General features: G+C 69.0%; 212 protein-coding genes, 2 tRNA genes, 6 pseudogenes and 1 riboswitch (2 of these 221 only partly in view). Of the genes and pseudogenes, 106 read left to right on the top strand and 114 right to left on the bottom strand.

The window, feature by feature from the left end:
- Positions 1–435, top strand: partial view of a hypothetical protein gene (locus tag ACQ859_RS27395; RefSeq protein WP_431263623.1) — the 3' portion only. The gene continues 183 nt to the left of window position 1, outside the view; 435 of the gene's 618 nt are visible here — the last part of the coding sequence; its start codon lies off the left edge, out of view; its stop codon occupies positions 433–435.
- Positions 436–486: 51 nt separating this feature from the next.
- Here ACQ859_RS27395 and ACQ859_RS27390 read toward each other — a convergent pair whose 3' ends face one another.
- From ACQ859_RS27390 to ACQ859_RS27375, 4 genes are all read right to left on the bottom strand, one after another.
- The gene (locus ACQ859_RS27390; RefSeq protein ID WP_431263622.1) at positions 487–1338 is read right to left on the bottom strand and encodes a HEAT repeat domain-containing protein; all 852 of its coding nucleotides are present in this window, start codon (positions 1336–1338) and stop codon (positions 487–489) included.
- Between the two features lie 126 nt (positions 1339–1464).
- Entirely contained in the window at positions 1465–2790 is a 1326-nt protein-coding gene (locus tag ACQ859_RS27385) for a nitrate/sulfonate/bicarbonate ABC transporter ATP-binding protein (protein WP_431263621.1), read from the bottom strand.
- Positions 2791–2803: 13 nt separating this feature from the next.
- Positions 2804–4444: an ABC transporter permease gene (locus tag ACQ859_RS27380; protein WP_431266669.1), complete on the bottom strand. Its 1641-nt coding sequence runs from the start codon at positions 4442–4444 to the stop codon at positions 2804–2806.
- Positions 4445–4760: 316 nt separating this feature from the next.
- Positions 4761–5660 (bottom strand): LysR substrate-binding domain-containing protein, encoded by a 900-nt coding sequence (locus tag ACQ859_RS27375; RefSeq protein ID WP_431263620.1) that lies wholly within the window; start codon positions 5658–5660, stop codon positions 4761–4763.
- 125 nt (positions 5661–5785) lie between these two features.
- Here ACQ859_RS27375 and ACQ859_RS27370 point away from each other — a divergent pair, with 125 nt between their 5' ends.
- The 8 genes from ACQ859_RS27370 to ACQ859_RS27335 all read left to right on the top strand — a co-directional run bounded on the left by ACQ859_RS27370 (position 5786) and on the right by ACQ859_RS27335 (position 13745).
- Complete coding sequence (locus ACQ859_RS27370; protein WP_431263619.1) at positions 5786–7009, top strand: alkaline phosphatase family protein; 1224 nt, start codon at positions 5786–5788, stop codon at positions 7007–7009.
- A 162-nt stretch (positions 7010–7171) separates the two neighbouring features.
- Positions 7172–8065 (top strand): phosphonate ABC transporter substrate-binding protein, encoded by an 894-nt coding sequence (gene phnD, locus ACQ859_RS27365; protein WP_431263618.1) that lies wholly within the window; start codon positions 7172–7174, stop codon positions 8063–8065.
- Positions 8062–8871: a phosphonate ABC transporter ATP-binding protein gene (gene phnC / locus ACQ859_RS27360; RefSeq protein ID WP_431263617.1), complete on the top strand. Its 810-nt coding sequence runs from the start codon at positions 8062–8064 to the stop codon at positions 8869–8871. Before phnD ends, phnC begins: the two co-directional genes overlap by 4 nt.
- A complete protein-coding gene (gene phnE / locus ACQ859_RS27355) occupies positions 8868–9725 on the top strand; it encodes a phosphonate ABC transporter, permease protein PhnE (RefSeq protein WP_431263616.1) in 858 nt (285 codons plus the stop codon). Before phnC ends, phnE begins: the two co-directional genes overlap by 4 nt.
- 55 nt (positions 9726–9780) lie before the next feature.
- Positions 9781–10884, top strand: coding sequence for an iron-containing alcohol dehydrogenase PsrA (gene psrA, locus ACQ859_RS27350; protein ID WP_431263615.1), 1104 nt, complete (start codon positions 9781–9783; stop codon positions 10882–10884).
- Positions 10881–11732 carry a phosphonoacetaldehyde hydrolase gene (phnX, locus tag ACQ859_RS27345; RefSeq protein ID WP_431263614.1) on the top strand — a complete coding sequence of 284 codons (852 nt, stop codon included), beginning with the start codon at positions 10881–10883 and terminating at the stop codon, positions 11730–11732. Before psrA ends, phnX begins: the two co-directional genes overlap by 4 nt.
- Before the next feature lie 67 nt (positions 11733–11799).
- Complete coding sequence (locus ACQ859_RS27340; RefSeq protein WP_431263613.1) at positions 11800–12438, top strand: glutathione S-transferase family protein; 639 nt, start codon at positions 11800–11802, stop codon at positions 12436–12438.
- Positions 12439–12833: 395 nt separating this feature from the next.
- On the top strand, positions 12834–13745 hold the full coding sequence (locus ACQ859_RS27335) for a 2-hydroxyacid dehydrogenase (RefSeq protein ID WP_431263612.1): 912 nt from the start codon (positions 12834–12836) through the stop codon (positions 13743–13745).
- 103 nt (positions 13746–13848) lie between these two features.
- Here the strand turns inward: ACQ859_RS27335 and ACQ859_RS27330 are convergent, their stop codons facing one another.
- Complete coding sequence (locus ACQ859_RS27330) at positions 13849–14742, bottom strand: aldo/keto reductase family oxidoreductase (RefSeq protein ID WP_431263611.1); 894 nt, start codon at positions 14740–14742, stop codon at positions 13849–13851.
- 149 nt (positions 14743–14891) lie between these two features.
- On the opposite strand from ACQ859_RS27330, the gene ACQ859_RS27325 reads away from it, so the two are divergent.
- On the top strand, positions 14892–15887 hold the full coding sequence (locus ACQ859_RS27325) for a LysR family transcriptional regulator (protein ID WP_431263610.1): 996 nt from the start codon (positions 14892–14894) through the stop codon (positions 15885–15887).
- 340 nt (positions 15888–16227) lie between these two features.
- On the opposite strand, the gene fur is transcribed toward ACQ859_RS27325, so the two are convergent.
- The 4 genes from fur to ACQ859_RS27305 all read right to left on the bottom strand — a co-directional run bounded on the left by fur (position 16228) and on the right by ACQ859_RS27305 (position 19695).
- Positions 16228–16689 (bottom strand): ferric iron uptake transcriptional regulator, encoded by a 462-nt coding sequence (gene fur, locus ACQ859_RS27320; protein WP_431263609.1) that lies wholly within the window; start codon positions 16687–16689, stop codon positions 16228–16230.
- A gap of 30 nt (positions 16690–16719) precedes the next feature.
- Positions 16720–17904 (bottom strand): PepSY-associated TM helix domain-containing protein, encoded by a 1185-nt coding sequence (locus ACQ859_RS27315; RefSeq protein ID WP_431266668.1) that lies wholly within the window; start codon positions 17902–17904, stop codon positions 16720–16722.
- 13 nt (positions 17905–17917) lie between these two features.
- A complete protein-coding gene (locus ACQ859_RS27310) occupies positions 17918–18109 on the bottom strand; it encodes a hypothetical protein (RefSeq protein WP_431263608.1) in 192 nt (63 codons plus the stop codon).
- Positions 18110–18186: 77 nt separating this feature from the next.
- The gene (locus ACQ859_RS27305; RefSeq protein ID WP_431263607.1) at positions 18187–19695 is read right to left on the bottom strand and encodes an FAD-dependent oxidoreductase; all 1509 of its coding nucleotides are present in this window, start codon (positions 19693–19695) and stop codon (positions 18187–18189) included.
- Between the two features lie 353 nt (positions 19696–20048).
- Here ACQ859_RS27305 and ACQ859_RS27300 point away from each other — a divergent pair, with 353 nt between their 5' ends.
- Positions 20049–20540, top strand: a complete 492-nt coding sequence (locus tag ACQ859_RS27300; RefSeq protein ID WP_431263606.1) for an acyl-CoA thioesterase — start codon at positions 20049–20051, stop codon at positions 20538–20540.
- Between the two features lie 58 nt (positions 20541–20598).
- On the opposite strand, the gene gshA is transcribed toward ACQ859_RS27300, so the two are convergent.
- The 6 genes from gshA to ACQ859_RS27270 all read right to left on the bottom strand — a co-directional run bounded on the left by gshA (position 20599) and on the right by ACQ859_RS27270 (position 27483).
- Entirely contained in the window at positions 20599–22065 is a 1467-nt protein-coding gene (gene gshA, locus ACQ859_RS27295; protein WP_431266667.1) for a glutamate--cysteine ligase, read from the bottom strand.
- A gap of 339 nt (positions 22066–22404) precedes the next feature.
- The gene (locus tag ACQ859_RS27290) at positions 22405–23250 is read right to left on the bottom strand and encodes a GlxA family transcriptional regulator (RefSeq protein ID WP_431263605.1); all 846 of its coding nucleotides are present in this window, start codon (positions 23248–23250) and stop codon (positions 22405–22407) included.
- A 194-nt stretch (positions 23251–23444) separates the two neighbouring features.
- Positions 23445–24035, bottom strand: coding sequence for a cysteine hydrolase family protein (locus ACQ859_RS27285; RefSeq protein ID WP_431263604.1), 591 nt, complete (start codon positions 24033–24035; stop codon positions 23445–23447).
- A 231-nt stretch (positions 24036–24266) separates the two neighbouring features.
- The gene (locus ACQ859_RS27280; protein WP_431263603.1) at positions 24267–24866 is read right to left on the bottom strand and encodes a DUF1415 domain-containing protein; all 600 of its coding nucleotides are present in this window, start codon (positions 24864–24866) and stop codon (positions 24267–24269) included.
- Between the two features lie 100 nt (positions 24867–24966).
- Complete coding sequence (locus ACQ859_RS27275; RefSeq protein WP_431263602.1) at positions 24967–26181, bottom strand: M20 aminoacylase family protein; 1215 nt, start codon at positions 26179–26181, stop codon at positions 24967–24969.
- A 168-nt stretch (positions 26182–26349) separates the two neighbouring features.
- A complete protein-coding gene (locus ACQ859_RS27270; protein WP_431263601.1) occupies positions 26350–27483 on the bottom strand; it encodes an ABC transporter substrate-binding protein in 1134 nt (377 codons plus the stop codon).
- A 185-nt stretch (positions 27484–27668) separates the two neighbouring features.
- Between ACQ859_RS27270 and ACQ859_RS27265 the strand changes: the two genes are divergently transcribed.
- Both ACQ859_RS27265 and ACQ859_RS27260 read left to right on the top strand, forming a co-directional pair.
- A complete protein-coding gene (locus tag ACQ859_RS27265) occupies positions 27669–29741 on the top strand; it encodes a molybdopterin-containing oxidoreductase family protein (protein ID WP_431263600.1) in 2073 nt (690 codons plus the stop codon).
- Entirely contained in the window at positions 29738–30805 is a 1068-nt protein-coding gene (locus tag ACQ859_RS27260) for an aminopeptidase (RefSeq protein WP_431263599.1), read from the top strand. The genes ACQ859_RS27265 and ACQ859_RS27260 overlap by 4 nt, the downstream gene beginning before the upstream one ends.
- A gap of 136 nt (positions 30806–30941) precedes the next feature.
- On the opposite strand, the gene ACQ859_RS27255 is transcribed toward ACQ859_RS27260, so the two are convergent.
- Positions 30942–31193, bottom strand: a complete 252-nt coding sequence (locus ACQ859_RS27255) for an acyl-CoA-binding protein (RefSeq protein ID WP_377160588.1) — start codon at positions 31191–31193, stop codon at positions 30942–30944.
- Positions 31194–31375: 182 nt separating this feature from the next.
- On the opposite strand from ACQ859_RS27255, the gene ACQ859_RS27250 reads away from it, so the two are divergent.
- Together ACQ859_RS27250 and ACQ859_RS27245 are read left to right on the top strand one after the other, a co-directional pair.
- Entirely contained in the window at positions 31376–32203 is an 828-nt protein-coding gene (locus tag ACQ859_RS27250; protein WP_431263598.1) for a wax ester/triacylglycerol synthase domain-containing protein, read from the top strand.
- Entirely contained in the window at positions 32098–32952 is an 855-nt protein-coding gene (locus tag ACQ859_RS27245; RefSeq protein ID WP_431263597.1) for a WS/DGAT domain-containing protein, read from the top strand. The genes ACQ859_RS27250 and ACQ859_RS27245 overlap by 106 nt, the downstream gene beginning before the upstream one ends.
- A 139-nt stretch (positions 32953–33091) precedes the next feature.
- Here the strand turns inward: ACQ859_RS27245 and ACQ859_RS27240 are convergent, their stop codons facing one another.
- From ACQ859_RS27240 to ACQ859_RS27225, 4 genes are all read right to left on the bottom strand, one after another.
- The gene (locus ACQ859_RS27240; protein WP_431263596.1) at positions 33092–33427 is read right to left on the bottom strand and encodes a hypothetical protein; all 336 of its coding nucleotides are present in this window, start codon (positions 33425–33427) and stop codon (positions 33092–33094) included.
- Positions 33428–33563: 136 nt separating this feature from the next.
- Positions 33564–33896, bottom strand: a complete 333-nt coding sequence (locus tag ACQ859_RS27235) for a hypothetical protein (protein WP_431263595.1) — start codon at positions 33894–33896, stop codon at positions 33564–33566.
- Positions 33881–34102: a hypothetical protein gene (locus tag ACQ859_RS27230; RefSeq protein ID WP_431263594.1), complete on the bottom strand. Its 222-nt coding sequence runs from the start codon at positions 34100–34102 to the stop codon at positions 33881–33883. Before ACQ859_RS27230 ends, ACQ859_RS27235 begins: the two co-directional genes overlap by 16 nt.
- A gap of 173 nt (positions 34103–34275) precedes the next feature.
- Positions 34276–34953: a TetR/AcrR family transcriptional regulator gene (locus ACQ859_RS27225; protein WP_431263593.1), complete on the bottom strand. Its 678-nt coding sequence runs from the start codon at positions 34951–34953 to the stop codon at positions 34276–34278.
- A 94-nt stretch (positions 34954–35047) separates the two neighbouring features.
- Between ACQ859_RS27225 and ACQ859_RS27220 the strand changes: the two are divergent.
- The 19 genes and pseudogenes from ACQ859_RS27220 to ACQ859_RS27130 form a co-directional block, all read left to right on the top strand.
- Positions 35048–35529, top strand: a pseudogene (locus ACQ859_RS27220) (ATP-binding cassette domain-containing protein); the annotation flags it as partial.
- Positions 35515–36003, top strand: coding sequence for a hypothetical protein (locus ACQ859_RS27215; RefSeq protein WP_431266666.1), 489 nt, complete (start codon positions 35515–35517; stop codon positions 36001–36003). The pseudogene ACQ859_RS27220 and the gene ACQ859_RS27215, both read left to right, overlap by 15 nt.
- Positions 36000–36782 (top strand): ABC transporter permease, encoded by a 783-nt coding sequence (locus ACQ859_RS27210; protein ID WP_431263592.1) that lies wholly within the window; start codon positions 36000–36002, stop codon positions 36780–36782. Before ACQ859_RS27215 ends, ACQ859_RS27210 begins: the two co-directional genes overlap by 4 nt.
- Positions 36783–36880: 98 nt before the next feature.
- The gene (locus ACQ859_RS27205) at positions 36881–37144 is read left to right on the top strand and encodes a BolA family protein (RefSeq protein WP_088408428.1); all 264 of its coding nucleotides are present in this window, start codon (positions 36881–36883) and stop codon (positions 37142–37144) included.
- Positions 37145–37272: 128 nt separating this feature from the next.
- Positions 37273–37914, top strand: a complete 642-nt coding sequence (gene hisG / locus ACQ859_RS27200) for an ATP phosphoribosyltransferase (protein ID WP_431260789.1) — start codon at positions 37273–37275, stop codon at positions 37912–37914.
- A 71-nt stretch (positions 37915–37985) separates the two neighbouring features.
- Positions 37986–39299, top strand: a complete 1314-nt coding sequence (gene hisD / locus ACQ859_RS27195) for a histidinol dehydrogenase (protein ID WP_431263591.1) — start codon at positions 37986–37988, stop codon at positions 39297–39299.
- 196 nt (positions 39300–39495) lie between these two features.
- Positions 39496–41046, top strand: a complete 1551-nt coding sequence (locus tag ACQ859_RS27190) for a methyl-accepting chemotaxis protein (RefSeq protein WP_431263590.1) — start codon at positions 39496–39498, stop codon at positions 41044–41046.
- 183 nt (positions 41047–41229) lie between these two features.
- On the top strand, positions 41230–41448 hold the full coding sequence (locus ACQ859_RS27185) for a CopG family transcriptional regulator (RefSeq protein WP_088408424.1): 219 nt from the start codon (positions 41230–41232) through the stop codon (positions 41446–41448).
- Positions 41445–41957, top strand: a complete 513-nt coding sequence (locus ACQ859_RS27180; RefSeq protein ID WP_431263589.1) for a PIN domain-containing protein — start codon at positions 41445–41447, stop codon at positions 41955–41957. Before ACQ859_RS27185 ends, ACQ859_RS27180 begins: the two co-directional genes overlap by 4 nt.
- On the top strand, positions 41954–43054 hold the full coding sequence (gene hisC / locus ACQ859_RS27175; RefSeq protein WP_431263588.1) for a histidinol-phosphate transaminase: 1101 nt from the start codon (positions 41954–41956) through the stop codon (positions 43052–43054). Before ACQ859_RS27180 ends, hisC begins: the two co-directional genes overlap by 4 nt.
- A gap of 65 nt (positions 43055–43119) precedes the next feature.
- Positions 43120–43716: an imidazoleglycerol-phosphate dehydratase HisB gene (gene hisB, locus ACQ859_RS27170; RefSeq protein WP_088408422.1), complete on the top strand. Its 597-nt coding sequence runs from the start codon at positions 43120–43122 to the stop codon at positions 43714–43716.
- The gene (gene hisH, locus ACQ859_RS27165; RefSeq protein WP_431263587.1) at positions 43713–44399 is read left to right on the top strand and encodes an imidazole glycerol phosphate synthase subunit HisH; all 687 of its coding nucleotides are present in this window, start codon (positions 43713–43715) and stop codon (positions 44397–44399) included. The genes hisB and hisH overlap by 4 nt, the downstream gene beginning before the upstream one ends.
- A gap of 101 nt (positions 44400–44500) precedes the next feature.
- Entirely contained in the window at positions 44501–45244 is a 744-nt protein-coding gene (hisA, locus tag ACQ859_RS27160) for a 1-(5-phosphoribosyl)-5-[(5-phosphoribosylamino)methylideneamino]imidazole-4-carboxamide isomerase (RefSeq protein ID WP_431263586.1), read from the top strand.
- A 3-nt stretch (positions 45245–45247) separates the two neighbouring features.
- Positions 45248–46018, top strand: a complete 771-nt coding sequence (gene hisF / locus ACQ859_RS27155; protein ID WP_431050423.1) for an imidazole glycerol phosphate synthase subunit HisF — start codon at positions 45248–45250, stop codon at positions 46016–46018.
- Complete coding sequence (gene rsmD, locus ACQ859_RS27150; RefSeq protein ID WP_431263585.1) at positions 46015–46710, top strand: 16S rRNA (guanine(966)-N(2))-methyltransferase RsmD; 696 nt, start codon at positions 46015–46017, stop codon at positions 46708–46710. Before hisF ends, rsmD begins: the two co-directional genes overlap by 4 nt.
- An 8-nt stretch (positions 46711–46718) precedes the next feature.
- Positions 46719–47228: a pantetheine-phosphate adenylyltransferase gene (coaD, locus tag ACQ859_RS27145; protein ID WP_431263584.1), complete on the top strand. Its 510-nt coding sequence runs from the start codon at positions 46719–46721 to the stop codon at positions 47226–47228.
- 122 nt (positions 47229–47350) lie between these two features.
- Complete coding sequence (locus ACQ859_RS27140; RefSeq protein WP_431260799.1) at positions 47351–47605, top strand: YfhL family 4Fe-4S dicluster ferredoxin; 255 nt, start codon at positions 47351–47353, stop codon at positions 47603–47605.
- An 89-nt stretch (positions 47606–47694) separates the two neighbouring features.
- Positions 47695–48249: a Panacea domain-containing protein gene (locus ACQ859_RS27135; protein ID WP_431263583.1), complete on the top strand. Its 555-nt coding sequence runs from the start codon at positions 47695–47697 to the stop codon at positions 48247–48249.
- Positions 48250–48352: 103 nt separating this feature from the next.
- Complete coding sequence (locus ACQ859_RS27130) at positions 48353–49021, top strand: hypothetical protein (RefSeq protein ID WP_431263582.1); 669 nt, start codon at positions 48353–48355, stop codon at positions 49019–49021.
- Positions 49022–49048: 27 nt separating this feature from the next.
- On the opposite strand, the gene ACQ859_RS27125 is transcribed toward ACQ859_RS27130, so the two are convergent.
- The 4 genes from ACQ859_RS27125 to ACQ859_RS27110 all read right to left on the bottom strand — a co-directional run bounded on the left by ACQ859_RS27125 (position 49049) and on the right by ACQ859_RS27110 (position 52599).
- Positions 49049–49570, bottom strand: a complete 522-nt coding sequence (locus tag ACQ859_RS27125) for a histidine phosphatase family protein (protein WP_431266665.1) — start codon at positions 49568–49570, stop codon at positions 49049–49051.
- A gap of 31 nt (positions 49571–49601) precedes the next feature.
- Positions 49602–50396 carry an adenosylcobinamide-GDP ribazoletransferase gene (locus tag ACQ859_RS27120; protein ID WP_431263581.1) on the bottom strand — a complete coding sequence of 265 codons (795 nt, stop codon included), beginning with the start codon at positions 50394–50396 and terminating at the stop codon, positions 49602–49604.
- Positions 50397–50548: 152 nt separating this feature from the next.
- Positions 50549–51508, bottom strand: a complete 960-nt coding sequence (locus ACQ859_RS27115) for a DUF3369 domain-containing protein (protein WP_431263580.1) — start codon at positions 51506–51508, stop codon at positions 50549–50551.
- A 68-nt stretch (positions 51509–51576) separates the two neighbouring features.
- On the bottom strand, positions 51577–52599 hold the full coding sequence (locus tag ACQ859_RS27110) for a diguanylate cyclase domain-containing protein (protein WP_431263579.1): 1023 nt from the start codon (positions 52597–52599) through the stop codon (positions 51577–51579).
- A 236-nt stretch (positions 52600–52835) separates the two neighbouring features.
- Here ACQ859_RS27110 and ACQ859_RS27105 point away from each other — a divergent pair, with 236 nt between their 5' ends.
- From ACQ859_RS27105 to ACQ859_RS27095, 3 genes are all read left to right on the top strand, one after another.
- Positions 52836–54104 carry an MFS transporter gene (locus tag ACQ859_RS27105; RefSeq protein ID WP_431263578.1) on the top strand — a complete coding sequence of 423 codons (1269 nt, stop codon included), beginning with the start codon at positions 52836–52838 and terminating at the stop codon, positions 54102–54104.
- A gap of 150 nt (positions 54105–54254) precedes the next feature.
- The gene (locus tag ACQ859_RS27100; protein WP_431263577.1) at positions 54255–55172 is read left to right on the top strand and encodes an amino acid ABC transporter substrate-binding protein; all 918 of its coding nucleotides are present in this window, start codon (positions 54255–54257) and stop codon (positions 55170–55172) included.
- 208 nt (positions 55173–55380) lie between these two features.
- Positions 55381–56685, top strand: a complete 1305-nt coding sequence (locus tag ACQ859_RS27095) for a hypothetical protein (RefSeq protein ID WP_431263576.1) — start codon at positions 55381–55383, stop codon at positions 56683–56685.
- A 42-nt stretch (positions 56686–56727) separates the two neighbouring features.
- Here the strand turns inward: ACQ859_RS27095 and ACQ859_RS27090 are convergent, their stop codons facing one another.
- The 4 genes from ACQ859_RS27090 to ACQ859_RS27075 form a co-directional block, all read right to left on the bottom strand.
- Positions 56728–57186, bottom strand: a complete 459-nt coding sequence (locus ACQ859_RS27090; protein WP_431263575.1) for a hypothetical protein — start codon at positions 57184–57186, stop codon at positions 56728–56730.
- Complete coding sequence (locus ACQ859_RS27085) at positions 57173–58483, bottom strand: hemolysin family protein (RefSeq protein WP_431263574.1); 1311 nt, start codon at positions 58481–58483, stop codon at positions 57173–57175. Before ACQ859_RS27085 ends, ACQ859_RS27090 begins: the two co-directional genes overlap by 14 nt.
- A gap of 161 nt (positions 58484–58644) precedes the next feature.
- Positions 58645–59013 (bottom strand): hypothetical protein, encoded by a 369-nt coding sequence (locus tag ACQ859_RS27080; protein ID WP_431263573.1) that lies wholly within the window; start codon positions 59011–59013, stop codon positions 58645–58647.
- A gap of 54 nt (positions 59014–59067) precedes the next feature.
- Complete coding sequence (locus ACQ859_RS27075) at positions 59068–59625, bottom strand: RNA 2'-phosphotransferase (RefSeq protein WP_431263572.1); 558 nt, start codon at positions 59623–59625, stop codon at positions 59068–59070.
- A gap of 126 nt (positions 59626–59751) precedes the next feature.
- On the opposite strand from ACQ859_RS27075, the gene ACQ859_RS27070 reads away from it, so the two are divergent.
- Positions 59752–60504: an NUDIX hydrolase gene (locus tag ACQ859_RS27070; RefSeq protein ID WP_431263571.1), complete on the top strand. Its 753-nt coding sequence runs from the start codon at positions 59752–59754 to the stop codon at positions 60502–60504.
- Positions 60505–60710: 206 nt separating this feature from the next.
- Here the strand turns inward: ACQ859_RS27070 and ACQ859_RS27065 are convergent, their stop codons facing one another.
- The 4 genes from ACQ859_RS27065 to ACQ859_RS27050 all read right to left on the bottom strand — a co-directional run bounded on the left by ACQ859_RS27065 (position 60711) and on the right by ACQ859_RS27050 (position 63281).
- Positions 60711–61280, bottom strand: a complete 570-nt coding sequence (locus ACQ859_RS27065; protein ID WP_431263570.1) for a hypothetical protein — start codon at positions 61278–61280, stop codon at positions 60711–60713.
- 174 nt (positions 61281–61454) lie between these two features.
- Positions 61455–62246, bottom strand: coding sequence for a hypothetical protein (locus ACQ859_RS27060; RefSeq protein ID WP_431263569.1), 792 nt, complete (start codon positions 62244–62246; stop codon positions 61455–61457).
- Positions 62240–62626: a DUF4440 domain-containing protein gene (locus tag ACQ859_RS27055; protein WP_431263568.1), complete on the bottom strand. Its 387-nt coding sequence runs from the start codon at positions 62624–62626 to the stop codon at positions 62240–62242. The genes ACQ859_RS27060 and ACQ859_RS27055 overlap by 7 nt, the downstream gene beginning before the upstream one ends.
- A 43-nt stretch (positions 62627–62669) precedes the next feature.
- A complete protein-coding gene (locus ACQ859_RS27050; RefSeq protein WP_431263567.1) occupies positions 62670–63281 on the bottom strand; it encodes a hypothetical protein in 612 nt (203 codons plus the stop codon).
- A 100-nt stretch (positions 63282–63381) separates the two neighbouring features.
- Here ACQ859_RS27050 and ACQ859_RS27045 point away from each other — a divergent pair, with 100 nt between their 5' ends.
- Entirely contained in the window at positions 63382–64008 is a 627-nt protein-coding gene (locus ACQ859_RS27045) for a hypothetical protein (protein ID WP_431263566.1), read from the top strand.
- Between the two features lie 146 nt (positions 64009–64154).
- Here the strand turns inward: ACQ859_RS27045 and cobT are convergent, their stop codons facing one another.
- The 24 genes and pseudogenes from cobT to ACQ859_RS26925 all read right to left on the bottom strand — a co-directional run bounded on the left by cobT (position 64155) and on the right by ACQ859_RS26925 (position 90988).
- The gene (gene cobT / locus ACQ859_RS27040; RefSeq protein ID WP_431263565.1) at positions 64155–65198 is read right to left on the bottom strand and encodes a nicotinate-nucleotide--dimethylbenzimidazole phosphoribosyltransferase; all 1044 of its coding nucleotides are present in this window, start codon (positions 65196–65198) and stop codon (positions 64155–64157) included.
- Between the two features lie 17 nt (positions 65199–65215).
- On the bottom strand, positions 65216–66706 hold the full coding sequence (locus tag ACQ859_RS27035; RefSeq protein WP_431263564.1) for a cobyric acid synthase: 1491 nt from the start codon (positions 66704–66706) through the stop codon (positions 65216–65218).
- A 167-nt stretch (positions 66707–66873) separates the two neighbouring features.
- Positions 66874–68004, bottom strand: coding sequence for a pyridoxal phosphate-dependent aminotransferase (locus tag ACQ859_RS27030; protein WP_431263563.1), 1131 nt, complete (start codon positions 68002–68004; stop codon positions 66874–66876).
- Complete coding sequence (gene cbiB, locus ACQ859_RS27025) at positions 68001–68951, bottom strand: adenosylcobinamide-phosphate synthase CbiB (protein WP_431263562.1); 951 nt, start codon at positions 68949–68951, stop codon at positions 68001–68003. Before cbiB ends, ACQ859_RS27030 begins: the two co-directional genes overlap by 4 nt.
- Before the next feature lie 82 nt (positions 68952–69033).
- A complete protein-coding gene (gene cobO, locus ACQ859_RS27020) occupies positions 69034–69603 on the bottom strand; it encodes a cob(I)yrinic acid a,c-diamide adenosyltransferase (RefSeq protein ID WP_431050451.1) in 570 nt (189 codons plus the stop codon).
- An 83-nt stretch (positions 69604–69686) separates the two neighbouring features.
- Positions 69687–71852, bottom strand: a complete 2166-nt coding sequence (locus tag ACQ859_RS27015; RefSeq protein ID WP_431263561.1) for a TonB-dependent receptor — start codon at positions 71850–71852, stop codon at positions 69687–69689.
- Complete coding sequence (gene cobN / locus ACQ859_RS27010) at positions 71849–76081, bottom strand: cobaltochelatase subunit CobN (RefSeq protein ID WP_431263560.1); 4233 nt, start codon at positions 76079–76081, stop codon at positions 71849–71851. Before cobN ends, ACQ859_RS27015 begins: the two co-directional genes overlap by 4 nt.
- Positions 76078–76407, bottom strand: a complete 330-nt coding sequence (locus tag ACQ859_RS27005; RefSeq protein ID WP_431263559.1) for a DUF2149 domain-containing protein — start codon at positions 76405–76407, stop codon at positions 76078–76080. The genes cobN and ACQ859_RS27005 overlap by 4 nt, the downstream gene beginning before the upstream one ends.
- The gene (locus ACQ859_RS27000; protein WP_431263558.1) at positions 76404–76865 is read right to left on the bottom strand and encodes a hypothetical protein; all 462 of its coding nucleotides are present in this window, start codon (positions 76863–76865) and stop codon (positions 76404–76406) included. The genes ACQ859_RS27005 and ACQ859_RS27000 overlap by 4 nt, the downstream gene beginning before the upstream one ends.
- Positions 76866–76873: 8 nt before the next feature.
- Positions 76874–77500: a hypothetical protein gene (locus ACQ859_RS26995; RefSeq protein ID WP_431263557.1), complete on the bottom strand. Its 627-nt coding sequence runs from the start codon at positions 77498–77500 to the stop codon at positions 76874–76876.
- 271 nt (positions 77501–77771) lie between these two features.
- A pseudogene (locus ACQ859_RS26990) lies at positions 77772–78266 on the bottom strand (AAA family ATPase); the annotation flags it as partial.
- A gap of 7 nt (positions 78267–78273) precedes the next feature.
- Positions 78274–79116: an ABC transporter ATP-binding protein gene (locus tag ACQ859_RS26985; protein WP_431263556.1), complete on the bottom strand. Its 843-nt coding sequence runs from the start codon at positions 79114–79116 to the stop codon at positions 78274–78276.
- Positions 79113–80135 (bottom strand): FecCD family ABC transporter permease, encoded by a 1023-nt coding sequence (locus ACQ859_RS26980; protein WP_431263555.1) that lies wholly within the window; start codon positions 80133–80135, stop codon positions 79113–79115. The genes ACQ859_RS26985 and ACQ859_RS26980 overlap by 4 nt, the downstream gene beginning before the upstream one ends.
- Positions 80135–81076 (bottom strand): ABC transporter substrate-binding protein, encoded by a 942-nt coding sequence (locus ACQ859_RS26975; RefSeq protein WP_431266664.1) that lies wholly within the window; start codon positions 81074–81076, stop codon positions 80135–80137. The genes ACQ859_RS26980 and ACQ859_RS26975 overlap by 1 nt, the downstream gene beginning before the upstream one ends.
- A 5-nt stretch (positions 81077–81081) precedes the next feature.
- Positions 81082–81654, bottom strand: a complete 573-nt coding sequence (cobU, locus tag ACQ859_RS26970; protein WP_431263554.1) for a bifunctional adenosylcobinamide kinase/adenosylcobinamide-phosphate guanylyltransferase — start codon at positions 81652–81654, stop codon at positions 81082–81084.
- Between the two features lie 105 nt (positions 81655–81759).
- Positions 81760–83694: a TonB-dependent receptor plug domain-containing protein gene (locus ACQ859_RS26965; RefSeq protein ID WP_431263553.1), complete on the bottom strand. Its 1935-nt coding sequence runs from the start codon at positions 83692–83694 to the stop codon at positions 81760–81762.
- Between the two features lie 125 nt (positions 83695–83819).
- Positions 83820–84088: riboswitch (cobalamin riboswitch) on the bottom strand.
- A complete protein-coding gene (locus ACQ859_RS26960) occupies positions 84084–84611 on the bottom strand; it encodes a hypothetical protein (protein ID WP_431263552.1) in 528 nt (175 codons plus the stop codon). It overlaps the preceding riboswitch by 5 nt.
- Before the next feature lies 1 nt (position 84612).
- Positions 84613–85374, bottom strand: coding sequence for an aminoacyl-tRNA hydrolase (pth, locus tag ACQ859_RS26955; protein WP_431263551.1), 762 nt, complete (start codon positions 85372–85374; stop codon positions 84613–84615).
- Positions 85375–85548: 174 nt separating this feature from the next.
- Positions 85549–86169 carry a 50S ribosomal protein L25/general stress protein Ctc gene (locus ACQ859_RS26950; RefSeq protein WP_431263550.1) on the bottom strand — a complete coding sequence of 207 codons (621 nt, stop codon included), beginning with the start codon at positions 86167–86169 and terminating at the stop codon, positions 85549–85551.
- A gap of 180 nt (positions 86170–86349) precedes the next feature.
- Positions 86350–87312, bottom strand: coding sequence for a ribose-phosphate pyrophosphokinase (locus ACQ859_RS26945; protein ID WP_431263549.1), 963 nt, complete (start codon positions 87310–87312; stop codon positions 86350–86352).
- A gap of 67 nt (positions 87313–87379) precedes the next feature.
- Positions 87380–87456 (bottom strand) — tRNA-Gln (locus tag ACQ859_RS26940).
- Between the two features lie 38 nt (positions 87457–87494).
- Complete coding sequence (ispE, locus tag ACQ859_RS26935; RefSeq protein ID WP_431263548.1) at positions 87495–88565, bottom strand: 4-(cytidine 5'-diphospho)-2-C-methyl-D-erythritol kinase; 1071 nt, start codon at positions 88563–88565, stop codon at positions 87495–87497.
- A gap of 12 nt (positions 88566–88577) precedes the next feature.
- On the bottom strand, positions 88578–89162 hold the full coding sequence (locus ACQ859_RS26930; protein WP_431263547.1) for an outer membrane lipoprotein LolB: 585 nt from the start codon (positions 89160–89162) through the stop codon (positions 88578–88580).
- The gene (locus ACQ859_RS26925) at positions 89162–90988 is read right to left on the bottom strand and encodes a tetratricopeptide repeat protein (protein ID WP_431263546.1); all 1827 of its coding nucleotides are present in this window, start codon (positions 90986–90988) and stop codon (positions 89162–89164) included. The genes ACQ859_RS26930 and ACQ859_RS26925 overlap by 1 nt, the downstream gene beginning before the upstream one ends.
- 99 nt (positions 90989–91087) lie before the next feature.
- Here ACQ859_RS26925 and mutM point away from each other — a divergent pair, with 99 nt between their 5' ends.
- The 4 genes and pseudogenes from mutM to ACQ859_RS26905 all read left to right on the top strand — a co-directional run bounded on the left by mutM (position 91088) and on the right by ACQ859_RS26905 (position 93506).
- Entirely contained in the window at positions 91088–91939 is an 852-nt protein-coding gene (gene mutM / locus ACQ859_RS26920; RefSeq protein WP_431263545.1) for a bifunctional DNA-formamidopyrimidine glycosylase/DNA-(apurinic or apyrimidinic site) lyase, read from the top strand.
- Positions 91936–92990, top strand: a pseudogene (gene mutY, locus ACQ859_RS26915) (A/G-specific adenine glycosylase). The gene mutM and the pseudogene mutY overlap by 4 nt, the downstream one beginning before the upstream one ends.
- Positions 92991–93141: 151 nt before the next feature.
- Entirely contained in the window at positions 93142–93288 is a 147-nt protein-coding gene (locus tag ACQ859_RS26910) for a hypothetical protein (RefSeq protein ID WP_431263544.1), read from the top strand.
- 2 nt (positions 93289–93290) lie between these two features.
- Positions 93291–93506 (top strand): hypothetical protein, encoded by a 216-nt coding sequence (locus ACQ859_RS26905; RefSeq protein WP_431263543.1) that lies wholly within the window; start codon positions 93291–93293, stop codon positions 93504–93506.
- 26 nt (positions 93507–93532) lie between these two features.
- On the opposite strand, the gene rapZ is transcribed toward ACQ859_RS26905, so the two are convergent.
- The 3 genes from rapZ to ACQ859_RS26890 are packed head-to-tail and all read right to left on the bottom strand — an operon-like array spanning position 93533 to position 97049.
- Complete coding sequence (gene rapZ / locus ACQ859_RS26900) at positions 93533–94444, bottom strand: RNase adapter RapZ (protein ID WP_431266663.1); 912 nt, start codon at positions 94442–94444, stop codon at positions 93533–93535.
- A 20-nt stretch (positions 94445–94464) separates the two neighbouring features.
- Complete coding sequence (gene recN, locus ACQ859_RS26895; protein ID WP_431263542.1) at positions 94465–96174, bottom strand: DNA repair protein RecN; 1710 nt, start codon at positions 96172–96174, stop codon at positions 94465–94467.
- Positions 96174–97049 carry an NAD kinase gene (locus ACQ859_RS26890; protein WP_431263541.1) on the bottom strand — a complete coding sequence of 292 codons (876 nt, stop codon included), beginning with the start codon at positions 97047–97049 and terminating at the stop codon, positions 96174–96176. The genes recN and ACQ859_RS26890 overlap by 1 nt, the downstream gene beginning before the upstream one ends.
- An 80-nt stretch (positions 97050–97129) precedes the next feature.
- On the opposite strand from ACQ859_RS26890, the gene hrcA reads away from it, so the two are divergent.
- On the top strand, positions 97130–98146 hold the full coding sequence (gene hrcA / locus ACQ859_RS26885; protein WP_431263540.1) for a heat-inducible transcriptional repressor HrcA: 1017 nt from the start codon (positions 97130–97132) through the stop codon (positions 98144–98146).
- 100 nt (positions 98147–98246) lie between these two features.
- Positions 98247–98323 (top strand) — tRNA-Ile (locus ACQ859_RS26880).
- 346 nt (positions 98324–98669) lie between these two features.
- On the opposite strand, the gene ACQ859_RS26875 is transcribed toward ACQ859_RS26880, so the two are convergent.
- Genes ACQ859_RS26875 through ACQ859_RS26855 form a run of 5 tightly spaced genes read right to left on the bottom strand, consistent with a single transcriptional unit; the run spans position 98670 to position 107024 of the window.
- Positions 98670–100283: a type I restriction-modification system subunit M gene (locus ACQ859_RS26875; RefSeq protein WP_431263539.1), complete on the bottom strand. Its 1614-nt coding sequence runs from the start codon at positions 100281–100283 to the stop codon at positions 98670–98672.
- Between the two features lie 22 nt (positions 100284–100305).
- Positions 100306–101490 carry an AAA family ATPase gene (locus ACQ859_RS26870; RefSeq protein WP_431263538.1) on the bottom strand — a complete coding sequence of 395 codons (1185 nt, stop codon included), beginning with the start codon at positions 101488–101490 and terminating at the stop codon, positions 100306–100308.
- A complete protein-coding gene (locus ACQ859_RS26865) occupies positions 101487–102809 on the bottom strand; it encodes a restriction endonuclease subunit S (RefSeq protein ID WP_431263537.1) in 1323 nt (440 codons plus the stop codon). Before ACQ859_RS26865 ends, ACQ859_RS26870 begins: the two co-directional genes overlap by 4 nt.
- Positions 102806–103933 (bottom strand): PDDEXK nuclease domain-containing protein, encoded by a 1128-nt coding sequence (locus ACQ859_RS26860; RefSeq protein ID WP_431263536.1) that lies wholly within the window; start codon positions 103931–103933, stop codon positions 102806–102808. The genes ACQ859_RS26865 and ACQ859_RS26860 overlap by 4 nt, the downstream gene beginning before the upstream one ends.
- 16 nt (positions 103934–103949) lie before the next feature.
- Positions 103950–107024: a type I restriction endonuclease subunit R gene (locus ACQ859_RS26855; protein ID WP_431263535.1), complete on the bottom strand. Its 3075-nt coding sequence runs from the start codon at positions 107022–107024 to the stop codon at positions 103950–103952.
- Positions 107025–107167: 143 nt separating this feature from the next.
- Between ACQ859_RS26855 and ACQ859_RS26850 the strand changes: the two genes are divergently transcribed.
- Positions 107168–107401 carry a DUF6795 domain-containing protein gene (locus ACQ859_RS26850; protein WP_431266662.1) on the top strand — a complete coding sequence of 78 codons (234 nt, stop codon included), beginning with the start codon at positions 107168–107170 and terminating at the stop codon, positions 107399–107401.
- A gap of 19 nt (positions 107402–107420) precedes the next feature.
- On the opposite strand, the gene ACQ859_RS26845 is transcribed toward ACQ859_RS26850, so the two are convergent.
- From ACQ859_RS26845 to ACQ859_RS26835, 3 genes are all read right to left on the bottom strand, one after another.
- Positions 107421–108101 carry a restriction endonuclease gene (locus ACQ859_RS26845; protein ID WP_431263534.1) on the bottom strand — a complete coding sequence of 227 codons (681 nt, stop codon included), beginning with the start codon at positions 108099–108101 and terminating at the stop codon, positions 107421–107423.
- Positions 108102–108203: 102 nt separating this feature from the next.
- Positions 108204–108464 carry a LysR substrate-binding domain-containing protein gene (locus ACQ859_RS26840; RefSeq protein WP_431263533.1) on the bottom strand — a complete coding sequence of 87 codons (261 nt, stop codon included), beginning with the start codon at positions 108462–108464 and terminating at the stop codon, positions 108204–108206.
- Positions 108461–109099, bottom strand: coding sequence for a LysR family transcriptional regulator (locus ACQ859_RS26835; protein ID WP_431263532.1), 639 nt, complete (start codon positions 109097–109099; stop codon positions 108461–108463). The genes ACQ859_RS26840 and ACQ859_RS26835 overlap by 4 nt, the downstream gene beginning before the upstream one ends.
- Before the next feature lie 100 nt (positions 109100–109199).
- Here ACQ859_RS26835 and ACQ859_RS26830 point away from each other — a divergent pair, with 100 nt between their 5' ends.
- Positions 109200–109817: an FMN-dependent NADH-azoreductase gene (locus ACQ859_RS26830; RefSeq protein ID WP_431263531.1), complete on the top strand. Its 618-nt coding sequence runs from the start codon at positions 109200–109202 to the stop codon at positions 109815–109817.
- A 39-nt stretch (positions 109818–109856) separates the two neighbouring features.
- Here the strand turns inward: ACQ859_RS26830 and ACQ859_RS26825 are convergent, their stop codons facing one another.
- Together ACQ859_RS26825 and ACQ859_RS26820 are read right to left on the bottom strand one after the other, a co-directional pair.
- Positions 109857–110009: a hypothetical protein gene (locus ACQ859_RS26825; RefSeq protein WP_431263530.1), complete on the bottom strand. Its 153-nt coding sequence runs from the start codon at positions 110007–110009 to the stop codon at positions 109857–109859.
- Complete coding sequence (locus tag ACQ859_RS26820) at positions 109979–114031, bottom strand: hypothetical protein (RefSeq protein WP_431263529.1); 4053 nt, start codon at positions 114029–114031, stop codon at positions 109979–109981. The genes ACQ859_RS26825 and ACQ859_RS26820 overlap by 31 nt, the downstream gene beginning before the upstream one ends.
- Between ACQ859_RS26820 and ACQ859_RS26815 the strand changes: the two genes are divergently transcribed.
- Positions 113988–114449 carry a hypothetical protein gene (locus ACQ859_RS26815; protein WP_431263528.1) on the top strand — a complete coding sequence of 154 codons (462 nt, stop codon included), beginning with the start codon at positions 113988–113990 and terminating at the stop codon, positions 114447–114449. The two genes, ACQ859_RS26820 and ACQ859_RS26815, sit on opposite strands and share 44 nt — an antisense overlap.
- Positions 114450–114567: 118 nt before the next feature.
- Here ACQ859_RS26815 and ACQ859_RS26810 read toward each other — a convergent pair whose 3' ends face one another.
- Both ACQ859_RS26810 and ACQ859_RS26805 read right to left on the bottom strand, forming a co-directional pair.
- On the bottom strand, positions 114568–115389 hold the full coding sequence (locus ACQ859_RS26810) for a hypothetical protein (protein ID WP_431263527.1): 822 nt from the start codon (positions 115387–115389) through the stop codon (positions 114568–114570).
- 199 nt (positions 115390–115588) lie between these two features.
- Positions 115589–115852 carry a hypothetical protein gene (locus ACQ859_RS26805; RefSeq protein WP_431263526.1) on the bottom strand — a complete coding sequence of 88 codons (264 nt, stop codon included), beginning with the start codon at positions 115850–115852 and terminating at the stop codon, positions 115589–115591.
- Between the two features lie 200 nt (positions 115853–116052).
- Here ACQ859_RS26805 and ACQ859_RS26800 point away from each other — a divergent pair, with 200 nt between their 5' ends.
- From ACQ859_RS26800 to ACQ859_RS26785, 4 genes are all read left to right on the top strand, one after another.
- Positions 116053–116760 (top strand): lysostaphin resistance A-like protein, encoded by a 708-nt coding sequence (locus ACQ859_RS26800; protein WP_431263525.1) that lies wholly within the window; start codon positions 116053–116055, stop codon positions 116758–116760.
- Between the two features lie 116 nt (positions 116761–116876).
- On the top strand, positions 116877–117698 hold the full coding sequence (locus ACQ859_RS26795; protein ID WP_431263524.1) for a CPBP family intramembrane glutamic endopeptidase: 822 nt from the start codon (positions 116877–116879) through the stop codon (positions 117696–117698).
- 19 nt (positions 117699–117717) lie between these two features.
- Complete coding sequence (locus ACQ859_RS26790; protein WP_431263523.1) at positions 117718–118821, top strand: porin; 1104 nt, start codon at positions 117718–117720, stop codon at positions 118819–118821.
- 195 nt (positions 118822–119016) lie between these two features.
- Positions 119017–119808 (top strand): transporter substrate-binding domain-containing protein, encoded by a 792-nt coding sequence (locus ACQ859_RS26785; protein WP_431263522.1) that lies wholly within the window; start codon positions 119017–119019, stop codon positions 119806–119808.
- A gap of 188 nt (positions 119809–119996) precedes the next feature.
- Here the strand turns inward: ACQ859_RS26785 and ACQ859_RS26780 are convergent, their stop codons facing one another.
- The 4 genes from ACQ859_RS26780 to ACQ859_RS26765 form a co-directional block, all read right to left on the bottom strand.
- A complete protein-coding gene (locus ACQ859_RS26780; RefSeq protein ID WP_431263521.1) occupies positions 119997–120119 on the bottom strand; it encodes a hypothetical protein in 123 nt (40 codons plus the stop codon).
- Positions 120120–120131: 12 nt separating this feature from the next.
- Positions 120132–122393: a peptidase domain-containing ABC transporter gene (locus tag ACQ859_RS26775; RefSeq protein WP_431263520.1), complete on the bottom strand. Its 2262-nt coding sequence runs from the start codon at positions 122391–122393 to the stop codon at positions 120132–120134.
- A complete protein-coding gene (locus tag ACQ859_RS26770) occupies positions 122390–123751 on the bottom strand; it encodes an HlyD family secretion protein (protein ID WP_431263519.1) in 1362 nt (453 codons plus the stop codon). Before ACQ859_RS26770 ends, ACQ859_RS26775 begins: the two co-directional genes overlap by 4 nt.
- A 437-nt stretch (positions 123752–124188) precedes the next feature.
- Entirely contained in the window at positions 124189–124473 is a 285-nt protein-coding gene (locus tag ACQ859_RS26765) for an EF-hand domain-containing protein (protein WP_431260858.1), read from the bottom strand.
- Between the two features lie 124 nt (positions 124474–124597).
- Between ACQ859_RS26765 and ACQ859_RS26760 the strand changes: the two genes are divergently transcribed.
- A complete protein-coding gene (locus ACQ859_RS26760; protein ID WP_431263518.1) occupies positions 124598–125518 on the top strand; it encodes a class I SAM-dependent methyltransferase in 921 nt (306 codons plus the stop codon).
- A gap of 101 nt (positions 125519–125619) precedes the next feature.
- Positions 125620–126135, top strand: coding sequence for a YfbM family protein (locus tag ACQ859_RS26755; protein WP_431263517.1), 516 nt, complete (start codon positions 125620–125622; stop codon positions 126133–126135).
- A 1-nt stretch (position 126136) separates the two neighbouring features.
- On the opposite strand, the gene ACQ859_RS26750 is transcribed toward ACQ859_RS26755, so the two are convergent.
- Positions 126137–127471, bottom strand: coding sequence for a PLP-dependent aminotransferase family protein (locus tag ACQ859_RS26750; RefSeq protein ID WP_431263516.1), 1335 nt, complete (start codon positions 127469–127471; stop codon positions 126137–126139).
- A gap of 112 nt (positions 127472–127583) precedes the next feature.
- Here ACQ859_RS26750 and ACQ859_RS26745 point away from each other — a divergent pair, with 112 nt between their 5' ends.
- The 4 genes from ACQ859_RS26745 (at position 127584) to ACQ859_RS26730 (ending at position 132198) form a co-directional block, all read left to right on the top strand.
- A complete protein-coding gene (locus tag ACQ859_RS26745) occupies positions 127584–128453 on the top strand; it encodes a DMT family transporter (RefSeq protein ID WP_431263515.1) in 870 nt (289 codons plus the stop codon).
- A 135-nt stretch (positions 128454–128588) separates the two neighbouring features.
- Positions 128589–129413 carry a hypothetical protein gene (locus ACQ859_RS26740; protein ID WP_431263514.1) on the top strand — a complete coding sequence of 275 codons (825 nt, stop codon included), beginning with the start codon at positions 128589–128591 and terminating at the stop codon, positions 129411–129413.
- Complete coding sequence (locus tag ACQ859_RS26735) at positions 129410–129868, top strand: (2Fe-2S)-binding protein (protein WP_431260865.1); 459 nt, start codon at positions 129410–129412, stop codon at positions 129866–129868. The genes ACQ859_RS26740 and ACQ859_RS26735 overlap by 4 nt, the downstream gene beginning before the upstream one ends.
- Before the next feature lie 107 nt (positions 129869–129975).
- On the top strand, positions 129976–132198 hold the full coding sequence (locus tag ACQ859_RS26730; protein WP_431266661.1) for a molybdopterin cofactor-binding domain-containing protein: 2223 nt from the start codon (positions 129976–129978) through the stop codon (positions 132196–132198).
- A gap of 8 nt (positions 132199–132206) precedes the next feature.
- Here ACQ859_RS26730 and ACQ859_RS26725 read toward each other — a convergent pair whose 3' ends face one another.
- The 3 genes from ACQ859_RS26725 to ACQ859_RS26715 all read right to left on the bottom strand — a co-directional run bounded on the left by ACQ859_RS26725 (position 132207) and on the right by ACQ859_RS26715 (position 133283).
- Positions 132207–132590 (bottom strand): hypothetical protein, encoded by a 384-nt coding sequence (locus ACQ859_RS26725; RefSeq protein WP_431263513.1) that lies wholly within the window; start codon positions 132588–132590, stop codon positions 132207–132209.
- Positions 132591–132693: 103 nt separating this feature from the next.
- Positions 132694–133125 (bottom strand): hypothetical protein, encoded by a 432-nt coding sequence (locus ACQ859_RS26720; protein WP_431263512.1) that lies wholly within the window; start codon positions 133123–133125, stop codon positions 132694–132696.
- Positions 133122–133283, bottom strand: coding sequence for a hypothetical protein (locus ACQ859_RS26715; protein ID WP_431263511.1), 162 nt, complete (start codon positions 133281–133283; stop codon positions 133122–133124). Before ACQ859_RS26715 ends, ACQ859_RS26720 begins: the two co-directional genes overlap by 4 nt.
- 224 nt (positions 133284–133507) lie before the next feature.
- Between ACQ859_RS26715 and ACQ859_RS26710 the strand changes: the two are divergent.
- Positions 133508–133741 (top strand): annotated as a pseudogene (locus ACQ859_RS26710) (FAD-dependent oxidoreductase); the annotation flags it as partial.
- On the opposite strand, the gene ACQ859_RS26705 reads toward ACQ859_RS26710, so the two are convergent.
- Positions 133712–133861, bottom strand: a complete 150-nt coding sequence (locus ACQ859_RS26705) for a hypothetical protein (protein WP_431266703.1) — start codon at positions 133859–133861, stop codon at positions 133712–133714. The pseudogene ACQ859_RS26710 and the gene ACQ859_RS26705 overlap by 30 nt on opposite strands.
- Positions 133862–133962: 101 nt before the next feature.
- Here ACQ859_RS26705 and ACQ859_RS26700 point away from each other — a divergent pair, with 101 nt between their 5' ends.
- Positions 133963–134664, top strand: a complete 702-nt coding sequence (locus ACQ859_RS26700; protein WP_431263510.1) for an FAD-dependent oxidoreductase — start codon at positions 133963–133965, stop codon at positions 134662–134664.
- Here ACQ859_RS26700 and ACQ859_RS26695 read toward each other — a convergent pair.
- The 5 genes from ACQ859_RS26695 to ACQ859_RS26675 all read right to left on the bottom strand — a co-directional run bounded on the left by ACQ859_RS26695 (position 134583) and on the right by ACQ859_RS26675 (position 138762).
- Positions 134583–135338 carry a hypothetical protein gene (locus tag ACQ859_RS26695; RefSeq protein WP_431263509.1) on the bottom strand — a complete coding sequence of 252 codons (756 nt, stop codon included), beginning with the start codon at positions 135336–135338 and terminating at the stop codon, positions 134583–134585. The genes ACQ859_RS26700 and ACQ859_RS26695 overlap by 82 nt on opposite strands.
- Positions 135339–135388: 50 nt before the next feature.
- Positions 135389–135631 carry a hypothetical protein gene (locus ACQ859_RS26690; RefSeq protein ID WP_431263508.1) on the bottom strand — a complete coding sequence of 81 codons (243 nt, stop codon included), beginning with the start codon at positions 135629–135631 and terminating at the stop codon, positions 135389–135391.
- A 91-nt stretch (positions 135632–135722) separates the two neighbouring features.
- On the bottom strand, positions 135723–136358 hold the full coding sequence (leuD, locus tag ACQ859_RS26685) for a 3-isopropylmalate dehydratase small subunit (protein ID WP_431263507.1): 636 nt from the start codon (positions 136356–136358) through the stop codon (positions 135723–135725).
- A complete protein-coding gene (leuC, locus tag ACQ859_RS26680) occupies positions 136355–137818 on the bottom strand; it encodes a 3-isopropylmalate dehydratase large subunit (protein ID WP_431263506.1) in 1464 nt (487 codons plus the stop codon). The genes leuD and leuC overlap by 4 nt, the downstream gene beginning before the upstream one ends.
- A complete protein-coding gene (locus tag ACQ859_RS26675) occupies positions 137815–138762 on the bottom strand; it encodes an alpha/beta fold hydrolase (RefSeq protein ID WP_431263505.1) in 948 nt (315 codons plus the stop codon). Before ACQ859_RS26675 ends, leuC begins: the two co-directional genes overlap by 4 nt.
- Before the next feature lie 90 nt (positions 138763–138852).
- Here ACQ859_RS26675 and ACQ859_RS26670 point away from each other — a divergent pair, with 90 nt between their 5' ends.
- From ACQ859_RS26670 to ACQ859_RS26650, 5 genes are all read left to right on the top strand, one after another.
- Positions 138853–139767, top strand: coding sequence for a LysR family transcriptional regulator (locus tag ACQ859_RS26670; RefSeq protein WP_431263504.1), 915 nt, complete (start codon positions 138853–138855; stop codon positions 139765–139767).
- A gap of 96 nt (positions 139768–139863) precedes the next feature.
- Positions 139864–141213 carry a cytochrome ubiquinol oxidase subunit I gene (locus tag ACQ859_RS26665; protein WP_431263503.1) on the top strand — a complete coding sequence of 450 codons (1350 nt, stop codon included), beginning with the start codon at positions 139864–139866 and terminating at the stop codon, positions 141211–141213.
- Entirely contained in the window at positions 141210–142193 is a 984-nt protein-coding gene (locus ACQ859_RS26660) for a cytochrome d ubiquinol oxidase subunit II (protein ID WP_431263502.1), read from the top strand. The genes ACQ859_RS26665 and ACQ859_RS26660 overlap by 4 nt, the downstream gene beginning before the upstream one ends.
- Before the next feature lie 268 nt (positions 142194–142461).
- A complete protein-coding gene (locus tag ACQ859_RS26655) occupies positions 142462–143124 on the top strand; it encodes an amino acid ABC transporter permease (RefSeq protein ID WP_431263501.1) in 663 nt (220 codons plus the stop codon).
- A gap of 156 nt (positions 143125–143280) precedes the next feature.
- Complete coding sequence (locus tag ACQ859_RS26650; RefSeq protein ID WP_431263500.1) at positions 143281–144204, top strand: DMT family transporter; 924 nt, start codon at positions 143281–143283, stop codon at positions 144202–144204.
- A gap of 76 nt (positions 144205–144280) precedes the next feature.
- Here ACQ859_RS26650 and ACQ859_RS26645 read toward each other — a convergent pair whose 3' ends face one another.
- Positions 144281–144499: a hypothetical protein gene (locus ACQ859_RS26645; protein WP_431263499.1), complete on the bottom strand. Its 219-nt coding sequence runs from the start codon at positions 144497–144499 to the stop codon at positions 144281–144283.
- Between the two features lie 210 nt (positions 144500–144709).
- On the opposite strand from ACQ859_RS26645, the gene ACQ859_RS26640 reads away from it, so the two are divergent.
- Positions 144710–145393, top strand: coding sequence for an ion channel (locus ACQ859_RS26640; protein WP_431260886.1), 684 nt, complete (start codon positions 144710–144712; stop codon positions 145391–145393).
- A gap of 140 nt (positions 145394–145533) precedes the next feature.
- Here ACQ859_RS26640 and ACQ859_RS26635 read toward each other — a convergent pair whose 3' ends face one another.
- A complete protein-coding gene (locus ACQ859_RS26635) occupies positions 145534–146496 on the bottom strand; it encodes an IS110 family transposase (RefSeq protein ID WP_431263498.1) in 963 nt (320 codons plus the stop codon).
- A gap of 338 nt (positions 146497–146834) precedes the next feature.
- On the opposite strand from ACQ859_RS26635, the gene ACQ859_RS26630 reads away from it, so the two are divergent.
- Positions 146835–147587 (top strand): MBL fold metallo-hydrolase, encoded by a 753-nt coding sequence (locus ACQ859_RS26630; RefSeq protein ID WP_431263497.1) that lies wholly within the window; start codon positions 146835–146837, stop codon positions 147585–147587.
- A gap of 92 nt (positions 147588–147679) precedes the next feature.
- On the opposite strand, the gene ACQ859_RS26625 is transcribed toward ACQ859_RS26630, so the two are convergent.
- From ACQ859_RS26625 to ACQ859_RS26595, 7 genes are all read right to left on the bottom strand, one after another.
- On the bottom strand, positions 147680–148780 hold the full coding sequence (locus tag ACQ859_RS26625; RefSeq protein WP_431263496.1) for a hypothetical protein: 1101 nt from the start codon (positions 148778–148780) through the stop codon (positions 147680–147682).
- 92 nt (positions 148781–148872) lie between these two features.
- Positions 148873–150081, bottom strand: a complete 1209-nt coding sequence (locus tag ACQ859_RS26620) for a glycerophosphodiester phosphodiesterase (RefSeq protein ID WP_431263495.1) — start codon at positions 150079–150081, stop codon at positions 148873–148875.
- A gap of 146 nt (positions 150082–150227) precedes the next feature.
- A complete protein-coding gene (locus ACQ859_RS26615; protein ID WP_431263494.1) occupies positions 150228–151145 on the bottom strand; it encodes a DUF2145 domain-containing protein in 918 nt (305 codons plus the stop codon).
- Between the two features lie 62 nt (positions 151146–151207).
- Positions 151208–151690, bottom strand: coding sequence for a hypothetical protein (locus ACQ859_RS26610; RefSeq protein ID WP_431263493.1), 483 nt, complete (start codon positions 151688–151690; stop codon positions 151208–151210).
- 78 nt (positions 151691–151768) lie between these two features.
- The gene (locus ACQ859_RS26605; RefSeq protein ID WP_431263492.1) at positions 151769–152167 is read right to left on the bottom strand and encodes a hypothetical protein; all 399 of its coding nucleotides are present in this window, start codon (positions 152165–152167) and stop codon (positions 151769–151771) included.
- Between the two features lie 6 nt (positions 152168–152173).
- The gene (locus tag ACQ859_RS26600; RefSeq protein WP_431263491.1) at positions 152174–152749 is read right to left on the bottom strand and encodes a hypothetical protein; all 576 of its coding nucleotides are present in this window, start codon (positions 152747–152749) and stop codon (positions 152174–152176) included.
- Positions 152750–152866: 117 nt separating this feature from the next.
- Entirely contained in the window at positions 152867–155056 is a 2190-nt protein-coding gene (locus ACQ859_RS26595; protein ID WP_431263490.1) for a CocE/NonD family hydrolase, read from the bottom strand.
- A 374-nt stretch (positions 155057–155430) separates the two neighbouring features.
- Here ACQ859_RS26595 and ACQ859_RS26590 point away from each other — a divergent pair, with 374 nt between their 5' ends.
- The 3 genes from ACQ859_RS26590 (at position 155431) to ACQ859_RS26580 (ending at position 159495) form a co-directional block, all read left to right on the top strand.
- Positions 155431–155844 (top strand): response regulator, encoded by a 414-nt coding sequence (locus ACQ859_RS26590; RefSeq protein ID WP_431263489.1) that lies wholly within the window; start codon positions 155431–155433, stop codon positions 155842–155844.
- Positions 155845–155910: 66 nt separating this feature from the next.
- Positions 155911–157821: a diguanylate cyclase domain-containing protein gene (locus ACQ859_RS26585; protein ID WP_431263488.1), complete on the top strand. Its 1911-nt coding sequence runs from the start codon at positions 155911–155913 to the stop codon at positions 157819–157821.
- Positions 157822–157938: 117 nt separating this feature from the next.
- Positions 157939–159495 carry a methyl-accepting chemotaxis protein gene (locus ACQ859_RS26580; RefSeq protein WP_431263487.1) on the top strand — a complete coding sequence of 519 codons (1557 nt, stop codon included), beginning with the start codon at positions 157939–157941 and terminating at the stop codon, positions 159493–159495.
- Between the two features lie 230 nt (positions 159496–159725).
- On the opposite strand, the gene ACQ859_RS26575 is transcribed toward ACQ859_RS26580, so the two are convergent.
- A complete protein-coding gene (locus tag ACQ859_RS26575; RefSeq protein WP_431263486.1) occupies positions 159726–160262 on the bottom strand; it encodes a carboxymuconolactone decarboxylase family protein in 537 nt (178 codons plus the stop codon).
- 182 nt (positions 160263–160444) lie between these two features.
- Here ACQ859_RS26575 and ACQ859_RS26570 point away from each other — a divergent pair, with 182 nt between their 5' ends.
- Positions 160445–161422 carry an AraC family transcriptional regulator gene (locus tag ACQ859_RS26570; protein ID WP_431263485.1) on the top strand — a complete coding sequence of 326 codons (978 nt, stop codon included), beginning with the start codon at positions 160445–160447 and terminating at the stop codon, positions 161420–161422.
- A 120-nt stretch (positions 161423–161542) separates the two neighbouring features.
- Here the strand turns inward: ACQ859_RS26570 and ACQ859_RS26565 are convergent, their stop codons facing one another.
- The gene (locus tag ACQ859_RS26565; protein ID WP_431263484.1) at positions 161543–162583 is read right to left on the bottom strand and encodes an NADP-dependent oxidoreductase; all 1041 of its coding nucleotides are present in this window, start codon (positions 162581–162583) and stop codon (positions 161543–161545) included.
- Positions 162584–162605: 22 nt separating this feature from the next.
- A pseudogene (locus ACQ859_RS26560) lies at positions 162606–163735 on the bottom strand (MFS transporter).
- 242 nt (positions 163736–163977) lie between these two features.
- Here ACQ859_RS26560 and ACQ859_RS26555 point away from each other — a divergent pair.
- The 25 genes and pseudogenes from ACQ859_RS26555 to ACQ859_RS26435 all read left to right on the top strand — a co-directional run bounded on the left by ACQ859_RS26555 (position 163978) and on the right by ACQ859_RS26435 (position 192179).
- Positions 163978–165034, top strand: a pseudogene (locus tag ACQ859_RS26555) (AraC family transcriptional regulator).
- A gap of 223 nt (positions 165035–165257) precedes the next feature.
- Positions 165258–165959 (top strand): DVUA0089 family protein, encoded by a 702-nt coding sequence (locus ACQ859_RS26550; RefSeq protein ID WP_431263483.1) that lies wholly within the window; start codon positions 165258–165260, stop codon positions 165957–165959.
- A gap of 10 nt (positions 165960–165969) precedes the next feature.
- Entirely contained in the window at positions 165970–167889 is a 1920-nt protein-coding gene (locus ACQ859_RS26545) for a S8 family serine peptidase (protein WP_431263482.1), read from the top strand.
- Positions 167890–168291: 402 nt separating this feature from the next.
- Complete coding sequence (locus ACQ859_RS26540) at positions 168292–169326, top strand: EpsD family peptidyl-prolyl cis-trans isomerase (RefSeq protein WP_431263481.1); 1035 nt, start codon at positions 168292–168294, stop codon at positions 169324–169326.
- Positions 169326–170222, top strand: coding sequence for a polysaccharide export protein EpsE (gene epsE / locus ACQ859_RS26535; protein ID WP_431263480.1), 897 nt, complete (start codon positions 169326–169328; stop codon positions 170220–170222). Before ACQ859_RS26540 ends, epsE begins: the two co-directional genes overlap by 1 nt.
- A gap of 43 nt (positions 170223–170265) precedes the next feature.
- Entirely contained in the window at positions 170266–171684 is a 1419-nt protein-coding gene (epsF, locus tag ACQ859_RS26530; RefSeq protein WP_431263479.1) for a chain length determinant protein EpsF, read from the top strand.
- Positions 171684–172604 (top strand): polysaccharide biosynthesis tyrosine autokinase, encoded by a 921-nt coding sequence (locus ACQ859_RS26525; RefSeq protein WP_431260908.1) that lies wholly within the window; start codon positions 171684–171686, stop codon positions 172602–172604. The genes epsF and ACQ859_RS26525 overlap by 1 nt, the downstream gene beginning before the upstream one ends.
- A 135-nt stretch (positions 172605–172739) precedes the next feature.
- A complete protein-coding gene (gene xrtB, locus ACQ859_RS26520; RefSeq protein WP_431263478.1) occupies positions 172740–173672 on the top strand; it encodes an exosortase B in 933 nt (310 codons plus the stop codon).
- Positions 173669–174259 carry an exosortase C-terminal domain/associated protein EpsI gene (locus tag ACQ859_RS26515; protein WP_431263477.1) on the top strand — a complete coding sequence of 197 codons (591 nt, stop codon included), beginning with the start codon at positions 173669–173671 and terminating at the stop codon, positions 174257–174259. Before xrtB ends, ACQ859_RS26515 begins: the two co-directional genes overlap by 4 nt.
- The gene (locus ACQ859_RS26510; RefSeq protein WP_431263476.1) at positions 174211–174444 is read left to right on the top strand and encodes an exosortase-associated EpsI family protein; all 234 of its coding nucleotides are present in this window, start codon (positions 174211–174213) and stop codon (positions 174442–174444) included. The genes ACQ859_RS26515 and ACQ859_RS26510 overlap by 49 nt, the downstream gene beginning before the upstream one ends.
- A gap of 99 nt (positions 174445–174543) precedes the next feature.
- The gene (locus ACQ859_RS26505) at positions 174544–176106 is read left to right on the top strand and encodes an O-antigen ligase family protein (protein ID WP_431263475.1); all 1563 of its coding nucleotides are present in this window, start codon (positions 174544–174546) and stop codon (positions 176104–176106) included.
- A complete protein-coding gene (locus tag ACQ859_RS26500) occupies positions 176103–177158 on the top strand; it encodes an acyltransferase family protein (RefSeq protein ID WP_431263474.1) in 1056 nt (351 codons plus the stop codon). The genes ACQ859_RS26505 and ACQ859_RS26500 overlap by 4 nt, the downstream gene beginning before the upstream one ends.
- Position 177159: 1 nt before the next feature.
- Entirely contained in the window at positions 177160–177804 is a 645-nt protein-coding gene (locus ACQ859_RS26495; RefSeq protein WP_431263473.1) for a serine acetyltransferase, read from the top strand.
- A gap of 4 nt (positions 177805–177808) precedes the next feature.
- On the top strand, positions 177809–179305 hold the full coding sequence (locus ACQ859_RS26490; protein WP_431263472.1) for an Atrophin-1 multi-domain protein: 1497 nt from the start codon (positions 177809–177811) through the stop codon (positions 179303–179305).
- A gap of 83 nt (positions 179306–179388) precedes the next feature.
- Positions 179389–180657, top strand: coding sequence for a glycosyltransferase family 4 protein (locus ACQ859_RS26485; protein WP_431266660.1), 1269 nt, complete (start codon positions 179389–179391; stop codon positions 180655–180657).
- Entirely contained in the window at positions 180650–181870 is a 1221-nt protein-coding gene (locus ACQ859_RS26480; RefSeq protein WP_431263471.1) for a glycosyltransferase family 2 protein, read from the top strand. The genes ACQ859_RS26485 and ACQ859_RS26480 overlap by 8 nt, the downstream gene beginning before the upstream one ends.
- Before the next feature lie 4 nt (positions 181871–181874).
- Entirely contained in the window at positions 181875–182699 is an 825-nt protein-coding gene (locus ACQ859_RS26475) for a WecB/TagA/CpsF family glycosyltransferase (protein ID WP_431263470.1), read from the top strand.
- 147 nt (positions 182700–182846) lie between these two features.
- Positions 182847–183983, top strand: a complete 1137-nt coding sequence (locus ACQ859_RS26470) for a polysaccharide pyruvyl transferase family protein (RefSeq protein WP_431263469.1) — start codon at positions 182847–182849, stop codon at positions 183981–183983.
- Positions 183983–184978, top strand: coding sequence for a glycosyltransferase family 2 protein (locus tag ACQ859_RS26465; RefSeq protein WP_431263468.1), 996 nt, complete (start codon positions 183983–183985; stop codon positions 184976–184978). Before ACQ859_RS26470 ends, ACQ859_RS26465 begins: the two co-directional genes overlap by 1 nt.
- 1 nt (position 184979) lies before the next feature.
- Complete coding sequence (locus tag ACQ859_RS26460; RefSeq protein WP_431263467.1) at positions 184980–186491, top strand: lipopolysaccharide biosynthesis protein; 1512 nt, start codon at positions 184980–184982, stop codon at positions 186489–186491.
- Positions 186492–186672: 181 nt separating this feature from the next.
- On the top strand, positions 186673–187179 hold the full coding sequence (locus tag ACQ859_RS26455; RefSeq protein WP_431263466.1) for an acyltransferase: 507 nt from the start codon (positions 186673–186675) through the stop codon (positions 187177–187179).
- A 106-nt stretch (positions 187180–187285) separates the two neighbouring features.
- Positions 187286–188356 carry an acyltransferase family protein gene (locus ACQ859_RS26450; protein WP_431263465.1) on the top strand — a complete coding sequence of 357 codons (1071 nt, stop codon included), beginning with the start codon at positions 187286–187288 and terminating at the stop codon, positions 188354–188356.
- Between the two features lie 238 nt (positions 188357–188594).
- Positions 188595–189695: a glycosyltransferase family 2 protein gene (locus ACQ859_RS26445; protein WP_431263464.1), complete on the top strand. Its 1101-nt coding sequence runs from the start codon at positions 188595–188597 to the stop codon at positions 189693–189695.
- 85 nt (positions 189696–189780) lie between these two features.
- A complete protein-coding gene (locus ACQ859_RS26440) occupies positions 189781–190788 on the top strand; it encodes an NAD-dependent epimerase (RefSeq protein WP_431263463.1) in 1008 nt (335 codons plus the stop codon).
- A 56-nt stretch (positions 190789–190844) separates the two neighbouring features.
- Entirely contained in the window at positions 190845–192179 is a 1335-nt protein-coding gene (locus tag ACQ859_RS26435; protein WP_431263462.1) for a UDP-glucose dehydrogenase family protein, read from the top strand.
- 92 nt (positions 192180–192271) lie between these two features.
- Here the strand turns inward: ACQ859_RS26435 and ACQ859_RS26430 are convergent, their stop codons facing one another.
- Complete coding sequence (locus ACQ859_RS26430; protein WP_431263461.1) at positions 192272–193900, bottom strand: Atrophin-1 multi-domain protein; 1629 nt, start codon at positions 193898–193900, stop codon at positions 192272–192274.
- Between the two features lie 562 nt (positions 193901–194462).
- Between ACQ859_RS26430 and kdsA the strand changes: the two genes are divergently transcribed.
- Positions 194463–195302 (top strand): 3-deoxy-8-phosphooctulonate synthase, encoded by an 840-nt coding sequence (gene kdsA, locus ACQ859_RS26425; RefSeq protein ID WP_431263460.1) that lies wholly within the window; start codon positions 194463–194465, stop codon positions 195300–195302.
- Between the two features lie 55 nt (positions 195303–195357).
- On the opposite strand, the gene ACQ859_RS26420 is transcribed toward kdsA, so the two are convergent.
- The 11 genes from ACQ859_RS26420 to ACQ859_RS26370 form a co-directional block, all read right to left on the bottom strand.
- The gene (locus tag ACQ859_RS26420; RefSeq protein WP_431263459.1) at positions 195358–196647 is read right to left on the bottom strand and encodes an acyltransferase family protein; all 1290 of its coding nucleotides are present in this window, start codon (positions 196645–196647) and stop codon (positions 195358–195360) included.
- Between the two features lie 138 nt (positions 196648–196785).
- Positions 196786–198126 (bottom strand): non-hydrolyzing UDP-N-acetylglucosamine 2-epimerase, encoded by a 1341-nt coding sequence (gene wecB / locus ACQ859_RS26415; RefSeq protein WP_431263458.1) that lies wholly within the window; start codon positions 198124–198126, stop codon positions 196786–196788.
- A gap of 7 nt (positions 198127–198133) precedes the next feature.
- Entirely contained in the window at positions 198134–198685 is a 552-nt protein-coding gene (gene rfbC, locus ACQ859_RS26410) for a dTDP-4-dehydrorhamnose 3,5-epimerase (protein WP_431263457.1), read from the bottom strand.
- Positions 198685–199575, bottom strand: a complete 891-nt coding sequence (rfbA, locus tag ACQ859_RS26405) for a glucose-1-phosphate thymidylyltransferase RfbA (protein WP_431263456.1) — start codon at positions 199573–199575, stop codon at positions 198685–198687. Before rfbA ends, rfbC begins: the two co-directional genes overlap by 1 nt.
- A gap of 14 nt (positions 199576–199589) precedes the next feature.
- Complete coding sequence (gene rfbD, locus ACQ859_RS26400; RefSeq protein WP_431263455.1) at positions 199590–200471, bottom strand: dTDP-4-dehydrorhamnose reductase; 882 nt, start codon at positions 200469–200471, stop codon at positions 199590–199592.
- Positions 200472–200479: 8 nt separating this feature from the next.
- Positions 200480–201538 (bottom strand): dTDP-glucose 4,6-dehydratase, encoded by a 1059-nt coding sequence (gene rfbB / locus ACQ859_RS26395; protein ID WP_431263454.1) that lies wholly within the window; start codon positions 201536–201538, stop codon positions 200480–200482.
- 85 nt (positions 201539–201623) lie between these two features.
- Positions 201624–202904, bottom strand: a complete 1281-nt coding sequence (locus tag ACQ859_RS26390; RefSeq protein WP_431263453.1) for a nucleotide sugar dehydrogenase — start codon at positions 202902–202904, stop codon at positions 201624–201626.
- Positions 202905–203007: 103 nt separating this feature from the next.
- Entirely contained in the window at positions 203008–204417 is a 1410-nt protein-coding gene (locus tag ACQ859_RS26385; protein ID WP_431266659.1) for a mannose-1-phosphate guanylyltransferase/mannose-6-phosphate isomerase, read from the bottom strand.
- A gap of 124 nt (positions 204418–204541) precedes the next feature.
- A complete protein-coding gene (galE, locus tag ACQ859_RS26380; protein ID WP_431263452.1) occupies positions 204542–205564 on the bottom strand; it encodes a UDP-glucose 4-epimerase GalE in 1023 nt (340 codons plus the stop codon).
- Between the two features lie 16 nt (positions 205565–205580).
- Positions 205581–206753, bottom strand: a complete 1173-nt coding sequence (locus tag ACQ859_RS26375) for a hypothetical protein (protein WP_431263451.1) — start codon at positions 206751–206753, stop codon at positions 205581–205583.
- Positions 206754–206781: 28 nt separating this feature from the next.
- Positions 206782–208176: an undecaprenyl-phosphate glucose phosphotransferase gene (locus ACQ859_RS26370; RefSeq protein ID WP_431263450.1), complete on the bottom strand. Its 1395-nt coding sequence runs from the start codon at positions 208174–208176 to the stop codon at positions 206782–206784.
- 138 nt (positions 208177–208314) lie between these two features.
- Between ACQ859_RS26370 and ACQ859_RS26365 the strand changes: the two genes are divergently transcribed.
- Both ACQ859_RS26365 and ubiB read left to right on the top strand, forming a co-directional pair.
- Positions 208315–208848: a hypothetical protein gene (locus ACQ859_RS26365; protein WP_431263449.1), complete on the top strand. Its 534-nt coding sequence runs from the start codon at positions 208315–208317 to the stop codon at positions 208846–208848.
- Positions 208849–208856: 8 nt separating this feature from the next.
- The gene (gene ubiB, locus ACQ859_RS26360; protein ID WP_431263448.1) at positions 208857–210410 is read left to right on the top strand and encodes a ubiquinone biosynthesis regulatory protein kinase UbiB; all 1554 of its coding nucleotides are present in this window, start codon (positions 208857–208859) and stop codon (positions 210408–210410) included.
- A 33-nt stretch (positions 210411–210443) separates the two neighbouring features.
- Here the strand turns inward: ubiB and ACQ859_RS26355 are convergent, their stop codons facing one another.
- Positions 210444–211205 carry a sigma-70 family RNA polymerase sigma factor gene (locus ACQ859_RS26355; RefSeq protein WP_431263447.1) on the bottom strand — a complete coding sequence of 254 codons (762 nt, stop codon included), beginning with the start codon at positions 211203–211205 and terminating at the stop codon, positions 210444–210446.
- Positions 211206–211399: 194 nt separating this feature from the next.
- The gene (locus tag ACQ859_RS26350; protein ID WP_431263446.1) at positions 211400–211621 is read right to left on the bottom strand and encodes a FliM/FliN family flagellar motor switch protein; all 222 of its coding nucleotides are present in this window, start codon (positions 211619–211621) and stop codon (positions 211400–211402) included.
- A 502-nt stretch (positions 211622–212123) separates the two neighbouring features.
- On the opposite strand from ACQ859_RS26350, the gene ACQ859_RS26345 reads away from it, so the two are divergent.
- From ACQ859_RS26345 to ACQ859_RS26325, 5 genes are all read left to right on the top strand, one after another.
- On the top strand, positions 212124–213569 hold the full coding sequence (locus ACQ859_RS26345; protein WP_431263445.1) for a sodium:solute symporter family protein: 1446 nt from the start codon (positions 212124–212126) through the stop codon (positions 213567–213569).
- Positions 213570–213674: 105 nt separating this feature from the next.
- Positions 213675–214028 (top strand): FmdB family zinc ribbon protein, encoded by a 354-nt coding sequence (locus ACQ859_RS26340; protein ID WP_431263444.1) that lies wholly within the window; start codon positions 213675–213677, stop codon positions 214026–214028.
- Between the two features lie 21 nt (positions 214029–214049).
- A complete protein-coding gene (locus tag ACQ859_RS26335) occupies positions 214050–214724 on the top strand; it encodes a DUF502 domain-containing protein (protein ID WP_431263443.1) in 675 nt (224 codons plus the stop codon).
- Between the two features lie 157 nt (positions 214725–214881).
- The gene (gene aspS / locus ACQ859_RS26330; RefSeq protein WP_431263442.1) at positions 214882–216675 is read left to right on the top strand and encodes an aspartate--tRNA ligase; all 1794 of its coding nucleotides are present in this window, start codon (positions 214882–214884) and stop codon (positions 216673–216675) included.
- A 508-nt stretch (positions 216676–217183) separates the two neighbouring features.
- The gene (locus tag ACQ859_RS26325) at positions 217184–218752 is read left to right on the top strand and encodes a hypothetical protein (RefSeq protein ID WP_431263441.1); all 1569 of its coding nucleotides are present in this window, start codon (positions 217184–217186) and stop codon (positions 218750–218752) included.
- A 25-nt stretch (positions 218753–218777) separates the two neighbouring features.
- Here ACQ859_RS26325 and ACQ859_RS26320 read toward each other — a convergent pair whose 3' ends face one another.
- From ACQ859_RS26320 to ACQ859_RS26310, 3 genes are all read right to left on the bottom strand, one after another.
- Positions 218778–219476 (bottom strand): flagellar basal body L-ring protein FlgH, encoded by a 699-nt coding sequence (locus ACQ859_RS26320; protein WP_431263440.1) that lies wholly within the window; start codon positions 219474–219476, stop codon positions 218778–218780.
- A gap of 100 nt (positions 219477–219576) precedes the next feature.
- The gene (locus tag ACQ859_RS26315) at positions 219577–220107 is read right to left on the bottom strand and encodes a cell division protein FtsI (protein WP_431263439.1); all 531 of its coding nucleotides are present in this window, start codon (positions 220105–220107) and stop codon (positions 219577–219579) included.
- Between the two features lie 70 nt (positions 220108–220177).
- Entirely contained in the window at positions 220178–220591 is a 414-nt protein-coding gene (locus ACQ859_RS26310) for a hypothetical protein (RefSeq protein ID WP_431263438.1), read from the bottom strand.
- Between the two features lie 302 nt (positions 220592–220893).
- On the opposite strand from ACQ859_RS26310, the gene nudB reads away from it, so the two are divergent.
- Positions 220894–221445, top strand: coding sequence for a dihydroneopterin triphosphate diphosphatase (gene nudB, locus ACQ859_RS26305; RefSeq protein ID WP_431263437.1), 552 nt, complete (start codon positions 220894–220896; stop codon positions 221443–221445).
- Between the two features lie 119 nt (positions 221446–221564).
- Positions 221565–222189: the 5' portion of an endonuclease/exonuclease/phosphatase family protein gene (locus tag ACQ859_RS26300; protein WP_231993309.1), read on the top strand. Its footprint extends 80 nt past the window's final position; the window shows 625 of its 705 coding nt (coding positions 1–625); its start codon is at positions 221565–221567; its stop codon lies beyond the right edge, outside the window.

Here is a 222189-nt window from a genome sequence, read left to right as displayed (position 1 = left end):
GAGATTCTCGGTCTCACGCTGACTCACGACCTGGCACCTGTGATCGCTCTCAACGAGCGGCATGGAAAGGACGATCAGCTCCTGACGCTCGCCAGGCACCTCGCCTTGGTGTGGCTCGGACAGTCCGGCATCAGCACCGCGGCTGCACCGGTTCGCGGTGACGGCAGCATGCCGCGATTCTGCGACGCCGTTGCGAGGGAGGTGGTGGCTCGGCTCCGCCAGCGTGCGCAAGCGAACAAGTTGGTTGTGCCGTGCATGCCCGCCATCGACGGCTGGCTGGCCGTCGCCACACGATCGAGCCGGAGGTTCACTCGGGCCTTGATCTGTCAGACGGGAGGATCGTCGACCACCTACACGTCGGCGTTCCGGATGCTGGGCATCAAGTCCACCGACGTGTTCCACGCGATCGGTCGTTCCCTTGGTCTGGAGGTCTGAGATGGCTTATCTGCTCGATACGAATGTGTTCCTGGAAGCCAGGAAGACTCACTATGGGATGGACTTCTGTCCGGCGGATTGATTCGAGCAGGCCGCCAACGCTTCATCCAGGTGGGTCTGCCAGATCGCCGTCCACGAAGGCGGTGCGGACCGGGAAAGCGCCCGCAGCGGTTCGACCAGACGCGGATCGGCGAGCGCCTCGGCCGCGTCCAGCTCGTACAGGTGGCACTCCGGCGTGAGCTGCGTGATCAGCACCTCGACGATGCCGTGATCGCCGCGCCGCGCGAGCCCCACCAGCGCCTCTCCGCGGACATCCTCATCGCGGTCCCGCAGGTTCACGCGCAGGGCTTCGCGGATCTCCGGCGTGTCGTCGTCGCGCAGCGAGCCCAGGCCGAAGGTGGCCCAGTCGCGCACTTCGGCGGACGTGTCCGTCGCGAGACGGATCAGCCCCTCGATCGCCTCCGGTTCCTCGTAGGAACCGAGCGCCACGGCGACCTGCCAGCGCATCTTGCTGTCCGCATGCGTCGACAAGCGGAGCAGTCCCTGGACGCTCGCCCCATGCGGCCGTTGCCCAAGTCCGGCGACGGCGGCACGGACCACGTCGTGATGCGGATCGGACAAGCCTCGCAGCAGGAGCTGCTGCGTCTCCTGCTCGGCGAAGAGGACGTCTCGGCCGTGCTCCCGCCGCATCAACTGCGCGGCGATCGACAGCCCGACTGCGCGCCGGCGGACCCGCGGGCTATCGCTCAGCGTCTCGATGCGGGCCAGCAACGCGGGGGATCCTCGCCGCTGCAGCACCTCGACCGCACGCCACCCCTCCTGCGCATGCCAATGTCGCAGCGCGTGACGCAGCAGGCGCTCGATGCTGAAGGACTTCAACCGGTTGCGGGCAAGGCGTTTCATCGGAGGGGCACTCGAAGACGCGATGCCCGACTCTACCCACAACGCTCGCTCGCCTCTTTCTCCCTCTCCCGCTTGCGGGAGAGGGCAGGGGTGAGGGCCAGCGGCGATGGCAGTGCTGAAGCCTCTTCAGCGCGTCGCCGTCTCTTCATCCCCGGTCGGCAACCGCAGCGCCCCGGTGTTGTAGTCGTACTCGAACACCTCGCCATGCCGCGCCCAGGTCACGGCCGTCTGCAGCACCGCATCCGCCTCCGTGTCGTCCAGATGCTCGCTCAGCAGTCTGAGCACCGGCTTGTCCGGCATTTCCCCGCTGGGCTCCTGCTCCAGGCTGTGCCGGATGTGCGCGATCAGCGGCACATGGGCCATCAACTGCTGGCCGAAGAGGTCGCGCCGCAACCCATGCGCGCCTTCGACATACCGCCGACCCAACGGCGTCAGCTGCAGGTCGCCGCTGTCGAGCTGCGCCAGCCCCAACAACGCCAGCGCATGTGCCACCGGCAGCAACTCCGAGTCGGGCAGCCCGGCTTCCTCGCACAGCTGCGGCAGGTCCGCACGCCCGTCGAAGGGTGGCTCCGCGAGCAGCTCCAGCAGCCCGTCCATCCGCGCCACGTCCGCCGCCGGCAGGCGCTCGGCCAGCGGCGCCGGCGCCGTGGCGGCGTCGACCGTCCCCGCCGCGCGCGACGGCCGCGCCGCGCCTGCCGTCATCAGCGCATAGACCTCGTCGATCAGCGCGCGCACGTCGGCGCTCTCCGGATCCCTTGGCCGCGGCAGCTGCACCGCCAGCTGGCAGCGGATCCGTCCTGGGTCGCTCGCGAAGATCAGCACGCGGTCGGCCATCATCACGGCCTCCTCGATGTTGTGCGACACCACCAGCATCGCCCGCGTCGGCATGTGCCCGCCGTCCCACAGCTCGAGGATGTCCTCGCGCAGCCGCTCGCCGGTCAGCACGTCCAGCGCCGAGAACGCCTCGTCCATCAGCAGGACGTCCGGCTCGGTCACCAGCGCCCGCGCGATGCCCACGCGCTGGCGCATGCCGCCGGACAGCTCGCGCGGCAGCGCGCCCTCGAAGCCGCTCAGCCCGATCAGCGCGATCGCCGCCTCGGCCTTGGCCTCGCGCTCGGGCTTGGCCACACCGCGCGCCTCCAGCCCGAGTTCGACGTTCTGCTGCACCGTCAGCCACGGGAACAGCGCGAAGGACTGGAACACCATGCTGATGCCGCGTGCCGGGCCCGACAGCGGCTGCCCGCGATACCGCACCTGACCCGCGTCCGCCGGCACCAGCCCGGCCATGATCCGCAGCAGCGTGCTCTTGCCCGAGCCCGACTGGCCCAGCAGCGCGACGATCTCGCCTTCGCGCAGGTTGAAGTCGACGTCCGCCAGCACGGGACGCGGATGGCCGTCGGCCGAGCGGAAGCGCTTGCCGACGCCGTGGAGTTCGATGATGGATGCGGTCATGCCGGTCTCCAGTTCACAGGTGCATGCGGTCTTCGGCCAGCCGGTACAGGCGGCGCCAGACGAAGTGGTTCAGGCCCATCACGAAGATGCACATCACGCCGATGCCCAGCGCGATCCGCGGGAAGTCGCCCCGGGCGGTCATCTCGGCGATGTAGCTGCCCAGGCCGTGGGCCTTGAGCGTGGTGTCGCCCCAGGAGACGTACTCGGCGACGATGCTCGCGTTCCACGAGCCGCCGCTGGCGGTGATCGCGCCGGTGACGAAGCTCGGGAACACCGCCGGCAGCAGGTAGCGCCGCCATTTGAGCCAGCCGCTCAAACCCAGGTTGCGCGCGGCGTGACGCAGTTCGGCGGGGATGTTGGACGCGCCCGCGATGACGTTGAACAGCAGGTACCACTGGGTGCCGAAGATCATCAGCGGCGACAGCCACACGTCGGGGTTGAGCTTCCAGCGCACGATCAGCACGACGGCCACCGGGAACAGCAGGTTCGCCGGGAATGCCGCCAGGAACTGCGCCACCGCCTGCAGCCGGCCGGACCAGCGCGGGTTCATGCCGATCCAGATGCCGACGGGCACCCACACCAGCGCCGCCAGCGCGATCAGCACCAGCACGCGGACCAGCGTCAGCAAGCCGAGCCCGAAGACATGCCCCGCCTCGGACCAGCCGACCTCGGTGTGGACGAAACGGACCAGGTGGTACAGCGCCACCATCACCGCCGCGGCCACCACCGCATCCCAGGCGCGCGTCCACGTGGCGCTGGCGATGCGCGGCCGGGCGCGGATCGAGGTGCCGTCGTGATGCCGGCGGAACCAGACCAGGCTGCCTTCGAGGCGGTCGACCAGCCAGGCCGCCGAGCGCCGCGTCAGCGAGGTGCGCCGCAGCCAGTTCAGCATCCACGAGTTGGGCGCCGTGTCGGTGCCGCTGTCCTCGAAGCGGAACTTGTCCGCCCACGCGACCAGCGGCCGGAACACCAGCTGGTCGTAGAGCACGATGCCCACGAGCATCGCGACGATCGCCCAGCCGATGGCGCCGAGGTCGCGGGCCTCGATCGCCATCGCGATGTAGGACCCGACGCCGGGCAGCTTGATGCTCTGGTCGGAGACCGAGATCGCCTCCGACGCGACGACGAAGAACCAGCCGCCGGACATCGACATCATCATGTTCCAGAGCAGGCCCGGCATCGCGTAGGGCAGCTCCAGCCGCCAGAAGCGCTGCCAGCCGGAGAGCTGGAACACGCGCGCCGCCTCGTCGAGCTCCGACGGTACGGTGCGCAGCGACTGGTACAGGCTGAAGGCCATGTTCCAGGCCTGCGAGGTGAAGATGGCGAAGATCGCCGCGCACTCGACGCCCAGCAGGTTGCCCGGGAACAGCGCGATGAAGCCGGTCACCGTGATCGACAGGAAGCCCAGGATGGGGATCGACTGGAGGATGTCGAGCATCGGCACCAGCACCTTCTCGGCGGCCCGCACCTTCGCGGCGAGCACGGCGAAAACCGCGCTGAAGAGCAGCGCCAGCACCATCGCCGCCAGCATCCGCAGGTTGGTGCGCAGCAGGTAGTACGGCAGATTGGACGGATCCAGCGACAGCGGCAGTGGATCGCCCAGCGCGAATGGACGCGCCATCTGCGCGGCGCCGTAGGCCAGCAGCACCAGCATCGCCAGCACCAGCGGCAGCAGCGCCCAGTCCCAGCGGTTGGTGCCCGCCTCGACGACGGGACGGGGAAGAATTGGCGGCGGTCCATGAGCTTGCCTTCTTTTTCTACATGGATTCCAGAGGACAGACGGCCTCCAAGGCCCCCCGCGCGAAGGTGCGCAGGATGCCTGTGACGCCCTTCAGAAACCTGTCCGGTTTCTGAGGGGAATCTGTCCTCGGGAGACCGCCCACCTGAGTCGGGTGAGCGTTGGCCGCGAGGTCGCAGGGCCCCGGAGTCAGGCTCCGAAACCCTGCGACCTCCCGTCCCCCATCGTCGCCTTACTGCAGCGGATTTGCTACCGAGGACTGCGGGACATTCTTGAGGGCCGTGGCAGTGTCGAAGAAGGACGTGAGCAGCAAGCTGTCCCGACGCTCCTTGAGGCAGTAGATGTGCGTCTCGGTGTAGGCCGGATCGCCGTCGATCCGGACCGGGCGGAAACGGGCGTCGGGAATGAACTCCGCCTCGGAGACGACCCCGATGCCGATGCCGCGCGCGGCCGCCTCCCGCAGCGCTTCGCGGCTGCCGATCTCCATCGCGACCCGCGGCGCGATGCCCGCCTGCCGCAAGGCGGATTCGAGCGCGCGCCGCGTGCTCGACCCGTCCTCGCGCTGCAGCAGCGGCTGGTTCTCCAGCGCCTGCAGCGGCACGCTCTCATGCTTCGCGAACGGGTGATCGAGATGCACGAACAGGATGATCGCGTGCCGCGCGTAGGCCATCGTCTCGAAGCCCGGCGCGTCATGGAATCGCGCCAGCACGCCGACGTCGATCACGTAGTTCTCCAGGTCCCCGAACACCTGTGCCGAGTTGCCCAGACGGATCGACACGTCCACCTTCGGATAGCGCTGGCGATACGCGTCCACCATCTCGATCACGTGGAACGGTCCGACCGCGCCGAGCTTCAACTGACCGCGCGTGAGCTCGCCGCAGTCGTGCAGCAGGTTGTAGGCCTCGACCTCCAGCGCGGCCAGCTGCCGCGCGATCGGCAGCAGCTGGTGGCCGACGCTGGTCAGCTCGATGCGGTGACCGCGCCGATGGAAGAGCTCCACCTTGTGCTGCTGCTCCAGCCCCTGCACCTGGGTCGTCAGCGTGGGTTGCGACAGCCCGAGCGCCCGCGCCGCGGCGCTGAAGCTGCCGTGGCGGGCGACGGCGAGGAACGCGCGGAGCTTGGCAGCGGACATGTATAGAGACTCTCGATGATTTCGTGCGGTTTGCGATATTGATTCGATCGAGTGACGGTCACGTGACATTCCTACGCTGCGGGGGCCCTTCCATCAATCGGCTCGTCGAGCCTGGAGACTGCCCCATGACATCGTTCCCTCACGCCATGAAATGCGGGGCCGCCGCCCTCGCCAGTCTGGCCGGCCTGGCCGCCTGGCCCGCCGCCGGCGCGCAGACCGCGCCCTCGCCGCTGGCGTCGTTCACCCGCACGATCAACGCCGCGATCTCGGGCCACAACCGCGAGCACCTCAACGGCGTCACGCCGGAGTCCTGCGCCGCCGCGTGCCTGAACGACGCACGCAAGACCTGGTGCGTCAGCTTCGACTTCTACAAGAACGCCCAGCAGTGCGACCTCAGCGACAAGCGCGCGGTCGACGTCGGCGGCCTGAAGACCGACTACGTCGGCAATCCGTATGACCATTACTCGCTGATACCGGGTCCGGGCGTGCCCAATCCGATCGTTGGCCCGTACGGCCGCAGGCATGTGCTCGTGATCGGCATGGACGGGTTGCGCGGCGATGCGCTGTTCTGCGCCGGATGCGCCACGACGCCGGCCCTGAGCGCGCTCGCCGGCAGCGGCGCGTTCCACGGGAACGTGCTCGCGGGCGGCGCCCAGGCCACACTCAGCGGCCCCGGCTGGGGCACGCTGTTCACCGGCTTCTGGGCCGAGCAGCACGGCGTGACCGGCAACGACATCGCCCTGCCGCTGCGCAGGCCGCATGTATTCGACCGCATCAAGTCGGCCTATCCGACGGCCACCGTGGCGGTCGTGGGTGACTGGGCCAACATCACTGGCAACCTGAAGCCCGCGGGGGCCGACTTCGTCGTGGCGAACGCGTCCAAGAACTCGCAGCAGGCGACGGACACCGTCAAGGGCTGGCTGTCGTGGACGAATCCGCCCACGGCGATCTTCTACTACCTGCACAACGTCGACATCCACGCCGCCAGCTACGAGCCGCTCAACGCCAACTACCAGTCCAAGATCGCGGGCGAGGACGCCCAGATCCAGCAGGTGCTGGACGCGCTCGCGGCCAGACCGGCCTACGCGGACGAGGAGTGGCTGATCGTCGTCGTCTCCGACCACGGCGGCACAGGCAGCGGACACGGCGGGCAAAGCGCGGGCGAGCGCGACGCGGCGCTGGTCCTCACGAACCGCTATCGCAATCCGTCCAAGCCGGCCTATTGCCAGGGCGATCTGACCGGCACGCCGATGCCGCAGACCGACGCGCTGACGCCGCATGTGCTCGACTTCCTGGGCCTGCCCAACGACACCGCGGGAATCAAGCACCCCGCTTGCGGAAGGCGTTGAGCGTGCGCCCCCGGGCGTGGTGCCGGCGACCGTTCTTGTGGCCGTTGAATCCATAGATCGAATGAATGGTTGGGTCGTCAATTCAACATGGCATCGATGGATGTCCTGTCATGTTGGATTCATAGAGTGACGTCATCCGCTCACCACCCCCTGGATGCCGCCATGCACCATGCCTCCCACGCCCGCACCTCGGTTCTCCGCCGCGCCGTCCTGGCCGCCGCTGTCGCTGCGGCGGCGGGGCTGCCGGCGCTGTCTTCCGCCCAGCAGCAGACGCTGACGATCGGACTGATCCCGGCCGAGGACTCGCAGGCGATGATCGAATCCAGCCGCCAGGTGCTGGACGCGCTGCAGCAGCAGCTCGGCCTGCCGGTGAAGCCCTTCGTCGCCACCGATTACAACGGCGTCATCGAGGCGTTGCGCTCGAAGAAGCTGGACGTGGCCTACCTCGGTCCGTTCTCCTACGTGCTGGCGAGTTCGGTGGCGAACGTCGAGGCCTTCTCCGTCGCCGTCACCAAGAAGACCGGCCAGAGCGCCTACAAGAGCGTGATCCTCGCCCGCAAGGACAGCGGCGTGCACACGGTCGCCGAGCTCAAGGGGAAGAACTTCGCGTTCGTCGATCCGAGCTCCGCCTCCGGCCATCTGTTCCCCAAGGCCGGCCTGCAGCAGGCGGGTTACGACCCGGACGCGCTGTTCGGCCGCGTGCTGTTCTCCGGCTCGCATGACGCCAGCATCCTGGCCGTCGCGAACAGGAAGGTCGATGCCGCGGCCGTTGCGGACCGCATCTTCGCCAGCGCCGTCGCCAAGGGCACGGTCAAGCAGGACGACTTCGTCGTGCTGTGGTCGTCCAAGCCGATCCCCGAATCGCCGATGGTCTGGCGCAAGGACCTCGATCCCGCGCTGAAGGACAAGATCGCCAAGGCGCTGGCCAACCTCAAGGACGTGAAGTGGGGCGACCAGGGCGTGCTCAACGGCTTCCAGCCGACCAATGACGCCGCCTACGACGTCGTCCGCGACACGGCCAAGGTGCTCAAGCTCGACCTGCGGAGCATGAAGTGATCACGCTGCGCGGCGTCACCAAGCGCTTCGGCGACAACGCCGTGCTGCGCGGCGTGGACCTGGACGCGAAGGCGGGCGAGTTCCTCGTCGTGCTGGGCCCGTCTGGCGCCGGCAAGTCCACGCTGCTGCGATGCATGAACCGGCTGGCGCAGCCCGATGCCGGCGCGATGACGATCGCCGGGCTGGACGTGATGGCGGGTACCCGCGCGGCGGACCTGCGCGAGCTGCGGCGGCGCGTCGCGATGGTGTTCCAACATCACCACGTGGTGCCCCGCCTGAGCGTTGTGAAGAACGTGCTGACGGGCCGGCTCGGCGCGGTGTCGACCTGGAGCTCGGTGCTGCAGCTGTTCCGCGCCGCGGATGTCGCGCTGGCGCTGGAGTGCCTCGACCGCGTCGGCCTCGCCCACAAGGCGGAGGCGCGCACCGACTCGCTGTCCGGCGGCCAGATGCAGCGCGTGGGCATCGCCCGCGCGCTGGCGCAACGCCCGCAGGTGATCCTGGCCGACGAGCCGGTGGCGAGCCTGGATCCGCACACCGCGCGCCAGGCGCTCGGCTACCTCAAGCAGGCCTGCCGCGAGCTCGGCATCACCGTCGTCTGCAACCTGCATCAGGTCGACTACGCGAGGGAATTCGGCGACCGCATCGTCGGCCTGTCGCAGGGTCGGGTCTTGTTCGACCGGCTGCCGGGCGAGCTGTCCGATGCCGAGCTTCACGAGCTGTACGCCGGGGGCTCGGGTCGTGCCGGCCACGCCGGGCTGCAACTCATCGAGCCCGTGGCGCTCGAAGGGGAAAGGAAAACTGCATGACGACGATGAATGCCGTCGACCGCGCCGCCGCCGACCGCGCTGCAGACCGTTTCCGCTGGCTGGTCGGCCTGCCGACCACGCCGGGCGGCTGGTCGAGGCTGCTGGCTGCGATGGTGCTGGGTCTCTGGGCGCTGCAATGGAGCGCGACCGGCGCGCAGCTGAGCCCGAGGGAGCTCGCGAACGGCCTGCCGCAGATCGCTGATTTCCTGGGCCGCACGTGGCCGCCGGACTGGCGCATCCTCGACCGGCTATGGGCGCCGGCGCTGGAGACGATCCAGATCGCCGTGTGGGGCACGCTGCTGGGCGCGGTCGCCGCGGTGCCGGTGTCCTTCCTCGCCGCGCGCAACCTGAACGGCCCGCGCTGGCTGTACCTCCTGACGCGCCAGGGCCTGAACGTGACGCGCAGCATCAACGAGCTGATCCTCGCGCTGGTGTTCGTGTCGGCGGTGGGCCTGGGGCCGTTCCCCGGCGTGCTGGCGCTCGCCGTGCACGGCGCGGGGATGCTCGGCAAGTTCTTCGCCGAGGCGATCGAGGAGATCGACCAGGGGCCGCTCGAAGCGCTGCGCGCCACCGGCGCCCGGCCGCTGCAGGTGATCGCCTTCGGCGTGCTGCCGCAAGTGGTCACTGCCTGGATCGCCGTCGTGCTGTACCGCTTCGAGGTCAACCTGCGCTCGGCGACGGTGCTCGGCATGGTGGGCGCGGGCGGGCTGGGTTTCGAGCTCGTCGGCAGCCTCAAGCTGTTCAAGTACCCCGAGACGGCCACCTGCATCATCGTCATCACCGTGATGGTGGTCGCCGCGGACTTCGTGTCGAGCCGGCTGCGCCGCGCGATCCAGGACAGCGGCCGGCATTGAGGAAGCAGCCGAAGAGTCGAAGAGTCAGAGACGAGGAATCGAAGAGGACAACGACGTGAACGTCTGGAAGTTTCACAACCCGGTCGACGTGCGGGCGGGCATCGGCGCGCTGGAGCAACTGCCCGAGCTGATCGGCGAGCGCGACGCCCTGCTCATCGCGTTCCCGGAAGCGGAGCCGTTGGGTCTGGTCGGACGGGTGAGGGCGATGCTCGGCGACCGGTTGGTGGCGGTGGAGACCGACATCCGTCCGAACCCCGATGTCCGCTGGCTCGCGCCGCTGTACGAGCGGCTGTGGCGCGATCACGGCGGCGCGCGCTGCGTGATCGCGCTGGGCGGCGGCAGCAGCATCGACGCGGCCAAGGCGATGCTCACCGCGACGCCGTCGGGCCGCTTCGACGAGCTGCTCGATCACCTGATCGATCCGGAGGCGGCGCCGCTGCCGGCGGACGGTCCGCATCGCGCGCTGATCGCGATCCCGACGACCGCCGGCACCGGCAGCGAGGTCACACCCTGGGCCACGTTGTGGGATGTCGAGCGCTCCCGCAAGCATTCGCTGCATCTGCCGTGGACCTGGCCGGAGGCGGCGATCGTCGATCCGGCGCTGATGGTCAGCCTGCCCGCGGGCGCCACGCTGGCCAGCGGCCTGGACGCGCTGTCGCATGCGCTGGAATCGATGTGGAACGTGCATCGCAATCCGGTGTCGTCCAGCCTCGCGGCGAGCGCCGCGCGCGCCATCGTCGCCACCTTGCCCGCGCTGCTGCGGGAGCCGCGCCGTCTCGACCTGCGCGAGACGCTCGCGGTCGCCGCGCTGCAGGCGGGCATGGCCTTCTCCAGCACGAAGACGGCGCTGGCCCATTCGCTGTCCTACGACATCACGCTCACGCACGGCACCGCGCACGGCATCGCCTGCTCGTTCAGCCTGCCGCGCGTGATGCGGCTGGCCTTCGGCCGCGACGCGGCGCTGGATGCGCAGCTGTTGTCGATCTTCGACGCGACCGACGCCGACGGCGCGGTCGCCGCGCTGGAGCGCTTCCTTGACGCGCTCGGCGTCTCCACCGATCCCGCCGACTACGGCATTCCGCCCGCCGACTGGGACGCGCGCGTCGAACACGCGCTGCGCGGTCCGCGCGGTCGCAACTTCATCAAGGCCTACGCATGAACGCCATCTCCTCCGCCGAACGCGCCGACGCTGTCGTGGGCTATCCGAATCTCCAGGCCGTCATCTTCGACTGGGCTGGCACGCTGGTCGACCACGGCTCGCTGGCGCCGACGCAGATCTTCGTCGACGCGTTCGCAACCTTCGGCATCACGCTGACGCTGGATGAGGCGCGGGGTCCGATGGGTTTGTCCAAGCGCGATCACATCCGCACGCTGCTCGAGGATGCCTCGCTGCAGGCGCAATGGCAGGCGCGTTTCGGTCGCCCGTCGACCGCCGCGGACATCGACGCGATCTACGAGCGCTTCATGCCGATGCAGATCGAGAAGGTCGGCCAGTACTCGCAGCCGATTCCGGGCGCGGTCGAGATGCTGGCTGCGCTGCGCGGTGCCGGGCTGAAGATCGGCTCGTGTTCCGGATATCCGCGTCAGGTGCTGGACGTGCTGCTGCCGCAGGCGAATGCCGATGGCATCGAGGCCGATCACGTCGTCGCCGGCGACGAGCTCGAGGCCGGTGGTCGTCCAGGCCCTTTCATGGTGCTGGCGAACGTGCTCGCGCTCGGCATCGGCGACGTGCGCGCCTGTGTGAAGGTCGACGACACGACGCCCGGCATCGAGGAAGGCCGCCGCGCCGGCATGTGGACCGTCGGGCTGAGCCTGTCGGGGAACGAGACGGGGCTGACGCTGGCGCAGTTGCAGGCGCTGCCGGATGCCGAGGTCGAGGCGAAGCGCGCCTTCGCCGCGCAGCGGCTGACCGCGGCCGGCGCGCATCTGGTGATCGATTCGGTCGCGCAGCTGCCGAAGGCGCTCGCCGAGATCGACGCTCGGATGGCGCGCGGCGAGCGGCCCTGAGCCGCACGCATTGACGCGCCGGGGCGCTTCCCCTCCAATGCCCGCTTCCTTCTTCGGAGCGCGCGACATGGGTTGGACTCTCTTCGGATCGGCGGCATCCGGCTCGACGGCGGTGGAAGCGGCGTTGACCTTGCTCGACATCCGCTTCGACCTGATCGAAGGTGCGACCTGGGAGGCCGAGGCCGCCCGGGTGCGCGTCGGCGCGGCCAACCCGATGCGGCAGATCCCGACGCTGGTCGATGACGACGGCCACGTGATGACCGAGAGCGCAGCCATCCTGATCCACCTCGCCGACACGCATCCGCTGGCGCGGCTGGCGCCGGCCGTCGACGATCCGCGGCGGGCGGAGTTCCTGCGCTGGATGGTGTTCGTGTCCTCGGCGATCTACTCGCTGCACTGGATCAAGCCGGACGTGACCCGCATCGGCGCCCGGCCCGATCAGCGCGACCAGGTCGTGGACGCGGTCCATGATCGCATCGCGTTCTGCTGGGGCGTCATGGACGCGCAGATGACGCCCGGCCGATACCTGCTCGGCGACGAGCTGTCGGTGCTGGATCTCTATGTGGCGGTCGTGTCGCGTTTCGGACCGTGGCGCGAGCGCTTCTACGAGGTCGCGCCGACGATGTCGTCCATCGTGCGACGTGTCGACGCGGACCCGCGACTGCAGGATTTCTGGGCGGCGCGTTTTCCGCTTGACGATGAGTGACTGCCATCGCCGCTGGCCCTCACCCCCACCCTCTCCCGCAAGCGGGAGAGGGAGTGAGAATGTACCGAGCTGACCGAATCGCGGCTCCCTTCTTACTCCCTCTCCCGCTTGCGGAAGAGGGCAGGGGTGAGGGGCGCGCAAAGCGCGCGCGGTCTAGGCAGTCATGTGGCGCCCTTCTTGCGCCCTCTCCCGCTTGCGGGAGAGTGCAGGGGTGAGGGCCAGCGGCCGAGGAAGTGCTCAACGCCGACGTGCGAAGCGCGTCCGCGCTCTGGGGCCTGCGCAGAGGCGCGCTCCTATCATCGACGGCGAACTCCCAGCTTCATGAGGTCGCCGTGTCCGCCAACCCTTCGTCCGTCAGTCCCTCGTCCGGTGCACCCCGCCGACTCCTCGTCCTGATGCCGACGGCGGAAGAGCATCTGTCCCAGTTCCGGGCGCGTTATGACGTGATCTACGCGCCCACGGCCGAAACCCGCGCGAAGGCCGTCGCTGAACACGGTGCCGACATCGAGATCGTCCTGACCATCGGTGCCGTCGGCCTGCGCGCCGACGAGATCGATGCGATGCCGAAGCTCCGTGCCACTGCCGCGCAGGGTGCCGGCTACGAGGCCATCGACCTCGCCGCCGCCAAGGCGCGCGGACTTACGCTGTGGAACGGCGCGGGCACCAACGACTCCTGCGTCGCCGATCATGCGATGGCGCTGCTGCTCGCCTCCGTGCGCGCGCTGCCGCAGCAGGAGCAGGCGCTGCGCGCCGGCCAGTGGCGCGACGTGCTCCCGCTGCGCCCCAGCGTGAACGGACGCAGGCTCGGCATCCTCGGCATGGGCACCATCGGTCTGCGCATCGCCAGGCGCGCGCTGGCCTTCGACATGGAGGTCGGGTATCACAACCGCCGCGAGCGCAACGACTCGCAGGGCTGCCAATACTTCGGCTCCGCGCTCGATCTGGCGCAGTGGGCGGACTTCCTCATCGTCGCCGCGCCGGGCGGCCCCACCACCAAGCACATCGTCAATGCCGAGGTGCTGAAGGCGCTCGGCCCGCAAGGCCACGTCGTCAACATCGCCCGGGGCAGCCTGGTCGACACGGCTGCGCTGGCCGCAGCGCTCGCCGCTGGCGAACTCGGCGGCGCCGCGCTCGACGTCTACGAATCGGAGCCGAAGCCGCCGGAGGCGCTGCTCGGCTTCCCGAACGTGATCCTCACGCCGCACATTGCCGGCTGGTCGCCGGAGTCGGTGCAGGCCACGGTCGACCTCTTCCTCGAGAACGCCCGCCGCTGGGAAGCCGGCGAGCCGGTGCTGACCCCGCTCTGAGCAAGCGCGAGCGCCCGGGTCCCTGTGGGGCCGGAGTACTGCTAGGGGTTCCCGGAGGGATGCCCCTTGCGGTGCGGAGAGCCCGCGCTTGGCGACGGCAGTCTCAATGGCTGTCGACGGACGTCATGGCATCGAGCCGGCGGACAGCCTCGGCGGGCAGCGCCAGCGAGGCGGCTTGAAGGTTCTGCCGCAGGTGGTCCACCGACGAGGTACCCGGGATGAGCACCAGGTTCGGCGACCGCTGCAGCAGCCAGGCCAGCGCCACCTGCATCGGCGTCGCGCCCAGCTCGGCGGCGACGGCCGACAGCGTTTCCGACTGCAGCGGCGAGAAGCCGCCGAGCGGGAAGAACGGGACGAAGGCGATGCCTTGTCCGGCCAACTGGTCGAGCAACGCGTCGTCGTTCCGGTGCGCCAGGTTGTACTGGTTCTGCACGCAGACGATCTCGACGATCTTGCGGGCGTCCGCGACCTGACGCGCCGTCGCGTTGCTCAGTCCGATGTGGCGGATCAGGCCCTGCCGTTGAAGCTCGGCCAGCGCGGTCACCTGCGGTTCCAGCGAGCCTTCCGCCGGGCCGTGCACGTCGAGCATGCTGCGCAGGTTCACGACGTCGAGCACGTCCAGGCCCAGATGGCGGAGGTTGTCGTGGACCTGCTGCGTCAGCGCCTCGGCCGACTGCGCGGGCAGCCAGGAGGCGTCCTCGCCGCGGCGGGCACCGACCTTGGTGACGATCGTGAGGTCGTCGCGATACGGGTGGAGCGCCTCGCGAATGATCTGGTTGGTGACGTGCGGGCCGTAGAAGTCGCTGGTGTCGATGTGGTCGACGCCCAGCGCGATGGCCTCGCGCAACACGGCGACGGCGGCCTGGCGGTTCTTCGGCGGACCGAAGACGCCCGGACCGGCCAGCTGCATCGCGCCGTAGCCGATGCGTGTCACCGTGCGGTCGCCGAGCTTGAAAGTGCCGGCCTGGTCGCGGAGGCGGAGGGAAGTGCTGCTCATGGGGAGTCCTTCAATGCTTGGGTGGGAGTTCGGGACCTTCTGGAGGTCGCTCGGAGGTCGTCGACGTCGTGGAAGGACTGTAGGCAGCGGGCGGTCGTACGATAAGGGGATCGAATCTGCACGGGCTGTGCGGAATCAAGGACAGTGAGATGGAACTTGGCGATCTCTCGGCGTTCCTCGCCGTGGCGCGATCCGGAGGCTTTCGCGAGGCCTCGCGGCAATCGGGCCTGAGCCCGTCAGGGCTGAGCGAGGCCGTGCGGCGTCTGGAGGCGAAGCTCAGCGTCCGGCTGCTGCATCGGAGCACCCGCAGCGTCGCGCCGACCGAGGCCGGCGCCCGGCTGCTGGAGCGGCTCGGCCCGGCGCTGGGTGAGGTCGAGGCCGCGCTCGACGTCGTCAACGGCTTCCGCGAGCGGCCGGCCGGCACGCTCCGTCTCAACGTGCCGGCGAGCGCCGCGCGGCTCGTCCTGCCGCAGATCGTCCCCGCGTTCCTGAAGGCCTACCCGGAGATCAAACTCGACATCACCGTCGAGGAGAGCTTCGTCGACGTGCTCGCCGCCGGCTGCGACGCCGGCATCCGCTACGAGGAGCGGCTGGAGCAGGACATGATCGCCGTGCCCATCGGTCCGCGGACGCAGCGGCTGGCGACGGCAGCGTCGCCGGCCTATCTGGCCGAGCATGGTCGTCCCACGCATCCACGCGACCTGCTCGCCCATCGCTGCCTGCGCGGACGATTCCCGAGCGGCACGATGCCGGCCTACGAGTTCCAACGCGACGGCGAATCCGTCACCGTCGATCCCGACGGTCCGATGATCGTGCGCCTGGGTGGCGGGCTGGACCTGGCGATCGACGCCGCCGTCCAAGGCTGCGGCGTGATCCAGACCTTCGAGGACTGGGTGAGGCCGCATCTCGACAGCGGCGCGCTCGTGCCGGTGCTGGAGGACTGGTGGGTGTCCTTCAGCGGCCCCTTCCTCTACTACCCGGGCCGGCGCTATCTGCCGGCGCCGCTACGGGCCTTCGTCGACTTCGTGAGGGACGGGCCGTTCGAGGCCGGACTCGACGGAACGAGCGGACAAAAAGTCCGCTGCTTGAGCAACGTCCAGGACCGGGGTCAGGCGTTGCTCAAGTCGAGCGGACACAAGCTTTGAGAACTGAAAAGGCACTGAAAACAAAGGTCCCCTCGAGAGGGGACCGTGGCTCCGCGAACGGAACGCTGGAGGCGAAGGGCTCGCCAGGCTGAGCTAAGCTCTCAACCCAGCAGGCCCGTCGCCAGTCCGAGGCAGGACATGACGCCGATGCAGACCACCCAGGCATCCGCGTTGTTCAACGAGGACCAGACCGTTTGCTTGAGCATCTGCATGACCATCTCCTGCTGCAGCCGGGTTGGCTGCGATGGATGGAAATGTACTGTATGCCTATACAGTATTCAACAGGGAAGTGCCGGATTGTGCGCGATCCGCCGCAGTCTCCCGCCCGGTCGCTTCGGATTCACCGATGGCGCTTCGCCCGGCACTCCGGGTTCGAACACAGCCCGTAGAGCGCGAGCGCGTGCTCGACCAGCTCGTAGCCGCGCTCCTCGGCGATCTCGCGCTGGCGCTGCTCGATGCCGGCGTCGTAGAACTCCTCCACCCGGCCGCAGGCCAGGCACACCATGTGGTCATGGTGCTGTTCGGAATTGAGCTCGAACACGGCCTTGCCGGACTCGAAGTGCTGACGCGCCAGCAGGCCCGCCTCGACGAACTGCATCAGCACCCGGTACACCGTCGCCAGGCCGATGTCCGCGCCTTCCAGCAGCAACTGGCGGTAGACGTCTTCGGCGCTGAGGTGGCGCTGATCCGACTGCTCGAAGATCTGCAGCACCTTGATGCGGGGCAGGGTGGCCTTCAGGCCGCTGGATTGCAGGCTCTCGATCTGGTGCTTGGGGGAGTCAGGCTTGTTCGAATCAGGCATGTGCGGTGGGGTGATCGTGCGGACTGGCGATCAGGCGGCCGCGGTTTCGGGATTCTTGGCGTCGTCCAGGTCGTCGGCGGCCACGGCCGCCGCGCCCTTCCTGCCCTTGCGGGCGCCCTGCGGCTTGCGCAGCCACAGGTAGAGGCCGCTGCCGAGGACGACGATGGTCGCCACGTCCAGCAGCGCCCACAGGATCTTCATCGGCATGCCGCCGTAGTCGCCGAAGTGCAGCGGCTGCGACACCAGCAGCGCCGTCAGGTACCACGGCAGTTCCGGCGCGGCGGTCAGCTGCGAGGTCTTGGCGTCGATCAGCAGCGGTTGCAGCAGCTTGGAGGTCAGCGGCGTCGTGCCCTTCAGGAAGAAGGTGTTGTGGTGCGGGCTGGAGAACGAGGTGCCGGGGAAGGCGATGAACGAGACCTTGCGCTTGTCGCCGACCTGCATCGCCGTGTCCATCGAGGCCTGCAGCGGCGCGCGTTCGTCGGCCTTCAGCAGCGGCTGGTCCTTGTACGGCGCCAGCAGCGCGGTGACCTTGTCGTACTGCCAGTACTGCACCAGCAGCTCCGCCCAGGTGTTGATCATCCCGGTCGCGCCGACGACGAAGCACCACACCAGCGTGACGATGCCGATGAGGTTGTGCAGGTCCAGCCACTTCACGCGCGTCGAGCGGTCCTTGCGCACCGCGCCGAAGTCGAGCTTGCGCATGAACGGCGCGTACAGCACCACGCCGCTGACCAGCGCGATCAGCAGCAGCAGGCCCATCAGCCCGAGGAAGAGCTTGCCCGGCAGGCCCGCGAACAGGTCCACGTGCAGCCGGAACATCAGGTCCATGAAGCCTTCGCCGATGCGGTACTCGCGCACGGCCAGGCCGGTCCGGGCGTCGACGGCGACCGACTTGAACTGGTCGGTGGGCGCCGGCGTCGGCGCCAGCGTGAACCACCACAGGCGCGGGTCGTCCTCGTTCTCGCCGGCGAACTGGATCACCATCGTCGGGTGCACCGCGTTGGCCGCCTTGGCCATCACGTCCAGCGACACGCGCTGCTTGTCCATCGCGGCGGGGAGCTCGGGCGCCTCGATCTCGTCGCCGAGCAGGTGACCGATCTCGTGGTGGAAGATCAGCGGCAGGCCGGTCAGGCACAGCAGCAGCATGAACAGCGTGCAGACCAGGCTGGTCCACTTGTGGAGCCAGGTCCAGACGCGGATGGCGCGCGAGCTCAGCATCGTCGTGTCCTCAGGAAGCGCGTCCGGCGCGCTGCGGGCGCCAGGCAAACCAGGCGATGACGGCGACCGGGATACCCAGGCCCACCCACGACCACACGTCACCCAGGTCGTCGGACACCAGCGCGGTCAGCAGGCCGGAGACGCTCAACAGGCCCAGCGCGATCGGCCAGGCCCAGAGACGACGGGATTCGGGAGAGAACATCGGGCGCGCCAAGTCTGCAAATAACAATTATTCGCATTCTATGGCGAAGCGCCGCGCCGGGTGTCGGCGCGCTGTGCTCAGACCGGGACGCGGGCCACGGCGGCCGGGCTGAGGCGCTCCGCCCGCGCGGCGTCCTGGCGGGCGAGGTACTGGTGGATGCTGGCGACGACCTGCGCGCCTTCACCGATGGCACCGCCCACGCGCTTCACCGAGCCCGAGCGCACGTCGCCGACCGCGAACACCCCGGGGATGCTCGATTCCAGCGGCTCCGGCTTGTAGTCCGACAGCGGGCAGGCGCAGGCGCGGCCCGTGATGATGAAGCCGGCCTTGTCCAGCTCCAGGCCGCAGTCGGCGATCAGGCCGGTTTCCGGCTCGGCGCCGATGAACATGAACAGGTGCTGCAGCGCGAGCCGTCTTTCCTGGCCGTTGCGGCGGTCGCGCCAGCTCACCGCTTCCAGCGAGTCGCCGCCCTCCAGCTCCTTGAGTTCCTGGTGCGGCTGCAGCTCGATGTTGGCGGTGCCCTGGATGCGGTCGATCAGGTAGCGCGACATCGTCGCCGCCAGCCCCGGGCCGCGGATCAGCATGATCACTTTCGCCGCGTGGTTGGCGAGGAACACCGCCGCCTGTCCCGCCGAGTTCCCGCCGCCGACGATGACCACCGTCTGCCGGCTGCAGATGCGGGCCTCGATCGGCGAAGCCCAGTACCAGACGCCGCGGCCTTCGAAGCGGGTCAGCGCGTCGATCTCGGGGCGGCGGTAGCGCGCACCGGTGGCGATCACCGCGGTGCGCGCGCGCACCTTGCGGCCGTCCTCGAGCACCAGGTGGAGCTCGTCCTCCATGCCCTGGCGCTCGCAGCTCATCTGCAGGACCTTGGCGGGGATCAGCATGTCCGCGCCGAACTTCTGGGCCTGGACGAAGGCGCGTCCCGCCAGCGCCTGGCCGGAGATGCCGGTCGGGAAGCCGAGGTAGTTCTCGATGCGCGAGCTCGCGCCGGCCTGGCCGCCGAACGAGCGGCAGTCCAGCACCAGCACCGACAGGCCTTCGGAGGCCGCGTACACCGCCGACGACAGGCCCGCGGGGCCGGCGCCGATGATGGCGACGTCGTAGAGCTCGGTGCGCTCGCGCATGTCGACGATGCCCATGCAGCGGGCGACCTCGTCATCCGTCGGATCGACCAGCACCTCGCCGCCGGGGCAGATGACCAGCATCTGGACGCCGTCGGTCATGTACTGGTCGGCGAGCGCCTTGGCGTCGTCGTTCTGGTCGGGCTCCAGCTGCTGGTGCGGATAGCCGTTGCGGCCCAGGAAGCTCCGCAGCCGCATCACCGGCGCGGACTTGCCGCGGCCGATCAGCGTCGCGCCGCTGGCGCCGGCCTCGATCAGGCCGACGCGGCGCAGGATGAAGGCGCGGGTCAGGCGTTCGCCGAGGTCGGCCTCGCCGATCAGCAGCGCGCGCAGTTGCGGCGGGCTGACATCGACGGCTTCCACCTCGGTTTCGGCGATCGCGTCGATGAAGGAGGGCCGGCCGCTGAGCTGGCCGACCTCGCCCAGGAAGCCGCCGGGCCCGTGCCGGTGGATCGGCGTCACATGCCCGAGGCTCGTCGCGCTGCGACACGGTGATCTCGCCGCTCAGGATGAGGATCATGCCCATGCCGCTGTCGCCGGCACGCACGACCCACTCGCCTTGGGAATACCGCCGGAAACGGCCGAACCGCGCGACGCGCGCGATGTCGGCGACGCCGAGCGCGGGGAACATCTGGGCACCGCGCGTGTCGACGATGCTGGGCTGCTGGACCTGGACCATGGAACCTCCTGCCGCGCACCCTAACCGACGCCCGTGTCAGCGGCAAGCGCCAGAAGGGGCAAGCGCGGGTCCCCCCGGACTCTGGCACCATGGCGGCCACTCCCTCACTCCACGATCCGCCGCCGGATCCCGCGCCATGGACCTGCCTTCCCACCAACTCACGATGACGGTGCTGATGACGCCGGACATGGCCAACTTCTCCGGCAACGTGCACGGCGGCACCATCCTGAAGCTGCTCGACCAGGTCGCCTACGCCTGTGCGAGCCGTTACGCGGGCCGCTATACGGTGACGCTGTCGGTGGACCAGGTGATGTTCCGCCAGCCCATCCACGTCGGTGAGCTGGTCAGCTTCCTGGCGTCGGTGAACTACGCCGGCACCTCCTCGATGGAGATCGGGATCAAGGTCGTCACCGAGAACATCCGCGACCAGGTGGTGCGGCATGCCAACAGCTGCTTCTTCACGATGGTGGCGGTCGGCGAGGACGGCCGCCCGGTTCCGGTGCCTCCGCGCACGCCGACGACGCCCGATGAGAAGCGTCGCTGGGAAGCGGCGCTCGAGCGCAAGAAGCTGCGCCAGGAACTGCAGAAGCGGCACGACGAACTGCGGAGCTCGTCGCTGCCGGGCTGAGCGCCCGGCGTAGCGGACTCAACCGCGCTCAACTGCGCTCGATCGCGTTCAACCGGGTTCAGCCCTGCAATTGCGCGGGGTCGAGGTACTGCTGCCGGAAGGTCTCGAAGTCGACGGTGTCCGCCGCCTCGATCGCGGCCTGCGCCTCCAGCGAGGCCCGCGCCGACTGGTCGAAACGCGCCATCAGGCCGTCGGCCATCGGCTGTTCCAGCACATGGCGGCGCGAGACTTCCGACTGCGCCGCGACGAAGGCCAGGTGCGACGACTCGTGTTGCGCACGCATCGCCGCGAGCACGCGGGCCGAGGGCAGTTGATCGGGATCGTCCCAGCGTTCGGTGGCCTGCGCGAGCGCCTCACGGTACAGCGATCCGCCCAGCGCCGCGTCCACCTTGGCGGCGATCGGCGCGAACTCGGCCAGCAGTTCCCGTCCCCAGTCGCGCAGCGACACCTCGCCGCCGCGGCGTTCCAGCATCAGGCCGGGCTCGCGGCCCGCCGAGGCGGCGCGATGCTGGTTGCGCGCCAGCGCGCCGAGTTCGTCCGGCGTGTCGTTCGGGCTGTCGGTCAGCCAGCAGTGCAGCAGGAAGAGGTCCAGGAAACGCATCGTGCCCGCGGCGATGCCGACGGGCTCGAACGGGTCCAGGTCCATGCAGCGGACTTCGATGTATTCAACGCCGCGCTCGCGCAGCGCATGCAGCGGGCGCTCACCCGAGCGGATCGTGCGCTTGGGACGGATCGTGCCGTAGAACTCGTTCTCGATCTGCAGCAGCGTCGTCGACAGCTGGTTGTACTCGCCGCCCGGATTGACGACGCCCACCTTCTCGTATGCCGCGTAGGGCCGCGTCAGCGCGTCCTGCAGCGAGGCGGCGTAGCCGTCGATGCTGTTGTAGCTGACCGCCAGTGAGGACTGCGCATCGCTCTGGTAGCCGAGGCGACCCATCCGCAACGAGGTGCCATAGGGCATGTGCAGGGTGCCGTCGGTCAGCGCCTGCAGGCCGTGCTCGCGCCCGGCGACGAAGCTCGAACACAACGCCGGCGAAGCGCCGAACAGCGTCAGCAGCAGGAAGGAATGGCGGCGGAAATTCCGGATCAGCGCGAAGTGGTCCGCGTTGTCCAGGCCCGGCATCGACCAGTTGTAGTGGATGCCGGAGATGGTCTGCATGCGCCGGCCGTAGCGGTGGCCCAGACCCATGCGGTACACACTCTTGGCACGTCCGATGTTGGAGGCGCCGTAGCGGCCGATCGGGATGGTCTCGTCGGCAGGCAGCAGGCAGGGCATGCTCGACGCCCACATCAGCTCATTCCCCAGGCAACGGTAGACGGCCTGGTGGATCTCGGTCAGCTGGCGTTCGCAGTCCTCGGCGGACGCGTGCACGCCGGTGATCAGCTCCAGCTGTGATTCGCTGAAGTCGGTGGTGACGGTCTCGTGCGTGAGCGCGGAACCCAGCGCCGTCGGGTGCGGCGTCAGCGCCAGCAGACCACCGCTCGGTTGCGCGCGCAGGCTCTCCTTCTCCACGCCGCGGCGCATGCCCGCCAGACGGGCCGGATCCAGGGCCTCCAGTCGCTTCAACCAATCGTTCAAATGCCGCTCCTCGTTCACTGTGGGCGCGCAAGTTACCAGAAGTGCACGAAACCCGCTTGACTTGGATTTATGCAGTTTGTGCTAAGTCGGTAGGCGCTGGGCGGCGCGGGGCAATCGCCGGGCCAGGGCCCTGGCTGCCTTCGCAAGGAGCACAGACGGCGGAGCCGGTGCCCCTCTTCTCTCACAGTCTTCGCTTCGCTCAGGGTTCGTTCAGAGGGGCACCGGCTCCGCCGTCTCGATGCACTTCGACCGTTCACTTCGAACGTCGCTCTGTGTCTGACGACGTCAGGCGTCGACGCTCAGGCGCCGGCGGGTGCGGCGGAGCTGCTGGTCCGAGCTGAAGCCGGCGGCGAGGGCCGCCTGGGCCGGGCGCGCGCCGCGCTGGAGTTCCCGTCGCGCCAGCTCCAGCCGGATCGCGCGCAGGTAGTCCAGCGGCGTCGTGCCACCGTGCTGGGTGAAGAGCCGCGTCAGGTGCCTAGGCGTGACGTGAGCGACCTCCGCCATGCGGGCCAGGCTCCAGTCGGCGCGCGGATCGCCACAGACGGCGTCCTGGACGCGGTGCAAGCCGGGATGCAGGTGGTGCCGGTGCGCGAGCATCGGCGAGAGCTCCGGATCCTGGGCGCCGCGGCGCAGGTAGACCACCATCACCTGCGCGACCGAGGCGGCGATCGCCTCGCCGCAGTGCTCCGCGATCAGCGCCAGCACCAGGTCGATGCCGGCGGTGATGCCGGCGCTGCTGGCCAGCGGGCCGTCGAGCACGAACACGCGGTTGGCCTGCACGTCGGCGCGCGGGGCGGCATCCCGCAGCGCGTCGAGGGCCTCGTGATGCGTCGTGCAGCGCCGTCCGTCGAGCAGCCCGGCCCGCGCCGCCAGCAGCGCGCCGGCACAGATGCTCAGCAGCCGGCCCTGGCCGCCGGCCAGCAGCGCGCCGCCCTCGTGGTGCAGCCAGCGTTCGATGCGCAGTTCCTCTTCCCGATCGACGGTGGCCGGTGGCGGATCGTCCGGATGCGGATGCCGACGTCCGCTCAGGATCAACCAGTCCCGCGAGCCGAGCGCCGGCAGCGGCTCGAGCGCGGCGAGCGTCAGCCCGACCGAGGTCGAGGCCGATTCGCTCGCGGCGCAGTACCGCAACCGGAACGCCTCGGGCTCACCGCGCCGGCGCAGCGCCTGGTTGGCGAGCCGCAGCGCTTCGGCGGCACCGGCCAGGTCGAGCAGCAGGGTGTGGTGCTCGACCAGGATCCAGACATCGACGAGCGAGGTGTCGGCGGCGGACCCGGCGCCCGACCTCCGGGAGGAATCGAAAAGGACATCGCCGCAGTATGCGCTCAGGCGGCGCGCGCCAACGCCTGCTCGACGGTCACGATCTCGGCGAAGCGGCCTTGCAGGGCGACCTCGGTACGCAGCTTGAGATCGTCGACGCCGACCACGACGCCGCTGGCGTGCGGGATCGGGAAGGTGTGCGTCGCCTCGGTCACGTAGTCGACCGTCCAGCCTTCGTCGCTGGCGTGGCGGGTGGTGGTCTCGCAGCATTGCTCGGTGCGGATGCCGGCGACGATCAGCCGGCGGATGCCGTGCTCGGTCAGCCAGATCGACAGCCCGGTGCCGACCAGCGCGCTGTGGCGGCGCTTGAGGAACTCGGCGGCGATGGGCACCTGGGCCAGCCCGTCGATGGGGCGCACGTGGCCGCTGACCAGCGAGAACGGGTTGTCCGCCGTCTCCGGGCCGTCGCTGTGGAGGATGCGGATGATCGGCAGGCCACGGGCGGACGCGCCGTCGAGCAGGGCGTTGGTGCGCTCCAGGTAGGCCGGCCAGGTGGTCTCGTCCCAGTACGGGCGATGGCGGAACGACTCCTGCACGTCGATCAGCAGGACGGCGGTCGTGGGGGTGGCGGCAGCAGTGTTCGAGGCGGTGGTCATCGAGGACTCCATCGGGTGGTTGATGGGGGTCATCGTGCCGGCTAAGGCCTCCGCCGTCGCGCCGCCGGCGGACCAGTCCCGGTCAAATCAGGACATCAGGTCTGCCGCGACCGCGGCCCTCACCCCAACCCTCTCCCGCAAGCGGGAGAGGGGGCAAGAAGGGCGCCGACCGTACCCCTCTCCCGCTTGCGGGAGAGGGCGGGGGTGAGGGGCCGCGGCCTCTCGACGGGCTCAGTCCTCGCGCGTGGTGCGCTGGGCCAGCGGCAGCTTGGCCTCCACGTCCAGCGCATCCCAGCCCTTGCGGCCGATGCGGCGCAATGTCTCGATGTTGGCCTCGTAGATCGCGTCGGTGTCCGGCATGGTCTCGACGGCGCGTTCGATGCTCTCCTCGCGCAGCAGATGCAGCGTGGGGTAAGGCGACCGATTGCTGAAGTTGTCGACGTCGTCCGCCTCGGTGCCGTCGAACTGGTAATCCGGATGGAAGCTCGCGACCTGCAGCACGCCGTCCAGGTCCAGGTCCTCGACCAGCGCATCGGCGGCGCCGAGGAAATCGTTGAAGTCCAGGAAGTCGTTCAGCACCCAGGGGTGCACCAGCAGCGTGGTCTCGGTCTCGTCCGGATCGGCGCGGTTGAGCGAGAGCAGTTCGTGCGCCAGGTCCTTGAGCAGGTCCTCGGGCGTGCGCGCCGCGCTGACCACGGTGCGCAGCCGCTGGTTGACCTCGACGCTCTTGGCGAAGGGGCACAGGTTCAGGCCGATCACCGCCCGCTGCAGCCAGCGGTGGGTGTCGTCGAGGACGGTCTTTTCCTGGTCGGGCGCAATCGGGGCGGTCATCGGGCGGAGGCTGGACGTTGTCTGGCTGGAAAGGATGGGCGTTTCTGGCGTCGGGTCGTTGGCGCCTGGTTCATGGCGCCTGATTGTTCGCGCCTGGCACTCAGGCCTTGGCGGGCCGGGGCTGCTTGAACCAGGCGTCGACCAGCCGCGACCACATCGTGCCGCCCAGCGGGATCAGCTCGTCGTTGAAGTCATAGCTGGGGTTGTGCAGCATGCAGGGGCCCAGGCCGTGGCCGCCCTCGCGGTGGCTGCCGTCGCCGTTGCCGATCAGGAAATAGCAGCCCGGCACCTTCTGCAGGTAGTAGCTGAAGTCCTCGGCACCCATCGTCGGCTCGAATTCCTGCACGTTGGCCGCCCCCAGCATCTCGGTCAGCACGCCGCGGACGAACTCGGTCTCGGCGGGGTGGTTGATCGTCGGCGGGTAGTTGCGGTGGAAGGAGAACTCGCACTGGACCTCGAAGGCGTCGCCCGTGGCCTCGGTGATCTGCTTCATGCGGCGCTCGATCAGGTCCAGCGTTTCCAGCGTGAAGGTGCGGACGGTGCCCTGCAGCTCGCAGCTTTCCGGGATGACGTTGGTGGCCTCGCCGGCATGGATCATCGTCACCGAGATCACGCCCGCGTCGATCGGCCGCTTGTTGCGGGTGATGATGGTCTGGTAGGCCTGCACCAGCTGTGCCGCCACGACCACCGGGTCCGTGCCCAGGTGCGGCATCGCGCCGTGCGCGCCCTTGCCCTTGATGGTGACCTTGAACTCGTTGCTCGAGGCGAAGACCGGTCCGCTCTTGAGCGCGAACTGGCCGGCGGCCATGCCCGGCCAGTTGTGGATGCCGAACATGGCTTCCATCGGGAACTTGGTGAACAGGCCGTCCTTGATCATCTCGCGGGCGCCGCCGCCGCCTTCCTCCGCCGGCTGGAACACGACGTAGACGGTGCCGTCGAAGTCGCGATTCGCCGCCAGGTGCTTGGCACCGGCCAGCAGCATCGCGGTGTGGCCGTCGTGGCCGCACGCGTGCATCTTGCCGGGGTGCTTGCTGGCGTGGGCGAAGGTGTTGTGCTCGGTGATCGGGAGCGCGTCGATGTCGGCGCGCAGGCCCAGCGTGCGGCCGCTGGCGCCGCCGTCACGCCCCTGGATGATGCCGACCACGCCGGTCTTGCCCAGGCCGCGGTGGATCTCGATGCCCCAGTCGGTCAGGGCCTTGGCCACCACGTCCGCGGTGCGGTCCTCGTGGAAACAGAGCTCCGGATGCGCGTGCAGGTCGCGTCGCAGCTTGGCGATGGCCGGGGCGTCGGCCAGGATGGGTTCGATCAGCTTCATGGGCGGGCACTCCGATGTCGTCGCGACAGCGTCGGGCGTGCCGCGGGCCAGAAAGGCCGCGGCGCCGCTCAGGGCGGCGCCGCTGTGGTCGGACCAGTGTACCCGCGGGTCCGGAGGGCCGCCGCCAGCGGCGTGCGATCCGGCGCCCGGGTCTGCCCGGGGGACGGATCAGCGCTTCACGCGCCCGTCGTTGGTCAGCATCGTCATCTCGACGAAGCTCGAGCCGACATGCTTGTTGGGCTTGAAGTTCACGCTGAAGCCGCCGACGTTGTAGTTCGACAGGGTGTCGAGCGCCGCGGTCAGGCCCTCGCGGGTCTGGCGGGTCATGCGGCGGATGCCTTCGCTGATGACCTTGGCGCCGATGTAGCCCTCGATGGCGGTGTAGTTGAACTTCTGGCCGGCCTTGGTGGCGGCCTGCTGGTACTCGTGGACCACGCCGACCTGCGAACCGAACGGATAGGGCATGACCTGGCTGACGACGACGCCCATCGCGTCCTTGCCGAGCTCGTCCAGCAGCGACTGGGTGCCGACGAAGGACACGTTGTAGAACACGCCGCCGTAGCCGGCCTTGCGTGCGGCGCGGATGAAGGCGGCGCAGCTCTTGTAGGCGCTGATCATGACGATCGCTTCGGGCGGCGAGCCGCTCTGCACCAGGTCCTTGACGGCCTTGGCGACGTCGACGCTGTTGCGCTCGACGGTGGACATGGCCTGCGGCTGGAGCGCCAGCGGCTTCATCGCGCGCAGCACGCCGTCCAGGCCAGCCTTGCCGTACGCGTCGTTCTGGTGGAAGACCGAGATGCGCATCAGACCCAGCTGGGTCAGCTGCTTCACGATCAGGGCGGTCTCGTCGTAGTACGAGGCACGCACGTGGTAGACCCACGGGCTGAACGGGTCGCGCAGCACTTCGGCGCCGGTGAAGGGCGCGACGAAGGGGATCTTGGCCTGGTTGACCAGCGGCAGCGCGGCCACCGAGGTCGGCGTGCCGACGTAGCCGAACAGCGCGAACACGTCGTCGGCGATCAGCTTCTCGGTGTTGGCCTTGCAGCGGTCGGGCTCGTAGCCGTCGTCCAGCGTGCGCAGTTCGATGGTGGTGCCGTTGATGCCGCCGGCAGCGTTCTGGGCGTCGAAGAACAGCTTGGCGCCGGCCTGCATCTGGATGCCCAGCTGGGCGGCGGCGCCGGTCAGCGGCGCCGACTGGCCCAGCACCAGGCGTTTGCCTTGCGCGCGGACGGCCGACGGGATGGGCAGGGTGGCGAGCGCGCCCAGGGCGCTGGCGGAGGCGAGAAGTTGGCGGCGATCCAAAGGGACTCCCAGAGGGGTTCGAATTGATATTGTGGCGTCCGCCGGAGGAGGGCCAGCGCGCCAGGAGACTCGACACGACCTATTTCGGCCTCCTGGTCTGCGAGCTTAGCGGTTCGCGTGTCCAGCGTTGTCGCTCTCTCGGGTAAGAAATCGCAAGGGTGTGGCGCCTGTGCAATAGTTGACGCATGTCGTCCGTGCTCTCTGAACCCCTCGTGAACCTCCCGCCACAGGCCGCCGACCGCGGCACGCGAATCGTCAAGGGCGCCTGCCCGCACGACTGCCCCGACACCTGCGCGTTGCGCATCACGGTCGAGGACGGCAGGGTGGTGAAGGTCCAGGGCCAGCCCGAGCATCCGAGCACCCACGGCGCGCTGTGCACGAAGGTGTCGCGGTATCCCGAGCGGACCTATCACGAGGAACGGGTGCTGCATCCGCTCAAGCGCATCAGCGCCAAGCATGAACCGCCGCGTTTCGAGCGCATCGGCTGGGAGCAGGCGATCACCGAGATCGCCGGCCGGCTGAGCGCCATCGCGGCGCGCGATCCGCAGGCCATCCTGCCTTACAGCTACGCCGGCACGATGGGCATGCTGCAGGGCGAGGCGATGGCGGGGCGCTTCTTCAACCGGCTGGGCGCGTCCTGCCTGGACCGCACGATCTGCGCGTCGGCGGGCGGCGCGGGCCTGGCGGCGACTTACGGGCACAAGGTCGGCATGCACCTGCCGCACTTCGCGGAGTCCCGGCTGATCGTGATCTGGGGCAGCAACTCGATCGCCTCCAACCTCCATTTCTGGACCTTCGCGAACCAGGCCAAGCGCAACGGCGCGAAGCTGGTCTGCATCGATCCGCGCAAGACCGAGACCGCCGACAAGTGCCATCAACACCTGGCCCTGCTGCCGGGCACGGACGGCGCGCTGGCGCTGGGGTTGATGCACGAGCTGATCGTCAACGACTGGCTCGATCACGACTACCTCTTCCGGCATGTTGACGGCTGGGACGGATTGCGCGAGCGGGCGCTCGCATGGACGCCCGAACGCACCGCGGCCGAATGCGGGCTCACGGCGGACGAGGTTCGCGGCCTGGCCCGGGACTACGGAACGCTGGCGCCGGCGGCGATCCGGCTGAACTACGGCATGCAGCGGGTGCGCGGCGGCGGCAACGCGGTGCGCCTGATCGCACTGCTGCCGTGCCTCACCGGCGCGTGGCGCCACCGCGCGGGCGGGCTGCTGCTGTCGAGTTCGGGCTGGTTCGCGCCGTTCAAGAACCCCACGCTGGAGCGCCCGGACCTGCGAGCCGGACGGCCATCGCGGACCATCAACATGAGCACGATCGGCGACGACCTGCTGCGCGAGTCGTCCGCCGCGTTCGGACCGAAGGTCGAGGCGGTGATCGTCTACAACAGCAACCCGGTCGCGGTGGCGCCGGAGTCGCCGAAGGTGGTCGCGGGTTTCGAGCGCGAGGACCTGTTCACCGTGGTGCTGGAGCACTTCATGACCGACACGGCCGATCTGGCCGACTACGTGCTGCCGGCGACGACGCAGATGGAGCACCTGGACATCCACACCAGCTACGGCCACACCGATGTGCTGCTCAACGAGCCGGCGATCGCGCCGGTCGGCGAGGCGCGTCCGAACACGCGGATCTTCCGGGACCTCGCGGCGGCGATGGGCTTCGACGAGCCCGCGTTCCGCGACGACGACGAGGCGCTGCTGGGCCAGGCCTTCCGCGACGACGTCGATCTGGCGCAGCTGCGCGAGCGGGGCTGGTTCACGCTGCCGCTGGCCGAGGCGCCGTTCGCCGAGGGCGGCTTCCCATCGTCGAGCGGCAAGGCCGACGCGCGCGGCGCGGACTACGTGCCCAACTACGAGAGCCGCACGAGCGACCCGGCGCTGGCCGCGCGTTATCCGTTGGCGATGATCTCGCCGCCGGCGCGCAATCACCTGAACAGCACCTTCGTGAACGTGAAGAGCCTGCGCGACATCGAGGGCGAGCAGGTGCTCGAGATGAGCGCCGGCGACGCCGCGGCGCGCGGACTCGCCGATGGGCAGCGGGTGCGCGTGTTCAACGATCGCGGCAGCTACGCGTGCCGCCTGGACGTCAGCGCCCGGGCACGCGAAGGCGTCGTCCACGGGCTGGGCATCTGGTGGCGCAAGCTGGGCGCGGACGGGCGCAACGTCAACGAGGTCACGCACCAGCGGCTCACCGACCTGGGCCGCGCGCCGTGCTTCTACGACTGCCTGGTCGAGGTGTCCGCGGGATGACGAAGCGCGCACGGCGACTGCTGCTGATCCTGCTGGCCGCGCCGCTGCTGCTGGCGATGACGGCGCTGGGAGGCTGTGCCCAGCTGTCGTACTACGGGCAGTCGCTGTCGGGGCACCTGTCGCTGGTGCGCTCGGCCAAGCCGGTCGACGAGTGGCTGGGGCAGCAGGACCTGGACCCGGAGGTACGCAAGCAGCTCGAGTTGTCCAAGTCGCTGCGCGACTACGCGTCCTCGGAGCTGAAGCTGCCCGACAACGACAGCTACCGGCGCTACGCCGACCTGAAGCGCGGCTCGGCGGTGTGGAACGTCGTCGCGACGCCGGAGCTGAGCCTGCAGCTCAAGACCTGGTGCTACCCGATCATGGGTTGTGCGGGTTATCGGGGCTACTTCGATCCGCACGATGCGCGCGAACTGGCGCAGGAACTCCGCAAGGAGGGCCTCGAGCCCTACGTCTACGGGGTGCCGGCGTACTCGTCGCTGGGCTGGAGCAACTGGCTGGGCGGCGATCCGCTGCTGAACACCTTCATCCGCTACCCCGAGGCCCAGCTCGCGCGGATGATCTTCCACGAATTGGCGCATCAGGTCGCGTATGCCAACGACGACACCGCGTTCAACGAGAGCTTCGCGACGGCGGTCGAGCAGATCGGTGTCGGCCGCTGGTTGAAGGACCGGCCCGAGGCGCTGCGCGACGACGAGCAGTCCCGGCGCCGGCAGGACGAGGTCCAGGTCTTGCTCAAGGCGACGCGGGACCAGTTGCAGGACGTGTTCCGCAGCACGGCCAGCGACGACGAGAAACGCGCCGGCAAGGCCGTGGCCTTCGCGAAGCTGCGCGCGGACTACGAGGCGATCAAGCGTGACCGGTGGAATGGGGATACGCGCTTCGACCGCTGGGTGCTGGGCCTGAACACGCCGGCGCTGGCGATCCAGGGCAGCTACACGGACCTGGTGCCGGACTTCGTCCGGCTGTTCGAGCGGCAGGGCGCCGACTGGCCGCGCTTCTACGCCGAGGTGCAGCGGCTGGCGAAGCTGCCGAAGGAGGAGCGCAGGGCGGAACTGGCGCGCTGACGGGGATGGCCTGCCCTTCGCGGGGTCGACGCCCGGCCGGTGTCAGGAACGCGGTTGAAGCGCGCCAGAAACGACGAGGCCGCCCTTGAAGGGCGGCCTGCTGGCATGACCGGCGCGGGCGCCGGCCCTGGCGGGCTTACTTCAAGCCTTCGACCAGGTCGATGTAGTCCTGCATCGCCTCGTCGTTGGTCTTGCCCTCGAGGGTCTTCCAGGCGTCCCACTTGGCGCGGTTGACGAAGTCCGTCATGCCGGGGCGGTCGCCCTCGACGTCGCCGGTCGTCGCCTGCTTGAACAGCGCGTACAGCTTCAGCAGCGTCTGGTTGTCCGGGCGCTCGGGCAGATTCTTGGAATCGGCGACGGCGGCGTCGAATTGGTCTTTCAGGCTCATGGTGTGTCTCCCGTGGCGGTGAGCTGGGCGTCCCGTTGGCGACAATCGGGACGGACGGCCGCGATGTTACCCATCCCACCCCCACGTTCGGACTGGGGCCGCCTCTCTAGATGGCGGATGATCCGGGCTGCGTTGCCTCGTCCGCCGCCTTGTCCCTCGTCCCGTCCGTCCAGGAGACCGCATTGCCCACCCCCGCCGCGTCGAGCCCGACTTCCCGCCGGAGCGCCAAGTCCACCCCGTCGAAGGCCGGGCCCGCGAAGCGTGCGCCCGCCGCCAGGGCGGTGCTCGAGGCCTCGGGAAACGGGAATGCACACCGTCCCGACGGTCTGCCGACGGGCGCCGAGCCGATGTCCAAGGTCGACACTGCCTGGCTGCGCCTGGACACCGAAGCCAACCGGATGATCATCCACGGCGTGCTGCTGCTGAAGCCGCACGTGGCGCTCGACGAGTTGCGCGCACGTGTCGCCGAACGGCTGCTTCGCTTCCCTCGCTTCAGGCAGCGCGTCGTCGAGGCCGGGGACAGCGCCTGGTGGGTCGAGGACGCCGAGGTCGACATCACGCGCCACGTCGTTCCCGAGACCCTGAACCGCCGTCGCGGTCGACCGCTCGAAGGCGCATTGCAGGATCGCCTGGCCGATCTGGCCGCGGAGCCGCTCGATCCCGCCCGTCCGCTCTGGCAGCTGCACCTGATCGAGCATTACGACGGCAGCAGCGCGCTCATCGCGCGCATGCATCACTGCATCGCCGACGGCATCGCGCTGATCGCGGTGCTGCTGTCGATCACCGACGGCGGTGTCGTGCCGCCGACCTTGCCTGCGGCAGGGGCGGGCAGGGGGGCAAGGGCGCGAAGGCCACGAAGACCGTGGCCGATGACGCCGCCGAGCCCGAATGGCTGGCCGATGCGATGGTCAAGCCGATCAACGCCTGGACTGTCCGCGAGATCCAGGAACATGCCGGGTCCGGGACTCCGGATGCGTCTCCGGCGGAGCGCCTGGGCAAGCAGGTCCTGAAGGACGCCGCCGCGCTCACCGAGGCGCCCGACGACGCGAAGACCCGGCTCAAGGGCAAGGCCGGGCGTGCCAAGCGCGTGGCCTGGGGCGCGCCGCTGCCGCTGGATGCCGTGAAGGCGGTCGGCAAGGCGATGAATGTCTCGGTGAATGACGTGCTGCTGAGCTGCGTCGCCGGCGCGCTGGGGCTCTACCTGCGCGAGCACGGCGACGACACGCAAGGCCAGGAGATCCGTGCGCTGGTGCCGGTGAACCTGCGTCCGCTGGAGACGGCCTGGCAGTTGGGCAACCGCTTCGGCATGGTGCCGCTGCCGCTGCCGGTCGGCATCACGAACCCGGTCAAGCGGCTCTACGCCGTGCATGCGCAGACACAGGCGCTGAAGAACAGCCTGCAGCCGGCCTTGGCGATGGGCCTGATGGCGACGTCGGGGTCGGTCGAGAAGGCCGCCCAGCGCGCGATGCTGAAGACGCTGTCACGCAAGGCGACGGCGCTGATGACCAACGTGCCGGGGCCGGCGCAGGCCTTGCAGCTGTGCGGCTCGGCCGTCGAGCGGGTGATGTTCTGGGCGCCGCAGGCGGGCGACATGAGCCTGGGCATCAGCATCCTGACCTACGCCGGTCAGGTGCAGTTCGGGCTGATCGCCGACGCCGGCCTCTGTCCCGATCCGGAGCGCATCGTGGCCCACTTTGGCCCCGAGTTCCAGCAGCTGCTCACGCTCGCGCTGATGCTGCCGTGGGAAGTCAAGGACTGACCCCGCGCGACGGGCCTGCGCACGCCGCCATGGAAAACGCCGCCCGAGGGCGGCGTTCGTCATTCCGGAAGCCGACGTTTCAGCCGACATTTCGAAGCCAGCGCTGAGGCGCCGGATCTCCGAAACCGGATCCGATCACTTACTTGGCGGCGGAGGCCTTCTTGGCCGGCTGCGGGCGGCCCGCGGCGGTCGGGTAGGCGGACATCACGCGGACCGGGTCGGCGCTGGCCAGGTACTCGGCGTACTGGGTCTGGCCGCAGGAGACGGCCTGGCCGCTGGTGGCTTCGCCGCGGTACTCGCCGCGGTTGTAGACGAAGCGGTACTCGTTGGCGGCGGCGGCCTGCTCGAACTTGACGGCGTGCTGGCTGGCGCACTCGGCGCGCAGGGCCTTGGCATCGGCGTTCTCGGCGGTGGCGGCGTGGGCCATCGGGGCGATCAGGGCCAGCAGGGCGGCGGTGGTCAGGAGGCGCTTCATGGAATCGGTCCCTTGATGTCGGTGAATACGATATCCCTAATTTATAGGGTGTCGTTTTCCGCCGCCAACCGCGACCAGGGGGTCCGGCTTCGCACGAATTCAGGGTTTGTGCGGAGGGCCGGACCCCGGCTTGCTGCTAGCCGTGTGGCGTGTCAATCGAGCGCGCGCTATCCCATCGAGACTCGCAGGTTTGCCAAGTCGCGACGCCCCAGACGATGCCGAGGCTGAGGAACATCGCTGCCAGGACGAGCCAGCGAGTCAGCGAGAGCGAGGTGTCCCTGAAGATCACCAGGCCCACGGTTGGCGCCGCCAGCACCGGTGCCATCCGCAGCAGGCCGTAGCGAATGACGAACCCCGACGGACCCAGCGTCCGAAGTCGCTCCCAGTCGACCATCAAGGACGACGGGCTCCAAGGCGCGATGCTGCGGCTCGAACCTGGCGAGGCGTCGGGCTTTACCGAACCTTGCATGAGGCCATCCAGCCGCCAAAGGCACCGCCCAATCCTCCGACGACGATGCCGAGCAGTCCACCGGCGCTGCCTGCGATCGCTCCGCCCACCATCCCTCCAGCGATGGCGTTCGAGCAGCTGTCGCCGCCGCCCCCAGCCATGTAGCTGCTCCCGCCCATGCCCCCGCTGACTTGATCGATCTCTTCTTGGGTCAGTTCTTGAAACATGCTCAATGCTCCATAAAGGTCAGCGGCAAAGTCGCCGCCCCTGAACCGTATTCATCGAGCTTCAGGCGCGCATGGCTCAAGCCAGTCAGTCTGACTGACAGAGATGAGTCAACTGGCGAGAGGTTTGACAAACATCAAGCGAGCGTCGAGTCCCGATGGCGGAACTCGCCCGATCATGCTTGGGAGGTGCCGCCCGCCTGCGGCTGATACTTCCCCGCCAGCTGGAACAGGTGGTCGCGCGAGGACGGCTCCAGGTAGGGCAGCAACAGCCCCAGCACATGGAAGGCGCCGCGCATCAGCGCCTCGCCGGCGCGGTCGGGCTCGAGCGCGTTGCGCGGATCGCGCACGTATTCGTAGCTCAGCCAGTAGCTCAGGAGCACCACCATCGCGTTGGCGGTCGGCACCGCCTCGCGGACCTGCATCGTCAGCGCGCCGCTGGCCTGCAGGCCGCCCAGCATCCCCACCATCGCCTGCGTCTTCTGCTCCAGCACATGCTGGAAGTGCGTCTCCAGCTTGCGGTTCTTCGACAGCAGGTCGTTGAGGTCGCGGTACAGGAAACGGTGCTGCCAGATCAGCTCGAACAGCATGTGGAAGAACAGCCAGGCGTCCTCCACGTTGCGCACGTTGCCCACCGCGCCCAGCAGCTCCGACAAGGCCTTGTCGTAGCGGTTGAAGAGCGCGTTGATCAGCTCGTCCTTGGCCGGGTAGTGGTAGTACAGGTTGCCGGGCGAGATGCCGAGCTCCGCCGAGATCAGCGTCGTGGAGACGTTCGGTTCGCCGAAGCGGTTGAACAGGTCCAGCGTGACTTCGAGGATGCGTTCGGCGGTGCGGCGCGGCTTCTTGGTGGCCATGGGCCCAGGGGCGGTGAGGGGTGGGGGAGGTGGTCGCATTCTGTCATGACCCCAGGCCAGCGCGGGATGGACCCCCTGCCTACAATCGCCGCCCATGCCCGCAAGCCCCCCACAACAGTCGGCCGCCATGCCCGTGCCGGCCGGCGGTCCGCCCGCCCTGCGTTTCAGCAATGTCAGCAAGACCTACCGCGATGGCCAGTTCCGTGCGCTGGACGGCGTCAGCTTCGACATCCAGCCCGGCGAATTCTTCGGCCTGCTCGGCCCCAACGGCGCCGGCAAGACCAGCCTGATCAGCATCCTCGCCGGCCTGTCCCGCGCCAGCGGGGGCAGGTGTCGGTGCTCGGCCATGACGTCGTCGACGACTACGCCGAGGCCCGCAAGAAGCTCGGCATCGTGCCGCAGGAACTGGTCTTCGACCCGTTCTTCAGCGTGCGCGAGACGCTGCGCATCCAGTCCGGCTACTTCGGCGTGCGCAACAACGACGACTGGATCGACGAGTTGCTGCTCAACCTCGGTCTGGCCGACAAGGCCCACAACAACATGCGCCAGCTGTCGGGCGGCATGAAGCGCCGGGTGCTGGTCGCGCAGGCGCTGGTGCACCGCCCGCCGGTCATCGTGCTGGACGAGCCCACCGCCGGCGTCGACGTGGAACTGCGCCAGACGCTGTGGCAGTTCATCGCGCGCCTGAACCGCGAAGGCCACACCGTCCTGCTGACCACGCACTACCTGGAAGAGGCCGAGGCGCTCTGCCACCGCATCGCGATGCTGAAGCAGGGGAAGATCGTCGCGCTCAACCGCACGTCCGAACTGCTCGCGGGCACCGCGTCCACGATGCTGCAGTTCAAGACCGATTCGGCGCTGCCGCTGGCCCTGTCCGAGCGCGCCCGCATCACCGGGCGCATCGTCCAGCTCACCGCGCACGACGCGGCCGAGGTCGAACAGATCCTCGCCACGCTGCGCGAGGCCGCCGTCCCCATCGAAGACCTGGAGATCGGCCGCGCCGACCTCGAGGACGTCTTCATCGAAATCATGCAGGGAAACCGCACATGAGCGCGAGTCATTTCCCCATCCGCCTCGAAGGCGCGCGCACGCTGTTCTACAAGGAAGTGCTGCGCTTCTGGAAGGTCGGCTTCCAGACCGTCGGCGCCCCGGTGCTGACCGCCGTGCTGTACCTGCTGGTCTTCGGCCATGTCCTCGAGGACCACGTCAAGGTCTACGGCACCGTCGGCTACACCAGCTTCCTCATCCCCGGCCTGGTGATGATGAGCGTGCTGCAGAACGCCTTCGCCAACAGCAGCTCCTCGCTGATCCAGAGCAAGATCACCGGCAACCTGGTGTTCCTGCTGGTCACGCCGCTGTCGCACTGGGCCTGGTTCCTGGCCTACGCCGGCGCCTCCATCCTGCGCGGGCTGATGGTGGGCGCGGGCGTGTTCGCCGCCACCGTGTGGTTCGCGCCGCCGGGCATGGCCAATCCGCTGTGGGTGCTGGCCTTCGCCATCCTGGGCGCCGGACTGATGGGTTCGCTGGGCCTGATCGCGGGCCTGTGGGCGGAGAAGTTCGACCAGATGGCCGCCTTCCAGAACTTCATCGTCATGCCGATGACCTTCCTGTCGGGCGTCTTCTACTCGGTGCACTCGCTGCCGCCGTTCTGGCAGGGCGTCAGCCACCTGAACCCGTTCTTCTACATGATCGACGGATTCCGCCACGGCTTCTTCGGCGTCAGCGACGTCTCGCCGTGGGTCAGCCTGGGCGTCGTCGCCATCGCGTTCGCGGCGGTCGCGGCCATCGCGCTGGAACTGCTGCGCCGCGGCTACAAGATCCGCCACTGACCGTTTCCCTGGCCGGACCGCGCAAGCCCGGCCTCTCGAATCACGAAACCGGGCGCGGGAAGCGTCCGGGAAGCACCCGGGTAGAATCCCGCTCCATCATGGCCGATCCGACCCCCGCAGAAGTCCAGAGCTACATAGCCCAGGGTCTCGCTTGCAGCGAGCTCCAGGTCGAGGGCGACGGACGCCATTTCTTCGCGACGATCGTGTCGGCCGAGTTCGAGGGCCTGAGCCGGATCAAGCGCCACCAGCGCGTGTACCAGGCGCTGGGCGATCGCATGCGCGAGCAGATCCACGCGCTGTCGATGAAGACGCTGACCCCCGACGAATTCGCGCAGCAAGGCACCGCGCACCACCATCACTGACAGCCACCCGGCCTGCAGGCGGGTGGCGGTGTGTCCCCGTCCGGTGAACCCGCTGCCGTCCTCCTGAACCCCCGAGGCCACCGCCCGAGGCGCTTCCCCGCGAAGCGCGCGTTCACCGAGGACCCCGCATGATCACCCTGGCACTTTCCAAGGGCCGCATCTTCGAAGAGACCCTGCCGCTGCTGGCCGCCGCCGGCATCCAGGTGCTCGAGGACCCGGACAGCTCCCGCAAGCTGATCCTCCCGACCAACCAGGCCGACGTCCGCGTCGTGCTCGTGCGCGCGACCGACGTGCCGACCTACGTCGAGTACGGCGGCGCCGACATCGGCGTGGCCGGCCGCGACGTGCTGATCGAGCACGGCGGTGCGGGCCTGTACCAGCCGCTGGACCTGCGCATCGCGGCCTGCCGCATGAGCGTCGCCGTGCGCGACGACTTCGACTACGACCACGCCGTCCGCCAAGGCTCGCGGCTGCGCGTGGCGACCAAGTACACGACCATCGCGCGCCAGCATTTCGCCGACAAGGGCGTGCACGTGGACCTGATCAAGCTCTACGGCTCGATGGAGCTGGCGCCGCTGACGGGCCTGGCCGACGCCATCGTCGACCTGGTCTCCACCGGCAGCACGCTGAAGGCGAACCGCCTGGTCGAGGTCGAACGGATCATGGAGATCTCCTCGCGCCTGGTCGTGAACCAGGCGGCGTTGAAGCTCAAGCGCGAGGCGCTCAAGCCGCTGATCGACGCGATCGCTTCCGCCATCCCTTCCGCTTGATCCGCTGTTTGCCGGCCGCGTGAGGCGCGGCCCGACTGCTGCCTGATCGCCGACTGATTCCGGAGTCCGCCATGACGACGACCCTTCGCACCCTCAACACCACCGACGCCGATTTCGAGGCCCAGTTCCAGCGCGTGTTGCACTGGTCGGCCGAGACCGACGCCGCCATCGAGACGCGCGTCGCCGAGATCCTGGCCGACGTGCGCGCCCGCGGCGACGCGGCGGTGCTCGACTACACCGCGCGCTTCGACGGCCTGCAGGCCGGAACGCTCGCGTCGCCGGAACTGACCCGCGAAGAACTAAAGGCCGCCTTCGACGGCCTGCCCGCCGAGCAGGCGAAAGCGCTGACGCAGGCCGCGGCGCGGGTGCGCAGCTACCACGAGCGCCAGAAGCAGGCCTGTGGCGAGAGCTGGAGCTACCGCGACGAGGACGGCACGCTGCTGGGCCAGAAGGTCACGCCGCTGGACCGGGTCGGCATCTACGTGCCGGGCGGCAAGGCCGCCTATCCGTCGAGCGTGCTGATGAACGCCATCCCGGCGCAGGTCGCCGGCGTGCCGGAGATCGTCATGGTCGTGCCGACGCCGCGCGGCGAGAAGAACCCGCTGGTGCTGGCCGCGGCCTACGTCGCCGGCGTGCATCGCGCGTTCACCATCGGCGGCGCCCAGGCGGTGGCCGCGCTGGCCTACGGCACCGCGACGGTGCCGCGCGTCGACAAGATCACCGGCCCGGGCAACGCCTACGTCGCCAGCGCCAAGAAGAACGTCTTCGGCCAGGTCGGCATCGACATGATCGCGGGTCCGAGCGAGATCCTCGTGCTCGCCGACGGCACCACGCCGCCGGACTGGGTCGCGATGGACCTGTTCAGCCAGGCCGAGCACGACGAGATGGCGCAGAGCATCCTGCTGTGCCCGGACGCCGGCTACATCGCCCAGGTCCGCGAGGCCATCGAGCGCCTGCTGCCCGGCATGCCGCGCCGGGACGTCATCCGCGCCTCGCTGGAAGGGCGGGGCGCGCTGATCCAGACGCGGTCGATGGAAGAGGCCTGCGAGATCAGCAACCGCATCGCGCCGGAACACCTGGAAGTCTCCAGCGCCGATCCGCACCGCTGGGAGCCGCTGCTGCGTCATGCCGGTGCGATCTTCCTCGGGGCCTATACGAGCGAATCGCTCGGCGACTACTGCGCCGGGCCGAACCACGTGCTGCCCACCTCCGGCACGGCCCGCTTCTCCTCGCCGCTGGGCGTCTACGACTTCCAGAAGCGCTCAAGCCTGATCGAGGTCAGCGAGGACGGCGCGCAGGTGCTCGGCCCCATCGCCGCGACCCTCGCCTATGGCGAGGGCCTCCAGGCGCATGCGCAGGCGGCGGAGTTCCGCCTCAAGCGCTGACCCGGATCCCGACGGGGCGACGACCCGCCTCCGTCGGACGGCGGCTCGCGGGCGGCGTCGCGCAGATTTCACGCGGTGACGCCGGGCAAACCCTGGGTCGCGGATAAACCGCCACATTTCCCGTCGTTTCGCGGTTCGCCCTTTCGTGCGAAACGCCTAGCATGCTTCGAACATCTTCATAACAGGACGTCGAAGCATGAAGGTCTCAGATCTGCGCGTCGGAGTACGCATCTCCCTGGGCTTCGCCGCCGTCTTGCTGGCGACCGTGCTGGTGGGCGTCGTGGCGATCAGCCGCATCCAGGTGATCCAGGGCAACGTGGAGGAGATGAGTTCCGACTGGATCCCCTCCATCAACGCCGTGAACGCGCTCCGCGGACAGCTCAACGAGCTGCGGCGGGCGGAGATGGCGATGTGTCTGAAGGACGTCGTCCTGGAGGTCGAGCAGGAGCAGGAGCGCATGAAGACCTTGCGCGAGAAGACCCTGCCCGAACTGGCCAAGACCTACGAGTTGGAGATCTCCTCGCCCGAGGAGACTGCGCAGTGGAAGGACGCCAAGGAGAAGTACGCCGCCTTCATCGCCGTCCAGGACAAGCTGGTCGCGGCGCGCAAGGCGGGCAACCGTGGGGAGTACATGTCCACCGTCACCGGCGAGTCCGGCAAATCCTTCGGCGATCTGATGGCGTCGGTGCAGAAGCTGGTCGACATCAACACGGCCGGCGCGCAGGCCAGCGTCGAGGAGTCGCGTGTCGCCTACAAGTCGGTGCTGACGACGATGGTGGTGCTGATCGTCGCCGCGCTGGCGGCGGGCGGCGTGCTCGCGTTCTACCTGACCCGCAGCACGGTGCGTCCGCTGACGGCCATGGTGGGCGTGGCCAGCCGGGTCGCCGAAGGCGACCTGACCGTCGACATCGACACCTCGCGCCGTGATGAACTCGGCCAACTGGCCCAGGCGCTGTCGGCGATGCAGGGCGCCTTGAACCGGTCCTTGTCGGCGGTGCGCACCAGCGCCGAGAGCATCGCCATGTCCAGCGCCGAGGTCGCCGCAGGCAGCAGCGACCTGTCGGCGCGGACCGAGCAGATGGCGTCCAGCCTGGAAGAGACGTCGGCCACGATGCACGCGCTGACCGACACGGTCCGCCTGAATGCCGACTCCACGCGCCAGGCCAGCCAGCTGGCGCTCAATGCCAGCCAGGTCGCGGACCGTGGCGGCGTCGTGGTGTCCGAGGTGGTCAGCACGATGGACCAGATCAATGCGTCTTCGCGCAAGATCTCCGACATCATCGGCACGATCGACGGCATCGCCTTCCAGACCAACATCCTGGCGCTGAATGCCGCCGTTGAGGCGGCTCGCGCGGGCGAGCAGGGCCGCGGCTTCGCGGTGGTGGCGAGCGAGGTCCGCTCGCTGGCCCAGCGCAGCGCCGAGGCGGCCAAGGAGATCAAGACCCTGATCGGTGCCAGCGTCGAGCGGGTCGACGTGGGGTCACGCCTTGTCAGCGATGCGGGCGAGACGATGCGCGAGATCGTGTCCGCCGTGCAGCGGGTGACGGACATCATCCAGGAGATCTCCTCGGCCACGCAGGAGCAGAGCACCAGCCTGATGGAGGTCGGACAGGCTGTCCAGCGCCTGGACGAGGTCACCCAGCAGAACGCCGCGCTGGTCGAAGAGTCTTCCGCCGCCTCCGAGTCGCTGCGCGAGCAGGCGGGGAGCTTGCAGCACGTCGTCGCGCAATTCCGCCTGCACGCCTGACCGCAGGCCGAGACCCGGAGGCAGCGAGTCTCCGTGGGGCCGGAATGACTCTGGGGGTTCCCGGAGGGGCGCCCCCTGAGTCGTGGAGAGCCCGCGCCTGGCCTCGGAAGTCGGATTTTCAATCGGGCCTTCATTGAACACGAAGTTCGTGCAACACGAACTTCGTGTTAATCTGAGGCCCAGATGAAGAACGTCACCGTCACCATGGAAGACAGCGTCGCCGAGTGGGCGAGGCTGGAGGCGGCGCGGCGCAACACCAGCGTCTCGCGGTTGGTGGGCGAACTGCTCGCCGAGAAGATGCGCCACGACGACGCCTACGAGCGCGCCTTGCAGGACTGGCTGCATCGCGAGCGCACCTGGTCTTCCGACGGCCAGCCGTACCCGGGACGGGAGCTGCTGTGAGCGCCCTCGTTGACGACCTCGTCCGCGTTGAGCTGACCGCACCGGTCTTCGTCGACACCTCGGTGCTGATCCTCAGCGAGGACGGCGCTGATCCTGCGCGCCGCGCGCAGGCCATGGCCTGGCTGCGCTGCCTGTGGCAGCAACGCCTGGGGCGCACCTCCAGCCAGGTGCTCAACGACTTCTACCGCTCGGTGACGATGCACATCACCCCCGCGATGCCGAACGGCGACGCGCGGGCCGAGGTGCGCCGCTACCAGCGCTGGGCGCCCTGGGCGACCGATCATGCGACGGTCGAATCCGCCTGGTCGCTCGAAAGCCGCTTCTCGCTGCCGTACGCCGACGCGCTGATCGTCGCGGCCGCCAAGGCCCAGGGTTGCGAGACCGTGCTGAGCCTGGCGCTGCCGCACGGGCAGCTCTACGACAGCGTCCTGATCGTCGACCCGCTGCGCGCGCTGCCGGCAGGCGTCTCCCTCTCCGAATTGCTGCCCACCGCGGCGGTCGCCCCATGAAAGCTGCCCTCGATCGAGCCCTCGGTGTCCTGCGCGAGGACGTCCGCGCGATGCATGCGTACCAGGTGCATCCGTCGGCCGGCCTGATCAAGCTGGATGCGATGGAGAACCCGTTCCGGCTGCCGCCCGAGCTTCAGCGTGCGCTCGGCGAGCGCCTCGGCGCGGTCGCCATCAACCGCTACCCGGGCGAGCGCACGCAGGAACTGGCGCAGGCGCTGGCCGCGCATGCGAAGCTGCCCGAGGGCCAGGCGCTGATGCTGGGCAACGGCTCGGACGAACTGATCTCGCTGCTGGCGATGGCCGTCTGCCAGCCGGGCGAGCGCGTGGTCGTGCTGGCCCCGGTGCCCGGCTTCGTCATGTACGAACTGTCGTCGCGGTACCAGCACCTCGACTTCGTCGGCGTGCCGCTGACGGCGGACTTCGAGCTCGACGAGGCGGCGATGCTCGCCGCCATCGCCGAGCACCGTCCCGCCATCGTCTACCTGGCGTATCCGAACAACCCGACCGCCAACCTCTGGGACGACGCCGTCATCGAGCGCATCGCCCAGGCCGCGCCGGGGCTGGTCGTCATGGACGAGGCCTACCAGCCCTTCGCCGCGCGCGACTCGATGGCGCTGATGGCGCGGCATCCGCAGGTGCTGGTCATGCGGACGATGAGCAAGTTCGGCCTGGCCGGCGTGCGCATCGGCTACATGATGGGCAATGCCGAGCTGATCCGTCACATCGACAAGCTGCGCCCGCCGTACAACGTCAGCGTGCTGAACGCGGAAGCCGGCCTCTTCGCGCTGGAACACGCCGAGGTCTATGAGCGCCAGGCCGCCGAGCTGCGGGCCGAGCGCCAGAAGCTGCAGACCGCGCTGGCCACGTTGGCAAGGACCGTCGACCTGCACGCCTTCCCGAGCGAGGGCAACATGATCCTGGTGCGCGTGCCCGACGCCAACCGCCTGCATGCGGACCTGAAGTCGCGTGGGGTGCTGGTGAAGAACGTGTCGGGCATGCACCCGTTGCTGGCGCGCTGTCTGCGCCTGACCGTCGGCTCGCCGGACGAGAACGCGGCCATGCTGGCGGCGATCGACGCCAGCTTGAAGCCGGCTTGAGCAAGCCTGACGCAAGCCTGAAGGTCCACTGTCCCTCCTTGATCCCTGATCTCCCTGGAATCCCCATGAGCTCCGAACGCATCGCCGAAGTCCGCCGCGACACCAAGGAAACGCAGATCCGCGTGCGCGTGAATCTGGACGGCACCGGGCAGGCGTCGCTGAACACCGGCATCGGTTTCTTCGACCACATGCTCGACCAGATCGCCCGCCACGGGCTGATCGACCTCGACATCGAGGCCAAGGGCGACCTGCACATCGACGGCCACCACACCGTCGAGGACGTCGGCATCACGCTGGGCATGGCCGTCGCGCAGGCGGTCGGCGACAAGAAGGGCCTCACCCGCTACGGCCACAGCTACGTGCCGCTGGACGAGGCGCTGTCGCGCGTGGTCGTGGACTTCTCCGGCCGTCCTGGCCTGGCGATGGACGTCAAGTTCACCGCCGGATCGGTCGGCGCCTTCGACACGCAGCTGACCTACGAGTTCTTCCAGGGCTTCGTCAATCATGCGCTGGTGTCGCTGCACGTGGACAACCTCAAGGGCCACAACGCGCACCACCAGTGCGAGACCATGTTCAAGGCCTTCGGCCGCGCACTGCGCATGGCGATGACGCTGGACCCGCGGTCGGCCGGCGTGATCCCGTCCACGAAGGGCACACTGTGAGCGCCTCCGCAGCCTCCACCGTCTCCAAGGTCTCCCAGCCGCGCACCGTCGCGGTCGTCGACTACGGCATGGGCAACCTGCGCTCGGTGTCGCAGGCGGTGCTCGCCGCGGCGCAGGACCAGGGCGTGCGCGTGGTCATCACGTCCGAGCCGGACGAGGTCTATGCCGCCGAGCGCATCGTGCTGCCCGGCCAGGGCGCGATGCGCGACTGCATGCGCGAGCTCGCCGACAGCGGCCTGAAGGAGGCGGTGCTCGACGCCGCCGCGCGCAAGCCGCTGATGGGCGTGTGCGTGGGCATGCAGATGCTGCTGGACCACAGCGAGGAGCAGGACACGCCCGGACTGGGCCTGATCCCCGGCCGCGTGAAGCGCTTCCGCCTCGACGGGCAGCGCCAGCCCGACGGCAGCCGCTACAAGGTGCCGCAGATGGGGTGGAACCGCGTGCACCAGACGCGGGCGCACCCGGTCTGGGGCGAGGTGCCGGACGGGAGCTGGTTCTACTTCGTGCACAGCTTCTACGCCGAGACGTCGGACCCGCGCGACAGCGCCGGCGACAGCGAGTACGGCCCGCGCTTTACCTGTGCTGTGGCGCGGGATAACATTTTTGCCACCCAATTCCACCCCGAGAAAAGTGCCGCGTCCGGGCTCGCCCTGTATCGCAACTTCCTGCACTGGACGCCGTGAGCGCATGACGCCCGGCCTCCGGGCCGGTGCCGCGAGCCGCGCCCGCCGCGTTCTCGAGTCGTCCAGAACCTTCCCTTTCCTTCACCCCCACTGCCTCGGCCATGCTGCTGATTCCCGCGATCGACCTGAAAGACGGCAAATGCGTCCGCCTCAAGCAAGGCGACATGAACGACTCCACGACCTTCGGCGAGGATCCTGCCGAGATGGCCCGCCGATGGGTCGACGCCGGGGCCCGGCGTCTGCACCTCGTGGACCTGAACGGCGCCTTCGCCGGCAAGCCGGTCAATGAGGCGGCCATCAAGGCGATCCTGCGCGAGGTCGGCGACGACATCCCCGTGCAGCTGGGCGGCGGCATCCGCGACCTGGACACGATCGAGCGCTACCTGGACGACGGCCTGTCGTACGTGATCATCGGGACGGCCGCGGTGAAGAACCCCGGCTTCCTGCAGGATGCGGCGACGGCCTTCGGCGGCCACATCATCGTGGGCCTGGACGCCAAGGACGGCAAGGTTGCCACCGACGGCTGGAGCAAGCTGACCGGGCACGAGGTCATCGACCTCGCGAAGAAGTTCGAGGACTACGGCATCGAGGGCGTGATCTACACCGACATCGGCCGCGACGGCATGCTCACCGGCATCAACATCGACGCGACGGTGAAGCTGGCGCAGGCCCTCTCCATCCCGGTGATCGCCTCGGGCGGGTTGTCCAACCTCGCCGACATCGACGCGCTCTGCGCGGTCGAGTCCGAGGGCGTGAGCGGCGTGATCTGCGGCCGCGCGATCTACACCGGCGACCTCGACTTCGCCGGCGCGCAGCGGCGCGCCGACGAGCTGAACGGAGGCTGACCGGTGCTGGCCAAGCGGATCATCCCGTGCCTGGACGTGACCGGCGGTCGCGTCGTCAAGGGCATCAATTTCGTCGAGCTGCGCGACGCCGGTGATCCGGTCGAGATCGCGGCCCGCTACAACGAGCAGGGCGCCGACGAACTGACCTTCCTCGACATCACGGCGACCAGCGACGGCCGCGACCTGATCCTGCCGATCATCGAACGGGTGGCTTCGCAGGTCTTCATTCCGCTGACGGTCGGCGGCGGCGTGCGATCGGTCGCCGATGTGCGCCGGTTGCTGAACGCGGGGGCGGACAAGGTCAGCTTCAACTCGGCGGCGGTGGCCGATCCCGAGCTGATCCGCGCGGCCTCCGACAAGTACGGTGCGCAGTGCATCGTCGTCGCGATCGATGCCAAGCGTCGCCAGAACGCCGACGGCAGCACGGGCTGGGATGTGTACACGCACGGCGGCCGCAAGAACACGGGCCTGGACGCCGTCGAATGGGCGACGCGCATGGCCGAGTTCGGCGCGGGCGAGATCCTGCTGACCAGCATGGACCGCGACGGCACCAAGAGCGGCTTCGACCTGGCGCTGACGCGCGCGGTGTCGGACGCGGTGGGCGTGCCCGTGATCGCCTCGGGCGGCGTGGGCTCGCTGCAGGACCTGGCCGACGGCATCACGAAGGGCGGCGCCGACGCGGTGCTGGCCGCGAGCATCTTCCATTACGGCGATCACACCGTCGGCGAAGCCAAGGCGCTGATGGCGTCGCAGGGCATTCCGGTCCGCCAATGAGCAACTCCAGTGGGCGAGCCAAGGGCCGTGAGCGTGATCAGACCCCGGAGGTCGACGGCCTGCGCCGGTCCGGCCGGCCCGGCCCGCGGGTGACGGTGGGCGACGGCGCGGTCAAGCCGCGTCCGCGCGAGGCGGGACCGGGCGAGGTCCGCATCGTCGGCGGTGTCTGGAAGCGATCCAAGCTGCCGGTGCCGTATGTGGTCGGCCTGCGCCCGACGCCCGACCGGGTGCGGGAGACGCTGTTCAACTGGCTGGGGCAAGACCTGGCGGGCTGGCGGGTGCTGGACGCCTTCGCCGGCAGCGGGGCGCTGGGCTTCGAGGCAGCGTCGCGCGGCGCGACCGCCGTGACCTTGCTGGAGCGCGATGCGACGCTCGCGAACGCGCTGCGCGCCAATCTCAAGCGGCTGGACAAGGACGGCACGGTGCCGATGACGATCGCGAATGCCGATGCGCTCGCATGGATGCGTCGCGGAACGCCGGGATCGTTCGACCTGATCTTCCTGGATCCGCCGTTCGCGGAGGGCCTGTTCCTGGATGCGCTCACCGCGGCCGCGCCGCTGCTGGCCGAGAACGGGCTGATCTACCTCGAGTCGCCGGAGGCGATCGAAGCGCCGGCCGCGCTGGGCTTGTCCGTGTGGAAGGAAGGGCGGGCCGGGGCGGTGCATTACCGCCTGCTGCGCCGCGGCGGATAATCCGCCCCATGACCTCCCAGATCCTGCTGACGGCCGTCTACCCCGGCACCTTCGACCCGATGACCCTCGGCCACGAGGATCTGGTGCGTCGCGCCAGCCGGCTGTTCGAGCGCCTGGTGCTGGCGGTCGCGGCGGGCCATCACAAGAAGACGATGTTCAGCATCGACGAGCGGCTGGACATGGCGCGCCAGCTGGTGGCGCCCTATCCGAACGTCGAGGTGGTGGCCCTCGAGGGCCTGCTGAGCCACTTCGTGCTGGCCAACGGCGGCAAGGTGGTGGTCCGCGGGCTGCGGGCGGTCTCGGACTTCGAATACGAGTTCCAGATGGCCGGCATGAACCGGCAGCTGATGCCCGAGGTCGAGACGGTCTTCCTGCCGCCGTCGGACCACTACCAGTTCGTCTCCTCGACCTTCGTGCGGGAGATCGCCACCCTCGGCGGCGAGGTCGGCAAGTTCGTCTCGCCGCTGGTCCGCGAGCGCCTCGAAGAGCGCGTCGCCAAGAACCGCAGGGAGCAGTAAGCCATGGCGTTGATGATCACTGACACGAGAGGCGGAAACAGGCAAGGCATGCCTTGCCCCGCCGAGCGCGGCAAGCGCCTACGAGCGCTTGCCGTATTCGTCGGTTGCTGGGAGGGCGCAGTATGGCTCTGATGATTACCGACGAATGCATCAACTGCGACGTCTGCGAGCCCGAATGCCCCAACCACGCCATCTCGATGGGCGAGGAGTACTACCAGATCGAGCACAGCAAGTGCACGGAGTGCGTCGGGCATTTCGACGAGCCGCAGTGCGCGATGTTGTGTCCGGTGGCCTGCATCCCCGTCAATCCTGATCACGTCGAATCGCGCGAGACGCTGATGCAGAAGTACGTGCGTCTGACCCAGCAGACCGCGTGAGTCATTCGCCTACTTGAACGGGCAATTGAAGCACCGCACGCCACGGCGCAAGATCACCGCCTTCTGATTCCGGAACCCTTCTGAGCGTCGTGCAGTTGCCGATCGTCGGGCCGGGATCGCTTCATCGGAAGGAAGGTGAGATGGCGGACATCCATGATGTGGCGGACTACTTGATTGTGAAGCTCTGGGAGGCCGGCGAGCGTCCCAGCGTGCATCGGCTGCACAAGCTGCTTTATTACGTGCAAGGCTGGCACTTGGTTGTACACGACCGCCCGCTCTTCCCGGAGCGGTTCCAGGCGTGGATCCACGGACCCATCAGCAAGCCGCTGTTTGATCGCTTCTCTTGGGATCGTTCCTTGTACGGCGCCGTCGAGCTTCGCGACGTACGCGAAGGTTTTTCGTTCGATGTCTTCAGCGAGGTCGAGCGCAATCACATCGATCGCATCCTCGACGAATACGCCATTTACCCGACGTTCCAGTTGATGCGGATGTCCCGTGAGGAGTTGCCTTGGCTCAAGGCGCGAGGCCACCTGCCTCTTGCCGATCAATGCGATCGCGAACTCGACGAAGACTGCATGCGGAAGTTCTTCAAGTCGCAAATGGAGCAGGAACATGAAGCCCAAGGTATACCTGCGCAGGTCTGACTCGCCGCGGATGCGGGCTGCAGATCCTGCGCCAGTCGCAGAGAGGCCGACACCGCAGGGGCGACAGACGCGATCCTCAGGCAATCCCAAGTGGTCCTTCGGAATGAAGTTCTTCCGCGAGATCAAGTTCTTCGGCTTTGATTCGGCAGAGATCGACAAGCGTTGGATGGTCTCCATGTTCTATCGCTTGGGAGAGCTCTCCGGCTTGCGGGTGATGGACGTGATGCGCGACGCCGGTGTTCGAGAAGGCACGCTCCGCATTCATGACATCGATTGGTCTGCCCGCAATGCGCCGCTCGGGCCTGAGGACATCGATTGGATCGTGGAGGCGGATCATCCTCCTGGACGCGAGTTCTCCTTGATCCAGCTGGCGGTATCAAAGGCGGAGGGGCGTCTGATCGGGTTCTTCGACGAAGAAGCAATCTTCCAGATCGTGCTCTTCGATCCGCTGCACAACGCCCAGCCCAGCAAGTACAACGACTACAAGGTCCGTCTGTCCAAGCCGCTCGGCTGCGAGGTGACTGCACTGCGGCATGAAGTCGCGCAGGTGATGGCGAAGAGCCGTGAGCGCGCGTGCGGATGTGAGATCGACCTTGCTGCCGCGCTGCAATGGCGCCGCGACCAGCGTGGCAGCGCGATCGTCATGCCGGTCATCGACGGCACCGAGATCGAGGACGCCGACCAGCTCATCGCCGAAGGCCGCGTGGGCAGCTACCGAGACATCTTTGCAGCCGGCCTCGTGGCCGTGTTGGAGAGACGTCTCGATAGCTGAGGCCGAGGCTGAGGCGGACGTTGGAGCTCAGAGTTCCCAGCGCTCCGAGTAGTCGGGCGGCCGTGGCCATTGATCGGCTTGAGGCGGTCGGTCGGGATGCTCCCGCGCCCACCGCCTCGCCAGCATCCAACCGCCGTGGCTGACGATCAGCGCGCCGCCCGACCACGTCGAGGCGCGCTTGAGCAAAGCGGTGAGCGACTCGCCGCCCTCAGGCGCGAAGCGCGCGAAGTCCGCGACCCAGTCGTCGATCTCGTGCTTCGGAATCTCGGTCCATGGTCGGCCATCCCACGCGCCGAAATCGATCTCCGCGAGCGCCGCATCGATGCGATGCCGCCATCCCCATCGCTTGAGCCAGCGTCCGACGTCCGCGCAACGCCGCATGGGCGACGTCCACACCTCATGCGGCAAGTGGTGTCGCCGCGCGTGGGCCTGGATGCGCCGAGCAAGCCGTTTGGCGCGGCGTCGTTCCACCGGCAGGTCGCAGCGCGCGCCGACGCACAGGCCCTTTGCCCCTTCGGGCCGCGGATGCCGCCAGACAGTGACCTGGATGCCGGCACCGACGCTGGCAGGGGACTCATCGTCAGTCCGCCGGGAACAGCGGCGCCATCGCCAGGAACGCCAGCAGCGCGCCCAGCTCGACGATCTGCTGCGTTGCGCCCAGCGTGTCGCCGGTGTAGCCGTTCAGGCGGCGTTCCAGCATCGACTGCATGTAGAAGGTCAGGCCTGCGCTGACCACCACCGCCGCCAGCATCTCGGGCACGTTCTCTGGCGTGATCCACGCGCCGGCGACCGTCGCGAGCACCACCAGCGCCAGCGCGATGGCAAGGCCTGGCCCGCTGATCTGCATCGCCAGTGGCTTGGCCTTCGCATGGTCGGCGTCGCCGGCGTAGGGCAGTGCATGCAGCAGCCACACCGGCGCCGCGCGCGAAGCCACGTGCGCCCAGACGATCGCGACCATCGCGAGGATCGGGTCGATGTCGGCGAGCCCGAGCAGCACGGTCGCCTTCAGTCCCAGCACGAGGATGAGGCCCAGCGCACCGTAGCTGCCGATGCGCGAGTCCTTCATGATGGTCAGCGCCTTCTCGCGCGAGACCGCGCCGCCCAGCGCATCGCAGCTGTCGGCGAGTCCGTCCTCATGGAAGCCGCCGGTCAGCCAGACGCTGGCCGCCATTGCCAGTCCCACGGCGACGGTGGCCGGGAACAGCTGGAGCGCGCCCCACAGCACCAGCGCCGAGAAGCCGCCGATCACTGCGCCGACGAGCGGGAAGTAGCGCGCGCACTGCTGCAGCCAGTCGGGTTCGAACCCGACCCAGCGCGGCACGGGCACGCGCGTGAAGAACTGCAGGGCGACAAGGAAGAGGCGGATCTGATGCATGGACGCGGAAGGAAAACCGGCCGCGATGATACGAGCCGCTCTGCGCAGGACGCGCGGACAGCGAGCGCGGGTGGGGCCGGAATGGGGCGTGGGGTTCGCGGACGCGAGGCCCCATGCCCCGTGGAGCGCCCGCGCCTGGCCTCCCGCGGGGATCAGGCCGTCGGACGTCCCCGATCCCGCTCCAGCAGCCCCTCATACGCGATCGCGACATTGGCGCAGAAGATGTCGAGCATCTCCCGCCCTTCGTCGTCGAGCGGATCCGACAGCACCATGTACAGCAGGCTCTCGTTGCCCGAGTGCGTCCGGTAGTAGCCGATGAAGCGGCCGTTCTCGAAACTGCTTTCACGGGTCGACAGCGCGCGGTCGAGCGCCTCGCGGACATCGGGGGGCAGGTCGGTCACCTGGGCATCGGCGAGCAGGCCCTGGTACTCCGATGTCGCGGCCAGCACCTGCAGCCGGCCTTGCGCGTGCGAGGCCGCGTACATGCGGCTCGCGCAGAGGCCTTGCGCCTGGTAGCCCAGCATGTGCCCGACCTGCTCCAGCAATGCCGAGGCGAAATGGCGCAGGTTGCTCGAGTCGTGGATCTGCGTGATCGCGTCGATCGAGCGCCGCAGCGCCGCGCGCGACTGCGACAGGATCACGATGTCGCGGTACGAGCGCAGCGCCGAGTAGAAGACCGTGATCAGCTTGCGCTTGGTCAGCTCGGTCTTCTCCTTGTAGTCGTTGATGTCGTAGGTCTTGATGACGTGTTCTTCGGGCGCCTGACCGGGCTGCCCGGTGCGCAGCACGATGCGCACGTGGCTGTTGCGGAGCTCCTCGCGGATGAAGCGCGCGACGTCGAGGCCGGCGTGTTCGGACTCCATCACCACGTCGAGCAGGATGAGCGCGATGTCCTGGCGATCGCGCAGCAGGTCGCGGGCTTCCGCGCCGTTGTACGCATTGAGGAACTGGAGCTTCCGACCGGCGAACTCGAAATCCGCCATGACCAGCTGGGTCACCTGATGCACCGCGGGGTCGTCATCGACGATCATCACCAGCCAGGGGTCGAGCGGGCGCAAGCGGGCGTCTTCTCCGGGATCCGGCAGCTCGTCGGCGAACACCATGTCGGTCATCGGTTCCTCCCTGCTGATTTTGTTGCGGGCCATTATCAACAGCCGGGGTGACATGGGAAGCCTGGAATTCAGCAGGATGGCTCCAGCGGCATCGGACCGGTGCGGTCCCGGCCTTGCCGGGTCCTTTTGGTCTCGTACATCCGCAGGTCGGCACAGGCCATCAGCGCCGTCGCGTCGCGACAGTCCTCCGGGCAGCGCGACGCGCCCATGCTGGCCCGCAGCGGGAGGACGCGGTCGAGGTAGGTGAAGGGGCCCTCGACCGCCGCATGGATCCGCTGGAGCGTGGCTGCCAGCGTCGCCGCGGACCCCGCATGCGTCAGCAGGATCGCGAACTCGTCACCGCCCAGCCGGGCGACCGTGTCCGATTCGCGCGTGGTGTCCGCGAGCCGGCGGCTGAACTCGATCAGCGCCGCGTCGCCCGCCGCATGGCCGAGCGTGTCGTTGATGGGCTTGAGGCCGTCCATGTCCAGCAGCACGATGGCGATCGGCGGATCGCCGCGCTCGACCTCCGCGGTGGCGTGGCGCAGCCGGTCCATGAACAGCGAGCGGTTGGCCAGCCCCGTCATGTCATCGTGCGTGGCGCGATGGAACAGGTCGTCGCGCCCGTAACGCGTGGCCCAGTACATCGCCGCGCCGAGCACCTTCGACATCAGCGACAGCACCTCCACCTCGCGGTTGCCGAAGTTGCGGATGCGGGAGGAGAAGGCCTTGAGCACGCCGACCGGCGTGCCCTGGTGCGACAGCGGCAGCACGACCATCGAGCGCAGGCCCACGCGCCGGCAGGCCTCGAGGTCGACGCGGCTGTCGGTGTCGACGTCCTCGCAGATCAGCGGGATGCCCTGGCGCAGGCAGGTGCCGGAGAGGCTGCCGTCGCGGCGCACCCGCACGCCGAGCTGGTGGCTGGCGGCCCCGGCGACGGCGCGGTAGACCAGGTCTTCGCCCTCGGCCAGCTCGATGGCGGCGCCGTCGGCGTCCACGAGCTCCAGCGTGCCGTGGACCGACAGCGACATCACGCCCGCCAGGTCGAGCCCGAGCTGGGCGACCTGGCTGTGGATCTCGATGATGCGGAGTAGCGCTTCCCGGCTCGGCATCGACCGCCCCGAAAGGACCCGCTCCCTGGCCCACGACGGCCCCCTCCGCGCGCGCACTGGGTGCGTCGATGCGCGGGACCACCTGCCGTCGTGCCGCCAGTCTAGACCTGGCGCCCGCGCGATTCACCCCCGTTTCCGGTGACGTTGCGGCGCGGCACCGTCGCGTCTCGGGGAATCTCCCGATGGGAGCCATGTCTTTACGCTGTGGATACGAGGCATGCGCAGAATCGCGCCCCATGTCAGAAAACAAATCGTCTCCCGCCGCGATGGCGCCGTTCACCCCCTACCAGAAGCTGGCCGCCGGCCTGATGGCGCTGCTGCAGTTCTCCGTGGTGCTGGACTTCATGATCATGTCGCCGCTGGGCGTGATGATCATGCCGGCGCTGAACATGAGCTCGGGCCAGTTCGGCCTGGCCGTCTCCGCCTATGCCTTCAGCGCCGGCGCTGCCGGCCTGCTGACGGCGGGCTTCGCCGACCGCTTCGACCGCAAGCGGCTGCTGCTGTTCTTCTTCTGCGGATTCCTGCTGGGCACGCTGTGGTGCGGCCTGGCGACGAGCTTCCCCTCGCTGCTGGCGGCGCGCATCGTCACCGGGCTGTTCGGCGGTGTCATCGGCTCGATCGTCATGGCGATCACCGCCGACCTGTTCCCGCCGGCGCAGCGTGGCCGCGTGATGGGCCTGCTGCAAGGGGGCTTCGCGGCCAGCCAGGTGCTGGGCCTGCCGTTCTCGATCTACCTGGCCTCGCGCTTCGACTGGCATGCGCCGTTCATCGCGATCGTGCTGTTCGGCGTGCTCGCGGCACTCGTGATCGCCTTCAAGCTGCAGCCTGTGAATGCGCATCTGGGCGCGGCCGGCACCGGCCAGCACAGCGCGGCGCGGCACCTGTTCCAGACGGTGCGCATCCCGCGACAGCAACTGGCCTTCGCGCTGACCGCGCTGCTGACCACCGGCGGCTTCATGCTGATGCCGTTCGCCAGCGCCTTCGTCGTGCACAACGTCGGCATCCCGCTGGACCACCTGCCGATCATCTACCTGATCACCGGCATCTGCACGCTGGTGTTCTCGCCGCTGATCGGCCGCCTGTCCGACCGGATCGGCGCGATGCCGGTGTTCTACGCGGGCTGCGCCATCACCATCGCCACGGTCGCGTTCTACACGCACCTCGGCGCGTCGCCGCTGTGGGTGCTGATCGTGGTCAACGTGGTGATGTTCGTGGGCATCTTCTCGCGCATGATCCCGGCGCAGGTGACGCTGGCCGGGGTGCCCGCGCCGGAGCAGCGCGGCTCGTTCAACGCGATCAACTCGGCGCTGCAGCAGCTGGCCGGCGGGCTGGCCTCGCTGGTGGCCGGGCACATCGTCCACATCGGACCGGACGGCCACGTCAACGACTTCCCGTACGTGGGCTACGTCGTCATCGCCTCGACGCTGGTCGCGGCGCTGCTGATGCGACAGCTCGTGCGCGGCGGAGCGGCAGGCGGCGTGCCGGCCGCGGCCAAACCGCATTGAGTTCGCCCATCGATCCGTGAGGGAAGTCACGGATCGATCCGCCATCGTGCGAAACCGTCTAGAGTGAGCCCTCGAGCAGGGGGCCTGAGTTACGCGCGAGGAACATCCGATCTCTAGAATTCAGGGTTTTCACCGACCCGGAACTCGACCATGTCCACCGCGATCCGGCGCCTGAGCGGCGCCTTCGTCCTGTCCGCCGCTGCGCTGACGTCGCTGTCGGCGGCTGCTGCCGGCCCCGTCGTCGACACGATGGCCCGCATCAAGGAGTCCAAGTCGATCACGCTGGGCGTGCGCGAGGCGTCGCGTCCGTTCTCGTTCGTCAACGAGCAGAAGCAGGGTCAGGGTTACTCGGTCGACCTGTGCCTGGCGGCCGTCGACGAGATCAAGAAGGAGCTGAAGCTCCCCGAGCTGAAGGTCAACTACGTCGTCGTCTCCGGCGCGGACCGCATCCCGAAGCTCCAGAAGGGCGAGATCGACCTGGAATGCGGCTCGACGACCAACACCAAGGCGCGTCAGGAGCAGGTCGACTTCAGCTACACGATCTTCGTCGCGGGCATGCGCGTGCTGATCCCGAACGGTGCCAAGGTCGACTCGATCAAGGACCTGGACGGCATGACGATCGCGCTGGCCAAGGGCACGACCTCGGAGAAGCTGTTCACGCAGCTGAACACCTCCGGCGAAGCCAAGATGCAGCTGGTCCAGTACCCCAACAACACCGACGCCTTCAAGGCGCTGCGCGAGGGCAAGGCCCGCGCGTTCGCGCAGGACGATGCGCTGCTGCTGGGCCTGGCGTCCAAGGACAAGGCGCTGGACAGCCTGAGCCTGGGGCAGATGGCGTTCTCGGTGGAGCCCTACGGCATCATGATGCGCAAGGGCGACGCCAAGCTGGCGGCGGCCGTGGACCGCGCGCTGAGCCGCGTCTACAGCAGCGGCGAGATCGAGCAGCTCTACAACAAGTGGTTCCAGACCTCGGCGCTGTCGATCCCGATGAACCGCCTGACGCGCGACGGCTTCAAGCGTCCGAACCGCGAAGCCGGCGTGGCGATGCTGCTGGGCTACTCGATCTGATCGTCGATCTGGGCGGCGATCCGGGCGATCCGTCCGGATCCTGGTGAGCAAGCGGACCTTCGGGTCCGCTTTGCATTGGTGGGTCGGAAACGCGGGCGCTGGGGCAAGACCTGGACCCGCGTGGCCCGGTCGGACTCCCTAGCCCTTGGGGGATGCATCCGTGCGCATCGCCGGGACACTGCGCGCTTCCAGTTTCTGCAGGAAGTCCATGCGCTGTCCCGACCTCGTCCGCCGTTGCTCGTCGTCCCTGGGGCGAGTCGCCATTGCCGCCGTGTTGTCGGCGCCGCTGCTGCCTGCGCTGGCCCTGGATGTCCCGTCCGGCTGGACGCAGCGCGTGCATGAAGACGGACTGCTGCTGCAGCCCGCCGACCTGCCGCCGGGCCAGGTGATGCAACTCTGGGTCGCGCCGCCGGTGGACGTCGGGCGCGAGGAGGGCGTCGCCGCGCTCGCGCGCATCAAGGATCCGATGCGCGGTCTGGGCGCCGCGGGTCAGCCGACCTGCAGGACGCCGCAGATGCTGCAGGCCGGCGTGGTGCTCCAGAACTGCGTGGCGACCGTGAACGGCGCGCCGATCGAGACGCAGATCTACCTCCGCCCGGCGCGCAACGGCCAGGTCGAATGGCTACGGATCGCGTTCTCGCAGGACGAGGCGCTGCTGCAGCGATACGGCGGTGGATTGAAGACGCTGTCCTCGAAGTCCAATGAGCTGTGGCCCGCGTTGAAGGCCCTGGCGGGGGACGAGCGTCGCCAACGCGAAGCCGCCGAGCGGGCGGCCACGCTGGAGCGCCGTGCCGCCGCCGATCGCGCGATCCACGTCGCGCCGGGCAAGGGCGTGGCGGAGCGAGACATCGCCTTCCTGCTCTGGACCTGGTACCAGCCCAGCGGCGAGAGTCTGGTGGAGAACATCCACCTGCTGCTGAAGGACGGCACCGGCTACCGCAACCTCGACCTGCCGCCGGACGAGCTCGACATGGCCGCGGCGCGCAAGGTCAAGCCGGAGCGCGTCATCCAGTGGCGCCGCAACGGCGGCGACTGGCAGATCAGGGAGCGCGACGAGAAGGACTGGCGCACGATCCGCGGCACGCCCGCGACCCCGGCCTCGGCGGGACAGCGGCTCGACGGCACGTTCACCCACTCCTGGTACAGCATCCTGGGCGGCGGCAGCTCGCAGCAGCGCTTCCATTTCCAGCCGGACGGCAGCTTCGAGCAGACCGGCAAGTCGGTCTTCGGCACCGGCGCGATGGCGGCGGCCAACGGCGTGGCGGGGATGGCGACGAACACCTACTCGCGCGGCGGCAGCACGACGACCTCGTCGGTCAGCGCGGCCGGGGCGGGCGCGGGCGGCGCACAGCGACAGCGTCGCAACGGCGCCGAGTTCGTCGGCAGCTATCGGCTCGACCGTTGGGCCATGGTCGTCGAGCGCGAGAACGGCGAGCAGGAGCGGGTGCTCTTCGCGTTCAACGGCGACAAGCAGCGGGCGGTGTTCATCAAGGACATGGGTTATTCGAAATAGCGACCATCGGCCGGGACCGTGCGGCGATCCCGGCGTCGGAGGCTATCTTGCGGTGATGCCCTTCGCGCAATCCCTGATCAGCAGATCCACCAGCAAGCTTCCCTGCGTCGCATAGGTCCACTTGTCCGTCTTGAGCAGGATCGCGATGGGCTGAGTGGCATCGACCGAGCGATCGATCAACGCGACGTCGTAGGTCTTCGCCTCGTTGTCGAAGACCACCTCCGCATCCATCGACCGCTTGAGCGTCACCGCCACGCGCCGACGGTCCTTGCCGCTGCCTTGCTCGACCTCCAGCGCGCACCCGTCGCGCAGCGCATAGCGCCAGCGCGGACCCGGCGCGTCGCGGCCGACGACGTTGAGCTCGGCGACGCGCTGCGCGTTGTTCATGTCGAAGGGACTGATCAGCGGCCGGTCCTCGCCGGGATAGCCCTCCGAGCACGACACGAGCAGGGGCGCCAACACCAGCACGACCGCCACCCGCGCGACGTCACGCCACGACATCGGCAACCTCCGCGACCTCCACCACGCGGGACGCCAGCACCTTGTCGATGGTCTTGCCGTCCATGTCGACGATCTCGAAGCGCCAGCCTTCCCACTCGACCGTGTCTGCCTCGCGCGGCAGACGGCCGGTGAGCAGCATCATCATGCCGCTCAGCGTGTGATAACGACCGCGCTCCTCCTCCGGCACCTCGTCGAGTTCCAGACGGTCCTTCAGTTCCGGCACCGGGATGTGGCCGTCGAGCAGCCACGAGCCGTCCTCGCGCTGTACCGCCCATGCGGACGCCGGATCGCGCGGCTGGAACTCGCCGGTGATCGCCTCGACGAGGTCGTGCAGCGTGACCAGTCCCTGGACCTCGCCGTACTCGTCGATGACGAAGGCCATGTGCACGGCAGACAGGCGGAAGTTGGCCAGCAGCTCCATGCCGGTCAGCGTCTCCGGCACGTACAGCGCCGGCGCGAGACGCTCGTCCAGGCGCGGCTGGCGCTGGCGCAGCATCTCCGACAGCAGCTGGCGCGCGTTCACGACGCCGACGATGTCATGCAGCCCGCCGCGCACGACCGGGAACAGCGCGTGGTCCGAGGCCTCGATGCGCGCGAGCGTCGTCTCCATCGGATCGTTCAGGTCCAGGCAGACCACGTCGCGGCGCGACACCATCAGCGAGCCGATCTGGCGGTCGTCCAGGCGGAAGACGTTGCGCACCATCGCGTGCTCGTGCGACTCGATGACGCCGGCGCTGGTGCCTTCGGCGAGCACGGCGTGGATCTCTTCCTCGGTGACGTTGAAGGCCGCCGACTGCTTCACGCCGAGCAGGCGCAGCAGCGCGTTGGTCGAGCCCGACAGCAGGCGCACGAAAGGCTTGGTCGCCACGGCCAGCGCTGCGATCGGGCGCGCGACCAGACGGGCCACGGCCTCGGGGTTGGACTGGCCCAGGCGCTTGGGGACCAGCTCGCCCAGCACGATCGAGAAGTAGGTGATCAGCACGACCACCAGACCGGTCGCGGCGCCGCTGGCGTACTCCGCCGGCACGCCGTGGGCGGTGATCCAGAGCGCCAGCGGCCCGGCGAGCGCGGCCTCGCCGACGATGCCGTTGAGCACGCCGATGGAGGTGATGCCGATCTGGATGGTCGACAGGAAGCGGGTGGGATCCTCGCCCAGCTTGACGGCCGCGGCGGCGGCGCTGTCGCCGTCGTCGATGAGCTTCTGCAGGCGCGCGCGGCGCGCGGTGACCAGTCCGATCTCGGACATGGCGAAGAGGCCGTTGAGCAGGATGAGGAAGAAAAGTAAGGCGATTTCCATGATGGATGAGGAAGGAGCGCGGCTCCATCGACCCTCGTGGTCGAGGGACGAGGCGGAGACGACGCAGACGCACGCGAGCGCGGAATGCGCGACGCGTGCCGAAAGGGACGGGCGAGGAGGGGAGGCGGCGGAGCGCCTCGGCGCGGGCTACACGGGAGGCGTCAGGCGCGCGGCGGCCGCAAGGGCGGCTGCGGGCAGCGCTGAGGCTCGTGCAGCTGGGGCGTGGGGAGCGGGCTCACCTGCGGCGGCGCGACGCGCAGGGGGCGCGTGTCGGGCTTGCAGTGGTCCGGCATGTCGTCCGAGGTGTCGCCGAGCTCGAAGAGCAGGGCGGCGACGTCGGCAGCGTGGGCGTCGTCGACGCTCGCCTGTGACGTGGTGATGGCGGCGACGGTGGGGTCGACAGGTTGCCCGTCGACCAGCAGGTGCTGCGCATGCGAGACGCCCGCGGCGAACATCGTCACGCCGGCGGCGGCGATGCCGTACGCGGGGACGAGGATCGTCAGGACAAGGATGCGAAGCCAGCGGGTCACGGGCGTGATTCTATCGAGACACCGTTGTTCGATCGCACGTGACCGGTGCCGAGGCTAGGCAAGCACCTTCAGATAGCCGGGCGGCACAGCGTCCGTCAGCCACACGCCGTTCTCGGTCCTGAAGAACAGATGTCCGTCGCGGTGCATCCGGCCTGCGTCGATTTCCAGCAGCACGACCTTGCCGTAGCGCGCTCCGACCTGACGCGCGGTGTCCGCGTTCTCGCTGAGATGCACATGGTGGCGTTGTCGCTTGTCGAGTCCCTGGGCGAGGATGGCGTCGAGGAAGCGGGTCGCGGTGCCGTGCAGCAGCGTCTCGGGCGGTGTCACCGGAGGCAGGTCGAGCACCACCTCGACGGAATGCCCCTGGTTGGCGCGGATGCGCAGGCCGTCCTCGCTGAAGGCGAAACGCTGCTTGTTGTTGGTCTCCACGATCTCGCGCAGCAGCGCCCGATCCAGCCGCTTGCCCGCGGCCTGTGCGCCGGCGATCAGCGCATCGACCGCGACCCAGCCGTTTTCGTCGAGCGTGAGGCCGAGCGTCTCCGGCTTGTGGCGCAGCGTCAGGCTGAGCAGCTTGCTGAGCGAGGTCAGCGTCTTGTCGTTGATGGTGTTCATCCCATCTCTCCCGTTCATCTGGTTCTTGTCGTTGTTGTGTTGATGTCTCCGATGGAGTTGTATTGTGCAACCCATTGAAGGTTGCACAATACAACCCTCCAACGATCCGATCAAGCCCGAACGACGATGACCACCGACCCTTCGCGCCGGAAACCACAGCCCGGCCCCGCGGCCCCGTCCTTTCCGTTGCCGTTCACGACGGTCGACGTGGTGATCTTCTCCGTCGTCGAGGACCAGTTGCGCGTGCTGCTGGTACAGCGGCCGTCGAAGGAGGACGAGCCGTTCCCTGACCGCTGGGCGCTGCCGGGCGGCTTCGTCGACATTGACCGCGACCGCGATCTGGAAGCCTGCGCGCGGCGCAAGCTGTCGGAGAAGACGGGCGTCGCCAGCCCGTACCTGGAACAGCTCGGCAGCTGGGGCGGCAAGGACCGTGATCCGCGCGGCTGGTCGGCGACCCACGTGTACTTCGCGCTGATCCCCGCCGACGGCGTGACGCTGGCCAAGGGCGCCAACGCCGCCGACGTCGGCTGGTTCGAGGTGGAGACGCTGCTCAAGCGACCCCGTCTGGCCTTCGACCACGCGGCGATCCTGAAGGCCGCCGTCGAACGGCTGCGTGGCAAGGTGGAGTACACGTCGCTGCCGGCGTTCCTGCTGCCCGAGGCCTTCACGCTGCCGCAGCTGCAGCGCATGTACGAGGTCGTGCTGGGCCGGCCGGTCGACAAGAGCGGGTTCCGCACGCGGATGCTCGCGGCCGGGTTCCTCGAAGAGGCGGGAGCGATGGCCGGCGACGCCAACCGCGCCGCGATGGGGTATCGCCTGCGCGATCGCAAGACCGCGGTGGTGTTTCCGCGGACCTTCAGCCCCAGACAGGGCGAATGACCCTGGCCGTCGGGCGCTGATCCGTCGCGGTCAGAAGTCCCGCGTGTCGCCGCGGCTCGCGCGAAGCGCCGCTGCGACGTGGCGCTCGATGCCGCCCTTCCGGGACGGCGACCCCGATCGACGCCATGTCCGTGGACGATGCCGACGCGGACGCAGCGATCGCGGGGCGATCTTGCCGGGCTGAACGCAAGCCGCCGCGCGCGGCCTCATCCCTGGAGGAACGGTTCGATCCACCGTTCGAAAGCATCCTGCCACTCCCGCTGCGCGGCCTCGAGGATAGGATCCGGATCGTCGACCGGCGCCAGCTGCAGCTGTCCCCGCAACCATCCGATGTAGGCGTCGAGCCGCTCGCTCTTGCGGTAGTGATGCTCGCTGCGGAAGTAGTGGATGCGGTCGAAGTCGATGCGCGGTTCCACGTCGCAGGTGCTGACGCGCAGCAGCTCGCGGACGTCGCGCGCGACGATCCACTCGCCGCCTTCGTCGCCGAAGGCCACCACCGGCCAGCGGTCCGGCATCGGCGGCTGCGACGGGTCCGGATTCCACAGCGCGTAGAACGAGCCCGACGCGGTCGCCCGCGCGAACGGGATCAGCCGGGACAGGAAGGCGGGATCCGCCGACCAGCCTCGGCGCAGGCCGTCATGGCCGTCCTGGGTCAGTGTCAGCGCGGCGGAATAGTTGCCGTCGCCGATCTCATCCTGGAAGCGGAGCAGCTTGCGCAGGGATTCGGGAACGGGCAGACCGCCGAAAGGGGCGGCGAAGTCGGTCGGATCGATCATCGGGGAGGAACGGGAGTCGGTACAACGACCGGCTGGACCCGGCCGGCCCCGCTGCTCTGGACAGCAGTGGAGCCGCCGCGAATCTAGCGCCCATCGGGGTTCCCGTGACATGACCTTCGTCCACCCACGCCTCCGCCGATGTCCCCTGACCCGGCGTCGCACGCGTTATGTGCGTCAGCGCACCTTTTCGAGCGGGCGCACCTTCATCGCGCGGATCTCCGGCCGCAGCCACCTGCGCACCAGCGGTCCTTCGAGGAGCTCGCCGTCGCTGCACACGGCCCACACCCGGGGATCGAAATTCCGGTCCCCGTACAGACGGGCGGGCGGCGTGAACTGCATCTGGTCGATCGCCATGCCCTCGTTGCAGTCCGGATGATCCTTCTTCACGTTGCGCCCGATGGCTTCGGAGAGCGCGTCCAGTCCCTCGGGCTGGAACAGCGATTCGGTCGCCACCGTGGCCATCGTCCGTTGATCCAGGAGCACCGCCGTGTTGGCGGCCGACGGCCGGACACCACCGTAGGCCTCGTGGCTTTCGAAGCTCACGAACGGCCCGAACGCGTGCGTCGCGTTGAGCATCACGCGCGTGGTCTCGCACCCGGCCGTCGATGCGGTCGCCTTGACCCGGGCGATCAGTTGCCGGTCGTTGAGCCGGGTGCGCTCCTGGTCGCTCAGGTCGCCGCACTCGCTGAGCCTTTCAGACCAATGCGCGCGAACCCAGTTGTTCAGGCGGTCCGTTTCCGCGCGGTCCCCGCCGATGAAGACCGAATAGCTCCAGCTCACGTCCACGTCTTCCTGTGACGCCGCGTCGCAGGTTTCGCAGGACTTCGCCTGGACCTTGAACTCGTAGGTGACGTCACGGACCCGCAACGGCGTGGTCCACGGTTCGGCGGCGATCGCGGCGGCGACGGGGCTCAGCAGCAGCACCGCCACCAGGGAGCGCGGGTGGAAGCGCACGGTGGTCACCACGGCGTCGCCGCCGCCGTGCCCTGGTGATACCGCATCTGCCAGCCCGCCGCCGTCTTCAGCCACAGCGAGGACCGCAGCGTGTGGTGGATCAGCGAGCCATCCTCCTGCCGATGCGCCGAGCGGTAGGTCAGCAGCGCCGCGTCAGGGGCGAGCGGCGCGATGCGGAACTCGTCCGGCACGACCTTCGGTGGCTCGTGGTCGTCGGCGAGCCAGCGGATGATGGTCTCGCGGTCGTACTGGCGGCCGGAGCGGCCGACCTCGTGGAACTCCGGGTGCAGCAGCTGCGACAGGCGCTCGGCGCTGCAGCGCACGCCGGGGTGGTGAAGCTCGACTTCCAGGGCGCGGAGTGTGTCGAGCAGCGAAGCATCGATGTCGGTCATGGCGGCGTTGAACGGGATGACTGCTGAAGGATAGCCTCGGCCATCAGCGGGCCTGGGACTGCCAGTTCACGAGGTCGGTGCGGATCGGCTTCATGACGCGTACTTCTGGTTTCAAGGCGCGACGGACCTGGATGCCCCGATACAGATTGATCTCGTCGCACGCGTCCCACGTCGGCATGTCGTAGGGACGTTCGTAGGTCAGGAGATCGGGTGCCTGAAAGAGTGCCCCGTCAATCGACGGCAGGTCGCCGCAGTCTGGATGCTCCCGAGCCACCGAGGCCCGGAACGCTTCCGACAAGGTCAGTGCCGCGCGCTCGTCGAAGAGTTCACCCATCGCCACTTTCGCCAGTGTGTCGCGATGGATCAACAGGTTCGCGCGGCCGTGGCTCATGCGGTGGAGCCCCGCCATCTCGCCGAAGCGCGTGAACGAGAGATACGACCCGAAGCCGCCGAGGGCCACCACTTCGGATTGGATGGTGGCACAGCCGTCCGCCTTCGACGTGGCCTTCACATGCGCGACGATCTCCTCGTCGCGCATCGTCACCAGTTGGTCGAGCGGCAGCTCGGCACCGCAATCGCCGATGCCTTCGAGCCACCAGCGTCGCAGCCACCCGTTGAGTCGCTTGATCTGTTCCGGCTCTCCGTCGAGGAACACCGGATAGCTCCAGGTGATATCGAGGTCGCGGTAAGCGAAGGGCTTTGGGGGTCTGGCCCTCCGGCGTCCATTCGTCGACAGGCGCTTCCACCTTGAATTCGTGGCGCACCTCCTGCACGCGCAGTACGAGTTCATCCGCCGCGCCCCGGGCAACCGAAGCGACGCGTCCGGCGGTCTCGGCAGACGGTCCGACCTCGTGCCAGCGGCGTTCATCGGCCGCATCGAGCGTGATGTCCTCGCCTTCCTCAGGCAGTACGCCCGAGTTGGGATCGGCATAGCGCAGCGTGCCTTCGAGCCGGCCGGCGCGCAGGAAGCCATTGAAGGCGATGCGATCGACCCGGTCGAACCCGAGGCTGTTCCCGGCCGACAGGTGAAGTTCCCTCGTGCTTGGCCGATACTCGCCACCGGTGATCCGGAACTCGACGCCCGGGCAGTTGCCGGCGGCCTCGTACCAGAACCCGTAGGGCTGCCACACCGGCTGCACGCGGCCGTCCTTGAGGACGGGCCTGGCCCAGAGCTGCGCGGAGGCGCCGCTGCAATCGTCGCTCTCCGCGGACACCGCGACGTTCGAGAAGTGGCCGAGGAAGCGGGCCGGCGGCACACGCTGCGACGCGGAGGCGTGCGGCGCGTGGTCCGAGCCCGCCGCCGCGTCGGTCGGCAGGAAGCCGAGTGCGCAGGCGCCCACCGCGAGCACACCGCCCAGGGCGCGCCAAGTCGTCATGAATGAGCGAGTGGAAGGGATGGACGGACAAGGCATGAACATCGGCACCGCTTGAATGTCGGTGCGATGCTGCCACGTGGATCAAGCTTGGGCCACGGAAGAAATCTTCCTGACCCCTGTCGTTTCAGGCCTCGCGGCTCACACCGTGCGGGTCAGGCCTTGTCGCTCACCCCCGCCGAATCGAAGCTCGCCATCTCGCCGAGCACGCGGCAGGCCGACTCCAGCAGCGGCCAGGCCAGCGCCGCGCCGGAGCCTTCGCCCAGGCGCAGGCCCAGGTCCAGCAGCGGCTGCGCCTGCAGCGTGTCCAGCATCAGCCGGTGGCCCTGCTCGTTCGAGCGGTGCGCGAAGATGCAGCGCTCCAGCACCGCGGGCTGCAGCTTCGCCGCCACCAGCACCGCCGCGCCGGTGATGAAGCCGTCGACGACGATCACGCGGCGTTCCAGCGCCGCCTGCAGCACCGCGCCGACCATCATCGCGATCTCCAGCCCGCCGAGCGCGGCCAGCGCCGTCAGCGGCTCGTTCGCGCGCGGATGCTTCTCCAGCACGCGCGCCAGCACGTCCAGCTTGTGACGCAGCTGCGCGTCGTCCAGCCCCGTGCCGCGGCCGACGCAGTCCGCCAGCGGATATCCGCCCAGCCGCGCCAGCAGCAGCGCCGCCGACGAGGTGTTGCCGATGCCCATCTCGCCCAGCAGCAGCGCGTTGCCCGGACGCTTCTGCAGCAGCGTCTTGCCGGCGGCGATCGCGGTCGCGCATTCGTCGACCGTCATCGCCGGCCCCGTCAGCATGTCGCGACTGCCCATCGCGATCTTGGCGATCAGCAGGCCCGGCCGCGGCACGAAGGTGTGTCGCACGCCGGCATCGACGACGCTCAGCTGCAGGCCATGCTGACGCGCCAGCACGGACACCGCCGCGCCGCCCGCCAGGAAGTTCTCGACCATCTGCCAGGTCACGTCGGACGGGAACGCCGACACGCCGTGCGCCGCCACGCCATGGTCGGCCGCGAAGACCATCATCTGCGGCTCCACCAGGCGCGGCTGCTCCGTGCCCTGGATCAGCCCCAGACGCAGCATCAGGCCCTCCAGCCGGCCCAGCGAGCCCAGCGGCTTGGTCTTGCGGTCGATGCGGTGCTGCAGCGCCCTCGCCAGCGCCGCGTCGTGCAGCGAAGGGATCTCGGGAATCAGGTCGGGCTTGGTCATGGGGGACTTCTCGGACATCAAAGGGAAGAGGAGGCGGGCGAGGGCGCGGGCGACAGCAGGCCCATCAGCACACCCGGCGCGAAATGGCGGTCGATGTAGTCGGCCAGTTCGTCGAAGACCTGGTCGAGCGGACGCGCCGGGCGGTCGAACAGCGCGGCCAGCACGCCGTCGTCCTCGAACAGGCCGTGCAGGTAGTGGCCGAGCACCGGCCCGTGCTGCCAGCCGACCGGCTCGCCGAGGCTGTCGAACAGCACCGGACGCGCATCGGGCAACCCCGGGTGCTGCGCCGTGCGGCCATGGTGGATCTCGTAGCCGCGCACGACCTCGCCGTTCAGCGACGACCACGGCGCGTCCAGCGCCGTCGCGAAGCGGCACTCCGCCTCGCGCAGCAGCTTCTCGCGCTCGAACAGCGTCACCAGCGGCAGCAGGCCCAGGCCCGGCGCGTTGCCGTCCAGCCCGTGCGGATCGACCAACGCCTCGCCCAGCATCTGCAGACCCCCGCAGATGCCCAGCACGCGTCGGCCGGCGGCGGCGTGCGCCGCGACCGCGACGTCCAGCCGCTGCGCGCGCAGCCAGGCGAGATCGGACGCCACCGCCTTCGAACCCGGCAGGATGATCCAGTCCACGCCCTCGAGCTCTGCCGGCGTGCGGGCCCAGCTCAGGCGCACGTCGGGCAGGTTGCGCAGCGGCTGGAACTCGTCGAGGTTGGACAGCCGCGGATACGCGATCACGGCGACGCGGACAGGCGCGCGTCCGTCGCCACCGGTGCCGAGACCGCCGGTGGTGCGGTCGTCGAAGACGCCGTCCTCCTCGGGCAGCCCGTGGCCGCGCCACATCGGCAGCGTCGCGAGCGTGGGCACGCCGGTCATCTGCTGCAGCATCTCCGGACCGGGCGACAGCAGCGCCGCGTCGCCGCGGAAGCGGTTCAGCACGAAGCCGCGGATCAATGCGCGCTCATCCGCCGGCAGCAGCGCGTGCGTGCCGTACAGATGGGCGAACGCGCCGCCGCGGTCGATGTCGGTGACCAGCAGACAGGCCGCCCCCGCCTCGCGCGCGGTGCGCATGTTCACGTAGTCGCTGCTGTGCAGGTTGATCTCGGCGGGCGAGCCGGCGCCTTCGATGACGACGACGTCGTTCTCGGCCAGCAGCGCGTGCAGCGCGCCGCGCGCGCGGGTCCAGAGCGCCTCGCTGCGCTCGCGCCACGGCGCGCGGCTCAGCGCCTCGTCGACGTCGCCGAGCACGACGACCTGCGAGGCCGTGTCCTTCTCCGGCTTCAGCAGCACCGGGTTCATGCGCACCTCGGGCCGCGCGCGGGCAGCGAGCGCCTGGAAGTACTGCGCCGAGCCGATCTCGCCCTGGCGTCCGTCCAGGCCGGGCACGACGCGCGCGTTGTTGCTCATGTTCTGCGCCTTGTACGGCGCGACGCACAGCCCCTGGCGCGCGTACCAGCGGCACAGCGCCGTGGTGAGGAAGCTCTTGCCCGCGCCGCTCGTGGTGCCGAGCACCATGACGGCCCGCCCCCGGCGCTGCCCCGACGCCAGACCCGGAGCCAGACCCGGAGTCAGCGGATCGCCGTGGGGCCGGAATGGGGCTTGGGGGTCCTGGAGGGATCCCCCATGCCCCGTGGAGAGCCCGCGCTTGGCCTCCCGCCCGCTGCCCCCCGACGAAGCGCTGCTCACGACATCTCCCCCATCATCGTCGTATCGAACGGATGCGTGGTGTCGAACGCGCCATGGCGTGACGGCGGCGACGGCAGCGGCGTATGACCGCCGAAGGTGAACATCGCCGCGGCCAGCGCGTCGACGGCTTCGGGCGATTGCACCGACACCCGCACCAACCCGGGCAGACCGAAGGACGTGGCGTCGCGCAGCTTGATGCCCATCGCGCGCAGGCCTTCGAGCAGCGGCTCCGGCACGCCGTGCCAGGGTGATGGCAGCGCGGCGAGCCAGTAGTTGGCGACGCCGCCGTCGATCTGGTCGAAGCCCATGGCGGCCATCTGCGTCCATTGCATCGCGCGCCACTCGCGCAGCAGCGGCAGCGAGGCTTCGAGTTCGCCGCGGATGGACGGCGTGGTCCAGGCCTCGAGCAAGGCCTGGCCTTCGGAGGAGAGCACCCAGCTCGGCGCGAGTTCCGCGACGCGGGCGATCCAGAGGCCGTCGCGGGGACCGATCAGGTAGGCGCCGCGCACGCCGGTCAGGCCGAAGGCCTTGTTGGGGCAGACGAGCCGCCAGGCGCCGTCGGCGATCGCCTGCGGCAGCGAGCAGCTGCCTGAGAGACGCAGCGCGTCGTAGGCCTGGTCGACGACGAGTTGAGAACCGCTCTGGCCGAGCGCGAGCGCCACGGCCGTCCACTCGTCGAGGCCGAAGCTCGCGCCGGTGGGGTTGTTGGGATCGCACACCCACACGAGCGAGGGCAGCGTCAGCGAGTCGGCGAGCTGGAAGGCATCGTCGTACGCGGTGACCTGCAGGCCGAGCGCGTGCGCCGCGGCCGCGTAATCGCCGAAGCCGGGCTGCGGCACGCAGACGCGCGTGACGCCGGACAGCATCGCGGCGAGCGTCAGCCGGCGGATCGCTTCCGAGCCGCCGGACGCCGGCAGCACGCGGTCGGGCTCGACGCCGTGCCAGTCGCCCAGGCGGGCGCGCAGCGCGGCGTAGTCGGGATCGGGATAACGCAGCCGGTCGGCGCGCAGCACCGCGTCGAGCGCGGCCGGCGGCGGACCGAGCGGGTGGGCGTTGGTCGAGAAGTCGTGGCGCACCGGCGGCCCCGCGTCGGTGCCGCCGTGCATGAGCGATTGGAAGCGGGTCATCGGGCGAATCCGCCGCGCAACGCCGCGGCGCCAAGTGCCAGCAGTGCGGCGAGGCCCATCATCGCGCCGGCGGCGAGACGTTGGGCGGTGATCATGTCCTGCGCGATGACGTCGCCGCCGGACGGATTGAGCCGGTAGTGACCGGGCTTGCTCAGCGCGCGGCCCAGCCGCAGCGCCATCGCGCCCATCGGCCAGCCGCCGTTGGGCGAAGGCGTGCGGGTGGCCTCGCGCAGCAGCGGCGCGAGCAGTGCCGGGCGCAGTGCGACGAGCGCCAGACCGGTCAGCCGCGCCGGGATCCACGACAGCGCGTCGTCGGCGCGCGCGGCCCACTTGCCGGCCCATTCCCAGCGGCCGCGGTAGCCCCACATCGCATCCGCCGTGTTGGCGAAGCGATAGACCGCCGCGCCGGGCAGACCGGCCACCATGAACCAGAACAAGGGCGCGATGACGGAGTCGTTGAGGTTCTCGGCCAGCGTCTCGATCGCAGTCTCGCGGACCTCGAGCGCGGAGAGCTGCGCCGTGTCGCGGCTCACGAGCCGCGACAGCTGCGCGCGGCCTTCCTCGAGCGAGCGCGACAGCGCGGTCTCGACGGCGGCGACCTCGTCGCGCAGCATGCGCCACGCGAGCATCGGCTTCAGCGCGAGTCCCAGCAGCAGCGCCGCGACCGCGAGCCGCCAGCCGCCGAACCAGGGTTCGAGACCGACGATGACGGCCTGCTCGATCGCCAGCGCGGCGATGGCGGACAAGGTGATGCCCGCCGTCCACGCGAGCGCGCCGCCGATGAACGCCGCCTTCGGTGACATCCCGCAGAGCCGGTCGCCGAAGAGTCCCAGGTAGCGCCCCATGCCGACGACCGGATGCACGGCGGCGGGCGGCTCGCCGAAGCATCGGTCGAGCAGCAGCGCGATCGGGATCGCGAGGGCGAGCAGCCAGGACATCGGACTCATGGGACGGGTGTCGAGAGACAGTCAGGGGGCGTCGGTGAAAACTGGCGCGCAGCTTAGCGGTCAGACGGCGCCCGGAGGGAAGTCAATCCTCAATTCCGCGTTGTGCCGGCACTCCTGCCTTGAAGTGGTGCTTGATCATGGTCATTTCTGTCACCGTGTCTGCCAGATCCATCAATTCCTGCGGTGCATTGCGTCCCGTCAAGCAGACGTGAACGTGCGCCGGCCGCGCGCGCAAGGTCTCCAGCACCGGCTCCAGCGGCAGCCAGCCATAACGCAGCGGATACATGATCTCGTCGAGCACGACGAGGAAGTGCTCGCCGCCCAGGATCGTCGCCTTGGCGCGTTCCCAGCCGTCGCGCGCGAGCTGCGCCGAATGCTCCAGATCCTTGCTCTTCCAGGAGAAGCCGTCGCCCAGTCCCTCGATCGGCACGCCGATCTGCTCGAACAGGCGGTGCTCGCCGAAGCGCGCGCTCGGCACCTTCATGAACTGGTAGATGTGGACCCGCTTGCCGCGCCCGTGCGCGCGCAGCGCCAGCCCGAAGGCGGCGGTGCTCTTGCCCTTGCCGTTGCCGGTGTGGACGATCACGAGCCCGCGGCGTTCGCCCTCGGGAATGATGCGCACGCGATCGACGGGCGGTTGTTCGATTTCCATGTCAGTGCTCTTCTTTCTCCCTCTCCCGCTTGCGGGAGAGGGTGGGGGTGAGGGCCAGCGGCCGTGGAAGTCCTGAAACCTCTTCAGATCCGCGCGCGCAGGCTGAGTCGGAACGTACGCGGCTCCATCGGATGCACGAGCCGTCCATTGATGCCTTCGCCGTTGTTGCAGCCCGCGCCTTCCGCGCGCGTGCAGGCGGCGCCCCAGTACTCGATGTCGTTGGCCTTGGTGTCGAAGAGGTTCAGCACATCCAGGCCGAGCTGCCAGCGGTCGCTGAGCTGATACCCCACGCGCCAGTTGGCGGTGAACACCGCCTTGGACTTCTGCGTGCCGGTTTCCTCCAGCGCATACGCGCCGAGGTACCGCAGCTTGAACCCGCTCGACCACGGTCCCGACGGTGCCCAGTTGGCCGACATCGACGCCGACCACGGCACCGCGTTGGGCACGCGCTTGCCGCTGCCGAACTCGGTCTCGGTCGCCTCGACGAAGCGCGCACGGGACCAGGCCACGTCCGCATCGATCAGCCAATCGCGGCCGACCTGCACGTCGTTGGACCACTCCAGCCCCACGCGCTTGGACGCGCCGCGCGCCTCGGTCACGCCCTCGTCGCCGACGAAGACCAGTTCCGATGCCAGGTTGGCCTGCCACAGCGCCAGGCTCGTGGTCCATCCCTTCACGGGTTTGGTACGCAGTCCCAGCTCGGTGCTCTTGGTGCGCGCCAGCAGCGGCAAGGTGTCGGTCGCGCTGCCGTCGGCCGGATTGACCGTCGTCGTCGCGCCGCGCGCATCGTTCGATCGGAAGGCACGCGCCCAGTGCAGGTACACCTCGGTGTCCGCCGCCACGCGCGCGATCAGGCCCAGCTTCGGACTGAACTGCGACTGGCTCGCCTTGCCGCCGTTGTCCATGTTGAACTCCCCGCCGGTGGGCGAGACCGTCGCGCGCATCTTGTCCCAGCGCGCACCCACGGTGCTGCGCAGCCAGTCGGTCCAGCGGCTGCCCAGCTCGACGAACACGCCGGCGCTGTCCTCGCTGACACGGTCCTCGCGCACGGTGTGCGTGCGCACGCGGTCGACGGTGTCGTACAGGCCGAGCGTGCCGATCTTGTCGTGGCGCCATTGCAGGCCCCAGGTCACCTGCTGGTCGGCCGGCAGCCACGCGGCGGGCAGCTGATGCTTCAGCGATCCGCCCCACAGCTTGCGGTGATCGGCCTGCTCGTGCTGGTCGCCGTCCGGTCCGTTGATGAAGCCCGACGGCGCGGAGAACAGGTTCAGCGCGTAGTCCACCACCCAGGCGTCGGCGGTCCACTGGCCGCTGCCCTGGTTGTAGGCGAAGCCGCCGCTCAGGCTGTGGCGGTGCGTGCGGCCGCCGTCGTTGGCCACCAGCGTGCCGTAGCGGCCGATCTCGCCGCTGTCGATGGCGCGCTCGGGCACGTGTTCGCTGGCGCGCCAGGCGGCGCTGTAGCTCAGCAGGTCCACGTGCGCGCCGTTGCGTTCGTCGCCGCGCGTCAGGCGCAGCACCGCATTGCGGCGATGCAGGTCCTCGGCCTGGTCCCACGGGCCGTCGTAGACGCTGCCGTCGACCGCACCCAGCATCGACCAGCCGCCGCCGACCTTCGTGCTGCCCGCCGCCAGCGCGCGCCGATAGCCGTAGGGGCCGGCCGTCACCTGGGCGAAGGGCCGCTCGATCTCGCTCATGTAGCCGATGCGCGCCGCGCCGGTGGTCGCGAAGTCACCGTCCTCGGCATTGAAAGCGCCCTTGCGGTAGCGCAGGCTGTCGACCAGTTCCGGGATCAGGAAGTTCAGGTCCATGTAGCCCTGACCGTGCGCATGGCTGGCCATGTTCACCGGCATGCCGAGCACGAAGGTCGCGAAGTCGCTGCCGTGGTCGAGGTTGTAGCCGCGCAGGAAATACTGGTTGGCCTTGCCGTCGCCGCTGTGCTGCGTGACGGTCATGCCGGGCATCGCTTCCAGCAGCTCCGCCGGACGCAGCAGCGGGCGCAGCGCCAGGCGCTCGACGCCGACCTCGCCTTCGGAGGCGCTCTCGGCTTCGCCGAGCTGCGCGCGGCTGCTGATGCGGACGGTGTCGAGCGTGCGCGAGGGGGCCGCGTCGATCGTGGCGTCGGTGGCGTTCTGGGCTGCCTTCGGGGCGGCGGCTTGCTGCGCGCTCTGCGCCTGCGCGGCGCACGCGGCCAGGGCCATCGCGCTGGCGATGGCGGTCAACGCCAGGGGCTGGCTGTTCTTCGAGTTCATGCGGTTCCCTGAGGGATCAAGTTGTTGTCGTTATGGAGAGGCCGGCCCGCGCTATGCGGCGGGTTCGATCGACGCGATTGCCAGATCGCGCCGGCGCACATCAGCAGCGCCATCGCGACCCAGGCGAGCGCCTGTTCGAGACGCTGCGCTGCGGGTGCGACCGGGGGCGGCTTCGGCGGCTCCGGCACGCGCTGCAGCGCGAGGCCACGCACGGTCGGCACCGGCGGAACGGCCGGCGTCGCCCGCGGCTCCGGTGGCTTCTGCGCCTTGGCGGGAGGCTGCGGCGCGGCGGGCGCGGCCGGCTGGACCGCCGGCACGTCCTGCGGCAGTTGATCCGCCGTCCAGCGACGCACCGCCGCCAGCTCGTTGTTCAACGGCGCCGCCTTCGTCAGGTCGCGGTACAGCGAGGCGATCTCCTGCCTCGTCTGCGCGTCCGGCTTCCAGTAGCCCATGCGCTCGGCCTGCACCATGCGCTCCAGCGCCTGCGCGTAGGCCTGCGGGTTCTGCTTGAGCCACTCGGGCACGCCCAGCTTGTGCTTGTCCTTGACCAGCACGTCGTAGAAGCTCTGCCAGTGGTCCGCCCGCACGGTGCCCGGTGCGATGCTCTGCCAGCCGAAGCTGTACTGCACCGCCTTCAGCACCTGCAGCGCGCCCGACCATCCTTCCGCCTGCTGCGCCTTCAGCCAGCCGGGGTGCAGGTAGCGGCTCTGCATCTCCAGCGCGATCGCCTGCGCGGCGGTCTCGGTGTGCTGCTCGGCGGCGTCCTGCAGCTGGCTCACGTGCAGCGTGATGTCCTTGGTGCTGCCCGCGACCTTCGCCGCCGCGGCCATGCCGCCGAGGTACTGGAACGGGTCGTCGCTGCTGACCATCGCGTACAGATGGCTGCTGCGCGACATCAGCGCCGTGTCGGTGTGGCGCAGGTGCGCGCCGAGCGCCTGCTGCGCCTGCGCGGGCGGCACGCTGAGCGGCTCGCCGTCGACGTAGGGCTGGCTCATCGTCGACAGGAACAGCTGGCCCAGGCGCGGATCGGTCTTGCCGTCCTTGCCCTTCAGGCCGTTGTCCTGCACCGCGTCGGCGATGCCGGTGCCGTAGTCGCCGGCCGGGTTGCCGAACACACGCGCCTGCGCCAGCGCTTGCGCCTGCGCGGGCTTCAGCCCGGCCTTGCGGAGCTCGCCGGCGATCACGCGGTTGTTGCTGGCGATGGCGTTGTCGGACTCCGCTTCGCCGGCGGCGGCCACCGCCTGGTCGATCAGCTTCATCAGCGCCGGGAACTGGTCGCGGTAGGAGCCGGTAATCGACAGCAGCACGTCCACGCGCGGACGGCCGAGCTCCTTCGGGCTGAGCAGCTTGATCGAGGTCGGCCGGCCGGTGGCGTCCCACACCGGCGTGGCGCCCAGCGCCACCAGCGCCTGCGCCTCCATGATCCCTTGATGGCGGAGCGTCTCGCCCGCCCACAGCGACAGCGCGAGGCGCTGCGGCGCGGTGCCGGCCTTGGCCTGCTCCTCGTACCAGCGCTTGAACAGCGCCTGCGCGGCCTCGAAGGCCTGCTTCGTCGGCAGCCGGTTGGGGTCGAGGCCCGTCAGGTTGCGTCCGGTCGGCAGGCTTTCCGGATTGCGCAGCAGATCGCCGCCATAGGCCGCGGGAATGAACCGGCCGTCGAGGGCCCTCAGCAGTCCGGGCATCTCGCCTTCGGTCGACAACCGCGTCGCCATCTCCTGCGCACGCAGCGCGAGCTGGTACAGCGCCGCCTGATCGATCGACTTGCGCGCGGCGCGGTTCGGGACGAAGCCGTCGCCGCAGGTGACGGCCGGGGCGCTCGAAGCGGTACCCGGCGCGGACGCCGCATGCTTGAGTTCCGCGGCGACTGCGGACGCCGCCGACGCCGCTGCCGCCGTGCCGGCCGCGATGCAGGCGGACGGACGCAGGTCGAGGTGGCTCCCCGCCTCCGCGTCCTTCAGCGCGAGGTCCAGCCAGCGCGCCGGCCGCGCCGTCGCCACGCCCTCATGGTTGATGAGGAAGGCCTCGTCGATGTCCTCGCCGAGGGCCTCGATCAGCGGCACGCGCAGCAACTGCAGGATCGATCCGCGGCGCTGGTCCTCGTCCGGCACCACGCCGAACACCGCCAGCCCCTTGGGCTGCGAGCTCTGCGCCAGCCGGTCCAGGTAGGGATGCAGCAGCTCCAGATACCCGCTGAAGTTCGCGGTGATCTGCTCGGCAGTCCAGCCCAGGTCGCGATGCAGGTTGTGCTCGACGAACTGCTGGACCATCTGCCGCTCCAGCCCTTGCCGCGTCGGACCGGGATCGACGGTCTCCCACTCATGCATCAGCTCATGCATGTGGGCCATCTGCGCGTTGAACCCGGCGGGGGCGAAGCTCGGCGTGCGATGGCTCACCATCAGCGCGCGGCCGCGGCGCTTGGCGGTGAGCGCTTCACCGAGGTTGTCGACGATGTACGGATAGATCACCGGCGTGTCGCCGAGCGGCAGCCACACCGGGTCCATCACGTCGGGCCCGCGGATCTTGCCCGGCGCCCATTCCTGCGTGCCGTGCGTGCCGAAGTGGATGATGGCGTCGGCCTGCCGCGCCCACAGGTAGGTGGCGAGGTAGTGATGCGACAGCGGCGTCTTGCTGCGATGCATGAACGGGTCCTGCCCGTTGCGCAGCGTCTCTTCGCGCGGCGGCTGCGGCAGCACGGTGAGCGCGCCGAGCTTGAGGCGCGGGATCACGAAGACCGGCTCGCCGTGCACGCGCAGCACGTAGCGGCTGCTGGCCGGCGATCCCCAGCGCGCGACGATGGGATCGCGCACGGCTTTCGGCAGCGCGTCGAACCACGCGGTGTAGCGCGCGAGCGGGAGGGCCTCGGCCTCGTCGGCGTCGAGCAGCGCCTGCAGGTCGGTGCCCGGGTAGTACGCCGACAGCATCGGCTTCAGCCCGGAGATCCAGTCGGCCTCGGCGATCGGCGTGACGCCGTAGCCCGCGTCCTTCAATCCGGTGCTGACGCGCGCGAGGCTGCGCGGCACGTTCAGGAACGAGGCGCCGAAGTTGCTCCCGCCGGGCGGGTAGTTGTAGACGAAGGCGACGAGACGCTTGTCGGCGTTCGGCTTGGTCTGCAGCGCGACCCAGCGCGCGGCCTTGCCGGCGACGCTGGCCGCCTGGCGATCGATGAGCTCGGGTTCGCCGCGCTTCGGATGCGCGACGACGACGACCGGGTCGATGAGCCCCGCCGCCTCCGGCTGCGCGAAGTAGAACGGGATGTCGGCCTGGGCGAGGCCGGTCTCGCTGCCTTCCCACACGGCCGCTTCATCCTGCCGATAGGGCTGCGTCTGCAGCACCGGCACGCCCCAGCGCTCGAAGGTCGGCTGCAGGGTCGCGCCTTGCGGCAGCAGGCTGTGGTTGACGATCACGCGGGCCTGTACCTGTCCGTCGCGTTCGAGCAGCTCCGACAGCGGCTTGTCGCTGAGCTGGCCGCTGAAGGCCGCATAGGCGAGCAGCCCCTGCTTGCGGAACATCGCGAGCCAGCGGTCCAGCCACGCGGTGTTGCCTTGGACGAAGTGGTAGCGGTGCAGCAGGATCGCGACGGGATCGCCGCGCAGTCCCTGCTGCGCGGCCCAGGCGCGGAACTCCGCCGCGTCGGCGAAGAGCCGGGGCGCGCCGGGATAGTGGATGCCGCGCTGCGGGATCAGCTGCGGCGGTCCGAGGTCGGGCGGCGTCTTGCCGTCGAGCTGTGCCCGGGCGATCGCGAACGCCGAGCGTGTGTTGACCGGACCTCCGGCCTGCAGGTAGCCGCGCAGGCTGCGATCGCTCGCGGCGGGTTCACCAGCGGGGATCCACAGCACGCGCGGGGCGGGCAGGGCGGCGCGCTGCAGCGCGGCGTCGACGATTTGATGCAGGCGTGCTTCCGCCGTCGGGTGCGGGATGTCGATCCAGACGAGGTCCGCCTCGCGCAACGCGCGGTCCAGCGCCGGATCCTTGTCGACCGGCGCGCCGCGCAGCGGGTACTCGATCTGCTTCACGTCGAAGCCGAGGGCCTTGCCCTCGCGCTCCAGCAGCGCATGCTTGGCGGCCGGCGTGATGTCGACGCTGAGGAACAGCACACGGGAGGCCGCCTTCGCCGCCTTCATCGTGTGTGCCGCGCTCGCCGCCGTGCCGGCCGCGTTCACGACGAGCGGCGCGCACAGCCACAAGGCCGCGACCGCGAGGCCGCGCACCATCAGGGACGCGATCCTCATGGCTTGGGCGCTTCCCCGGCCTCGGGCACGTAGATGATCGATCCGTCCTTCATCTTGTACGCGACGCCGGCACGCTCGCCCTGGCCTTCGGCGTTGCCGCCGTTGCCGCGGTACTTGATCTCCTGGCCGTCCTTGCGCACGATGATTTCCATCCCCGGCTGACCGGGGTTGCGGATCACCGTCTCGTCCGCATGCGACTGCTGCTGCAGCGCGACCGCGGTCAGCAGCGCGACGACCAGCACCAGGAACACGTCCACCAGGTTGACGGCGGACAGCATCGGATCGTCATCCTCTTCGGCGAGGATGGAAATGCGGCGGGCGCTCATGCCCAGCCCTGTTCGGCCTTGATGACCAGCAGCTCGGCCAGCAGCCAGCGGCGGCGGATCGAGTACACGACCAGCGCGATCGCCGCCGCGGCCAGCGCGAGCACGACGCCCGAGAACGCCGAGCTGAACACCGCCAGCGCGGCCTGGCCCTGACCGGCGGCGACGCTCTGCAGCGCCGGGCCGAGCGGCACCATCGTGGCGATCAGGCCCAGCAGCGGCGCGACGCGGCCCAGCAGGCGCGGCGCCTCCAGGCTGCGGACGATCTGCAGCTCCAGCGTCTCGAGGTTGCTGGTCGCATGGACCTTCAACTGACGGTAGCCGGGATGGCGCCGCTGCACGGCCTCCATCACGGTGGCGCCCGCCGTCCACAGCGAGTAGACGAAGCCCAGGGCGACAAGGATCAGCACCGGCCACAACAGGGCCTGCGCGATGTGGGCGAATCCGGATTCGATGAACATGGAGGAGCTCAGTTATTGGAGAGGGAAGAGGCACCGCCGAAGAACGCCGCGATGGCGTCCGGGTTCGACGGGAAGTAGTGGTGGACGTAGCTCGCGCGCAGCGAGCCGAACGCATACAGGCGCTCGGCGGCGCGGCCCGCATTCGGGTTCGTCGCGGTGGCGATGGGGGCGAGCGGTGTCTCCATCGCGGAGTAGTGGAAGGTGTGGCCGCGGAGCTCGCCCTCCGGCCACGGGATCGTCTGCAGACCCAGCGCCGCCAGGCGCTTCTGCATCGAGGCGCGGCCCGGCATCAGCGCCGCCATCGCCTGCGCACCGCCGTCGACATCGCTCAGTTCGTCGAGCAGGACAAGCATCCCGCCGCATTCGGCCAGCAGCGGCTTGGACGCTTCCAGATGCGCCTGCAGGGCACCGAAGAAGCGCGGATGCTCGCGCAGCGTCGCCGCATGCAGCTCGGGATAACCACCGGGCAGCCACAACGCGTCGCACGCGGGCAGGTCGTCGCCTGCGATCGGGCTGAATTCGCAAACATCCGCGCCCAGCTCGCGCAGGAGGTCGAGGTTCGCCGGGTAGATGAAGGAGAAACACGCGTCGTTGGCAACGGCGATGCGCCGGCCCTCCAACGGTCGACCGAGCACGAGACGGTCGGCCGGGGGCCCTTTTCTCCATCTCCCCCTTTGCTTGCCTGCCGGCAAGCAAATTCCCTCCTTGAGTTACGAAAAGGGGCCCCCGGCCTCCCGTCTTCGATCCACTCTGGAAGAAATTCGCGACCGCGCCGGCCTCCCATGCGTCCGCCCACGCATCCAGCTGGCTGTCGATGTCGGGAAGCTCCAAGGCTTGCACCAGTCCCAGATGACGCTCGGGCAAGGAGAGCGCAGCGTCACGCTTCAGCGCCGCAATCAGCGGCAGCTCCTTCGGCAGTCCTTCACCGACCATGCGCGCGTGCGCATCGCTGCCCACCCGGTTGGCGATCACGCCCGCAACCTGGATGTCCTCGCGGAACCGCGCCAGTCCCGTCGCCAACGCCGCGAAGGTCTGCGCCATCGCCGAGGCATCGAGCACCACGATCACCGGCAGCCCGAAGGTCGCCGCCAGATCCGCGCTGCTGGGCTTGCCGTCGAAGAGACCCATCACGCCCTCGACGAGGATCAGGTCCGCGCGCTCGGCCGCCTTAGCCAGCAGCTGCCGGCAATGCGCCTCGCCGCCCATGAACAGGTCGAGCTGGTAGACGGTGTGGCCGCTCGCGCGCTCCAGCACCATCGGATCCAGGTAGTCCGGTCCGGTCTTGAAGACGCGCACGCGCAGCCCGCGTCGGCGCGCCGAGCGCGCGATCGCTGCGGTGACGCTGGTCTTGCCCTGGCCGGAGGCCGGAGCACTGATCAGGAAGGCAGGGCAGGCGGTCATCGGACGTTCATTCATTGAGGGCGATCCAGCGCCCTTGCACGTGGAGGATCAGGAGCCGGCCGTGGAAGACCCGCTGCAGCGCGTCATGCGTCGCGGGGTCGTGCGGCGCACCTTCATGGACGATGCGGCCGCCATCCATCACGACGAGCGTGTCGGCCTGCAGCGCGACGTTGAGTTCATGCAGCACGCTGACGACGGCACCACCGGCCGCGACGCGCTCGCGCACGATGCGCGCCCAGTCGCTCTGATGCGGCGGATCCAGGTGGGCCAGCGGTTCGTCCATCAGCAGGACGCCGGCCCGCACGGCGAGTGCGCGCGCCAGCAGCACGCGTTGCCGCTCGCCGCCGGAGAGACTGCCCAGCGCGCGGTCCTTCCAGTCCCAGCTCTGCGTCTGGCGCATCGCGTGCTCGACCGCGGCGTGATCGGCGGCGCTCGCCGGCGCGAGCCATGGTTGATGTGGCAGGCGGCCGAGCATGGCGATGTCGTAGGCGGTGAGATCCTCGGACGCGGCCTCGTTCTGGCCGAGCCAGGCGATCTGTCGCGCGCGGGCTTTCGCCGGCCACGCGGTCCACGGCTTGTCGTCGAGGGTCAAGCTGCCGTCGAAGGGCAGCAGGCCCGCGATCGCGCGCAGCAGCGTGGACTTGCCGGCGCCGTTCGGCCCGACGATCGCGGTCCACGCGCGCGGTGCAGGGGCGAGCGTCAAGGCGCGCAGCACGGGTCGGTGGCTCAGCGACAGCGATTGCAGGTCGATGCGAAGCGACGGCACGTGGCCGAGGTCGACAGCAGTCGTGCCGGTGTGCCTGTCATCGGCGGCCGGACGGCCTGCATCGTCGAATCGGGCCGCGCTCATCGCGAGCCTCCGGCGCCGCCGAAATGCGCCTTGCGCCGATGCATCAGCCACAGCAGGTAGCTGCCGCCGAGCAGGGCGGTGATGATGCCGACCGGCAGTTCCTGCGGGGCGATGACCCAGCGCGCGGCGATGTCGGCGGCGAGCAGCAGCGCACCGCCCGTGAGCGACGAGAGCAGCAGCAGCGCGCCGTGCGTCGTCGGTCCCCAGCTGCGCACCAGGTGAGGCGCGACGAGGCCGACGAAGGCGATGAGGCCGCATTGCGCGACGGCCGCGCCGGTCGCCAGCGAGAGCGCGGCGATGAGCAGCAGGCGGATGAGCGTGAGCCGCTGTCCGAGCGAACGGGCGGTGTCCTCGCCCAGGGTCAGCGCGTCGAGCGTGCGGCTGCAGGCGAGCGCGACCAGCAGGCATGCGGCCATGGCGACGACCATGACCTGGACGGCGCTCCAGCCGACGTAGCCGGTGCTGCCGAGCATGAAGGCCTGCATGGCGCGGAGGATGTCGGGGTTCATCAGCGTGAGCAGCGCGGAGCCCGAGCCCAGTACGACGCCGACGACGACGCCGGCGAGCAGCAGGCGCAGGCTCTGCGTGACGCCGCGCGCGAGCACGAGCGTGAGCAGCACGGCGCCGATGGCGCCGGCGAAGGCCGCGCCGGTCATGCCGACGCGCAGCGCGAGCGCGGCCGCCGCGGGCGAGACGCCCATGACGAAGAGCAGCGCCGCGACGCCCAGGGAGGCGCCCGCCGAGCAGCCCAGCAGATAGGGATCGGCGAGCGGATTGCGGAAGAGACCCTGCGCGATCGCGCCGGCCAGCGCCAGCAGCGCACCGGCGAGCCACGCGCCGAGGGAGCGCGGCGCGCGGATGTCCCACAGGATCATGCGCATGGTGTCCCCGCCTTCGGTCCAGGGGCTCCAGCCCATGCTGCCGATGGCCAGGCCCAGCGCCAGCAGCACGGCGCCGAGCAGCAGCAGGGCCGTCAGCTGTGCTGCGGTCTTGGCGGAGAGCAGGGAGGACGTGCGCATCAGCGCATGCCCCCGGGCGGCGCGTTGAAGGGCACCGTCGGCAGCGGCACGGGACCGGCCGCCGCCTCGCGCAGGCAGCGCGCCATCAGCGCGGCCGCTTCCGACATGCGCGGGCCGGGGCGGACGAGCACGTCGGACTCCGCCGGGATCCAGACGCACAGGCGCTGGTTCTTCACCGCGCGGATGGCGGGCCAGCCGGGGCGTTGCGGGAGACCTGCCGCGTTGCGCTGGCCGACCATGATGACCTGCGGGTCGGCGCGGACGATGAATTCAGGATTGAGCTTGGGGAAGGGACCGAGCTCGGCCGGGATGATGTTCTTCGCGCCCAGGCGCGTCAGGATCTCGCCCATGAAGGAGGCGGTGCCCGCGCCGTAGGGGCCGGCGTCGACCTCGTAATAGACGCTCAGGCCGCGCGCGCCGGGCGGCAGCGTCGCGGCGCTCTGCGCGATGTGGCCGTCGATGCGGTTCCACAGCCGGCGCGCATCGTCTTCCTTGCCGAGGATCTGCCCCATCTTGCCCAGCACGCGCTGGACGTCGTTCATGCTCTTGGGCTCGAGCGCGACGACCTTCAGTCCCAAGCCCTCGAGGCGGTCGATGACGCGCGCCGAGACGCCGAGCACGACGACGTCCGGCTTGAGCGCGACCAGTGCCTCGATGCTGGTGTCGTCGAGGCCGCCCAGGCGCGGCAGCTTCTGCACGCTCACCGGGAAGTTGGAGAAACGGTCCACGCCGACCACCTTGGCGCAGTCGCCGAGTTCGCAGATGGTCTCGGTCAGCGAGGGCAGCAGGCTGACGATGCGGCGCGGGACGTCGGGCAGCGTCACGGTGTGGCCGCGGTCGTCCTTCAGCGAGATCGGCGCGGCGACGGCGTTCGTCGCGAGCATGCCCAGCAGAGCGCTGCTCAGGGCGATTTCCAGCGCGTGGCGCATCCAGCGTTGCATGGCTTTCATCCGTTGTTCTCCTCGTCGTCCAGGTCTTCGACCGCGCGTGTCCACGGCTGTCCGGCCACCATCAAGGTGAGCTCGCCGCACTGGCGCGCGACGAGCTGGTTGAGCCGTCCGAGTTCGTCCACATACGCGCGCACCTCGCGTCCCATCGGCATCACGCCCCAACCGACCTCGTTGGAGACGAAGACCACCGGCGACGCCAGCTGCGGCAGCAGGCGCTGCAGGTCGGCGCATTCGCCGCGCCAGTCTTCGAGGCGCGGCGCGCCGTCCATCGGCATCAGCCAGTTGGTGAGCCACAGCGTCAGGCAGTCGACGACCACCAGCCGCTGCGGCGACGACGCGGCCCGCAGGGCCTCGCACAGGCGCCGCGGCGCCTCGACGGTGTCGAAGCCCGCGGGCCGGTCGGCGCGATGACGGGCGATGCGATCGCGCATCTCGTCGTCATGGGCCTCGGCGGTCGCGACGACGGTGACGCGATGCCCCGGCGTCCGCGCCCAGCGCAGCGCAAGGCGCTCCGCGTGGCGCGACTTGCCGCTGCGCTGGCCGCCGACGATCAGGTGATGAGCGGACATCGGGGATCTCCAGTGAGACGCGGGGATGAAGCGCGGGGTGAAGGGAGCGGGCGCCGGGCGTCGGGCGTCGGGGGGACGGACCTTACCGCCCGGGCCGGTCGTGGCTCACAGGGTCGGCGAGTAGCGCAGGGTGACAAACCAGGTCCTGCCGGCCTGGATGAAGTTGTTGGCCGTCTGGTAGTCGCGGTTGAACGCGTTGTCGACGTTCAACTGCAGACGCCAGTCCTTGGCGACAGCGTACTGCGCGTCCAGGTTGAGCAGGCCGTAGCCCTTCAGCCGGGTCTTGTTGGCGGCGTCGTCGAAGCGGTCGCCGGAACCGACGACGGTCGCGCCCAGCGTCCAGGCACTCAGCGCGGTCTCGGCGCGCAGCGTGCCGAAGCGCTTGGCGCGGCGCGCCAACTGGCGGCCGGAGTTGGCGTCGGTCGGGTCGAGGAAGTCCACGGTGCTGCTGAGCTTCACCGGTCCGACTTGCGCGCCACCCTTCAGGCTGGTGCCCTTGAGCAGCGCCCGTGCCACGTTGCTGTAGCAGCCGGTCGTGGAGCGGCAGCTGCCGGCCGCGCCGAACGCGATCAGGTCGGTGACGCGGTTGTGGAAGGTGGTGATCGCGACGTCGATGTCGCCCTGCGCCCAGGCCAATCCTGCTTCGCGGTTCTGCGAGCGTTCGGGGCGGAGTTCCTCGAAGCCCTTGCTGGTGTCGGGACCGTAGACGCTGCCGCGCTGGTACAGCGTCGGCGCGCGGAAGGCGTTGCCCGCCGAAGCCGTCACGCGCCAGCCGCCGCCGAGCTTGACGCCGGCCGCCAGGCTGCCGGTGTCGATGCCGCCGAACTCGCTGTCGTCGTCGTGGCGGCCGTGCGCCTGCAGGCTGACGGGGCCGACGTTGCCGAGGTAGCTCAGGCCGATCGCGTTCTGGCTGCGCGTGCCGCTGCCGCCGATGAGGTCGACGTTGACGAGGCGGTCCTCGCGGCGTTCCAGCACGCCGTTGAGCTGGTGCTGGTCGTTGATCTTGTAGAAGCCGAGCAGCGAGGCGCTGCGGATGCGCGTCTTCGACAGGTAGGGCGCGTTGGGCCGGGTTTCGTAGTTCTCTTCGGACTGGCCCACGGAGAGCTGGCTCGACAGGGCGCTGGACCAGCTCGACTTCAGGCTGAGCTTGGCGGCCAGCGATTCGGTGATGCCGCGATCGTCCGAGTCCTTGCCGACGAAGGTGCCCGCGTCGTAGCCGACGTTGCTGCGGCTCTTCAGTCCGATGAGTTCGAGCCGCTGGCCCTCGGCCACGCGCGCCCCCAGGCGCAGGCTGCCGTTGTAGTTGCGCCAGCCGTCCTTGTCGGTGTTGTAGTTCTTGTTCGTCGTCAGGGCGTAGACGTTGAAGCCGGTGCCGCGGTCGATCGCCAGCGAGCCGGCGTAGTCGAAGTCGGCAGTGCCGCCGAGCAGCGAGACGTCCGCCTTGGTCTGGCCGAGGCTGCCGTGGCCGATGCCGAGGTCCAGCTGAGGGCGACCGCTGCCCTGGCGCGTGAAGATCTGCACCACGCCGCCGATGGCGTCCGAGCCGTACAGCGCGCTGGCCGGGCCCTTGAGCACTTCGACGCGATCGATGAGCGACAGCGGCAGGTTTTCCCAGCGCGCACCGCCGGTGGACTGGCCGTCGATGCGGACGCCGTCGATCAGGACGACGGTGTGGCGGTTCTCGGCACCGCGCACGAAGACCGACGAGCTGTTGCCGGGTCCGCCGTTGCTGGTGATCTGGAGGCCGGCGACGTTGCGCAGCAGCGCGGCGATGTTGCCGAAGCCCTGGCGCTCGATGGTGTCGCGGTTGATGACCGTCAGGTCGACGGCGACATCGGACAGCTTCATCGGGCTGCGTGTGCCGGTGACGGTGACTTCGTCGAGGCGGCTCGTGGAGGACGCGGCGGTGGAAGGAGAAGCAGAGGAGGGCGTCGACTGCGCGGCCGCGGCTGACGAGAACGCCAGCGCGGCGAGCGCCATCGGGGTGAGGACGAGCAGCGAGCGGGCACCGGCGCGCGCGCGCGAAACGAACGGAAGCATGAGGAGCGGACCAACGACGGGGTTCAGAGGCCTGCTCACCCGCAGGGCCTCTGAGGAACGGCGTCGCCGGCTCGTCGTCGAGTCGTCCTTGTGAAGGTTCACGAAGGACGCGTCGCGCGATCGGCTGGAGACGCCACCTGTTGGCCGGTATCCGGGCTGGTGGCCGCTGCCTGTGTCCTTCCCAGCGCGGGCGCGCCAGTGGACATGGGGACAGGCAGTGCCGGTTGCCGCCCGGTGATCCTTCGTCAGGATCCCGGGCGCGCGACCGGCGGCCACTTACCGTTGCGGGGACAGCTCAGGTTGGTTCGCGCATCGGGGATGCGACCACTTCCTGATTCCCGTTTAACTGCACGGACGCAATGTCCGCGCGAGCACCAACGGCGCGCATTCTAGCGAGGTGCGGCCGTGGTGGCGTCGGCGCCCGTCGTGGGCCTGGGCTGCAGCGCGCCGTCCGGCGACTTCGGGACCTTGGGTTTCTTCTTCGGCGGCTTCTTCGGATCCTTGGGCTTGGGCTTCTTCGGATCCGCCGGTTTCGCCGGCTTGGCCGCGCGCTGCGCGGGCAGGCGGCCGTCGATGCCGATCGCCTTGGACGGCGCCTTCGCCGCCTGGCGTTCGCGCTCACGCTCCCGCGCGGCCAGGTCGCGTGTCTCGGCGGCCGTGCGCTGGCGCGCGGCATCGGTCTCTTTCGGATCGACCTTGTCCTTCGGCAGCTCGGCGGCACGACCTGACCCCTCGGGGCAGGGACTGTCGCGCAGGTCATGGCCCTCCGGACCGCAGCGGTAGAAACCGAAGGTCCGTTCCTGCTGCTGGGGTTGCTGCTGCGGTGGCGGCGGCTTGGGCACGTCCTGCGCGTTCACCGCGCCAAGCATGAGGACCAGAACAGCAGTCGTCAGGATCAGGGCGGCGCGCGCGGGCATGTCAGTCTCCGGAGGAAGGGGGTGGGGCAGCAGGGACGTGGGGGGCGGGTGTTGCCGCCGGGGTGGCCGCGGCCGTCGTGGCCGTGGTGCCGGGGGCGGCAAGCGGGGCGCCAGGCGTCGGCGCGGCGCCGTCGGCGCCGGGCTTGGGCGGCAGGTTCGCGGGTCTCGGGGGCTTGGGCCGCGGCGGCTTGGCGTGCAGCAGCGCCACGGCCTTGGACATGTCGCCGCCGGTCATCAGCTTGAAGGCCTCCAGCGACTTGCCGATGCTGTCCTCGACCGCCTGGCGCTCCGCCAGCGGCGGCTTGCGCAGCACGTAGCCGGCGACCTCGTCGCGGTGGCCCGGATGGCCGATGCCCAGCCGCAGGCGCCAGAAGTTGCCGCTGCCCAGCTGGGCCTGCATGTCCTTCAGCCCGTTGTGGCCGGCGTTGCCGCCGCCCTGCTTGAGCTTGAACTCGCCGGGGGCGATCTCGAGCTCGTCGTGGATGGCGAGGATCTCCTCCGGCGCGATCTTGAAGAAGCGCGCCAGCGCCGCCACCGACTTGCCGGAGAGATTCATGTAGGTCATGGGCTGCAGCAGCCAGATCGGACCCGGCGCGCCCGGCGCGTCGTTGACGCGGGCCACCAGGCCCGAGTACTTGGTGTCCAGCTGCGGCGAGGCCTTCAGGCCGCGCGCCAACGCATCGATCCACCAGAAACCCGCGTTGTGGCGGGTGTCCTCGTATTCAGGGCCGGGATTGCCCAGGCCGACAAAGAGACGAATCATGGGGCGCGATTATCAGTGTCGAGCGGAAAAGCAGAAGGCCCCGCGAGCGGGGCCTTCTTCAGAGGGATTGCCCCGCAAGCGGGGACCTCCTTCAAGGGGAGATGCCTCTCCAGAGAGGGGCACTCCGGACAACGAACGCGTGCCTCGTCAGGCGCACGTCCGGAGAAGAAGAAATTACTTCTTCTTCTTCTTCTTGTCGTCGGCGGCCGGAGCGGCAGCCACGACGATGACTTCTTCCGCCGCGGCCGGGACCGGGGTGGCGACCACCGGGTTCGGCTTGCCGTGCGTGACGATCTTGATGTGATCAGCCAGCTTCAGGTCGTTCACGTGGATCGAGTGACCCATCGTCAGACCGCTCAGGTCGACTTCGATGAACTCCGGCAGCTGTTGCGCCAGGCAGGTGATTTCCAGCTGGGTCAGCACGTGGTTCACGGTGCCCTTGTCGGTCTTGACGGCCGGCGACTCGGCTTCACCGACGAAGTGCAGCGGCACCTTCTTGGTGATCTTGGTCGTGGCGTCGACGCGCTGGAAGTCCACGTGCAGCACTTGCTGCTTGTACGGGTGCATCTGGAAGTCACGCAGCAGCACTTGCGTGTTCTTGCCGTCCACTTCCATGTCGAGGATGGAGCTGTGGAAAGCTTCCTTCTTCATGGCGTGGAACAGGGCGTTGTGATCCAGCTCGATGGCGGCCGGCTCACCGGCACCGTAGACGATGCCCGGAACCTTGCCAGCGTGGCGCAGGCGGCGGCTCGCTCCGGTCCCCTGCAGCTTGCGCTCAAAAGCGACGAATTTCATATCAATCTCCAAGAATGGACGGAGCGCCAGGATTGACGCTCCGGGTGAAGGCCCCGCGACCAGGCGCCTTCGCGAAACGGCCGCTGTCCTTGCGAACAGCGGCCGGAACTCAGGATGCGATCAGAAGTTGTTGTTCTGCTCGCTGAGATTGGACGCCGGCCGGCGTCCTACTCGGACTGTTTAGAAGTTGTTGTTCTGTTCCGAGAACAAGGAGGTCACCGATTCACCGTCCGAGATGCGGCGGATGGTCTCGGCGAACAGGAAGGCGACCGACAGCTGGCGGATCTTGCCGCAGGCCTTGGCCGTCTCCGACAGCGGGATGGTGTTGGTGATGACGACCTCGTCCAGCATCGAGCCGGCGATGCGCTCGATCGCCGGGCCCGACAGGATGGGGTGCGTGCAGTAGGCGAAGACGCTCTTGGCGCCGCGTTCCTTCAGCACTTCCGCCGCCTTCACCAGCGTGCCGGCCGTGTCGATCATGTCGTCCATGATCACGCAGTTGCGGCCGTCGATCTCGCCGATGACGTGCATCACCTCGGAGACGTTGGCCGACGGACGGCGCTTGTCGATGATCGCCAGGTCGCAGCCCAGCTGCTTGGCCAGCGCACGGGCGCGGACCACGCCGCCGACGTCGGGGCTGACCACCACCAGGTCGCTGTAGTTGCGGGCCTTCAGGTCCGACAGCAGCACCGGCGAGGCGTAGATGTTGTCGACCGGGATGTCGAAGAAGCCCTGGATCTGGTCCGCGTGCAGGTCCATCGTCAGGACGCGCTCGACGCCGACGGTCTCCAGCAGGTTGGACACGACCTTGGCCGAGATCGGCACGCGCGTCGACCGCGGGCGGCGATCCTGGCGCGCATAACCGAAGTAGGGGATCACGGCGGTGATGCGGCGCGCGCTGGCGCGCTTCATCGCATCGACCATGATCAGCAGTTCCATCAGGTTCTCGTTCGTCGGCGCGCAGGTGGGCTGAACGATGAACACGTCGCGGGCGCGGACGTTCTGCTGGATCTCAACAACCACCTCACCATCGGAGAAACGACCGACCACGGCCTTGCCGAGCTCGAGGCCCAGATGCGTGGCGATTTCTTTGGAGAGGGTCGGGTTTGCGTTACCCGTGAAGAGGACGGTATTGAGCAGCACAGCGGGCCATCCTTAGACTTATGGCCCGGTGGCCAACCCAGCGGGTCCCGGATTGAAACTGAAAATTTGGCAGGGGAGGAAGGACTCGAACCCTCGCATGTCGGAATCAAAATCCGATGCCTTGACCAACTTGGCGACTCCCCTACACCGGACACTGTTCGTGGAACAGCACCCTACAACCTTCAATCTTCGGCCCAGCCCCGCAAAGGGTGAACCGACAGACTGCGACACATTCTTCCGACCCAACCTTCGGGGAGTTTTTCGAACTCACCTTCCGGTGTCGCCTTGAGATTGCTCTCCAGGCCGGAAACTGCATCTATCTTTTCCGCTGCTGTTTGCATTGCATTCAGCGAGGGTCGAACTATAGCAAAAACTGCACTGCCTGAACCCGTCATACGAGAATTTTCGTAGCGGGCCTGCAACCATTCAAGCGCCTTCGATACCTCGTGGCTGACAGATTCCGCGGGAGGTTGCAGATCATTTCTGCCCCATCCTTCGTACAACTGCTGCACGGGTATTTCCAGCGTTTGGTGATCGCGGGCAATATTGCTTTCGCGTCCACCCCAGCTATTGACTTCGTTACTCCGGGAATCTGTTTCCAGTATCCCTTTGCTGCGTCCGTCGTTCGCTGCAGGAAAGCCCGCTACTATAGCCACGCTTTCTGACCTTTGCAACAGCGGGCTGGAAAAAATTTCCTTGGTGCCGATGCTCGCCGCCGGCTTGACGACCGCGAGCCGCAGTTCCGGCACCTCGATCGGGGTCAGCACCTCGCCGATGCCTTCGACGAAGGCATTGCGCCCGCCGACGAAGAAGGGCACGTCCGCGCCCAGCTTCAGCGCGATCGGCAGCAGCCGCTCGCGCGACCAGTTCAAGCCCCACAGCCGGTTCAGCGCCAGCAGCGTGCTGGCCGCGTCCGACGAGCCCCCGCCCATGCCCGCGCCCGAAGGCAGGCGCTTCTCGATGTGGATGTCGGCGCCGAAGGCGCAGCCGCTGGCCTGCCGCAGCGCGCGCGCGGCGCGCAGGCACAGGTCGTCCTCGGGCAGCGCGTCGCCGCGGTCGTGGCGGTGCAGCGCGCCGTCGTCACGTCGCTCGAAATGCAGCGTGTCCGCCCAGTCGATCAGCACGAACAGCGACTGCAGCAGGTGATAGCCGTCCGGCCGCTTGCCCACCACATGCAGGAAGAGGTTGAGCTTGGCCGGCGCCGGCACGTCGTAGAGCGCCTTCAGCGGCGCCCCGGAGGGGGAGGAGGTCATGACGGGGAAAATTCAGGGCGACGCCGGTGCGTCGAGTTTCAGGCGCAGGGTCGCCAGCGGTTCCGGACCGTTCGGATTGATCCGCTGGGCGGAGATCAGCTGAACGTCGAAGCGCCGCAGGTCGACCTGCCAGCCCAGCTGCTGGAAGCCCGACTCGCCGACGGCCTGCGACGGCGCCTGCGGCCAGGGCCGTCCGCGCAGCCAGTCGAACAGCGCCTGCAGCGGCAGCGTCTCGCCGAGCAGTTCCTGCGTCAGCGCGTCGATGTCGTCGTAGGCGCGATCGCCGTCGGGCGTTTTCACCCAGGCCGAGCCGGGCTGCCACGACACCCGGGCCACCAGGCTGCCCATCGCGGTGCTCATCTCGAGCTGACCGCGGCGCGGATCGCCGAGCAGCTCGAAGTTGGCGTTGACGTTCTGCCCGCGCGGCTGGCCGCCGGTGCCGGCCGGAACGATCAATCCGAACTTGCCGGTCAGCCGCGGCGCGTCGACGAGCGCGGCGGCATCCGTCCCGCTGGCCTTCGGCAGCGAACTGCAGCCCGCGAGCGCGACCGCACCGAGCGCCGCCAAGGCGCCCGTGCTGAACTGCCGCCGCCGCATCAGGGGCGGACCTGCAGGCGTTGCATCGCCGACTGCAGCGCCTCATTGCGCGGATCGCGGCGGGCGGCGTCGGCGAAGACGCGGCGCGCCTCGTCCTGCTGCCCGGCGGCCCAGAGCACCTCGCCCAGGTGGGCGGCGATCTCCGCATCCGGACGCGAACCGTAGGCCTGGCGCAGCAGCCGCTCGGCCTCGCCGAGGCGGCCGAGTCTGAATTCCACCCAGCCCATGCTGTCGACGATGAAGGGCTCGCCCGGGGCGAAGCTCAGCGCCTTCGAGATCAGGTCGCGCGCCTCCTGGAGCCGCTCGTTGCGATCGGCCAGCGAGTAGCCCAGCGCGTTGTACGCGTGATAGTGCTGCGGCTTGAGCTGGATCACCTTCTGCAGCAGCGCTTCCATCTCCTGCGCTCGGCCCAGCTTCTCGGCCATCATCGACTGCTCGTAGATCAGGTCGGCGTCCTCGGGCGCCTGCGTGATCGCGGTGCCGAGCAGGTCATAGGCGGCCTGCCACTGCTTGTTGTCGCGCAGCAGCTGCGACTCGGCCAGCGTGCGGGCGCGGCGGTCCTGCTCGCGGTCGGCGGGCAGCTGCTGCAGCAGCTTGCGGCCTTCCTCGAGCTTGCCCTGGCGCGCCAGCAGCGAGGCGCGGCGGTAGGCGATGTCGAGGTTGCCCGGTGCCGCCTCGATCGCGGCGAGGCGCTTCTCGGCAGTCTTGAAGTCGCCGCGCATCTCGGCCGCCTGGGCCAGCAACAACTGACCCTGCTGGTTCGCTTCCCGCTCCGCCTTGTCCAGGCCGGCGGCGGCGATCGCGCGCTCGGCCAGCGGCGAGACGGCCGGCTTCTCGACCAGCTTCATGTAGCGCTGCAGCGCGTCCTCGGCGGCGTCGGGGTGTTGCAGGTCCAGTTCCAGCGAGCCCAGGGCCAGCCAGTGGCCGGCCTCGTCGGGCGACTGCTGCGTCAGCGTGCGGAACTCGCGGGCCGCGTCGCCGGGACGCTGGGCGCGGGCCAGCGCGCGGGCGTAGGCCAGACGCAGCGACTGCTTGTCCGGCTTGGCCTGCAGCTCGGCGGTGATCAGCGCCTCGGCCTCGGGGCGGTGCGGCAGCAGTTCCAGCGCCAGCAGCAGCGGCTCCTCGCGTTCCGGGAAGTCCTTGGCCGCGGCGCGGACGTGGATCAGCGCGGTCTCGTAGCGCTCGGCCTTCTTGGCGAATTCCGCCAGCACCAGCAGCGAGGCGAACCGGGTCTCGGGCTTCGCGGCGGTCTCGCGCAGCATCGGCTCGAAGGCCTCCTGGACGCGGACCGGCTCCGGATTGCGCTGGAACAGCGCGGGCAGCGCGGCGATCAAGGCGCCGCGGCCATCGGCCGGCGTCAGCGCCATCAGCGAGCGCAGCACCGGCGGGATCTCGGCCGGGCGGTTCAGCAGCGCGAGCAGCTGGATCTGCGTGCGATGCGCTTCCAGCGAGTTCGGGATCGCCTCGCGCCAGGCGCGGGTGGCGACGACGGCCTGGTCGCCGGCGCGCGACTGCAGCGCGATCTGGACGACGCGGCGGAAGAGTTCCTCGTCGCCGCTGCGGCGCGCGGCGTCGAGCATCACCTGATAGGCGACGCCGGGTTCGCCGCCCTGGAGTTCCATCTCGCCGATCAGCAGCTGATAGAACATCGGCGCGTCGAGGTCGGAATTGACCACGGGCGCGGAGGCGGCGGAGGCGGGCGCGTCGGCGGCGGCCGGCGCTTCGCCCTGGGGGGCCGGGGCGGCGGGCGTGATCTGGGCGTGGGCGGCGCAGCTCAGGGCGAGGGCGGCAGAGAGCCACCAGCGGTGGCGCACAAGGGCGGGCATGACGTGACTCCTGAACTGGACGGGAAGGCTCGCGGGGCAAACCGTGGGCCACGGACCATTCTAGGGACCCGGGAAGAAGGCCGCGCCTATGATCCCGGGATGCCCGAGTTACCGGAAGTTGAAGTTACACGACGAAGTTTTGCGCCGGCCATCGCCGGGGCGCGCGTGCTGGACGTGCGGCTGGGGAAGCCGCTGCGCTGGCCGCTCGGCGTCGCGGCCGAACGGCTGGTCGGCCGGCGTGTCGGCGACGCTCAGCGGCGGGGCAAGTACATCTGGCTGCCGCTGCGGGCGACGGCCGAACAACCCGGTCATGCGGACGAGGGCGAAGGCGGGCTGCTGCTGCACCTGGGCATGTCGGGCTCGCTGGCGTTCCGCGAACAGCAGCCGCCGGCGGGGCCGCACGACCATTTCGAACTGGTGACCGATCGCGGCGTGCTGCGCTTGACCGATCCGCGGCGCTTCGGCGCGGTGGTGTGGTCGGACGGTCTCGACGTGGAGCCGGCCGCGAAGCTGCTGGCCCGCATCGGCCGGGAGCCGTTCGACATCGAGTTCCACGGTCCCTACCTGCATGAAGGCTTCCGCGGCCGGCGCGTCGCGGTGAAGCAGGCGATCCTGGCCGGCGACGTGGTCGTCGGCGCGGGCAACATCTATGCGTGCGAGGCGCTGTTCATGGCGGGTGTCGATCCGCGTGCGCCGGCCGGCAAGCTCAGCAAGCCGCGCGCGGAGAAGCTGGCGGGGGCATTGCGACAGGTGTTGGGCGAGGCGCTCGAAGCCGGCGGCAGCACGCTGCGCGACTTCAAGGATGCGCACGGCGTCGCGGGCAGCTTCCAGATGCAGGCGCGCGTGTATGGACGCGAGGGCGAGCCGTGCCGCGTCTGCGGGACGAAGATCCGGCGCATCGTGCAGGGCCAGCGGTCGACCTTCTTCTGCCCGAGCTGCCAGAAACGATGACCGACGACGAACTGGACGCCCGCGTCGACGCGGTGCGTGACGATTTCGCCCCGCGGCTGCTGGCCTGGCAGCGCCGGGACGGCCGGCACGACCTGCCGTGGCAGAACACGCGCGATCCGTACCGCGTGTGGCTCTCCGAGATCATGCTGCAGCAGACGCAGGTGACGACGGTGCTGGGCTACTACCGGCGCTTCCTGGAGCGCTTCCCCACCGTGGCCGCGCTGGCCGCGGCGCCCAACGACGAGGTGATGGCCGCCTGGGCCGGCCTCGGCTACTACAGCCGCGCGCGCAACCTGCACAAGTGCGCGCAGGCGGTGGTGGAGCGCCATGGCGGCGAGTTCCCGCGCAGCGCGGAGGTGCTGGCGGAGCTCCCCGGCATCGGGCGTTCGACGGCTTCGGCGATCTCGTCGTTCTGCTTCGACGAGCGGGTCGCGATCCTGGACGGCAACGTCAAGCGGGTGCTCGGCCGGCTGCTGGCCTTCGACGGCGACCTGGCCTCGTCGGCGCAGGAGAAGCGCCTGTGGCGCCGCGCCGAGGCCTTGCTGCCGACGTCGCCGGCCGACATGCCGGCCTACACGCAGGGGATGATGGACCTCGGCGCGAGCCTGTGTGCGACGCGCAGCCCGCAATGCCTGCTGTGCCCGGTGGCGTCGCTGTGCGCGGGGCTGGCGGAGGGGATCCGACGCGTTACCCGGTCAAGACGAAGAAGCTCAAGCGCGGCCAGCGGGAGAACTGGTGGCTGTGGCTGGAGCACGAGGGCCGCATCTGGCTGCAGCAGCGGCCGTCGGAAGGTGTCTGGGGTGGCCTGTGGACGCTGCCGCTGTTCGACGACGAGGCCGCGCTGACGGCCCAGAGCGCGGCGCTGGGCGTCGCGGCGCCGGAGACGCTGCCGCGCGTGAAGCATGTGCTGACGCATTTCGACTGGCTGCTGCATCCGCGGCGCGCGCTGCTGACGCGCGAGACGCGGCCGGCGGGCGAGGGCGTGTGGGTCGCGCGCGAGCGACTGGCGGAGTATGCGCTGCCGGCGCCGCTGAAGAAGCTGCTGGACTAGGGGCGCCGGACCCGCCACCGGACCAGCGGTGGAAGCGGGCGCCGAGGGCTTCTGCGGCTGGGCGCCGGGCCGCGCTGCCGGTATGCTCTCGCGATCGCGAAGACGGGCCCGGGAGCGGCCCGCGCAGGTCTCAACCGCATGCAGGGACACCATGTCGAACGACGTCAAGCCGGGCCGGGCAGCGGCCATCAAGAGCGCTCTGGAGTCGGCCCTCGTCGCGCTGCTCGCCAGCGGCGTGTGCCTGTGGTTCCTGATCAGCGAGACCCAGGGGGCGACGACGGTGATCCGGCCAAGCTGACGATGCTGTCGATCGGGCTGGCGGCCGCGCTGTGCGCGCACTTCGTCTACATGACCATCGCGGCCAAGCGCGCGGAGCGCAGCCCCACGCTGTGGGCGATCCTGATGGTGGTGCTGATGCCGTTCGCCTCGGTGGTGCTGGGCATCCTGCTGTTCAACCAGGTGCAGGAGATCGAGCACCAGGCGCGGGAAGAAGGCGGCGCGGGAAGCGCCGCCTGAGACTGCCTGAGACTGTTTGAGCGCGCTCAGCGCGCGTCCAGCTCCCGGTGCCGCTTCAGCACCTGGCCGTGGAAGGCGAACTGCTTGGCCAGCGTCTCGACGAGGTACACCGAGCGGTGCTGCCCGCCCGTGCAGCCGATGGCGACGGTCAGGTAGCTGCGCTGGTCCTGCGCGAAGTTCGGCAGCCACTGCGCGATGAACGCGCCGATCTGGCTGAGCATCAACCGGACCTCGGGCTGGCTCTCCAGATAGGCCGCGACCGGCTCATCCCGACCGGTGAGCGGACGCAGCTCGCGGTCGTAATACGGGTTGGGCAGCACGCGCACGTCGAAGACGAAATCCGCGTCGCTGGGCACGCCGTGCTTGAACGCGAAGGACTCGAACACCAGCGTCAGCGAGGAGCCGCTGACATGCACCAGGTCGCGCAGCCAGTGGCGCAGCTGCGCGGGGCGGAGCTGGCTGCTGTCGATGACGGTGGACTCCATGCGCAGCGGCGTCAGCAGTTCGCGCTCGAGCGCGATCGCCTCTTGCAGCGCGCGATGCGTGTCGCCGTCGTCGCGCGAGTCATACCGGGCGCGCAGCGGATGCGGACGGCGCGTCTCCGAGAAGCGGCGCAGCAGCGTGTCGTCGTCGGCATCGAGGAAGACCGCGCGCAGCGACACGCCTTCCTGGCGCATCTCCTTGATGTGCTGCAGCAGCGTGGGCAGCGAGCCGGCGCTGCGCACGTCCACCGCGATCGCGACCCGGCGCCAGCCGCGCTGGCGTTCGAGCTCGAGGAACTGCGGCAGCAGTTCCGGCGGCAGGTTGTCGACGCAGAAGAAGCCGGCGTCCTCGAGCGCGTGCATCGCGATCGACTTGCCGCCGCCGGACATGCCGGTGACGAGCACGACCTCGCCGCGCGGCGAGGTGGCGGTGGGCGTGGCCTGGTCGGGCGGCACCGGCGCGGTATGGGGCGCGCTCACGGCTTCACCTTTCTGTTGGGGGAGGGCTTGGCCGGGGCGCCCTTGGCGGACAGCTCCAGCATTTCCTGCGCATGGGCGAGCGAGGTCGACGACAGCCGCTCGCCGCCCAGCATGCGGGCGATCTCGGCGGTGCGGGCCTCGCCGGCGATGGGGCGGACGTCGGAGTTGGTCTTGCCGTCCTTGAGCGCCTTCGCGACCAGGAAGTGGTGATCCGCGCAGGCGGCGACCTGCGGCAGGTGCGTGACGGCGAGGACCTGCGCGCGCTGGCCGAGCTGCTTCATCAGCCGGCCGACGGTCTCCGCGACGGCGCCGCCGACGCCGGCGTCGATCTCGTCGAAGATCAAAGTGCCGGCACCGCTGTTCTGCTGGCTGGTCGTGACGGCGATGGCCAGCGCGATGCGCGAGAGCTCGCCGCCGGAGGCGACCTTGGCCAGCGGCCTCGGCGTGGAGCCGGCGTGGCCGGCGACGAGGAACTCGGCGGACTCCAGGCCGAAGCTCTGCGGCTCGTCCTGCGGCAGCAGCGCGACCTCGAAGCGGCCGCCGGACATGCCGAGCTGCTGCATCGCCTGCGAGACGGCGTCGGACAGCGTCGGCGCCGCCTTGGCGCGCGCGGTGCTGACGGTCTTGGCTTCCTTCTGGAAGCGCTTCAGCGCGGCGGCCACCTTGGCCTGCAGCGCGTCGAGGTCGGTGGCGGCGTCGAGCTGCGCGAGCTCGTCCTTCCATTCGACGAGCAGCGCGGCCATCTCGGCCGGCTGGCGGCGGTAGCGGCGCGCGAGCGTGACCCAGGCGGACACGCGCTCGTCGAGCTGCTGCAGCCGGTCGGGGTCGAGGTCCGCGGCGTTCAGATACGAGCTCAGGCTGTGCGCCGCGTCCTGCAGCTGCGCCTGCGCGCCGAGCAGCGCGGTGACGGTGTCCTGCAGGCCGGCGTCGTAGCTGAGCACGTCCTGCAGCGCGGACAGCGCTTCATCGGTCAGCGCCTCGGCGTTGATCTCGGCCTCGGCGATGCGTTCGAGCGCGCCGCGGGCGGCGTCCATCAGCGACTGCGCATGCGACAGGCGCTGATGCTCGGCGTTCAGTTCTTCCCACTCGTCGGCGCCGGGCGCGAGGCGGCCGAGCTCGCCGATCTGCCAGCTCAGGCGCTCATGTTCCCGGGCGAGGTCGGCCTGCTTGGCCTGCGCGGCGGCGAGCGCCTCGGTGGCCTGGCGCCAGTCGGCGAAGGCGGCGGCCATCGGCTTGCCGTCGATCTGCGCGAACTCGTCGAGCAGCGCGCGTACGCTGACCGGGCGGGTCAGGCCTTGCCAGGCGTGCTGGCCGTGGATGTCGAGCAGGTGTTCCGCCAGTTCGCGCAGCTGGGCGACGGTGGCGGTGCCGCCGTTGATCCATGCGCGGCTCTTGCCCTGGGCGTCGATGACGCGGCGGAGCAGCAGGGTGTCGTCGTGGCCGTCGACGGCGGTGTCGAAACCGGCTTCCTCCAGCCAGGGGGCGAGGACGGCGGGGCGGTCGAACTCGGCGGAGATCTCGGCGCGGGCGGCGCCTTCGCGCACGACGGCGGCGTCGCCGCGGGAGCCGAGGGCGAGCTGGAGGGCGTCGATCAGGATGGACTTGCCGGCGCCGGTTTCACCGGTGAGGGCGGAGAAGCCGGCGGCGAAGTCGAGTTCGAGCGCCGGGACGATCACGAAGTCCTTGAGGGCGAGGCGGCGCAGCATCAGGTGTTGCCTTCATTCCAGCGGAGCTTGCGGCGCAGGGTGGCGTAGTAGGACCAGCCGCGGGGGTGGAGGAACGGGGCGCGGTGCTGGGAGCGGCGCACGGTGATGCAGTCGCCGTGGAGCAGGGAGGCGAGGGATTGCATGTCGAAGTTCACCGACGCGTCGCGGCCGGCGACGATGGTGAGGCGGACCTCGCCGTTGTCGGGCAGCACGATGGGGCGGTTGGAGAGGGCGTGGGACGCGATGGGCAGCAGGACCCAGCCGGCGATGCCGGGGTGCAGGATGGGTCCGCCGGCGGACAGCGCGTAGGCGGTGGAGCCGGTGGGGGTGCCGACGATGACGCCGTCGGCGCGCATGTTGGCGACGAACTCGTCGCCGACGTCCACGCGCAGCTCGACCATGGCGGCGGTGGCGCCGCGGGAGACGACGACATCGTTCAGGGCGACGCCGGAGAAGATCTGCTCGCCGTCGCGGATCACGGCGCCTTCGAGCAGGGAGCGGTGCTCGATCTCGAAGTCGCCGGCGAGGATGGGGGCGAGGGATTCCTTGAACTGGTCGGCGGAGATGTCGGTGATGAAGCCGAGGCGTCCCTGGTTGATGCCGACGAGGGGGAGGTTGTAGCGGGCGACCTGGCGGGCGAAGCCGAGCATGGTGCCGTCGCCGCCGACGACGATGGCCAGGTCGCACTGGGTGCCGAGTTCGGCGTGGGAGAGGCCGGGCAGGGCGGTGATGCCGGTGCTGTCGGCGGTTTCCTGTTCAAGGGAAACATCCAATCCCTGGGAGGCGACAAAATCGGCAATCTCTTCCAGGATGGGCCGGATGCCCCTGGACTGGGGTTTTCCGACGATGGCCACGTGGCGGAAGCGCTTGGACATGGCGGGAATTACACCACAGCGATGTGCTGGGACCGGGGGTGTGCGGGGGTGTACGCACCGGGTTCTTTAGAATGAAAACCATGCTGGACGATCGCGCGAAGACACTGCTGAAGGCTCTGGTGGAGCGGTACATCGCCGACGGCCAGCCGGTGGGCTCGCGCACGCTCTCGAAGGCGTCGGGGCTGGAGCTGAGTCCGGCGACCATCCGCAACGTGATGGCGGACCTGGAGGAGCTGGGACTGATCGCGAGCCCGCACACGAGCGCGGGGCGGATTCCGACGGCGCGGGGGTACCGGCTGTTCGTGGACACGCTGCTGACGGCCAAGCCGGGCATGCACCGCGAGGGGGCGGGCTCCTTCGAGAGCCAGTTGTTGCCTGACCAGCCGCAGAAGGTGATCGCGAGCGCGGCGCAGCTGCTGAGCAGCCTGTCGAGTTTCGTGGGGGTGGTGACGTCGCCGCGGAAGACGGCGGTGTTCCACCACATCGAGTTCCTGAAGCTGGGGGACCGGCGGGTGCTGGTGATCATGGTGTCGCCGGACGGGGACGTGCAGAACCGGCTGGTGTTCACGGCGCAAGACCTGACCCAGGCGGATCTGGTGGAGGCGAGCAACCGGCTGAACGCGCACTACTCGGGGCTGAGCCTGGATGTGGTGCGGGACCGGCTGAGGTCGGAGGTGGACCAGCTGCGCGGGGAGATCGCCAAGCTGATGAGCGCGGCGGTGGATGTCGGGCAGCAGGGGGTGACGGAGCACGAGCCGATGATCATCTCCGGGGAGAGGAACCTGCTGACGGTGCAGGACTTCAGCCACGACATGGGGAGCCTGCGGCGGATGTTCGACATGTTCGAGCAGAAGACGCAGCTGATGCGGCTGCTGGATGTGTCGGAGCGCGCGGAAGGCGTGCGGATCTACATCGGCGGGGAGAGCCATGTGGTGCCGGTGGAGGAGCTCTCCATCGTGTCCGCCCCGTACGAGGTGGACGGCGAGGTGGTCGGCACGCTCGGCGTCATCGGCCCGACGCGGATGGCCTACGACCGCATGATCGAGATCGTCGACATCACGTCGAGGATGGTGAGCAACGCGTTGTCGCAGAAGTGAGCCGGGCGGCGAAGGCCGCAAGCGTGCTTACAATCCGCACCTCCGGTGCAACGCCGGAACCAACGAACCCGCCAGGGTTCGTATATGCGATTACCCCCGGGGGCCGTTAGCTCAGTTGGTTAGAGCAGAGGACTCATAATCCTTTGGTCACAGGTTCAAGTCCTGTACGGCCTACCAAAAATTATGTTTATGAATCAAGGGCTTGTATCTGCAGGCCCCTGCCGTTTCTGCCTTAAAAAATGTCCTGGGACAGTTTTGGGACAGAGAAACGGCGGTGAGGTCATCGACGCTCAGGTTTGGCGCGAAGGTTTTCAATAAAACCGTCGCGAAATAAATTTGGGGCCTTCACTTCTCGCCGGATGCTGGCGTCAACAAGAAGTGATTTTTATGACCATCAACGAATGCCGCGTAAACCCGTCCCGCTTTCAATGTCGTCAATGATTGCTATGGGCTCGCCGCAGTGATGGTTCTCTAACGACGACCGGCTGCTTTCTGGAAGCTCAATTCGTCATCAGCACGAGGCCTACGGCAACAGCTTCAACCCCAGCTCTTTCAAGAAGCGGTTGTGCGTGTCCTTCGCAGCCGCTATCGCCTTCTCGAGATCCAGCAGCGCCTGGTGCGTGTCATCCAGATCGATTTCCGCCTCACCCACCGCCGTGCTGATGTAGCGCGAGATGTTCAGGTTGAAATCGTTCTTCTCGATTTCGGCCATGTCTACCCGGCGTGCGTAGCGCGCCTCTTCCTCACGGAACTGGTAGGTCTTGATGATCTTGGCGATGTGCTCGTCAGTCAGCTGGTTCTGGCGCTTGCCTTTGACGAAGTGTTCTGCCGCGTTTATGAACAGCACGTCGTCCGGCTTCTTGCACTTCTTCAGCACCAGGATGCAGACCGGAATGCCCGTCGAATAGAACAGGTTGGACGGCAGACCGATGACGGTGTCGATGTGCCCGTCCTTCAGCAGCTTGGTGCGGATGCGCTCTTCCGCCCCGCCCCGGAACAGCACTCCGTGCGGCAGGATGATGGCCATCACGCCTTCGTCCTTCAGGAAGTGGAAGCCGTGCAGCAGAAATGCAAAGTCCGCCGCCGACTTGGGCGCCAGGCCGTGGTTCTTGAAGCGCACGTCGTCGGCCATCGCCTCGCCAGGCTCCCAACGCAGGCTGAAGGGCGGGTTGGCCACAATGGCGTCGAACTTCGGCTGCTTGGCGGGGTTCAGCTCGCGCAGCTTGTCCCACTCGTTGGCCAGCGTGTCGCCGTGGAAGATTTCAAACTCCGTGTCCTTCACCCCGTGCAGCAACATGTTCATGCGCGCCAGGTTGTAGGTGGTGACGTTCTTCTCCTGGCCGTAGATCTTGCCAATCGTGCCCCCGGCCTTCTGCATGCGGCGGCGCACGTTCATCAACAGCGAGCCCGAGCCACAGGCAAAGTCCATCACGCTGTCCAGCCGCGGCCTGATCCCCGTCTTGGGCTCCTGGCTGTCCAGTGTGACGATGGCCGACAGCACATCTGACACCTGCTGCGGCGTGTAGAACTCCCCCGCCTTCTTGCCCGAGCCCGCCGCGAACTGGCCGATCAGGTATTCATACGCATCGCCCAGCGTGTCCACGTCGGTGGAGAACGACGCCAGCCCCTCGGCAATCTTCTGGATGATGGTGCACAGCTTGGCATTGCGCTCGGTGTAGCCCTTGCCCAGCTTGTTCGACGTCAGGTCGATTTCAGAGAACAGGCCCTGGAAGGTGCTCTCGAACGACTCCGTCTCGATGTACTTGAAGCCTTTTTGCAGCGTGTTCAGCAGAACCGCGTCTTGCGTGCGCGCCATGTTGGCCACGGCGCTCCACAGGTGTTCAGGCCGGATGACGTAATGCACCTTGCGGCGCATCTGCTTCTCAAAGGCCGGCACGTCGTCCAGGTTGCTTTCGTACCAAAGCTGCAAGGGGGTCGACACCGAGCTGTCAATCTGTGTCGGGTAGTCGCTGCCCAGCTCCTTCTTTGCGGCAGCTTCGTAGTTGTCCGACAGGTAGCGCAGGAACAGGAACGACAACATGTAGTCGCGGAAGTCGTCCGCGTCCATCGCGCCGCGCAGCTGGTCGGCAATCGCCCACAGGGTCTTGCCGAGTTGCTTCTGTTTTTCTTCGGTCATGGGTGGTCTTTTGTTCTTGAGGTCACGCAGCGGCTGCCTTGGCATGCTTGGGCGGCGGCGCAAAGATGTCCGGCAAGACGAACTGATAGCGACCCAAGAACGCGTCCAGAATCTGGCGGAACAGCTGCTTGTTGTCGTCCACCATCTCGGCGGGCTGGTAGATGTCGTATTTGCCGTGGCTCAGCAGGTTGAGCGCACGGGCAAACAGGTCTTCATCGTCCAGGCCGTGAATGCAGGCAGAGAAGTCGTCGTTGCCAAAGAAGGTGGCGGTCTTCTCCAGGATGCTGCGCAGCATGTTGAAGTGGAAGGTGAACAGCTGCCCGCTCTGGGCTGCCTTCTTGAGTTCGGCCAGCATGGACACGTGGTGGAAAAAGGGCGTGTCATCGGTGGCCCGCAGCATGTACGTGTCACCGCGCTCCGGGCGGTGCAAGAAGTACTTCTTGTGTGCGTCCTTCTTCAGTTCGTTGCACACCACGTTGAAGAACAGCGCGTGGTGGGACGACACCACCGCTCTGATGGGCGCTGGCACCATACGGGGCGGGTTGTCGGCTTCGCCCGGTGCATCCGCGGCCACCGTTTCGGGGCGCGTTCTGCGCTTCGCCTTGCGCAGCAGCTTGGCCAGGTCGCTGGCCACGGCAATTGCGTTGTTGTCGTCCAGCGAGGTGATCGGATCGTCGATGTAGAGGTACTTCACCCACCGGTACGCCTCGGCCCCGTCGATGACCCGTTCGCAGATGGCCATGAACACACACCAGATGAAGATGTTCTCTTCGCCGCGTGAGACCTTGATGTGGCGTGTCTCACCCTTGCGGAAGCTGACGGTCCACGCGTCGTAGTCGATGTCGAACAGAAAGTCCGCGTAGCGCGCCAGGTAGTGGCCGATGCGCTCCTCCAGGGCCAGCTCCTTCAAGCCCTTGAAGAACTGCGAGTCGGTGTTGATGTGCAGGCGTCGCTCGCTGTCTTTCTCCAGATCGTTGTCCCAGGAAAACAGGTCTTCGGTGAAGGCGTTGAAGTACAGCGTGTCGGGCTGGCCCTTGTTCTTGCTCTTGCCCCCGTCCTTGAAGGCCATGGACAGGCGGGTCTTGCCCGTGCCGTTGTAGGCATAGAGCAGCACGAACTCCTGACCGCCGCCGTTCAGGTCGTCGCGCAACCGCGTAACTAGGCGGCGCAAGTCGGCGAAGCGGTGAATCTTCGGCTTGTCGCTCATGCCTCCAGCGCCTCCGCCGAGGGAAACAGTTGTTGCATCAGGCCCAGCTTGTGGGTCTTGAGCACTTCGAGTACCTGGGTGGCGGCGGTGATGAGGGTGTCTATGCTGCTCAGGCAATCGGCGATGCGTCGTTGTTCGGCGGGAGACGGTGCCGTTACGGACATGGCGAGCACCTCGGGCTTGGTGATGTTGCTCATAGAAGCTGAACTGCCTTTGGCCAACTTCAACAGGGTGGCTCGGCCCTCGTCGGAACCCAGAATGCATGCCAAGAACCGCATCGACACGCCTTCTTTTGGCTTCGCTGCCCAAAGGAGATCTGGCAGATAGAGGTTGTCGTGTGTCGTGTCAACGTAGGCGATAGCCCCCACGAGCGCGGGCGTGTTCTTGCGGCACATGATGATGGTGCCGGCAGTGACCGGTTCTCTCAGCCGTGATAGCTCACTCTTGTCCAATACGACTTTGTTTTCCTCTGGGTCAAACGCCCCTCTAGTGATGGCACTCGTTTTCAAGACGCCAAGCTCGGACTTGTTGGCTGGCCTGCTGTCGCCCGCGTTCACGCTGACACCGCCATCCAGGGAAAGGATGAACTCAGAGAGCGGCTTCTTCTCCCACACGCCCGCGTCCCGAAATTCGGGAAAACGCAGGCGCGGTTGGTTTTTGCCTTCGCGGGGGAAGAGCTGCTGCATCAGCCCTCGTTTGTGGGTCTTGAGCGACTCCACCTTGCGCCCTTGCGCGGCGATCAGTTCGTCCAGGGAATCCAGACAGTCAGCGATTTTTTGTTGTTCGGGAAGCTTGGGAACACAGATGTTGCCTTTGAGGACATCGGTGTTGTTCACCTTCATGTCGTTCTTCGCGCCCTTCTTTACGAGGGGCTGCAAATAGGCGTTGAGGTTGTAGTCGCCGGAAAAGAAATGATCCACGTAGGTGGCGGAGCAATCTGGGAATGGCCGGTAGACGGCATACAAGGTGGAAACGATGCCTCGCTTTCCCTTGTTCGCTTTGATGATGCCAAAGGGGTTCTTCTTGAGCGGGCTCTTTGTGTAAACGACGTCGCCATGCTCGACGACGTGATAGTCCTTCACGCTGGCACCCGCATACGACCGGCCCATGAACTCGATCTGATTCACGCACCCATGCTCGCCCGACACGGACAGCACATCCGCTGGGCCTAGTTCAAGATCTCTGTTTCGCTTCTTTGGCTCAAACAGCAGCTTGTTGAGAGGCTTCACTTGCCACGCGTCTTCGTTCCGAAACTCCGGGAACCGCAGCTTCGGCACCAGCGCGGGCGTGGTCTGATCCTTCATGGCTCCGGTCTTCATGCCCTCGCCTCCTGGCTGATCTGGGTGATGAATCGTTCCATCTCTTCCTTGCGCGGCAGCTCCACGGCGTAGCGGGAGACGAAGACCTGGTTGTTCAGGTCGCCCAGGGCGAACTCGACCAGCGCGTCGTTCTTGCGCGTGCACAGCAGGATGCCGATGGGTGGCTGATCGCCCGAGGTCATCTGGTGTTTCTTGTAATAGGCCACGTAGGTGTTGAGCTGGCCCAGGTGTTCGTGGCGGAAGGCGTCGGTTTTGAGCTCGACCAGCACATGGCACTTGAGGATGCGGTGGTAGAAGACGAGGTCGATGAAGAAGTGTTCATCGCCGATGAGGATGCGCTTTTGCCGCGCCTCGAAGCAGAAGCCATGGCCCAGCTCCAGCAGAAAGTCTTGCAGGCGGTCGAGCAGGGCGTCTTCCAGGTCGGACTCGGCCATCACATCGCGCGAGCGCAGGCCGAGAAATTCAAAGACGTAGGGGTCGCGGATGACGTGGGCGGGCTGCAGCGTGTCGGCCGCCGCGTGGGCCAGGGCGGAGAGCTGGGCCTTGTCTTTGGACAGGCCGCTGCGCTGGTAGTACAGGCTGTCGATCTGCCGGCGCAGCTCGCGCACCGACCAGTTGCCGCGTAGGCATTCCATCTCGTAGAAGCGGCGCTGGGTGTCGTCCGGCAGGTCACACAGCTCGGCCAGGTGGGAGAAAGAGAGGTGGTGGATCAATGCGGGAGACGCCGACTCCCGTTTGGGCTCTGGCTGTGCGGCCAGCGCCGCTGACAAGGCCGCAGCCCCGGGGCCAGCCAGCCATTCGGGAGACAGCGTCTCCCGAATCTGCGGGTACACACTGTAGAAGAGCCTGAAGCGGCGCAGCTCGCGGGCGTCCACCCGCTTGAGCCCGGCCGCCGCCAAGCGCTGCGCCAAGGCGGGCAAGAGCCTTTCGCCATAGGCCGCGCGGTCTTTGCCCTGCTGCTCGAACGCCACGATGCGGTGGCCGATCAGCCAGTTGCGCACGGTCAGGCTGGTGTTGACTGCCTTGGCCGCCAGTGCCTGCGATTGGCCATGGATGTGGACGATGGCGGACACCAGCGCATCAAAGTCACCGGGTGTGGCGGATGGCGCTGAAGGCTTGCTCACGGGTATGGGCGCCTTCTTACTGCTCATAGGCGCTGAGTCCTGAAATCTCGCGCCCCTGGGCGCGCATGTTCAGCAGGCGCATCAGTTGGGCCATCAGCGCGGTCTCGGCTTGCGCTCGCGCCTTCCAGCCGAGTTGAAGCGGCTCCATGAGTGCGCTGAGGGCGTCGCCGTCGAGGATCAGGCGTTGCAGTGTCTGGTCCACAAAGGCTTGCAGGGCGGGGGTAGCCAGGCCGTGCTCGGCGGCGATGGCGGCCAGCTCGGCGCTGTCGCGTTCATTCTTGAAGCGGAGGTAGCCCTCGCGGATGGCGGTTTCGCTGAGGCCTTCGCCTGCCTTCAGGGTGTTGATGTAAGCGGCGATGTCGTCGCGCTCGTTCATGAACTTGGCGTCGGCCGCGATGATGCCGATGAGCTGCTCGCGGCTCATCTTGAGCTTGCTGCCGCCCGTGCCCTGCTGGGTGAAGCGGGACATCAGCCCCATGATGTAGTCGTAGTCGATGACGGCGCTGGCGAACAGCACGAACTCGAAATCGAGCTGGTCCACTTCGTCAGCGGTGGCTTGGTTGTCTGCGCCGGGCGGTGTCTTGCCCTGCTGGGCCTTGAGGCGCTGGGCGGTGTCGAGGTACACGCCACGGAAGGCCTGCAGGTCTTCGCGCGGCAGGATGGCTTCGATGGCGGCGGCGTTGTCGGTGGTGAGGTCGGTGTACTGGTCCAGCTGAGTCTTGAGGCGCTGCACTTCCTTGAAGGCCTTGATGAAGGCGGCGCGGGCGTCGTCACCCTTGAGCTGGGGCACGGCTTCGGGCGCGCAGGGCAGGCCCTGGGTATGCATGAAGTCGGCCAGCTCTTTCACGGCAGCGTCGAGCTTTTCAATGACCACGGGGGCTTTGTCCACCAGCCAGATCTTGCGTTCTTCCTCGGTGGCGTTTTCACCCGAGAACAGGGCGATGGCTTCGTCCACGTTGGTTTGCTGTTGGCGGAAGTCGAGGATGTTGCCGTAGGGCTTGCTGCCGTTGAGCACGCGGTTGGTGCGCGAGAAGGCCTGGATGAGCCCGTGGAACTTGAGGTTTTTGTCCACGTACAGCGTGTTCAGGTACTTGCTGTCAAAGCCGGTGAGCAGCATGTCGACCACGATGGTGATGTCGATCTTCTTGGCGGCGGGGAAGTCGGCGTTGGGCCACTGCTGGTCTTTGATGCGCTTTTGCACGTCCTGGTAGTACAGGTCGAACTCGCCGATCTGGTGGTTGGTGCCGTAGCGGGCGTTGTAGTCGGCCAGGATGCCTTTGAGCGCGGCCTTCTTGCCTTCGGGGTCTTCCTCGTTGTCGGCCTTTTCCTGCTGCAGGTCCTGCTGCAGTTGCTTCACGTCGGGGTTGCCTTCGGCCGGGGGTGAGAACACGCAGGCGATGTTGAGCGGCTGGAAGGCCGGGTCGGCCGCCTGTTTCGCTTTTTGCAGCTCGTCGAACAGACCGTGGTATTCGATGGCGTCGTTGATGCTGGCGGTGGCCAGCACGGCGTTGAAACGGCGGCCGGCGGTGGCGGTGTCGTGCTTGGCCAGGATGGCCTCGATCACGGCTCTCTTGGCCAGGGCTTCGCCGGGCTTGGGCGGATTCTTGCCTTCAGGCTTGTAGTAGTCCACGTGGAAGCGCAGCACGTTGGCGTCTTCAATCGCGTGGGTGATGGTGTAGGCGTGCAGCTGTTTCTGGAACAGGTCTTCTGTGGTCTTGAACTGGCCTTCCTCGCCTTCGAACTGCTTGGCGGTGGCGTTCTTCTCGAAGATGGGCGTGCCGGTGAAGCCAAAGAGCTGGGCCTTGGGGAAGAAGGTCTTGATGGCCTCGTGGTTGTCGCCAAACTGCGAGCGGTGGCATTCGTCGAAGATGAAGACGATGCGCTTATCGCTCAGCGGTTCGAGCTGTTCCTTGTAGGTCTTGAGGTCGTTCTTCTTGCGTTGCTTGTTGCGCTTGCTGTTCTCGTCCAGCGCCAGGCCCAGCTTCTGGATGGTGGTGACGATGACCTTGTCGGCGTAGTCGTCTGACAGCAGGCGGCGCACCAGCGCGCCGGTGTTGGTGTTCTCTTCGACGCAGCCTTCCTGGAAGCGGTTGAATTCTTCGCGGGTCTGGCGGTCCAGGTCTTTGCGGTCGACCACAAAGAGGCACTTTTCGATGTCGGGGTTGTCCTTCAACAGTGTCGACGCCTTGAAGGATGTGAGCGTCTTGCCGCTGCCGGTGGTGTGCCAGATGTAGCCGTTGCCGCTGTTCTGGTGAATGCACTCCACGATGGCTTTGACCGCATACACCTGGTAGGGCCGCATCATCAGCAGCTTCTGCTCGCTGGCCACCAGCACCATGTAGCGGCTGATGGCCTGGCCCAGCGTGCACTTGGGCAGGAAGGTCTCGGCAAAGTGGTCGAGGTGGGTGATCTTCTTGTTGGCCTCGTCGGCAAACTGGTAGATCGGCAGGAAGCGCTCGTCGGCGTTGAAGGCGAAGTGCCGCGCGTTGTTGTTGGCGAAGTACCAGGTGTCGGTTCGGTTGCTGACGATGAACAGCTGCAGGAAGCACAGCAGGGTCTTGCTGTAGCCGTTGCCGGGGTCGTTCTTGTAGTCAACGATCTGCTCCATGGCGCGGCGCGGGCTGATGCCCAGCGTCTTGAGCTCGATCTGAACGCAGGGCACACCGTTGATGAGGATGAGAGCGTCGTAGCGGTGGTGGCTGTAGTCGGTGTTGATGCGCAGCTGATTGACGACCTCGAAGCTGTTTTTGCACCAGTCCTTGATGTTGACGAGGGTGTAGTTCAGCGGGGTGCCGTCGTCGCGGGTGAATGTTTCGCGCTCACGCAGCTTCCGGGACGCGGTGAAGACGTCGGAAGTGACGATTTCGTCCAGCAGGCGGGCGAACTCGCCGTCGGACAGGTGGACCCGGTTCAGGGCTTCGAACTTCTCGCGGAAGTTGCGTTCCAGCGCTGCGCGGTCCCGGATGTCGGGGCGGTACTCGTACTTGAGGCTCTGGAGCTTGCCGATGAAGCCGTACTCGATGTGCTCTTCTCTGACGACGGGGCTCGGTGCTCCGGACGACAGGTCGTAAGCAGACTTGGACGAAGGCATGGGGTAACGAACGGGATAGGCGATGGACCGACAGGCTGCGCGACGAGCGGGCGGCGACGGATTATGGCCGTTGGCCCATGAAGTGCGACGTCCTGAACGCCTCCATTTTGGCGTGAGAGGGCCCAGCATCGGCTGGATGCGCCATCACGGGGCGCTCGTTCACCGCCGCATGGATCTCCCATGAGCCGGTCGTCGAGCAGCGCCTCCAGTTCGTCTGGCAGGGCAAGACCTACCAAGGGTGGTACCACTCGAAGCACAACTACGACGAGCTCGGCGAACTGGGCGGCAAGCCGCTGCGACTGGTGTGCGACCTCAACGAGGAGCCCATCGCGCGCCCGGAGATCGGCAGCTCCGGCATCTGCGCGCTGCAGCCCTGAGCGCCGGGCCGTCAGGCCCTCAGGCCGGCCTCGTCCCCTTGCACACCGGGTAGGTCGAGCACGCATAGACCTGCTGACCCGCCGTCGGTCCGCGTTTCAGCGTCCGCAGCACCATCGGCTGCGAGCACGTCGGGCAGACCACCATCGTGACGTCCGCCGGAGCCGGCTGCGACGCGGGCTGCGAGTCGAGCGGCGGCGCGGCCGAGGTCGCCAGCAGCGCCGCCAGCTTCGGCCCGTCGATGAGCCGCATGTTGCGGCCCTCGGCGAACGAAATGGCTTCCTTGCTGAACCGCCCCGAGGTCACCACGAACCCACCCGCGGCGCTGCGCGCCGCCATCACCCCGTAGAGGTCCCTCACCGCGCTGACGCCCACCTTGTGGGCCTTCCAGTGCTTGCACTGGACGAGGAAGGTCTCGTTCCCCGTCCTCGCCGGCTTGCGCAGCACGAGGTCGACGCCGCCATCGGGGCCACCACCGCCGATCTCGACCACGGTGAATCCCTTCTGCCGGAACGCCTCGCCAAGTTGCAGCTCGAACTGGTGCCAGGTCATGCCATCGATCGCGGCGGCGGCCTCACCGGGGGCGGACTGATCGCGCCGCGTCGCTCCCGCGAAGCGCCGGAGGAAGGACATCACCGCGCCCGGCCACGCGGCCGGTTTCACTGGATCCTCTCCCGTGGACCCCTTCTTCTCTCTGGCCATGTCGGCTCTCTCCCTGAAGACGAGGGACGAGTATCGCGAGCGGGCGCGCAGCGCCAGGCGCCAGAGCGCCGTGACCGTTAGCTAGTTCTCACTCACCCGCGCTCAGACGCTCAACCGACGCTTGAGCTCCTCCAGCAGCCACTTCCCCGCCACGCCCGGCTCCCGGTCCCGCGCATGCGCGGCGTAGATGGTCAGGCCCTCGCGCGGCGTCGGGTCCTCGTGGATGCGGAACGCCTTCAGCTGCCCCGCCGCGATCGGCGCCTCGATCAGGTGCTCTGGCATCCGGCACCACCCGAATCCCGCCAGCAGGAAGTCCATCCGCCGGCCCAGGTCCACGAAGCGCCACAGCCGCGCGCTCGTCACCCCGAAGTTCTCCCCTCCGGCGCCACCGGATCCGACAGCACCAGCTGCACGTGCGGTTCGAGGTCGCCCGGCCGCGCCGCGCGCTTGAGCGACGCCAGCGGATGCGTCGTCGCCACCACCGGCCGCATCCCCACCCGCAGCAGCGGGTAGGCCACCACGTCCTCCGGCACCGCCGGCAGCAGCAGGCAGATCGCCAGCGCCGCCGATCCGCTCCGCAGCCGCCGCAGCGAACCGCCCAGCCCCTCGGTCGAGAAGCTCACCGGCAGGTCCGGGAACTGCTGTCCCAGCGCGTGCAGGCTCTCGATCAGCGGCCCGGTTGGCACCAACGGATCGATGGCGAGCGCGAGTTCCGGCTCCACGCCGCCGCGCGTGCTCGCCGCGACCGCCTCGAAGCGCGCGGCGCTCGCCAGCACCAGCCGCGCATGCGCGACGAGCACGCGTCCCGCGTCCGTCAGCACCGGCCGGTGGCCGCCGCGGTCGAACAGCGCCACGCCCTGCGTCGACTCCAGCGTCGCGATCGCCTGGCTGATCGCCGACTGCGCCCGCCTCAGCTGACGCCCCGCCGCCGAGAAACTCCCGACCTCCGCGATCGTGACGAGGACCCGCAGCTGGTCCAGGGTGAAGGTGCCGATCATGAGCTATCAGTTCAAGCGATGGATTTCATCGAAAGAATATCTCTTCCGCCGCTGGAGTGCCGCCGCTCCAATGCAGGCTTGCCCACTCCGGATGCCTTCGATGCCCCGACTCCTCCTCGTGGAAACCAGCGCCCGCGGCGACCACTCCGTCTCGCGCCACATGACCCGCCAGTTCGTCGAGGACTGGCTCGCCGCGCATCCGCAAGGCGAGGTGACGCGCCGCGACCTGGCCCTCACCGCGCTGCCCTTCGTCGACGCGCCCTGGCTGCAGGCCTACTTCACGCCGCCCCCACAGCAGACGCCCGCCATGCAGGACGCCTTGCGGCTCTCCGACGAACTGGTCGCGGAGCTGCTCGCCGCCGACCACCTCGCCATCGCCACCCCGGTCTACAACTACAACGTGCCCGCGTCGCTCAAGGCCTGGATCGACCACATCGTGCGCAAGGGCCTGACGCTGGGCGTCGACGGGAAGGGACTCGTCACCGGCAGGCAGGCCACCGTGCTGCTCGCCTCGGGCGGCGTCTACACCGAGGGCTCGCCGATCCGCGAGCGCGACATCGCCTCGCGCTATCTGCGCCTGATCCTCGAGGTCCTCGGCTTCTCCGAGGTCTCGGTGATCGCCGGCGGCGGCGCCAAGGCGGTCGACCTGCGCGAGCAGACGATGGCGGGTTTCCTCGCCACGCTGCAGCCGCAGATCCGCGCCGCTGCCCAGGCGTGAGCCCGCGCGGGGACGGCCGCGTCGTGCGCGTGCCCGGCCTCAGCCCGGGAACGCCGCCAGCGCCCGGCTCGTCTCCGCGCCATGCGTGCGCTGCCAGCGGCCGACGAAGTCGACCCCGGTCTCCGAGCTGTCCTTGCCCTTGTTGCGGATCGCCGCGTTCTTCACCGCCCACGACGACCGGTACGACAGCAAGGTCTGCGACGCGTCCCGCGCCTCCTGCGCCGTGGCCTTGTCCCCCGCCTGCAGCGCCTGCGCCTCCACCCCCGCAGCGCATCGATCAGCCCGCTCATCCGCGGCTGCATCTCGTACTTGATGTTGAACTGCAGGTTCGGATGGTCCTTCGCCTCATGCAGGTCGGCTTCGAACTGCCGCAGCATATCGTGCGCCACCAGGCGCCGCTCCGGCGTGTCCATCGCCGCGTCCTTGGCCCGCGGCAAGGTGTCCAGGCAACGCATCAGGAACTCCTCGCGGTGCTGGTCGATCTCGGCGAGCAGATCCTTCGGACTGCCGTAGCTGCGGTCGACGGCGCCGCCCACCCGGTCGCCGATCGGAAAGCGCGTCGCGCCGTTCTTCTCGAAGTTCGACGCGATCTCGCGCGAGATGTCCAGCAGGTTGGTCGCCCCCGCCACCCGGACGCTCCCCTTGTGGTCGTCGCCCGCCTTGTGCGCCTGCGCATCGACCGGCTGCTTGAAGAAACTCAACGCGCCCGAGACCCCGCCGGTCATCGCCATCCGCTGGCGGCGCTGGTCGGCGCGGTCGTGCACCGTCTGATGCGCGTAGCCGGTGCGCTCGGTGCTCTGCTCCAGCGTCTTCTCGCTCTTGACCGTCACCGGGTTGAACGCCACCCCCATCGAGGCGTACCCGTCGCCGAAGCCCAAACGCGCCGAGACGCTCAGGTCCAGCCCGAGCTGGCGGGTCCGCACGTCGCGCTCTCCCGAGGCCACGAGCGCCTTGGGATGCAGCGCGAGCAAGGCTTCCAACGGCCCCGCGAACTTCTGCGCGGGGTCGACCTGGCCGGCCGCGTTCTTCGGCTGCTTGTCGTCGCTGTCCCAGCGCAGCAGCGTGTCCAGCACCGCCAGGTTGTGATCGATCGCGTCCTGCTCCTTGCGCACCCCCAGGTCGTCCTTGTCGCGCAGCGTGCGCACCGTCGTCGACACCGCGTGCCCCTTGCTCGACTCGAGCTTGGCCGACGCCGACGGCGCCACCAGCTTGGCCACCCCCAGGTCCACGCCCAGCCCCAGCGTGCCCTTGATGTTGCGCGTGCGCGCGGTGCTTTCCTCGACCTTGATCTCGGCCGCGAAGGTCGGGCTCTTGAACTGGATCGCGGCCTCGTCCTTCTTCGAGTGCAGGTCGGCGCTCGCCGACATCAGGAGGGGCGGCATCGGCGTCCAGGGCACGAAGGGGATGCCGATCCCCTTGACCCCGCCGCCGCTCATCGCCACCTGGTCGCGCAGCCGCAGGTCCTGCAGCATCGGCGTGAAGAAGGCCTTGACGTCCTCGGTACTGGTCAGGCGCTTGAGCTTGGCGTGGTCGACCTTGGCGTCGATGCCGGCGGCACCGCCGCCGCCGCTACCGCTGCCGCTGCCGAAATCGTTCTTCAGCGCCTCCGCCAGTCCGGCGAGCGCCGGCTGGGCCGCCTGGGGATCGGCGGCGATCTCGGCATGCAGCGCCTTCAGCAGGTCGGTCACCGGCAGCGGATTGCGCTGGAACAAGGCCTCGATGGTCGGCGGCAGCGGCCGGTCGGTCGGGTTCAGGACCGGGTTGCGGTGCGGCTTGGCCAGCTTGTTCGGCCCGGCCTGCCGGGGCTCGGGCGGCTGCAGGATGTTGTGCACCCGCGCGCGGATCTCGGCCACGTCCTTCTGTCCCAGCTGGGCGTCGTACAGCCGCTTGGTCTGATGGAACTCCGGCGTCTTCATCTTCAGCGTGCCGGCCATGCGGCTCAGCGACGTCGGCGCGGCCTTGTGGCTGGCCAGGTGCTCGCCGATCGCCTGCAGCGTGGCGTCGTACCGGCGCGCGTCGGCGTTGTCCGCCTGCCCCGGCCGCGCCCGCATCACGCCCTGGCGCGCGCGGGTGCTGAGTTCCTGCGCGGCCGCCTGCAGCGCGCCCTCGGCGACCGTCTTGGTCGTGGACATGCCCTGCGCCTCCATCTGCTTCTGCGCCAGGCTCACCGTCTTGGGCTCGTAGGGCGTCTTGCCCTTGCTCGGATTGATCGACTTCGGCAGCACGCGCAGCAAGGCATGGCGATCGTCCTGGGCGTTGCGCACCCAGTCGCCGCCGATCTTCTGCAGATTGCGGCTGGTCAGGTCGTAGTCGGACCCGGCCGCGTTCGACAGGAAACCGTTCCTCACGGCGTTGTAGGCGGCCATCTGCCTGGGCGGCAGGTCGGCGGTGTCGAACACCGTCGCGCCCTTGGCGTTGCGGACCTCGTGCTGCGCCACCCTCATGGCGTCGCCCAGCCAGGTCTTCACCGCGGGATCGCTCTCCTGCGCCTGCGCCCGATGGGCCATCCAGTAGGCCTGCTGCGCTTCCATCTGGCCGCGCCCGAGCGCGGCGGGCTTCTCCTCGCCCGGCTGCGTGGAGGCCTGGCTGGCCACGAGATTCAGCACCTCGCCGCCGCGCGGCACCTGCGCCATGCCCCGCAACAGGCGCTGCATGTCCGCGGAAGGCGCTTCGTGCGCGACGACAGCACCCTCGGCGGCGGTGGCGCCTGCCGGCGGTGGGACCCAGTGGTCCAGCGGCTTGCTGCGCAGGTCGGACAGCAGCTTCTGAGCGCGACCGGCGTCGCCGTCGCAAGCGCCGGACAGGCCGCGGCTGAGCAGCTCCAACACCGCCACGCGCGGCAGCTCGCGTTCCGCCGACGGATCCTCGGGCGGGAGCGCCTGCGCGACGTCGCTCAGCTGGTGGCGCAGCGCGCCGCCGCTGGCATGCGTGGCCAGCGCGTCGCTCTTGAAGCCCGGCGCCAGGTGAGCCACGGCGTTGAGCGCGGTCTGGCTGAGCTGCGTCTCGAGCTCCCGGGCTCCGTCCAACCGGACCGAGGCCTGCTCGGCTCGCGTCCTGAGCTGTCGGGCCGGCGCCTCCAGGGCCTTCAGATTGGCCTCGACGGCCTGGGACTGCTCGCCCAGCCGGTGCAACTGCTGTTCGAAGTAGGGCGCGAGGTCGTCGATCGCGTGCTGGGCCCTGGCCACCTGCGCGGTCTGGGCGGCGACGTGGCGGTCCGCGTCGGACACGGCCGTGCGCAGCGGATCGAGCGCGGCCCGCTGCGCCTCGTCGGCATGCGGGGGCAGGGCGTCGGTCGCCGCCGCGAGCGCGGTCTGCGCCTGGCCGCGTTGATGGACCGCCCCGGCCAGCGCCACGACCGCGTCCTGATGCACCCCGACCAGCTGGCGGCGCTGCTGGTTGAGGTTGCTCACGACCTCGCCCAGGCTGCCCTTCATGTCGCGCAGCCGCGCCTGCTGCTGCTGGACCTCGGCGTGGACGAAGCTCACCTTCTGGTCGATCAGGTCGACCGCGAGCACGTGCAGGTGGGTCTCCATCACATGGCTGACGGTGACGGCCGCATCGAGCTTCCCGGTCGCCTTCTCCAAGGCGGCCAAGGCGCCGTCGTGCGCCTTCTGGGCGGCCCGGACGACCGGCGAATCGGCCAGGTGGGTCGTCTTCGCCTGATCGAGCGCCGCGCGCTTCTCCGCATAGTCCTGATCGGCGCGATGGTGCGCGTCCGAGAGCGACTGCATCTGCTCGAGCAGTTCGCTCTGGCGCTGCCGGGGATCGGCGACCGCCGCCTGGCGGCTGTGGTCCGACGCCTTGGCGTCGGTGCGGTAGGCCGGATCCTGCTTGATCAGGTCGATGGCCCGCTTCGGCTTGAAGCCGCGGAAGCCCGGGATGGCGATCAGCATGCGCATGCCCGCCGAGCGCTGCGGGCGCTCGTTGATGCCGGGCAGATGTTCGAGCGACCCGTTGAGCAACGTGTTGCTGCGGTCGACGAGGCGACGACCCTCCTTGACCAGGCTGGCCACCGGGTCTGCGTCGTGGTCGGTGCGGGGCGGGCCCAGGCCCGTGATGCGGGCGCGCTCCTGGGCATGGTTGAAGCCGGCCCCCACGATCTTGGTGCCGACATTCACCTGGCGGGCGTTGAAGGCGTACATCAGGCCGTTGGTGGTGGCACGGCGCTTCTTGTCCGCTTCCAGGCGCGAGGAGCCCGGGGCGGTCGGTGGCACCTCGCTCGTCGCGGACGTCGTCGGTGGCGTCGCTGTCGTGGAGGCGGTCGACGCCGTCGACGATGTCGTGGAAGTGCTCGACGCGGTCGAGGAGGCGGACGTGCTGGCGGAGGTCCTGGCCGTCACGAACGACGCGCTTGAACTGCTGCTGGAACTGCTGCTGGCGCTGCTGCTGGAACTGCCGCCGGAACCGGGGCCCGCGCTGCCGTGCGCGGCGCGACGCGACGACAGCGCGCCGCCCTGGAATTCGCCGGTGGAGGACGCCGGTCGCGAGGAACTGCCGGCCGACGGCGGCGTCTGGGTGCTGGTGGTCGCCAGCGGCTGCGGGACGGGCAGCGAGCTGAGCGGATTCGACGCGACTTCTTTCGGCATGACTGACGGACTCCTTCTTATCGAAGACTGTCCGTGTCGTGGATGACGCTCCCGTGACCAGGTCGTGCCGGCGATCGACCGGCCCGGGCATCGCTTCGCGGCACCGTACCGGTGTTCGGATGGCCGGCCTGGGGCCGGGTCGACGCGGGTCCGCGCCTCGCCGCTCAGTCCTCCGACGCCAGCAACTGCCCGATCTCGCGGCGGTTGCTCCGCACCGCCTGATCCAGCACCGGCACCAGCGCCGCCAGGCTGCTGCCCCGCGCCGTCACGAAGCGCTCGGCCAGGTTGCCCAGGGGCGCCGGTCCGACCTTCAGCCGCTCCAGGTTGCCGCCCGAGTCCGTGATGCGCTGCCTCAGCACGCGCACATCCGCATTGAAGTGAATGGCCAGCAGCACGTCGCAGCGACCGGCCATGAGCTGCCGGATCCTCGTCCGGAAATCCCCGGACACGTACTCCGCAGCAAAGACTGACCCCTTGGCCTGCTCCAGCGCCCGTCCGTAGTCGAGCCCCCGCACCAGGCACACCCGCAGGTCCTTGAGGTCCTCGACGCCGCGCAGCTCGCGGTCCACTTCGCTCCGCGCGATCGGCCACACGCCGCTGACGAAGACGTCCTCCGAGAACAGCAGCCGCGACGAGCGGCTCGACGACCGTCCGGCCCCGAACCCCAGCGTCCAGCCGTTCTCCACCAGCGCCAGCAGGCGCGGCACCGGCACCAGCTGGTAGTCCCAGGCGAGCTCCGCGTTCCGGCCGATGAGCTCGAGCACCGGCTTGATCCGCGCGATGTTGATCCCCTCCGGCAGCGCGAGCGGCACGACCTGCGTCATGGGCACCACCGGCGCGGCGGAGGCCTTCGCTCCCAGCGCGAGCAGCGGCGCGAGCACCACGGCTCGGCGGCGCACGCCGATCCCCAGGGCGGAGGCGGTCACGCCCTCGGTCTCCTGCTCCTCCCGGTCCTCTCCCACGCTCACCCCCTCGACGCGCTGCATGACCACGATCGCTTTCTTCGGCGCCGGTGTGCCCGGCTTTGGCGACGGAGGCTACCCGCGATGGTTGAAGGCTTGGTGAAGGAAGCGTTGGCGCGCGGCGCACGGAATGAAACAGGGCGCCGAGGCGCCCTGTGTGGTGACCGGCGGGGATCTGGAATCACCCCGTCAAGCGGTCAGTCGAGTAGTCCTTGTCTTGCAGTCAGTACTGCATCAGCCATTCATAGATTTTCTGGGCGCCGCAGGAAATGATCGCGCTGCTTTCACTGACGCCCGGCATGCCCGACTCCCGCTCCACGCATCCGATGAATGTCTCGGGCACGGGAACCGGCTCCCGGCCCTCCGGCGTGCCGGCCCAGCTGTCGCCCCCGGAAACCATGTCGATTTCCTGGCTTGTCAAAACTTGCATATCTGCTTTCAAAGAATCCGAGAAATCGCTCGGTACGAGTCGATGCGATGCATCCACCCATTGAAGGCTAGCAGTGGAATCTCTGAAAGGATATTACTTGAAACTGTTGGCTGATTATTGTGAGGCCAGTACTCCATTTGAACTTGATACCTCCTGTCAGTCGGTGTCTGACAAATATGAGTAGTCGGGAAATCTCCAGGGTTTGATTTCTCTGTCTTGATTAGCATGCGCCACTCGGATTGCCACGCTGTCGCTCCATGTTTGAATATGCCCATCGCCAGACGTTTCTCGCACGTGTCCGGCGCAGGTCGATTCAATTCATCCGGTGGTCTCCCGTCCTGATCGTCGCCTTGCTGCTCCGAAACTGGTCGGAGTCTTTTGAGGCCTTTCATTCCTGGACGGGATTGACTCTTGACTATCCGGGGGAATATCGCCTCGATCGCCATATCGAACTGACGGTCCTGGGGCTGCTTCTGCTGGGTCTCGGGGTTCGCTGGCGTGTATGCCCGCCATGGCGAACCCTGCTCAGCGCATCGTTCCGGCAGTGGTCCACGCTGGCGCTGGCCTATCTGCTGATCCTGGCCCTGGCGATCTTCATCACCAACGACCGAGCGTTCTTCAATGACTTCCGGCCCATCGACCCGATGGACCAACCCCGCGCCTGGTGGATCTTCCTGGCAACGCTTCTGCTGGGCGCATGGCAGCAGGAGATCTGGGGCCGAGCGATCCTGCAGTCGACGCTGAGGCGCATGGTTGACTGCAGGTGGATCGCGATCGTTCTCAACGCGGTGCTGCTGTCCATCGATCAGCCCGGTCACCGCGCAGACACCTTCTGCCTGGCGATCCTTCTGGGCATCGTGTTCACGCATACCCGATCGCTGGTCTGCACCACCGCCATCCACCTCGTCGTCGACCTGTCTCTGGACGTCCTCCAAGGGGGACCTTCATGGAGGCCGGATGGCTGAAGCCCAACGAACTCCTGTCGGTCAGGGCGCTGTCGCTCCTGGGTCTGCTCCTGCTCGCGCTGATCGTCGAGCGCCAGCATCGTCCGGCGTCGCATCGCACACGCCCGCTCAGAACCATGGTGCAGACGCTGATGCTGATCGTCCTGGCGATCGCCATCCGACGTGCCGCAGGCTGGCTGTGCGCCCCGCTGTGGGAGACGTTGATCGATTGCAACGAGTGGCTGACGCGAACGGCGGTCACCCACCTGGATCTGCTGGTCCAGGCTGGCGTTGCAGTGACCGTGTTGGCCTGGCTGCGATGCGGCCCGCCGTTGCGCGAGCTCTTCGCGGTCCGCCCGCGAACGACCTTGGGTCTGCTGGCGGCCGGGGCGTCCTTGCCAGTCCTGGCCACGGTCATCGCGCTTCCGGACGCGTTCCGTTCCGGACACCTCGCGCCCTTGAGTCCGATGTCCTGGCAGTTCTGGCTCGGCGGTGTCATGCCGTTGGCCGCTGCGGCGCTGCATGAGGAACTGCTGCACCGGGCGCTCTTCCTGCCGCTGTTCAACAGGCTGCTTCTGAACGAGTGGGCCGGTGCTGTCGCCAGCGCGCTGCTGTTCGCGGCCGTCCATCCTCCGGAGCGGGCGATCGCCGTGTTTCCAGCGGGGCTGCTCCTGGCCGTCGTCTACCTGCGCACCCGGTCCATCGTCTGCACGACGGTCCTGCACCTCGCCATGAACATCTCCTTGTCGACGATCACGGGAACGGACTTCACGCACTCGCGCTTCATCGCCTCGGAGGTCTTCGTCGGCGCACGTCCGCTGTTCGGGGCGGTGATCTTCGCGTTCGCCGTGATGTTCGAATGGGGCTGGCGTCGTTCAGTTGACGGGCGCGAGCCTCGCCTCACCCATCCCCCGAACGAGAGAGCCGGAACCGCCTTCCCCGAGCGAACATCGGTGTGACGCCACCTCGCCCGCTCCGATGCAGTCCCGCTCCTTCCCCTCGCTCGTCCTCGGCGGTCTCGCGTTCATCGCGTCCGCCGCCCACGCCCAATCCACGGTCACGGTCTACGGCCGCCTCAACGTCTCCCTCGAGCACGCCGACGCCGGCCATTCGCCGCGCGACCGCGCCGTCAACCGCGAGTCCAACAACCGCTCCGTCATCGGCTTCCGTGGCGTCGAGGACCTGGGCGATGGCATCCAGGCGCTGTTCCAGATCGAGGGCTCGCTCGCGCTCGATACCGGCGTCGGTCCGTCGCTGGCCAACCGCGACACCCGCGTCGGGCTGCAGACGCCTTACGGACTGCTGTTCGCCGGCCACTGGGGCACGCCGTACCTGCTGGCCACCAGCACCCTCGATCCCTGGTACCCGACCACCGCCGGCTACATGGCCCTGATGGCCAACGGCTCCGCGCCCACCACCAACCACCTGGGCAACACCGCGTCCTTCGACCGGCGGCAGCAGAACATCGTCCAGTACTGGACGCCCGCGTGGAATGGCCTGCCGGGGCTCAGCGGCCGCATCGCCTACGCCTTCAACGACGGCGAGGTCGGCCCCAACGGCGCCCGCCCGCAACTGCTGTCCGGCTCCCTCACCTGGGACGACGGCCCCTGGAACCTCGCGCTCGCCCATGAGCAGCATCGCGACTATCAGGGCCCGCATCTCACCGACTCCGCCACCAAGCTCGGCGCCGCCTACCGCTTCGGGCCGGGGCGACTCGCCACTGCCATCGAACGCCTGCGCTACGAGACACCGCTCGGCGCCCTGACGCGCGACAGCGTCTTCGTCGCCGCGACCTGGCAGATCGGCGCCACCAGCCTGCGCGCCAGCTTCACCCATGCCGGCGAGGGCAAGGGTCCCGCCGGTACCCGCGTCGGCTTCGTCTCCGCCGGCGACGACACCGGCTCGCGGCAGTGGACCCTCGGCGCGGACTACACGCTGTCCAAGCGCACCGGCTTCTACGCCTATGTCTCACGCATCGACAACCAGGCTCGCGCCGCCTACGACTTCGCCATCAACCCGCTGGGCGTCGGCATCGGGGAGAAGCCCACCGTGGTCGCGGCGGGGATGCGGCACGCGTTCTGATCGCTCCGGGCCGTCAGGCGCCGTTCCTCAGGTCCGGTCCTCAAGCCCGTTCCTCAAGCCCGTCCTTCAGGCCACAACCCTCGTGTCCTGTCCGTCTTGCCCTGTCCCTCATGTCTTGCGCGGCATATCCATATGCCCGTTGACGGGGGCGACTGGTGGCAACATCGGCCCTTCCTACGAACAACGAGGGGCCCCATGAAAGCACTCCGCACTTCCCTGATCGCAGCCGCGCTGCTCGCCGGCGCTTCGATCGCGGCCCAGGCCGCCGACCTGCTCGACGACGTGAAGTCCCGCGGCACGCTGCGCGTCGCCGTCGAGGGCACCTATCCGCCGTTCAACTTCAAGGACGCCAAGGGCCAGCTCGACGGCTTCGACGTCGACATCGCCAAGGCCCTCGCCGCCAAGCTCGGCGTCAAGCCCGAGTTCACGACCACCGAATGGAGCGGCATCCTCGCCGGCCTGCAGGCGGGCAAGTACGACGTCATCGTCAACCAGGTCGCCGCCACCGACGAGCGCCGCAAGACCTTCGACTTCAGCGCCCCCTACGTCACCTCCTATCCGCAGCTGATCGTCCGCGCCAACGAGACCCGCGCGCTCAACACCGCCGCGGACCTCAAGGGCAAGAAGATCGGCGTCGGTCAAGGCTCCAACTTCGCCGAACTCGCCAAGTCCTGGGACGGCGCCGAAGTGCGTACCTATCCCGGCGCCACGGAGTACCTGCAGGACCTCGCCACCGGCCGCATCGATGCCGCCCTCAACGACAGCCTGCTGATCCCCTACCTCAAGGACAAGACCAAGCTGCCCGTCAAGGCCGGTGCCGCCATCGGCAAGCCCGCCACCAACGCGATCCCGTTCCGCAAGGGCAGCCCGAAGTTCCAGGCCGCGATCGACAAGGCGATCGCCGACCTCCAGGCCGACGGCACCTACGCCAAGATCTCCACCAAGTGGTTCGAGCGCGACGTCAGCAAGCCGATCGAGAACAAGTGATCCAGCGCTGATCCTGCGCCGGTCCTGCGAGGACCCGCCGCGGATCCTCTGCTGAACGAGCGGTGATCGTTCCGATCACCCCAACGGGCCGACGCGATGTCTCGCGCCGGCCCTTTTCTCTTGGACGTCTGCAAGCCTCTCGCAGACGTCCCAGCCACCGGGTCACGATCAGTGCCTCGGCGGACCGCTCACCATCCCATCAGGAACTCGTACGACACCTGGCAGAGCGCACGGCCCTCCGGCGTGCCCGCCCAGTGGTCGCCGCCGCTTACCAGCGCGATCTCCTGCGTCGTCAGCTCTTCGAACATCATCAGCCTTTCGTGTCATGTCAGTCGTGAGAACCCGCTCGTCCGCGGCCCCATGCCGCGGATGAACATCCATCGACGAGGCCGGTGGAAGTCCGTTCCGTCGTCGATGTGGATCAACTCTAGGTCGACGGGCTGGCGATGAAACTCCCCGCGAGAGGGCATCGATGGGGGCCACCGGAAGGGGAGATGCACCGTTTCGTGCAGCGCGCCGCGCTCCAGCACCACCACGCGTTCCGCTCCGGCGATCGTGTCCGGCCGGTGCGCGATGATCAGCCGCGTCAGCGGCAGATCGGCGAGGCGGGCCGCCACCGCGCGCTCGCGATCGACGTCCAGGTGGCTCGTCGCCTCGTCCAGCGCGAGGATCTTCGGCTCGCGGTACAGCGCCCGCGCCAGCAGCAGTCGCTGCTTCTGACCGCCCGACAGCCCGCCGCCCAGATCGCCGACCAGCGTCTGGTAGCCCATCGGCATCGCGCGGATGTCGTCATCGATCTGCGCCAGCACCGCGCAGGCCCGCACCCGCGCCAGGTCTTGCCTCGCGTCGAAGAACGCGATGTTGTCCGCCAGCGAGCCGCTCAGCAGCACGTCCTCCTGCATCACCGTGCCGATGCGGCCGCGCACGTTCTTCAGGCCCAGTTGCCGCAGCGGGATGCCGCCGTAGCGCACCTCGCCCTCGACCGGCTCCAGCAGGCCCAGCAGCACCTTCAGCAGCGTCGTCTTGCCGGCCCCGCTGGGCCCGGTGATCGCGATGCTCTGGCCCGCCGGCACCGTCAGGTCCACATGGCGCAGGATCCACGGCTCGCGCTCGCCGTAGCGGAAGCTGACGTCACGCAACTCCAGGCTCGCGTCCAGGTGCGCGAGGTCGTTGGCGGCCGTTTCGTCAGGCTCGGGCGGCTCCAGCGCGATGTCGGCCAGGCGCTCGGCGTGCAGGCCGAGCATGCGGAACTCGACCGCGAAGTCGATCAGCGCCGACACCCGCCCGGTGAACTGCGTCCGGTAGCTGAGGAACGCGAACAGCATGCCCACCGTCATCGTCACGGTGCCGGCCTGCTGCCCGTCCAGGATCAGGCCGGCGCCCAGGTAGAGCACCGCCAGGTTCTCCACGCCGAAGACGAAGGCGTTGGCCGCGCTCATCGCCATCGCCAGTCTGGCGGTGCGCACGTCGCGGTTCTGCACCTCGACGATCAGGTTCTGCCATTGCGCGCCGCGCTCCTGCTCGCGGCCGAACAGCTTCAGCGGCGTCATCGCGCGCAGCGTCTCGAGGAAGTGCGTGTGCTCGCGCGCGGCGACCACGAGCCGTTCCGCGGAGGCCTCCTTCAGCGGCCGGTAGGCGGCCCAGCGCAGCAGCCCGTACACCGCGACGGCGCCGATCACGACGAGCGCCAGCGGCCACGCGTAGAGCGCCATCATGACCAGCGCCGCCACGGCCATCAGGCCGTCGAGCACGGCCTCGACCGCGGAGCTGGTCAGCGTCTTCTGGATCGCCTCGACGGCGCCGAAGCGTGAGGTGATGTCGCCCAGGTGCCGGCGCTCGAAGAAGCCGACCGGCAGGCGCATCAGGTGGGCGAAGGTGTTGCCGCGCCACTGCAGCGACAGCGTCTGCGACAGCAGGATCAGCATCCACGAGCGCGCCAGGCCGAGCGCCGTCTGCGTGACGAGCAGCAGGCCGAAGCCGATCACGAGCACCTTGAGCAGGTCGCGGTCGCCGGAGCTGAGCACGTCGTCGACGATGAGCTGGTTGCACAGCGGCGCGACGATCGCGAAGAGCTCCAGCACCAGCGCGACCAGCAGGACCTGCGTCAACGAGCGGCGCAGCCCGAGCACCTTGCCGGTGAGCGCGCCCAGCGACACGCGCGGCGCGGGGGCGACGGGCCGGAAGGCGGCGTTCGGGGTGAACTCGACGGCGACGCCGGTGAAATGCGCGGAGACTTCGGCGACCGTCAGCCGCCGCGCGCCGACGGCGGGATCGAGCACGGTGACGGCCTGGCCGCGCACCTTCGTCAGCACGACGAAGTGGTTCATGTCCCAGTGCAGGATGCAGGGCAGCGACAGCTTGCCCAGCAGCGACAGGTCCAGCTTCAGCGGACGGCCGGAGAAGCCCAGGCCGGCGGCGACGTCGAGCAGGTCGCGCAGCGCCATGCCCTTCAGCGCGGCGGGGAACCGGGCGCGGAGTTCGGGCAGCGTCACGGCGGTCCCGTGCGCCGTGGCGATCATGGCCAGGCAGGCGAGGCCGCATTCGGCGATCTCGGACTGCAGGACGAGGGTGGGACGCGCGGTCATGGCCGGACCCGCCCGGCCGTCGCGAGCAGCGGCTCCAGCAGCCACTCCCAGATGCGCCGGCGCTCCAGGGTCACGTCGGCGTCCAGCGCCATGCCGGCGCGCAGCGGCACCGCCACGCCGTACGCGGCGATGTCGTCCCGGTCCAGGCGGACGTCGATCCGGTACAGCGGCTCGTTGGCCTGCGCCGCGCTGACCAGCGCCTGCGCCTGTCCCGCCGGCAGGTCCTGCGGCGCGATGGGTGTCGGACTCACCTGGGCGACCTCGCCCCGGGCCATGCCGAACTTCTGGTACGGATAGGCGGCGTAGCGCAGCCACACCGGCTGGCCGGGCTGCACGAAGCCCACCGTGCGGCTCGGCGCGTACAGCTGGGCGAGGAGTCTCGGCGCAGTGCCCGGCGCCGCATCCGGCGGCCTATCCGGCGGCGTATCCGATGGTGTACCCGATGGCAGACGCGGCGTCCTGCCCGGCGCCGACGTGCGGGATGCCGCAGTGCCGGGTGTCGACGTGCCGGGTGCGGACATGCCGGGTGTCGGCACCAGGGTGACCAGCGTCTGGCCGGCCTGGACCGCCTGTCCGTTGCGGAAGGGCAGGGCGCTGACGCGTCCGTCGCGCGGCGCGGTGACGGCGACGCCGGCCCGGGCCTGCAGCTCGGCGCGCTCCTGCGTGAGTTGCGCGGCAACGCGATCGAGCTGTGTCAGCGAGGTGGCCAGCCCCGTCGGAATCGAAGCGAGTTCCGATGCCAGCGACTGCGATTCGCGCGTCAGCGTCTCGATGGCGCGCTGCGCGCTGCGCTCCCGCGCGCGGAGGTCGAGCAGCTCCTCGTCCTTCTGCTGGGCCTGGATCTCGGACACGTAGCCGCTCGCGGCGAGGGCCGCATACCGCTTCAGGCTGCGCTGCGCGAGTTCGACGCGCTGGCGGACCATGTCCTGTTCCTCGGTCGCCTGCGACGTTTCGACGCGCAGGCTGCGCAGGCGCGCGACGATGGTCTCGCGATGCTCGTCCGCCTGCCGGCGTTGCAGCCGGCGTTCGGTCTCGAGGCTCTCCCGCCGTGCCTCGATCGCGCGCAGGTTGAGCACCGTCATGTCGCCGCCGTCGACCAGGCGTTCGCTGCGCACGCGCACCAGGGCCTGTCCGCGTCGCACCAGGTCGCCCTCGTCGACCAGCAGCTCCTCGACCTGGCCGGCCAGCGGCGCCGCCACCTGCAGCAACCCGCCGACGGGCATCAGCAGCCCCGGCACGCGCGCCTTGCGCGAGACCTGCCCGATCAGCGCGAAGCCGATCAACGCCATCGCCAGCACCGTCGCGATCGACGCGACGAGCGCGAATTCCGGCCGCTGCGCGACGCGGATGCTCCCCATCCATGAGGCCTGCCGGGACTCCAAGACTGCTGCTCGAAACATGGGATGACTGCTCGTTCCAGACGCCGCGCGTGCGGCAACGGATCCGATTCTTGGGCGGTTCCCGGCGCGGCGACAGGGGGTACGGAAAGGCTTCGACAGAGGATTGACTTCGCTCTGGCGCGATGCTTCGGACCAGGCTTCCGCGCCGTCGATGACGGGGATGTGTGGCGGGCCCACTCGTCGAAGTCGGTCGGTCATCCCCGATGTGTGATCGAGGACCCGTCGGAGGCACCAGAACGAGGCGGGACACCGGCGGATCCCGCGAGGCGGCCGAGGCGCGATGGCCGAGGTCCGCGATGCAAAGAGCGGCCCGGATGTGGCGCGGCGCCCACGCCGGTGAGGGCGGGCGCCGCGCGGGGGCCGGTCGTTGCCTGTCGCCGGGGGCGACGGCGGGCTTACTTCTTGCGGTCCTTCATCTGGGCCGCGGCGTACTGCTTGACCTGGTCGAGCGTGACCGCGCCGGTCTTCTGCGTGTCGACCTCGTCGAAGTGCTTGGCCAGGCGGGGCATGCCGGCCTCGGCTTCGGCCTTGGTGAGCTTGCCGTCGTGGTCCTTGTCCGCGGCGGCGAACCGGTCCTCGAGCTTCTGGGCGGCCTTGCCGTTCTGAGCCTGCGCGGGCAGGGCGGTGAGGGCCAGGGTGGCGACCACGGCGCCGGCCATGGCGGTCAGGACTGCTTTCATGTGAACTCCGCTGAAGTGGAGCCCCGAGCATCGCTGCGGCTTGCGCTGCCGTCGATGACGCGCCGGTAAAGCTTCGTCAACGGGTGTAGCTGTCTACACTGGCGCCCCTTTCTCGAATCCCTCCATGCAAGCGCTCCTCGACGCCATCGCCACGCTCCAGCGGCCCACCGACGCCTGCCGCGTCTTCCACGGTCGCGGCGGCCGTTTTCCCGGCTGCGAGCAGTGGGCTTTGGATGCCTATCCGCCGGTGTTCCTGCTGACCAGCTTCGCGCCGGTCACCGAGGAGGAATTGATCCGCATCGGCGATGCGCTCACTGCGCGCTGGGCCGAGATCGCGCCGGGCGAACCGCTGAACTGGCTCTTCCAGCACCGCGACGAGAACCGGCCCACGAACCGCCTGATGGCCGGCGCGCTGCCCGACGAGCATGTCGTCGAGGAAGACGGCGTGCGTTTCCACGTCAACCTGCCGCACGGTCAGAACCACGGCTTCTTCCTCGACATGGCCGAAGGCCGCCGCTGGGTGCGGCGCTGGGCACAGGCGCACCCCGGCGGGTCGGTGCTCAACCTCTTCGCCTACACCTGCGCGTTCTCGGTCGTCGCGCGGCACGCGGGCGCCGCGTCGGTGGAGAACTACGACATGGCGCGCGGCCCGCTCGCGACCGGCCGGCGCAACCACCAGCTCAACGGCGTGCAGGACCGCGCCGCGTTCCACGCGCACGACATCTTCAACTCGTGGGGAAAGATCCGGCGCGGCGCGCCCTACGACCTCGTCGTGCTCGATCCGCCGAGCTACCAGAAGGGCAGCTTCGTCGCGACCAAGGACTACGCGCGGCTCGCGCGCAAGCTGCCCGAGCTGCTGGCACCCGGCGGCCATGCGCTCGTGTGCCTGAACACGCCCAAGCTCGGCCCTGATTTCCTGCGCGAGACGATCGCGGCGGAAGCGCCGGATCTCGAATTCATCGAACGCGTCGCCAACCCCGAGGCTTTCGCCGACGTGTCGGACGAACGCTCGTTGAAGGTGCTGGTCTACCGTCAGCCACGCTGACAAACCAGACCGCTAACATCCGCCCGCGTCGCAGCCGCCTCGTGGGCTCGCGCCCGATACCTCGTCACCACCTTTCATCTGCAATCCACAGGGAGTCAATCATGGGCATGGTCGTTTTCTTCCAGGCGATCGACGCCGAGCGCCTTCAGGCGGTCAAGGACGATCCGGACCGTCTGGCGGAGATCCTCTTTCCGGAAGACGAGGGCGAGGACGATGGCGAAGAGGGCGGCGGCGTCGACGAGATCGACATCGACAAGGCCTGGCACGGTCTGCACCATCTGCTGGGTCTCGTGACCGGCGACGAGGAAGCGCCCGCGGCGCGGGCGATCCTCGGCGGGACGGAGATCGGCGAGGACGACGGCTACGGCCCGCCCCGCTACTTCGATCCGGAGGAGGTCCGCGAAATCGCGGCGGCGCTGGACGAGATCACCGAGGAACAGCTCTCGGCCGTGTTCGATCCCGCCAGGATGACCGCCGAAGGCATCTATCCCGAATCGATCTGGGCGGACGAAGGGCAGGAGGCGCTGGACTACCTGCTCGGCTACTACCCCGAGATGGTCGACTTCTACCGCCGCGCCGCCGAGCGCGGCGACGGGGTGCTGCTCGGCATCTCCTGAGTCAGAAGCTCCTCGCCTCGATCGCTTCCCTGACGCGGTCGAGCGCGACGCGCAGCCGCGCGATGTCCACCGATCCGAGCGCCAGCCGGATGGCATGCGGCACCTGCTTCGTCGTGGCGAAGGGCTCGGCCGTCGACACCGACACGCGCTCGCGCTGCAGCGCCATCGCGACCTGGTCCGCACGGACCTCCTCGCCCAGCGGCAGCCACACGAAGTAGGACGACGGATGGCCGACGCGATTCATCGCGCCCAGTCGCTCGGCCACGAGCCGCTGGCGCCGTGTCGCGTCCTCGCGCTTCTGCGTTTCGAGCCGCGACACCGTGCCGTCCTCGAGCCAGCCGGCGGTGATCGCGGTCATCACGCCCGGCGTGTTCCAGGTCGTCGCGCGGATGGCGCGCTCCAGCGCGTGGACGCAGTCCGCCGGCGCCACCGCGAAGCCCACCCGCAGTCCCGCTGCGACGCTCTTCGAGAAGCCTGAGACGTAGACGGTCCGCTCCGGCGCCAGCATGGCCAGCGGCGGCGGCGGATCTTCGGCGAGGTAGGCGTAGGCGCCGTCCTCGACGATCAGCAGGTCGTGCCGCCGCGCCAACGCCACCAGCTCGCGACGCCGTGTCGCCGCCATCACCCAGCCCAGCGGGTTGTTCAGCGTCGGCATCGTGTAGATCGCCTTCACGCGACGGCGCCGGCACAACGCCTCGAGCGCGTCGAGGTCCGGCCCCGCGCCGGCCGACGGCACCGACGCCAGCTCCAGCCGCTGCATCTCGGCGAGCAGGCGGAAGCCGGGGTAGGTCAGCGCGTCCACGGCGACGACGTCGCCCGGTTCCAGCAGCGCCATCAGCGTCACGGCCAGGCCGTGCTGTGCGCCGTCGACGATCAGCACGCGGTCGCCCTCGACCGTCAGGCCGCGTCGCGCGAGATGGCGCGCGATCGCCGCGCGGTCGGCGGGACGGCCGCCATGCGGCTGGTAGCGCAGCAGCGCCTCCAGGTCGCCGGCGCCGGCCAGCTGGCGCAACGCGCCGCGCAGCAGGTCGGCCTGCCCCGGCAGCGACGGATAGTTGAAGCTCAGGTCGACCATGTCCGCCGCCACCGCGTCCAGGTCCACGCCCTGGCCCGTCGCGAGGGCTGTCTCCTTGACGAAGGTGCCGCGGCCTGTCTCGCCGCTGATCAGCCCCATCGTCTGCAGCTCCGCGTAGACCCGTGTCGCCGTCACCAGCGCGAAGCCCTCGCGCCCCGCGAGCTCCCGGTGCGTCGGCAGCCGCGCGCCGGGCGGCAGCACGCCGGTCCGGATCTCGGCCGCCAACCGGTCCACCACCGCCTTGTACCTGGGCTGCGCCATGCCTTCCGCCTCCGCTCCAGGCGTCGTTCCGCCTGTATCCATGACAATTCTTTGATTGTATTGGTACGCTCGCCTACGCTGCGTCCTCTCTTCCCATCGAGGCATCGAGGACATGGACACCGCATCGCGAGGCTGGCTGAACGGATTCATCGGCATGCTGATCTTCAGCGGCTCGCTGCCGGCGACGCGCGTCGCGGTGGCGGACTTCGATCCGGTCTTCCTCACGGCGGCGCGCGCCACGATCGCAGGCGCGCTCGCGCTGCTGGCCCTGCGGGGGCTGCGGGCGCCGCGTCCGACGCGCGCGCAGGCGGTGCCGCTCGTCATCGTCGCGGTCGGTGTCGTCATCGGCTTCCCGCTGCTGACGGCGCTGGCCTTGCAGCATGTGACCTCGGCGCACTCGGTCGTGTTCATCGCGCTGCTGCCCCTGTCGACGGCCGCGTTCGGCGTGCTGCGCGGCGGCGAGCGGCCGCGGCCGGTGTTCTGGATCTTCTCGGTCCTCGGCAGCCTGCTGGTCATCGGCTTCGCTGCGGCCCAGGGCCTCACCGCCTCGCCGGCCGGCGATCTGCTGATGCTCGGGGCCATCCTCGTCTGCGGGCTTGGATATGCGGAAGGCGCCAAGCTCTCGCGCACGCTCGGCGGCTGGCAGGTGATCTGCTGGGCGCTCCTGCTGTCGCTGCCGGCAATGCTCGCGCTGGCGCTGTGGCGGCTGCCCGCCAGCGTGGCGGGCGTGGGCGCGGCGGCGTGGGTGGGACTCGGCTACGTGTCGCTGTTCAGCATGTTGATCGGCTTCGTGTTCTGGTACCGCGGCCTGGCCCAGGGCGGCATCGCGGCCGTCGGCCAACTGCAGTTGCTGCAGCCGCTGTTCGGCCTGGCGCTCGCCGCCGGGCTGTTGCACGAATCGGTGAGTCCGGCGATGCTCGCGGTCACCGTCGCCGTCATCGGATGCGTCGCCGGGGCAAGGCACTTCTCGCGCGCTCGCTGAGGGCACGCGGGAGTCTCCCTTGCCCGCTGCCGCCGCCGGTGGATCGGGCAAGTTTCCCGTCGCATCAGGCAAGCCATGGCCCCCGGCGTCTCCCTAGACTGCCCGGGGTCACGACGCAGCAATCAGGAGATGGACATGGGTGCTCGCTTCGCATGGGATCCCGCGTGGGGATCCTCGTGGTCATGGCCGCTGCCGTCGCCCTGCGCGATGGCGTGCACGGCCGTGCTGGGACTCGCGGCCGTCACGCCGCCCGTCCACGCCGCCGACGATCCCGGCAACTTCCAGCCGACGCCGATCTCGGCGACGCCGAACCGGCAGGACGGGCTCGCGGCCTTCGCGCAGCTGGAGCGCGTGCTGAAACATCCGCGATGTCTGAACTGTCACGTGCCGGACTCCCCGCTGCAGGGCGACTTCAGCCGCCTGCACTACCCGCCGGTGCAGCGCGGCGCGGACGGCAAGGGCGTCGCGCCGCTGCAGTGCACGACCTGCCACTCGACGCAGAACAGCCCGCTGCCGCACGCGCCGCCGGGGCTCGAGACCGACGGCAAGCCCGGCTGGCACATGCCGCCGGCGACCATGAAGATGAACTGGGTCGGTCTGCAGGGCGCGGCGCTGTGCAAGGTCTTCCGCGAGCCCAGGACCAACGGCCACCGCTCGCTGGCGATGCTCGAACAGCACATGGTCACCGACCATCTCGTCGCGTGGGGCTGGAAGCCCGGACCGGGACGCGCGCTGCCGCCGCTGGACAAGGCGACCTTCGACGAGCAGGTGCGGACCTGGATCCGCAACGGCGCGCCCTGCGACGCCACCGAGCCGCTGCGCAAGTCCGTCGGCACGACGAAGGCCGACGCGACGCAAGGCGTCGTCGAGCACCTGCGCGCGCTCGCCACGAGCGGCACCACCGCTGACAACGGCACCCGCGCCACCAACGGCCAGCAAGCTTCGAGGAGCCAGCCATGATCTCGTTCCGTCTCAACGGACAAGCGCAACAAGTCGACGTCCCGGGCGACACGCCGGTGCTGTGGGTCCTGCGGGACACGCTGGGCATGACGGGCACGAAGTTCGGCTGCGGCATCGCGGTCTGTGGCGCCTGCACGGTGCACATCGACGGCGAGCAGCGCCGCGCCTGCGTCACGCCGATCGAATCGGTGGCCGGTCAGCAGATCACGACCATCGAGGCCATCGGCGGCGACCGCATCGGCCTGGCGGTGCAGGACGCCTGGGTCAAGCACGACGTCGTGCAATGCGGCTATTGCCAGAGCGGCCAGATCATGGCCGCGGTGGCGCTGCTCAAGACCAATCCCAAGCCCAGCGACGCCGACATCGACGCCGCCATGAGCGCCAACCTCTGCCGCTGCGGCACCTACGTGCGGATCCATGCCGCCGTCAAGGACGCCGCCTCGGCGCTCGCCTGAAGGAGCACGACATGCGACCCATGTTCCAGTACCTGAGCGGCGAGTTGCCTGAGGGCATCGACGATCCCGCCGGTTCCACCGGCGCCGTGACAAGCGAAGCGAGCGAGATGCGCGGTCTTGGCCGCCGCGTCTTCCTGAAGATGAGCCTCGCCTCCGGCTTCGCGCTGTATGCGACCGGCGCGGGCGCGCAGGAGTCCGCGGGGAGCGGTGCTTCTGCCGCAAGCGCACCCGGTGGCGCAGGCGCGCCGGACGGCCTCAAGCCGTTCCAGCAGCCCTCGGCCTTCGTCGCGATCGATGGCGACGGCATCGTCACGGTGACGATCGGCAAGATCGATTTCGGCCAGGGCGTGCAGACCGCGTTGCCGATGCTGGTGGCCGAGGAACTGGACGCGGACTGGAGCAAGGTCCGCTGCGAGCTCGCGCCGGCTGGCGAGGCCTACAAGGATCCGTTCTTCCACATCCAGATGGTGGGCGGCTCGACCAGCATGAAGGCGTCGTGGCAGCAGTACCGCGAGATCGGCGCGCGGCTGCGCGCGATGCTGGTCGCCGCCGCATCGAAGCAGCTGAACACGCCGGCCGCGCAGCTGCGGACGGAGTCCGGCAGCGTCGTCGCGCCGGACGGACGGCGGCTCGGCTACGGCGTGCTGGCCAAGGCGGCCTTCGCCGAGCCGGTGCCGGCGACGGTCCAGCTCAAGGACCCGTCGCAGTTCAAGCTGATCGGCAAGCCGATGAACCGGCTCGACGCGCGCGCGAAGTCGACGGGTCGCCAGGACTTCGGCATCGACGTCAAGCTGCCGGACCTGCGCACGGTGGTGATGGTCCATCCGCCGGTCTTCGGCGGGAAAGTGGCGACGTTCGACGCGGCGGCCGCGCTCGCGGTGCCCGGCGTCGAGGAGGTCATCCAGGTGCCGCTGAGCAGCGGTGCGACGGGGCTCGCGATCATCGCCAACGGCTTCTGGCCCGCGCGCAAGGCGCGCGAGCTGGTGAAGGTCGACTGGAACCTGAGTGGCCTGGAGCGCGTCGACAGCGCGGCGCAGCTCGAGCAGTTCCGCGCGCTGGCGAAGCAGCCGGGCGCCTCGGTGCAGAAGGCCGACACCTCCGCGCTGGAGGCGACGGGCGCGGCGAAGGGCGGCAAGGCGGCACCGGGCCGCATCACGGCGGAGTACACCTTCCCGTACCTCGCGCACACGCCGATGGAGCCGCTGAACTGCACGATCGACTTCCGCGGCGATCGTTGCACGGTGTGGGTGGGCTCGCAGTTCCAGACGGTGGACCAGGCGCAGGTGGCGGGCGTGCTCGGCCTCAAGCCGGAGCAGGTCACGCTGAACACGATGACGGCAGGCGGCGGCTTCGGTCGCCGCGCGACGCCGACGTCGGACTACCTCGTCGAAGCGGCGCAGGTCGCCAAGGCGCGCCATGCCGCGGGCAAGCGCGGCCCGATCAAGATGATCTGGACACGCGAGGACGACGTGCGCGGCGGTTTCTACCGCCCGACGCACCTGCACCGCGTCGAGATCGCGCACGACGGCAAGGGCAAGGTCCTCGCGTGGAAGCATGTGATCGTCGGCCAATCGATCACGATGGGCACGCCGTTCGCGGACTTCATGGTGAAGAACGGCGCCGACGCGACGATGACCGAAGGTGTGGCGGAGAGCGCCTATCCGTTCCCGATCGCGCTGGACGTGCACCATCCGAAGGTCAACGTGCCGGTACTGTGGTGGCGCTCGGTGGGACACACGCACACGGCCTTCGTGATGGAGACGCTGGTCGACGAAATCGCGCGTGCGGGGAAGATCGACCCGGTGGCGTACCGGCGGCAGCTGCTCGCCAAGCATGAGCGTCACATCGCGGCGCTGGACCTGGCGGTCGAGAAGTCGGGCTACGGGAAGACGAAGCTGGCGAAGGGCCATGCGTGGGGCGTGGCGGTGCACGAGTCCTTCAACACGGTGGTCGCGTACGTGGTGGAGGTCTCGATCAAGGACGGCCGGCCGGTGCTGCACAAGGTGACGGCGGGGGTGCACTGCAACCTCGCGGTGAACCCGCGCACGATCGAGGCGCAGGTGCAGGGCGCGCTGGTGATGGGCGTCGGCATGACGCTGCCGGGCGCGCAGATCACCCTGAAGAACGGCGAGGTCGAGCAGGGCAACTGGAACGACTACCGCGTGCCGATCCACGTGGATGCGCCGAAGGTGGATCTGCACGTCGTGCCGTCGGCGGATCCGCCCACGGGGATGGGCGAGTGCGGCGTCCCGCCGATCGCGCCGGCGATGGCGAATGCGATGGCGGCGCTGACGGGGAAGCGGATCCGGAGTCTGCCGTTCCCGGTGTGATGCGGCGGCTACTTTCCGGAACAGCTCAGGGCACTGCCGACGACAGCGACAAGCATCGCCGGTAGTAGCCAGAGGACCGTGGAAAGAACGATCTTTCTCGGAGTCGACGCTTCGATCAGGTCGATCTGCGTGGCGGCGAGTTCGACCCGTTCGATCGACAACCCTGCGGAACCATGCGCCTTGATCTGAGCGCCTCTCCGTTGGAGATCGTCCCAGGACTCGGACACGTCTTCATTTCCGAGCTCATCGGACTGAACCATGAAGTCGATCGACAAGGCCAGACTCTGCGCGCGCTCCCCGCGCGTCGCTGGCGCTTTACCGCATGCGGCACATGGATCGAGACAGTGCGACTTGGCGCTGCCGCAATGAAAGCAGATGGCGGAAGGGATCACGGGGGACCTCCACGGAGACCATCAAAGGCAGTGCGGTTTCCAGCAAAGGCACATGCTGGGCTGAATGACGTGCGATGACCAGCGTATGGCGCAGTTTGGATGTTCATCGGACCAGGTCTCGCCCGATGGACGGTTCAGGCAGAGGGCCTCCTCTTGGGAGCATGCGCGTGATGTCCCGGATCGCTCCTGACCAGAGCCCGAAGTGCCCGCGATCCTGCATGGAGAACGTGCCTTCGACGAGGACATACCGTCCGTCGAGCTCGCGCCGTTCTTGCACGGACAGTCCCTCGACTTCCAGCCAGAGGCCGTTCTTCTGAATTCCCGCAGCTTCGTCGTCCCTGTGCAGATAGATCGCGTCGCCCTCAAATTCGAGGCGGACGAACCCAATGATCTGCACCCGCCTGCCGTCGAATTCCCAGGGTGTAGCGATCAGTTGAATCAGGGATGCGCTGGGCGGTTGCTGCTTGGGCATCAGAAAGAGGCCGATCACCGCAGCGACGGCCATGAGTGCGAAAAGTGCGATCCGAAGAATCATCCGGCGATCCACCATTTGCCGTTGTCGGCCAAGGAGGTGAGGAGGTGGTATGACATGGAGAACAGAGCCTGTACTCCTGTTGCGACGAGCCAGCGAGGATTCTGCCAACCCGCCAGCGGCGTGACCGGCGTGCTGGACCGGCGCTGGTCTTTGGTCATTCTGCAGCTGCGGGGTCAGTCGTTGCTCCGTCATGTCCATCGCCCAGAGCCGCGCTTACCGGTGTGCGCTGGCGGGTTGTTCGAGAAGTCTGCGCCGCACGAAACAAAACGACTTGAAACGCAACCCAGGCCGGGCGGTCCTCTCGCTACAAATGCAGTCCTGGCGAGGTGATGGGCCGAATGGGTCTGCCAATCACCCGCGCAGGATCAAGCATGGGTGGTGAATGATGTCGACGGCCGGAACGCAAACCGCAAGCCCCAACGAACGCTTCTTCGAAACAACCGCACGCGGAGGTCGAGCCTTACGCATCGCCATCGTCGGCGGTGGGCCCGGTGGGCTCACGCTCGCGCGCATCCTGCATCTCAACGGTTTCGCCACCACGGTGTTCGAGCAGGAGCCCGGTGTATCGGCGCGCACGCAGGGCGGGTCACTGGACCTGCATCCTGACGGGGGACAGTTGGCGCTGGCTCGGGCGGGTCTTCTGGAGGCGTTCCTCCAGCACGCCCGGCACGAGGATCAGGGCATGCGCGCCATGGATCCGACCGGCAAGGTCCTGTTCGACCGGGTCGATGCGCACGGGGAGATCGGCCGGAGATCGATCGCAAGCTGCTGCGCGACCTGCTGCTGCAGTCGCTTCCCGAAGGGACGGTGTGCTGGGATCGGAAGCTCGCATCGATCGTGCCCGTCGATGGCGGCTACACGCTTCGATTCGAGAACGGTGCGCAGGAAACCTTCGACCTGGTCGTCGGCGCGGACGGCGCCTGGTCGCGGGTCAGGCCCTTGCTCTCGGCGGTCAGGCCGGCGTACACCGGCCTGACGTTCATCGAGATCGGCATCGACGACATCGATGAACGATATCCGGCGCTCGGCGCGACGGTCGGCCATGGCATGTTGTCCGTCAAGGACGGGGAGCGGCGGCTTCTCGCGCAACGGAACGGCAACGGCCATGTGCGGATCTATGTCTCCCTGCGCCTGGACGAGCCGGAATTCGTCGATCGCCACATCGATCTCACGAGCCCGGCCGCTGCCCGGCGCGACCTGCTCCAGCGCTTCGAGGGCTGGTCGCCGCAGTTCCGGGACCTGATCCGCGTCTGCAACGACGAGATCGTCGCCCGCCCCATCTACGCATTGCCTGCCGACTTTGTCTGGACGAGCCGTCCCGGCGTGACCCTGATCGGCGACGCGGCGCATGTGATGTCTCCCGCCGGCGGGCACGGCGTCAACATGGCGATGCTGGACGCCGCCGAACTGGCGCGGCATCTCGTCGGCAATGCCTCCGCCGACGAGGCCGTCCGTGGCTACGAAACGGAGATGTTCGCGCGCATCGCGCCGCTTGCCGCCGAGGTGGCGCGGGGATGGGAGAACCACTTCAAGCGCTGAGCGCGCTGCGCGGCGGGCGCTCTGCTCGGCTGCCCGTCGTCCTGCTCCTGCGCTGGGATGCCGCCGCTCTCGCCAGGCAAGCTCCAGGTCTTGAACAGCATGTAGGTGCCGAACAGTCCTGTCAGACGTTCGTGCTCCTCTTCCTTCCAGATCTTCTGCAACTTCTCGACCATCACTTTGGCAGGAGCCGCCTGATCGGGACGCGCTGCAGACGCGGCGGAGCGCATCACCCGCAGGGTGCGCATCCGGGCAAGTGCACTCAGGACGTGGCGTTCGCCGTCTTTCTTGAAATACAGAGAAAGGGCCATGCCGAAGGCCAACGCGCATTTCAGGACGTCCGGTCCATTGGGAGGGATCTCGAAGTACTCCAAGTAATGTTCGATCAGGCCCCAAGTCGATGCCAGCTTGTAGTGAGGACTGGCCTCCGTGATCAGGGCATCCTTGGTGAACCCCATGACGCCCGCCATGTAGAGCTCGGTCAAGGTACCCGCCGCGCCCGCGTCGTCGGCGTTGGAAATGGACGTGTGCGCGTTCAGAGCATGGAAATCCAGCGCCAACGGCACCGGATCTGCGAATGCATTGCCCAGGACGAAAATCAGGCGACAGAATTCGCTCGTTTCCGAAGCGGCCACGGTCAGCGGTCCGACACCGCGTTCAAACTCAGAGCTGTCCATGAAAGTAAGAAGGGCACGGGAACCCGTGCCTTCGATGAATCAGAGGTTGCTCAGATATCCGTGAACATTCGCGACAGGTAGAACGGGTCTTTCACCTTCACCAGTCGAGCAAGCAATTCGGAGGACGAATCACTGGCGCGCTTTCCGGAATATCGCTTCTGGAGCTGCTGATGCCATGCCTCCGCCGCGTCCCACAGCTCCTTCGATTCAGACAGAGTTCTTGCGGCTTCTTGCGCCATCGCGTCAAGCTGCTCGAAATTCGGCAAGTCGGAGAACTTGATGATGTGGGACATTCGCTCCCTCCTTTCGGGAGAAACCGGAATCGACGTGGCAAATGCTAGGTCCGCCCATCGCCTCCGTCGATGACCTATCCCAGTAGAAACCTCACGGGGCCAGTCGTTGCCTCGCCACATCCCTGACCCAAGGCTGCGCTTCCCAATGCGCCTTGGCGAAGGCATCGATCCGCTCGCGGTAGGTCATCGACAGCCCGATCGCGTCGAGCCCTTCCAGCAGCATCCGCTGATGTCGCGGCAGCATGTCGAAGCGCGCCTCGACGCCGCCGGCACTGCGCAGCGTCAGCCTCTCGACGTCGATGGTGACGGCGTTGCCGGGCACCTGGTCCGCCTCGGCCATCAGCCGGAGCACGTCCGCCTCCGGCAGCGCGACCAGCAGCAGCCCGTTGCCCATGGCATTCGAATAGAAGATCTCGCCGAAGCCCGGCGCGACCACCGCGCGGATGCCTGCCTGCTGCAGGCCCCACACCGCGTGCTCGCGGCTGGAGCCGCAGCCGAAGTTGTTGCCGCCGAGCAGCACCGACACGCCGGCGTATTCCGGCCTGTTGAGGACGAAGTCCTCGCGCTCGCGGCCGTCGGCGTCGAAGCGGAGGTCGTAGAGCAGCCCGTCGCGCAGGCCGCGCTTGTCGATGCCGCGCAGGAACTGCTTGGGCATGATCTGGTCGGTGTCGAGGTTCTCGAGACGCAGCGCCGCGGTGCGGCCTTCGACTTGGCGGACGGGGTTCATCGCGGGATCTCCTGGGCTGTGGCGGCGGGGGCGAGGCGGCGGACGTCGGTGAGGCGGCCGGTCACCGCGGCCGCGGCGGCCATCGCGGGACTCATCAGGTGCGTGATCGCGCCGCGGCCCTGGCGGCCCTCGAAGTTGCGGTTGGTCGTCGACGCGCAGCGGATGCCGTCGGCCAGCACGTCGTCGTTCATCGCCAGGCACATCGAGCAGCCCGGCTGGCGCCATTCGAGGCCCGCGTCGAGGAACACGCGATCCAGGCCTTCCGCCTCCGCCATCGCGCGCACGGCGCCGGAGCCTGGAACGACCATCGCGCGCACGCCCGGCGCCACGTGGCGGCCGCGCAGCACGGAGGCCGCTGCGCGCAGGTCCTCGATGCGGCCGTTCGTGCAGGAGCCGATGAACACGTGCTGGATCGGCGTGCCTTCCAGCGCGGCGCCGCCGGCCAGGCGGGCGTAGCGCAGCGCGCGTTCGGCGCTCGCCCGCGTGGGGCCTTCGTCCATGCGCGAGGGATCCGGGATCGCCGCATCGATCGCGGCGACCTGGTCGGGACTCGTGCCCCAGGTGACCTGCGGCGCTACCTCGGCGGCATCGAAGCGGTGTTCGATGTCGAAGGCCGCGCCTTCGTCGCTGTGCAGCGTCGCCCAGTGGGCGAGGGCGGGCGCCCGCCATTCGCCGGCGAGATCGGGGCAGCGGGCCAGCACGTAGTCGGTCGCCGTCGCATCGGGCGCGATCAACGCGCCGCGCGCGCCGGCCTCGACCGCCATGTTGCACAGCGTGAAGCGGGCCTCGACCGACAGTGCGGTGATCGCTTCGCCGCAGAACTCGACGACGTAGCCGCGCGCGCCCTGGGCGCCGATGCGGCCGATGATCGCGAGGATCAGGTCCTTCGACGTCGTGCCGACCGGCAGCGCGCCGTCGACGCGGATGCGCATGTCCTTCGCGACGCGGTAGACCAGCGTCTGCGTCGCCAGCACGTGTTCCACCTCGGTGGTCCCGATGCCGAAGCCCAAAGCGCCCAGCGCGCCGTAGGTCGTCGTGTGGCTGTCGCCGCAGATGACGACCATGCCGGGACGGATCATTCCGTGCTCCGGCGCCACCACGTGCTCGATGCCCTGCAGCGCGTCGGTGGTGTCGAACAGCCGGATGCCGTGACGGTCGCAGTTGGCTTTCAGGTTGGTCGCCTGCAGCGCCGACGGCTTGTCGGCGATCACGCGCAGTTTCGGCGCGACCGGATGCGTCGGGATGATGTGGCTCACCACCGCCACGTTCTGGCCCGGCATCGGCACGCCGCGTCCCTGCTCGTGCAGTCCGGTGAAGGCCTGCGGGCTGGTGTACTCGTTCATCAGGTGCAGGTCGCAGAACAGCAGCACGTTCTGCTCGTCGAGCCCCGCCACCGTGTGGCTGTCGACGAGCTTGCGATAGAGGGTGCGCGGCGGGGTGCCCGTGAGCGTGGCGGTCATGGCTGGCTCTCCTGGAAGAACGGAAGCACGCGATCGAGCAATGGCTCCGGTGCCTCCTCGGGGATGTAGTGGCCGCAGGGCAGCGCCTCGCCGCGCACGTCGTCCGCGACGCCACGCCACAGGCTCAGCGGCTCGAAGCAGCGATGGACGACGCCTTCGCGGCCCCACAGCGCGAGCAGCGGCATCCGCAGCCGACGGCCGGCGGCGCGGTCCTCGCGGTCGTGGTCCAGGTCGATGCCGGCGCTGGCGCGGTAGTCCTCGCACAGGCCGTGCGCGGTGCCGGGCAGCGCCAGGCAGCGCTTGTACTCGGCCAGCGCGCGCGGGTCGAAGGGCGCGAGGCCGGCGCTGCGGCGGCCCATGACGTCGCGGAGGTAGGCGCCGGGGTCGGCTTCGATGAGGCGCTCCGGCAGCGGCGCCGGCTGGATCAGGAAGAACCAGTGCCAGTAGGCGCGCGCGAAGGCGACATTGGTGCCTTCGTACATGTCCAGCGTCGGCGCGATGTCCAGTAACGCGATTCGTCGCACCGCGGCCGGCGCATCCATCGCGAGGCGGTGCGCGACACGTCCGCCACGGTCGTGCGCCAGCACGTCGAAGCGCTCGTGGCCGAGCTGGCGCATCACGCTCAGCATGTCGGCCGCCATGGTGCGCTTGCTGTAGGCGGCGTGGTCGTTGGGCACCGAGGGCGACTGCAACGCCTCGGGCACCTCCGGCTTCGACGAATCGCCGTAGCCGCGCAGGTCGGCTGCGATGACCGTGAAGTGCTCGGCCAGCGTCGGCGCGACCTTGTGCCAGATCGCGCGCGTCTGTGGATGGCCGTGGAGCAGCAGCAGCGCGGGTCCGGTGCCGCCCATCGTGAGATGGATGCGGACGCCGTCGGCCGTGGGCAGGCTCAGATGCTCGAAGCCGGGGTACAGCGCATCGAGTCCGTGGGAAGCAGCGGGCATGGGAAGACTCCTCGTTGGCCCCGATTCTGGAAGTGAATGCAGGGCACATAATTTCCGCTTCGGCAGTTCTTTCGTTCCGGAGGTTCATCAATGGACGGCTTCTCCGATCTGGCCTTCTTCGCGCTGCTGGTGAAGCAGGGCAGCCTGGCCGCCGCGGCGCAGCAGCTCGGCGTGACGCCGCCGGCGGTCAGCAAGCGGCTGGCGGCGATCGAGCGCCGGCTCGGCGTGCGGCTGCTGCAGCGGACCACCCGACGCATCGGCCTGACACCCGAGGGCGAGACCTACCTCGTCGACGGCGCGCGCGTGCTGGAGGACCTGGAGGCGCTGGAGCGCACCGTGGCCGGCAGCCGCGCGGCGCCCAAGGGGCTGCTGCGCGTGGCGGCGAGCTTCGGCTTCGGACGCAAGCATGTGGCGCCGGCGCTGTCGAAGTTCGCGCGCCAGTTTCCGGATGTCGAGGTGCAGCTCGAGTTGACGGATCGGCCGGTCAACCTGATCGAGCAGGGGATCGATTTGGAGGTCCACGTCGGCGAGCCGCCGGATGCGCGGCTCACGGCCCGGCTGCTGGCGCGCAACCGGCGGGTGCTGTGCGCGTCGCCCGCGTACCTCAAGCGCGCCGGCGAGCCCGGCACGCCGAGGGAGCTGGCGCGCCACGCCTGCCTGTTCATTCGCGAGAGCGACGAGACCTTCGGGACCTGGCACTTCCAGCAGGGGGCGCGCAAGGAGACGGTCAAGGTGCGGGGGCCGCTGGCCGCGAACGATGGCGAGAGCGTGCTCGCGTGGGGACTCGATGGGCACGGGGTGCTGGTGCGCTCGTTCTGGGAAGCGGCGCCGATGCTGCGGTCGGGCCGCCTGCGGCCGGTGCTGGCCGATTGGTCGATGCCGCCGGCCGACATCCACCTGATCTATCCGCCGCGCGCGCAGTTGTCGGCGAAGACGCGGGCACTCGTCGACTTCCTGCTGGAGCGCTTCGAGCCTCAGCGCGAGGGCGACGACGGCGGGTGGTGAGGGCATTTCGTCCTAGGACATTCTGTCCTTGGACAGCTTGTCCTAGGACGATCTGTCCCTTCCGCGAACAGGCCGCTTTGGGAACACTGCGCGGCCATGGACACCCTGATCCTCGCGCGCCTGCAGTTCGCGCTCAACATCACCTTCCACATCCTCTTCCCGACGATCACGATCGCGCTGGGCTGGCTCGTGCTCTTCATGCTCTGGCGATGGCGGCGCACCGGTGAATCGCCGTGGCTCGCCGCCTACCAGTTCTGGACCAAGGTCTTCGCGCTCAGCTTCGCGCTCGGCGTCGTCAGCGGCGTGACGATGAGCTTCCAGTTCGGCACCAACTGGCCGGGCTTCATGGAACGCGCCGGCAACATCGCCGGACCGCTGCTCGGCTACGAGGTGCTCACGGCCTTCTTCCTCGAGGCCGGCTTCCTCGGGATCATGCTGTTCGGGCGCGAACGCGTCAGCCCGCGCGTCCACTTCATCGCCACGGCGACGGTGGCCTTCGGCACGACGCTCAGCGCATTCTGGATCCTCAGCCTCAACTCCTGGATGCAGACGCCCACCGGCTACGAGATCCGCGACGGCATCATGCATGCCGTCGACTGGTGGTCCATCGTCTTCAACCCGTCCTTCCCGTACCGGCTGACCCACAAGTTGCTCGCCTCCGGCCTCACCGCCGCCTTCCTGCTGGCCGGCGTCAGCGCCTGGCAGATGCTCAAGGGCAGCGAGCAGCCGCACACGCGCCGCGTGATGCGCCTCGGCCTGACGTTGGGCGCGGTGCTGATCCCGCTGCAGATCGTCGCCGGCGACCTGCACGGCCTCAACACGCTGAAGCACCAGCCCGCCAAGATCGCCGCGATGGAAGGCGTGTGGAGCACCGAACGCGGCGCGCCGCTGCTGCTCTTCGCGCTGCCCGACGAGCACGCGAAGGAGAACCGCTTCGCCATCGGCGTGCCGCGCCTGGCGAGCCTGATCCTCACCCACGACATCGACGGCGAGATCCGCGGCCTGGATGAATTCGACGGCGGGCATCCGCCGGTGAAGCCGCTCTTCTTCGGCTTCCGCGTGATGGTGGGCATGGGCGTGCTCATGCTGGTCTTCGCATGGGGCGGATGGTGGCTGTTCCGGCGCTCGGGCTGGCAGCGGCTGCCGCGCGCCTGGCTCTGGGGACTCTCGTTCATGAGTTTCTCCGGCTGGATCGCCACCGTCGCCGGCTGGTACGTCACCGAGATCGGCCGCCAGCCCTTCATCGTCTACGGCGTGCTGCGGACCCAGGAGGTCGCCGCGAACAATCCGGGATCGATGATCGCGGCCTCGCTGGCCGGCTACGCCACCGTCTATCTCGCGCTGCTGATCGCCTACATCGCCGCGATCAAACGCATGGCGGAGAAGGGCGCACCGGTGGTGCCGCGACCGCTCGCCGCGCCGGTGATCTCGAGGAGCTTCACATGAACGCGCTGCCGGTGATCTTCATGGCCCTGATGGGGCTTTCGCTGCTGATCTACGTGGTGCTGGACGGCTACGACCTCGGCGTGGGGATGTTGTCCGCGACGGCGCCGGAGGGCGACCGCGACCGCATGGTCGCGTCCATCGGGCCGTTCTGGGACGCCAACGAGACCTGGCTGGTGCTGGCCGTCGGCCTGCTGCTGATCGCCTTCCCGAAGGCGCAGGGCGTGGTGCTCACCGCGCTCTACGTGCCGGTGGTGCTGATGCTGCTCGGGCTGATCCTGCGCGGTGCCGCCTTCGACTTCCGCGCCAAGGGCGACCCCGCACACAAGCGATGGTGGGACGCGGCCTTCGCGGGCGGGTCCGCGCTCGCCTCGCTGACGCAAGGGTGGATGCTCGGCCGCTACGTGACCGGCTTCGAGAACGGCACCGCGGCACAGGTCTTCGCCGCGGGCACCGCGGTCGCGCTGACGGCTTGTTATGCGCTGCTGGGGGCCGGCTGGCTGTTGATCAAGACGGAGGGTGGGCTGCAGCGCCGCGCCGTCGGTTGGGCGAAACGTGCGTGGCCGGTGGTCGTGGCGGGATTGCTGCTCGTCTCGATCGCGTCGCCTTGGCTGAGCGCGACGGTCCGCGCCCGATGGTTCGACATGCCGGGCCTGATCGCCTTGGCACCGCTGCCGTTGATGGCACTCCTGGCGATGGCGGCGCTGCGCGGTCTGCTCAACTCGCACCGCGTGCTGGGCAAGCTCAGCTGGGCGCCGTTCGCGCTGATGGTGGTCGTGCTCACGCTGAGCTTCTTCGGACTCTCCTTCAGCCTCTATCCCTTCGTCGTCATCGACAGGATCACGATCTGGGACGCTGCGGCCGCGGACGAATCGCTGCGCTTCCTGCTGGTCGGCGCGGGGCTGACGATGCCGGTGATCCTCGCCTACTCGGTGTTCTCCTATCGCGTGTTCAAGGGCAAGGTCCGCGTCTTGGCCTATTGACTGCGACCGCCAAGCGCGGGCTCTCCGCACAGCAGGGGCATCCCTCCGGGAACCCCCAGCAGTACTCCGGCCCCAGTGAGGTTGCCCATGCAGCGAGCGGAGCGGGGCCCTCATTGATGCATGCCACGGTCCCGCTGGGGCCGGAGTGCTGCAGGGGGTCCCTGGAGGGGCGCCCCCTGCTGCGCGGAGAGCCCGCGCTTGGCCTCGGAAGTCCAGGAGATGGCAACATGCCGCCTTCCGCTGAGAAGCGAGCCATTCCAAGAACTCCATGGACTTCCACTCTCTGCTTTCCCTGGCCGAGCTGGCCTGGCCGGTGCTGCTGAAGGGCACCGGCTACACGCTGCTGTTCGCGGTGATGGCGATGATCTTCGGTCTGCCGCTGGCGGCCCTGATCACGCTGGTGCGGGTGCTGAAGCTGCCGGTGGTGGACCGGGTGATGGCGGTGTACGTCAGCGCGATGCGCGGCACGCCGCTGCTGGTGCAGGTGTTCATCGTCTATTACGGCCTGCCGAGCATCGGCATCGAGTTCTCCCCGCTGGTGGCCGGCGTGCTGACGCTCACGCTGAACGTCGCCGCCTACATGAGCGAGACCTTGCGCGGCTCGATCGCCGCGGTCGCGCAGGGCCAGTGGCTGGCGGGCACGTCGCTGGGCCTGAGTCGTCCGCAGACGCTGCGTTTCGTGGTCGGCCCGCAGGCGCTCCGCGCCGCCGTGCCCAGCCTGTCCAACAGCCTGATCTCGCTGATCAAGGACACCTCGCTGGTGTCGGTGATCGCGGTGACGGAGTTGATGCTCGCCACCAAGGAGGTCATCTCGACCACCTTCCAGCCGTTCCCGCTCTACGTGGCCGCAGCACTGATCTACTGGGTGCTGAGTTTCGCGTTCGAGCAGGTGCAGAAATGGATGGAGAAGCGGCTCGCCTATCCGCATTGATCCGGCACCATCGATCCCTTTGAAGGCCGCGTGACTGCCTGGACCCCGCGCGCTTCGCGCGCCCCTCACCCCGCCCTCTCCCGCAAGCGGGAGAGGGAGAGGGAGTAAGAACCGATAAGCCTCACCGAGCCCGCCCGTCCTGTTGTTCCCGCACTGATGACCACCTCCGTCGCCGTTTCCCCCTCGCTCCTGTCCGTTCATCTGCGGCTCGTCGGCATGGCCGTGCTCTGGGGCGCGTCCTGGCCCATGGGCCGCGTGCTCGCGCAGACCATGCCGCCGCTGGCCGCCGCGGCATGCCGCTTCCTTTTCGCGGGCGCGATCCTGATGTTGTGGCTCGCCAAGACCGGCCGGCTGGCCGCCTTGCGCGACTGGGGCGCGAGGCGCTGGGCGGGCATGGTGCTCGCCGCGAGCTTCGGCGTCTTCGGCTATGCGACCTTCTTCATGAGCGGACTGCAGCACGTGCCCGCCGGCAAGGGCGCGCTGGTGATCACGCTGAATCCGGTGATCACGCTGCTGCTGGCGGCGTGGATCTTCCACGAGCGCTTGAACAAGCGGATCGGACTTGGCATGGCGATGGCCGCGGTCGGCGCCGCCATCGTGATCACGAAGGGCGAGCCCTGGCACGTCCTCGACGGCCGCGTCGGGATCGGCGAAGTGCTGCTGCTGGGGTGTGTCGCGTGCTGGGTCGCCTACACGCTGATCGGGCGCAAGGTGATGGCCGGCGTCGACGCGCTGACGACCACGGCCGTCACGGCGGCCATCGGCGCAGTGATGCTGCTGGTGCTGACGCTGGTCGTCGACGGGACGGCGGGCGTGGCCGGCGTGCTGGCCGCGCCGCGCAACGCCTGGCTGTGCATGGCTGGGATCGTCGTCGGTTCCACGGCGCTGGCCTACGCGTGGTACTTCGACGGCGTGAAGGCGCTGGGCGCCGGCGCGGCGGCCGGCTACATCACGCTGGTGCCGGTGTTCGGCGTCGTGTTCGCGGCGCTGGGGCTGGGTGAGGTCATCGACGCATCGCTGGTCGTCGGCGGCACGATGGCGATCGCCGGCACGGCGTTGATGAACCTCGGCCGGCGCTGAAATCGCCAGGAGCGGCAGGACCGCGCGGGACCGGCGAGGACCATCGTCCGGCCGGTGACCGCGCCGACTGGCCTGCTTACTTGCGCGCGCCGCCCAGCAGCATGACGCCGCCCACCGCGATCGCGGCGACGCCGGCCCACAGCGGCACGTTGACGCGCTTGGTCTCCTCGACCTTCAGCTCGATCGGACCGACCTTGGCGGCGGTGTTTTCCTTGGTGTACGAGAACCCGCCGTAGACCAGGCCCAGCACGCCCGCGACGATCAGGATCACCGCGATCAATCGAATGCCACCCATGACGTCCTCCAGTGTTTGCGATGTGATGTTGAGATGAAACGCCCCGGCCGTCGCCTCGCATGTCGTACGGCGTCGGGTGGCTCATTGAAGCGCCTCGGCGTCGCGGCGCGCGTAGGACGACGCCGCGTCCGCGCGTCGGGCGCCCGCTGGCGCGGTCGTCACGATCATCGATCTCGCCGTGGACCGGTTCCCGGCGGTGAGAATGCGCCGATGCGCTTCCTCCGAGTCCTCGTCCTGACGCGGCGTCATCCGTCCGCGATCCTGCTGCTCGTCCAACTGCTGGGGCTGGTGCTGTACCCGCTGCTGGAGGGCAGCCGCTCGGCGCCGCTGGCGCTCGGCGCCTTCGGCATCGTGGTGCTGATCTTCACGACGCGCATGGTGCGCAGCACGCCGGGGCTGACCTGGCTGAGCGTGACGATCGCGCTGCCCGCGGTCGCGCTCCTGCTGCTGCAGGCGTTCTGGCACATGGAGCAGCTGCTGCCGTGGTCGTCGGCGCTGGAGGCGCTGTTCTACTTCTATGCCGCCGGGAGCCTGATCTCTTACATGATGAGCGACTGGCACGCGACGACGGACGAGTTGTATGCCGCGGGCGCCACCTTCACGCTGCTGGCGTGGGGCTTCGCGCATGTGTTCGTGGTGGTGCAGGCGCTGCATCCCGGCAGCTTCGCGGCGGCGGTGGATCCGCAGTCGCCGCGCACCTGGACGGAGCTGATGTTCCTCAGCTTCGCGCTGCTGTCGAGCACCGGCATCGGCGATGTCATCCCGGTGAAGCCGCTCGCGCGGGCGATGACGACGATCGAGATGTTCGTCGGGGTGATGTACCTCGCGGCCGTGGTGTCGCGGCTGATCGGGCTGACGCTGATCCAGCATCGGAAATTGTCCGACCTGGATTGAGGCGTTCGGGCCTCGGTACTTCGACGGCCGCTGGCCCTCACCCCAACCCTCTCCCGCAAGCGGGAGAGGGAGCCCGATCGGTTCTACTCGCAGCGTCGGCTCCTCTTTTTCCCTCTCCCGCTTGCGGGAGAGCAACCGTGTCAAGCGGCTTCGGCGTTTCTCCAGGGTTGGCCGGTTTTGAGGATGGCGTTGAGGATGATCAGCAGCTTGCGCATGCATGCGGTCATCGCCACCTTGAAGGGCTTGCCCGCCAGGCGCAGACGTTCGTACAACGCCTTGATGGGCCCGTTGCATCGCTTGGCCGTGAGTGCAGCCATGTACATCGCCGTGCGGATGTCCGCTCGTCCGCCCTGGATGTAGCGCTGGCCGCGCCGCTTGCCGCTGTCATCGGCAAACGGCGCCAGGCCCACCAACGCCGTCAGGCGCTTGCGGTCCAAGGTGCCCAGTTCGGGCAGGCGCCCCAGCAGCATCGTGACCGTGACTCGACCGACACCCGGCACGCTGTCCAACAGTTCGTACTTGGGCTGGTAGATCGTCGAGTCCTTCAAGCGACCGTCCAGATCCTTGTCGATCTCCTTGATCCGCTTATCCAGCCACTCGATGTGTTGCCGCACGCTCGTGCGTGCCACGTGCTTGACCGTGGACAAGCGGTTCTTCTCCTGCGCCCGCATGGTCACCAGCTGCGCTCGCCGATCCACCAGCTCGATGATCTCCTGCTGCGTCTCGCCCGGTAGCGCATACACCTGAGGACGAATGGCCTGTGCGAACCTGGCCAACACCTGAGCGTCCAGCCGGTCCGTCTTGGCAAGGACACCGGTCGCGCGGGCGAAGTCGCGCACCTTCTTGGGATTGACCACCGCCACGGCGATTCCAGCCGCGCACAGCTCACTCGCCAGCGCCGCCTCGAAGCCACCGGTGGCCTCCATCACCACCAGCGTGGGCCCCAGCTTCTTGAGCTGCGATACCAGCGCTGCTCGTCCAGACTCGTCGTTGTCCACTCGCGGCGACAACGCGCCAGACTTGTCGGCAGGCGCAGCGGGTACCTGAGCCAGGTCCAGCCACGCCTTGCAAACGTCAACACCGATGAAGATCTCTTCGCTCATGCCAGCGCCCTTCCTTGTGTTCGATACGGCCTCAATGGACCTCACAACCGTTCGGGCTGTCTGTTCATGACGAACCGAGGTCGGCCGCCACGACCCTCGCTCTCCCTCGGCATGGCGCCGAAGCGCCTACCCTGGGCTGGTCGGCCTGTGGCGGCCTGGGCGTACTTTGCTACATACAAGGGCAGGGGTGAGGGCCAGCGGCGGTGGCAGTGCGACGGCGCTTTCTTGCGATCGGTCAAACCGATCGACGTGCCTGTGCACGCAGCGCGCGTCGCGGCGAACATGCCACCTATCGTCGCCGCCTTTCACAACGATCCACAGTGATCAGGGAGGCGGTCATGCCGATGGAACTCTTCAACGGGGGCGGGCATCGCTGCCTGATGTTCAGCGACTTCGGGCACGGGGACGGTGTGCAGGCCAACCAGTTCCTGATCGTCGACGGCAGCACCGGCGCGGTGATCGATCCCGGCGGCAACCTGGCCTACAACGACCTGTACCTCGGGATGACGAACTGCTTCCCGCCGCACCGGCTGTCGGCGATCCTGGCCTCGCATGCGGACCCGGACATCATCGCGTCGCTGGACCGGTGGATGACCGCGACAGCCGCGCCGGTCTACATCTCGACGATCTGGGAACGCTTCGTCCCGCACTTCTGCAAGCCGGGCAAGACGGCGGGGCGCGTGATCGGCATCCCGGACCGCGGCACGCGCATCGCCGTCGGCGCCAGCGAGCTGGTCGCGCTGCCGGCGCACTTCATGCACTCGGAGGGCAACTTCCAGTTCTGGGACGCGGCGAGCGGCATCCTGTTCTCGGGCGACCTGGGCGTGTCGATCGGCGTCGACCCCACGCAGCCGATCGCGGAGCTGGGGCCGCACATCGCGTCGATGTCGGCCTTCCATCGGCGCTACATGGTCAGCGGCAAGGTGCTGAAGCTGTGGGCGGAGATGGTGCGGCCGCTGCCGATCCGCATGATCGTGCCGCAGCACGGCGCGCCGCTGGTCGGCGACGCGGTGCGGCAGTTCATCGACTGGGTGGGGACGATCAGCTGCGGGATCGATCTGGTGACGCAGCGGGATTACGCCATGCCTTGAGCGCGATGCCCTGAGTGCGATGCCGCGAGCGGGGCGCGATGAACGCGATGCCTCAGCGGCGATGTCGCGAGCCGCCGAGGCAGGCGAGGATCCTAGTGCTTCGTCGGCGGCTCTTCCCGCTTCAGCAGCTTGTCGACGCCGGTCGTGTCGACCACGCGGATGGTCAGGTCCTTGGCCCAGTTGATGCCCTTCTTCGCGGCATCCACCGCCTGGTTGGCCGCGTCCGCCGTGGTGTGGCGGACCTGCTCGGCCGAGGGCAGCTGCTGTTGCGTCCAGTCCGCCGTCTTGCGCGCGGCATCCCAGGCCTGCGTGGCGGCGGTGGCCGTCGTGATGCGGACCTGATCGGCGCTCGGCAGCCGCTGCTGCGTCCAGTCGGCGGTGTCGACCAGCACCGTGCGCACCTGGCCGGCGGCGGCACCGGCCAGCGTCACGGTCTGGTTCCAGCGCTTGGACAGCTCGCCCGGCGGGGCGGTCGCGAGCAGGCGCACGACGGTGTCCAGCGATGCGGTCTCCTCGGGCGTCAGCGGGCCGCCGGCCTCGAGCATGCCGCGCATGAAGACGCCGAGGTCCTTGGCGATCGCGGCGTGGTTGCAGTCGGGGTTCAGGTGGAGGAAGCCGGCGCCCTCGACGGCCATGGCCTCGAGTTCGCTGCCGGCCAGCCGCGCCTCGACGGCGGCGACGGACTGCTCGACGAAGGCGCGGTTCAAGCCCCAGTCGGCGATCAGGTGGTCGATCAGGTACTGCCGCTCGGCGGGCTCGATGGCGCCGTCGACGGCGGCCAGGCGCAGCGAGAGCGGCGCGATCAGGTCGAACAGCGCCAGGCCCAGCGTGTCCAGTGGCGTGTTGAGGTACTTGGGGATCTCGATGACGCGCTCGCCCTTGGTCGAGCTGAGCAGGCGGTACATGCCGTAGCAGGCGCCGCCGGACGCGAGCGCGGCGAAGGCGACCCAGCCGATCGGCGTGGCGGACGCGCCGAGCAGCGACGCCACCATCCCCGTCTTGGCCACGGCCGCGCCGGCGCCCGCGGCGCCGAGCACGTCCCACACCTCGCGGCCGCGGTTGATCATGCGCAGCGAGGCGAAGGCGGCCTCGCCGATGGCGAGCTTGGCCTTGAAGCGCAGCGGATCGGCGACGACCTGGTCGACGCCCTTCAATTCCGGCGCAGGCAGCAGTAAGGGAGCGGAGGCGGGCATGGGGAAGGCTCCAATCGGATGGGGAGAGTCTAGCGAAGTGACATGACCCCCTTCCGACGGCGCCCTCCGGCCGTCCCCGCGCTCTGGCGGCCTCAGCGCTTCACGTAGGCATCGATCGCCTTGCGCGCCAGGAAGGACTGATCGCTGAACAGGCCGTCCATGCCGAGCTTGAGGAAGGCGTCGATCTGGCCGGCCAGGTTGCCGATCGCGGCCGGATCGGCGCTGCTGTCGAAGTCGTCGGGCAGGAAGACGTTCTCCGCGCGGAAGGTCCAGCCATGCACGATGAGACCGGCGGCGTGCGCGTCCTTGACCAGCGTCGTCGGCGTGCCCAGGCGGCCCGCGACCAGCGGGATCATCAGGCTGGTGTTCGCGCCGATGCCCTGCGCGTAGCCGGCGATCTCGGCCAGGCCGGCCGGCTTCACGAGGTCGGCGTAGGTGCGGGGGTCGCCGCTCGCGGTGAAGTCGTAGGGTTGGCCGGAGCCGTTGATCAGCTGCACCAGCGGCACGCGCGTCATGCGGTTCAGCTTGCGCAGGTTGCCGACCTCGAAGGACTGGATGAAGACCGCCGCGTCCGCGCCGCGATAGCCGTACTTGTTGAGCAGGCGGACCAGCGGCTCCTCCAGCGGCTTGCCGATGCCGGCGAAGTAGGTCGGGTGCTTGGTCTCGGGATACACGCCGATCGGCTTGACCTTGCGGCCTTGCCCGCCATGACCCCCGTGGCCGCCGCGTCCATCCCGTCCATCACGGCCGTCCTTGCCGGCCTCTTCCTGGCGACGCTCGTTGGCCTGCTGGACCAGCTGCAGCACCTCCTCGAAGGTGGGCACCTCGAACATGTCGTTGAAGCGCGTGTTGCCCGGGCGGATCTGCGGGATGCGCTCGCGGGCGCGCAGCGTCTTGAGCTCGGCCAGCGTGAAGTCCTCGGTGAACCAGCCCGTGATCGCGACGCCGTCGATGGACTTCGTCGCCTTGCGGGCGGCGAACTCGGGCCGCTCGGCGACGTCGGTCGTCGCTTCGCGCACCGAGCCGTCGGCGTTCAGGATCGCGATGGCGTTCTCATGGCGCGCGACCAGCACGCCGTCTTTGGTCAGCACGAGGTCGGGCTCGACGTAGTCGGCGCCTTGCTCGATCGCCAGCCAGTAGGCGGCGAGCGTGTGCTCGGGGACGTAACCGCTGGCGCCGCGGTGCGCGATCAGCAGCGGCTCCTTGGCGCGCGACGGGGGTTGATGGCCATGGGCGCAGGCGGCGGTCGCCAGCGAGGCGGCGGTGACGGTGGCGAGGACAGCAGTGCGAAGCAGCTTCATCGGATGTCTCCTTCGGTCGATCGTCGAATGGACGGGGCGCCGGCAGCGTAGGTCCCCACCGATGAAGTTTTGATGATCCTCAAGGGGGAGCGAGTCCCTTGAAACAGGTCTTACACGCCGCCGGAGGGGCGATGCCGGCGGCAGATTCAGGACGCGAGCGGCAGGACCTCGTCGCCCTCGGCGGCGCGGCAATCGGCGGGGAGCGGGTCCCAGCCCCGGCGCACGACGATCGTCGAGCCGGTGGCGCAGAACTCGATGCGTTGGGCGTCCGGCACGAGCCGATGCGCGAAGGCTTCGAGCGCCGCCGGGGTCGAGACCTTCAGGCGCATCGCGTAGAGGTCGTCGATCGGATGATCGTCGCTGTGGATCAGCGGCACGAACTGGGCCGCGAACATGACCGCGTGCGACGGCACGACGACCGGCGCAGGGTCGTAGCCCAGGGCCTTCAACCACTGCTGAGCCTGTGCGCGCGTCGGGGCCTTGACCTCGGCATCGGGCGGCGCCCAGGCGACGCCCATGAGCTCGGCCACCCACTGGTTGCAGTTCTGGTACTGCGTGCCGAAGGCGTAGGCGCTGGCGCTGTAGCGCGACGACAGCAGCGCGAGCGAGCGGCGGTTGTCCAGCGCGTCGGCGGCGAGCTGTGCGCCCGCGCGCCCGGGCAGCGTGACGATCGAGAGCCGGATCGGCTCGGTGCGTCCGGCGCTCAGCAGGAAACCGGCGAGGCCCTGGTCGTAGAGCTTCGCCAAGGATTCGTCGCAGGCGTAGTAGAGCTGTCGCACCGACCAGGGGCTGTTGCGGCTGTCCTTCAGCGCGATGCCGCTGTGGGAGTACTGCAGATGGAAACGGCTGAGGTCCGTGCCGGAGCGCGAGACCAGTGCGGCGACGGCGCCGCTGGCTTCCAGCGCCCGCCGCGCGATCGCGACGACCTGGAGCTGGCGGTCCTGCTCGGTGGCGCTGACTTCGTTGCCGCGATCGCAGAAGGTGGCGGCATGCGCCACGGAGGCGACGACGAGCGCCGCCATCGCGACGGCACTCGATGCCAGGATGCGGAGCGAGCGGCGCATGCGCGCCTCGGCCGGCGTGGCAGGCCTCGCCGCGTGGGCCCCGGCGCGGGGCCCGGCCGGGCTCACAGCGTCACCGGATGCGATTCGAGTTCGTGATGCCAGTCGTCGTGCAGCGCGAGCAGGAAGGCCTGCTTGTTCTCGGCACGGGCGAACTCGTAGCCGTAGTCACGCTTCTGCGCCAGCACGTGGTCGCCGACGCGCAGCGGCTGGCCGGCGATGGCCTGCTTCGGGACATAGAGGAAGAACTCGGTGCCGCCTTCGGCGTGGACCGGTTGCAGGCGCAGGCGTTGCGTGTCGGCGCGGCCGGCGGCGTCCTCGACGGCGAGGACCTTGTACTCGCCCTCGGCGACCTTGCGGTCCTTGCTGGAGCTGTCGCTGGACTGGCCGATCGAGTCGGACAGCTGGCGCGAGGACACCGAGCCGGCGCTGGAGGCCGAGGTGGCGATGCTCTCGGCCTGCGCCGGCAGTGCAGCGACGCCGGCGAGCGCAGCGAAGGTCGCCGCGGCGGCGGAAACGAGAGAGAAGCGGGAAGGGCTGTGGCGCATAAAACCGTCCATGTGCAGGTCAGTCCGGCCGCGGAACGGCGGCCGGACGGGGCAAGCATAGAGGATGCGGCGGCACGTTCAGGTGTCGGTGTGTGCGCAAGCCGCGAAGGTCTTGCGCACGCCCGCGATTTGCTCGCTCATCACCTTCTGATCGACCGGCTTTTGCAGATCGTAGTCGGCGTGAACTCGCCGGTCGCGTTGTGCCCTCATCAGCAGGGCGAGCGCCCGGGAGCGTTTCGCGATCCTTGCATCGCACAAGGGGTCAGGATCCCTGAGGCAGTTGATCAACCACACATGAACGCTCCCGGATTTCGGCGGTTCTGGACGGTTGGGAAGAAGACTGACCCATGCCAGGCACCGGTGATAGGCAGCGTAGTACGCGCGTGACACTGCAGATCGGCGCCGAGCCTCCGACGTGAATCCGTTGGCGAGCGCCTCTGCATCCTTGAGGAGTTCCTTGGCAGCGATGGACTTCATGGTGAGTCACTCCTCGTCGCCATCGTCATCGTCCCCGTCGAGAGCCGGATGAGAACAAGCGCTCCAATCCTTGGGTTGACAAGGGTGAATGGACCTGAAGCCCACTAGGAATCCACCGCTGCGACGGTGACAATGCACGAGGTTCATCCGTAGTTCGTCTTCGAGTTCGTAGGTGCGATCGTCGTCCGTATCGACACTCAGTGTCACGCGCACAAACTGGAAACCGTCCTCGGCTCGGCAGTGGTGGATGTCCACGGGCCCCCGGCACAAGCGCACCGAGTTGTTGGCCAGCACGCCGAGTGCCAGCCTGACTTCCAGGTAGGCATCGACGCATGTCTCCTTGTTCTCCTCGAACAGCCGGCAGAGCACCCGCCGGACCTCTTCCCAGTCGAGATGGCTGAACACCGGGGCGGGGATCTGACCAATCACATAGGGGTTAGTCTTCTCCGGGTACCGCAGCAGGTGGAGCAGCGCATCCACCCCTTCAGTCCATGTGGGCTCCGGCGTCTCTGATTGCAACGCCGTCGGCACTTCGACGGGCGTCTCCTCCCAGGTTTCCAAGTCCTTCAACACTGCACTCATCTCGCTCATCCTTTCAAGCTGCGAAGTCATCGCCAATGACCAGCAGTTTCGGCAGGCAGTGCGAGGAAATCACTCCCTCGGAAGAGCGCTTCGTCGGGGGATACACCTGTGAGTAGGTCATTCCCCCGACGAATGCAGATTGCGGGGACCGGTGTTCGCGGGGTCAGGCGTTGCCTGGCCCGCTTGTCTCACGACAACACGAACCTCGGAGGGTTCAGTTGAGCTCCCCGCCGGCACCACCGGCAGCACGATGCTCGACGGCCGCAGCGGTCCGGCATGGATCGTCGTCACGTTGCCGTTGGCCTGCTGCTGCAGCGGCGTCGGCCAGATGCCCTGGGCCTGGTTGCTCGCGCTGACCGCGATGCGCAGCCGGTGCCCCGCGCGGACCAGCGCCGCGACCGGGAAGACCTCCACCGGCACCAGCATCGGCTCGTTGGCCACCACCGGCAGCGCCGCGCCCGCCGTGAATGGATGCCAGGGCTGGATCATCGTGCCGTTGACGAAGCGCGACCGGCTGGTGTCCACCGCGCGGTGCGCCGCCGACATCAGTCCATGCGTCAGCGGCTTGACCGCGCCGGTCGACGGATCGACGTCGTCGATGCGCACCGACAGCGCCGCCTGCGAGCGCGAGGCCGAGATCCACAGGTCCGCCTGGATCGGCCCGTTCAGGTAGAGGTCCTGCGCCAGCGGCGCCGTCTCGTAGACGGCCGCCCCTTGCAGCGACTCGACCTGGGCGCTGTCCGAGTAGCACGGCTTGGGCAGCAGCCCCGCCAGGCCGAGCGTCCACTGCACCTGGCTCGCCGAGCAGTCGCTGTGATCGCGGATCTGCACGCTGGCGGTGAAGATCGTGCCCAGCACCGTGCCGCGCGTGGCCGTCGGCGCCGGCGGCTCCGACACCGTCCGTCCGGCGGCGACCGCCGGGATGCTCGAGGCCAGGCTGCCGTCGGGCTGCAGGTACCAGCGCTGCGGCGCCATCTTCGGATGCGGCCAGTCGCTCGCGGTCGCGAACCGCGGCGTGCCGCCGCTGCCGTAGCCGTCGACGAACTGCGTCACCGTCGGCAGCGCGTCGGCCCCGGCCGGACGCCCCTTCAGGTACTGGTCGAACCACTGCAGCAGCAGCGAGGTCGTGCTCGGCGGTCCGTACGACGGGGCGCCGCCGAAGCCGAGGATCCCCGTCGCCACCGACGCCAGGTGCGAGCCCGGCAGGATCGCGAGCTTCGCCGTCGCGTTGCGCTTGATCTGCTCGTACAGCAGCGGCTGGTCGCGCTGGAAGATGTCCAGCGATGCGCCGACGATGAAGGTCGGCACGCGGATCCGCCCGGCGCTCTCCACCGGCGAGCGGCCGGCCCAGAACGAGCCGTCGTCGGTCGCGATGCCGCTCGCGTTGCCCACGAAGCCGTCGAAGGTCGGCGCATACCAGGTGTCGATCGCCGCCACGTGGTCGCCGGTGGCCGCGTTGATCTGGCTGGCGTACCAGGGATTGAGCAGCAGCTCCGGCGCGTTGGCCACGCTCAGCGACTGCGTCAGCGGCAGCCAGGTGCTCAGGAACTGCGCGTTGAACAGACCGCCCGTCGCCGCGACACCGCGGTACGCGTCGCCCATCGGCACCGTCGCGAACGCGGCCTTCACCGCCGGATGCTGCTGCCCGGCGGTCAGCAGCGAGCTGATGCCGAGGTAGGAGGTCCCCGCCACGCCGATGTTGCCGTTGAAGAAGGACTGCCGCGTCACCCACTCGACCGCCTCGCGGTAGGCCTGCTGTTCGTCCTGGCCGATCAGCTGCGTGACGCCGCCGCTCATGCCGGTGCCGTGCGCATCGATCGCGACCGTCACGTAGCCGCGGCGCACCATGAACTGGTCGAGGCCGCCGATCAGCAGCGTGTTGCCGCCGGCCGGCGTGAACACGCCCAGGAACTGGCCGACGTCGATCCGGTAGGCGGTCTGCGTCAGCACGACGGGATAACGGCCGGACTTCGGGAAGCCCAGGAAGTCCGCCGGCATCGACACCAGCACCGCCAGCTGCTTGCCCGACGAGAGCCGGATGAACTGCAGCGGCAGCGTGACCGCGCGCGGATGGTCGGGGCCGCGGCTGTAGGCGGTGGCCGGCCAGGTCGTGCCCGCGTTGGCGGTGACGGCGGGATTGGGCGCCGCCAGCGTGCCGCGCGTGCCCAGCGTCGTGGTCTGCGCGAGCGCGCCGAGCGTGACGAGCGCGCTGCTGGCGGCCAGCGCCGCGATCAGCGCCCGGCAGCGGGCGCGGCGTGAACGCCAGGGGCGGGAGGTGCCGCGCGGCGTCGGAAAGGCCAGGGTCATGTCTTGTCTCCAGGTCCCGAGGGTCGGGTGGTCGCTGAGCGACTCTGTGGGGCATGAGGGGGCGACTATGCCGGGCCGCGACGGGCATGGCACGGGGGAAATCAGGAGGCCGATGGGTATGCGGCTTGCCGCCGCCGGCCCCCGCGCGGACCGGATGCCGTCCGATTCCGGATCATGGAAGTGGCACCCCACGATGCGGACGTCGCGCCGGAGTGCGCGCAGGATGTCACGCCCGCGCCGTCCGGCGATGTCGGGTTCCAGCGTCCCGACGCGCCTGTAGGTCAAGTCCCTACAGCAGCTGCGGGAGGCGGCGCTCATCGCCAGTGGGAGCCGCTGGATGGCGGCGGCGGCGCGCTGCGACGACGATGACATCCATGAACATCGCCGTCATCGAAGACAACGTCCCCGTCCGTCAACTCCTGGTCCGCCGCGCCCAGAAGCTCGACGGCATCACGGTCGTCGCCCAGGCCTCCGGCGAGGACGAAGCCGTCGACGCCGTCATGGCCACCACGCCCGACGTCGTGCTGCTCGACCTGAACCTGTCGCAGGGCACCGGCCTGTCGGTGCTGTCCCGCCTGCGCCGCAGCGACTACGCGGGCCGCGTCTTCGTGCTCAGCGCGGAGGACGCCCGCACCCATGCCGCCCCGTGCCGCCGCGTCGGCGCGGACGGCTTCTATGACAAGGCATTCGATTTCGAACAGCTGCTCGCCGACCTGCAGGACCTCTGCCGGCGCGGCGCCGCCAATACCCCGCTGCGTGACGGCCGCCGTGCCGTCGCCAACGGCTGAGTTCCCGAGCCACGAACCGGCGACGAAAGACCGGAACGCTCGCACCTACCGACTGGAGGACCCGCCATGAAGCCCACGATGACACTGCCCCGGCTGCCGTTCCCGCTGCCGACGCTGTCCTGGGCGCCGCGCGGGCCCATGGCCTCCTGGCTGCTGGTCGGCAACCTGCTGATGATCGTGGCGTTGGCCGCGATGACCGCGCTCAGCCTCTGGAACCACCGCCAGACCGAGACCGACCGCGCCCGCGACGTCGTCGAGAACCTGGCGCAGAACATCGCCGTCGAGGTCGGCGCCGAGCTGCGCAACACCGACAACGCGCTGGCCACGATCGCGCTGCGCTACCGCAGCAGCCGCCAGTCCCCGGACCAGGCGGCGATGGTGGCTCGCCTGCTCGAGGAGCAGCGCGGCCTGCTGCCGCAGGTCGCCGCGCTGCGCGTGACCGACATCCACGGCACCGTGACGACCGGCCTGATGCCCGGCGAACGGCCCTTCAACGTCGGCGACCGCGCCTACTTCGCGCAGGCGCGGCAGACCGACACGATGGTGATCTCCGAGCCGCTGAACAGCCGCGCGCAGAACCACTGGTGCATCATCCTGGCCCGCCGCCTGATCGACCACGATGGCAACTTCGACGGCATCGTCTATGCCGTGGTGACGGCCCAGCACTTCGTCGACCGCTTCAGCGGCGTCGCGCTCGGCCCCTCGGGCGCGGTCTCGCTGCGCTCCGACGGACTGAACCTCGTGGCGCGCTACTCGGCCAGCGAGCCGAGCTCGACCAAGGGCTTCGGCACGAAGTCGCTGTCCGAGCAGGCCGTGCGGTCGCTGGCGCAGAACCGCGAGCGTGGCGTCTACATCACGCCGACGGCGCTCGACCGCGTCGAGCGCATCACCGCCTACCGCAAGGTGCCGGGCTATGCGATGACGCTGTTCACCGGCATGAGCAGCCAGTACTTCCTGGCCGGCTGGCGGGGGCAGGTCGTGCAGCAGTCGCTGCTGGCGGCGCTGGTCGCGCTGGCCGTGGCGGCCGCCTCGGCGCTGATCCACCGCATCCACCGTCGCGAGCGCCGTGCCAAGGATGCGCTGCAGCAGCTGGCGCGCGAGCAGGACGCGATGCTGCGCAACGACCTGATCGGCATGGTCCGCATCCGCGACAGCCACGCGCTGTGGGGCAATCCGGCGATGGAACGCATGTTCGGCTCCCCGGCGGGCGGCATGGTCGGCCTGCCGGCGCAGACCCTGTTCCTCAGCCCGCAGGAGCACGCCCGCGTCCGCGAGGCCAGCCTGGCGACGATGCGCTCGGGCGGCCGTTTCCACACCCAGCTGCGCATGCGCCGGCTGGACGGCGCCGAGTTCTGGGTCGACCTGCACGGCACGGTGCTGTCGGAGAACGAATCGATGTGGATGCTCGTCGACATCGACGGGCTCAAGCGCAGCGAGGAGCAGGCGCAGCACCTGGCGCTGCGCGACGTGCTGACCGGCCTGCCCAACCGCCGCCTGTTCGAGGAGAAGGTCGGCGACGCCATCAACAACGCGCGCCGCAACGGCCGGGGCTTCGCGGTCTGCTACCTGGACCTGGACGGCTTCAAGGCCATCAACGACCAGCACGGCCACGAGGCCGGCGACGAGGTCCTGACCGACATCGCGCAACGCCTGCAGGACCTGGTGCGCAGCAACGACGTCGTCGCGCGCCTGGGCGGCGACGAGTTCGCGATCCTGCTGTCCGGCGTCAACCGGCCGGAGGACGTCGAGCAGACGCTGCAGCGCTGCCTGTTCTCGATCCAGCGCCGCATCACGCTGGACAGCGGCGAGAAGGTCTCGGTCGGCGCCAGCATCGGCGCCGTGATCGGTGGCGGCGGCGATGCCTGCCGCGAGCTGCTGCACGCGGCCGACGAGGCGATGTACGCCGTCAAGCGCACCGGCAAGGGCCAGATCCAGATCGCCGGGCATGTGCACTCGGAATGGGCGGTGGCGGCCTGATCCGCATTGCTCCCTCTCCCGCAAGCGGGAGAGGGAGTAAAAGGGGCTTGCCCCGCTGGAAAGCACCGACGCCAAGCCTCATCATGGCGACTCCTTTGGTTAAAAGGGGGAACTCCAATGAACATCGGCACCTGGCGTTTGTCCACGCAGTTGACCGTGTCCTTCGTGATGCTGGTGGCGCTGTGCGCGCTGGTCGGGGGCATGGGGCTGCTGCAACTCAACCGCGTGCACGACAGCACGACCGAGATCGCCGAGGACTGGCTGCCCAGCATCCAGAACATGGCGGCGATCCGCGTGAAGGCCAACCAGATCCGGCGCATGGAGCCGGACCACCTGCTGTCCGACGACAGGCAGGAGATGGCGCAGATCGAGCGCAACATCGCCCACGCCCGCCAGGAACTGGCCGCGGCGGAGAAGGCTTACCAGCCCTACATCACCAACGACGAGGAACGGCGGCTCTACGCCGAGGTCGTCGCCGCGCGCGACGCCTACTTCGCGGCGCAGGAGCGGCTGCTGCACCTGTCGCGCAACGACGGAACGGACGCCGAGGCGAAGGCCTTCTTCCGCGCCGACTCGCGCAACAGCTTCAACACCTGGGTCAAGGCGATCGAGCGCAGCGCCGACTACAACGCCGCCGGCAGCGAGCAGTCGCGGCTGGACGCGCAGAAGAGCTACGCCGCTGGGCACGGCTGGAGCCTGTCGCTCACGCTGGTGTCGGTGGGCGTGGCCATCGGGCTGGCGCTGCTGCTGCTGGGGCATGTGCGGCGCCAGCTGGGCGGTGATCCCGCCGAGGCGGCGCGCCTGGTGCGGCAGGTGGCCGAGGGCGACCTCAGCGGCGAGATCCGCGTGCGCCCGGGCGACACGCGCAGTCTGATCGCCGCGCTCAAGGCGATGCAGACCGGCCTGCGGCAGGTCGTCGGCGGCGTGCGCGAGGGCAGCGAGTCGGTGGCCAGCGCCAGCGGCCAGATCGCGATGGGCAACCACGACCTGAGCCAGCGCACCGAGGAGCAGGCCAGCGCGCTGGAGGAGACGGCGGCCACGATGACCGAACTCGGCGAGACGGTGCTGCAGACCTCCGAGAACGCGCAACAGGCCGACCGGCTGGCCCGCTCGGCGAGCGAGGTGGCGCAGCGCGGCGGCGCGGTCGTGTCGCAGTTCGTGGAGACGATGCGCGGCATCGACGAGAGCAGCCGCCGCATCGCCGACATCATCGGCACCATCGACGGCATCGCTTTCCAGACCAACATTCTGGCGCTGAACGCGGCGGTCGAGGCGGCGCGGGCGGGCGAGCACGGCAAGGGGTTCGCGGTCGTGGCGTCGGAGGTCCGCGCGCTGGCGGGACGCAGCGCCGAAGCGGCCAAGGAGATCAAGTCGCTGATCGCCGCGAGCGTCGAGCGTGTCGAGCAGGGCACCGGCCAAGTCGAGCAGGCCGGCGCGACGATGACGGAGATCGTCGCCGCGATCGGCCGTGTGACCGACGTCGTCGGCGAGATCAGCAGCGCGACGCGTGAGCAGTCGCAGGGCGTGAACCAGGTCGGCGAGGCGGTCAACCAGATGGACCAGGTGACGCAGCAGAACGCCGCGCTGGTCGAGGAGTCCGCCGCCGCCGCGGAGAGCCTGCGCCAGCAGGCGCAGGCGCTGGTCGCGTCGGTGGCGAGGTTCCGGCTCGGTTGAATCCGCCAGTCAAGCTGTCGTTGACCGCCACGTCCGCAGGCCCTCACCCCCACCCTCTCCCGCAAGCGGGAGAGGGAGCAACTTTCACCGCTGCCTGCGTTTGACACGGTTGCTCTCCCGCGGTGCGGGAGAGGGAGTCCGACCGGCTTCACTCGCGGCGCTTGCTCCTCTTGCTCCCTCTCCCGCTTGCGGGAGAGGGTGGGGGTGAGGGCCAGCGGCCGTTGTAGTACTCAGACCGGAACCGGAAAGTCGACGTCCGTGTCGTTGACGCGGTTCACGAGGTTGGTGAAGCCGATCAGCGAGATCGTCAGCAACGCCTCGACGATCTGCGCGGACGTCCACCCCGCGGCGAGCACCGCCTGCACGCGTTCCGCAGCGACCGTGCCGGTCGTCGACGTCACATGCCGGGCGAAGTCCACCAGCGCCTGGCGCTTCGCATCCTCGACGCTGTCGCCGCTCCGCAGCTGGCGCAGTTCGTCGGCCTTCAGCCCGACCATCCTGCCGATCGCCGAGTGCGCGGCCACGCAGTAGCCACAGCCGTTCTGCGCGCTGACCGCGATGCGGATGACTTCGATCTCGACCTTGGACAGCGCCCCACGCGACAGGACGGCGTCGCCTTCCATCGCCACCTTCAGCGCGGCGGGGCTCAGCGCGCCGATCAGCGCGTAGGCGTTGGGGACCTTGCCCGCGCCCTTGCGGATGGCGTCGAACAGCGGTTGAGCGGCGGCGGGCGCATCGGCGATGGCGGGAGCGGTGAGGCGGGACATGGCATTTCCTTTTGAAGTGGGAGGGCCGTCGTTGCCGGTGCATGTCCGGGGCGGCGGCGCTGCATCGCTGCAGTGACGCCACTGTAGAAATCGCCGGCTCCGGCGCCCATGCCCGTCCGAGCCTGTCTAATGCCCGTTCGTTTCAGACGGACCGTGTCGACGGTCGATGAGGGGAGGAGGCGATGGCGGACGGGACCGACGTGAAGGGAGCGCAAGAGGCCAGGGACGGTGCGGGATGGCTGGACCGGCTGCTGGCGCTGGTCGACGTCGACGGACGGCTCGACATCCGCTGCGATCTCGGGGCGGGATGGTCGCTGGACCAGGCCGCCAAGGTCGCCGAGGCCGGACATCACATGCCCTTCCACGTGCTGCTCGACGGCGAGGCCCTCGTCGACGCAGAGGGTCTGCGAGATGCGCCCATGCACGCGGGCGACATCCTGATGCTGCCCGCCGGCGGCGCGCATCGGCTGCGCGATCGCGATCCAGCCAGCCTGCAAGGTCCCGGCGAGGGCACGCTGCTGTGCGGGCGGTTCATCGTCCCGGCCGCGTCGTCGAAGTTGATCCGCGCGCTGCTGCCCCCGGCGATGGTGGTACGTTCCCCCGGACCCGGCTCGCGCCTGACGCGGCTGCTGGCGCTGATGCGCGAGGAGGCCGACGCGCCCGGCGAAGGCGGGGCTGCCTTGCTCCGCCACCTCTCCGGCGCGCTGTTCGCCGTCGCGTTGCGCGCGGCGATGGACGGGAACCTCCCGGCAACCGTCGAAGCCCCAGGCGTCCTGGCGCTCGGCGCGCATCCTCGATTGGCGGCCCTGGTCGTCGACATCCTCGGGAACCTCGCCCACGACTGGTCGCTGGACAGCATGGCCGAGCGCGCCGCCCTGTCTCGCTCCTCGCTGATCCGCAGCTTCCAGGCCGCGGCCGGGGTCTCTCCGGCAGAGTTCCTCCACCAGGTCCGGATGACGGAGGCCGCCCGGCGATTGCGCAGTGGGCGCGAGTCGCCAGCCGCCATCGGCGAAACCGTCGGGTATGCGTCGGAAGCCGCGTTCCAACGCGCGTTCAAGCGCGAGATCGGGGTGACGCCCGCGGCGTGGCGCGATGGGGTGGAGGCGCTTCAGTCAGCGCCAGACAACGTGGCGCTGCCCGTGCGACAGCGGTTGGGGTAAGGCCGCCCGACGGCGATCGGCCAAGCGCGGGCACTCCACGGCGCGTGGGGCATCGCGTCCGCGAACCCCACGCACCATTCCGGCCCCACTCGCAGCCGTCGACTGCGGGCCTGACACCTGTCACGGTGTCGCGACGGCCACCACCGCCTTGCCGACGTTGCGACCATCGAGCAGATCGATCAGCCCCCTCGGCGCGAGCTCGAGGCCGTCGACGACATGTTCGAGCGCCTGGATCTCGCCAGCGGCGATCGCTGCGTTCATCTCGCGCTGGAAGGCCTTGAAGCGCGCCATGCCTTCGCCGTAGTGATCGAGGACGATGAAGCCCTCCATGCGGACACGCTTCTGGAGCACCGTGGCCAGCAGCGTTGGCAGACGGTCCGCGCCGGCGCCGTCGTCGTCGTTGTAATGCGCAATGAAGCCGCACACCGGCACGCGCGCGCCGATGTTGAGAAGCGGCAGCACGGCGGCCAGCACCTCGCCGCCGACGCTTTCGAAATAGACGTCGATGCCGTCCGGCGCCGCCTCGCGCAGGCGTTCCACGAACTGCGGATTGCGTCGGTCGACCGCCGCGTCGAAGCCGAAGGTCTCGATCAGGTGCCGGGTCTTGTCCACCCCGCCCGCAATGCCGACGACGCGCGCGCCGGCGCGCATCGCGAGCTGCCCCACCATCGCGCCGACCGCACCCGTCGCGGCGCCGACCACCACGGTCTCGCCTGAACGTGGGCGGCCGATCTCCTCAAGACCGACCCGTGCGGTGAAGCCCGGCATGCCCGCCGCGCCCAGCGCCAGCGAGGGCCGCGTCATGTCGCCCAACGCGATCAGGTCGGCGCCGTCGCTCAGCGCGTAGTCCTGCCAGCCCGCGTGGGAAAGCACGAGGTCGCCGGCGCGGAAGTCCGCATGGCGCGACTCGACCACCCGGCTCACCGTGCCGCCGACGATGACGTCTCCGATCGCGATCGGCGGCGCGTAGCCCGGACCGACCTCGTCCATCAGGTTGCGCATGTACGGGTCGAGCGACAGGAACAGCGTGCGGAGCAACACCTGACCCTCGGCGGGCGCGGGGGCGGGCACCGATTCGAGCCGGAAGTCCTCCAGCGTCGGCCGCCCGGCAGGGCGCTTGGCAAGGACGATGCGCCGGTTGACGAGCGGGGTCATGAGCATCCTTCCGGGGAGGTGTCGAAGATCAGGCCTTCGCCACACGCGGTCCGTGGCGCAGCGTCAGCAGCGTGCCGAGCGTGATGGCCGCAGCCGCGAAGGTCGGGCCGCCGAGCGCGCCGATGTGGTCGACGAGCATCCCGCCGCCGATCGCGCCGCTGGCGATGGCGATCTGGAAGGCGGCGACGAGCAGCCCGCCGGCGCCTTCCGCCTGGTCCGGCGCGGCACGCACGATCCAGGTCTGGAAGCCGACGGGGAAGGCGCCGAAGGCGAAGCCCACAGCACCACCGCCACCGCGGTGACCCACACCGAGCTGCCCGCCAGGAGGAGGGCGGCGGCGAGCACGACGATGAGCGAGCCGCCGGCGACGATGGCGCGCCGCTCGCTGCGTTCGGCGAGGAAGCCGCCCACCAGGTTGCCGAAGAAACCGCCGATGCCGTAGCCGAGCAGGACCGCGGAGATCATCGGGACCGGCAGGTGGGTGATGTTCTCCATCAGCGGCCGGATGTAGGTGAAGCCGGCGAAGTGCCCGGAGATCACGAGCAGCACGGCCAGCAGCGCGACGCGCACGCCGGGACGGGTCAGCAGTTCGCCGAGGACGCGCAGGTTGGGGTTGTCCTTGGGCGGGAGCTTGGGCAGGGTCAGGAGTTGCGACGCCAGCGTGATCAGGCTGAGCACGCCCGCCGCGACGAAGGCGCTGCGCCAGCCCCACATCTCGCCCATCCAGGCGCCGATGGGCGCCGCGCAGACGGTCGCCACCGAGACGCCGGCCAGGATGACCGACATGGCGCGCGCGAAGAGGTGCAGGGGCACGAGCCGCATCGCGAGGGCTGCCGCCATGGACCAGAAGCCGCCCAGCGCGACGCCGAGGATGACCCGCGCCGCGAGCAGGACGCCGAGGCTGGACGCGGTGACGGCCATGACGTTGGAGAGCACGAGCAGCAGCGTCAGCGCGATCAGGACGAGGCGCCGGTCGAAGCGCCTGGTCAGCAGCGGGATCGAGGGCGCGGCGACGGCGCCGACCAGCGCGGTCGCCGTGACGGTCTGTCCGGCGGCCCCGGCGCTGATGTTCAGGTCGCCCGCCATCGCGGTGAGCAGGCTTGCGGGCAGGAACTCGGCCGTCACCAGGCCGAAGACGCCCACGGTCAGCGAGGCGATCGCCGCCCAGTGGGCGGGCTCCTCGGCGGCGGGGGCTGCCGTTGCTGCCGCCGCGAGCGCGACGGAGACCGATTCGCCCTGCGAGGGGTGGGTAGAGGCGGAACCCGGAGGTGCGCCCAACGGCGGGCGGGGAGCGTCGAGGCAGTCGGTGCAGGTGGAAGACACGGCGGAGAAGAGGGACAGTGGGTATGGCTATCAGCTTATGGGTAGGATCCTGGCGTTTCCATGCCGGAAGAGCCGAAATGCATGACGATTCCTCCAGACCCTCCGTGGAGCCGCTGCCGCCGACCCCGCTGAAACCCGCCGACCTGCTGACGCAGATCCTGCTGGGGCTGCGGCTGGAGGGCGTCGAGTACGGCCGCTGTCTGATGCGCGCGCCCTGGGCGATCGCCTTCCCGGCGCGCAAGGAGGCGCGCTTCCACTTCGTGGCGCGCGGCAGCTGCTGGCTGAGGACGCCGGGCAGCGACTGGGTGCAGTTGAACGCCGGCGACGCGGTGCTGCTGCCGCGCGGCAGCGCGCATGTGCTGGCGAGCGCGCCGGATCTGCCGGCGGTGGACATCGATTCGATCTCGCGCCGGCCGGTCGCGGAGGACATCTACCTGGTCGGCGCGGAGGCCGTGGCGATGGCCGGCGCGGGCGCGCGTCATGCTGACGGCGAGGGGCGGGTGAGGAGACCGCAGCCGCGGAGAGTCCCCCGACGTCATGTTCTGCGGCGCGATGCGCTTCAACCTGGACCCGCTGCATCCGCTGCTGGCGATGATGCCGGACGCGATGCGGGCCAACGACCTGGCGCGTCGCGACCCCACGGTGCCGACGCTGCTGGAAGCGATGGAGCGCGAGGTGGCGCTGGACCGCATCGGCGCCTGCGGCATCCTGGCGCGGCTGGCCGACGTGCTGGCGGCGACCATCATCCGCGCCTGGGTGGAATGCGCCTGCAACGACGCCAGCGGCTGGATCGCGGCCGTGCAGTGCCCCGGCATCGGCAAGGTCATCGCAGCCATCCATGCCGAGCCCGAACGAGACTGGAGCGTGCCGGAACTGGCCGGGCTGATGGGGGCCTCGCGCTCGCGCTTCGCCGAGGCGTTCACCCGGACGGTCGGCGAGAGCCCGGCGAAATACGTCGCCAAGGTCAAGATGTTCCAGGCCCGCCGCTGGATCGCGCACGAGGGGATGCGTGTCGCGGTCGCGGCGGACCGGCTCGGCTACGACTCCGAGGCCTCGTTCAGCCGTGCGTTCAAGCGCATCGTGGGCCAGCCGCCCGGCGCGTTGCGGCGCTCGGCCGCGCAGGCTGCGGGCTAACCCGGAGTCGGCCGGCTTTACACCCCCGCGTCGCGGGGTCCCCCGTGGATCGGGGTGGTCGCCGCACGACGGCCGCAAGTGCCGTGGCCATCGGTGTTTCCGACGACGTACCTCGAAATTTCGTGACACTTGGCACAAGTTGTGCATCGTTCCCTCTGTTCAGCACCGCACCGAGCGCGGTTGTGCCGCGCGGGGTGTCCACACCTTTCAGGGGGAACGTTCGATGTTCACGCGAATCAAGAGCTTCAAGAGCCTCAAGAACACCTGGCTGCCGATCGCAGCCCTGGCCCTCGGCGCGGCGACGTCCGCGCAGGCCGCCGCCGTCTTCGTCGAGGGCGGCACCGATGCCGGTGAAACCCTCGTCACGGCCAAGACCTTCCTGGGCAGCGGCCCGATCGACATCATCCGCGGCACGACCGACGGCGATGCCGACCTGTTCGCGATCTACCTGACCGCAGGCACGGCGTTCTCCGCGACGACCACCGCCTCGGGCATCGACTACAACTTCTTCGACACGGTGCTGTACCTGTTCGATGCCGCGGGCAAGGGCCTGATCGGCAACGACGACGACGGCGACGTGGGCGGCTCGCAGTCGAGCTTGAGCAACTACATCCCGACCGTGAGCGGCCTGTACTACCTGGCCATCACCGGCGCGGGCTACACGCCGGTGAGCGGCGGCTCGGCGATCTTCCCGTCGCTGCTGGGGCAGGGCGGCAACGTCGCCGCGATCGGCGGCTCCGGCGCGCTGACCGGCTGGAGCAGCGTGACCAGCGAGTCCGGCGACTACGAGATCCGGCTGGTCGGCGCGAGCGCCGCCGCGGCCTCCGACGTCCCCGAACCCGGCAGCCTGCTGCTGGCCGGCGCCGCCCTCGGCGCGGCCGGCCTGATCCGCCGCCGCAAGCCCGTCACCACCGCACAAGCCTGAGGAGCCGCCCATGACGACTTCCAATCGCACCCCGAAGCACACCGCTCCCCGCCTGCGCGTCCTGAGCGCGCTGCTGGCCCTGGCCGCCTGCGGCGGCGCCTATGCGCAGCACGCCAAGCTCGACGGCGCGCTGTCCGACCTCGTCGACCAGCAGTCGCGCCGCCAGCTGCGCTCACTGGCCGTCGACGCCGACGAGTTCAAGCCTTACGTCAAGTCGCTGTCCGACGACCAGGGCCGCGTGCTGGTCGACCTCTATCTCGAGGCCGGCACGTCGATCGACGACTTCAAGGCCCAGCTCGAAGCGTCCGGCGCGCGGGTGACCGGCGTCAATCGCCTGTTCAACAACGGCGCGATCTCGGCCTACGTGCCGACGTCCGCGCTGGCCGCGTTGTCGGGCACGAGCGGCCTGCACCTGGCCAAGTTGACGCGCCGCCCGCACAAGAACGTGGGCCTGACCACTTCGCAAGGTGCGCCGGTGCTGCGCAGCAACGTCGCCAACGCCGCCGGCTGGACCGGCGCCGGCATCACGGTAGGCGTGCTCTCGGACTCCTATGACGGATCGCCGCTGAGCTTCACCACCGTGCGCGCCGCCAACGACATCGCCTCCGGCGACCTGCGTCCGCCGAAGTGGGTCCTGGACATCGGTGCCGATCCGAGCAACACCGATGAAGGCCGCGCGATGATGCAGATCGTGCAAGACGTGGCCCCCGGTGCGGACCAGTGCTTCGCCACCGCCTTCGCCGGCGAGGCCGCATTCGCCGACAACATCCGCCGGCTGCGCACGGAACCCGCCTGCAGCGCCGACGTGATCGTCGACGACGTCTTCTACTACGACGAGCCCTTCTTCTCCGACGGACAGGTCGCGCAGGCGGTCAACGATGTCGTCAACAGCACGACGCTGGCGGGCCGTCCGGTCTCGTACTTCTCGTCGGCGGGCAACCAGGGCTCGGCCGGCGGCGGCGGCGCGATCGACGTGCCGGTCGCGACCTTCTCGACCACGCCGTCCAACCTGGGCAACGTCAACCTGGCGTCGCTGAACACCTGCACCAGCTCGCCGTCCTCGGGCAGCACGAAGGCCAACGTGGCCGGCGGCTTCCTGGACTTCGGCGGCGGCACCTACGCGCTGCCGGTGACCTACAGCGGCGCGGGCTCCACGCTGCTGCTGCAGTGGGACGACCTGTTCTATCAAGGCAAGGTCACGACCGACCTGAACTTCTACCTGATCAACGCGGCCGGCAACTGCGTGTTCACCTTCGCGACCAACAACATCGCGGCGGACTTCGGCGAGGAGATCGTCGGCCTGTCGGGCGGCGCCAGCGGCACCTACCGCATCATGGTCGGCCGCACGAGCGCCGGCACCAAGCTGGCCTCGCGCGTGCGCCTGGTCAACCTCGACGGCTGGGGCGGCGCGCCCTTCCAGGTGCGCAGCGGCCCGACGACCTTCGGCCACAGCGCCGCGGCTGGCGCCAACAGCGTGGCGGCCTACCGCTACAGCTTCCCGGCGACGCAGCAGACCCCGTTCATCCCCGCGTTCGAGAGCTTCAGCAGCCCGGGCCCGGTGACGATCGCGTTCGACGCCGCGGGCAACCGCCTGGCCGTGCCTGAGACCCGCAAGAAGCCCGACTTCGCCGCGCCGGACGGCGGCAACACGACCTTCTTCTTCCCCAACTCGGATTACGAAGGCGACGGCTTCAACAACTTCTTCGGCACGAGCGCGGCGGCACCGCATGCGGCCGGCGTCGCGGCGCTGATGCTGCAGAAGGCCGGCGGCCCCGGTTCGCTGACGCCCAAGCAGATCAAGAGCATCCTGCAGGGCACCCCGGCGGCGCGCGTGATCCCGTTCTCCGGCGGCGCGGCGGTGAAGGGCTGGAGCCTGTACGACGGCTTCGGCCTGATCGACGCGGTGAATGCGTTGAACAAGCTGCCCTGAGCGACCCTCGCCAGTCCGGGGTCCGCCCCGGGGCTGGCTCGCGACCCGGAGCCTTCAGGCCGCCGACCGCAAGGTTGGCGGCCTTGTCTTTGGCGTGCCCGGCACGACGTTCCATGCTCGCCTTCTGACGCCTTTTTCAAGCCGTTGCAATGACGGTCCGAGGGCCCTTTCCGAGGCCATCTTTACAGGGCGCATCCCCCTTGTTCGCGGGGTCCGGAGGTCCCCGTCCCACAGAGGCGGGACCCATTCTTGCTATGGACCCCTGCGAACCCGGGATGGGGGTCTCAGGGCCCTCCGGAACGGGTAAGTTCAGTCATGGTGCAGGGCTACACTCGCCGCTCGCGTACGCGTAGAGCACCCCTCAAGGGGCCGCCGGACAGACACAACATCAAGGTCGACACCATGCTTGCGATGAGGACTCGGGATCAAGGAATTCAAGCGCGACAGGCCGCACCGGCCGTCGCCGGTTTTGCGACCGTCTGCGCTGCCGTACTGGCTGCGGCAGTGCTCGCCGCCTGCGGCGGCGGCAGCGGCGCCAAGGCCTCGCAGACCGCGGCCAAGGTGAACAAGGAAGAGATCACCGTCCACCAGATCAACTTCGTGCTGCAGCGCCAGCCGAACGTGAAGCCCGAGCAGGTGGACGCCGCGTCGCGCCAGATCCTGGAGCGCCTGATCGACCAGGAACTGGCCGTGCAGAAGGCCCAGGACCTCAAGGTGGATCGCGATCCCCGGGTGGTGCAACAGATCGAAACCGCCAAGCGGGAGATCATCGCCAGGGCCTATGCTGAACGCATCGGCGAGACGGCGACCAAGCCCACCGACCAGGAAATCAAGCAGTACTACAACGACAAGCCGGCACTTTTTGCCGACCGTCGCATCTACAACTTGCAGGAAATCAACATCGAGGCGAAGCCGGATCAGTTCGAAGCGATCCGCACCAAGCTGCAGGCCGCCAAGACCCTGCCGGACTTCCTCGAAGCGCTCAAGAGCGACAACTTCAAGTTCGTCGGCTCGCAGATCGTGCGCTCGGCCGAACAGATCCCGCTCAACAACCTCGACGCGATCTCGCGCCTGAAGGACGGCCAGTTCATCATGAACGGCCAGCCCAACGGCATCACCGTGCTCTTCCTCGCCGGCTCGCAACGCCAGCCCGCGACCGAAGCCCAGGCGCGCCCGTCCATCGAGATGTTCCTGCTGAACCAGCGCAAAGCCGAGCTGGTGGCCAAGGACATCAAGTCGATGCGCGACAACGCCAAGATCGAATACGTCGGCAAGTTCGCCGACGCCGCGTCCGCGCCCGCCGCCACGCCGGCGACGCCCGCGCCCACCTCCGCTCCCGCGGTGCCGGCCCTCGAGCCCGCCGCCTCCGACAGCCCCACCGGCGCCGCCAGCGGCCCGGTGGACAACAACCTTGCCAAGGGTCTAGGCATCAAATGATGAATACGCGTCGCTTCCCGATCCTCTCCTTCGCCTCGGTGGCCGCCACGGCCGCCACGGCGGTGCTCTCGCTGTCGCTCGCCGGCGGCGCCGTCGCGCAGGCGCCGGCACGTCCCGCCACCACGGCGACGGCCCCGGCCGCGCCGACCGGCCTGGCTTCCGGCGCCACCGCCGAGTACCGCCTGGGATCGGGCGACGCCATCCGCATCAGCGTGTTCCAGAACCCGGACATGCTGCTCGAGACCCGCGTGTCCGAAGCCGGCACCATCACCTTCCCGCTGCTGGGCTCGATCCGCATCGGCGGCCTGTCCATCAGCGATGCCGAGCAGCGCATCGCCGACGGCCTGAAGAAGGGCAACTTCGTCAAGCAGCCGCAGGTCACCATCGTGGTCCTGAAGGTCACCGGCAACCAGGCCAGCGTGCTGGGCCAGGTGAACCAGCCCGGCCGCTACCCGCTCGAGGTCGCCGACACCCGCCTGACCGACCTGCTGGCCAACGCGCGCGGCGTGGCCGCCACCGGCGGCGACACGGTCGTGCTGTCGGGCGTGCGCGGCGGCAAGGCCTTCCGCCTGGAAGTGGACCTGCCGACGCTGTTCGGCCCCAACGGCCGCGAGCAGGACGTGGTCGTGCTCAACGGCGACGTGCTGTGGGTCGACCGCTTCCCAATGGTCTACATCTACGGCGAAGTCCAGAAGCCCGGCCAGATCCGCCTGGAGCGCGGCATGACGCTGCTGCAGGGCCTGGCCGCCGGCGGCGGTCTGACGCTGCGCGGCACCGACCGCGGCATCCGCGTGCACCGCAAGGACACGGCGGGCAAGGTGCAGGAGATCAAGCCCGCGATGGACGAGGCGCTGAAGGACGGCGACGTGATCTTCGTCCGAGAGAGCCTGTTCTGAGTTGTGTGATGCCGGGCCGCCAAGGCCCGGCTGAGGAGTGCCCGTGACGCCAAGCAAACTGTTTTCCATCCTGCGCGCGCGCTGGTCCCTGGTCCTGCTCGTCGTGCTGCTGACCACGCTGACCGCGTTCGCCGTGAGCCTGGTGCTGCCCAAGAAGTACGTGGCCACGGCCTCGGTGGTGGTGGATGCCAAGCCCGATCCGATCTCGGCGCTGATCTACCCGGGCCTGGCCTCGCCGGCCTTCATGAACACGCAGGTCGACGTGATCAGCAGCGACCGCGTCGCGCTGCGCGTCGTGCGCGACCTCCGCCTGGCGGAGGTCCCCGCGATCCGCGAGCAGTGGCAGACGGCCACCAGCGGCGAGGGCACGATCGAGCAGTGGCTGATCGCCTTCCTGCAGGCCAACATGGACGTGAAGCCCTCCAAGGAGAGCAACGTGCTGACGGTGGCCTACCGCGCGCCGGACCCGCAGTTCGCGGCCGCGCTCGCCAACGCCTTCGTCAAGGCCTACGTGTCGACGACGCTGGACCTGCGCGTCGACCCCGCGCGCCAGTACGCCGGCTACTTCGACCAGCAGGCCAAGGTCGCGCTGGAGAAGCTCGAGAGCACGCGCGCCAAGCTCTCCGCCTACGAGCGCGAGCACGGCATCATCGCCAGCGACGAGCGCCTGGACGTCGAGAACAACCGCCTGTCCGAGCTGTCCTCGCAGCTGGTGGCGCTGCAGGCGCTGTCGGCCGAGTCCGGCAGCCGCCAGGGCCAGGCCGCGCGCGGCGCGGAGCAGCTGCCCGACGTGCTGGCCAACCCGGTGGTGATGCAGCTCAAGGCCGACCTGAGCCGCGCCGAGAGCAAGCTGCAGGAGCTGGGCACGCGCTACGGCGACAACCACCCGCAGGTGATCGAGGCCAAGGCCACGGTGGCGGACGTGCGCAGCAAGCTGCGCACCGAGATCGGCCGCGTCAGCGGCGGCGTGACCGTCACCAACAACATCAACAAGCAGCGCGAAGGCGAGATCCGCACTGCGCTGGAGGCGCAGCGCGAGAAGGTCGCCAAGCTCAAGGCCGCGCGCGACGACGCCAGCGGCCTGATGCGCGAGGCCGAGAGCGCCCAGCGCGCCTACGAGAACATCACGACGCGGCTGACGCAGACCAGCCTCGAGAGCCAGACCACACAGAGCAACGTCAACGTGCTGACCGAGGCCGTCGCGCCGCTGAAGCCCTCGTCGCCCAAGATCCTGCTGAACACCGCGCTGGCCTTCGTCGCGAGCGTGATCCTGGCGGTGGGCCTGGCGCTGCTGCTGGAGATGCGTGACCGCAAGGTGCGCGACGCCGACGACGTCATGGCCGTGCTGCCGCTGCCGATGCTGGGCGTGCTGCCCGCGCCGGGCAAGCGCGCGTCGGCGCTGCCGTCGGCGGAACGTCGACTGCTCGGGAATTCCGCCCGACCCAGCCGAGGGACCGCCTGATGTCCGATCTGAAGGAACCCATCCCGTTGGCCCAGAGGAAATCCGTGGACGCACCGATCAACAGCAAGTCTTCCGGCCCGGGCGTGCATGACCGCTCGATCGGCGCGATCATCGCCGAGACCCGCAACCTCACCGCCGACCAGGTCGAGCGCGTGCTGCAGTACCAGCGCGAGCGCGGCATCCGCTTCGGCGAGGCCGCCGTGGCGCTGGGCTACGCGAACGCCGAGGACGTGCTGGAGGCGCTGTCCAAGCAGTTCCACTATCCCTACGCCCCGAGCGAGCGCAAGGTCCGCAGCCCGGAGCTGGTGGCGCTGAACACGCCGTTCTCGTCGCAGGCCGAAGTCTTCCGCGGCATCCGCAGCCAGATCACGATGCGGCTGTACCGCGAGAACGAGCCGCGCCGCGCGCTGGCCGTGATCAGCCCCGACTCGCTGGACGGCAAGAGCTACTTCACGGCCAACCTGGCCGTCACGCTGGCGCAACTCGGCGGCCGCACGCTGCTGGTGGACGCGGACCTGCGCCGCCCGCGCCAGCACGAGATCTTCGACGTCAACAACCAGGCCGGCCTGTCCTCGATCCTCTCGGGCCGCAGCGAGCCGCGCGTGATCCAGCAGGTGGAAGGCATGAACAGCCTGTTCATCCTGCCGGTGGGCGCGGTGCCGCCCAACCCGGTGGAGCTGCTGGAGCGCCCCGCCTTCGGGCTGCTGATGCGCGAGCTGGCCGGCAAGTTCGACCATGTGCTGGTGGACACCTCCGCGGGCCAATATGGTGCCGACGCGGCGATCGTGGCCGCGCGCTGCGGCGCGGCGCTGGTGCTGGCGCGCCAGAACAAGTCGCGGGTCACCGCGCTGCAGGAACTGACCGACAGCCTCGACGGCGTGTCCACGACGCTCGTGGGCACCGTCATGAACGAATACTGAGTCCGGGGCCGCCAAGAGCCCTTTGCCGGCCCGGCAACCCCGGGCCCTCCGCCGCGACGCGCGCGATCCCTGGCGGATCGCGACGTCGCCGTCTGCCCGTCGCCGACCGTCTTTGCAGGGATCGCAGTGAAAGTCATGGCTAGCAATCTGTTCCTCCGCTCGGGTGACCGCGCAGGCCCCGGGCCGGGCCGCGGCTTCTGGGCGCTCAACCGGCTGGCGCTGCTGGCGCTGGCCGCCGGCCTGGCACTGCTGTACGTGCCCACCATCATCGATTTCATCCACGGCCCCTGGCGCGGCGACCGCAACTCCCACGGCCCGATCGTGCTGGCGCTGTCGGCCTGGTACTTCTACTTCCAGACCCGCCGCCTGGCCTCGCAGGGCGAGACCTTCGCCGTGCGCCCCGCGCCGCTGGCCGGCTGGTCGGTGCTGGTGCTGGGCCTGGCCGCCTATGTGCTGGGTCGCTCGCAGTCGATCGCGCTGCTGGAGCTGGGCTCGCTGCTGCCGGTCCTGCTGGGGCTGGCGCTGATCCTGGCGGGCCCCGCGCTCGCGCGCCGCTACTGGTTCGCGTTCTTCCTGCTGCTGTTCGCGGTGCCGCTGCCGGCGTCCATCGTCGACGTCATCACCCAGCCGATGAAGCTGGCCGCGTCCTGGGGCGCCGAGCACCTGATGTTCGCGCTGGGCTACCCGGTGGCCCGCGCCGGCGTGATCCTGCAGATCGGCCCCTACCAGCTGATGGTGGCCGATGCCTGCGCGGGGCTGAACTCGCTGTTCACGCTCGAGGCGCTGGGCCTGCTCTACATGAACGTGGTGCGCCATGAATCGGTGTTCCGCAACATCGCGCTGGCCATCCTGATCGTTCCGATCTCCTACTGCTCCAACGTGATCCGCATCCTGATCCTGGCGCTGCTGACCTACCACTTCGGGGACGACGTGGGGCAGGGCTTCATGCACGAGTTCTCCGGCATGGCGCTGTTCCTGACGGCGCTGATGCTGATCGTCGTCGTGGACGGCCTGCTGCGCACCTTCTCGATGCGCTGGGACCGCTGGCGCGGCAAGGAGGCGGCATGAGCACGACCATCAATCCCGGAACTCCTGGAACTCCTGGAACTCCGACACCCCCGGCGCCGCCCGCGGCGTTGCGCCTGCCCAGGCTGTCCGTCGCCACCTGCCTGGCCGGCGTGGCGCTGATGGCCGTCGCGGCCGGCGGCGCGTGGCTGGCCACGCCGCGCCTGCAGGCGGTGCAGGGCGCGCCCAGCCTGGACGCGACCGTGCCCAAGGCCTTCGGCGACTGGCAGGCCGTCCAGGACTCGACGCCGCAGATCGACGTCTCGCAAGGGGTCGAGACGGTGCAGGAGCAGCCCTACGACCAGACGGTGATGCGCACCTACGTCAACAGCCAGGGCGAACAGGTGCAGCTGGCACTGGCCTGGGGCGAGCGTCAGCGGCAGGACGTCAAGGTCCATCGGCCCGAGGTCTGCTACCCGGCGCAGGGCTACGCGGTGCGCCGGATCGGCGACGGCACCCCGATCGTCACGGCCGGCCGTGCGGAGCCGGTGCCCACGACGCAGCTGCTGACCGAGGGCGCGGCGGCGGCGGGTACGAGTCGGTGCGGTACTGGATCCGCATCGGCTCGCAGTACGGCGGCGACGGCCTGACCGCGCGCTGGTACATCCTCAACGAGGGCTTCCGCGGCCGCATCCCCGACGGGATGCTGGTGCGCGCGTCGCAGCGGCTGAACCGCGCCGAAGGCGCCGCGCAGTCGCAGGTGGTGATGGAAGGTTTCCTGCGCGAGCTGGTGGCCGCGGTGCCCCCGGGCACGCGCCCGCTGCTGGTGCGCTGAGGCCGGAGCGACGGATGACGGGACGTGACGGGATGACGGCGGCATGAGGAGCGGACTTCGGACGGGATCGGACACGCGCGCGCACCGGGAGATCGGGCGATGAGCGCGGTCGGACGGATCACGGGCGCCTGGCGCCTCTGGCGCGACGGCCTGGACGGCATGTCGCTGCTGGCGCTGGCCGGGCTGCTGGCCGGCGCGGTCGCCATCGGGCTGATGACGGTGATGGTCGGCGGCATGGCCTCGGACCGTCCCGCGATGCTGGCGGTGCTGCCGCTGATGCTGGTCACGGCCTTCCTGTTCCTCTACAGCCGCGAGGCCTTCCTGCTGGCGGTGCTGCTGGTGCGCGCCGGCGCCAACCCGATCTTCGAGGAGACCCGGCTCGCCGCCATCGGCGGCCTGGGCGGCCTGCTCAACGCGCTGATCATCGTGCTGGCGGGGATCATCATCGCCCGCGATCCCAAGCGCGTGCCGCGCGTCGCGTGGATGGTGTGGCTGCCCTTCGTGGCGGTGCAGGCGCTGGGGCTGGTGTATTCGCCGGACAAGGTGCAGGCGCTGCGGCTCTATCTGGGCCAGCTGTCGGTCATGGCGCTGTTCCTGGTCAGCTTCTACCTGGTGAAGGAAGAAGCGGATCTGAACAGGTTGCTCAAGTTGGTCACCTGGTCGTCGGTGCCTGTCGCAGTTGTCACGCTGATTTACATCGGCCTGGGCAGGACCGCTGGTAGCGTGGACGGCTTCGAAGTCGCGTCCAACCGGTACGGCGGCCCGTTCCCTCACGCCAACATCCTGGCGTTCTATCTCGTGTTGTCCGTGGGCGTCATCTTCTATCGCTGGAAGAGCGGTCTGGCCGGCCGCGGCGTCCTGTCGACCGCGACGGTCGTGCTCTACCTGCTGCTGCTGGTCGGGCTGCTGTTCGCGACCAAGACCCGCAGCGCGTGGATCTCCGTGCTGTTCATCTTCATCGTGTACGGCCTGTTCCGCGAGCGGCGCTATCTCGTCTATCTGGTCATCGGCGGCATGCTGTCCATGCTGATCCCCGAGGTGCGCGAGCGCGTGCTCGGCCTGGCCGAGGGCAACCAGGTGGTGCAGTACGCCAAGCTGAATTCCTTCGCATGGCGCAAGCTGCTGTGGTCGGACGCGCTGTCGTGGATGGCCACCTCGCGCATGGCGTTCGGCTACGGCGCGGAGTCGTTCGTCTTCCACTCGCAGACCTTCTTCTCGATGGCCGGCGGCCGCAGCTGGGGCGCGCACAGCGCCGTGGTGCAGGTGTTCTTCGAATACGGCGCGCTGGGCGTCGCCGCCTACGGCTGGATCTTCGTGGCCACCGCCCGCATGCTGCGCGCGCTGCTGCCGGTGCGCGGCCTGCTGGCGCTGATCGCGCTGGCGCTGCTGCTGTCCAACTTCCTGGTCTCGCTGTCGGACAACATGCTGTCCTACCTCATCTACAACTGGTACTTCTGGTTGACGATGGGCGTGGTGTGCGCGCTGGCCTGCCGCATCGCCGGCGCGGCCGATCCGCGCCAGCGCCGGCCGTGGGGCATCCGGCCGAGCAAGTACCGGCCGCGGCAGCCGCATGACCGCGTCAGCGAGTTCCCGGCGACCCTGCCGCGCGTCAGCGAGTTCTCGCCCACGCTGCCGTTCAACGGCGCGGAGCAGGGGCGATGAGCACGTCGCCCGACCGCGATCCGGGCGAGGCCCTGGCCGTCGCCGCGGGCCACCGGCCCAGCGAGCGCCAGCCCGCGCTCGACGGCGTGCGCGCGGTCAGCATCCTGGCGGTGCTGTGGACCCACCTGTTCCCGCTGCGCGTGGGCGGGACGCCGCTGAACGAGTCGCTGGGCATCTTCGGCATGGCGCTGTTCTTCATCCTGTCGGGCTACCTGATCACCGGGCAGCTGCTGAAGCGGCCGACGGTGTCGTCCTTCGTCGCGCGGCGGCTGCTGCGCGTGGTGCCGGCCGCGTGGATCTGCCTGGCGGTGGTCTGGGCGTTCCAGCCGGAAAGCCTGGAGACGGCGCTCAGCTACCTGCTCTTCTACGCCAACCTGCCACCGCAGCGGCTGGTGCCGCCGACCGACCACTTCTGGAGCCTGTGCCTGGAGGTGCAGTTCTACATGCTGTCGGCGCTGCTGCTGTGGCTGCGTCCGCGCGCGATCTGGTGGCTGTTCCCGGCGCTGCTGCTGGCGACCACCGCGCTGCGCGTGAGCCATCAGGTGACCGCGTCCAGCATCACCTGGTTCCGCTGCGACGACCTGCTCGCCGGCGCCTGCCTGGCGCTGCTGATGCACTCGCGCCACTGGGCCGTGGCACGCGACGTGCTTGCGCGTCGCGGCATGGTTCCGCTGTTGCTTGTCGTCCTGCTGGCCTGCAGCTTCCTGCCGCATCCGGGCCTGAACCCGCTGGGTTTCCTGCGGCCGTACGTCGCCGCGGCCTTCGTCGGTTCGCTGTTGGCACAGCCTTCGCACCGGCTGTCGCGCGTGCTCGGCGGGCGGATGTTCAGCTACGTCGCGACGGTTTCCTACGCGCTCTACATCTGGCATCTGCCGCTGGCCGCCACCTGGCTGGGCAGCGGCGACGTGGCGACGAAGTACCTGAAGCGGCCGCTGCTGCTGGTCGTGCTGTTCGCGGTCGCGCATGTGTCGACCTTCCAGGTCGAACGCCGGTTCAACGATCTGGCCAAGCGCTTCGGCACCGGTGGCCGCCACCGCTTGAAGGAGGTCTGAGATGACGTCCTCCAGCCATTCCCCGGGCGCCGCATCGCGGGCCCCGCGCAACGCGCGCGAGGACGCCGACTGGCAGGCCGATCTGGCCCGCTGTGGCGGTGCCGCCGCGCTGCGTCGCGAGCAATCGCTGTGGGCGCTGCGGGTCTACCGCTTCGGCCGGCGCGTGGACGCGATGCCCGAGGGCGGCGCGCGGCGCTGGTCCACGCGGTTCTACTGGCTGGCCTTCCGCGCGGTCGAGACCGTCACCGGCATCAGCCTGCCGAAGGAATGCCGCATCGGGCCGGGGCTGCGCATCTGGCATTTCGGCGGTGTGTTCGTGAATCCGGGCACCGTCATCGGCGCGAACTGCACCTTGCGCCAGGGCGTGACGCTGGGCAACCGCGTCGAGGACGGTCCGTGCCCGGTGCTCGAGGACGGCGTCGAGCTCGGCGCCTATGCGCAGGTACTGGGCGGCGTGCGCCTGGGCGCGGGCTGCAAGGTCGGCGCGATGTCGGTCGTGCTGCGCGACGTGCCCGCGGGCGCGACCGCGGTCGGCAATCCGGCGCGGATCGTCGCGCGTGAGGCGGCGCCGCCGTCCGGCGAGTCCGCAGCCACTGCAGCGCTCACGTCGTCGGACCTCGCGTCCCCGATGACCATGGAGGAATGACACGATGACCTGGGATCGACGACGCTGGTGCACGGCCGCGGGCTGGAGCCTGACGGCGGGTGCGTTGCCTTCGGCGCTGTGGGCCGCGGGCGAGGGCGGCGATGCCCCCGCTGCCAAGGAGGCCAAGGACGCCAAGGGCAGGCGCACGCCCGACGCCGCCAAGGGTGACCGCTTCGGCACGGTGCTGCGGCCGTTCTCGGCGCAGTCGCCGTGGAACAGCCGTCCGGTCGAGCCCACGCTGGACGACTGGGAGATCCCCAAGGCGTCCTACGCGCCGGCGCTGGAGTCGGGCAAGTGGTCCACCGGTGTCTTCGTCTGCCAGCCCGACGATCCGCCGATGCGCGTGGTCGGCCTGCCGGGCCAGAAGGGCGTCTGGGATCCGGATGCCGAGACCACGCAGCCCGAGGTCGTGCTGCCGCACTGGCCCGCGAGCGTCAATCCGGCCGAGGGCCTGGACGGCCACGCCGACATCGTCGATGCCGAGGCCGGCATCATCCATTCCTTCTACAAGCTCACCCGCGTCGATGACCAGTGGTGCGCCAAGCAGTACGCGTGGACGCGGCTGGACGGCCGCGGCTGGGGCGATCCGGCCCACTACTTCCAGGGCGCGCGCGCGGCCGCGGTACCGACGATGGGCGGGCTGGTGCGCCGCCATGAACTGGAAGAGGGCGCGGGCCCGATCCGCCATGCGCTGGCGATCTCGCTGACCTTCAACGCGCTGAGCGCTGACCCGGGCTACGTCTTCCCCGCGACCTCGGCGGACGCCGGGCTCAACAACAACAACGGCCGCATCCCTGAAGGCGCGCTGCTGATGCTGCCGCCGGACTTCGACGTCTCCAAGGTGGACGACGCGCGACTGCGCCGCATCGCCGAGGCGCTGAAGGTCTACGGCGGCTACGTCGTCGACCGCAACGTGGGCACGCCGTTCGTCGTGTACTGCGAGATCGGCAGCAACGCCAAGCTGCACACCGCCAAGCTGTGGAACAGCCGCGCCGCCAGCGACCTGGAGCGCATGCGCCTCGCGCTGCGCCGCGTCAGCTCGGCCAAGGGCTGGCTGGACGGCAACGGCAAGCCGGTCGAACTGCGCCAGCCGATGAACCTGCTGTCGATGCGCGGCGCCTGGCGCTCCGAGCGCGACGACGCGCAGGCGCGTTTCGAGACCTGGCCGCAGGCTGTCGTGCTGAAGGACGCCAAGGCGGGCCTCGCCGTCGTCAACAACTCGGGCCGTCACATCACCGCGGTCACCTGGGCCAAGCCGCAACCGGGCCAGAAGCTGACGCTGACGGCGCGCACCGGCAACGGCGCGACCCTGCGCCTGCAGGTGCGCGGCGGCGATCCGGGTGCCAAGGGCGGCGTCGCTTTCGACAGCGGCGACCTGGCGGACGGCAAGTCGGTCACCTTCGAGTGGCCGGAGAAATTCGCGGGCACGCGCCTGGTGGTGCGTGCCACGGCGTCGGGCGATTGCTGGGCCCGCGGCGACCTGCTGCCGGCCTCGACCTGAGCCATCCGCGCTGAATCCTGGAGGAACGATTGATCACGAAGCCGTTGGATGACCCCGCCCCTCAAGGCCAGCCCCCGGTCGGCGTGCGCCCGCGCATCGCCTACCTGGTGAACCATTACCCCAAGGTCAGCCATACCTTCATCCGCCGCGAGATCCTCGCGGTCGAGCAGCAGGGCCTGGACGTGCTGCGCCTGGCCATCCGCGGCTGGGACGACGACGCGCCCGATCCGGTCGACCAGGCCGAGAAGGCCCGCACGCACTACCTGCTGAAGGACGGCACGGCCGGCCTGTTGAAGGCGACGCTGGCGCAGGCGACGCGCGCGCCGGGGCGCTTCTTCTCCGCGCTCAAGCTGGCGCTGCGCATGAGCCGACGCGCCGACCGGCCCTGGCCCTTCCACCTGGTCTACCTGATGGAAGCCTGCGCCGCGATGCCGGTGCTGCGCGCCGGACGCATCGAGCACCTGCACATCCACTTCGGCACCAACCCGGCGGAAGTCGGCATGCTGATCGAGGCGCTCGGCGGTCCCGGCTACAGCATGACGGTGCACGGCCCGGAGGAATTCGACCGGCCGGACTTCCTGCACCTGGGCGCCAAGATCCGCGGCGCGCGGTTCGTCGCCGCCATCACCTCGTTCTGCCGCAGCCAGCTGTCGCGCTGGGTCGCGTACACCGAGTGGCCCAAGCTGCGCATCGTCCATTGCGGGCTGGATCCTGAATTCCATGCGGTCGAGGCGCCGCCGCCGCAAGGCAAGCGCCTGATCTGCATCGGCCGCATGACCGAGCAGAAGGGCCACCTGCTGCTGATCGAGGCCGCCGCGCAGGTCGCGCGCGAGGTGCCCGACTTCGAACTGGTGCTGGCCGGCGACGGCGAGCTGCGCAAGACCATCGAGGACCGCGTCAAGCAGCTCGGCCTGCAGCGCAACGTGCGCATCACCGGCTGGATCTCGAGCGAGACCGTGCGCCAGGAACTGCTGCAGGCGCGCGCGCTGGTGCTGGCGAGCTTTGCCGAAGGCCTGCCGGTCGTGATCATGGAAGCGATGGCGCTGGGCCGTCCGTGCGTCAGCACCTGCATCGCCGGCATCCCGGAACTGATCCGCGACGGCGAGAACGGCTGGCTGTTGCCCGCCGGCGATCCCGAGGCGCTGGCCAAGGCGATGCTCGCCTGTCTGCGCCTGGACGACGCCGAAGTGGCCCGCGTCGGACAGCGCGCGCGCGCGTCGGCGCTGGAGCGCCACGACGTCGACCGCGAGGCGGCCAAGCTGGTCGCGCTGTTCGAGGAGTACGCTTCTCCGGCGAAGACCTATTCGCCTCATCGCGCCGCGTCGGGCACGAAGGAGAGTGCGCATGCCTGAGCTGTTGTCCACCGTGTCCGCCGTGGGCTGGACGCTGATGCTCGTCATCAGCCTGCTGGTGCTCACGCCAGCCGCGCTGGTGCTGTGGCAGGTGGTGCTGGCGCTGCAGCCGGACCGCCGCCGGCTGCCCGCGTTCGAGCGGCCGCCGCGCATCGCCATCGTCATGCCGGCGCACAACGAGGGCCGCGGCCTGCGGCCGACGCTGATGCAGGCGCTGGCGCAGCTCGGACCGTCGGACCGCATCGTCGTCGTGGCCGACAACTGCAGCGACGACACCGCCGCGCAGGCGCGCGAGTTCGACATCACCGTGGTCGAGCGCACCCATGCGACCGAACGCGGCAAGGGCTATGCGCTGGACTTCGGCGTGCGCACGCTGGAGCGGCTCGCGCTGGAGACCGGCCATGCGCCCGACGTCGTGATCGTGCTGGACGCCGACTGCACGCTCGGCCCGCACCTGCTGCCGCGCATCGCCGCCGTGGCACACGCCACCGGCCGGCCGGTGCAGGCGACCTACCTGATGTCGGCCGCCAACGACGGCCTGAAGGCGCGTGTCGCGGAATTCGCGATGCGCGTGAAGAACCTGGTGCGGCCGCGCGGCATGCACCAGGCCGGCCTGCCTTGCGGGCTCTACGGCACCGGCATGGCCTTCCCGTGGGCCGTGGCGGTGCAGGCCCCGCTGGCCAGCGGCCATCTGGCCGAGGACATGCAGCTGGGCGTACGCCTGGCCCAGCTGGGCGCGCCGCCGCTGCTGTGCGAGGACGCGCTGGTGACCAGCGTCTTCGCCAACAGCAGCGAGGGCGAGGCCAGCCAGCGCACGCGCTGGGAACACGGCCACCTGGCCATGCTGGTCGGCGAAGGGCCGAAGCTGCTGTGGCAGTCGATGCGCCCGGGACGCGGCGCGCAGCTGCTGCAGGTGATGGACATGCTGGTGCCGCCGCTGGCACTGCTGGGCATGCTGCTGGTGGGCTGGACCGCCGTCCAGGGGCTGCTGGCGCTGGTGCTGGGCTGGACGGCGCCGTTCGTGCTGTCGCTGCTGGGCCTGGTCGCGCTGCTGCTGGCCATCGTGCTGGCGCAGCGGCGCTGGGCCGGCGACATCCTCACGCTGGGCGAGCTGGCCCGCGCGCCCTTCATCCTGCTGGCCAAGATTCCGCTGTACCTGCGCTTCATCGTCAAGCGCCAGGTCGACTGGGTGAGAACGAAACGAGATGTCTGATCCCATGAGCTCCACGCCCGCCACCTCCATCCCGTCGGCGACCTCGGCGGGCGCCGCCGCGCTGCCGATCATCCACGTCGACGGACTGCCCTTCGCCGCGACCACGGTGCCGGTGCTGACCGGCCACATCGTCGACGAGGCCGCCGCCGGCCGCGGCGGCTGGGTGGTGACGCCCAACATCGACATCCTGCGCCGCTGGCGCGTGGAGCCGGCCTTCCGCGCGCTGGTGGCCGATGCCACCGTGTTCACTGCCGACGGCCGTCCCATCGTCTGGGCCAGCCAGTTGCAGGGCACGCCGCTGCCCACGCGGCTGACCGGCTCCGACCTGTTCGTCGCGCTGATGCACGCGGCCGCTGCGGCCGGGCTGCGCATCGCGCTGATCGGCGGCAACGAAGGCACGGCCGACGCCGCCGCCGCGAAGCTGATCCCCGAGGCGGTCGCCGCGGGCCGCGTCCGGTGCCTGTGCCCGCCGTTCGGTTTCGAGCAGCAGCCGCAGGAGATGGCGCGGCTGGAGACGCTGCTGTCCGGCTGGCTGCCGCAGATCGTGTTCATCGGGCTGGGTTCGCCCAAGCAGGAGAAGCTGATCGCGCGGCTGCGCCCGCTGGCGCCGCGCGCCTGGTACCTCGGCGTCGGCGTGAGCTTCAGCTTCGTGGCCGGCGACGTGAAGCGCGCGCCGGGCTGGATGCAGCGCAGCGGCCTGGAATGGGTGCACCGCCTGACGCAGGAGCCGGGCCGGCTGGCACGGCGCTACCTGGTCGACGGCATCCCCTTCGCGGCCGGGCTGCTGTGGCGGTCGGCCACGCGGCGCGGCCGCCGGCCCGCGGTCTGAGCGCGATCCGCGCCGACCCGCACACCGAGCCAGACGCCGCCCCACACACCGACTCCAGCGCCCGCGACGACATCGCGCCCCTTTCCGCCATCGATCCCGTCCCGCCCCCACGGCCTCCGACCTGGTCCCAACTTCTCCGGATTCCGCATGACCGACTTCCTGTTCAACGGCTACTACGGCTACCGCAACACCGGCGACGACGTGTTCTGCGTCGTCGCCGACTGGGGCAGCCGCAAGTACTGGGGCGCCCGCGACCTGGCCTTCGTCGCCACCGAGCTGCCGGTGCTGAGCCGCCCCGCGCAGGCCATCATCCCGACCGAGCGCCGCTACCCCGGCCAGCAGACGCTGTCGCGCACGCTGTCCGGACTGGGCGCGCGGCACATGGTGTATTTCGGCGGCTCGACGCTGCATTCGCCGCAGGAGCTGTGGGTCAACCTGCTGCGCCAGTCGCTGGTGCAGAAGGTCGGCCGCAAGTCGATCGCGGCGGCGGGCGTGTCGGTCGGCCCGTTCAAGTCCACCGACGGCGAGCGCGAGATCCGCAAGCTGATCGGCGAGATGAGCTACATCGCCGTGCGCGACCGCGCCTCGTTCGAGATCGTCAAGGCGATGAACGTCGACACGCCGGTGATCCAGGCCTTCGACCCGGCGTTGCTGATGCTGGACGTGATGAAGGATTCGCCGGCGCCGGTGCTGCCGGAGCGCGCGACGGGGCGGCCGGTGATCGGCGTCAGCGTGTGCAATGTCGAGCGCTACTACGGCAAGGGCAACCTGGAGAACGAGCAGCGCCGCGTGGCCTCGGTGAAGGCGACGGTGAAGGCGCTGGCGGAAGAGGGCTTCGCGCTGCGCTTCTTCGTGTTCAACGGACATGCGGCCTCCGGCGACGATGCGGTGACGGACGAGGTGATCGCCTCGCTGGACGGTTATCCGCACGTGGAGCGGCTGCCCTACGACGACGATCCCAAGCGGGTCTACGCCGAACTGCAGCGCTGCGACGCGATCTTCGGCGTGCGGCTGCATGCGTGCATCCTGGCCTACACGGCGGGCGTGCCCTTCATCCTGGTCGAGTACCACCGCAAGTGCGGCGACTTCCTCGATGAGATCGGCTACCGGCCCGAAGGCCGCGTCGGTGATGCGACTGCCGATCCGGTCGAGGCCGCGCGCCGCATCGCGAAGCTGGCCGTCGGCGGCCGTGCGTCGCCGCCGTGGACACGATCGATCCAGGACTCGTGCGAGATGGCGCGCCTGAACTTCACGGCGGCGCCGTACAGCGAGGGTCGTCGCTGATGTCCGTTCCTCGCATTTCCGTTGTCATCCCGCTCTACAACAAGGAAGGCCAGATCGCTCGCGCGCTGGACTCCGTGTTCGCGCAGAGCTTCCAGGACTTCGAGGTGGTCGTCATCGACGACGGCTCCAAGGACCGCGGTCCCGAGATCGTCGCGGCGATCGCCGATCCGCGTGTGCGGCTCCATCGACAGGCCAATGCCGGCGTGTCGGTGGCGCGCAACCGCGCCGTCGAGCTCGCGCGGGCGGACGTGGTCGCCTTCCTCGACGGCGACGACGCCTGGTACCCCGATCACCTCGAACGCCTGTGGCAGCTGCGCGCGGACTATCCGGGCACGGTCGCGTGGGCGATGAACTACCACGTGGTCGACCTGGCCGGCGGCCTGACGCCCGGCGTGTCGGTCGTGACCGAACCCCGGCTGGTGCTGACGCCGGAGAACTACTTCCGCATCGCGCGGCACGGCACGCCGGTGTTCTCGTCGGCGGTGGCGGTGGACAAGGCCGCGCTGCAGCGCGTCGGCGGCTTCCCCGCCGGCGTGCGGCTGGGCGAGGACCTGGACACCTGGATCCGGCTGCTGTTCTCGGGTCCGATCGCCTTCGACGCGCGGCCCGGCGCCTACTACCACGCCGACGGCGACGACCGCGCGCTGGTGCGCAACCCGCCGCCGGCTCGCTATGTGTTCTTCGACACCGACGAGGCCTGGATGCATGCGCATCCCGAGGCGACCCAGGTGGCGCAGGACATCGAGGCCTTCCACGACTTCTTCCGGCTGGCGCATGCACACCACCAGATCAAGTGGGGGGACAAGGCCGCGGGCCGCCAGGTGCTGAAGGACTGCCGCTCCCCGGCCTTCGCGGCAGAGCGCGACCGGCTGCTGCGCATGAGCCTGCTGCCGCAGCCGCTGTACCGCGCGCTGGGTCGGGTGCAGGCGTCGCTGCGGCGCCGTGCCGACGCGCCGGCGCCGTCCGCATCGAACGCGCAAGCGTCGCGGGGCTGACGTGGGGCAGGGAAAACTCGGCGCGAACCTGATCAGCAACGTCGCGTTCTTCGCGCTGAACATCGTCGTCTCGCTGTGGCTGGTGTCCTACCTGGTGCGCCAGCTGGGCGTGGCCGCCTACGGGCTGGTGCCGCTCGCGGTGACGGTGGCCGGCTACTTCAACGTGATCACCGCGGGCCTGAACGCCGCAGTGGGGCGGCACCTGACGGTGGCGATGAGCAAGGGCGACCACGCACGCGCCAGCAGTATCTTCAATTCATCGCTCTGGGCCGGCGCGCTGGTCGCGGTGATCATGTGCCTGCTGGGATTGCCGCTGTTGGAGCATCTGGCCGACGTGATCGAGGTGCCGGCCGGATTCGAAACCGATGCCGGCTGGCTGTTCTTCCTGACGGTGGGCGGATTGGCGGTGACCACCTTCGGGTCCTCCTACCAATCGATCGTCTACAGCCGCAATCGCTTCGATCTCCAGAACCTGGGCAACATCCTTGGATTGGTGGGACGCGTCGTGGTCGTGGTCGCGCTGTTCCAGCTGTCCATGCCGAAGTTGTGGCATGTCGGCATGAGCGTGCTCTGCGCCTCACTGCTGACGATGGGCGTCGTGATGTGGGCTTCGCGACGGCTCGCGCCGGATCTGAAGGCTCGGCCGTCGGACTTCTCGTGGCCCGTGGTGAAGGAGGTGAGCAGCACCGGCGGCTGGATCTTCGTGGCGCAGATCGGCACGCTGCTGTTGGTCAACATCGACTTGCTGGTCGCCAACAAGGTGATCGGTGCCGCTGAGGCCGGCCGCTATGCGCTGGTGCTTCAATGGTCGCTGCTGCTGCGCAACTTCGCCCTGGTGATCGGCGGCGTCTTCGGACCGCCGATGCTCATCCTCTTCGCCGAGGGCAAGGTCGACGAACTGATCAGCTATGCGCGTCGTTCGGTGCGCTTCATGGGTCTGATGATGGCGTTGCCGGTGGGGCTGGTCTGCGGATTCTCCGAATCGATCCTCCGGATCTGGCTCGGCGCCGACTATGTGCCGCTGGCTCTGGTGATGGTCCTGGCGACGGGACATCTGGGACTGAACCTGGCTTACCTTCCGCTGAATCACGTCAGCATGGCGACCAACAACGTGAAGTGGCCGGGAGTCGTCCAGATCATCGCGGGCTTGGTGAACCTGGCGGCGGCCATCCTCCTCGCGCAAGCCTGGGGACTGCTCGGCATCGCTGTCGCTGGCGGCGCGGTGCTGCTGGTACGGAATACGCTGTTCACGCCGATCTATGCGGCAAAAGTGCTGCATCGCCCGGCGCTGACCTTCGTCCGGGGCGCGCTGTTCCTGTTCCTCGTGTCCGTGGCGGTCGGACTGGCCTCATGGGGCGTGTCCCGTTTCCTGGCTCCACAGCATTGGGGCAGTCTGGCCGCGAGCGGCGCGTTGGTGAGCGTCGTCTACGCCGTGATGGCGTGGTTCTTCTTGCTCAGCACCACTGAGCGGGCGGGCGTCGTCGACAAGATCCGCCGCAAGCTCAAACGCTGACGCAGCGAGCAGCGCACCCTGTCGATGTAACTTGGTTCGATGACTGTGACAAGACCTCTCATTCGCCGCTGTGCGGGACCGACGATTGCTCTTTCTGCGCCGAACTTGTTCATTGCTCGGAGCAGTCATGGGTGTGTTGGCACGAATCGCGGCGAAGGTCCTTCATCGGAACAGTCACAAGGTGAGTTTCCGCGTGCAGGGCGAGGGGTGCGGCGTCGGGCCGCGCAACGAGTTCATCTATCCCGACCGCATCAGCCTGGGCAGCTACGTGCACATGGAGGGCGGCGGCTACTACAACGGCCAGGGCGGCCTGACGATCGGCGATCACGCGATCTTTGCTCCCGAGGTCGCGATCATGACGTCGATGCATCGCTTCAAGGGTGCGCAGATGGCGCCCTACGACGAGGTGGACCTCCTGCGACCCGTCGTGGTCGAACGGTTCGTCTGGGTGGGCATGCGGGCCATGATCCTGCCCGGCGTGACGTTGCGCGAAGGCACGATCGTCGGCGCGGGCGCGGTGGTGACCAAGTCCTACCCGGCTGGCGCCATCCTGGCGGGCAACCCTGCCATCCAGATCGGCACGCGCGACATGGACGCCTTCAGCACGATGGTGGCGGACGGTCGCCATTACCTGAAGCTCAAGGAAGAGCTCGGGTTGAAGAAGGTCGAAGTGCTGGACCCTCGTTGAGGGGCGCGCGGTCCGCGACGGGCCGCGTGACCGGAGGCACGATGAGCCTGTGTGATCGCCCTGACCGGCGGGATACCGCGTCCGCGTCTTGGCGGAAGGAGCAGGCGTGACGACGTCGACGACACTGGGACGGCCCGTTTCGGGGGAGCGATCCGACTGGGTCGACATCGCCAAAGGCTTCGGCATCCTGCTGGTGGTGTACGGCCACGTCGCGCGTGGGCTGGTCAACGGCGGCGTGGCGATGGACCCGTGGTGGTTCAAGACGTTGGATTCGGCGATCTACAGCTTCCACATGCCGCTGTTCTTCCTGCTGTCGGGCTGGTTCTTCGTCGGCTCGCTGACGCGGCGCGGCCCGCGCGACTACCTCGCCGGCCGCGTGGCCACCGTCCTCTATCCCTATGTGCTGTGGTCGCTGCTGCAAGGCGGCATCGAGCTGCTGATGTCGCGCTGGACCAGCAAGCCCGTCACGCTGGCCGAGGTGCTCGCGCTGGGCTGGACTCCGCGGGCGCAGTTCTGGTTCCTCTACGCACTGTTCCTGATGAGCCTGCTCGCCGTCGTGATGTGCTGGCGTCGCCCGAAGGCCGGCGTCGCCGCGCTGACGCTCACCGGCGCGGTCCTGATGGCGATGCAGCAGCGCGACTGGCCGATGCCCGCCGCGCTCGTCTCCAGCCATCTGCTGTATTTCGCCGCGGGCGCCTGGCTGGGCGCGCGCGGCTTCGGTGTCGGGACGGCGTGGCGGCTGGCGCTGACAGGCGTGTTTGTCGGCGGTCTGGCATACGGCGCGCTGCAGGCCGCCGGCATCGGTGAAGCCAAGCTGCTGAAGCTCGCCGCGGCGACGCTGGGCCTCTCGGCCGTGTGCGTGATGTCCATCGCGCTGGCCAGCGGCGGCCACGGTCGGCGGATGGCGGCGCTCGGCCGCGCGTCGATGGCGATCTTCCTCGCCCACATCCTCGTGGCCAGCGGCGCACGCATCGTGCTCACGAAGGTCTTCGGCATCACCAGTCCCTGGCTGCACCTGATCGTCGGCGTCGCGGCCGGCACCTTGCTGCCCTGGTGGTTCTGGCGCGCCGCCCAGGGGCGCGCCACGATGGCGCTGTTCGAGCTGCCCGCCGTCTGGCGTCGCCGGCTCGCCGGGACGGGGGCCCCTCGCCGCGATGCCGCCGCGATCCCGTCGTGACGCCATCGTGACCGCCGCCGCCTTAGACGCCCCCTGAGCGGGCGCCCGCCGAGCCGTCCTTCGGGGACAGGCCCCGCATGACGCCGCGTTGGTGCGGCGTTAACCTCTTTGGTGCGTATGGCGTGCAGCCGGCACCAGGCCGGGGCAAATCCAAGCTCCCGCGGCAATAACGTGGAGCGCCGACGTCCTTGCCGGGCTCGCGGGCTCCCGGTCGCGTGTGATCGCCACCGGGACTGCCATGAGCCCCTCGTCCATCCCTGCGCCTGCGTCCGACGACCTCCGCCTCTCCGTCGTCATCCCGCTGTACAACAAGGAAGGGCAGATCGTCCGCGCGCTCGATTCGGTCTGCGCGCAGACCGTGCGCGACATCGAGGTCGTCGTCGTCGATGACGGCTCCACCGACGGCGGCGCGGCGCTGGTCCGGCGCTACGGCGATCCGCGCGTGCGCCTGATCCAGCAACCCAACGGCGGGGTGTCCTCGGCCCGCAACCTCGGTGTCGAGTCGGCGCGGGGGCCGGTGGTGGCCTTCCTGGACGCGGACGACGCCTGGTACCCGGATCACCTCGAGCGGCTGTGGCGCATGCGCCTCGAGTACCCGCAGGCGGTCGGCTGGGCCACCAACTACGAGGTCGTCACCCCCGACGGCCGCCGCACGCTGGGCGTGAGTTCCGAGACCGCGCCGCGCGTCGTGCTGACGCCGGAGAACTACTACCGCATCGCGCTGCAGGGCTCGCCGGTGTGCTCGTCGGCGGTGATGGTGGACAAGGCCGCGCTGGCGAACGTCGGGGGCTTCCCGGTCGGCGTGCGGCTGGGCGAGGACCTGGACACCTGGATCCGCCTGATGTTCACCGGCCCCATCGTCTTCGACCCCAAGCCGGGCGCCTGCTACCACGCCGACGGCGACGACCGGGCGCTCAACCGCCATGCGCCGCCGGCCCGCTACCGGTTCTTCGACACCGACGAGGCCTGGCGCCGCGCCCATCCGGAGGCGGTCCAGGTCGGCGCGGACATGGAGGAGTTCCACAACTTCTTCCGCATCTCCCACGCGCACCACCAGATCAAGTACGGCGACAAGTTCGCCGGCCGCCTGGTGCTGAAGCGGATCGAGACCCAGGTCTTCGCCGACGAACGCCGCCGCCTGCTGCGCATGAGCCTGATGCCGCAGGCGCTGTACCAGGGTCTGACGCGCCTCAAGCGGGCGCTGCGCCCGGCCCCGGGCGCGACGGCCCCGGACGCTCCCCTCGATTCGACGCTCGACTCGACCTCGGGCGCGAGCCCGGGCGCGCCGCAGGGCGCCACCGCCGTCTCCGGCAACGCCTCCACCCGCGTTTACCCCTGACTGAGCGGGGCCGGGGACGCGGCGGCGTCATCCGGCTGGGTGAGAATCGGCGCCTTCGCGTTCGTCTCATCCCCGGGGAGCAGGTTTGAAAGTTCTCGTCACCGGCGCCGCCGGCTTCATCGGCATGCACGTGAGCCAGATCCTGCTGGCCCGCGGCGACCAGGTCGTCGGCCTGGACAACCTCAACGACTATTACGACCCCACGCTCAAGCACGCCCGCCTGGCGCGGCTGAGCGGGAAACCGGGCTTCGAGTTCGTGCAGATGGACGTCGCCGACCGCAGCGGCATCGCCGACCTGTTCGCCAAGCACCAGTTCGACCGCGTCGTGCACCTGGCCGCCCAGGCCGGCGTGCGCTACTCGCTGGTGAACCCGCACGCGTACATCGAATCCAACATCGTCGGCTTCACCAACATCCTCGAAGGCTGCCGGCATTCGGGCGTGAAGCACTTGGCCTACGCGTCCAGCTCCAGCGTCTACGGCGGCAACACGCACATGCCCTTCAGCGAGCACCACGGCGTGGACCACCCGGTCAGCCTGTATGCCGCGACCAAGAAGGCCAACGAGCTGATGGCCCACACCTACAGCCACCTGTTCAACCTGCCGACGACGGGCCTGCGCTTCTTCACCGTCTACGGGCCCTGGGGCCGGCCGGACATGGCGCTGTTCCTGTTCACGAAGGCGATTCTCGCGGGCGAGCCGATCAAGGTCTTCAACCACGGGAAGATGATCCGCGACTTCACCTACATCGACGACATCGCCGAAGGCGTGGTGCGCGTGCTCGACCGCACCGCGACGGCCGATCCGGCCTACGACCCGGTGCAGGCGGATCCGGCGCGCTCCAACGCGCCGTACCGCGTCTTCAACATCGGCAACCACGACCCGATCCCGCTGATGGACTTCATCGGCGCGATCGAGCAGGCCGTGGGCCGCGAGGCGGTCAAGGAGTTCCTCCCGCTGCAGGACGGCGACGTGCCGGCCACCCACGCGGACGTCGAGGAACTGGCCGCGTGGACGGGCTTCCGTCCCGCGATGCCGGTGCCTGAGGGCATCCGCCGCTTCGTCGCGTGGTACCGCGACTACTACAAGGTCTGACCGGCCGCCGCCACCGACCGCCACCGACCGCCACTGCTTCCAGCTGGAGAGAACGAATGAAAGTGACCACCATCGGCACCGGCTACGTGGGTCTCGTGACCGGCGCGTGCCTGGCCGAAATGGGCAACCACGTGGTGTGCCTCGATGTGAACCCCGACAAGATCCAGGTGCTCAACGACGGGGGCATCCCCATCCATGAACCGGGCCTGGACGCGGTCGTCGCGCGCAACCGCGCCGCGGGCCGGCTGCAGTTCACCACCGACGTCGACGCCGCCGTCGCGCACGGCACGCTGCTCTTCATCGCCGTGGGCACGCCCCCGGGCGAGGACGGCTCGGCCGACCTGCAGTACGTGCTGGCCGCCGCGCGCTCGATCGGCGAGCGCATGACCGACTACAAGGTCATCGTCGACAAGAGCACCGTGCCGGTCGGCACCGCGGAGAAGGTCCGCGCCGCCGTCGCCGAGTCGCTCGCCAGGCGCGGCGTGGACGTGAACTTCTCGGTCGTCTCCAATCCGGAGTTCCTGAAGGAGGGCGCGGCGCTGGAGGACTTCATGAAGCCGGACCGCATCGTCGTCGGCTCCGACGACGAGCAGGCCACGCTGATGATGCGCGCGCTGTACGCGCCGTTCACCCGCAGCCACGACCGGCTGATGGTGATGGACGTGAAGAGCGCCGAGTTCACCAAGTACGCCGCCAACGCGATGCTGGCCACGCGCATCAGCTTCATGAACGAGCTGGCGCTGCTGGCCGAGAAGGTCGGCGCCGACATCGAGCTGGTGCGTCGCGGCATCGGCTCCGATCCGCGCATCGGCTACCAGTTCCTGTACGCGGGCGCCGGCTACGGCGGCTCGTGTTTCCCGAAGGACGTGAAGGCGCTGGTGCGCACCGGCCGCGAATACGGCCAGGACCTGAAGGTGCTGAACGCCGTCGAGGAGGCCAACGACCGCCAGAAGCTGGTGCTCGTGGACAAGGTGGTGGCGCGCTTCGGCCCGGACCTGAGCGGCAAGCGATTCGCGCTGTGGGGCCTGGCCTTCAAGCCCAACACCGACGACATGCGCGAGGCGCCGTCGCTGGTGGTGGTGGAGGAACTGGCGCGGCGCGGCGCGGCGGTCGCGGCCTATGACCCGGTCGCGATGGGCGAGGCGGCGAAGCTGCTGAGCCAGGTGCCCGGCGTCAGCTTCTGCGAACGCGCGGAGCACGCCTTGAGCGACTCCGACGCGCTGATCGTGATCACCGAGTGGAAGGAGTTCCGCACGCCGGACTTCGACCGCATCAAGACCTCGCTGAAGCAGCCGGTGGTCTTCGACGGCCGCAACCTGTACGAGCCGGCGACGATGGCGATGCTCGGCATCGAGCATCACGCCATCGGCCGCGGCTCGAAAGCTGGCTGACGGCCGATTGGCCGCGGATTGACCGCTGCCTCAGGACCGCGCGGCGGCCGGCGGGACCCGCCCGCCGCCGCGGTTGGTCAGACCCGATCCGCTCAGCCGGCGCAGACGCTGGCGGCCGGTCCGCCGGTCTTGACCAGCGTGGGACGCACGGTCGATTCGACGTTGTCCACGCCGCTGCGGGCCCAGGTGGTGACCTTGAAGCCGGCCACGTTCGGCCAGACCAGCGTGGTCGAGTCGCCGTCGTTCAGGTAGCCGCTGTCGTACACGACGGCGCCGGTGACCTTGTCGGCGATGGTCATCCGGAACGAGGCGCCACCGGTCGCGTCGACGTCCAGGCGGAAGGTCTCGCCCGTGGCCGGAATGGCCCAGGTGACCGGGTTCATCGCCCGCCCGGTGGCGTTGGCCTGCTCGATCTGCGTGGTCGTGGCCGGGAACACCAGCGCCTGGCGCCAGGTGTCGAAGTCGCCGCTGACCGTGCCCTTGGTGCGCCACCAGCCGCCGCGCATCGACAGCAGGTTCAGTGCGGTGCTGGTCACCGTCGAGCTGGTGTTGCCGTTGCCGTCCTTCCAGGCCGAGGCGCTCTCCACCGGGCGCATCGCCGCGCGCATCAGCTCGAGGTCGTTCGCGGTGGCGTTGCTCCAGCCGTTGCGGTGCAGCTTGAGGTCGGCGCCGATCTCGACGTAGATGACGAAGGGCGTGCCGGTGTTGCGGTCCACCACATAGGCGCCGTAGGCCTTCAGCGTCTCGGCCACCTTGCGCAGCTCCGGCGTCGCCAGGGCCTGCGCATTGAAGCTGGCGGGCAGCATCATCAGCGAGCCCATCGGGATCTGGCCGCTGTTGGTCGTCGCGGCATTGCTGTCGGCGGAGGTCGCCGGGAACTGGTAGGTCGGGGCGGCGCTCAGGCCGGTGGCGTCCAGCGACATGGCCAGCGCATGGCGGTACATCGTGTCGCCGTCGACGGCTTCGGCGGTGCGGATCAGGCCGCCCAGCGTCGAGACGCCGGCCGCGCGCGCGCCCTGGTAGTAGTGGGAGGGATCACCCATGCCGCGACCGGCCAGCGGGGTCCAGGCGTACTGCTTGGCGACCCAGGCGCCGTTGACCTGCTTCAGGCCCCAGAACGAATGGACGACGCCGGTCGCCGGATCGACGATCTCGGCATGGCCGTCGGTGCCGGTGGCCGGCGTGGTGGCGGCCGGCCAGTTGGCGATGGTGATGCTGGGGCGGTAGACCTCGCTGTCCGGGTCCCAGACGCCTTGCGCGGTGGCGCCGGTGACGACCATCGGCGCATCGCTGGCGGACGCCTGGAAGGCGGCGCTCGACCAGGCGCCGGCGGCGACGGTCGGGGTGTACAGCGCGGTGGGGATGGTCGCGGTGCCCAGCACCGGGGCGACCGGACGGCTGTTCCATGGCGAGTCCGGGCTGAACGGCCGGTCGAAGCTGCCGAAGTTGCCCGCCGTGCAGGCGGCGGCCGCGGCGGTGCGGACGTTGGCGGCCAGGGTCGAGACGCCGGCGACGGCCTGGCTGGCCGCGGGGCTGGCCGGCGTGCCGGCCGTGGTGGCGGGCGCCGAGGCCACGATCGGCGGTGTCTCGAGCGACTGGATGGAGGCGGTGCCGCCATTGGTGCCACCGCCGCCGCCGCAACCGGTCAGCAACAGGCCGGCCGCCAGGGCGCAGGCGCTCAGGCCGGTGGAAACTCGCAGGGAAGAAGAGATATTCGTCATGGTGATTGAGTTACTGCTGATGCGCGTGAGCGCGTTGACGATTAATAGGCCTCGATCTCTTCTTCTTGCGCGCCGGCGATGACAGGGCCATTCGTCGGGCGGGATTCTTGTTACTGGATGTTGGCGACCCGGATATCTGACCGCTGATCTCTTCCCGGGGAGGAAGGTGTTGCGGCCATGAGTCAGTATGGGGAGATGAACGCCGGGTTCTCCACCCTTGGTACCGGCTCCGAGGCGGGATTCCGGGAATATTCGGCAGGCGCGGGAGCGTACCGTTTGAAACATCCGGGTCGAGGATTGACAACCCCCGGATGTCTCGGATCACGAAGTTATTGCGGCCCGTTACATACTCGGATGTCGGGTCCCATAACCCGTTCGATATTCGAAATTGAAACCCGTAAAACGCACGGAATCGTGTCGGGAAAATCCGCCACGACGTGTCGGCGGAAGGCTGTCGTCACGGCGGCGCGGGCCGCGCCCGCCCGCCGATCGAGGGGGTGTGCACGGGCCGGGAGCGCTGGGAGCGCGTGGGATACTGCCGCCTTCGCCTGAGGGAATCGAGATGGTCAAGATCAATGACATCGTGGTCGACAACGCCAAGCCGTTCGTGCTGTTCGGCGGGGTCAACGTGCTGGAGTCGGAACAGTTCGCCGTCGACGTGTGCGGCGAGTACGTCCGCGTGACGAAGGAACTGGGCATCCCCTACGTGTTCAAGGCCTCGTTCGACAAGGCCAACCGCTCCTCGATCAAGAGCTACCGCGGCCCCGGCCTGGAAGCCGGCCTGAAGATCTTCGAGGCGGTCAAGAAAGCCCACGGCGTGGCCGTGCTGACGGACGTGCACGAGCCTCATCAGGCGGCCGAGGTGGGTGCCGTGTGCGAGGTGCTGCAGCTGCCGGCCTTCCTGGCGCGCCAGACCGACCTGGTGATCGCGCTGGCCAAGACCGGCCGGGTCATCAACATCAAGAAGCCGCAGTTCGTCAGCCCGCCCCAGATGAAGAACATCGTCGAGAAGTTCCAGGAAGGCGGCAACCCGAACGTGATGCTCTGCGATCGCGGCGCGCAGTTCGGCTACGACAACCTGGTCGTCGACATGCTGGGCTTCGGCGTGATGAAGCAGGTCAGCGGCGGCAAGCCGGTGATCTTCGACGTGACCCATGCGCTGCAGCAGCGCGAGTCCGGTGCCGCGGCGTCGGGCGGCCGCCGCGGACAGGTGACCGAGCTGGCCCGCGCCGGCATGGCGATCGGCCTGGCGGGGCTGTTCCTGGAAGCGCATCCGGATCCGGCGAAGGCGCTCTGCGACGGCCCCAGCGCCCTGCGCCTGTCGCAGCTCAGGCCCTTCCTGGAACAGGTCAAGGCCGTCGACGATCTGGTCAAGGGCTTCCCGGCCCTCGACACGAACTGAACGTGACGTCGCGTTGCGGACGCTCGGGGTGACCCGGGTGCCGCAGGCGTGGCTGTCAGGCGCGCCCGGCCGCCGCAGTGACGGGTGGTTCGTGCCGGGTCGCCGGGAGGCGGCCGTTGAACAGCAGCCGCGTCACGGCGAAGGGGCGCACCACCCAGCGGTGGAAGGCCAGACTGAGCGCCAGTGCGCCTGAAGCGATGAGCGCGAACTTCAGCGCCGCGGGCCAGTCCAGCGGCAGCAAGAGCAGCGCCAGCGCCACCACCATCAGGTGGTGGACCAGAAAGATCGTGTAGCTCGCGTCGGCGAGCGCGCGGCCCCAGGCACCACTCAGACGGCCGCCGAGACCGCCACGCCCGCGGCCCCGCCACCGCGCGAGCAGGCCGATGGCCGCGCCGGTGGCCAGCCAGATCCCGAGCAGCTCCACGGCCAGCGCCACTTCTCGCGCCAGCGCGTTCGGCAGCGTGTCGCTGGCCGCATCGCCCCAGTTGGCCGCGAACGCCGCCACCGGCAGCAGCCACCACGGGGTGCGCAGCCAGCCGGCCAGCCATGTCGGGTGGTGTCGCATCGTCAGTCCGGCCAGGAACATCGGTGCGTAGAACGCCAGGTTGAACAAGGTCAGGCCACCGGGTCCCGGCGCGTAGGCCAGGCCGCTCAGCCGGATGACGACGAGCAGGACGTGGCTCAGCAGGGCGCCGATCAGCGCCACGGTGAGCCAGTGGATCGGGTGGGACGTGGGCATGGCGGTGGAGGCGGTCTTCTGGCGGGCCCGACGCGGCAGGGCGCCGCGGATCGCCACCCAGAGCAGCACGAGCAGGTTGATCACCAGCAGGTCGCGCACGAACCAGAGATGGCCCATCGGCGTCGAGATCGATGCCAGCGCCTCCCAGGGGTCGCCGCCGCGATACCAGGCCAGCAAGGCGGTCTGCGCGGCGTTGAGGATGGCCCAGCAGGTCAGCAGCGGCACGCCCAGGCGCACCAGCTGGCGCAGCGCCAGTCCCGGCGTGCCATGACGCGACAGGCTGCCTGCGAAGAGCAGGCCCGACAGCAGGAAGAAACCGGGGACGCGGAAGCTGTGGATCAGCGCGACCAGCGCGTCGAAGGCGACGCTACGGTGCGGATCGGCGACCAGCCAGTCACCCGCGCTGACGAAGACATCCGCGGCATGCAGCCCGATGCCCAGCACCATCAGTGCAGCGCGGATCCTGTCGAAATCGATGGCGGCGGCGACATCGGTGCCGGCACTGCCGGTCGTCTCTGTCGCCGTGGTTGCGCTTGTCTCTGCGGTGGACGGTCCGCCGACGGCGGAACCGGCCACCTCCCCGTGCGGGGCGATGGAAACGTGCATGGCTTACCTCCTCTGCACCAGCCGGGCGCCTCTCCGGGCACCTGAGCGAAGGACTGTACGAGTGGCGCACCTTTCTGCGTGCGCCGACCTGTAAGGAGATGCATCGACTCCCCCCGGAACCGGGGGGCGGGAGGGCGGTCAGCCCAGCAGGTCGCGGACCAGCCGGGACACGATCCGCCCGGCGGCATGGCCGTCCCAGAGTGGGGGGCGGCGTACTTCAACGTTGGGCTGGCCCTCACCCCCGCCCCCTCCCGCAAGCGGGAGAGGGAGTCCGACCGGCTCTACTCGCAGCGCCTGAGCCTCTTTCTCCCTCTCCCGCTTGCGGGAGAGGGCAGGGGTGAGGGCCAGCGGCGGTGGCAGTGCAGAGGCCGTCCGTCCCCCTGTCCCGCTTGCGGGAGAGGGCAGGGATGAGGGCCAGCGGCCGTCGATGGCGTCGAGCCGTCGCAGTGCCAGCTCCAGGATGCGCGCCGGATCAGTGCCGGCGATCTGGTTGGTGCCGAGATCGACCGTGACCGGCCGCTCGGTGTTGTCGCGCAGCGTGAGGCAAGGGATGCCCAGCGCGGTGGTCTCTTCCTGGAGGCCTCCGCTGTCGGTGAGGACCAACGCGGCGCGGCGCCACAGGGCCAGGAAGGGGCGGTAGGGCAGGGGAGGCAGCAGATGCAGCCCCGGTGCCGGCGTCAGGCCGATCGCCTCCAGGCGCGCGCGCGTGCGCGGATGCACCGGGAACAGCAAGGGCAGCCGCGCTGACAGCGTGCCGAGCGATTGCATCAAGGCCGCGAGCTGTACCGGATCGTCCACGTTGGCCGGCCGATGCAGCGTGACGACGCCGAAGCGACCCGCCGCTGCACCCGACGCGCCGGCGGCCTCGAGCGCTGCCTGGGCCGCCGCTTCGGCGGCGTGCGCGTCGGCATCGCCGGCGTCCAGCCGCTGCAGCTGGAACAGCAGGTTGTCGACCATCACGTGGCCGACCTCCGCGATGCGTGTGTCCGGATGACCTTCACGGCGCAGATGCGCCGCGGCGCTGGGTTCGGTCGTGAAGAGCCAGTCCGCGATCGCGTCGGTCGCGCGGCGGTTGATCTCCTCCGGCATCGTCATGTCGCCGCTGCGCAGGCCGGCCTCGACATGCGCCACCGGCACGCCGAGCTTGCGGGCCGTCAGCGCGCAGGCCAGCGTGGAGTCGACGTCGCCGACGACGACGCAGGCCGCGGGACGGTCCGCGATCACGTGCGGCTCGTACGCCTGCATGATCCGCGCGGTCAGCTGCGCATGACCGCCGCCGTGGCAGTCCAGCGAGACGTCGGGCGGCGGCAGGCCGAGCTCGTCGAAGAACACGCCGCTCATCGCGGCGTCGTGATGCTGGCCGGTGTGGATCAGTTTCCACGCGAGCCGGCCGTCGGCCCGCAGGGCCCGCACCAGCGGCGCGAGCTTCATGAAATTCGGCCGCGCGCCCGCGATGAGATGCAGCAGCGGCGCGGTCATCGAGGGATCAATCGAAGGACTTGGCGTCCGCGAGCAGCGGCGCCTTCGCGTCCTTCTCGGCGAGCTTGAATTCGACGGGCAGTTGGGGCCACTCGATGCCGATCGCCGGATCGTCCCAGCGCACCGAGCCTTCGGCCTGCGGCGCGTACAGGTCGGTGGTCTTGTAGAGGAAGTCCGCCGTCTCGCTCAGCACCAGGAAGCCGTGCGCGAAGCCCGGCGGGATCCAGAGCTGGCGATGGTTCTCGCCGGTCAGCTCGACGCCGACCCACTTGCCGAAGTTGGCGCTCGAGCGGCGCATGTCGACGGCGACGTCGAACACCGCGCCCGCCGTGCAGCGCACCAGCTTGCCCTGCGCATGCGGCGGCAGCTGGAAGTGCAGGCCGCGCAGCACGCCCTGGCTGGAGCGCGAATGGTTGTCCTGCACGAAGCGCACGTCGTAGCCGCAGGCGGCGTTGAACTTCGGCTCGGTCCAGCTTTCCATGAAGAAGCCGCGCGCATCGCCGAAGACCTTCGGCTCGATGATCAGCACCTCGGGCAGCGCGGTGGGAATCACAGTCATCAGAACACCTTCTCGTTGAGCACCTGCTTCAGGTATTGCCCGTAACCGTTCTTGAGCATCGGCTGCGCCAGCTGCTCGAGCTGCTCGGCGGTGATCCAGCCCTTGCGATAGGCGATCTCCTCCGGGCACGCGACCTTCAGTCCCTGGCGCTTCTCCAGCGTCGCGATGAACTGGCCGGCCTCCATCAGGCTGTCGTGCGTGCCGGTGTCCAGCCACGCGTAGCCTCGGCCCATGATCTCGACGCGCAGCTGCTGCTGCGCGAGATAGCGGGCGTTGACGTCGGTGATCTCGAGCTCGCCACGCGGGCTGGGCTTGATGTCGGCAGCGATGTCGCAGACCTGGCGGTCGTAGAAGTAGAGACCCGTGACCGCGTAGTTGCTCTTGGGCACCTTGGGCTTTTCCTCGATGCTGACGGCGCGCTTGCCCGCGTCGAACTCGACCACGCCGTAGCGCTCGGGATCATGCACGTGGTACGCGAAGACGGTGGCGCCGTCGGTCTGCGCATCGGCGTTGCCCAGCAGGCCGGCGAAGTCGTGGCCGTAGAAGATGTTGTCGCCCAGCACCAGCGCGCTCGGGGCGTTGCCGATGAAGTCCCTGCCCAGGATGAAGGCCTGCGCCAGGCCGTCCGGGCTCGGTTGCAGGCAGTACTGGAGGTTGATGCCCCAGCGCGAACCGTCGCCCAGCAGCGCCTCGAAGCGCGGCAGGTCCTGCGGCGTGCTGATCAGCAGGATGTCGCGCATGCCCGCCAGCATCAGCGTGCTGAGCGGGTAGTAGACCATCGGCTTGTCGTAGACCGGCAGCAGCTGCTTGCTGATCGCCAGCGTCGCCGGATGCAGCCGCGTGCCGGAGCCGCCGGCCAGGATGATGCCCTTGCGGGTGTCGTTGCCCATCGTGCGGTCTCCTCTCACAGGATCTCGTCGAGCAGCCGGTCCACGCCGGTCTGCCAGTGCGGCAGCACCAGGCCGAACCGGTCCTGCAGCTTGTGGTTGTCCAGGCGCGAGTTCAGCGGACGCGGCGCCGGCGTCGGATAGGCGCTGCTGGCCAGCGCCTCGACCTGCTCGGGCTGCACCTTCAGCGCCACGCCCCGGTCCCGCGCGCGCGTCAGCACGTGCTTGGCGTACTGGTGCCAGCTGGTCTCGCCGCTGGCGACCGCGTGGTAGGTGCCGCACAGGGCGCGATCCCTCAGCGTGGCGCGGATCAGGTGCGCGGTGACGTCGGCCAGCAGGTCCGCGCCGGTGGGCGCGCCGATCTGGTCAGCGACGACCTTCAGCTGCTCGCGCTCGGCGGCCAGCCGCAGCATGGTCTTGGCGAAATTGCCGCCGCGCGCCGCGTAGACCCAGCTGGTGCGCAGGACCAGCGCGTCGGCGCCGCTTGCGGTGATCAGCTGCTCGCCTTCGAGCTTGGTCTTGCCGTAGACGCTCAGCGGACCGGTGGGGGCATCCTCGAAGCGCCAGTCGTCGCCGGCACCGTCGAAGACGTAATCGGTCGAGTAATGGACCAGCAGCGCGCCGAGCAGCTGGGCCTCTTCGGCCAGGACACCGGTCGCGAGCGCGTTGATCTGGCGGGCCGCCTCGGGCTCGCTTTCGGCCTTGTCGACGGCGGTGTAGGCCGCGGCGTTGACGATGACGTCCGGCGCGACGCGGCGCACCGTGGCGCGCAGCGCATCGCCGTCGCCGAGGTCGCCGCCTTCGCTGCGATCCAGCGCCACCAGTTCACCCAGCGGGGCGAGGGCGCGTTGCAGTTCCCACCCCAGTTGGCCGTTCTTTCCGAGCAGCAGAACTTTCATGCCAGTCCTCAGCCGCCGTACTGCTTGGACACCCACTCGCGGTACGCGCCCGAGAGCACGCGCGCGGACCACTCCTCGTTGGCCAGGTACCACTGCACCGTCTTGCGGATGCCGGTCTCGAAGGTCTCGGCCGGGCGCCAGCCCAGGTCGCGCTCGATCTTGCGGGCGTCGATCGCGTAGCGGCGGTCGTGGCCAGGGCGGTCCTTGACGTAGGTGATCAGGCGGGCGTACGGGCCGGCGGGATCGGGACGCAGCTCGTCGAGCAGCGCGCACACCGTCTTCACGATGTCGATGTTGGCCTGCTCGTTCCAGCCGCCGATGTTGTAGGTCTCGCCCAGCGTGCCGCCGGCCAGCACCGCGCGGATGCCCGAACAGTGATCGGTGACGTAGAGCCAGTCGCGGATCTGCTGGCCGTCGCCGTACACGGGCAGCGGCTTGCCGGCCAGCGCGTTGACGATCATCAGCGGGATCAGCTTCTCGGGGAAATGGTACGGGCCGTAGTTGTTGCTGCAGTTGGTCGTGACCACCGGCAGGCCGTAGGTGTGATGCCAGGCGCGGACCAGGTGGTCGCTGGCGGCCTTCGAGGCCGAGTACGGGCTGTTGGGCTCGTACGCGTTCGTTTCGGCGAAGGGCGGGTCCTCGGCCTTCAGCGAGCCGTAGACCTCGTCGGTCGAGACGTGGTGGAAACGGAAGGCCGCCTTCGCGTCGCCCTCGAGCGCGGTCCAGAAGGCCCGCGCCGCCTCGAGCAGCGTGAAGGTGCCCTCGACGTTGGTGCGCATGAAGGCGCCGGGACCGTGGATGGAGCGGTCGACATGCGACTCGGCCGCGAAGTGCACGATCGCGCGCGGCCGGTGCGTGGCGAGCAGCTGGTCGATCAGGGCACGGTCGCAGATGTCGCCCTGGACGAAGACGTGACGGGCGTCATCTTTCAACGAGGCCAGGTTCTCGAGGTTGCCCGCGTAGGTGAGGGCGTCGAGGTTGACCACCGGCTCGTCCGAGGTCTTGAACCAGTCGAGCACGAAATTGCTGCCGATGAAGCCGGCGCCGCCGGTGACGAGGATCGTCATGGAGCTTTCCTGAAATGTCTGTGATCCGCGCGGATCGTCCGAAAGGGAGCCTGAGGCGACGACGGCGGCTGAGCGCCGTCCGCCGTCACAGTCGCCAGACCCGCAGGCCGGCCGCGCGCAGATTGTCGCTGTTAAATGCGGCCTTCACGTCGATGAAGGCGCCGCCGTCGACCAGCTTGGCGGCGAGGTCCCCGACGCCCAGCGCCTTGTACTCGCGGTGGGCGACCGCGGCGACGATGGCGTCGGCGCGCGGCAGGTCCTCAAAGGCGTGCAGCTGCACGCCGTACTCATGCATCGCCTCGTCGGCCTCGGCGGCCGGGTCGGTCACGAAGACCTCGACACCGTAGCTGCGCAGCTCCTGGATGATGTCGATCACCTTGGAGTTGCGCAGGTCGCCGCAGTCCTCCTTGAAGGTCAGGCCCAGCACGTTGACCTTGGCCCCCTTGACGTGCGAGCCCGCGGCGATCATCTGCTTGATGGTCTGCTCGGCGATGAACTTGCCCATGCCGTCGTTGATGCGCCGGCCCGCCAGGATGACCTGCGGGTGGTAGCCCAGCATGTCGGCCTTGTGGGTCAGGTAGTACGGGTCCACGCCGATGCAGTGGCCGCCGACCAGGCCCGGCTTGAACTTCAGGAAGTTCCACTTCGTGCCCGCGGCTTCCAGCACTTCGGAGGTGTCCAGGCCGATGCGCTCGAAGATGATCGCCAGCTCGTTCATCAGCGCGATGTTGAGGTCGCGCTGGGTGTTCTCGATGACCTTGGCGGCCTCGGCCGTCTTGATGCTGGACGCGCGGTGCACGCCGGGCACGATGATCTGCTCGTAGGTCTTCGCGACGATGTCCAGCGTTTCGGGCGTGTCGCCGGAGACGATCTTGAGGATCTTCGTCAGCGTGTGTTCCTTGTCGCCCGGGTTGATGCGCTCCGGGCTGTAGCCGACGAAGAAGTCCTGCTTCCACTTCAGGCCGGACTCCCGCTCCAGCACGGGAATGCAGACCTCTTCCGTGGCGCCGGGATAGACGGTCGATTCGTAGACGACGACCGCGCCGCGCTTCATGTGGCGCCCGACGCTGGTCGAGGAGCCGATCAGCGGCTTGAAGTCGGGGATGTGGGCCTGGTCCACCGGCGTGGGCACGGCGACGATGATGACGTCGGCCTCGGCCAGGCAGGCCGGGTCGCTGTGGTACTCGGCGTGGACGGCGGCCTGCACTTCCTCGTCGGTCAGCTCGCGCGACGGGTCGGTGCCGGCGCGGCACCTGGCGACCTTGTCCACGGCGATGTCGAAACCGATCGTGCGGCCGTGCTTGCCGAATTCGACCACCAGCGGCAGTCCCACATACCCCAACCCGACGACGGCGATCACGGACACGGCCTTCTCCTGTTCTTTCCGAGGACGGCTTTGTATCCGACTTTCATCCGACTTTCGTGTCGCCGCCCGCCGCGTCCCCCCGGGTGAGGGTCGGTGGCAGGGGTCAATTGCGGCCGTACGTGTCCTGGTAACGCACGATGTCGTCCTCGCCCAGGTAGGAGCCGGACTGGACCTCGATGATCTCCAGCGGCAGCTTGCCGGGGTTGGACAGGCGGTGGACCTGGCCGAGCGGAATGTAGGTCGACTGGTTCTCGGTCAGCAGCAGCGTCTTGTCGCCGTTGACGATCTCGGCCGTGCCCTGCACGACGATCCAGTGCTCCGCGCGGTGGTGGTGCATCTGCAGGCTCAGCGAGGCGCCGGGCTTGACCATGATGCGCTTGACCTGGAATCGCTCGCCCATGTCGATGCTGTCGTACCAGCCCCAGGGACGGTGCACCTTGCGGTGCAGGTTCTGCTCGTCGCGCTGCGAGGCCGTCAGCTGGTTGACGATCTTCTTGACGTCCTGGCTCTTGCTGCGGTCGGCGACCAGCACCGCGTCCGGCGTCTCGACGACGACGATGTTGTCCAGTCCCACGGCGGAGACCAGCCGGCTGGTGGCATGCACCAGCGTGTTGCGGCTGTCCGCGATGATCGCGTCGCCGCGGCTGGCGTTGCCGGACTCGTCCTTGTCGGCGACCTGCCAGACCGCCTCCCAGGCGCCCAGGTCGTTCCAGCCGGCGTCCAGCGGCACCATGCGCAGGGCGATCGGACTGCCGGGGCAGCGCTCCATCACGGCGTAGTCGATGGACTCCGACGGCACGGCGGCGAAGGCCTCCTTGGCCGGGCGCACGAAGGCGCCGTCCACCGCCTTGGCGGCGAAGGCGACGCGGGTGGCCTGGTCGATGTCGGGGCGGAACTGCTGCAGCGCCTTCAGCCACACGCTGGCGCGCAGCACGAACATGCCGCTGTTCCAGTAATAGCCGCCCTGGTCGAGGTATTTCTGCGCGGTGGGCGCATCGGGCTTCTCGACGAAGGCTTCGACGCGCAGGCCGGCGCCTTCAGCGCCGGCGCGGATGTAGCCGTAGCCGGTTTCCGGCCGGTCCGGGGTGATGCCCAGGATCACGATCGCGCCGTCGCTGGCCTGACGCACGGCGTCCTGCAGCGCGGCGGTGAAGGCGGGGCTGTCGGTGACGGTCTGGTCCGCCGGCGTCACGACGAGCACCGGGTCCGCGCCGCCGTCGAGCGCCTGCAGCGCCGCCAGCGTGATCGCGGGCGCGGTGTTGCGGCCGACCGGCTCCAGCACGACCGCACCGGGCGTGAGCTGCAGTTCCCGCAGCTGGTCCAGGACCATGAAGCGATGTTCCTCGTTGCCGACGACGATCGGCGCCTTCACGGCGATGTCCTCGGCGGACAATGCGGCCAGACGTTCCGCCGCCTGCTGGAACAGGCTGGTGTTGCCGTTCAGCACCAGGAACTGCTTCGGGTAGCCGGCGCGCGAGAGCGGCCACAGCCGTGTTCCGCTGCCGCCCGCCATGATCACCGGCTGCGTGTCGATCTTGCTCAAGGTACTGCTCCCTCTTGGTCTCTTGCCGGCGGCCGCGCGCCGGGTGTCTGGTGAATCAAAAACTGGACCTGTGCCGGTCGCCGCCGGCGGCCGGTCAGGCCTCGAAGCCGTTCGGGTTCGACGACTGCCAGCGCCAGCTGTCCTCGCACATGCGCTGCAGATCGTACTTCGCGGACCAGCCGAGCTTGTCGCGGGCCAGTGCCGGATCGGCGTAGCAGGCGGCGACGTCGCCGGGACGGCGGGCGACGATCTCGTAGGGGATCTCGCGGCCGCTGGCGGCGGCGAAGGCCTTCACCAGGTCCAGCACGCTGTAGCCGCGGCCGGTGCCGAGGTTGACCCAGATCGACTCGTCGCCGCGCAGCAGGAAGTTCAGCGCCGCGACATGGCCCTCGGCCAGGTCCACCACGTGGATGTAGTCGCGCACGCCGGTGCCGTCGGGGGTGTCGTAGTCGTCGCCGAAGATCGAGAGCTTCGCGCGGCGGCCCACGGCGACCTGCGTCACGTAGGGCATCAGGTTGTTGGGGATGCCGCGCGGGTCCTCGCCGATGCGGCCGCTCTCGTGCGCGCCGACCGGGTTGAAGTAGCGCAGGCAGGCGGTCTGCCAGCGCGGGTCCGACGCGCCCAGGTCGCGCAGGATGCCCTCGCCGATCAGCTTGGTCGCGCCGTACGGGTTGACGGCCATCAGGTCCGCGTCCTCGCGGAGCGGCAGGGTCTTCGGCTGGCCGTAGACGGTGGCGCTGGACGAGAAGACGATGCGCTTGCACTCATGGCGGCGCATGGTCTCGCAGACGGTCAGCAGGCCGTCGAGGTTGTTGCGGTAGTAGCTCAGCGGCTTGGTCGTGGACTCGCCGACCGCCTTGTAGGCGGCGAAGTGCACCACCGCCGCGGGCTGGTATTCGTTGAAGACCGCGTCCAGCGCGGCGCCGTCGCAGACGTCGAGCTTCTCGAACAGCGGCGTCTGGCCGCTGAGTTCGGTCAGCCGCTCCAGCACCTTCGGCGAGCTGTTGCTGAAGTTGTCCACGCCGACGACGCGGTAGCCGGCCGCCTGCAGCGCGAGCCAGGTGTGGGAGCCGATGTAGCCGGTCGCGCCGGTCAGCAGGATGGTGTCGTTGGCCATGAGGAGGTCCCGGGTCTCAGCGGATCATGCCCTGCACGTAGCAGCCGGCGGTGTAGGCGTTGTAGGAGTACAGCACGTTGGACGTGTCGCGGTCGAAGCGCGTGTACGAGCAGCCCACGGTGACGTTGCGCAGTGCCTCCCAGGCCAGGCCCAGGCTGTATTGCTTGGAGTCGTCCTTGGCGCCGGCGCCGGGCAGGGCGATGTCGCCGTTGCGGCTGAGCTTGGTGATGCCCAGGCCGGCCGTGGCCGTGACCTTGCCGCTCAGCCGGTAGCTGAGCTGCGACTGCAGCGCGGTCTGCACGCGGTTGAAGTCGGCCAGGCCGTTGTTGATGCCCAGGTAATAGGCCTCGACGCCGGTGTCGCGCGACAGCTTGGTGTTGAGCGACCAGCGGCCGCCCGGGGCCAGGTTCCAGCTCAGCGAGCCTGTGACTCCCGTGAAGGAGTCCGAGGTGCTGCGGCTGATCCGCGCGTCCAGGCTGCTCGAGCCGGTGGCGCGCCACCGCGCGGTGAGGTCGATGTCCTTGCGGTCCCACTCGAAGCCGTTGGACGGCACCCGGCCCTTGGTGTAGCGGCCCGCCACGCCGAAACGCCAGGCGCTGCTGGCGTTGTAGAGCACGCCCAGCGACGACATGTTCTGGCGGTACTCCTGGCTGTCCCAGAGCGCCAGCGAGTAGTCGCGCTCCCGGCGCGAGAAGGTGCCTTCCACCGTGAACGGCGAGAGGTTGGGCAGGCCCAGCCGGATGCTGCCGCCCAGGCTGCGGTCGGTCTGCAGGTTGCGTTCGGTGGTCGGGGCGATGCCGGTGTTGCTGTTGAAGTCGGCCAGCGTGCGCGCGGTCGTGTAGTCCAGCGTGCCGGACAGGTTGCCCGCGGTTTCCCAGTCGAGGCCGGTGTCGATGTTGTAGCCGCGGTTGTCCAGCGAGCTGTTGTGCTGGTAGCGCGTGTCGTTGAAGCGCGCGTCGGCATGGACGCGCTGACGGCCCAGCCGGGTGTCGGCGCCGGCCAGCAGGCTCAGCGAGGTCAGCTGGTCGCTGTTGGAGGCAGCGTTCGAACGGAACACGTTGTCCGTGTAGTAGTGACCCAGCGAAGCCCCGAGGTACCAGGGGCTGCCGGCATCGCTCTGCGCCAGCACGGGCGCCGCGGCGGTGGCCAGCAGCACGGACGGCAGGGCCAGGCGGTGGAGTCGCTTCATCGGTGGGATCCCCTTCTTGTTGTCGTCATCAGTAGGCGTGGCGATCGAACAGCATCAGCCGCACGGTCCGGACGATGATCTGGAGATCCAGCCCCAGCGACCAGTTGCGCAGGTATTCGAGATCGTATTCGACGCGCGCCTTCATCTTGTCCACGGTGTCCGTCTCGCCGCGCAGGCCGTTGACCTGGGCCCAGCCGGTGATGCCCGGCTTGACCTTGTGGCGGACCATGTAGGCCTTGATGATCTGGCGGTATTCCTCGTTGTGCGCGACCGCGTGCGGACGCGGCCCGACGATGCTCATGCGCCCCTGCAGCACGTTGACGAACTGAGGCAGCTCGTCCAGCGAGGTCTTGCGGATGAAGGCGCCGAACGGCGTGATGCGCGAGTCGCCCTTGGTCGCCTGCTTGACGACGGCACCGTTGTCCATCGAGCGCATCGAGCGGAACTTGTAGACCATGATCTCCTCGCCGTCGAGGCCGTTGCGGCGCTGGCGGAAGATCACCGGTCCCGGCGAGCTCATCTTCACGCCGATGGCCAGCATCACCAGGATCGGCGAGATCAGCACCAGGATCAGCGACGCCAGCACGATGTCGCTGATCCGCTTGACGACCTCGTTCACGCCGGTGAAGGGCGTCTCCAGGATGCCGACGACAGGCACGCCGTTCACGTCCTGCAGCCGGCCCTGGATGATGCTGATGCCGAACACGTCGGGCACGAAGAACAGCGAGGCGGTCGTGCCCTGCAGCTGTTCCAGCAGTCGCAGGATGCGCGGCTGCGAGCCCAGCGGCAGCGTGATGTAGACCTCGCGCACGCCGTGCGTGCGGACGTAGTCGCTGAGCTGCGGCAGCGTGCCCAGCACCTTGCCCAGGCAGTCGGGATGCAGCCGGTCGTCGGTGCGGTCCTCGAAGAAGCCCAGGCAGTCGGCGCCGCCGACGGTGCCGAACTGCAGCGCCCGGGCGACCTTCGCGCCCAGCGGTCCCGCGCCGATGATCACCGCGGTGCGCCGGATCCACGGCTGGCGCGAGCGCCAGCGCAGCACGCGGCGGCCGATCTCGACCGCGGCGATCTGCGCCAGCGGCGTCAGCAGCGCCCACCACAGCAGCACCGGCCGTTCGAAGTAATGGAAGCTGCTGGTCGCATAGGCGAACATGCCCAGGATCAGCAGCAGCATCAGCCACGAACCGACGATGTCGGTGACGGCACTCGCGGGATGATCGGCGAAGCGGTTGCGCCCCGGGAAGGTCAGCGCGAACACCAGCATGCACAGCGTGTACGTGGAACGCATCACCGGCTCGCCGAACCAGGCCAGCAGGGTCAGGTAGACCAGGACGATCAGGGTCGGTTCCAGGAAGGCCGCGATGAAGGATTGGACCGACTGCGGCGCGCTGTAGAAGGTTCTTTTGTAATTTCGGTCCTCAAACATTACCCAGTGGTCCTTCCCCGGCCAAGAGCCGGAAATTCTCGCTCAATTCGTTGCGCGGACTCGTAACCGGACCCCCTAGCTTGTCACCGGTTCCATTGTGGCCGGGACCGCCATCGCGCCCTGCCTACAATCCGCCCCATGCTTCAAGAATGGTCCAAGCTCCTCGCCCCCGCTGTCCAGGATCGCATCACGCTGTTGCTCAACCATGTCATGTCCCGCGAGCCCGTCGCCACCGCGCGTCTGGCCCCGCATACGGGCAAGACGTTGCGACTGCGGCTGGCTGGCTGGCCGGCCATGCTGCCGGCCGCACCTGACCTGCGTCTGCGCATCACCCCCGCCGGTCTTCTCGAACGGCTGGGCGACGAGGATGCCCCTAGGCAAGAACCGGACCTGCTCATCGAGCTGGACGCGTCCAACCCCGCCGCCGCCGCCTTCGCGGCGTTGTCGGGCGCGCGTCCGGACGTGCGGGTGCAGGGCGACGCGCAACTCGCCGGCGACTTCAACTGGCTGATCGATCACGTGCGCTGGGACATCGAGGACGACCTGGCGGCCATCACCGGTCCGGCCGTGGCGCATCAGCTCGGCCGTTTCGGCCGGGCGGCGGCCGCGGCGATGGCGACGCTGGCCCGCACCGCGGGCCGCTTCATGCCCGACGGCCAAGGCCGGGCATGAGGTCCTGAATGAGGTACCTGTCCCGCCTGCTGGTCATCGTCTGGACCCTCTATCGCCACGGGTTGGACGACCTGGCGCTGTCCACGCTCAAGCGTCGCCGGTTCCGCTTCCTGCGCCGGCTGATCACCGTCGGCCGCGCCTGGGACCAGCCCCGCGGCGCGCGCCTGCGCCTGGCGCTGGAGCGGCTGGGGCCGATCTTCGTCAAGTTCGGCCAGCTGCTGTCCACACGCCGCGACCTGGTGCCGCCCGACATGATCGAGGAGCTGTCGCGGCTCCAGGACAACGTCCCGCCGTTCCCCGCCGAGCTGTCGCGCGAGCTGATCGAGCGCGCGTTCGGCCGCCGCATCGAGGAGCTGTTCGCCACCTTCGACGCCGAGCCGGTGGCCAGCGCGTCGATCGCGCAGGTCCACTTCGCGACGCTGCACGACGGGCGTGAAGTCGCCGTCAAGGTGCTGCGGCCGGGCATGCTGGACATCATCGAGGATGACCTGGCGCTGATGCGCACGCTGGCGGGCTGGGTGGAGCGTTTCTCCGCCGATGGCCGGCGGCTCAAGCCACGCGAGGTCGTCGGCGAGTTCAACACCTACCTGCACGACGAGCTGGACCTGGTGCGCGAGGCCGCCAACGCGGCCCAGCTCCGCCGCAACATGCAGGACCTGCAGCTGGTGATGGTCCCGGAGATGATCTGGGAGCTCTGCCGCAGCGAGGTCATCGTCATGGAGCGCATGCGCGGCGTGCCGATCTCGCAGCTGGAGCGGCTGCGCGAGGCGGGCGTCGACATCAAGAAGCTGGCCCGCGACGGGGTGACGATCTTCTTCACGCAGGTGTTCCGCGATGGTTTCTTCCACGCCGACATGCATCCCGGGAACATCCAGGTCAGCCTGGATCCGCACACCTTCGGCCGTTACATCGCGCTGGACTTCGGCATCATCGGCACGCTGACCGAGGTCGACAAGGACTACCTGGCGCAGAACTTCATCGCCTTCTTCCGCCGCGACTACAAGCGTGTCGCCGAGCTGCACATCGAATCCGGCTGGGTGCCGCCCGAGACCCGCGTCGACGAGCTGGAAGGCGCCGTGCGGACCGTCTGCGAGCCGCATTTCGACAAGCCGCTGAAGGACATCTCGCTGGGCCAGGTCCTGATGCGCCTGTTTCAGATCTCCCGCAGATTTAACGTGGAGATTCAGCCTCAGCTTGTTTTGCTGCAAAAAACGCTGCTCAACATTGAAGGTTTGGGCAGGCAGCTCGATCCGGACCTGGACCTTTGGGCGACGGCCAAGCCGTTCCTCGAGCGCTGGATGGACGAGCAGATCGGCTGGCGCGCATTCGTCCGCCAGCTGAAGAAGGAGGCGCCGCGCTTCGCGCAGATGGTGCCGGAATTCCCGCGGCTGATGCACGAGGTGCTGCGCCAGCGCACCGAGGACGGCCATGCCGACCTGACGCGCCAGCTGCTGGTGGAGCAGCGCCGCACCAATCATCTGCTGCAGGCACTGCTGTGGGGCGTCGGCGGCTTCATGGTGGCCCTGGTGCTGACCCAGCTCGCGATGCGCTGGATCGACTGAGGCGTCGCCGAGGGCGGCGCGGGCAGGGCGGCGTCAGGTGGCGTAGTCGGCGAAGCCCTGCTTCAGCCGTGAGCGCAGCAGCGTCCTCACCCGGTTCACGCGCGATCGCACCGTGCCGACCGGGATCGACTGGATCTCGGCGACGTCGCGATAGGACTCTTCCTGCAGGCAGGCCAGGTCGAAGGTGCAGCGCAGGTCCGGGGACAGGCCGGACAAGGTCACGTCGACGATCCCGGCGAGCTGCCGGTATTCGACCTGCTGGCTGACGTCCATGGTCGCGTCTCGCGGCCGATGCACCGACTCCGCATCCATCATGTGGGGCGATTCGTCGAGGCTCTCCATCTGGCCTTTGCGCTTCGAGCAGCGCGCCACGTGATTGCGGGCGACGTTGGCGGCAATGCCGAAGAACCAGGTTTCCACCGACGAGCGCGCCTGGAAGCGATCCGCGCATCGCGTGGCCTCCAGCATGGCGTCCTGGATGATGTCGTCGAGTTCACCCGGCGAGCGCTCGTAGCGCCGCAGGAAGCGCTTGAGCTTGCTGGAGTCGCTGCGCGAATCCCGGGCGATCGTCACGATGTGGGTCAGCACGAGCTGCTGGCGCTGTCGGACGAGTTCGGGATCCTCGGGCGCCAGGACCGGCATCCCGTCGATGTCCCGGGCCGCTTGCGTGGCATCCGCGAGATCGTCGATCGCGAGGTCGTGTCCGGGTGTCAGGCTCGTGGACATCTCGGGCATCGCGGGCTCTTGCGAGTGGGCGTCGCCCGTGTGGCTCATGGCTTCGGTATCGTGGTTCATGAACAGACTCGAAGAAGGCCCGGATCCCCGTTCGGCTCGGTGTCAGGCGCTTGCCCGACGGGGATGGTCCGGGGCCGGGGCTCCCTAGGACAGAGCAGAGGTCGCGCCGCGCCAGGCGCAGGAGGAAGAACGGGGGCAGTGGAAGAAGCAGTGGAAGAGGGGGCGTCGGACCGGCGCGATGGCGCCGCTTCCGTTCATCGCGGATTCCCCCAGGTCAGGATCTCGACGGCGAGGTGCCCCTCGAGTTCGACCAGCCGCCCGGTGCCGAGTTCGGTGCCGTGCGCGACGATGCGCACCGAGGCCGACGTCGACGCGTCGAGGGGGAGGGTCTGGCCGGGCGCGAGGGCGCTCAATTCGCCGACGGTCTTGGCGACGCGGCCCACGATGAAATCCAGGTCTACGGTCAGGGCATCCACGTCGCGGCGCTCCCTTGGGGGTGAAAAGGCATGAGAGGAATTGGACGGCGCGCCCCCTGTCGAGCCCCATCCCTGGAACTCATGTGTGAGGTGGTCCGCCTGACCCAAATGAATTAGTTGCCTCCCGGAAACTAAGCAGAGCGAACCGTTTGGGCCGGGTGCATCGGGCGAGGAGGCCGAGGGCGCCGCCGGGGCGCGTGGATGGCGGCCGCGCGGCTGCCCATGCGGAGGGCACCCGCCGACGGGCCGCCGTCAGGACGATCGTGGTGACGGCCTTGGACGCCGGAGCGCGTCCGATCCCGCTTGACGCATGTCGTTTCCGGCGCGACGCGGCATCGGCTCGACGTCGGCCACGTCAGCGGCAACGAGGGTGATCGGCGCCCCGTCCGAGGGCGGGTGGACCCTGGGCAGCAAGGCTCGACGTTCCGGGGATAATCCGCGCGCAATTTTGTGTGCGTACTCCCGCGCCCTTGCCTTCCCCGCATTCCCAAGGCCCGCCGCCATGCTCCTGACCCTGGTCATCCTTTACCTGCTTGTCACCATCGCGATCGGCCTGTGGGCCGCCAGACGGGTGAAGAACACCGCGGACTTCGCCATCGCCGGCCGCCATCTGCCGCTGGTGATGATCATCACGACGACCTTCGCGACCTGGTTCGGCTCCGAAACCGTGCTGGGCATCCCGGCCAAGTTTGTGCAGACGGGGTTGAACGGCGTCGTCGAGGATCCCTTCGGTGCCGGGTCGTGCCTGATCCTGGTCGGCCTGTTCTTCGCGGCCAAGCTCTACAAGATGACGCTGCTGACGATCAGCGACTACTACCGCGAGCGCTACGGCCGCGTGGTCGAGGTGGTCTGCAGCTTCATCATCATCCTGTCCTACCTCGGCTGGGTCGCGGCGCAGGTCACGGCGCTGGGCCTGGTGTTCAAGCTGCTGTCGGGCGGCGCGATCAGCATCCCCGTGGGCATGATGATCGGCACCGCGTCCATCCTGGCCTACACGCTGTTCGGCGGCATGTGGTCGGTGGCCGTGACCGACTTCATCCAGATGATCATCCTGGTGGTCGGCCTGTCCCTCATTGCCTGGTTCGCGGCCGACATGGCCGGCGGCGCCGACAAGGTCATCTCGCTGGCCAGCAGCCAGGACATGTTCCGCTTCCTGCCCGAGCCGAGCTTCCACGACATCGTGTTCTTCCTCGGCGCGGCGGTGACGATGATGCTGGGCTCGATCCCGCAGCAGGACGTGTTCCAGCGCGTGATGTCGGCCAAGGACATCAAGGCCGCGACGCGCGGGCCGGTCATCGGCGGCATCTGCTACATCCTGTTCGCCTTCGTGCCGATGTTCATCGTGGTCAGCGCGCTGATCATCATGCCGGAGGCTGCCAAGCAACTGATCGCGGAGGATCCGCAGCAGGTCATCCCACGCCTGGTGATGGACCGCATGCCCTTCGTGATGCAGGTGATCTTCTTCGGCGCGCTGCTGTCGGCGCTGAAGTCGACCGCCTCGGCCACGCTGCTGGCGCCGTCGGTGACCTTCGTCGAGAACATCTGGCGCCAGTTCTTCCCGCGCGTCTCGGACAAGCAGGAGCTGCGCACGATGCGCATCGCGGTGCTGCTGTTCTCGATCTGCGTCTGCGGCTACGCGATCGCGCTGCAGGGCACCTCGATCTACGAGATGGTCTCCGGCGCCTACCAGGTCACGCTGGTCGGTGCCTTCGTCCCGCTGGTCTTCGGCCTGTACTGGAAGCGCGCCACGACGCAGGGCGCGATCTTCGCGATCGTGCTGGGCGTGATCACCTGGCTGCTGTTCATCGTGACGCCGGCCGGCGAGCAGTTCCCGTCGCAACTGGCGGGCCTGCTGGCGGGCATCGTCGGCATGCTGATCGGCTCGCTGGGACCCCAGGCGATCAAGGATTCGCACGGGTCGCACCACCGCCTGGCCGGCGGGGCCTGAGCGTCACCGGCGACGCGAACAAGACCTGCATGGCCCGGGCATGACCTGGGCGTCGGCGGCGCTCTCTATATAATTTCCGGTTTTTCACCCGGTAGTCCCTTCAACATGCCGATCTACGCTTACCGCTGCGGCGCCTGCGGCCACGCCAAAGACGTGCTGCAGAAGCTGTCCGACGCCCCGCTGACCGTCTGCCCCGCCTGTGGCGCGGAGAGTTTCTCGAAGCAGGTCACCGCCGCCGGCTTCCAGTTGAAGGGCTCGGGCTGGTACGCGACCGACTTCCGCGGCGGTTCGACCGCGGCCGCGGCGACGTCCGCCGCCGCGCCGGCTGCCGGTGCCGAGGGCGCCGCGACCTCGGGCGGGTCGACCGCCGCGTCGTCGACCGCCTCTTCCGACTCTTCTTCCGGCTCGTCGGCCTCCTCCTCAGGCACGGCCTGCGGCGGCTCCTGCGCCTGCCACTGATCCCGAGGCCCGGACCCAGGCATGCGCAAGTACATCATCACCGGCCTGCTGGTCTGGCTCCCGCTCGCGATCACCGTCTGGGTGCTCCTCTGGGTGCTCGGCATGATCGACGGCGTCTTCGTCTGGCTGCTGTCGGCCGTCGGCGCCTTGCTGCCGCTGGCCGCCCAGCAGTCGCTGAGGCAACTGCACGACATCCCCGGCCTCGGGGTGGTCGTCATGGTCGCGCTGCTGATGCTGACCGGCATGTTCGTCGCGAACATCTTCGGCCAGTGGTGGCTGCGCCAGTGGGACAAGCTGCTCTACAAGATCCCCATCGTCAAGAGCATCTACAGCTCGGTCAAGCAGGTCTCGGACACGCTGTTCTCGTCCAGCGGCAATGCCTTCCGCGAGGCGGTGCTGGTGCCGTACCCGCACCAGGGCTCCTGGACCATCGCCTTCGTCACCGGCACGCCGCGCGGTGAAGTGGCGCAGCAGCTGGGCACGCTCAGCGGCGCCGAGGCCGACGAGCACGTCGCGCTGTACGTGCCGACGACGCCCAACCCCACGTCCGGCTTCTTCCTGATGATGCCCCGCGCGCAATTGCGGCCTTTGGCGATGAGCGTCGACGAGGCGCTCAAATACATCATCTCGATGGGTGTCGTCGCGCCTCAAGGGGATCCCGCGATCGTCCTGCCGAGCGAAGCCACCCGAAATTGACCGGGCTGAGCGCCCCGGCAAGCGCTCAGTCCTGAGGGTCCGCAGGACCCCGCCAGCGCCCATCGTCCGAATTTCCCTCTGCTGGGCCGCGCCCGCGTCGCCCCGACGTCCCGCCGCCCCAGCGCCGAACCGAACATCGAATTTCCGGAGAACCCCCATGCGTACCTGCTATGCCGGCCAAGTCAGCGAGAAGCTGCTGGACCAGACCGTGACCCTGATGGGCTGGGCCCATCGCAGCCGCGACCACGGCGGCGTCATCTTCATCGAGCTGCGCGACCGCGAAGGTCTGGTGCAGGTCGTCTGCGACCCCGACCGCCCCGAGATGTTCAAGGTGGCCGAGAGCGTGCGCAGCGAGTTCTGCATCAAGGTCATCGGCAAGGTGCGTGCGCGTCCCGCCGACAAGCAGAACGCCAACGTCGCCAGCGGCAAGGTCGAAGTCCTGTGCCATGAGCTGGAAGTGCTGAACCCGTCGGTGACGCCGGCCTTCCCGCTGGACGACGAGAACATCTCCGAGACCACGCGCCTGACGCACCGCGTGCTGGACCTGCGCCGCCCGTACATGCAGAACAACCTGATGCTGCGCTACCGCGTGGCGATGGAGGCGCGCAAGTTCCTGGACGAGCACGGCTTCGTCGACATCGAGACGCCGATGCTCACGAAGAGCACCCCGGAAGGCGCGCGCGACTACCTGGTGCCGTCGCGTGTCCATGACGGCATGTTCTTCGCGCTGCCGCAGTCGCCGCAGCTGTTCAAGCAGCTGCTGATGGTGGCGGGTTTCGACCGCTACTACCAGATCACCAAGTGCTTCCGCGACGAGGACCTGCGCGCCGACCGTCAGCCCGAATTCACGCAGATCGACATCGAGACCTCGTTCCTGGGCGAGGAAGAGATCCGCGCGATGTTCGAGGGCATGATCCGCCACGTCTTCCGCAAGGCGCTGGACGTCGAACTGGGCGACTACCCGGTGATGAAGTACGCCGAGGCGATGCACCGCTTCGGCTCGGACAAGCCCGACCTGCGCGTCAAGCTCGAGTTCACCGAGCTGACCGACGTGATGGGCGATGTCGACTTCAAGGTCTTCTCGGGTCCGGCCACGACGCCGGGCGGCCGCGTGGTCGCGCTGCGCGTGCCCGGCGGCGCGACGATGAGCCGCGGCGAGATCGACGCCTACACCGAGTTCGTCAAGATCTACGGCGCCAAGGGCCTGGCCTGGATCAAGGTCAATGAAGTGGCCAAGGGCCGCGAGGGCCTGCAGTCGCCGATCGTGAAGAACCTGCACGACAAGGCGGTCGCGGACATCCTGTCGCGCACCGGCGCCAAGGACGGCGACCTGATCTTCTTCGGCGCGGACAAGGCCAAGGTCGTCAACGACGCGATCGGTGGGCTGCGCCTGAAGATCGGTCACAGCGAGTTCGGCAAGACCACCGGCCTGTTCGAGGACAAGTGGGCGCCGCTGTGGGTCGTCGACTTCCCGATGTTCGAGGAAGACGAGGAGAACAAGCGCTGGGCGGCCGTGCACCACCCGTTCACCGCGCCGAAGGACGGCCATGAGGACCTGATGGTCACCGACCCGGGCAAGTGCGTGGCCAAGGCCTACGACATGGTGCTCAACGGCTGGGAACTGGGCGGCGGTTCGGTGCGTATCCACAAGGCCGACGTGCAGGCCAAGGTCTTCGAGGCGCTGAACATCAGCCCCGAGGAACAGCGCGTGAAGTTCGGCTTCCTGCTGGACGCGCTGCAGTACGGCGCGCCCCCGCACGGTGGCCTGGCCTTCGGCCTGGACCGTCTGGTGACGCTGATGACCAAGGCCGAGTCGATCCGCGACGTGATCGCGTTCCCGAAGACGCAGCGCGCGCAGTGCCTGCTGACCGGCGCACCGTCCTTCGTCGACGAGAAGCAGCTGCGTGAACTGCACATCCGTCTGCGCAACCCGGGCGCAGCCACGGCTTGATGCTCGACAAGCGGCCATGGCGTTGAACAACGCCACGGCACGATGAACAACGCCCCGAGGCTGATGCCGTCGGGGCGTTTGTCTTTGGTGGGGGCCTCGCACAGGCGCGGAGCGCCGCTGCCGACGCGCGTCGCGTCAGACGGTCGTCTGCGTGTGCTCCACGCAGGTGAGCGGCATGTCCGCCACCTCGGGCAGGACGATGACCAGCGCGAAGATCAAGGCGGTGATCGAGGTCGACAGGACCGCGGCGACGGCGTTGACGGCGGGGGAAGCGAGGGCGTTTTCATGAGGCGGCGGCGGTGGGTGGATAAGAGCCTCTATCGTCCGTTCGAGGGGTGTTCCCCCTCAATGACTGAAATGAGCTGTCATCCCGCAAGCGACCTGCACATCGAGGTCGGTCTCCATCCGCGATTGATGTGGAGGAGGCGCCAGTCGCTGGACAGCGCGTGTCGCTGCTGCGTTTATGCTTTCGCCTTCCCCGCACGGGGGAGCATCGAACGGGATCGACATGGCGGGCGAACGAGCGGAACGCGGAAGCAAGGGCAGGGACGGCCGCGTGCGGCAGGCGGGCGCTCGACGTGGCACCGGTGGGCGCGCGGCCTTGACGCCACAGGCGCGCTGGGAGCGGCTGGTGATGCGGCGTCCCGGCCTGGCCCTGCCTCGGCTGCAGCGCCTGATCGCTCGCGAGGGCGAGCCGCCGTTCCAGGCGCTGCTCGGCGCCTTCTTCATCCTTGAGCGGTGGGGCCGCGGACCGGAATTGCAGGCCGAGCTCGAGCGGGCGATCGCGCGGGCCTTGCAGCACCGGCTGCTCGAGGAGGCGGCGGAACTCAGCGAGGCGCTGGGCCGCATGCACTACCAGCGCGGCGACTACGTCCAGGCCTGCAACGCCTGGAGCCAGACGCTGGAGCTGGCCGACGACGAGACCCGCTGGGCCTGCCTGGCGCGGATCGGCCTGGCGCACCTGTGCTTCGCGCTCGGCGACTGGGCGCGCGGCGGTCGCGTGCTGGATCAGGCCGAGCTGCACTATCCGCAGCTGGGCGACGACCCCTACATGCGCTCCAAGATCGCGCTGAACCGCGCGGTCTCGCTGCGCGCGACGCAAGGCCCCCAGGCGGCGCTGCCGCGCCTGGACGAAGCCCGCGCCGACGCGCGCGCCGTGGGACACCGCGACTATGAGGCCGAGGCGATGTGGCACCACGCGCGCTGCGCGCGCGACAGCGGCGCGGTGGCGCACGCCCTGACCCTCGCGGCGGAGGCCGAGGATCTCTCGCGCCGTTGCCGCTACCGCTGGCTGCAGGCGCAGACGCTGCTGCTGATCAGCGAGCTGCGTCGCGGCACGGAGGCCGTGCCGCCCGCGCAGCAGGCGCTCGCGCTGGGCGAGGAGATCCAGTCGCGCTCCTTGCAGGCGGCGGCGCACGGCCGCTTGGGACAGCTGATGGCGGAGCAGGAGCAGCTCGGTCCGAGCTGGTACCACCAGCAGCAGCGGCAGCGCCTGGAGGCGACGCTCGGACAGACCGAGTTGCCGGCGCGGCTGGAGCAGCTGGCGCGCTTCGACACGGATCCGCACGGTGCGGAGGGCCTGCTGCTGACGCTGGGCCGTTCCGGCGCCGCGGTGGCCACCGTCGCCGACGTCGAATCGCAATGGCAGCAGGCGCGACCGCGACTGCTGGAAGCCCTCGCGCTGACGGCGCTGGATCTGCGCTGGACCGCGGGCGGCACGCCCACGCTCATTGGCGGCGCGGCGCGGGCGGGGCGCTCGTCTCAGGCGCTGTCATTGCGGAATGCGTCAGGCGCGGTCGTCGGTGAACTGGTGCTGGAGCGCCCGGAAGGGGCGGTCTGGTCGCGCGCGGACCGCAGCCGCGCGGAGCGGCTTGCGGGCTGGCTGCAACGGTTGATCGCGCAACTGCCCGCGGCGGAGGCGGGTGCCGGCGCGTCGGACGCCGTCGAACCGGGGGCGCAGGCGCGCGCCTTGGTGGCCGTGCTGGAGCGGCTGTCGAGCGTTTCCGGCGATGTCGCGGACCCGGATCTGGCCGAGGCGCTCGAACTCGCGCGGCGGCTCGCCGCGCGACTCGCCTGAGTCGACACGGATCCCTGCGGATCGCTCACCAGATCGCCAGACTGGACGTCAGCACACGCTGAAGCCAGCTGCGCCGGGCGGCCTCGGAGACCTCGCCCTTGCCGGCGACTTCCATCCGCGCGTTGACGACGTCCGCCGACTGGACCTGGTTGCCGGTGCGGATGTCCTGAGGATTGACCACGCCCGAGAAGCGCAGCGTCTGCAGCCCGCCGTTCATCGCGATGCTGCGCTCCCCGGCGACAACGAGGTGGCCGTTGGGCAGCACGTTGATCACCGACACGGCCATCTGCCCGCTGAGGCTGCCGCTGGCTTCGGTGTCCCCGCTGCCCTTGTACGAATCGCTGCCCGACGCGGTGGCGTCGGCCTTGAGCAGCCGGTCGACGATGCCGACGTTGCTGGAGCCGCCCGGGCCCTTGACCGCGAGCTTGTTGTCTCGGCTCGTGTCGGTCTTGCTCTTCTGCGAGGCGCTGAGCGATTCGCTGATGGCGACCTTCAGCGAATCGCCGACCTGGCGCGCGCGGCGCTCGGTGGTGAAGAGCGACGCCGCGGCCATGCCGGGCTGGTAGATGGCGCCGTTGTTGACGCGCTCGACATAGGCGCCGTCGGGCATCGGCATCACCTGCACCGGTCCCTGCACCAGCGCCTCGTTCGACGCGCAGGCGCTCAGGAAGGCGCCGCCCAGCAGCAGTCCGCCGCGTCGCGCGGCCATGGCAATGTTGAACATGATTCCCTCGTCGATGTGGTCGTCGTTCTTCGGTGGTCGTCGCTCTTCGGTCGACGTCGTTCCGGTGTCCCGGACACCGCCCCGGTGGACGGCGCCGGGCTCAGCCCTCGTCACCCGTCAGCAGCGCCCGCACCACCGGCGCGAGCTTGTTGCGCGTGGTGGCCCACTTGCCCAGGCCCAGTGTCGCGTCGTCGCCGCGGTAGCTGCTGGCGGCCATCAGCCGGCCGCCCGCGTCATGCAGGCTGAGCGTCGCCTGCGACAGGTAGGGGCGCATCTGTTCCGACAGCGGCGGCTTGTCCCACTGCTGCAGGCCCTGGTAGTGCACCCAGGCGGGACAGGCCTCGTCGCCGGGACGCACGCCGGCTTCGAAGACGCGGGCCTGGACCTCGTGCTCGCGCAGTTCCGCGATCAGCGCCGGCACGAACTCGGGCAGCGCGAGCGAGCGGTTGTATTCGATGCAGACGCGATCCGGCAGCGCCGCGTCGTGGAACACCGTCTGCGTCGCGTGCGTCGGCCCCTGGCCGATCGCCACCGTCGCCATGCCGGCCGTGGCCTTGGCCAGTTCGAGGCTGGGCAGCGGACTCAGCAGCGAGCAGCCGCCCAGCGGCAGCAGGCTGCCCGCGCCGACCACGAGCCCGAGTCTGACGCTGAAGGCGCGGGCAAGGACGAGGGGGCTGCGCGGGCGAGGTCGGCGCGCATGGTCAGAGGATCTCGTCGATCAGCGCCTTGCCGGCGACCGCGCCTGCGGCCAGGTAGCCGCCCACGGTGCTGCCGATGTCGCCGGCCTCCTTCATCACCGTGCTGGTGCCGCTGGCGACCGCGTCCTTCACGTCGCCGGCCAGCTCCTTGACCTCGGACAGGCCGGTCGAGATCGCGTGGCCCAGGTCTTTGGCGCCGTCCTCGAGCGCCTGCAAGCCTTCCTCGCTCCAATGGACGACGGTGCTGACGGCGTTCTCGCCGCCCTGGTAGGCGGCCTGGGCCAACCCGATCGCGCCGGCGGCGACGGTGCCGTACTCGCGGGCATTGATCTCGAAGCTGCCGCTGGGGCGGTTCACGAGTTGACGGGACGCGACCAGCGGAGCGGCGGCGCCGGGCGTGGTGTTGACGGTGGTCATGACCCCTCCTGGGTGTCGATTGCGATGGAGGCCATTCTTCCGGGGGAGGCACGGCGGATGCCCTCATGACCGGCGGCGTCCGCCGGCTCTACAAACTTTCTATATTTCCTGCCGCACATCTGCCGACGCCGTTGTTCGACGACTGTGAACAAGCATTGCCCGCGCGGTCGGGCGGCGTGTCGGACGCCGCGATGCGCCCCTGCATGTCCGGTGTTTGTCGGGTGTGTGGGAGTCCATGTCGACGGCGTGCCGGACCCGGCACACGCCGGCCGTGCCATGACCCTGGGATATGCTTGCCCGCTATGAGCGAAGTGCCCCTCGCCCCCGTCGCCGCCCCGCTCCCGGCAGCCGCCCAAACGGCCTCCGCCGAAACGGCTGCGCGTGCCTACAAGATCCCCGAATCCGTGCTGGTCGTGATCCACACCGAGGCGCTGGACGTGCTGATGCTGGAACGCGCCGACCGGCCCGGCTTCTGGCAGTGCGTGACCGGTTCCAAGGACACGCCCGAGGAGTTGCTCAGCGACACCGCGCGGCGCGAGGTGCTCGAGGAGACCGGCATCCGCGCGCAAGACCTGGCCCCCGGGGCGCTGGTCGACTGGCAGCTCTCCAACGTCTATGACATCTACCCGGTCTGGCGTCATCGCTACGCGCCGGGCGTGACGCGCAACACCGAACACGTCTTCGGCCTGACGGTGCCCGCGGGCACCGCGGTGACGCTGGCACCGCGCGAGCACCTCGATTTCCGCTGGCTGCCGTGGCGCGAGGCGGCGGACCTGTGCTTCTCGCCGTCCAACGCGGAAGCCATCCTCCAGTTGCCCGCCCAGCGGGCCCGCGCTGAAAGGGCCGCCCCATGATCCGCCGAACGCCGCGCCACGCGGCCCTGGCCAATTCGGCGACCACGGACACCTCGCCGGCCGACAGCGTCGGACGCCTGCGTGTCGCGACCTACAACATCCACAAGGGCGTGCGCGGCATGGGCCTGGGCAAGCGCCTGGAGATCCACAACCTCGGCATGGGCGTGCAGGCGCTGGACGCGGACCTGGTCTTTCTGCAGGAGGTCCGGCTGTTCCACCACCGCGAGGCGCGCCAGTTCGACCGCAGCTGGTTCGGCTGGCCGGAGCAGGGCCAGGCGGAGTTCCTCGCGCCGGAAGGCTACGAGGTGGCCTACCGGACCAACGCGGTCACGCGCCACGGCGAGCATGGCAACGCGTTGCTGTCGCGGTATCCGCTGGGCGACATCGGCCATCACGACGTCTCGGACCACCGCTTCGAGCAGCGCGGCCTGCTGCACGTGCCGGTGCGCTGGCAGGGCACCGAGGTGCATGCGGTGGTCGCTCACCTGGGACTGATCCACGGCAGCCGGGTGCGGCAGATCCAGAAGCTGGCGGCCTTCATCGAGGACCATGTGCCGCACGGCGCGCCGCTGGTCGTGGCCGGTGACTTCAACGACTGGGGCGAGCGGCTGGAAGAGTCCATGCGCACGACCGGCCTGAGCCGGGCCATGCTGCCCGGCGCCAAGCGCTCGCTGCCGACCTTCCCGTCGCGGGTGCCGGTGTTCGCGCTGGACCGCATCTACACGCGCGGCCTGCGCTGCGTCG

It is taken from the genome of Roseateles chitinivorans (assembly GCF_050632235.1).
Classification (GTDB): domain Bacteria; phylum Pseudomonadota; class Gammaproteobacteria; order Burkholderiales; family Burkholderiaceae_C; genus Roseateles; species Roseateles chitinivorans_A.
The sequence above is the reverse complement of the archived record's forward strand: the minus strand, read 5'-3'. Positions and strand labels throughout refer to the sequence as shown.

Excerpts from the sequence above, each read along its gene's own strand:
- ACQ859_RS26985 (WP_431263556.1), bottom strand. The coding sequence starts at position 79,116 with ATGAGCGCGGCCCGATTCGACGATGCAGGCCGTCCGGCCGCCGATGAC.
- rsmD (WP_431263585.1), top strand. The coding sequence starts at position 46,015 with ATGAGCAACTCCAGTGGGCGAGCCAAGGGCCGTGAGCGTGATCAGACC.
- ACQ859_RS26420 (WP_431263459.1), bottom strand. The coding sequence starts at position 196,647 with ATGCACGTTTCCATCGCCCCGCACGGGGAGGTGGCCGGTTCCGCCGTC.
- ACQ859_RS27330 (WP_431263611.1), bottom strand. The coding sequence starts at position 14,742 with ATGAGCAGCACTTCCCTCCGCCTCCGCGACCAGGCCGGCACTTTCAAG.
- ACQ859_RS26515 (WP_431263477.1), top strand. The coding sequence starts at position 173,669 with ATGAGCACGACCATCAATCCCGGAACTCCTGGAACTCCTGGAACTCCG.
- ACQ859_RS27100 (WP_431263577.1), top strand. The coding sequence starts at position 54,255 with ATGTCCACCGCGATCCGGCGCCTGAGCGGCGCCTTCGTCCTGTCCGCC.
- phnE (WP_431263616.1), top strand. The coding sequence starts at position 8,868 with ATGACGACGATGAATGCCGTCGACCGCGCCGCCGCCGACCGCGCTGCA.
- ACQ859_RS26590 (WP_431263489.1), top strand. The coding sequence starts at position 155,431 with ATGAACATCGCCGTCATCGAAGACAACGTCCCCGTCCGTCAACTCCTG.
- ACQ859_RS26950 (WP_431263550.1), bottom strand. The coding sequence starts at position 86,169 with ATGAAATTCGTCGCTTTTGAGCGCAAGCTGCAGGGGACCGGAGCGAGC.
- ACQ859_RS27120 (WP_431263581.1), bottom strand. The coding sequence starts at position 50,396 with ATGCATCAGATCCGCCTCTTCCTTGTCGCCCTGCAGTTCTTCACGCGC.
- ACQ859_RS27370 (WP_431263619.1), top strand. The coding sequence starts at position 5,786 with ATGACATCGTTCCCTCACGCCATGAAATGCGGGGCCGCCGCCCTCGCC.
- ACQ859_RS27205 (WP_088408428.1), top strand. The coding sequence starts at position 36,881 with ATGGCCGATCCGACCCCCGCAGAAGTCCAGAGCTACATAGCCCAGGGT.
- hisB (WP_088408422.1), top strand. The coding sequence starts at position 43,120 with ATGAGCTCCGAACGCATCGCCGAAGTCCGCCGCGACACCAAGGAAACG.
- leuC (WP_431263506.1), bottom strand. The coding sequence starts at position 137,818 with ATGACCGCCACGCTCACGGGCACCCCGCCGCGCACCCTCTATCGCAAG.
- ACQ859_RS26665 (WP_431263503.1), top strand. The coding sequence starts at position 139,864 with ATGGACACCCTGATCCTCGCGCGCCTGCAGTTCGCGCTCAACATCACC.
- ACQ859_RS26740 (WP_431263514.1), top strand. The coding sequence starts at position 128,589 with ATGGGTGCTCGCTTCGCATGGGATCCCGCGTGGGGATCCTCGTGGTCA.
- ACQ859_RS26565 (WP_431263484.1), bottom strand. The coding sequence starts at position 162,583 with ATGCTCATGACCCCGCTCGTCAACCGGCGCATCGTCCTTGCCAAGCGC.
- ACQ859_RS27110 (WP_431263579.1), bottom strand. The coding sequence starts at position 52,599 with ATGCCGAGCCGGGAAGCGCTACTCCGCATCATCGAGATCCACAGCCAG.
- coaD (WP_431263584.1), top strand. The coding sequence starts at position 46,719 with ATGACCTCCCAGATCCTGCTGACGGCCGTCTACCCCGGCACCTTCGAC.
- ACQ859_RS26495 (WP_431263473.1), top strand. The coding sequence starts at position 177,160 with ATGACGTCCTCCAGCCATTCCCCGGGCGCCGCATCGCGGGCCCCGCGC.
- ACQ859_RS27035 (WP_431263564.1), bottom strand. The coding sequence starts at position 66,706 with ATGGTGCTCGGCACCACGAGCGGCGCGGGCAAGAGCTTCCTCACCACG.
- rfbD (WP_431263455.1), bottom strand. The coding sequence starts at position 200,471 with ATGAAAGTTCTGCTGCTCGGAAAGAACGGCCAACTGGGGTGGGAACTG.
- ACQ859_RS27185 (WP_088408424.1), top strand. The coding sequence starts at position 41,230 with ATGAAGAACGTCACCGTCACCATGGAAGACAGCGTCGCCGAGTGGGCG.
- ubiB (WP_431263448.1), top strand. The coding sequence starts at position 208,857 with ATGAGGTACCTGTCCCGCCTGCTGGTCATCGTCTGGACCCTCTATCGC.
- ACQ859_RS27240 (WP_431263596.1), bottom strand. The coding sequence starts at position 33,427 with ATGAAGCGCCTCCTGACCACCGCCGCCCTGCTGGCCCTGATCGCCCCG.
- ACQ859_RS26670 (WP_431263504.1), top strand. The coding sequence starts at position 138,853 with ATGGACGGCTTCTCCGATCTGGCCTTCTTCGCGCTGCTGGTGAAGCAG.
- ACQ859_RS26775 (WP_431263520.1), bottom strand. The coding sequence starts at position 122,393 with ATGACCGCGCGTCCCACCCTCGTCCTGCAGTCCGAGATCGCCGAATGC.
- aspS (WP_431263442.1), top strand. The coding sequence starts at position 214,882 with ATGCGTACCTGCTATGCCGGCCAAGTCAGCGAGAAGCTGCTGGACCAG.
- epsE (WP_431263480.1), top strand. The coding sequence starts at position 169,326 with ATGAATACGCGTCGCTTCCCGATCCTCTCCTTCGCCTCGGTGGCCGCC.
- ACQ859_RS26545 (WP_431263482.1), top strand. The coding sequence starts at position 165,970 with ATGACGACTTCCAATCGCACCCCGAAGCACACCGCTCCCCGCCTGCGC.
- ACQ859_RS26470 (WP_431263469.1), top strand. The coding sequence starts at position 182,847 with ATGACCGACTTCCTGTTCAACGGCTACTACGGCTACCGCAACACCGGC.
- ACQ859_RS26365 (WP_431263449.1), top strand. The coding sequence starts at position 208,315 with ATGCTTCAAGAATGGTCCAAGCTCCTCGCCCCCGCTGTCCAGGATCGC.
- hisC (WP_431263588.1), top strand. The coding sequence starts at position 41,954 with ATGAAAGCTGCCCTCGATCGAGCCCTCGGTGTCCTGCGCGAGGACGTC.
- ACQ859_RS27090 (WP_431263575.1), bottom strand. The coding sequence starts at position 57,186 with ATGTCGTGGCGTGACGTCGCGCGGGTGGCGGTCGTGCTGGTGTTGGCG.
- xrtB (WP_431263478.1), top strand. The coding sequence starts at position 172,740 with ATGGCTAGCAATCTGTTCCTCCGCTCGGGTGACCGCGCAGGCCCCGGG.
- ACQ859_RS27055 (WP_431263568.1), bottom strand. The coding sequence starts at position 62,626 with ATGACCGACATCGATGCTTCGCTGCTCGACACACTCCGCGCCCTGGAA.
- ACQ859_RS26980 (WP_431263555.1), bottom strand. The coding sequence starts at position 80,135 with ATGCGCACGTCCTCCCTGCTCTCCGCCAAGACCGCAGCACAGCTGACG.
- cobN (WP_431263560.1), bottom strand. The coding sequence starts at position 76,081 with ATGAGGATCGCGTCCCTGATGGTGCGCGGCCTCGCGGTCGCGGCCTTG.
- rfbC (WP_431263457.1), bottom strand. The coding sequence starts at position 198,685 with ATGACTGTGATTCCCACCGCGCTGCCCGAGGTGCTGATCATCGAGCCG.
- cbiB (WP_431263562.1), bottom strand. The coding sequence starts at position 68,951 with ATGAGTCCGATGTCCTGGCTGCTCGCCCTCGCGATCCCGATCGCGCTG.
- hisG (WP_431260789.1), top strand. The coding sequence starts at position 37,273 with ATGATCACCCTGGCACTTTCCAAGGGCCGCATCTTCGAAGAGACCCTG.
- cobO (WP_431050451.1), bottom strand. The coding sequence starts at position 69,603 with ATGGAAATCGAACAACCGCCCGTCGATCGCGTGCGCATCATTCCCGAG.
- cobT (WP_431263565.1), bottom strand. The coding sequence starts at position 65,198 with ATGACCAAGCCCGACCTGATTCCCGAGATCCCTTCGCTGCACGACGCG.
- ACQ859_RS26570 (WP_431263485.1), top strand. The coding sequence starts at position 160,445 with ATGGCGGACGGGACCGACGTGAAGGGAGCGCAAGAGGCCAGGGACGGT.
- ACQ859_RS26810 (WP_431263527.1), bottom strand. The coding sequence starts at position 115,389 with ATGCAGCGCGTCGAGGGGGTGAGCGTGGGAGAGGACCGGGAGGAGCAG.
- phnX (WP_431263614.1), top strand. The coding sequence starts at position 10,881 with ATGAACGCCATCTCCTCCGCCGAACGCGCCGACGCTGTCGTGGGCTAT.
- ACQ859_RS26480 (WP_431263471.1), top strand. The coding sequence starts at position 180,650 with ATGCCTGAGCTGTTGTCCACCGTGTCCGCCGTGGGCTGGACGCTGATG.
- ACQ859_RS27375 (WP_431263620.1), bottom strand. The coding sequence starts at position 5,660 with ATGTCCGCTGCCAAGCTCCGCGCGTTCCTCGCCGTCGCCCGCCACGGC.
- ACQ859_RS26540 (WP_431263481.1), top strand. The coding sequence starts at position 168,292 with ATGCTTGCGATGAGGACTCGGGATCAAGGAATTCAAGCGCGACAGGCC.
- ACQ859_RS26445 (WP_431263464.1), top strand. The coding sequence starts at position 188,595 with ATGAGCCCCTCGTCCATCCCTGCGCCTGCGTCCGACGACCTCCGCCTC.
- ACQ859_RS26525 (WP_431260908.1), top strand. The coding sequence starts at position 171,684 with ATGTCCGATCTGAAGGAACCCATCCCGTTGGCCCAGAGGAAATCCGTG.
- ACQ859_RS26310 (WP_431263438.1), bottom strand. The coding sequence starts at position 220,591 with ATGACCACCGTCAACACCACGCCCGGCGCCGCCGCTCCGCTGGTCGCG.
- nudB (WP_431263437.1), top strand. The coding sequence starts at position 220,894 with ATGAGCGAAGTGCCCCTCGCCCCCGTCGCCGCCCCGCTCCCGGCAGCC.
- ACQ859_RS26585 (WP_431263488.1), top strand. The coding sequence starts at position 155,911 with ATGAAGCCCACGATGACACTGCCCCGGCTGCCGTTCCCGCTGCCGACG.
- ispE (WP_431263548.1), bottom strand. The coding sequence starts at position 88,565 with ATGACCTCCTCCCCCTCCGGGGCGCCGCTGAAGGCGCTCTACGACGTG.
- ACQ859_RS26620 (WP_431263495.1), bottom strand. The coding sequence starts at position 150,081 with ATGAAGCTGCTTCGCACTGCTGTCCTCGCCACCGTCACCGCCGCCTCG.
- ACQ859_RS26760 (WP_431263518.1), top strand. The coding sequence starts at position 124,598 with ATGCAAGCGCTCCTCGACGCCATCGCCACGCTCCAGCGGCCCACCGAC.
- ACQ859_RS27065 (WP_431263570.1), bottom strand. The coding sequence starts at position 61,280 with ATGATCGATCCGACCGACTTCGCCGCCCCTTTCGGCGGTCTGCCCGTT.
- leuD (WP_431263507.1), bottom strand. The coding sequence starts at position 136,358 with ATGAACCCCGTCCGCCAAGTCGAAGGCCGCACCGCGGCGCTGCGTCTC.
- ACQ859_RS26730 (WP_431266661.1), top strand. The coding sequence starts at position 129,976 with ATGCGCGGTCTTGGCCGCCGCGTCTTCCTGAAGATGAGCCTCGCCTCC.
- ACQ859_RS27225 (WP_431263593.1), bottom strand. The coding sequence starts at position 34,953 with ATGGCCACCAAGAAGCCGCGCCGCACCGCCGAACGCATCCTCGAAGTC.
- ACQ859_RS26735 (WP_431260865.1), top strand. The coding sequence starts at position 129,410 with ATGATCTCGTTCCGTCTCAACGGACAAGCGCAACAAGTCGACGTCCCG.
- ACQ859_RS26875 (WP_431263539.1), bottom strand. The coding sequence starts at position 100,283 with ATGACCGAAGAAAAACAGAAGCAACTCGGCAAGACCCTGTGGGCGATT.
- ACQ859_RS27115 (WP_431263580.1), bottom strand. The coding sequence starts at position 51,508 with ATGACCGACATGGTGTTCGCCGACGAGCTGCCGGATCCCGGAGAAGAC.
- fur (WP_431263609.1), bottom strand. The coding sequence starts at position 16,689 with ATGCCTGATTCGAACAAGCCTGACTCCCCCAAGCACCAGATCGAGAGC.
- ACQ859_RS27385 (WP_431263621.1), bottom strand. The coding sequence starts at position 2,790 with ATGACCGCATCCATCATCGAACTCCACGGCGTCGGCAAGCGCTTCCGC.
- ACQ859_RS26845 (WP_431263534.1), bottom strand. The coding sequence starts at position 108,101 with ATGGCCAGAGAGAAGAAGGGGTCCACGGGAGAGGATCCAGTGAAACCG.
- ACQ859_RS26930 (WP_431263547.1), bottom strand. The coding sequence starts at position 89,162 with ATGCGGCGGCGGCAGTTCAGCACGGGCGCCTTGGCGGCGCTCGGTGCG.
- ACQ859_RS27235 (WP_431263595.1), bottom strand. The coding sequence starts at position 33,896 with ATGCAAGGTTCGGTAAAGCCCGACGCCTCGCCAGGTTCGAGCCGCAGC.
- ACQ859_RS27390 (WP_431263622.1), bottom strand. The coding sequence starts at position 1,338 with ATGAAACGCCTTGCCCGCAACCGGTTGAAGTCCTTCAGCATCGAGCGC.
- ACQ859_RS26500 (WP_431263474.1), top strand. The coding sequence starts at position 176,103 with ATGAGCACGTCGCCCGACCGCGATCCGGGCGAGGCCCTGGCCGTCGCC.
- ACQ859_RS27140 (WP_431260799.1), top strand. The coding sequence starts at position 47,351 with ATGGCTCTGATGATTACCGACGAATGCATCAACTGCGACGTCTGCGAG.
- ACQ859_RS27310 (WP_431263608.1), bottom strand. The coding sequence starts at position 18,109 with ATGTTCTCTCCCGAATCCCGTCGTCTCTGGGCCTGGCCGATCGCGCTG.
- ACQ859_RS26325 (WP_431263441.1), top strand. The coding sequence starts at position 217,184 with ATGGCGGGCGAACGAGCGGAACGCGGAAGCAAGGGCAGGGACGGCCGC.
- ACQ859_RS26580 (WP_431263487.1), top strand. The coding sequence starts at position 157,939 with ATGAACATCGGCACCTGGCGTTTGTCCACGCAGTTGACCGTGTCCTTC.
- ACQ859_RS26645 (WP_431263499.1), bottom strand. The coding sequence starts at position 144,499 with ATGGGTGGCATTCGATTGATCGCGGTGATCCTGATCGTCGCGGGCGTG.
- ACQ859_RS26355 (WP_431263447.1), bottom strand. The coding sequence starts at position 211,205 with ATGAACCACGATACCGAAGCCATGAGCCACACGGGCGACGCCCACTCG.
- ACQ859_RS26785 (WP_431263522.1), top strand. The coding sequence starts at position 119,017 with ATGAAAGCACTCCGCACTTCCCTGATCGCAGCCGCGCTGCTCGCCGGC.
- ACQ859_RS26385 (WP_431266659.1), bottom strand. The coding sequence starts at position 204,417 with ATGGCGGGCGGCAGCGGAACACGGCTGTGGCCGCTCTCGCGCGCCGGC.
- ACQ859_RS27325 (WP_431263610.1), top strand. The coding sequence starts at position 14,892 with ATGGAACTTGGCGATCTCTCGGCGTTCCTCGCCGTGGCGCGATCCGGA.
- ACQ859_RS26615 (WP_431263494.1), bottom strand. The coding sequence starts at position 151,145 with ATGCGCCGCTCGCTCCGCATCCTGGCATCGAGTGCCGTCGCGATGGCG.
- ACQ859_RS26630 (WP_431263497.1), top strand. The coding sequence starts at position 146,835 with ATGCCGATGGAACTCTTCAACGGGGGCGGGCATCGCTGCCTGATGTTC.
- pth (WP_431263551.1), bottom strand. The coding sequence starts at position 85,374 with ATGATTCGTCTCTTTGTCGGCCTGGGCAATCCCGGCCCTGAATACGAG.
- ACQ859_RS26650 (WP_431263500.1), top strand. The coding sequence starts at position 143,281 with ATGACCACCTCCGTCGCCGTTTCCCCCTCGCTCCTGTCCGTTCATCTG.
- kdsA (WP_431263460.1), top strand. The coding sequence starts at position 194,463 with ATGGTCAAGATCAATGACATCGTGGTCGACAACGCCAAGCCGTTCGTG.
- ACQ859_RS27070 (WP_431263571.1), top strand. The coding sequence starts at position 59,752 with ATGACCACCGACCCTTCGCGCCGGAAACCACAGCCCGGCCCCGCGGCC.
- ACQ859_RS27280 (WP_431263603.1), bottom strand. The coding sequence starts at position 24,866 with ATGACCGCCCCGATTGCGCCCGACCAGGAAAAGACCGTCCTCGACGAC.
- ACQ859_RS26505 (WP_431263475.1), top strand. The coding sequence starts at position 174,544 with ATGAGCGCGGTCGGACGGATCACGGGCGCCTGGCGCCTCTGGCGCGAC.
- ACQ859_RS26765 (WP_431260858.1), bottom strand. The coding sequence starts at position 124,473 with ATGAAAGCAGTCCTGACCGCCATGGCCGGCGCCGTGGTCGCCACCCTG.
- ACQ859_RS26905 (WP_431263543.1), top strand. The coding sequence starts at position 93,291 with ATGCTGTCGATCGGGCTGGCGGCCGCGCTGTGCGCGCACTTCGTCTAC.
- ACQ859_RS26595 (WP_431263490.1), bottom strand. The coding sequence starts at position 155,056 with ATGACCCTGGCCTTTCCGACGCCGCGCGGCACCTCCCGCCCCTGGCGT.
- hisA (WP_431263586.1), top strand. The coding sequence starts at position 44,501 with ATGCTGCTGATTCCCGCGATCGACCTGAAAGACGGCAAATGCGTCCGC.
- galE (WP_431263452.1), bottom strand. The coding sequence starts at position 205,564 with ATGGCCAACGACACCATCCTGCTGACCGGCGCGACCGGCTACATCGGC.
- rfbA (WP_431263456.1), bottom strand. The coding sequence starts at position 199,575 with ATGGGCAACGACACCCGCAAGGGCATCATCCTGGCCGGCGGCTCCGGC.
- ACQ859_RS26335 (WP_431263443.1), top strand. The coding sequence starts at position 214,050 with ATGCGCAAGTACATCATCACCGGCCTGCTGGTCTGGCTCCCGCTCGCG.
- ACQ859_RS27085 (WP_431263574.1), bottom strand. The coding sequence starts at position 58,483 with ATGGAAATCGCCTTACTTTTCTTCCTCATCCTGCTCAACGGCCTCTTC.
- ACQ859_RS26690 (WP_431263508.1), bottom strand. The coding sequence starts at position 135,631 with ATGTCCCACATCATCAAGTTCTCCGACTTGCCGAATTTCGAGCAGCTT.
- hrcA (WP_431263540.1), top strand. The coding sequence starts at position 97,130 with ATGCTGGACGATCGCGCGAAGACACTGCTGAAGGCTCTGGTGGAGCGG.
- ACQ859_RS27000 (WP_431263558.1), bottom strand. The coding sequence starts at position 76,865 with ATGTTCATCGAATCCGGATTCGCCCACATCGCGCAGGCCCTGTTGTGG.
- cobU (WP_431263554.1), bottom strand. The coding sequence starts at position 81,654 with ATGTCCGCTCATCACCTGATCGTCGGCGGCCAGCGCAGCGGCAAGTCG.
- ACQ859_RS27340 (WP_431263613.1), top strand. The coding sequence starts at position 11,800 with ATGGGTTGGACTCTCTTCGGATCGGCGGCATCCGGCTCGACGGCGGTG.
- ACQ859_RS27105 (WP_431263578.1), top strand. The coding sequence starts at position 52,836 with ATGTCAGAAAACAAATCGTCTCCCGCCGCGATGGCGCCGTTCACCCCC.
- ACQ859_RS27130 (WP_431263582.1), top strand. The coding sequence starts at position 48,353 with ATGAAGTTCTTCCGCGAGATCAAGTTCTTCGGCTTTGATTCGGCAGAG.
- ACQ859_RS27300 (WP_431263606.1), top strand. The coding sequence starts at position 20,049 with ATGGACCTGCCTTCCCACCAACTCACGATGACGGTGCTGATGACGCCG.
- wecB (WP_431263458.1), bottom strand. The coding sequence starts at position 198,126 with ATGACCGCGCCGCTGCTGCATCTCATCGCGGGCGCGCGGCCGAATTTC.
- ACQ859_RS26370 (WP_431263450.1), bottom strand. The coding sequence starts at position 208,176 with ATGTTTGAGGACCGAAATTACAAAAGAACCTTCTACAGCGCGCCGCAG.
- ACQ859_RS26715 (WP_431263511.1), bottom strand. The coding sequence starts at position 133,283 with ATGACCAAAGACCAGCGCCGGTCCAGCACGCCGGTCACGCCGCTGGCG.
- ACQ859_RS26375 (WP_431263451.1), bottom strand. The coding sequence starts at position 206,753 with ATGAAGCGACTCCACCGCCTGGCCCTGCCGTCCGTGCTGCTGGCCACC.
- ACQ859_RS26575 (WP_431263486.1), bottom strand. The coding sequence starts at position 160,262 with ATGTCCCGCCTCACCGCTCCCGCCATCGCCGATGCGCCCGCCGCCGCT.
- ACQ859_RS27380 (WP_431266669.1), bottom strand. The coding sequence starts at position 4,444 with ATGCTGGTGCTGCTGGCCTACGGCGCCGCGCAGATGGCGCGTCCATTC.
- ACQ859_RS27190 (WP_431263590.1), top strand. The coding sequence starts at position 39,496 with ATGAAGGTCTCAGATCTGCGCGTCGGAGTACGCATCTCCCTGGGCTTC.
- ACQ859_RS26465 (WP_431263468.1), top strand. The coding sequence starts at position 183,983 with ATGTCCGTTCCTCGCATTTCCGTTGTCATCCCGCTCTACAACAAGGAA.
- ACQ859_RS26975 (WP_431266664.1), bottom strand. The coding sequence starts at position 81,076 with ATGCAACGCTGGATGCGCCACGCGCTGGAAATCGCCCTGAGCAGCGCT.
- ACQ859_RS26865 (WP_431263537.1), bottom strand. The coding sequence starts at position 102,809 with ATGAAGACCGGAGCCATGAAGGATCAGACCACGCCCGCGCTGGTGCCG.
- ACQ859_RS27210 (WP_431263592.1), top strand. The coding sequence starts at position 36,000 with ATGAGCGCGAGTCATTTCCCCATCCGCCTCGAAGGCGCGCGCACGCTG.
- ACQ859_RS27230 (WP_431263594.1), bottom strand. The coding sequence starts at position 34,102 with ATGTTTCAAGAACTGACCCAAGAAGAGATCGATCAAGTCAGCGGGGGC.
- ACQ859_RS27030 (WP_431263563.1), bottom strand. The coding sequence starts at position 68,004 with ATGACCCGCTTCCAATCGCTCATGCACGGCGGCACCGACGCGGGGCCG.
- ACQ859_RS27075 (WP_431263572.1), bottom strand. The coding sequence starts at position 59,625 with ATGAACACCATCAACGACAAGACGCTGACCTCGCTCAGCAAGCTGCTC.
- ACQ859_RS27095 (WP_431263576.1), top strand. The coding sequence starts at position 55,381 with ATGCGCTGTCCCGACCTCGTCCGCCGTTGCTCGTCGTCCCTGGGGCGA.
- ACQ859_RS27245 (WP_431263597.1), top strand. The coding sequence starts at position 32,098 with ATGGTCAAGCCGATCAACGCCTGGACTGTCCGCGAGATCCAGGAACAT.
- ACQ859_RS26790 (WP_431263523.1), top strand. The coding sequence starts at position 117,718 with ATGCAGTCCCGCTCCTTCCCCTCGCTCGTCCTCGGCGGTCTCGCGTTC.
- ACQ859_RS26660 (WP_431263502.1), top strand. The coding sequence starts at position 141,210 with ATGAACGCGCTGCCGGTGATCTTCATGGCCCTGATGGGGCTTTCGCTG.
- ACQ859_RS26755 (WP_431263517.1), top strand. The coding sequence starts at position 125,620 with ATGGGCATGGTCGTTTTCTTCCAGGCGATCGACGCCGAGCGCCTTCAG.
- ACQ859_RS26655 (WP_431263501.1), top strand. The coding sequence starts at position 142,462 with ATGGACTTCCACTCTCTGCTTTCCCTGGCCGAGCTGGCCTGGCCGGTG.
- ACQ859_RS26830 (WP_431263531.1), top strand. The coding sequence starts at position 109,200 with ATGCCCCGACTCCTCCTCGTGGAAACCAGCGCCCGCGGCGACCACTCC.
- ACQ859_RS26925 (WP_431263546.1), bottom strand. The coding sequence starts at position 90,988 with ATGCCCGCCCTTGTGCGCCACCGCTGGTGGCTCTCTGCCGCCCTCGCC.
- ACQ859_RS26345 (WP_431263445.1), top strand. The coding sequence starts at position 212,124 with ATGCTCCTGACCCTGGTCATCCTTTACCTGCTTGTCACCATCGCGATC.
- ACQ859_RS26800 (WP_431263525.1), top strand. The coding sequence starts at position 116,053 with ATGTTTGAATATGCCCATCGCCAGACGTTTCTCGCACGTGTCCGGCGC.
- ACQ859_RS26600 (WP_431263491.1), bottom strand. The coding sequence starts at position 152,749 with ATGAGTGCAGTGTTGAAGGACTTGGAAACCTGGGAGGAGACGCCCGTC.
- ACQ859_RS26340 (WP_431263444.1), top strand. The coding sequence starts at position 213,675 with ATGCCGATCTACGCTTACCGCTGCGGCGCCTGCGGCCACGCCAAAGAC.
- ACQ859_RS26770 (WP_431263519.1), bottom strand. The coding sequence starts at position 123,751 with ATGGGGAGCATCCGCGTCGCGCAGCGGCCGGAATTCGCGCTCGTCGCG.
- ACQ859_RS26750 (WP_431263516.1), bottom strand. The coding sequence starts at position 127,471 with ATGGCGCAGCCCAGGTACAAGGCGGTGGTGGACCGGTTGGCGGCCGAG.
- ACQ859_RS27215 (WP_431266666.1), top strand. The coding sequence starts at position 35,515 with ATGAAGCGCCGGGTGCTGGTCGCGCAGGCGCTGGTGCACCGCCCGCCG.
- ACQ859_RS27335 (WP_431263612.1), top strand. The coding sequence starts at position 12,834 with ATGCCGACGGCGGAAGAGCATCTGTCCCAGTTCCGGGCGCGTTATGAC.
- ACQ859_RS27265 (WP_431263600.1), top strand. The coding sequence starts at position 27,669 with ATGTCGTCCGTGCTCTCTGAACCCCTCGTGAACCTCCCGCCACAGGCC.
- ACQ859_RS26870 (WP_431263538.1), bottom strand. The coding sequence starts at position 101,490 with ATGAGCGACAAGCCGAAGATTCACCGCTTCGCCGACTTGCGCCGCCTA.
- ACQ859_RS26430 (WP_431263461.1), bottom strand. The coding sequence starts at position 193,900 with ATGACGAATATCTCTTCTTCCCTGCGAGTTTCCACCGGCCTGAGCGCC.
- ACQ859_RS26475 (WP_431263470.1), top strand. The coding sequence starts at position 181,875 with ATGAGCTCCACGCCCGCCACCTCCATCCCGTCGGCGACCTCGGCGGGC.
- ACQ859_RS26745 (WP_431263515.1), top strand. The coding sequence starts at position 127,584 with ATGGACACCGCATCGCGAGGCTGGCTGAACGGATTCATCGGCATGCTG.
- ACQ859_RS26625 (WP_431263496.1), bottom strand. The coding sequence starts at position 148,780 with ATGCCCGCCTCCGCTCCCTTACTGCTGCCTGCGCCGGAATTGAAGGGC.
- ACQ859_RS26720 (WP_431263512.1), bottom strand. The coding sequence starts at position 133,125 with ATGATTCTTCGGATCGCACTTTTCGCACTCATGGCCGTCGCTGCGGTG.
- recN (WP_431263542.1), bottom strand. The coding sequence starts at position 96,174 with ATGCTGCGCCGCCTCGCCCTCAAGGACTTCGTGATCGTCCCGGCGCTC.
- ACQ859_RS26550 (WP_431263483.1), top strand. The coding sequence starts at position 165,258 with ATGTTCACGCGAATCAAGAGCTTCAAGAGCCTCAAGAACACCTGGCTG.
- ACQ859_RS27255 (WP_377160588.1), bottom strand. The coding sequence starts at position 31,193 with ATGAGCCTGAAAGACCAATTCGACGCCGCCGTCGCCGATTCCAAGAAT.
- mutM (WP_431263545.1), top strand. The coding sequence starts at position 91,088 with ATGCCCGAGTTACCGGAAGTTGAAGTTACACGACGAAGTTTTGCGCCG.
- ACQ859_RS26835 (WP_431263532.1), bottom strand. The coding sequence starts at position 109,099 with ATGATCGGCACCTTCACCCTGGACCAGCTGCGGGTCCTCGTCACGATC.
- ACQ859_RS27005 (WP_431263559.1), bottom strand. The coding sequence starts at position 76,407 with ATGAGCGCCCGCCGCATTTCCATCCTCGCCGAAGAGGATGACGATCCG.
- ACQ859_RS26695 (WP_431263509.1), bottom strand. The coding sequence starts at position 135,338 with ATGGACAGCTCTGAGTTTGAACGCGGTGTCGGACCGCTGACCGTGGCC.
- ACQ859_RS26605 (WP_431263492.1), bottom strand. The coding sequence starts at position 152,167 with ATGAAGTCCATCGCTGCCAAGGAACTCCTCAAGGATGCAGAGGCGCTC.
- ACQ859_RS26435 (WP_431263462.1), top strand. The coding sequence starts at position 190,845 with ATGAAAGTGACCACCATCGGCACCGGCTACGTGGGTCTCGTGACCGGC.
- gshA (WP_431266667.1), bottom strand. The coding sequence starts at position 22,065 with ATGCGCCGCGGCGTGGAGAAGGAGAGCCTGCGCGCGCAACCGAGCGGT.
- ACQ859_RS26780 (WP_431263521.1), bottom strand. The coding sequence starts at position 120,119 with ATGATGTTCGAAGAGCTGACGACGCAGGAGATCGCGCTGGTAAGCGGC.
- ACQ859_RS26890 (WP_431263541.1), bottom strand. The coding sequence starts at position 97,049 with ATGTCCAAGCGCTTCCGCCACGTGGCCATCGTCGGAAAACCCCAGTCC.
- phnD (WP_431263618.1), top strand. The coding sequence starts at position 7,172 with ATGCACCATGCCTCCCACGCCCGCACCTCGGTTCTCCGCCGCGCCGTC.
- ACQ859_RS26490 (WP_431263472.1), top strand. The coding sequence starts at position 177,809 with ATGACCTGGGATCGACGACGCTGGTGCACGGCCGCGGGCTGGAGCCTG.
- ACQ859_RS27285 (WP_431263604.1), bottom strand. The coding sequence starts at position 24,035 with ATGACCACCGCCTCGAACACTGCTGCCGCCACCCCCACGACCGCCGTC.
- ACQ859_RS27260 (WP_431263599.1), top strand. The coding sequence starts at position 29,738 with ATGACGAAGCGCGCACGGCGACTGCTGCTGATCCTGCTGGCCGCGCCG.
- ACQ859_RS26635 (WP_431263498.1), bottom strand. The coding sequence starts at position 146,496 with ATGAGCGAAGAGATCTTCATCGGTGTTGACGTTTGCAAGGCGTGGCTG.
- rfbB (WP_431263454.1), bottom strand. The coding sequence starts at position 201,538 with ATGACGATCCTCGTCACCGGCGGCGCCGGCTTCATCGGCAGCAATTTC.
- ACQ859_RS26320 (WP_431263440.1), bottom strand. The coding sequence starts at position 219,476 with ATGTTCAACATTGCCATGGCCGCGCGACGCGGCGGACTGCTGCTGGGC.
- ACQ859_RS26640 (WP_431260886.1), top strand. The coding sequence starts at position 144,710 with ATGCGCTTCCTCCGAGTCCTCGTCCTGACGCGGCGTCATCCGTCCGCG.
- hisD (WP_431263591.1), top strand. The coding sequence starts at position 37,986 with ATGACGACGACCCTTCGCACCCTCAACACCACCGACGCCGATTTCGAG.
- ACQ859_RS26795 (WP_431263524.1), top strand. The coding sequence starts at position 116,877 with ATGGTGCAGACGCTGATGCTGATCGTCCTGGCGATCGCCATCCGACGT.
- ACQ859_RS26965 (WP_431263553.1), bottom strand. The coding sequence starts at position 83,694 with ATGCTTCCGTTCGTTTCGCGCGCGCGCGCCGGTGCCCGCTCGCTGCTC.
- ACQ859_RS26675 (WP_431263505.1), bottom strand. The coding sequence starts at position 138,762 with ATGCCCGCTGCTTCCCACGGACTCGATGCGCTGTACCCCGGCTTCGAG.
- ACQ859_RS27275 (WP_431263602.1), bottom strand. The coding sequence starts at position 26,181 with ATGAAGCTGATCGAACCCATCCTGGCCGACGCCCCGGCCATCGCCAAG.
- ACQ859_RS27015 (WP_431263561.1), bottom strand. The coding sequence starts at position 71,852 with ATGAACTCGAAGAACAGCCAGCCCCTGGCGTTGACCGCCATCGCCAGC.
- ACQ859_RS26610 (WP_431263493.1), bottom strand. The coding sequence starts at position 151,690 with ATGCGCCACAGCCCTTCCCGCTTCTCTCTCGTTTCCGCCGCCGCGGCG.
- ACQ859_RS26960 (WP_431263552.1), bottom strand. The coding sequence starts at position 84,611 with ATGCCCGCGCGCGCCGCCCTGATCCTGACGACTGCTGTTCTGGTCCTC.
- ACQ859_RS26855 (WP_431263535.1), bottom strand. The coding sequence starts at position 107,024 with ATGCCTTCGTCCAAGTCTGCTTACGACCTGTCGTCCGGAGCACCGAGC.
- ACQ859_RS26910 (WP_431263544.1), top strand. The coding sequence starts at position 93,142 with ATGTCGAACGACGTCAAGCCGGGCCGGGCAGCGGCCATCAAGAGCGCT.